The following is a 230,686-nucleotide window of genomic DNA, read 5'->3' on the forward strand; positions in this document are numbered from 1 at the left end:
TAACGGCTATCTGAACACCACGACTCAGACGGGAGGCAATGTGACGATCCCCGAACTGGAGAAAAACCATGTGTTTTACGGGCGCGGCGTTGTGGAGCTGGATCGTACGGAACCTTTTCCGCAGCAGCTGGAGGCAGAATTCAGGATCGCTTCAGTGAATCCCGGCAAGCTGGCCGACAGGAAAACAGGGACAATCATGGCAGATATGCATTATTCTTCGGTTTTGAAGGTCCGCTTTGCGCTTGATCCCAAATTTCAGGAATACAAGACTCAGATCGTGAAGCCAGATTTGCCGTTCACCTTAAACGGGCATGAGGTTGTGCTTAGTCAGGTGGAAATGTCTCCACTTCTTATACGGGCAAGAGTAGCCTTGAAGAATCCGGCCGAGAACAATTGGAAAACCAGGGAAGGCATCATGGAGAGTACTCTTATTCAGGGAATAACGTCGAAGGTTCAGGGGGAACCCGTACAGCTCAGTCCGGTTTCAGGCAATGGTACGGAGGACGGTTTTGAATATGCGTTCGCCAGCAGTTGGCTGAATGATCCGGAGTCGCTTGTGCTGAAGATTAAAGAGCGTGAGTCCTTTGACAAACCGGATATTCAGCTTGAAATTTACAATAAAAAGTAAGGGCAGCCGGCAGCCGCTCCGTTCCAGCCCAGGCTAATGTACTGCCGCCAGAAATGGCGGCTATTTTTAATGTTTGCACTATCAAACCGGAACGGCCACTTGTATCCGTGGATTGCCGGACCTTTAGACGAAATGGAAGGGTTGATCAATATCACTGTGATGATTAATAAATAGAGGCCAAGAGAAGCCGGCTTATCTGATTAGTACAACGGTAAATATGTTGAGCCGTTTGCACATGTACCGGATGCTCTCCTCTAAGGATGCAAAGCCATTTCTGCATGATCAGAATATTTTTTTTGCGGCCTACTTGAAATCGCTAACAACAAGTCATATAATAGGGCTATCGAAACGATTCGATAACAGATTTCGCGAACAACCGATTATTTTTAGAAAAGTTATTCCTTTTCGAGGAAAATTGTAGAAAAAGTGGTTTGAAGTCTCCTAATCTGGGTTATTATTGACTATGGGCTCTAAAAACCATCGTTAAATTCACAGCTGAACTCGAATTTTTTTTCGAAATTAATCGAAACGTTTCGATGTAAGGGCTTAAATCATAGTTTTTGAATTTATGCACACACTAAAACAGGGGTGAAAGAGAATGAAGAAAAAAACAGGTTTAGTGATTACTTCAGCTTTATTGGGATTCTCGTTGGTTGCAGCAGGTTGCGGAAACTCCGATAATAACTCAGCATCTGGCGACAACAAAACATTGAAGGTGTGGTTCATGGGTACTGCGGACACCGTGACACCGATTGCCAAGATGTATGAAGAAAAAAATCCCGGCATCAAAGTGGAAGTTCAAGCTATTCCTTGGGATAATGCACATGACAAATTGCTGACTGCCGTAGCTTCCAAGAACGGTCCGGACGTAGTTCAAATGGGTACAACCTGGATTCCTGAATTTGCGGCTGCCGGAGCGCTGAAGGATATGGCGCCTTATATCGAAAAATATCCAAGCATGAAAGCGGAGAACTTTTTCGATGGAGCTGTTCAAACGACCAAATATGAAGATAAGACAGTAGCTATTCCTTTCTATGTTGAAACCCGGGCCATGTTCTACCGCACGGATTTGCTGGGTGGCGTTGGTTATCCTGAAGGTCCTAAGACCTGGGATGAGCTCAAGGATGCGAGCAAGAAGCTGGTAGCCAAAGGCGGAGCCGGACATTATGCACTTCCAATCGAAGCGAAGGATTCGATCTACACCGCAATCTTTGCCTGGCAGAACGGAAGCGAACTGATTGACAGCAACCGTAAGCCACAGTTCAACCAGCCGGCATATGTGGAAACGATTAATTTTCTGAAGAGCTTCTACGATGAAGGGCTGTCCCCTAAAGGTACGGATCTGGATACCGTTGCCGCATTTAAGGATGGCACCATGGGGATGTTCATCAGCGGTCCTTGGATGATTCAGACTGTTAAGGAAAAAGCGCCGGAAATTGACGGCAAATGGGCTGTAACCACATTGCCTGCGAAGAAAACCAATACCTCCTCTATCGGCGGTGCGGACCTGTCCATTTTCAACTACAGTAAGAATCCGGATGAAGCCGCGAAGTTCATTGCATTCATGGCTGAACAGGATGCACAGCTGAAATTCTATGAAACCTCCAACTCTATGCCTGCACTTAAGGCTGCTTGGAAGAATGATGCTCTGAAAGATCCAATGATCCAAGCCTTCGGCAAACAGCTTGAGAATAGCCGTCCTGCCCCAATGGTTACTGAATATGAAGAAATTGCCAAAGCAGCTATGGCTTCGTTCGAACAGATCACGGTGGGCGGTGCCGATACCCAAACGGAACTTGACAAGTTGAACGCTAAGGCTAATGAACTACTCGGCAACAAGTAAGTGACCGTACAGCATTAACCTTGCCAGGCATACTGCCGGAATCTCCCGATAAGAGGTCCCGGCAGTGTGTGCGTTCATACTTATCCAGGGAAGAAGTGCAAGAAAGCGAAGGGATGTGAGCAATTGTGAGTTCATTTGTGAAGCAATGGCATAAAAATAAATACCCATATATGTTTATCGCACCTGCCGTAATCCTGCTGACCTTATTCTCCATTATTCCGATCATTATCGCGCTGGTCATCAGCTTTACCGATATGGATTTGGTCGGACTTGCGGATTATTCGAATATCAGCAGTGCGGGTTTTGCGAATTATATCAATATTTTTAAAGACCCGGTCTTCTTGAAATCCATGTACAATACGTTGATTTATGTAGTAATTGGGGTACCGCTCGTGGTGCTCGCCTCCATGGGGGTTGCCCTGCTGCTCAATTATGGAACAAGCTGGCTGTTCAAAAGCTTCCGTGTCATCTACTACATGCCGTCCATCACCAACATTGTGGCCGTGGCCGTGGTATGGGGATACCTGTATAACGGCAGCTATGGGCTTTTCAACTATATTCTGTCTATCTTTGGACTCCCGGCTCAGCAATGGCTTCAGGACCCGACACTGGCGAAATTATCACTGATCCTGCTGGCGTTCTGGAAATCCATCGGGCTTAATATGATTATTTTTCTGGCGGCACTGCAGGGCATTCCCCGCTCTTATTATGAAGCGGCTGAGATTGACGGAGCGACCGGCTGGAAGAAGCTGCGCTACATCACGGTTCCTCTGCTGGGATTTGCTACTTTCTTTGTGACCATTACGACCTTGATTGGCTGGATTCAATTCTTCGAAGAACCGCTGGTTATGACTAAGGGCGGACCGCTGAATGCAACGATGTCAATGGCGCTCTTCATTTATAACAACGGCTTCCAGCTCAGCAAGTTTGGTTATGCGGCTGCCGGTTCGTTTGTGCTGTTCATCATCATTATTATCGTGACGCTCATTCAATTCGCGGTCAAAAAGAAAGAAGTGGAATATTAAGCATCAGCTTGCGGGCTGCCAGCTTATAAGGAGGGAACAGGCATGGCATTAAGAATGAAACATATAGAAAAAGGCCTGATGATCGCACTGCTCATTATCGGAGGACTGCTAATGATGGTGCCGTTCATCTGGATGATCGGCTCGTCCTTTAAACCTGAGAATGAATTTACTGTAATTCCGCCAACACTTTTTCCGAGCCACCCGACATTCTCCAACTACCGGGATTTGTTCTTGAAGATGGATTTTTTGATCTATTTGAAAAATACACTGATTATCGTGCTCTGCTCCTTTGTGGGGCTGTTTCTGAACGCGATGGCCGGTTACGCTTTTGCGAAATTTGATTTTCCCGGTAAAAACAAGTTTTTCTATATTATTCTGGCGACGATGATGATCCCCGGACAGGTGACGATGATTCCAACCTATCTGATCATTAACCAGCTGCATTTGGTGAACACGATGGCAGGGATCGTATTGCCGGGTCTGGTGGGGGCGTTCGCAATTTTCCTGTTCCGGCAGTTCATGACGACGATTCCTATCGATTTATTGGAGGCGGCAAGATTGGACGGGGCGGGCGAGCTGCGGATTTTCTTCCAGCTGATGGTACCGATCGTAAAACCGGTCTTTGCCGTACAGGGTATCCTGACCTTTATCGGGGCATGGAACAGCTTCCTGTGGCCGTTGATTATTGCCAATGATGAGAGATTGTACACCTTATCCGTAGGGCTGTCGCTGCTCAAAGGCCAATACGGAACCGAGTTCGGACTGCAAATGGCCGGAGCCGCGTTCATGGTCGTGCCGATTATTATTATATTTATCTTCTTCCAGAAGCATATCATAGAAGGATATACCATCTCCGGTATAAAATAATATAGAGAAGCATATTTGCAAGTCTCGGGAAGGATTGAATGAAATGGCAACGATCAAGGATGTAGCCAAGTTGGCAGGGGTAGCCTTGTCAACCGCTTCATATGCCATGAGCGGCGACAGCAAGGTGAGCGCCAAGACCAGAGAAAAGGTGCTTGAGGCCGCAAGGCAGCTGAATTATCAGAAAAATGGCTTTGCCATGGATTTGAAAAGAAGCCGCACAAACACGATTGCTCTCATATTAACGGATCTATCCGGGCCGTATTATTCGGAACTTATCCGCAGCATTCAGGATGTGGCTTTATCCAATTCCTATGATCTTATAGCATGCAGCTCTATGGGCGGGAAAGACTCTACGGCTGTAAGGTTCCTCCTGGAAAAAAGAGTGGATGGAGCTATAGTGCTGGCTCATAATATTACCGATGAAATTCTTCAGGCTGCAGGAAGCTCAAGGTTTCCTATTGTTGTAATGGACAGGTTGATTGCCAGTGAAGGGCTTATCAACGTTGTGGTCGACGGAGAGTTGGGAGGCTATAGTGCTACCCGTTATCTGATCGAAAAAGGCCATGAGCATATTGCCTATATCAGCGGTCCGGCCAATTCCTATGACAATGCGCTGCGTTATAAGGGTTTTCAGCGGGCGATGCAGGAAGCGGGACTAGAAGAGAAAACCAAATGGAAGCTGAACGGCGGATTTATCCGCGAAGGCGGATATAAGTCGACCAAAATGATGCTGATGCAGGGGGAACTGCCGTCAGCCGTCTTTTATGCGAATGATGAAATGGCTGTGGGAGGAATGAAAGCACTGGAAGAAGGCGGAATTTCCGTGCCGGATGAGATTTCGGTGATCGGTTTTGACGATATCCAGTTGGCTGAATACATCCAGCCCCCGCTGACCACGATCCGGCAGCCGATGTACGAATCCGGTTCGCTGGCGGGTCATCTGCTGTTTCAAATGCTGAACGGAGATACCGTGAACGACTTCTATAAGCTTAAGATTGAACTGGTGGAACGCCAATCGGTGCTTCCCCGGAAGTAATCTTGCCAGGTTTCCCGCTAAAAGCGGCGGGTTATCGAAACAAAGTGAAACGTTTATGATTTACTGGAATGATGTAAGATATAAAGTCATAATATACAAGAGATATAGAAAGAGAAACGTTTCGTTTCGTTGGAGGGGTTAACCCATGACTGAACATCTGTACAACAAATATGTGAAACATATGACCCTCGAAGAGAAGATCGCCCAGCTGCTGCAGCTGGCTGCCCCTTTTTATGATGAACCGGGGGATGAATCGGAGATTACGGGACCTATGGAAGAGCTGGGCATCGAGTATGACACCAAACGTGCAGTTGGCTCCGTACTCGGTATCGCAGGCGCCGAAAAAATGATGGCTGTGCAGAAAGAACATCTGGCCGGCAGCAGACTCGGTATTCCGCTGCTGTTCATGGCCGATATTGTGCATGGCTTCAAAACGATTTTTCCGATTCCGCTGGCGGTTGGCTGCTCATGGGACCCTGAGCTTGCTGAACAAAGCGCCGAGATAGCAGCGCGTGAGTCAGCGGTATCCGGCCTGCATGTAACCTTTGCCCCGATGGTTGATTTGGTCCGCGATGCCCGCTGGGGCCGTGTAATGGAATCCACCGGAGAAGATCCCTATTTGAATGCTGTGTTTGCGAAGGCGTTTGTCCAAGGATTTCAAGGAGATAATCTTAAGGAAGATGTGTCCCGTGTTGCGGCCTGCGTGAAGCACTTTGCGGCGTACGGACTGGCCGAAGGCGGCCGTGAGTACAACACGGTTGACCTCTCGGAGCGCCAGCTGCGGGAATACTATTTGCCCGCGTATAAAGCAGCGGTCGACGCAGGCGTTGAAATGGTAATGACCTCGTTTAATACCGTGAATGGAATTCCGGCAACCGGCAACCGCAGCCTAATGCGCGGCTTGCTGCGTGATGAATGGGGCTTCGACGGTGTCGTAATCTCTGACTGGGCGGCGATCAAGGAGATCATTGCCCACGGCGCAGCGGAAGATGAAAAAGAAGCTGCCTTCAAAGCGATATACAGCGGTGTCGACATTGATATGATGACCACCAGCTACGTGAACCATTTGCCTGAGCTAGTGGCTGAGGGGCTGGTAGATGAAGCGCTGATCGATGAAGCTGTGCTGCGGATTCTGGTGCTGAAAGAAAAGCTGGGCTTGTTCGAGAACCCGATGCGCGGGGCAGATCCTGAGCTGGAGCGGCAAATCGTGTACAGTCTGGAACATCGGAAAGTCTCTCAGAGACTGGCTGAGAAATCAAGCGTGCTGCTCAAGAATGATGGAGTTCTGCCGCTTCAGGCCGGCCAGCGGGTTGCACTGATTGGCCCGTTCGCTGCCAGCGGCGATATTCTCGGCTGGTGGTCCTGGCAGGGTTCCCAAGAAACTGCGGTGCAGCTTGGCGAATCCATGCAAAAAGTTAGTGGTGCTCCCGGCAATGTGGTGATTTCCGAAGGCTGCAGCATTGACACGATTACTGAAGCTGGACTGGCAGAGGCAGTGAAGGCTGCTGCGGCGGCAGAGATCATTGTACTGGCACTTGGTGAAGCGTCCGAAATGAGCGGAGAAGGCGGCAGCCGCAGTGATATCCGGCTCCCTGAAGCGCAGCTTGAGCTGGTCCGTGAGATGAAGAAGCTTGGAAAGCCGGTTGTGGCCGTTCTGTTCAACGGGCGTCCGCTTGATCTGCATGGCGTGTATGATATAGCGGATGCAGTGCTGGAGGCCTGGTTCCCGGGGAGTGAAGGCGGGGCGGCACTGGCGGATATTTTATATGGCAAGGTGAATCCATCCGGACGTCTGTCCATGTCTTTCCCGTATTCTGTAGGTCAGATTCCTGTGTACTACAATGCTTACAATACGGGCCGGCCGAAACCTGTAGAGCACACCGACAACCGCTATATTTCACAATATATCGATATTCCCAATGAACCGCTGCTCCCCTTCGGTTTCGGCTTAAGTTATACAACTTTTGCCTATGAAGGCTTCTCACTGTCTTCAGACCGTATGTCAGCGGACCGCCCGCTTGAAGCCAGAGTAACCGTAACGAATACCGGAAGCATGGCGGGAACCGAGACAGTACAGCTATACATCCGTGATATGTCCGGTGAGACTGTACGCCCTGTCAAGGAGCTTAAGGACTTCAGACAGGTGCAGCTGCTTCCTGGAGAGAGCCGGGATGTTGTCTTCCAGATCGAGGAGTCTCAGCTCCGTTATTACCACAGTGATTTGACTGTCAGCAGTGATCCCGGCATGTTCACTGTATATGTCGGTGCCAGCAGCCGTGACACCCAGTCAGCCACTTTCCGCTTAGTATAATAACCGTGACAAATGATATGACTGTGAACTTCAAATATAACAGCGGACTATAACCGCAGCAGATAAGGAAGTGAATAGAAATTGACAACTGCACCAAGTACCAAGCTGTCGATTCAAAAGGGAGACTTAAATTTTACATTTTTGGAGAGCGGGGACCTGTACCAGGCGTTCGGCGGTAAAATGATGATCAATCAGCTGTTGTCCAGCAGCGTGGATGGTGCTCCGGGCAATCTATATGCAAGGCTTCATCTGTCCGATGGAATCCAGGCGTTTCCGCTGCTCGGCGTGAAATCTGCCAGCAAGTTCCGCCAGGATGGCGAACGTTTACTATGGCAGGGTGAAATCACAGCGGATCAGGCTGGAGCAGGCCTGGGAAATACGATCCGTTATCAGGTTGTTTTTTCAATGGCGGATAACGGGGTATGGTTCTGGGATGTCACTATCGACGGAGCCGGAGTGCCTCTGGATGTTATTTATACCCAGGATGTGGGGATAGCGTCCCCCGGCGCTGTTACCAGCAATGAGGCTTATCTGTCCCAATATATTGACCATACCGTTTTTCAAGATGAAGCTAAAGGCTATGTGGTATGCTCCCGCCAGAACCAGCCGCAGGACGGGAAGTTTCCGTATCTTCAGCAGGGACTGCTGAGCGGCGCTGCGGGCTATTCCACCGATGGCTTCCAGTTTTTCGGCCTGTCCTACAAAGAGACCAATGAGCCGGAAGCTTTGTCCCAGGCCAAGCTTGCGAATGAAGTGTATCAGTATGAATTTGCCTTCACCGCGCTGCAGTCTTCGCAGACCCGGCTTGAAGGGCAGGCCCGGTTTACATTCTATGGACTGTTCCGGGAGGATCACCCGGCCGCAATTACGGAAATGGAGTATGAAGCGTCTGTGCAGGAGGCTTGGCAGCAAGTCCAGTCTTTGGGCAGCGTCTCTGTAGAGGGTGAATGGCTGGACCGTGTATCCATAAATCCCCGGATCGGTGCTCCGCTGCAGACACTGCCGCTCACCGGAGCTGAGCTGGATGCACTGTTCCCGCACAAGTACCAGGAGGAACGGGAGGGCGGCAAGCTTCTGGCCTTCTTCACCGAAGGTTACGAGCATGTTGTGCTCAAAGATAAAGAGCTGCTTGTGGAGCGTCCGCACGGCCACATTCTGATGAGCGGGGATAATGCGCGTTTGAACCCTGAAGTCATAACTACAACCTCTTACATGTATGGTATCTTCAATTCACAAGTGGTTGTCGGCAATACCAATTTTAATAAAATGATGTCCAATGCCCGCAGTGCACTGAATATCTTCAAAACTTCAGGACAGCGGATTTATGTGCACACAGATGATCAATATCATCTGCTGACCATGCCTTCCCTGTTCGAGATTGGCTTCAATTATGTGCGCTGGTATTATAAAACAGCCTCGGATACCCTGGTGATTACCAATTACACTACCATGGATGAGCCTGAGGTAAGACTGCATGTCCGTTCTGCCAGCGGTATCGCTTACCGCTTCCTGATCACGAACCAGATTACCATGAATGTTGCGGAATATGAGGTTCCTTATGAAGTGTCTCAAGATGAAGCGGAGGGGACGCTGACCTTCCGTGCGGCGAAGTCGGGGACAAGTGCGGAAGTATACCCTGAACTGGCCTACCGGATGCATCTGAACGGGGCGACTTACCGGCTGGGGGATGAGTCCTTCCTGGTGGATGGCCCCGCTCAGGGCAGTGCATCGCTCGTGGTGATGGAACTGGAAGAGAGCGGGGACTGGACCCTTACCTTGCAAGGAATGCTGGATGGCAAGGAGCGTCTGCTGAGCCCCGCTTCTTTTGAAACAGAGGTTGTCCGGTACCGCGAGTTTTTTGCCGGAGTGATGAATGGCTTCAAGCTGACGCAGCCAGGCGGCGGTGAAGGCGAACTGTTCAAGGTGAACGCGCTGGCCTGGTGGTATACCCACAATATGCTCGTTCACTATTCCATGCCTCATGGTTTGGAGCAGTATGGAGGAGCTGCATGGGGAACCCGCGATGTCTGCCAGGGTCCGGTGGAATATTTCCTGGCCACCCACAAATATGAACAGGTGCGGGAAATCCTGCTGACCGTGTTTGCCCATCAGTATGAGGATGACGGGAGCTGGCCGCAATGGTTCATGTTCGATAAGTATACGCATGTCCAGCAGGAGGAGAGCCACGGGGATATTATCGTTTGGCCGCTGAAAGTGCTGGGCGACTATCTGCGGGCGACCCAGGATTACACCGTCCTGGATGTACAGCTCCCGTATACCCGCAAGCACAGTTTCGATTTTACGGAACAAACCGCTTCGCTGCGTGAACATGCACTCAAAGAACTGAATTATATTAAAACTAACTTCCTGCATGATACCTATCTGTCTTCTTACGGCGACGGGGACTGGGATGATACCCTGCAGCCGGCCAATGCCCAGCTTAAGCAGTACATGGTCAGCAGCTGGACGGTTGCCTTGACCTATCAGACAGTGCTTGGACTGTCACGAGTTCTGCAGGATGTGGATGCTGTATGGTCTGGGGAACTGCAACAGCTGGCTGATGGAATCAAAGGCGACTTCAACCGCTATATGCTGGGTACCGATGTGATTCCCGGCTTCCTGTATTTCGAAGATCCGGCCGATGCTAAGCTGCTGCTGCATCCTGAAGATAAGGAGACCGGCATCCAGTACCGTCTGCTGCCGATGACCCGCAGTATGATTGGCGAGCTGCTGACTCCGGAACAGATGGAAGAGCATTATGAGCTGATCCGGGAGCAGTTCCTCTGTCCGGACGGTGTGCGTCTGATGAATCATCCCGCACAATATGCCGGTGGTGTCAGCCTGCACTTCAAACGTGCGGAGCAGGCGGCGAATTTTGGCCGTGAGATTGGTCTGCAATATGTGCACGCCCATATCCGCTTCGTAGAGGCCATGGCCAAGATCGGCAAACGGGATCAGGTCTGGAAGGGGCTGGCCGTCATTAACCCGATCGGCATCCGCGATGCGGTACCGAATGCAGAGCTGCGGCAGAGCAATTCCTATTTCAGCAGCTCGGACGGCAAGTTCGCTAACCGGTATGAGGCGCAGGAGCGTTTTGCAGAGCTGCGTGACGGTTCAGTTCCGGTCAAAGGCGGCTGGAGAATTTATTCCAGCGGTCCGGGGATCTACATGAACCAGCTGATCTCGAATGTGCTGGGCATCCGCGAGGACGGCGGGGATCTGATTATCGATCCTGTATTGCCGGATGAACTGGACGGTACCCGTCTGGACTTCGACTATGGCGGTGCGCCTGCAGCGTTTGTCTACCATTGCTCCCAAGGCGTCCTTAGCTACGTCAAAGTGAACGGCCAGGAGGTTCAGGCAGAACGGCTGGCGAATCCGTACCGCTTGGGCGGGCTGCGGATCAAGCGGGCTGATTTTGACCGTCTGCGCAGCACAGAAGGTACGGTAGTAGATATTTATATGTAAGCTTCCAATGAACAATAAGCAATACATTTGAAAAAAGCGGCCAGTGATGCTCGGATCCGAAACAGGATGCCAAGCAGTCACTGGCCGCTTTTTAGCGTGAGAACTAAAAGGAACATACATCTAAAAAGTCATTTTTTTCGCAGAACTGAGCTAACTGCACTCTGTTCACTAAAATAAACAGAAATACAATTAACAGTTGTAAGCATCAAACAACGAACGCTGGCAGAGTCGGCATCAGAGGAGACCTCTTTCCATAACAGAGTGGCTGAAATAATCGAGCTTCATGGCTTCGCGGACTTCCTTCATCGTTTCTTTGGCGATTCCCCGGGCATGCTTCGTTCCGGTAATCAAAATATCGTCCACGAGCTGCGGCCGCGCGGCATAATAGGCCCGGCGCTCACGCATGGGGGCAATCAGCTGCTCCAACGCCTTAGTGATGCGCTCCTTGCAGGCTGAGCAGCCCATGGTTCCGCGTTCACAGCCTTCGCGTATCTCTGGAAGATGTCCCGGCTGGAAGGCGCTGTGATAAGCATAAATCGGGCAAATCTCCGGGTGTCCCGGATCATTTTTATGGACACGGGCGGTGTCGGTGACCGCTCTTTTAATTTTATGGGCGATTTCCTCCGCAGTAGAGTCAAGCGCGATGGCATTGCCCAGACTTTTACTCATCTTCGCATTGCCATCTGTACCTACAAGCCTTGGGGTATTGCTGATCAAAGCCTGAGGTTCTGCCAGTATAGGCTGGTACAGCTCGTTGAAACGGCGCACGATTCTGCGGGCCAGTTCCAGATGCGGCAGCTGATCGTCCCCCACGGGAATAATCGTTGCCTTGCAGAAGGTGATATCTGCAGCCTGGCTGACCGGATACCCCAGAAATCCGTAATACAATTCGTCGATTCCCCGTCCTTTGGCTTCTGCCTTAATGGTGGGATTATGGCGCAACGAATTAACGGATACGAACATCGAGAAATAGATAGTCAGCTCAGCAATTTCGGGAATCATCGACTGAATAAAAATAGTGGACTTCTCCGGATCAATTCCTGCGGATAAATAATCAAGGGTCATTTCGCGGATGTGGCTGCGGATTAAGTCCTTTTGTTCAAAGTGGGTCGTCAGCGCCTGGACATCGGCCAGAAAGACAAACGATTCATACCTCTCCTGTAAAAGCACCCGGTTCTCCAGACTGCCAACATAATGGCCAAGGTGGAGCTTTCCGGTCACACGGTCTCCTGTCAATACTCGTTCTGTCATAAGTGAACATCCTCCTAAAATTATTGAATACAATGTTGAGAAGCTTGTGAAATTGAACGGTGAACCGCCGCCACCAGCCATCCTCCATGGCCATCACCTCCTTAAAAACAAAATAACCCCGTCCGATAAGGACGAAGTTGTCGTTGTGCCACCTTAAATGACTGTTCAGCCGCACAAAAGTGCAGACTTTCCAGTCTTCGCATTACGGTGCGGAGATGCTGTAACCTATCATCTCGAGACCGTTCCCGTGATAACGGCGGGATTCCCGGCATTTCCCTAATGCACCCTCTAGGGATGGTTCGGAAAAGCAACTCCAAAGGCCATTCGAGCATATCCTGGACACCGGTTCACAGCAACCACCGGCTCTCTGCAAGTCCGCGGGGAATAGTCTACTTACCCTTTTTCAGCGTTGTTCTGCTATATGGGGAATATTACCTTATGAAGCGGGGTTCGTCAAGCCGGGACAAGCAGAAACGGCTCTACCTTGCGCGAAGCACACAAAAAAGGCCGAAGCTTCATTTGAAGCTCCGGCTGACGGATGGTTATGCGGATTTGGATGATTTTAGTTGTTGGAAATGGTATAAATCTCAGTCACAGGCCCGTCAGAGAGCTTCAGCTTCGTTTTGCCGTCGGCGCTCATCTTATAAAGACTCTCATTATCCTCTCCATTAAAATAGTAAATGCCTGTTACATTTTCATAGATAGCACTGTTATCCCAAGTCAGGCCGTTCAATTTGGTCAAGGTGAGATCGGCATTCAGGGCAAAAGCTCCGCTTGCTGCAAAAAGCACGATTTGACCGGCGGCTGTACCATTCTGCACCTTAAACAGATTCGTCACATTAGTTAATGCGACCGGTTTTGTGCTGGTTACTTTACCGTTTGCCACAGTGCTGATGGTGGCTTTTCCATTGCCGTCAACATAGGCGAGCTTGTTTCCGCCCATATCGGTAAGACCGACAATCCCGGTTTGGCTCAATTGAAAAATCTTTCCGGATTTATCAATTGCATACCCTTTGCTCTTGGAATATACGTAGTTATCATCGTCGTCTACAGTGATGCCTTTGTTGTAAATGTAGTAGTCTTTGGTCCAAAAACCTGAGTAGGTGGCGTTCGCATCCAGCGGGTTTTTGGCATTTACGGCTTTGGGATTTCCTCCGTTCAGCGGAAGGGTATACAGAACCATGGAGTTGAGGGAGTAATAGGTTTCTGACGGCTTGATGTCCACCATCACAGAGATTCCTGTAGGAGTTGAATAGATATAATCTGAAGATGGAATGGCACCTTGGGCTATAAATTGCACATTTCCGCTGCCGTCCTGGGACTTCGAGGCTGCCCAGGTATTGGTTCCATTCTTCAATACATTATAGTAAATGCGCCCGTTCACCACAAAGAAGCCCGGGAATTCCGTATCTGCTTTATTGGCGATTTGTTTGATTTGGGTATCATCTGCCGCATTGGCCAGTGAGCGGTAGATGACACCTTTATCATCCATGAAATACAGGTAATCCCCCTCTATCTGGTAAAACAATATATTCTTATCCCCTGCAAAGCTGCTGATCAGCGCATTATTTTCAGTTAGCGACAGGCGCTGCAGTTTGGATAAGTCATCACTTTCAAAGAAATACAAATACTTGCTTGTTGCCTCCAGGTAGTCTCCCGAGAAATTCTCGGAGAGTTTCTGCGCAGTCCCGCCAGCGGTAGGTACACGGTATAAAGCATCTTCCGAGTTGTAATAGACGTACCCGTTTTCGGCAGCAGCTGCCGACGCTTGTGGAGTCATCTTCCCTGACCCTAGAACACCGCCGCCAATCAATACACCTGCAAGCAGCGTAAGCCCTATTCTTGTGATTAACCTTTGAATCTTCTTCATTTGACGACTCCTCTGTAGATGATATGGTGGAACTATAACAATACCTAATAAAGATATCGGATTTGGGAGTGGAAAATATATGAAGCGAAAGAACCATTATTTCACGCTCAAATTAATCACCTTAAGTATTTGGAAAGAGCCGAAAGACATGCATAATAATGCAAATATAAAATGCCCCGATAGCCGGGAATCCGGCCTAAGGGGTAATAACCGCGGAGCTTCTGGCAGGCTGTAGGGTCTGATCAAGAGCAGGAAGGTAATCGCTGCAGTTTGTCGAATAATTATTTCATGAAAAAGAAGAAACGAGGATGGCGATGGAAATTCGAAAACAAATGATCAAAGTCTTGTTTGCCGTAGCGGCGTTTTATTCCCTTTTCAGCATCAGTTTGTATGCGGCGTCTCCAACTGCCGGTTCATTGGGTTCGTCTTACGGAGGGGAGTGGGTGGACAAAGCGTTTGTTGAGTCCGAGGATCTCGACGGTACGCTCAATCTTACCTTTGACAAGAATACTGGCAAGGCTGCTTTGGAGTATTCAGTCTGGGATGACTCAGAAAACTACAGTTTTCAATCGGTGGGACCTATTACCGTGGAAGAACAGAAACCCGTGAAATTCAAGTATAAGTATCTGGACTATAGCGAGCATGAAACTCCAAAGACTGTTCAAGGCGAGGGCATCATCGAATTCAAACCTGGCACCATCGTACTTCGAATGGGAGCACTTCCCTCCGAAATGAACAAGATTTTTGCGCAGCAGCGGAGCTTTATTCGTGATCCTTACGCGAACCGGGTTCCCAAGCCTGGGGATGACTTAGCTATTGTATCCCAATACTGCAAATGCAAAGAGTCCAATCTGGTGGAATTCACATACCCTGCGGCAGACAATGAAAGCCAAAAAATTTGGATTGCTTATGTGAGTGTATATGTAAGGGGGATCTTTTTGACCGAATATAAAGTAAATCTGCACACCCGTAAGGCAACAGAAATCAAGGATTCATGGTCGGAAGCCTATCATTTTGCTGACAAAATCGAGGTGTCGAAAATTACAGCATCCTCCACCTTGCCTAAATCGAAGGCGGGCTCCTATCCTGCAAGTCAAATCATCGACGGCGATACGGCCACTTGCTGGTGCGAAGGGGTGAAGGGAAGTGGAATCGGACAAAGCTTTACCCTTAGCTTCCCCAAAAAGACTAAAGTCGGCCGCTTAAAAGTTTTGCCGGGGTATGGCAAGTCTGTATCCGCCTACCTCGAAAACAACAGTGTGCGCAAAGCAAAAATAACTTTCTCTGATGGCAGCTCCTTCATTGCTGATTTTACGAAGGAAACTGCATTAGAACTGCCAAAAGATAAAGCAACAACCAGCATTACGTTCACTATATTAGAAGTCATCCCAGGCTCTAAGTATGACGACACTTGTGTCTCGGAATTTGCCGTCTCTCCTTAACAGCAGAAAAGCTCTCCCGGTTGGGGGAGAGCAGAGTTCCAAGCTGCTAATGATACAAAAGTCAGTCCCTTATACTAAAAGATTCCTAACAACCTGCTCAGCCTATCGTCTTGACAATTGTTCCTTCATTGTCAGTGATATGTGTTGGGACGATCCGTACTGCGAGCTCCGGCCAGCCGGGGAGAGAATACAGTCCCGCTGACGGCCGGAAAATTTCCGAAAGTGCTGTCCCGGCAGCCTCATCCAGCTTAAGGATAATGAGTTCTCCGCGAATTTCGAAGCCGGGAGCATCACCAGTCTCGAAGCTGACAGAGATCTCAGGACCGGCCAAGGTTAGGGTGCGCCCCTTAAGCAGTCTGCCCCGCAGCAGTTTGCCGACGATTTCGGCTTGCTTGGCTCCCAGCTGCAAGGTATGGACTGAATCGTCTGCCGGGTTCTCCCAAGCCAACTGGTCCACATACAAGGCCCCCGTGTTAGAGCCTTCGCTCTCGCTGCCCAGCCGTACAGCCTCTGCGATTGCCGGCAGTTTCAGCAGTGAATCCCGCTGCAGATCGGTCATATACAGCGGAAGGTGTTCCTTCATTTCCGCCAGGACGCCAAGGGTGTTCCAGACCTGCATAGCCAGCAGTTCGTCGTTAGTAATGCCCGCCAGCTGTATGAACTCTACCCGCCCATTAGGCGTGTCTATTGCCGGCAGCAGCGGGTCTGCAATAAAAGCCAGCGCGGTCAGCGGCGTATCCGCTTCGAGGGCAATGGGGCCATTGGCATCCATGTAATCCCCGGAACGGAACACATTGCCGCTGTTAAATACATAGCGGCCCAGGTTCTGCAGCAGATTCAGCGCCCAGGCAGGAGGCTCATCCTCGGCAGCGGACTTGAACAGCCGGAAGGTCAGCTCAAAACCATAGCCGCTGTGCTCAGGATCTTCCGACTCTTTTTCATAAAGCTCCGAGAAGCCATAGGTTATAAAATGCCAATGCGGAAGGGGTTCCCGTACTTCATATACGCTGATTCCATTCAACGGATCGGGCCCACCAAGCATGTAGGGTATAGCGGTTCCGTAATGCTTCTGCTCCTGTTCTCCATAGAGCTGCTCCAGGGCTTCATCTATGGCCGCCCAGCCGTCTGCGTTCAATTCTTCTTCGCTCATATGATTTCCCTCCCAGAATGTGGTTGGGAACTAGTGTATCATGTTAGATTCGCAGACTCAAATGGAGGGTGCTAGAGTCCCAGCGCATTGCCCCGCTCCAGTCTTTGAATCTGCTGCTCGCCATTATCGGCCAGCTCGCGGAACTGGTTGGTGGTCTCGCGCATTCTGGGGAGCGCCTCGTGCTTGTAGGTGCTGATGGAATCCAGTGCGGACAGGCTTCTGCCGGCTGGTGAACATTGTGAATTCGGAAGCATCGAAGACGCTGAGAAATGCTGAGAATTCCCCGCAGATTCAGATAAAAGAGCTATTCGACCCCGGTGATGACCGACAGGAACTTCCGGTAGCTTAACTCTGTAGGCTCAAAACGCTCCCCGAGGACTTGCAGCAGGGTGGATTTTTTCTTGCCGATTCTCTCCAGCTGATCCAGAGCAAGCAGCACATCCTTTTTGAGTGCCTTAACATTCCGGTAGTTGCTCAGCCCGGCTATATAATCCTGCTGGGTTTCCAAATGGCAGACAGAAGGGGCGGGGGCTTTGAAGAGGAGGGTGTAGCTTCCATACAGCACGACAAGCAGACTGATGATCAGCAAGGTCACGCCTGAAGCAGTCTCAAGCGCACTTTCACCGGTGATCTCAAGGCCAAGCAGTCCGGGGGACAAAACGGCTATATTCAGCAGTGCAATTCCGCCAATGAGTCCTAACAGCTTAACGGGTCCAGAACGGTTCAGGATTTACACCTCCTCTGCAAGTATATTTTGACAAGGTGGCTTTGGGCTAATCTTATTGAGAAGTTTAGGCTGCAGAATGTCTGAGTTGAATTGGCTGTGGGTAATATTTCTTAGCATAACTATAGGGGGGATTGCAGGATGGATTGGCTGAACCAAGAAATTGCCGCAGCGGACGACCGGGAGACTGGCAGATAGCAATCGCATATGATTAGGAAACGTAACTATAAACGGGGAGAAGATATAATGAAGCCTTGGACACTTACGAAGCTGCCTGACCCGGAAACTCTGCGCAGACAGATGATTCTGCTGGCGGTGCTGGATATTATTTGCTGCGAGGAGGAGTGGCTGCGCGTGCATCGTTACGACCCCGACTTTCAGCCGGGAGTGCAGCTTGGCATTATCGAGAATGGAGCTGGAGATCATCTGTATGTGCTGTTTACGGCGGATGGCTGCGTGATGAAAGGTTTTGACCATGAATCTCCGCTCAGTCCGCATGCACGGGATGAATATGAGGTTTGGCCTGGAATGTATGAAGGATTGCCGGGCGACCTGCAAGCAGCCCTGCACAGCAGCGGTGATCCACTTGAAGCCGAGGAAGTAACCTTTTGTCTATGGCAGGAGAACGGGAATCCGGTGTGGATGTGCGGGGAATGGGGAGAGCTGGACAGTCTGGACAATAAGGAAGCGGAGAGCGGTGGAGCTGATTTCCTGCTGGGCTATCTTCATGAGACGCCTGATGACTACATAGAATGGGCGGGTGATTATTTCAGCGGGCTTCAGCCATTGCCGCTTGAGCCTCTCCGTGTTCTGTTTGGCGGGGGACCGGTGCCGGAGGGCCTGATTGCAGCAATCAATCCGGAACGTGATGAGCCGCAAGCCTTAACGGAGCTGAAGAGGCTGCATGAGCTGCTAAATTAAAACACACAAATTTAAAGAAATAATGATTGACAGCAGCTAACTTGCCATGTAACATATGAACAGTCGTCATGCGTACAATTACATACTGTTCTCGTATAACCTCGCAGCCTTCGGGCATCAACAGGGCGAGGGTTTCTACAGGAAGCCTATTCTTCCTAACTACGATGACAAGGATCATGTTCTATGGTCCTCGTCCCCGGAGTTAGGATTATTTGCGTGTAATGGCTTATTTAACAGATTCAGGAGGCATAAATGAATGAAAGATTTGAAATATTTGTTATCTGTATTAGTAGGCGCCATGAGCTATGGCATCCTATCCACAATCGTCGTCTTGGCATACGGAGAGGGCTATCAGCTCGGGGAAGTGGTCGGTACGCAGCTGTTGACCGGCTGCATTCTGGCTTGGCTGCTGGCCTTATATACCAAGATTAGGCAGACACGCAAACAACGCAGCCAAGGCATCACACCAGCTGCTGCCCGGCAGGCCTCGCCGGCTCTCACTTGGAAGCAGAGAATTCTGCTCATGCTTGCGGGAGCGCCAACGGTGGTAACAGGGCTGGTCTACTACCAGTCATTGCGGTACATTCCGGCTTCGCTGGCCATCATTCTGCTGTTCCAGTTCACTTGGATCAGCGTGCTGATTCAGGCAGTCAGCAAACGCCAGCGGCCAGACAAGGTGACACTGCTGACCTTGCTGCTGCTTTTTGGCGGGACCCTGCTCGCGGCAGGAATCATGGATAAGGGTGCGGCGCATTTCAATGTACTTGGGCTCGCGCTGGGCCTATTGTCTGCGGTCAGCTACTCCATGTTCATTATCTTTAGCGGCAAAGCCGTTCCCTCCGCGCATCCGGCGTACCGGAGCGCGTGGATGGTTACCGGCGGCCTGCTGCTGTTATGCATTCTCTTCCCGCCGTATTTCCTCTTTAATGGCCTTCTGTGGGGACAGCTGCTGCTGTTTGGATTCTTGCTGGGGTTGTTCGGAGCGTTTATTCCCCCGGTTTTGTTTGCGATCGGGGTCCCTCATATCGGTGGGGGCATGGCGGGCATTCTCGGTGCCGCTGAGCTGCCGGTCGCCGTACTGCTGTCCTCATTCGTACTGCATGAGCAGGTCAGCGGGCTGCAGTGGACCGGAGTTGTCCTGGTGCTGCTGGGTGTGATGCTGCCTGAGCTGTATAAGCTCCGGTGGCGGATGGCCGACACCGAAGCTTCTCAGGCGTAGCCTTCCTCTAAGAAAATATTGCTCATTTGCAGCATAAACAGCGCGTACCGGATTAGTCTGGTGCGCGCTGTTTATGCTTGAAAGAAAGTGCTATGCTGATTAAGTATGTTTCTATTAATACTAAACACAAACGGGTTAAAAACGTTTAATAGAACGTCTAAAGGAGGCATTTAGATGTGGAATACCATCTTTGAATATGAGTTCGCCAGAATGCCAGGGGCAGACTCTGATGAAATCGCCAGCTTCATAGAAACCTGGAACCGCAGCTTAACAGAACAGGAAATGAAAGAAATCAGAGACAGGCAGCGTAATCCCTTCCACAAGAATTCACCTTTTTATAGATTTCCTAAGCTTTTCGAATGGCGGAGAGTTTCGGAATGGCGAGAGATATTTTCAATTTTTTAGCACCAGAACCCTGAGAGAAATGAATCTGGCGTATGAATTCGCTGAGTATATGCCCGGCAGTGTTTCCTTTGCCATGGATGGCAGCGGGAATCACTACATTTTTGATATGAGGAAACCCCAGGAAGGCGGAGAATATCCCATTCTTGTAGCGCATTCGGGCAATTTGGATTATGAGGAGTGCACGCTTGCGGCTGATTCATTCAACCGGCTGTGTACGGAACGTGGAGAAATACAGCTATAGTATATAGGCAATTATTGGTATCCTGCAAAAGCTGATGTGCTGCTCGATGCTGCGCATAACCAATTCAGAGGCCTGATCGTTAAAAACACCGGAGCTTGGCTCCGGTGCCTTTGGTATGATGCCGTATCCGTTAAAAAGCTCAGATCAGGCGATACCCGGCTGGCAGGTTTCCAGTGTCGCGGATGTTGCGGATTTGGCTGAGCGTCAGTCGCTGATTGGTTGAAAGGATCGATTCGACATCGTTGCCGTTGATATAATCATCCAGATCCCGAATATTGCGGCTGCCGCGCAGAACCCGGAAGTTGCCCCGGAAGCGTGTACGGGTGAATAGGACCAGTGTAGCATTGCTGCTGGTAGAGAAAAAACGCAGGCTTTCAAAGCCGTCCAGAATGGAATCAGTGTTGCGGATGCCCAGATTGCCTGTGTAGATTCTGCTCCGGCCCAGGAAATTTTCCTCACTATATACAGTCAGGCGGGGATAGGTCTGAGAGATTTGAGCTTCTTTTTTCATAGGTTATTCCTCCTTTTGATAGTATTATATGTATGTGGTGATGAAAGTTTTGGATTTCGGTCTACTAGAAAGCCTATTATTGCGAATGTGTTGGCTGCGGCGAAAAAGGGGAAAGGGATATGAATGGAGAACTTCATCAGCTGTTATTGATTACAGCATTGGGCAATGGAAATCTGATTAGTGGAGCGGATGCATCCAATAGTGAACTGGAGCGTACGGGTTTTTTAGATGTATGCTTCATTCCGGAAGGAGGGGGGCAGAGCTGGAACTGGGCGGAGTGGCTTGCAGAGCTGAAAACCAATGGCTGCCAGCGTCTGATGTTAAACGGTACGGCTTCAGCAGCTGGTTGGGAGAGCAGTGGATTTAGCGGCAGTGTAGCACCGGGTGGAGTCACCTCACTGGGAGCCTGCGGGGAGTCCCTGTGGAAGGCTGAATGGCGTGTGGATCAGTATCGCTCGCGTACGAAATGGAAAGTTACCTATACCGAACAGAAGATTATTGGCGGACAAAAGGGTTCCCGCGAGTTCCTTCCTTTGGCTGATTTATCAGCGCATTTGGAAGAAGTGCTGTGTGCGATTTGGGATTTAGCCGATGGGATTGGGGAGAGCTTTTGGACGAACAATTTTTTTAAGCCTGCCAGGGACATTCTGAATGAACAAGCTCCCGCGGCTCAAATGCCGTTCCATTTACCGGCAGTCTACAAGGATCAGGCGCGCACTCTGCTGAACGCAGTCTACAAAGCATGGGTATTCGGAGGCATGGGCTCCTGGAATGACAGTCCGCCGTACTCCGCCTATGTGCATGGACGGGAGCAGGAATTTAACATACTTTCCGCCCGATTGTATGAAACACTGGTACAATGCGCCCGGGGTTCGGTAAACTCCGTGGTGCTGCTATGAGTTCATGAACGGAGTAGCAGGAAAAATAGTCTAAAAGTAATGCTTAATAGATTTCCGGGATGTATAGAACATATTTCATGGACTTAATGACCTGATTTGCAGCTGAATCATTCCTGGTTGAAGACTAAATGAGTCTGGAAAAGAAGCCGAATGTGCCAAAAGTCGTATGTTCAACGTTATTTATATAATTAAGCAATATTCATAAGATTCAATTTTCCCATTAGTTGATCCGATAAGTATATAAAATCCGCCAGAATCTGGATCAGTTTTAATGGAAGGAGAAATACAAAGCAATGATTACAACCATCGATACATCTAGCCGACTTGATAAAGAAGTCTACTTGTTATCGAATATGCAGCAATCTAACCGAAAAAACGCTCCGAATCAACTTTTAATTGAAGTTTTTCAGGACTGTATATTCAATATTAAGGATCATCTTTCAGGTACATTTTTATTTCTTCTTACCGATGAGGAGGGCGTTCTTCTTGCGATGGATTATAGCCGTAATCTGGAAGCCATTGTAAGCCGGTCCCCAATTCGTTTGGGAATGTATTTTTCAGAAAATAGTTGTGGTGTTAATGCGATATCAGAGGCCATTGCGAAGGGCTGTCCCGTATATTTACCGCCTGAAGACCACGAAAGCCCTTTTTTTCACAATTGGCATTGTTTTTCGGTTCCGTTAAATGTCGGGAATGCAACGTTAGGATACCTTGATGTTTCAACGATTAATGCGGATATGAAAAGCGAACTGATAGCGATCGCCAAGCTGATTCCGGCAGATATGATGATCAGCTACCAGGTCCAACTCGCTAACCAGGCTGCCGGACAGCTTCCCAAGCCGCTGAGTGAGCGGCAATTAAAAGTTCTTGAACTGATTTCTCAAGGACTGACAGGAAAAGCGATTGCCTCCAAATTAAAAATAAAAGAGTGCACAGTGAACCACCATAAAAAAATCATTTTTGAAAAATTAGGGGTTCAATCCAGCTCGGAAGCCGTTTCAGTCGCAACCCGCATGTTTATATTGTAGCTTCCCTATAGTTTTATATAGGTGGAAATGATAACATTACATGTTAAACTTTTCTGGTGTCCACAAAGAGAGAATCATCAGGAGGGTATTATGAAGAAGAAAATTGGTTTATTATCAATGGCCATGCTGTTAATGTTGGTGTTGGTTACAGCATGCGGAGGGAAAGACAAAGAAGTCAGCTTGGGTGTGACTGAAAGTGGTTCTTATACGAATGACTATTTCGGTTTGTCCCTTAAGTTCCCCAAAGAATGGGGGTATCAGAACGCCGACCAAATGATGAAGCTTATGGAGGCAGGACAGGAAGTGGTTGCCGGAGACAATAAAGCCAAGAGTAAAATGCTTGATCTGGCGAAGACCAAAACCCTTAACCTGCTGATGGCTTCGGAATTTCCATTAGATTCAGGTAAAACCAGTCCTTCCGTGATCGCTGTTGCCGAGAAGGTAAGCATGCTCCAAGGCATTAAGAACGGAAAGGACTATCTGGAATCCTCGAAAAAGCTGATGGTAGACAGCAAGCTTCCGTATAAATTCGAAGATATCAAGACAGTTAAAGTCGGTGGTAAAGATATGGACCTGATGAAAGCTTCGATCGATGCTGGAGCCGGAGTAGTCAACCAAGAATATTACAGCACGATTATTGACGGATATGCGTTCAACCTTATTCTTACTTATATTGATGAGAAGTCGAAGGCTGAAACCGATAAGATTGTGGAGTCTGTATCGTTCAAATAAGAACTGAAAAAAAGGAGTATTCCCATTGAGGAATGCTCCTTTTTTTTGCTGATGTTCAACGAACCAGTATCTTTCCTTCCCCGGCTAGCCTGCGCAGTACACTTGGAAGACGATCACGGTCCTCTTCAGGAATATCCATTTGAATTCCGTAATGAAAAGTGGCATCCTGCTCTCTGTTCCATTTCAACGTTCCTTCTATGTACATAGACTCTGCGGAAAGGACCATCTCCATGCCAACACGTACCAGGTTAATTTCAGGATTAACATTCAGAGGAAACGCCAAATGGCATCCCGAACGGCTAATGTCATACAGTACGGCATTGACGGGTTTAGGAGGAACCGGAATTCCGTTAATAGTAAGGATATGAAGATCAACGGGGGCAGGTTCTTTAAGGGTATAGCGAAAAGGTTCGGTTCTGCGGTTATTGTTCATATGCTCCTCCATACTTTTCCATGTGTATTCTAAATTTATCGACAGAAAAGAGTGATTAATGAAGAGCTGAAAAAGCCTGGAACAATGATGTTCCAGACCTTTTTAATCCAAATGAATTACTCTTGTAAATGAGAACAATTATCAATTATACTTTGAGTAATAACTGATAAACGGAGTGCTGAGATGAATTTGAACGATCATATAAAGCTATGGAATCATGCATCGATTAAAGTGCTGGATATCCGCAGCAATAGACTGGAGCCGGGAACAGAATTTCGGCGCTACCCGCTGCCGGCCAGCGCTTTTGTATATGCATATCAGGGACATGCCTGTGTGCAGATGGATGATAATCGGCTCACGTTGAGAAGGAACCGGATTATGCATGGAGGCCGTGGTGCCGTTCTTCATATTAAGGCAGAGGAATCATTTGAATATTTTCTTGTTTTGTACAAGGCGGTTCTGCTGCTGCCCCCGTCCAGCAAGCTGCTGCTGCAGCTTGAACAGGATGATCCGTTTAAGTGCCAATATAGCTTCGATCCGCTCTATCCTTTGCCGCTGCTGAGCAGGCTGGAGCAAATGTATGAGGACTGGATGACATTTGATCCGCTGCATTCTTTGCATGCAAGGACGCTGTTTCTTCAATTCATTCATGAGCTGTTATGGCAGATGCAGCGTCAAGGAATTGCACCGGTCCAGCCTGATTTGCTGGCCCAGGTGCTTCGTTACATGCAGGAGCACTATATGGAACCGGTTGCGCTGGAATCTTTGGCTGAGCTGTTTGACTGCAGTATCAGTTATTTAAGCAAGCTGTTCAAGAGCCGGATAAATGAAAGTCCGATTAAGGTATTAACGCAAATTCGTATGGAGGCTGCCGCGAATTATTTACGGCACAGTAATTTTTCCCTGCAGGAGCTGGCTGAGCGGGTAGGGTATACTGATGCACATACCTTCAGCCGGAATTTTAAAAAGCATTACGGTCTGCCTCCGGCACAATTTAAGTTGCAGTTTAGGGGAGAAGGGCCTGTACCAAAATTGCCTGTTTTTCATCCGAAATCTGCCCTTGCCGCGGATAATTCCCAGTGCTATAGTATCAAAAGTAATGAGAATTATTATCATTTACGCAAAAGAGGGGGATTACCAGTGAGAAGTGGAACGAAGCCGGCGTCGATTGCCACTGCGGTGTTAATGTTATGTTTTACATTGTTGATCAGTGCTTGCTCCAATACGCCGAATCCGGCAAACCGTGTTGCAGATGGCAATAACACACAAGCAGTGAGTACAATCAATCCGGAAGCAGGCGCAGCTAAAGAAAGCTCCAACACAGGGAATGCGCATGCAGCCACCAAAGCCTATGTGGACAGTAAGGGAGAGGTAACGATTCCGATGAATCCAAAGCGGATTATTGATCTGACAGGAAGTGCGATTGGTAATTTGCTTGTGCTGGATGTCAAACCGATTGCTGCAGCCGATGATTCATTAAAAAATCCGTTCCATGAAGGACGCCTGGATAATATCATCAATATTGGCACAGAGCCGAATGCTGAAGCCATTCTGGAGCTGGACCCGGATCTGATCATTGCTTTTGACTATATCGAAGAGTCTCAATATGAGCAGCTGGCGCAAATCGCTCCAGTGGTCAGACTTAAGTATGGGGCGGGCAATCCGCAGGATTTATTATTGGAATTTGGAAAAATCACTGGCAAGGAAGAGGCAGCACAGCGGTGGATTGAAGAGTGGAATGCCCAAATTGCCGAGGTTAAGCCCCAAATCACCAAGGTGGTCGGCGATAAAACCGTATCGATTCTGCAGCCTTATGCAAAAGGCATCTATGCCTGGGGAGACAAGGGCGGAAGAGGCGGAGAGATTCTCTATGGGGATCTTGGGCTTAAGGCCCCAGATATTATCCAGAAGACACTGATTGACGGCGAGGGATTCGGCGGGAATTTATCGCTTGAATTGCTGCCTGAGTATGCAGGAGATTACATCTTCACAAGCAACTGGGGATGGGATGACGGGGATGCAAATGTCGTCTATGGAAGCAGCATATGGAAATCGCTCCCGGCGGTAAAAAATAATCAGGTCTACTTCATTGATGAGAAGGGTTCCTATTATAATGATCCGATTTCATTGGAGGCCCAGCTCAAGTTCATAATAGAGAGTTTTCTATAGATATCCGGCCTCCAAAACTACTGTAAAAGTGGTGCTGGGGGCTTTTTTGATATTGACATAATGAAGACATAAAAAAACGCCTACATTGTGGCGAAAGTGTGAAACTTATAATTTTATAGCTATTATTATACCATAAAATAACAAAAAAATCAAGTATTGTTTCCCGGGCAGGCTGGATGGTACAACAGAAAGGAGGTGAAGAATAGTGAAAAAAGAAAGTTTAACTGCACTCGTCAGCGCATTCTCCAGAGCGTATCACGCGGAGCATAATCTGATCAAAGTTTTTGATGATTCACTTGCCAGACAACTGTTAACCGATGAGGAATACGAGAGTATTGCCAGCAACATGTCACAGGGGATTGCGTTCTTCCAGCCGGGATTTGAGGGCACACAGGAGCAGGCGCTGCGCAGAGTCGTTGACCACCAGCTGTCTCCGTCACCACTTGGCAGGGCTGCATTTGCCGAACAGGCCCTTGAGGTGGCCGCTTTGCACGGTGCAAGCCAGTATCTGATATTTGCCGCAGGGTATGATACCTTCGCTTACCGGCAGCCGGAGTGGGCTTCGAAGCTGCAAATTTTTGAGCTGGATCATCCTGCCACAGCTGAGGACAAACGCAGACGCGTATCGGCTCTGAACTGCAATAAGCCGTCCAATCTGCACTATGTTTCAGTAGACTTCAGTGAACCGGACTGGACGAGCCGGATGCTGGACTGCCATGCCTTTGACCCAAGTGTAATCAGCTTCAGCAGCTTGCTGGGCATCACCTACTATTTGCCCAAGGATGTGTTTAAGGAATTCTTGTCAGCCGTAACGAAGCTGCTCCCAAGCGGCAGCAGTATTGTCTTTGATTATCCCGATGAGCATACATTCACTGCGCATGCAGGGGAACGCACGCAGAAGCAGGTGATGATGGCCGCACGGGCAGGTGAGCCGATGCAGGCCAGCTATTCCTATGAGGAGCTGGAACACATGCTGGAAGACGTCAACTTGTTGATCTATCAGCATTTGACACCAGCGGAAATTACCGGCCAGCTGTTTCAAGCCTACAATGATAGCCAACCTGCCCACCCAATCACGGCATTCGATAATGTGAATTATTGCCTGGCGGTTAAACGGTAGATTTACACAGGCGAAACGGCATTCCGCTTTTGTTCCGTTCCTGGGCGGAATAAACCCGTTTCCGCCCGTTTTTTATACTGCACAACAAGAAAGCCTGCGTTGAGACGCGGGCCTTTTTACATTTAATCATCACCTTGGGCAGCAGCGCAAGTTAGAGTCTTCCTCATGAGACTCCAGACTCTTTCTTTACATCGGGTGTGAGTTTTATAGAATTATTTAATTGCCCGTTAAAAAATAATTGATTGGCAAAATCATGTAAGGTTCTATAATATTTTCTTTAAAATTCTTATTAAATTTTTCTGAATATTTGTGAATAATATGATTAGCATATCAAAACTTAGTTAAAGGAAGTGTTAAGAAGTGTCAATTGCTATTACAGAATCATCGGCATCGGCAGCTGAATATGTACAAGGGATTTATGATCAGGTGATCACCCGTGATCCTCATGAACGGGAATTCCATCAAGCTGTCAAAGAAATCCTGGATACACTCGTTCCCGTATTGGCCAGGCATTCCCGTTATAGGGAGCATGGTATTCTTGAACGTCTGGTCGAGCCGGAACGCAGCGTAACCTTTCGCGTGCCATGGGTGGATGATTCCGGCAGCATACAGGTCAACCGGGGGTTTCGCATTCAGTTCAACAGCGCCATTGGTCCCTACAAAGGCGGCATCCGTTTCCATCCTTCGGTATATTCCGGTATTATTAAATTTCTGGGTTTTGAGCAGATCTTCAAAAATGCACTCACCGGCTTGTCCATCGGCGGCGGCAAAGGCGGCTCGGATTTCGATCCCAAAGGTAAATCGGATCAGGAAATTATGCACTTTACCCAAAGCTTCATGACAGAGCTTTACCGGCATATCGGCCCGGATACAGATATTCCTGCTGGCGATATCGGTGTCGGTGCACGCGAGATCGGATACATGTTTGGACAATACAAACGTATCCGTGGAGGGCATGAATCGGGTGTGCTTACCGGAAAAGGTCTCCAGTACGGCGGAAGTTTGGCACGGAAAGAGGCTACGGGCTACGGCTGCGTCTACTTCGTTCAAGAGATGCTGGCGGCGAAAGGTCTTGAATTCCGGGACAGCCGGGTTGTTGTATCCGGTTCAGGCAACGTGTCCATATATGCCATCGAGAAAGCACAGCAAATGGGAGCGGTCGTTGTGGCCTGCAGCGATTCGGGCGGATATATTCATGACCCGCTGGGCATTAATCTGGAAACGGTAAAAAGACTGAAGGAAACCCAGCAGCTCCGAATCAGCGAATACGTCAAAATACACCCTCATGCGGAATATTTTGAAGGCTGCGCCGGTATCTGGAACCTCCCCTGCGATATCGCACTTCCGTGCGCAACTCAGAACGAGCTGGACGAAGACGCTGCCCGGAAACTGATAAATAATGGAGTCAAGGCAATCGGTGAAGGAGCTAACATGCCGTCTACACTCCAAGCCATCCAGCTGTTCCTTGACAACGCTGTGTTGTTTGCGCCCGCTAAGGCTGCTAACGCCGGAGGAGTGGCTGTTTCCGCGCTGGAGATGAGCCAAAACAGCATGCGAATTGCCTGGACGTTTGAAGAGGTTGACGAGAAGCTCCGGCACATCATGAAAAATATATACCGCAGTGCAGTAGCGGCCGCAGAAGAATATGAGGTTCCCGGCAACCTCCTCGCGGGTGCGAATATTGCCGGATTCCTGCGGGTCGCCGATGCCATGCTGGCTCAGGGAATCGTCTAATCCTTGACGGGTACATAGCCATTAACAAAATTATGACCCGCAGGAGTATCACTTCTATTCAATCGAAGTGGCTCTCCTGCGGGTCAATTGTTGTTCATATGACTATTAAAAGCTGGCGGTACCTGCTTCTACCAAAAGCTTACAGCAGCTCGCGGCGAAGCTCTTCCGCCGATTTGGGCGATAAATGCCCGAGCGGAATATCAAATACTGTCTTAGCTCCCCGCTGACCTTCCTGGCTTAAACGGAATGCCGCTCTAGCGTAGGCAACCAGAACGCTGGCCGTAAACTCAGGATTGCTCTCCAGCTTCAGACCGAATTCAGCGATTTGTTTGCTTCCATTGCCGGATACGCCGCTGCGGATCACAAACCCGCCATGCGGCATACCGGAATGCTCAGCGTTAAGCTGTTCTTGGGTGATGAAGGTTACCGTCGTATCATAGTCGGCAAAGTAATTCGGCATGTTCACAATAGTTTCCCGGATTTGTTCCCGGTCGGCGTTTTCCTGCGCTACTACAAAACATTCTCTGCGGTGTTTCTCGCGGGTTTCCAGCTTCGGAGTCTCTCCGGCCCGGATGCCGTCAATTACTGCTTGTACCGGCACGGTGTATTGAACGCCCGCCTGAACACCCGGCACGCGGCGGATCGCATCGGAGTGGCCTTGGCTGACACCGGGCCCCCAAAAAGTATATTCCTGTCCTTCGGGCAGCACAGCTTCCATCAGCAGCCGGTTCATGGAGAACAGGCCTGGGTCCCAGCCTGTTGAGATCACACTTAAGCGTCCTCCGGCAAGAGCCGCCTGATGAACCGATTGGAAAAATTCCGGAATTTTGGCATGCGTATCGAAGCTGTCCACCGTATTGAACATTGCTGCCAGCTGCGGAGTCTGTTCCGGCAGGTCGGTTGCTGAACCGCCACACAGGATCATTACGTCAATACGGCCTATGTATTGATCTGCCGCAGAAATATGCTCAAAGTGAACGCCAGGGGGAGTTTCCAGCTGCTGCGGGTCTCTGCGCGTGAATATCGCGACAAGTTCCATGTCCGGATTTTGTGCAATCGCCTGGTGTACTCCTTTGCCCAAATTGCCATACCCTGAAATGCCTACTTTAATTATTGTGTTCAAAATGATCCTCCTTCGCCGGAGCTAATCTCCGGAATGTAATAAGTCACTGTCTTAAATTATAAGTATATAGACATTACACGAAATGTAAACAATGTCAGGCATACCTGTTCTTTAAAGACCGTCACATTGCTGCAATTAGATATACAATAGGCAAATGCAATCGTTTGCGCTAAAATAAGAGATATGAAATTGTTTTGCGAGAAGTCATCCAGGATGAAGAGGAAGAGAAGCTATGGACACAACGCCTGAAACCATCAGCAGGAAACTGGCAGTATTCCAGGAGAGGGGAGATCGAACAATCAGGGCGAAGGAATATCAGTTTCATCGATGCGGAAGTGTTGCGGGAGGTATGCAAAACCTCTTGAATAAGGGACAAGGCGCGGATACAGTGAATTTGAAGGCTCTGTTATTGATGAAAGCGTTTAAACTATTTAGAGGAGGCGATTAGATGATCAAGAATTGGATTTACAAGTGCAGTTGCTGGGGACTTATAGCATTATTAATGATAGCGCTCACAGGTTGTATGAAAGAACAGGAGCCAACCGCTGTTCAGCCTTCGCCAACCCTGGAGGGAAGTGCTGCTCCTGATGAAACCAAAGGTACAGTGAGCATAGAGAAGCTCGGGGAACGGAGAATCTTTGTTTACCTGCCGCCTGGTTATGAAACCGGCCAAGACCGTTATCCTGTAGTGTATATGAACGACGGGCGGAGTGTGTTTAATACCGGCACCAGTTCTTTTAATAAAGAGTGGCTGGTTGACAAGAAGGTTGACCAGCTTGTTAAAGACGGCAAGCTGGAGAAGGTCATTGTAATTGCAGTCGATGCAGGCGAAGACTCAGACCGTGGGAAAGAGTATGTCCCTTTCCCTAATGATTCTATTCCTACGGATGGGACCGGGGCGGAGAAATTTACCCGGTATTTTATTGAAACCGTCATTCCCTTTGCGGATTCAACATACAGAACGATTCCAGACAGGGACCACCGGATGATCATGGGATCGTCATTTGGCGGAGTGCAGGCGTTCTGGATGGGCTATCACCATCCCGAGACTTTCTCTGTGATCGGTGCGCTGTCCGCCTCCACATGGGTAGCTAACGGACAAGCTTATGAAGATTGGGCGCAAGAAACCGGAAAGCCGGATGTGAAGATTTGGCTGGACATGGGAGCTAAGGAAAAAATGGTAATCGATCCACTGGTAGATTTACTTTTGTCGAAGGGATTTAAATATGGGCAGGATTTATTTTTTCAGATGGATCCTATTGGTGAGCATAATGAGATTTCCTGGTCCAGACGAGTACATAATCCACTGATCATGTTCGCCGGGAAAGCACCCGGTCAAGCGGTTAAGCTGGAAGTAAGCGACTATTTGTCAATTTCAGGGATGGGAGAATCTTATCTCCGCCTCAATCCGGTAGCAACCATGGACAATGGAATGGATTATTCTGTCTCCTCCGAAGCCTCATACAAGGTGCTGAATACCGAGGCTGGACAGGTGGAGCCCTCAGGGAAAGTGACCTTTTTGAAACAGGAAGACTTGCGTGTTGAAGTTACATATCAAGGGCTGACCCAGTTGTATGATATAAAAAAAGATCGTTAGCAGTAAAATAGGATAGTGTGACTTTTTAAATAAAACATAGGAATTTACAAGAGTCATTGGATTGATTAGTCCCGCAAAAGTTCGCTTATAGGCCACCTTAGGGTGGCTTTTTTTTGGAACAAATATCTGAATCTCTGTATTGAAGGTTTACAACGTGAAGCATCTGCATTGAACTGTACAGTATATTAGAGGTGTATTATCCGTCAGTCTATTCCTAGCCTTTGGTCTGGTATGGTTCCAGTCGGAAGACTGTTTTGAACCTTCTCTTTACCACGTATAATGATGATTAAGTGAAAAACGTGAGAGGAAGGACAATATGAACAATAAAGTGTATACTATGCCGGTTGGAGCGCAGGAATCTCTGCAGATTCCAGCACAATCACCATCTAAACCTCGCAGAGGTGGAACAAATCCCAAGGTATTCCGGAGCATTATGTATTTTATAATATCTTTGCCGCTAACGATTGTGTATTTCGTATTTATGGTGACAGGGCTGGCGTTGTCCATTGGGTTAACACCTGTTTTCATCGGAATCCCCTTATTTTTTGCAGTAGCTAAGGGAATCGATTACATCGTAAAATTTGAGCAAGAGCTGGTAAGATCGTTGCTGGATATTCCTGGACCAAGTGAAGAACACCAATCGAATATGCAGGTGGAGGGAGCGGGCTTCCTGCAACGAATGAAGTTAGGCTTTCATGCCGGGAAGTTTGCACGTAACATTATGCTGATAATAGCCCGGTTCGTATCCAGCATTGTTTTCTTTTCAATTACGATAACTGTGGTAGCGGCTGCACTTGGTCTGATTACACTGCCTGTGCTCCATCAGATTTTTCTGCAAACTATGGATTTGAATATTCTGGAGAATAGTGTGTTTGCCTTGTTCCAAATCGACTGGACATTATCTCAGCAATATATTTCTTATGTCGTAGCAGGATTTGTAGTTGCCTTGATCGCAAATTGGGTAATTCGCAAGCTTATGGATATACAGCGTAGAATGCTGTTCGTATCCTACGATGAAGGACAGCAGTATTAAATTTAATGAAACGTATTCAGCGTGGAATAGAAGTCACAGGGGAAAGGTTAGTGGAGTGGCGGCGGGGGAAGATTTTACTCTTCCCCCGCCGCCACCGGATTCTCCTCATAACTAATCCAGCACCCTTATGAATTCGTTGTTCTCCGTTTACTCCGCCGGCAGTATAGGACAGCTACTGCAGTATCCATGATCCGCTCTGAGCTGATAGGCCAGACAGCAGGTCGCCTTAATAGATATAGTGTTGTGTGGAGGGTTGCGGTCCGTTCTGAATTTGGGCATGTTGCGGAACGGATTAGCGGGAAGTCCGAATACCTCCGGTTCGAGTTCCCAGGTCATAGCTTTGAATTGCTCGATGATAAGGTTGCGGGTGCTGTCACCTGCTGCGTTCCGGGCTTCCTCTTCCATATAGGTATATAGCTGATTATAAATCTGCTTCCATAGCATCACTGCTTTGGTCTGTGCGGCTTTGGCAAGAGCAAGAATAATCGGTCTAACATCGTTTTTATAGAACAAACCAAGCTCATCTAATAATACATTCCCGGGATCATGTTTGTGGCAGAGGCCGTCCCGATTTTCATGGACATGGAAAGAGAATACGGGGAACCCCTCAGTGCGGATGAGATGTACAGACATGTTGCTCAGGCACAAGGCATGAGCCATCGGGTGTGCAGCCGTGAGCAGTGCATATTTTGCCCCGCAAATTCCGGCGTACCAGCTGCAAAAGATGGCGGCTGCTAAACGCTTGTCATCTGTTCCGAGCATGGAAGCATAAGTTTTGAGCAAATGCTCAGCATTTGCAGGCAGGCTTAATTCGGTAAGCGAAAAAGTAACCACTGCATTCTCTGCAGCCTCCGAATAGATGAAAAAACGTTCTCCCAATTGCATTTTTTCGGTTTCGCACATCCTTAAATCCCCTTTATTCCAAGTTACCCTCAAAGGCCTGGAGGACCGAATCCATCGCATAGCGGTTCGCCAGCGGAGACATTCCCACGTTAAACCAATCCTTGCCCGCCATCGTATATACCTGATTCTTCTTGACTGCATTCATGTTCTTCCACAGAGGACTATCCAGCATATCTTCATAGGTTTGCTTAACCTCAGCATTGTCCTCATTATTCAGCTGAATAATGAGGTGGTCGGGATTATACTCGGGCAATTTTTCAAGTGATATGGTTAATGACGGATCTTTGGGGAAGTTCGGAATCATCTCCAGCCCAAGCGTGGTATGAATAAACTTTCCGCGATCGATCTGATCCCCGTATAGGATGAGGCTGTTAGGCATAACCATCATATATAACACGGTCTCGTTGCCAACCAGATCATCAAGCTTCTGCTTGGCTTCAACTTCCTGGGCTTCCAGATCTTGAATGACCTTCTCTGCAATGTCTTTTTTGCCCAGGACCTCGCCTATATCCTTCAGTTCATCACGCCAGTCATCGCGTTGTGGCAGCAGAACCGTCGGTGCGATCCCGGATAACTGATCATAGTCCTTGTCAGACCACCAGACGGGAGCAAGGATAAGATCTGGCTCAGAGGCCAATATCATTTCAAAATTCGGGGTTTCTGCAATGCCCATTTTAAGAGTATCCTTGAGCGGTTCTCGCAGATAGGTTGGTAGATCCGTATGATAGTTCTGTACTGCTATAGGTGTAACGCCCAATGCTTGCAGAAACTCCGGATAGACTACGGAGAGTCCGATGACTTTGGTTGGATTGGCAGGGATCTTAATCTCGCCTTTTTCACTTTTTACTACACGAATGTCCGCTTCAGCTGTGGCGGCAATCTTGGCCTGTCCACTGTTATTTGAGCAAGCTGCCATTACCAATACCAGCACAATAGCCATACAGAACGCCATTCCTGTTCTTATCTGTATCATTTATTATGTAACCTCCTGATTTTCGATACCTTAAATCTCACTTGCGAGTGAGAATCAATATCACTGTTAGGAGTATAAAACAATCTTTCAGATCCGACTATTGACAATCTCGCCAATATTTTATGTTCGATTACGCCAAAGAGACAACGCCAAGTCGAGAATCAGCTCCTGAGTGAACGATGTATACTCTGTCCATGGGAAGGGAGGGAGATGTTCAATACGCGAATATCCGGCGGGGTCAGGATGCTTCCACGACTCCTTGTCCCGGAGCTCAGACCAAACGGCCTGCGAGTGGACATCCTCATCCACAATCAACAGAAGCCTGTCCGCATCCGCAGACCCCAGCTCTTCCAGCGTCAATGTCTGATGGCTAAGCTTGCGGTTAACAACGGACGCCGGGAGCAGATGCAGATCATCGTAGAGCACTTCACCTAAGCTTCGATTAGACAACACGGTAATCTTTTGACCGGATATTCGGGCAATAAGAAGCTTGTCCTTGGCGAGTTCATGATCTAAGTCCGCACGGACAGCCTCTGCTTTGCGCTCATATTTGTCTAACCATGCTGCCGTTTCCTTTGTCTTGTTGAGGCATTTTCCGATGAATCTTAATTGCGTCCGCCAATCCATCCGGAGCCAGGACACGAGATAAGTGGGTGCAAGCTCTTGAAGCTGCTGTTGTATGTCCGGACTTAGCGATTGCTCCAGCCCCAGAATAATATCAGGATGGAGGAGGGCGAGCTGCTGTATTCTGGTGTCGTCATCCTGGGCAAGAGGAAGCACCGCACCAGGCTCATATTTACGGCGGTAATATTCAGTCCAAGGATGGTCAGCCGGAGCTGCGCAGGGAATAATATTCAGAGTAAGCAGTGCCCCAATCAGGCTGCCGTGGTAAGCAACAATTTTCAGCTTGGCATTTCGCATGAATGTTGCCGGAGCAACACCGGTAATTTGCTTGAATTTGCGCCGGAAATAGGGGATGTCCTTATAACCGACGTAAGCGGCGATATCCTTTAATTCATAATTCGTGTGCGGCAGCATAAGGCTCCTTGCTTGTCTGATCCGGTATTCGGTCAGGTATTCAATCGCGCTGATACCGTATTTCTGCTTGAACAGTCTGATGAAATGCCTTTCGCTGGTACCTGCCTCGCCTGCCAGCACACGGATGGAGAGCTCTTCGCGGTAGTGTTGCTCTATATATGTCTTGACCCGCTCCATCACAGCGTCTGTATCGCTCAGCTGCAACTGGCCGACATCGCTCAGCAGACTATACAGCAGCTCATAGAATCCGCTCTGGGCATGCAGCCGCTGCAAGGGGTTTATGTCTCTCATGAAAGCGGAGATGGCCTCACAGTGTTTGCTGTAAGTAATAGTTGATGCAATCGCTGCTTCTCCTTGCATGGGGAAGGGGATATGAAGCTCCGGTGAGCTTGTCAGTTCCTGATCTTCAGACAGATCACGCCGACCAAATACATCAAACCGAAGAATGTATAACCTCTGGTCTCCTGAACCCTCTAGACGGGCTTCGATCAACTGCCCCGGCAGGCAAACAAAAACAAATCCCGCTCTGAGTTCAGCATATTTTCCATCTACCGTTATCCAACCCCGGCCAAATATTGGAATCAGGAGCAAATGCGATTCAAGAAATTGCAGCCGAAGTGACCACTCTCCCTTGGGATTGTTGTTCTGTGTGATGCTTCGAAGCCTGAACCACATTTGGTCAATCTGTCCGAATGTTCCCGCAGGCGGTATGCCATCCTTACTGATCATTCATCGCCACCACCTTCTGATATGCAGCAACACGCAAATACTTGCATCTGAGGCCGCGGTCCACTGGGAGAAGGTATCCTTTTCCCGGTTGAAGCCAACGATTCTCTGAGCAGAATACCTGCTGTTTACCGATGAGAGATTCATGCTGTACACTACTTTCCATTCCAATTCACTTGACTAGAGATACCTCTTGGCACTCTGTACGAGTACGAACCATGCATTGCCATAACTCCAGCACAAAGATCCCGCGTCGGACGCGGGATCTTCATGTTACTATTCCCCAGTCGCCACCGGATTCTCCTCATAACTAATCCAGTCGCTCCAGCTCCCCGCATACAGCCGTACATTCTTGAACCCGGCCTTCTCCAGCGCCAGCACATTCGGGCAGGCGGTTACCCCGGAACCGCAGTAGACGATAATCCCGGCATCCTTGTCCAGTTCTGCGAAGTGCTCGGCAAGCTGCTCGGCGCTCTTGAAGCTGCCGTCGGCGTTCTGCGTGTCTTTCCAGAAGTAGTTAAGTGCGCCGGGAATATGTCCGGCTTTCTTATCCAAGGTCTCATTCTTGCCGTGATAGCGGTCATTGGCACGGGAATCAATCAGGATGGGAAGAGCAGAGGCGGCATCTGAAACGGAAACGTGAGTTCCGGCGTGAGTCCCGCCATTCACCGTTTGCTCCGACACCTGACGAACCTGATCGACATCTGCCAGCATCTGCGGCTGTACCTTTGGCTCAAAAGTGCTCGGCACCCGTACCGGCTGATGATCCGTAACCGGGAATTTCTCAGCTTTCCAGGCGCTGAAGCCGCCTTCCAGAATGAATACCTGCTCATGCCCCAGGTAGCGCAGCAGCCACCAGAGCCGGGCGGCATTCATTCCGCTCTCGTCATCATAAGCGACAATACGGGAATGATTCCCGATTCCAAGCTTCGCCAGGCGGGCAGCAAGCACTTGGGGTTCAGGCAGCGGGTGACGTCCGCCGTGTTCTCCCACCGGGCTTGACAAATCATGCTCCAGATCAAGATAAACGGCACCAGGGATATGCTCCTGTTCATAGCTCTCTCTGCCAGCCTCAGGTTTACCCAGTGTAAACCGGCAATCCACAATCGTCTGCTCCGGCTCATAGAGCCTTGCCAGCAGCCAGCGTCTGGTTACGGTAGCGTCCATACGTATCCCTTCCTTTGCTTATATCAATATGAAGTTTATTATAGCGGAAAAATCGGAGGACCCTCAAGAAAAGCTCCAAATCTTCTAATCCCGGTCCATAAACTGGGCTTCAACGGCATCGGCAGCAGGCGGAAGCTGCATTCCTTGCTTCCAGATCAGAATGGGGTTGTCATCCTTGGGCCCGTAATAGATGGCTTTAATCTGAGTGGAAGGGTCAGTATGGTTGGCATTTAATTGATCGAGGTCGATCCATTCGTAACCATTGCCAAGTCCCAGCTCTACATCTGTTTTGGTCTTAAAGACAGGCCGCATCGGAGTGATGTAGAAGTTGCCGTCACCTTCCGATTTGCCACGGATCCGATTCACCCGGTATCCATCGGTCAGCTTGACATGATAAGCGATCTTCCCGTCCTTGAGCCGGCTTACATTGGTGATTTCAATAACACTGGAGGGGACTTCTGTAATATTCCAGCGGAATAAGCCGACATACCCTAGAACGATAACGCCGCATAGGGTTGTGGCAAGGAGCAGGCCTTTGGCAAATGCGGCAGCTCTGGAACGGTGCCAATAACCTTTGAAGCTTGCCAGCGCGGTGCTATCCTGCTTGTTCTTCTCGATGATCTCAAAAGGCAGGCTGCTGCTCTGCTGCAGCTTGTGCAGGGCGGCAGTACAATGCTCGCAGGCCGCTAAATGGGCCTCGATGGATTTTCTGGTATCTGCACTGCACACTTCATCGTAGTATAGCGGCAGCAAATCCCTGACGATTTCGCAGGACAGTTTGTTCATTGGTTTTCCTCCATTAATAGGTCTTGTATGATGTTTCTTGCGCGGTGAAATGTAACTCTGGCCCAGCTTTCCGTTCTGCCAAAGACCTCACTGATATGGTCAAAGGACAGCTCTCCGAATACCCTCAACGTAAAAACTTCCTTATAAGGCTCTTTCAGACCGTGCAGCAGCTTATGGACCCGCAGGGCTTCTGTTTTGTCAATCAGCTTTTGTTCCATCGAGAGGCTGTTTCCCCGGATTTTTTCCTGCGGGCTGCCCAGATCAAAGCGTTTTTGTTGGTCCATGTACTTGAAGTAGGTGTTTTTTGCGATTTGACACAGCCAGACACTGATTTTACAATTGCCTTTGAACTGGTCAATATTTTTCAATGCTTTTACAAACGTTTCTTGCGTAATCTCCTCGGCAATCTGTTGATCTCTGCTCAAAGACAACGCAAATAAGTATACATCCTGAAAATATTGCTTGTAGATTTGTTCTACATCGGCCACATGTTCACCACCTTACATATATAAGACCCGATTGCGGGAGATTCGTTACAAAAACAAATAAGAGAGGGGCATAAGCCTACGGATACTATTGTAAGCCAGGTTTGGCCGGAGTGGAATGGAACGCTGAGGAAGCGGAGGGGCGGCTGGAATAATACAACTTATTTTGTGGAAAATAGTACTCACCACGCTGTGCTGCGTATCTATGATACGCATAGGGATAGAAACAAAATCGAATTCGAGCATGCTGTGCTGCAAAAGCTGGGAAGCTTGCCCTTACCGTTTAAAATTCCAGTTCCTATCGGTACCCATACTGGAGAAACTTTGATCGAGCTCAAGGAAGCCGGCGGCAAATTCGCCTGCTTGTTCAAGTATATAGAAGGAGATTCGCCTGTTGAGGAGGAAACTGGCTATTTCGAATCCTTCGGAGAAGCCGCCGGGACCTTGTCCGTTGTGCTGGCAGACATAAATCCCGGACTTGTTCCGGTGTACCGGCCTTATTATGAGCTGCGCCAAGCATATCCGCTGTGCACCGGAGAAGTAATCCGGGACCTTTGTCTGAACCCGCCGTTACCTTTTACAGAACTTGCTCAGGAATTGGGGCTGCTCTGCAGGGCTTATGAAGATATCGCTGATTCTCTGGCCGGACTCCAGGAGCTTCCGCATCAGCTGGTACACGGAGATTTGAACGCATCAAATTTACTGCTGGAGACAAGTGATCACCGGCAAGTAGCTGCGCTGCTTGATTTTGAATTCTGCACCCGCGATGTGCGGGCCATGGAGCCTGCGGTTATTCTGTCCGGTCTGCTGGGCCAGGCGGAAGCAAAGAAAGCGGTCCGGGATTTCTGCCGGGGCTTCAGCCGCAGGGTCCGGCTCTCCGAAGCCGAAATCAAAGCGGTCCCGGTACTGATGCTGCTTAGGAAAGTTGATGTTTTCCTCCATTTTGTCACCCGTTACCTGGAGGGTACAGATGAAGCACATGTGCTGCAAGAGCAAGTGAGGCTGCTGTCTGAAGATGTAACTCGGCTGTCTGCACATACATCAATTATGCTGGAGATCCTGAGCGAGGAGCAAGAGCGAAATAGCCGGCGCTAATTCATGTTCAAGTAATCGCTTTCATCCAACCCTTCAGCCGGCAGTGAGAGCTCATCCGACCTGTCAACCTCTTCTGGTGTCCTTCGCTCCGTTCGCAAGCGTCCCCCCCAAGTTCTAACGCAAATCCTATTCAAGAAGAACAAGGGCTGACCCAATCAGCCAACTTATGGCTTTGGGTCAGCCCCCGGCAAGACCTTTTAAACGGTGGTGATTTCTTTCCAGTCGCCAAACGGGAAGGTCTGTTCAGGCACAGTAAAACCGTTAACGTCCCTGCCTGCAGCGTAAAGGGAGATATCACTTACAAACCCGGCTGCGGCGGGGGATGAAACGGTAATCGTGTAATTCGCTACAGTAGTAGGAATAACAAGAGTAACTACACCCCTCGCTGCTGCAATCGCAAACGTTGTTGTGAAATACAGCGTTTCAACCAATCCTTCGGGACCAGCATCAGAAATGCTGTAAGCATTGACTACGATGGGTTCCAATCTTGCTGCAGTCGTGTTTGTAATACGCAGCTGGACAAACGTAGAGATCAATGCGAGTGTCGGGTCGAGATTGGAAACTGCACCGATTGTATAGATAGCCATAATGGCACCTCCTTCTCTTTTGGATAAGATAGTATATGCAAATTTGATAGAGTGTATTGGATTACCGTCTTTATTTCATAGAAAAGGCAGTTCCCACGATAAAAGATGTCGTTCTGGAAGACAGTTTTGCACCGGGTTAGCGGGCGCAGGAAAATAGACTTTACAATATTTATGATCCAGTGTACTATTTAACTAACACACCAATACGATATAACACTCGTTCAACATTTTGACTGACCAATATTGATTTCAATCCAGGAGGGTGCTATGAATCAGAACGGATATCAACTAGAAGCTGCAGTTAACGGGAAGCCGCAGATCGTGCTGCAAATGCAAGGCGTAAGCAAGATCATCAAGGGGAAGGCCATTGTGAATGAACTGTCCTTTAATATTTGCAAGGGGGAAATTGTCGGGCTGCTGGGACCCAATGGAGCCGGGAAAACGACGACCATCCGCATGATGACCGGCTTAATTCGTATGTCGGAAGGAGATGTGCTTATTGGGGGACATAGTATCCGTAAAGACTTCAACAAGGCAATCGCTTCTATTGGTGCCATCATTGAGAATCCGGAGTTCTATCCACATATGACCGGCTATGACAACCTGAAGCAATACCAGCGGATGAGTGACGGAATTACGGATGCCAGGATGGATGAAGTTGTGCAGCTGGTTGGCCTGCAGGAGGCTATGGGCAAAAAGGTCAAAGCTTATTCTCTGGGGATGCGCCAGCGGCTTGGAATAGCCCAGGCGCTGCTGCATGCGCCCAAGCTGCTGATTCTGGATGAGCCTACAAACGGGCTGGATCCTGCGGGAATCCGGGAGATGCGTGATTATATGCGGAGAATCGCAGAGGTGGAAGGCATCTCCATCCTGATTTCCAGCCATATGCTTGCTGAGATTGAACAGATATGCCACCGTGCTGTAGTCATTCAGAACGGCAAGCTGATCGCCGTCACACCGCTCGGAGAAGAAGCGAAAGCCGGAGGAGCGATCCCTCTGGCGATCAGGGTAGGGAAGCTTGAAGCTGCGCTGGTTGTAATCCATAAGCAGGCTGAAGTGCAGATCATCCGCACGGATGAAGCTAACTCCGAAGTTCTTGTAAGCATGCCGGACGATCAAGTGCCTGAGCTCATAGCTGCACTCAGTGAGGCGGGAGTGAGAGTCTACCGCATTATGGATAATAAGCAAAGTCTGGAAGAAGAATTCCTGAAATGGACAGGGGGGAACCGCATTGCGTAAGTTTTTCGATCTGGTGCTGAATGAGTGGCTGAAAATGGCGAAGAAACGCAGCTTTTTTATCGCTTATGGGCTTCTGATTGTAATGCCGTTTGTAGTGGGATACATTGTGCATTCGGTTGCGGAGGATTTGTTTGCTTCCGGTCCGCAATTTGCGGCAGAAATGCTGCTGCCGGCAAGCATCGGCCAGGTGGTGAGTATTCTGGTCATCATCGGGACAGCGGGAATTGTCGCCAAGGAATACAGTCAGGGAACAATCAAATTCCTGCTGATCCGCGCCCGCAGCCGTACGGCCATTCTTGCCTCCAAATTTGTGACCGTCCTGCTGTACGGACTCAGCCTTACCGTGGTAACAGCAGCAGCGGTATATGCTTCCGGTATGCTGTGGTTTGGAAATGGCAGCGGCCTGGGAATTGGCGATGTGCTCACATCTTTGCTTTATAACAGCGTCTATATGGTTATGTACGCAACACTGGCTTTTATGATTGGGATATTGACGACTTCTACCGGAGTAACCATAGGGATTTCGATGTTTGCCCTAACGATCAGCAATCTGATCATCTTCCGCGATTTCTACAAATATGTATTGTTTCCCAACATGAACCTGGCTGCCTATGAAGGCGGCGGGGCACCGCTTCCGGGGATGACTTTGCCATTCTCTATCCTCATGCTGGCTGTATATTTCTTACTGTTTCTTCTGGCGGGATTTATGGTATTCAGACGAAGGGACGTTGCTTGATGACCATAGAATTTGACAATAATCAGCCGATTTACCTCCAGATCATGAATTATATGAAAGGGGAGATCGTGACGGGCAAGCTGAAGCCGGGCGACAAAATCCCCTCCGTACGTGAATTGGCCGCTGAACTGCAGATTAATCCGAATACGGTGCAAAGAACCTTTCAGGAACTGGAGCGTGAGACCATCGTGGAAACCCGGCGCGGGATGGGCAGATATGTAACCGGCAATGAACAGACGATTCTGACAATTAAAAAAGAGATGGCACAGGATGTGCTGGACCGTTTTATCCGCGGCATGCAGGAGCTGGGTTTTCAGAGTGAGGAAATCCTGGCGGCTGTGGCTGAGAATATTGAAATAAGAACGAAACCATAGGGGGATTATCACGGTGGACAGGATACTTCAGGTACAGGATGTAACCAAAAAATACGGCTCCAAGCATGCACTGCACGGGGTCACCTTCGGACTCGGTGCCGGTAAAATCGTCGGACTTCTCGGCAGCAACGGCAGTGGTAAAACTACGCTGATGAAACTGATTGCCGGTCTGGCCCAGCCGACCTCGGGGAAGATTTCGGTGCTGGGCGTACCGGTGGGGGAAGCGAGCAAGACATTGGTGTCATTTATGCCGGACCGCCCGCTAACCGAATCATGGATGAATGTGGGGGATGCCCTCAGATTCCAGCAGGATTTCTACCCTGACTTCGATCCTGGCAAAGCGAAACGGATGCTGGAATTCATGAAGCTTAGCGGGCGGGACAAAGTACGTACGTTATCCAAGGGGATGAGTGAACGCCTGCAGCTGACCATGGCACTCTCGCGCCGGGCCAAATTATATATTATGGATGAGCCTATCGGGGGAGTTGACCCCGTTGCCCGGACCAATATCCTTAACGCGCTGATGGAGTTCTATGAGGAAGACAGTACCATCCTGCTCTCCACGCATCTCGTGACCGACATCGAGAGGATTTTTGACGAAGTGATCTTTATTAAAGAAGGTGAGCTTGTGCTGCATAGTGAAGTGGAGGATCTGCGGCTTCAGCGCGGCAAAAGTGTCGATGAGCTGTTCAGAGAGGTGTATGCGGAATGCTGAAACTGATGAAATATGATTTGAGAAGCAGACGGGAGCGAATTCTTGCATTTTTTGTAATTATGCTTCTTGTCCAGGCAGGTATATGGATTTCTAACAGTTCATTGGGGGCCGGGTTGATTACGCTCCATATTATTACGTATGCCGGTTTCAGTTTTGCTCTGCTGCTCTTTGCTTTTTTCAGCTATTTCCGTTACTTAAAATCTTATGCCAGACGTCTGCTGCCGGTCCCCACGGTTAAGAGTGTGCTCTCACCGCTGCTGCTCTTCTGGGTTCTGCTGTTGTCTGTTGTGGCCATTGCTGCGGTTCATTTTGGCATTTATATTCTGGCGTATTCCACAGACGTTCTTCCGGTGAATTTCTGGCCGGTGGCATCATGGAGCGTGCTCAATCTTCTGTGGACTGCCGGATTTGAACTTGTTCTCCTGATGTTTGCCCTCACCCTGGCTATAAGCCTTCGGATAAAAGGCACCATTTGGATTGCCATTGCTGTATTTATGGTCGTGGAGAACGGACTATCCTTTATGGAGCGGCAGTTCTGGGGGAATTATATATCTGCCCTGGATAACGTGTTCCGCTTTGAGATTTTTGATCCCTCGACCGTTAGCAGCGGGGTGAAATTATTCGGTACACCAACTGAATTTCTCTGGCCGCTCCTCTTCGAAGCCGCTATTGGAGCCGTGCTGATTTATGTAATTACACTGCTGGTTCAAAAGAGAATTGAAAACTGACCCCGCTGCTGAAGCGCAGGACGGATGCATCGCCAAAAGACGTCCTCCTGGGAGGGCATCTATAATGACGGGCGGATTATAATCCTTGTGCTCGGCGCGTGTTCGTCCAGATCTCAAGCTCCCTAAGCAAGTGTTCTTCTTCGGCCTCCTGCAAATCCAGGCGGATTCCATACTGGAACTGGCCCAGTCCAAACATCCAGCCCCAGCGCACACTGCCTTCGAACTGCAGCTTGTCTTCCGCCAGCTGGAAATGAATTATCAGCTTCGTATCCCCGGCGGTAAAGCGGAGGTTCAGCGAAGTGCGCACCTTACAGCCTGAACGGCTAAGGTCAAGCAGTACGCCTTCTGTTAATTTTCCGGCGCCCGGACCGGAATTGCCCGCAGGCAGCTCAAGCCAGCATTCTATGGGCTGGTTCATCACATATCGGAATGGTTCTTTTCTACTGGAGTCGTCCATTTCTACCTCCGCTGTTTTTTTGCTATTATATCGAACTGCACTGATCAGGGCAATCTACTAAAGTGCTATTTTTAAAAAGAAAAGATTTAAATGGTTCACCGATTGCAAAAATGCAGTTAATATCTTCTGCAGAACAATACTGAATAATCTTGATAGACGACCGCAGATACTTGAACACACAAAAACCTTTCTCATAGGACTGGAGTACTAATCATCCAGATATGAAGAAAGGTTTTATTTTTTTCTGCTGTAGCTGTGACGGTAGGCATAACGGTAAAAATATGAAAATCACAAGTCAAGCCCATAGGGGGCAGCACAGGCAGAATAGCCGAACGCGAATTCTATATAGAGAAAGGATATGAGGAGATGACGGAAAGTGAATCTGGATACATCCTCCGGCGGCAGCTATGGTTTTTACAGAACCATTACGATGTTGTACCGGGCAGGTCTCTTTGCACCCAAGAAGGAGGTGTGATGAACATGGTGAATGAGGCACTGAACAATGTGCTGGCTTTTGCTTCGGTACTGGCAGTTTTTGTCTTAGCCTTGGTTCAACTGGTCAAGACCACTGTGACCCTTCCGCGCAATCTCGTTCCGGCTGTTGGACTCGTTATCGGCCTCTTTGTAGGTGCTGTAGCGTACCCTTTTACAGATATGAATCTGATTTTGCGTCTATGGGCAGGGGGACTTGCAGGATTGTCGGCTACCGGACTGTTTGAGCTGGCGTTCAATAAAAGGGAAGGTTCTACCAAGGACTGACAGGCATATAGTACACCCGATTACCGGCAGGAGGCCGGCAATCTATTTTAGGCAGTGTCCGCAGGCCAGAAGACCAAGCAATTCATAGGTTTCATTAATACAATAGAGAAGGAAAGGAGGTGCTTATATGGGAACTTATTTGGATGCGAGAACATCGCAGAATGCCAGTACCGCCAATTCTATTGCAATTCCGATTCTGGTTATCAACACTCCTCAACTGTTCGGCCAGATTGGCCTGATTACTGCAGGGGTTACGACGAATCCGCGTGTGCTGCTCAAGGGAACGATTTCTGTTCAGCTTCCCCTGGCTCTGGTAGGGATTACGATTAGAATAGTAAGAGGAACCTTGCCTACGGATCCTGTAGTATACTCTGCAACTTCTACATTCAGTTTAAGCGTCTTGGCACCGCAGGTAATAGCTTTTTCCGCCGCTGACTTTCAGCCGCCCATAACTCCGCAATTGACTTATACCGCTTTCGTCTCGTCCAATCTTCTGGGTTCGGTTCGTGTCGGTCCGGAGAGCTTTGACGGAATTCTGGTTTCCGATTAATGCACAGCATCCTGTCAAGCCTTCGTAAAGGGAGACAGGATGCTCTTTGGCTGGGATATTCAGAAGCGATGATCCAAATATAAACCTTTTAGCCCAATCTATAAGGGGCAAGAATACATATTCTGTTGTGTAGTGATTATTTTGAAGGAGGTAATCTCATGGGTGCAGATTGCGGTTATGGCGGTAATGTGGGTGGCGCTAATAAGTGTCCTGTTGTAAGTCCGTTCACTTCTACGGGTGCAATTCTGGTGCTTTACATTTTGCTGGTTATTATTTTGAGTGCCTGTTTCATCTAGTTAGAAGGAATAAACGCGGTCTTTGGGCAGAAATGCCGGGGATCGCGTTTTTAGCCGGTTGTCATGGACAAGCCATTTCGGGATAGAACAAGCCGATTCGAAGAAAAAAATTGTAACTATATCCCATGTGATCCGTATACCAAAAGGATGTGATATCAGAAAGGGGATAATAACATGAGCAAAAAATTAACGCTGCTTTTGGCCTGCGTGCTGCTGGGTTTATCGATCTGGCCGGCACCTGCTGCTCACGGAGCAGAACCTAAGGTGATTTTTAGTGTGAACAATGAAGTGCTTCAATTTCCTGTCAATGAGGCTCCATTTATAACCGGCGATATGTTAATGGTGCCTATCCGCAAGGCGGGTAAAGCTCTGGGTTTGGAAGTTGTCTACATACAAAAAGAGAAAAAACTGGAATTAAGCCGCGGTGGACAGCAGCTTGCCATTAAGCTGGGGACAGGTGAAGTGGTGATTAATGGGAAAGACAAGCTTGCGGTTAACGGGAAAGTTATACTTCGCGGGAATCTTGTATATGTACCCTTTTCGTTGTTCAATGCCATGGGTCTGATCAGTGCCTATGATTCCGCTGCTGGTCAGGCTACGGTTAACACGCCGCAAAATTATGCCGATACAGTCACAGGCCTGCTGGCCTCCGGTAAATATGAACAGTTGTGGCAGCGGTATTTCGATAAGACTGCCAAAACAGCGATATCCGTGATGAAGCTCCAGCAGGCATGGGAAGGATTAGCGGAACCCTATGGGGCGTACAACAAGCTGACTTTCTTATCCAGCCATCAGGATGGGAAGCAGATTACAATTACAGGCACTGCCTCTTTTGCCAAGGGGGACCTGGCGATCACAACAACCGTCAACAGCAATGGTAAAATTACAGGCCTCTGGTTCTCCCCTCCTGCCCCTTCTACCGCTGCACCGGAGCTTAAGCTCCCGGAGGGAGTGACAGAGGAGGAAGTTACCGTTGGCGCAGGAACATCGCATCCGCTGAAAGGACTGCTTACCCTCCCCGCACATCCGTCTCATCCCGTACCATCGGTTGTGCTCGTCCAAGGTTCGGGAGCTTCAGACCGCGACGAAACAGTGCTTGGCTACAAACCGTTTAGGGATATCGCCTATAGTCTGGCCAAACAGGGCATTGCAGTACTCCGGTATGATAAGCGGACTTACTCTTATCCTGAGCAGTTTACGGGAGCTGCAGCAGCTACAATCAATGTTAAGGATGAAGTGGTGGATGATGCGGTTGCCGCTGCTAATTTGCTCAAAGCAGACCAACGGATGGATTCCGCCCATGTCTACCTGGCAGGTCATAGCCTTGGTGGAATGCTGGCTCCGAGAATCGACTCCGAGGGCGGGAATTTCGCCGGACTGATCCTGCTGGCAGGCTCACCGCGGACTCTGTGGGAGATTATGTACGATCAGAACATGGCGGCCATCCATTCTCTCCCGGATGCAGACCCGGTCAAAGCGCAGGCAGCTACAGCAGTTAACGCCGAACTCGCCAAGGCGAAGGCACTGGCTGGGATGACGCTTGAACAGGCTAAGACGGCACCCGGTGTTTTTAAAATGCCTGCTTATTATTTCAAAGAGATGGATATGCATAATACAGCTGAACTGGCCCGTAAGCTGACCAAACCCGTACTTGTGCTCCAAGGGGGAGATGATATACAGGTCTATCCCGCAACGGACTTCTCCTTATGGAAAGAAGTATTGAAGGGGGATGCTGCTGCTTCATTTAAGCTTTACCCCGGTCTCAACCATTTTTTTGTGAATTACGAAGGCAAGGATGCGGGAACCGCGGCCGAATATAATACGCCTGGTATGGTAGACGGGCAGGTGCTTAGTGATATGGGGCAATGGATCTTAGGGCAGCAATGAACCCCCGGAATTACTGATATGCACGATTTTTGTACAAAGTTACTTATGACTTTTATTGCCTGGAGGGGTAGCTATGCCTAATATTTCAAAGAATCTGACAGAATTGATTGGAAACACGCCGCTGCTGGAGCTGGCGAATTACGCCAAGAGTCATCAGGTGGAAGCCAGATTAATCGGGAAGCTGGAATACTTCAATCCGGCGGGAAGCGTTAAGGATCGTATCGGCTATGCCATGATACAAGATGCCGAAGCCAAAGGGCTGATCCGCAAGGATTCGGTACTGATCGAACCGACCAGCGGAAATACCGGCATTGGTCTGGCTTTTGCTGCTGCAGCCCTCAGGTACAGACTGATCATAGTGCTGCCGGAGACGTTCAGCGTGGAACGCCGCAAGCTGCTCAGAGCGCTAGGAGCGGAACTGGTGCTGACTCCGGGAGCGGAAGGGATGCTGGGTGCGGTTAAAAAAGCTGAGGAACTGGCCGCATCAATCCCCCATTCATTCATTCCGCAGCAATTCAGCAACCCGGCCAATCCGCAAATCCACCGTGTAACTACAGCAGAGGAAATCTGGAGGGATACCGGAGGAGCGGTGGATATATTTGTGGCGGGTGTAGGTACTGGAGGCACTATCACTGGAGTGGGCGAAGTGCTGAAAGCCAGAAATTCTGAAGTGCAGGTCGTTGCCGTTGAGCCGGCGGACTCTCCGGTTTTATCGGGAGGCAAACCGGGCGGACACCAGATTCAGGGAATTGGAGCCAATTTTGTGCCGGACAACTTTAATTTTGGGGTTGTGGATGAGATTGTCCAGGTGGAGAACAGCCATGCATTTGAAACTGCACGCAGCCTGGCCAGAACTGAAGGTCTGCTGGTGGGAATCTCCTCCGGTGCTGCTGTCTACGCTGCTTCCCAGATTGCCAGACGTCCCGGAAATCAGGGGAAAAATATTGTGGTCATTTTGCCGGATACAGGGGAACGCTACTTATCGACAGCGCTTTTTGATGTGGAAGAGTGATAAAAGTGGATATCTTGGATGCTTCAGAGGGATATAGGCGGTGCAGAAGGATGGGGCTCCATCAGCGGAATAAAGGGGACGGAAAAGACTATTTTCGAAGAAGTCTACTTTTCTGGTTGTATTGAACTTAGGAGCCGTTATATTGTTTGTTTGAGCAATTTGGGGAGATATGATAAATAGAGGGATTTCAACCCGTTTGTCCGTGGAAAAGCTCGGGAAGAGTGGGAGGGAATCTCTTGAAAACAACATTGGGGTAGACAAAGAGCGGGATTTTGTACACTGGTTCGATGATACCGACATTTGTGATTCAGGTGCGTTTTACACGATGGGTTACCTGTAGAGAACGTTATTAATGCATAATCTGTGGGGCCCTATGAAAAAATTGCTTTTAACGTAACAAATGCTACTTATACTGATATTAACGTTACCAGTGATGTTAAATATTATTATGTAGTAACCGCAGTTAATGCAGCGGGTGAAAGCATCAGTTCGAATGAAGCATCGGCTATACTATTGGGACAGCCAGATACCGGACATGCAATTCTTACGATTTACCTGACAAACGGCCTGAAAAAGAATACGATCTTTCCATGTCTGAAGTGAATGCCTTCATTGACTGGTATGACCAAAAGGATGCAGGAACAGGACCGGCTAAATATGCTTTCAAAAAGGTTTGGAACAAAGGGCCATTTAGTAAGCGGACTGAATACGTGATTTTCGATAAGATACTTACCTTCAATGTAGATGAGTACACCGCAGTAGAAGGATGACATTTACACGTTATTCCAGCAAGGATTAAATAGATGTAACGGAAGTACCATACCCTGCCAGTATTGGTGGGGTATTTCTTTGTGTTTGAGAAAATTCCCCATATCGTCATATACATAATATAAATATACCAAATGTAAAATTGTATTATTACACGGATAGGAAGCAACGAGCGTGCAGTCCGAAAGCATCGGCAAAAGTAAAAGCCCATCAACCCTTAAGTGGTTATTGGGCTTGTTTTCTGTTCATTGATTTAAATCCGCATATTTCCTCAAAAGCGCGAATACGATTGATATTCAAGAAAGTCTTATCACTGATCAGGCTACTCAGGCTACTGTAACAACGGATACATACAGTGATGAAGGGTTAATTCAGCCGTTTGCAGAAATCGGTCCTACATATCCAGGGACTAATGTTCAGATGCGAATTGGAGATATCCTCTATTCCACAAAAACTCTAGGTTCAAGTTCTCAAATAGTAGGGCATACAGGAATTGTGAATTCAGACTTCAAGGTTGTTCATGTGACATTACCTGTAAATGGTGGGACAATAGATAATATGACGGGATACATGAATAGACATTATGTTAAAGAATATTCTATACAACCTTTTTCACAACTAGGTACCCTTTCTCCTAATTATTGTTCTGAATTTGTTTGGCAAGCATTTTATTATGGTGAAGGAATAGACTTGATGAACATTAACAATACTCCCGATCTTAGAGGATTTGTTACTCCATCAATGGTTATAAACTCTCCCTTCGTAATTTATATGACCTCATTTATTGCTATTTAGTCGATTACTGACAAAGGTAGTTTCAGGCTGTCGCGGAACCCCCTGTTTTGTTGCAGGGGGTTATGATTATTCTTAATTTTTTCATTTCAATTATCTTAAAAAAGAAAGTTATATTAATATTATTGTTGAAATATCTTAATATGTATGGAAAGTTTTATTGGTTTGTTTTTCTAGGCTTTTACTACAGGAGGTGCTTCTAAAATCAGAAAATTTATGACTATTGCAGCATCTATTATTATTTTGCTCGTTATTGGAATTTATGCAGCACTTCAGTTTAAATATAATTCACTTGAAAAAAGTCTAAAAGAATATTTGATTACAGTAGAAGGGTACTCTGAATCTGATATAGTGAGTGTTAAAGCTAAGCTTAGTTCTATGCCGAAATTCCCTGTATATGTAATATTTGCTGATGACCCTGACACTAACTACATTTTCACAGACAGAGGTGCATCGGACTGGACACAACTAGATCCTAAAAAACCGCAGCGATTAAAAAAGGTTGATTAATGAATCTGAAATATTGTTTTTTTAAAGAGTTGTTATAATCTATTGGCATAACTATGAACGAAATAATATAAAGAAGTGGCAAAGCCCATTACTTTAAGATGTTCAAGGCCGCTGTAATCAGTAGAAGAAAATTCAATCACTTAAAAAACTTTGTGATTGACTAATCTATCAAACTGATTACAGTGGCTTTTTTACGGCGTTTTTATTTGATTTTAATATGGGATTGGATTATTTGAGAGTCCTGGAGAGTGATACATACTTCCTAACTGCTGCCATGGCTCAGTCAAAGGTATCAGTATGGTTCCGGTCAGAAGATGATCCAGAAGGGCATATCATGGATTACGGCGGCATCGTAGAGGGGTTACACTCCAGACTCCATCAAGGTAGCTGGTGCCATTTTGTTAGGGAAAGGTTTGAATTTAGAGCATACATAAAATAACCCGTCAGCCCCTAGTTGTTAAGGATCTTGGTCAGCGAGTGAAGGTTGAAGAACTGGAACGGATTAAGGCAAAAGAGCGCATATCTGCATCCGAAAAGGAAAATTTGCCTGAAGGAAGCAAAGGGCAGGTCCGGGATATCGTAGCCGAACAATCTGGTTTTGGATCTGGACGCAAATACGATAAGGCGAAATTTATTGCTGAAAATGCCACTCCCGATATTATTGAACAACTTGACGCCGGGATGATCAGTACTCATAAAGCATTTGTTCAAACCAAGGAACGCCTTGAGGATGCCGAAAGAGCGGCCAAAGAAGCGAATGAACGCGCTGATGCAGCCGAGCGTGAAAAAGAACTACTTCGGCAGCAATTTAAAGACTCTATTCCCGCAGATCAAGTTGAAGAGGCGGTCAGCGCCGCCATTGAGCGACAGTAAGAAGAAAATGAAGTGTTTATTGCCCGGAAGGAAAAGGAGGCTCAGGCAGCGCTTAAAGCGCGTGATGCGAAGTGGAAAAAGGAAATTGAAGCCGAGTCTCAAAAGGTTCTCGACCTCAATGCTGGTTACAAAAGAATTCAGGAAGAGCTAGAAACATTAAAGCTTCAGCAGCCGACTGACTTCGACGAACAGCAATCAAAGATGAAACTCAAGAAGCTTCAGTATGAAGCAGACACCAACACCGTCCAGTTTAATATCCACGTTAAAAAGTTTCTACAAAATGCCGGTGTTACAGCTTTGATGCTTGGATCGCTCGCGAGCGCCAGCAGCAGTGAGAAAAAACGTGTAAATGAAAGCCTGGATATGCTTCAAAGTTTTATTGACCAAGTAAGACCAGCCGTGAACGGCAGAAAGGTGGTGCAGTAATGGAAGACACAAGCCAATGGTTGGCGGTTGTAGGTCAGCAACTCCAAATGACTGAGCAGCAAGGTGCGGTACTCAGGATGATGTTCGAGGGCCTGAATGCTTTCAAGACAGAGATCACCGAACATAAAGAAGAAGTGCAAATGATGGTACAGGAGGTTCGTGATAGCGTCACTCTCACGGATGCTGAATGCTACCAGATACATCAGGCTGTTAAGCTCAAGACGGTCGAATTGACAAAACATCGGTTCAAGGAATCCGATCTCAAATTCAATGAGATGGTTGGGAAATATCGCCGACTCATCTGGAGTAATTTGAAGAAACGTTTTGAAGTAGCCAAATACAGCCATATTCGCCGGATTGATTTTGCTGACGCTGTGGAATTCGTTCAATTCTTTCAACCAGAGGATTATATATGACGGACGAACGCTTGAAACAGCGTCGTGAGGCGGCGGCTGGAAATCCGTATCAAATCCTTGCGTGAATACATTTATGTTGTGGGCGACATGCCGGGATTGACTGAACAAGCTGCCCAACAGTTAAAAGAAGCAACCAGGAAATTGGAAGAGTTAACCGAGGGGATTGAATTAAAAATGACCACGTTGAGGGACGCAGTCATTTAAGTAGCATTTTCAAATTTTCAAAGTTATCGTACCACAGCTCTTTTATACGGTCAACTGGTTCGGCAGGAGAGGTGAGGTGATTGGCGAACCCGCAGCCAGAGGATGGCTATGTCAAATTAGCCAACGAAGGTCAGAGTTCCAAGGATCGGTGTGATTTTTCCAATGTTGCTGAACTCATTGCAGAACAAGGTGAAGTATGCCCGTGCTGTAAGAGCGCAGCATCAAATACCACTCACCATGTATGGAGCAGAGACCGAAAGGGGCGGGGTGTAAAAACGAACGGACTTAGGGTTTGCTGGCCTTGTCACGACAAAATCCAAATAACTGATGAACTCCTTCAATATTGGATTTCAGTATATCGTGAAAAATACGGAGATCACTTCTGGTTTGACGAAAAAGACTGGGATGAATTCAATCACAAACTCGCCGTTCAGCAACAGAAGGAACAAGAAAAAAGGCAGCGTGAAAATCAGATACAACCGGTGGTGAATCTCCTAGCCGCCGCACTGGCCGGAGCCTTAAAGCGAAAGAAGTTCGTTTGCTCCAGTCATTTGAAGATAAAGATATGGTGTGTTCGCCACTTTGATGGCAGATGTGTTCGGAAGACCATTGGAAGAACCGATAGTTTACAGTTACGGTGAACGCTTTGAAGATTAGGAGTTGATCAATACGGCTAAGGTTCGAGATGCAGCATATCGGCAGAATCTTACCAACATAAGAGAAATGGGACCGATATTCGAATCCTATGAACTACAACTTTACCGGAAGTTAGAAGAGGTTGATTATCTGATTGCATGTATCTCCAGCGAAGCGACAACGTGTTGTGTAAGCTCAGATTACTGCCGTGAATTCATTCGATTACATAACTGACATGATTGATCAGATAGCTGAAAAACGGGAGAAAGAATGGAGATCCAGGTCCAGAAAGGCGAAGTAGAACCACTATTAATTCATATAACAACGAATTATAACAGCGAAGGGAGAGTCGAACGTGAGAGCCATTTCCCAAAAGCAGCAAGCAATCATCAACTTCATTGATAAATACTCTTTTGAATATCAATATCCACGAAATCTCTTGTTATGAAAGAGATATCAGTCAAGAACAATAGTACTCACAAGAAAAGGGATGGATCAGGTATCTAAGAAATCAATCAACACCAATGGGCTGTCATAGCCCAATAGATCACTTGCGTTTTTTAAGCCCAATTAATCCACCAGCAACAACAATAACTAAAACAATGACAATCCAATAAGCAATGCCCATTAAGATCAACTCCTTTACCAGTTTTACACTAATTGAGTGAGGACGTTGCGGGCATAGCCGCTATAAGGAGAGATAAACGGTGTCACGCAAATCAAAGCCTTGTGAATTTGAAGTCATCAAGATAGAGGGTTAACTACCCTCTGTCCTATATCGCTTAAATAATTACTTCTTGCGCTTGTTTACGATGGAGATTGATGTGGCTGCAACCAAAATTATTAAGATTGCTATCCGTGTAATAGTAGACAAAGTAAACACCTCCGTGCCAAATCATAACATCTGAGTGGTTTGTGGCATGTGCCATAGTTCACACAGATAAAGGAGCTGATGAGCAATGAGTGAACCACAGTCGAAAGCTTTAAATGCTATGACCGTCGCATTGGTTTATAACGGGAGCCTTACAATATTGGAAGCTCAGCAAGAGTATGAAGGAGAGCAGGGCGCGGTTACGCCTGCCAAGTCAATATGGCTTAATTCGATACATGCCAAGCGACTGCGTGATTTTTTAAATGAGCAGTTCCCAAAAGGGGAGGCATAACCAGTATGAGCATGACACCAGAACGCGAAATCAGAGTTAACTTGCTGGATGGTTCAGAGGTCATTATGAACACCGGTGATAGAGTGTTGTTCCAGGCTTCACGTCCCGGGGCCATCCCGTTATCTGTGGAAGCCGAATTGATTGTAGATGACCTTCTGGCTGCTCTAGAAGAGGCACAACAACAAATTAAGGAACTCCAGGAAGGCAATCGATCAGCTTGCGAATCCCGAGATATGGCTTATCGATCCCGAGACGAAGCTATTGTAACAAGCAATCAGCACTATAAACAGGCGTTCTTCCTGAACGAAGGATTGGCAGAGGCACAACAGACCATAGCCCGGCAACGGGAGATATTGAAGTTCTATGCAACTCAAGGAAACTATAATTGGCATAAAATCATGTCATATGAGGAATGCGAGTCTTCAGAAATACATCGTGATAGAGGAAAACTAGCCCGGACAATCCTTGAGGAAGGGGAGACACAGCCATGACACAGGTACAGCACAGCCCATTTGAGAGGGCAGAGGCGGCATATATGGTTCTAAGCCAAAAGGAGAATGGCGATGACTGAACGTGTGGGGTGCCTGGAATGCGGTTGGCGCGGCAAGCGAGTTTTCAAGGACTGCGAATGCTACGACATGTGTAATTGCGCTGCATATGATCATTGCCCTAAATGCGGTGAAAAGCTTCATACGATGAGGATCGTTAAGCTGTACAAGGAAGATAAACAGTAGACGCAAACTGCTCACTACTGAATTTCAAAAGAGTTTGTTTTATAGGCTCCATATAAAAATCAACAGCTGTCTGGAACTGATAAAAAGTCCTAGACTACTGTTGGGTCAATTAGTACGAAGGCTATCTAAAACGGTTGCTTCAAAAATTATTGACTGATCAGGTCTAACATGAAAATAAGTGAATCTCTATCAGGATAATCATATTGTATTGGCAAATCACTTTTAGTAATTTCTTTAAATCCAACTTTTTTGTAAAAGCTGTGTGACCTAGTTGCTTTTGATGGAGTGTCCAAAATCACCTTAGAAAACCGATGTTTCTGCGCAAAGTCAAGCATAGTTTCGTAAAGGCCTGTTCCTATCGCAAGCTCTTTGCCGCGGTAATCTTTATAAACAAAAAATTTCTTTAGTACAGCAATATCGTCAGTTTTCTTTTGCAAACCGATTGAGCCTACAACATCACCGTTTTCGTTTAAAGCTACCCAAAAGTTACCTCCAGCTTTAACATAGTTCGATTGAATATCTAGTATATCTGGTTGCTCTTCAACACTAATACCTACACCATATTCATCATTTTGTACATGCAATATTAGCTTAATAACTTCTTCTTTATATTTATCAGCATAATACGTAATCATTTTATTAACTCCTTTATGTTCATTTTTTCAAGAATACTACTTTTTTAGTAGTAATGGAACGGTAGCTTAATGCTTCCGACAGTCTGGTGCTTTATTCCTTAGTCTAATATTTCTTCTTTTGACAAAAGTGTTTCCGCTAGATGATGTGCAGTTCGAAGGCACATGACATTAAGGGAGTAGGAGTAACCCTACTATCCCACTAAGGGAGGATATAAGCAATGAACGTGTACAAGGTCAATGAATACTGGATTGCCGCAAAGGACACTGACGCAGCTTTCGGGCAGTATTTGGAGGAAACAGATAGTTTGGAAACCATGATTGTAGATGATCTAGCGGAAGGTGAAGAGACGGAAATAACCGTTAGCATAAAGCGATTAACTACGAAAGAAATTGAAACACAAACCGTCCCTTGCTGCGAGGATGGATGCGATCGATGCGAAGATTTAAACGACCACTTGTACGACACATATCAAGAGTTGCTGACGCAGAGAACGGATTTCCCGTGCGTCTTGGCAAAAGAAATTTAGGGGAGGAAGCCCAATGACACAAACACCAAATCGCACCCTTTACCCAGATACCCCAGCACCCACCGGTGAGGAAAGAGGTACTCATGAATGATGTAATCGAAGAGATAAAGAAGACAATGAAAAGAGCAATCTCTGGTCCAGCGTGGGTTGTTGATGAATTATTCAAACCACTGACAGAGGCGAAATCACTCTACGAATGGCATGAAGACTATGGTGCAGTACTGTGGTGGGAGTTTCCAATCGGTGAGCCTCCATTCTGCGGGACGCCATTAGATATGGATTGGGCCGGATATCACACGCACTGGACCCCTATCACTGTTCCATCCACCCCAGCACCCAAGGAGGGGAATAGACCATGAGTAAATTCAAAAAAGGCGATGCCGTTCAATGGACCAGTCAAGGCCAAGGAAGAACAACAACCAAACGCGGGACCGTTCATATCAAGGTTCTCGCAATGAGAAATCCCGGACACTTTCTCCCGGAAGGTACAAAGAAGAGTCATATCAAATTTGATCTGCGTGTCGCTGAATTTGAGCGGTTCATCATTGCTGTTCCCCGCGGCGGCAAGTCGCAGATTATAGATTACTACTGCCCGCGTCCAAGCCTGCTGCAGCTGGTTGAGGAAGGAGATAACCAATGACACCAGATATACAAGAACTCCAACATGAGACGATGGATCAGTGCCAGAAATACTATGATGCTGTTGCCGAGTGGTTACCAATGAGAGGATTCATCTGGTTACGGAATGATGAAACGGGGCAATTGATGGTCTACACGCGGGGAGAATACACTCAGCAGATCATGGAATTTCTTAAGGGACTGGGGGAAGCGAGATGACACTCACAAGGGAAGAGATACTATTGCTGCCACCGGGCAGGAAACTTGATCGCTGGATACAGGAGCACATTTTCAAGTGGATTCCCTGGGCAGAGCAGCGCGGTGATTACGCAACTGTTGTTTATCAAAAGCCTGGCGAACGCGAACCATATATGCGCACACAACGCTGGGAGGAGGCGAAAAAGCGCCATACAATCATCCCTTATTCGGAAATAGACTTCTTGCTGCATGCTGTTTATGGAGACGAGGACTGGTCAGCCGAAATATCCGCAGCATGGAGAATAGTTGAACGGCTAAAAACTACAATGGACGTGTCAGTCTACACAGACGGGAATGGAAAGTATGCTTCTGAATGCGGCAGATGGACTGTAGATGACTGTAATACAGCACCTGAAGCAATCTGTAAATCTGCTTTATTGGCTGTACTTAACTTATAAGGGGTCATAGACCCCAAAGGGAGAGGATACACATGGGCAGAGAGATTAAGTTTCGGGCGTGGGACACAGAAACAAAGGAAATGAGTTTCGACTACTTAAGCAAACACTGGCTGCAGGTGTGCATTGAATAAATTCCTACTATGAATTAAGGTTTCCACAGCTTATGGCGTTTAAGTTGAGTCGGTCAACGAAATACCCTGCCAATCAATGGTGGGGTAGTTTCATTTATCCGTTTCTCCTTCGAACCGAAGTCTTATCACTCGTGAAATACTCTCCACATCACTTTATGGCACCCACACTGGTCCTTCAATGGTATTGATCTTTACTCGATCAGGATCTGCGGAGACCTCCGCGATTCCCTTTATCTTATCCCCGTTAATAAGCCATGCAACAATCATTTCCCGTCTCAGTGCAGCGACCTTCAAACTTTGTTTTAGCTTTTTATCCATGGGCTCACCTCCGGGTTTTTCTGATTATTATACTCCCTTCAGAAGGAAAAATTTCTTTACCCAGATATTAAAATACATTTCCCTATTCAAATCCACATATTCCCTCAATAACCCTTAAGTGTATTGTGAATTTCTGTCGAAAAATAGACTGTTTCTCCGGCGGGATTTAGTTTATCATCTGAAAAGGTTGTAATGAAATAATATTGAAGGAGAGAAAGTATGAAACGTCGATATCTTGTATTAGTTTTAGTTATCCTTGTTTTTGGAGTTTTGTCTTCCCAAGTATCTGCAGCAACTGAACAATGGGAACTGCAAGAACAAATGCCCTTTAATAGACCAGGTGCTGGAGTAGTGCAGTTAGAAGGAAAGGTATATTTTATTGGTGGCTACATTAATGGAGCATCCAATAGTGTAGATGTTTATGATATTGATAGTAAAGTGTGGACAAAAAAGAAAAGTATGCCAACAGCAAGATCCGTTTTTTCTACGGAAATAGTAAATGGTAAGATATATGTAATTGGCGGCAGCACCGGAGATCCTTTAATTTTGAATACGACATATACAAATAAAGTCGAAATATATGACCCTGCTACTGATACATGGACATCTGGGGCAAATGCCTCAATTTCTAGAGGCTTAACTACTTCATCTACAGTTAATAATAAAATATATGTTTTTGGAGGCCTGAATGCATCTTCAGAGGGCTTGAATACTGTTGAGGAGTACGACATTGCATCAAACACCTGGTCAACTAAGGCAAATTTACTTACTGCTGTTCATGGAGCAGGAGCAGTTACTTATAATGATTTGATCTACGTATTTAATGGAGGTTACAACACATCTGTATATAATAAAGTACAAGTCTATAACCCAGTTACTAATAATTGGACGTATAAAAGCAGCGCACCAACAAGCAGAGATACTACAGTAGCGGTAAATTACCAAAATAAAATTTATGTTATTGGTGGTTATGTGAGTGCAAGCACAGGATTAACTACAGTAGAAGTATACGATCCTGAAAAAGATACATGGACAGCAGGACCGAGTTTAAATGTTGGGCGCTGGGGATTTGGAAGTGTAGTTTTAAATGATTCATTGTATGTTTTCGGGGGAACTACAAACACTGTTGAAAAATTGTCTTTAGTGCCAACACCAACACCAACGGTAACACCAACACCAACGGTAACACCAACACCAACACCAACACCAACACCAACACCAACACCAACACCAACACCAACACCAACACCAACACCAACTCCAGAGCAACCGACAGGAGATCGGGCAATCCTGGTTGTGACAATGAACACCGGCCTTGAAAAAGAGTTTGAACTGAGTATGGAAGAAGTGAATTCCTTTATCACCTGGTATGAGAAAAAGCAAGCCGGAACAGGGAAGGCATCGTATGCCATTGACAAGCACGACAATAACAAAGGCCCTTTCACTAACCGGAAGGATTACGTGATATTCGATAAAATTCTTACCTTCAGCGTAGACGAATATTCTGCAGAATAAGATTTACACATTGTTCCAGCCAAGCTAAAATAGATATAACGTAAGCACCTTACCCTGTCAGCTTTGGCGGGGTATTTATTTGAGATCAGGAAAATTTTCCTTACCCACATATACATAATGTTCCAAATGGCTTATACTGGATTCCAATTAAGTTATTGATTGGAGTGGGAGTAGTTTGTGGAATCAGATTGCCGAATTTCCTTTTATTAAAACGTTAGGATGGGGAAGTATTATCATTTTTATAGGGACTTTAGTTACTCAAATTAGGAAGTTACAACCAATAACCACCCTGTCTTCAACGAATGTCGAAAAGTTATTATATTCAAAGGAAATGCGTATTTCAGTAAATATGTTAACTTTTCTTTTTCATGCGTTTATAACTACCACGATATCAAGTGGGTTATGTTTTTTGTTGTACGAAGTTTATACTAATTTTTTTAATCATGCGACCATCGAATTCTTTAATATAGTAACGTTCGTAATTTTTGGATTTGCTATGGTAAGCCTATTAATCTTGTTTATTTCTGCAAACTTCAAAAAAGGAATAATTGAAGTTCTTTTCAAGTCTAGGGATGGACGTATCAATAGTACACTGATTATTCTATCAATATTTGCAATTACCTCATTTTGCTTGTTCCCAAACATTCTTGTAACATCAGTAATTACAGGGAATGTAGGTTATAAAAATAATGCTGAATTATTTGCTATATTTCTAGCATTTCTTTTAGTGCTTACGCCAGTTAGCTCATTTAACTTGGTTGTATTAAAGAGAATATGGAAACTCATTCTAAAAAAATTGAGATCATACTCTGGAGAATATTATTACATATTGCTAGATGGAAATGCCAACAAGTGGTTTGTATATCATCAAATTGAGAAAGATTTGTTCTTGATTGGAGATTCTGAACTAACAGAGGATTCAAAAGTGTTTAAAACGATTGAAAAGAAAGAGCTGATTACCAAGAATATATTTGTTTATCGAGTTTTAAATGATCCAGAAGGTAGTATTGAATATTCAATTTAATAAGTTGGAGTGATTACTTGAACACTAAATACAAAGTCCTGGAGAGTGATACGGACTTCCTGGTCGCAGCCTTGACGCAGTCTAAGGTATCTGTATGGTTCAGGCCAGAAGATGATTCCTGAAGGGCATATCATGGATTATGGCGGGATAGTAGAGGGATATTCCCCAGAGAGTATCAAGATAGCCGGTGGCCGGTTTATTCGGGAACGGTTTGAATTTAGAGTATACATAAAATAACCCACCATGCTTTTTTTGGCTGGAATTTGGAGGCGTATGATGATTGAAAGAGAACAGATAATAGAAAATTATTTTGAATCTTGGATTGACAAAAATAATGCTATATTAAGAAAAACCTTTGACCCAAACATTATCTATTCTGAATCTTATGGACCTGAATATCACGGATTACACGCCATAGAAAGCTGGTTTGAAGATTGGACTAAGCGTGGAACAGTTTTTGTTTGGAATATAAAGCAATTTATTCATCAAGGCAATTTAACCGCTGTTGAATGGTACTTTAAATGTGAGTATGAGGCAGAAGTTGAGGAATTTGACGGTGTATCATTAATTGAATTTAGTAATGATAACTTGATTGTGAATCTAAAAGAGTTCCAGTCTAAAATACCTCACTATTATCCATACAAGTAAATTCAAACGCAATACTGTATGCGAAATCATTAGAATCAATGACTTGCTTGTGAACATAGCTGCTATTGACTTAATTATGATAAAAGTGAAGCACAAAAAAGCCCGTCAACCTTAACCGGGGCTTTTTTTGTTTAAATGATAAACTCCGTAAAGACTGGACTCCGCAGCAAACCGGATTTGGTCCAGTTCCTCATTCGCACCTTGGCCCGCAGCCGTGGCTCCAGGTGTACAAACTCCTTATCTTCCCCGGTCACCAACTGGCCGGACACTCCCCGAAATGCTTGCTTGTGGAGCGGGGATGCCCCGAACTCAATAATCCCAGCTGGACGCAACTCGCCGGACGTACCGGATGGGACTGCAGCAAGCCACCCAAATTCTCCCTTACGATATCCCGTGATATAAACCTCTACATAGGTCCAGTTAATTACCTTTTGCCAAGCGTGAGATCTTCGGCCGACTTCGTAGATACTGTTCTTTCGCTTGCCCACGACACCCTCCATGCCCCGTGCCTCAATCTGATTAAATAACGCCTCACCAGCGCCGTCTACATACGGCACTATACCGAAGCTGCCGGAGGGGAGAAACAATCCTGCCAATATCTCCTTGCGGCGTAGCAGCGGCAATCCAGTGAGATCTTGACCTTTGTACATCAAAATATCAAAGATGCCGAAATAGGCCGGCATGGTGGTTGTGAGCTGTTTTATCTTGTCTGCCCGGCGTGCTTGGAACCGGCTCATGACAGCCTCGAAATCAGATACGCGGGTTGCTGGATCAACACAGGCAACCTCACCGTCGAGGATCACATCGTCTGCAAAGGGGAGTTGCAATTCGGGGTACTGCCGGGTACAGTCGTTATTGTGGCGGGTGTACAATCTGACCTTCCCATCCTGTTGCGAGTAGATCAATCGGTGACCGTCTATCTTTGGTTCATATATAAAATCACTGTGGCTAAACGGCCCGGGAGCCGTTTGTAGCAGCATAGGGGATATAAACATTGAAAACCTCCTCTATCCAATTATAGCGTTATGCTACAGAGGATAGAGGAGGTAAGTGCTGGTAAGGATTATTCGGTTGTTGTGTACTCACTTACTTCAAAGGTGAGGATTTTATCAAAGACAACATAATCTTTACGTTTTTTGAAGGGTTAGGCTGCTTCAGTCAATTGATTCAGTCCTCCGCAACGAATTGGAGAACTACTATTTAAATAGTGCATTAGAAGCGGTAAGAACGTCTTATAGAAAAGGGATACTTGAAGCCTCGGAATTAAGAATGCATCTGTAAGGGTTGAATTTTAATTTTCGTCAACAATTCGTCAACAATTGGGTGAAAATTTAGTTATAAATCAACTGATGAATGGCAGAAAGACCTTGATACATAAGGGTTTGTAGAATAAAAATCGAGGCTCCCTTTCGGGAGCCTCTTTCATGGGAGAGGAGAAACCGGACGAAGAGCTTATGGGGAAACGTAAGCCTGCTCCGCGGTTGTCTACGACATTTTGTGATGTCGATAATTACATGATGTCCCTGAATGCCCAAACTTATACACGCGAAGCTGGAAATAATCTGTTAGCTTTTATTTTGACACAGACAGACATTTTTTTATTTCGATAGACAATTGTGGTACTATAGGCTTGGACTTGTGCCTTGAAAGGCATAATAAACAGAGACATAAGAGCAGGTGAATCCGCGGTGAGAGTTGTATCGGGAAGTGCAAAAGGGAGGCCTCTGAAGAGTGTTCCGGGGACCGGGACAAGACCAACTACTGATAAGGTCAAGGAAGCGATGTTCAGTATGATCGGCCCTTATTTTGATGGGGGAGCCGCATTGGATTTGTTCGCCGGGACAGGAGGGCTTGGTATTGAAGCCTTGAGCAGGGGGATGGATCAGGCCGTTTTTGTGGATATGGAGCAAAAGAGCATTGATACGGTGCGTGCGAATCTGAAGGCTGCCAGGGTCGAAGAGCAGGCAGAGGTTTACCGCAATGATGCCGGAAGAGCGCTTAGTGCACTGGAGAAAAGGGGGCGTTCCTTCGATCTGGTCTTCCTTGATCCTCCATACAGGCTTAAGTACGGGAATGAGCTGATGCTGACGATGGTTCAAAAGGGGCTGCTCCGTCAGGACGCTGTGATTGTGCTGGAGCATGAATCCAGCTATGAATATCCGGAGGTCATTCCGGGATTCCGTAGAACACGGCAAGCCGTATACGGAGAGACGGCGGTGTCTATTTATAAGTATGAGGCTTCTCCCCAAGAAGAAACGGGGAATGCCAAGGAGGGTAATGATGAGTCTGCAGATTAGAAAAGAACGTGTCGCCATCTATCCGGGTACTTTTGATCCGGTGACGATGGGACATATGGATATTATTCAGCGCGCAGCGAAACAGTTCGACAGACTGATTGTTGCCGTTCTTAACAACTTAAGTAAAAACCCGTTATTCTCCGTTGAAGAGCGGACGGATTTGCTCCGGCAAGCCACCCAGGACATTCCTAATGTAGAAGTAGACAGTTTCCGTGATCTGCTGGTCAACTATGTCCGGCAAAAGGATGCCCAGGTCATCGTCCGCGGTATCCGGACAGTGACCGATTTTGAATATGAACTGCAGAATGCCTCCATTAACCATAATCTGGACCCCGATGCGGAAACCATATTTATGATGACCAATCCGAAGTACTCCTATCTTAGTTCAAGTGTAGTGAAAGAGATTGCACATTTCGGCGGGAACGTCTCCGATTTTGTGACACCTGAAGTAGAACAGGCAATGAAGCTCAAATTCAAGCGGATGGACGGCGAAATGAAGCCATAACATAAACAACCGCAGATAGAGCTAATAATAAGAGCAGGATCAGAGATTGCAAGCCCAGTATCTGGGGCAAAAGCCTCCAGACCGTTGCGGGGGCTGCAATACCTGGCAGCAGTTGATCTTCCGGTACAGTGGCAACAGGCAATACAGCTGTTTGAAGATTCAATAGCGGCTTCCATAATAAGAGAGTGAACAAGAAGGCATAGATTCCGTGCAGGAGCCGGTTGGCAGCATAGGGCAAAAAACGCACGCCGGCTTGCTTAAGCAGAGTCAGCGCTTGAAGCTGTCCGCATATACCGCTCCAGCCGAGGGCAGCCGACAGCAAGGCCGCTCTAAGGAGGTCTGCGGAACTGAAGGAAGGAAGCCCCGATGGTCCGGCGCTAAGCGCATGAGCTCCGAGATGAATCTCCAGCACGCCGGCTGCCAGTGCCTGTGGAAGCTGCGGGAACATGGAGGCCGTTATGTTGATGACAACTGCAAAAATGATCATGTAACCACCGACAATCATCAGGTTCTGGACGGCAGAACTTACGGACTCTCCAAGCAGTCTGCCGAAGCTGCGCCCATCCCGTTCACGGGCCGCTACAGCTGCCCGGTAGACGCGTCTTGGCAGGGAGGTTTTTTTGCGGTTCGCCTCAGTAAGGAGCGTACCCATATTCCCGGAGCGTCCCCCGATTAGAGCAGAAGTACAACCAGCGGACAGGCCGGCAAGCCAGTGAATGGCCAAAAGCGCATAGCCTGATGCAGGGCTATGCAGAAATGCTGCACCCACGACGATCAGCAAGGTGACCGGGCTGGCATAATGTGCGAGTGATGCCAGCCTTCCGGCTTCCTTATCCGTAATGCTGCCCTGCTTGTGCAGCTGCATAACGGCGCCTGCACCGGCGGGAAAGCCGGCAGTCATTCCAAGGACTAACGTCCAGCCGCTGGCGCCGGGCAGACGGAAGATCCGTTTCATCAGCGGCTCCAGCAGTACACCAAGGCTGTGGATTACTCCCGAGGCCGCAAGCATTTCCGAGAGAATCAGAAAAGGCAGCAGGGCCGGAAAAACAAGGGTCCACCACAGCTTGAGGCCTTGCAATGAGGCTGCGAAGGAGGACTCCGGCGCGGACACGATTGCGGCGGCCAGCAGGATGGCTGCAGTTCCGCCGACAAATGGAGCAGCACCTGAGGTTATCCGGTGTATTTTAATGTGATTCATTTTGGGCTTCACCTCTTCATAGCTTAGGACATGGGCTAAGGACTGTTATCAATTTATGCAGATAAGACAACCGTCATGCCTTGGCCCAAGGGATTCCAATGGATAGCCAAGTGCTGTGGGAAAGAAGGGAAAAGCAGTGAGGCAACAAAAACGCCGGGTAGGTTTCCGTGCCACAGCCTACTTGTTCACATTTGTGGTGGTTCTTTATGTTGCGGTATTTATGAATACACCTTATATCGTTTATCAGCCGGGGAGTGCCTCCGAGGTAGCGCCTATGATTCACGTTCAGAACGCAGATGCGGGTGAAAAAGGCACCTTTATGATGACTACGGTTTCTGCCAGCTATGCGAATGTTGCGCTTCTCATAGCCTCTGTATTCAATTCGAATTCGGAGGTCGTCCGGAAGGAAACGCGGCTGGGGGATAAGACTGAACAGGAGTATGCGGCCGAGCAAGTATACTATATGAACAGCTCACAGTCCTTTGCCGTACAGGCTGCTTATCATGCTGCCAATATCCCTTATAAAGATGTTGTGGACTATTTGTATGTGTTCTCGGTGCCTGCAACCGGCAACCGGGAGCAATTCAGACCAGGTGACAAGATTATCAGTGTAGAGGGCAAGACTATCCCTGATCCGGATGCTTTATCCGCGCTTTTGTCCCACAGGAAGATTGGAGACCCGGTAGATGTCTTGCTGCAGCGGGAAGGCAAGGAAGTGAAGGAATCGGTTAAGCTGGTGGAGGTCAAGAATCAGGAGACGGGAGCGGTGAAGCCGGGTCTCGGGGTTGTGATTGGAGCCGTGCAGAAGGTTAAGCCCGAAGTGGAAGGGAAAGCGGTAAGCTTTGTGAATACGGATGTCGGCGGACCCTCCGCCGGGCTGATGTTCACCATGGAGATTATCAATCAATTAACCCCTGGCGATCTGACCAAAGGCCACCGCGTTGCGGGTACAGGCACTATTGAGGCCGATGGAAACGTAGGCGCTATTGGCGGCGTCAAGCACAAGATTGTCGCAGCGGACCGGAAGGGGGCGGAGATTTTTTTCGTGCCTGTCAAAAACTATGAAGAAGCCAAGGCGAAGGCTGATCAAATAGGCACGGACATGAAGCTTGTCCCGGTCTCAACCCTTGCCGAGGCGCTCAAATATATGCAGGAGCTGCCGGTCAAATCCTGACCGGCGGCTCCAAATAGTCTCTATAAAGATCAACACGCGACGGATTGACGAAGGCTCCGGCATAAGCGGTGGCTGCTTGCAGATCTCGTTCCAGCATAGGGTGCGAGAACTGTGACGGACTGGTCACGACTGGCCACGCGGCGCTGTGCTTCATCTGCTTCAGCAGCTGGCGTCCGCTTTCCCGGAAACCTAGAACTCTGATGTAGCCGGGACCCTGGGCAAGCACGGCCGGAGCCATTTCTTGTTTGCTGTGATTCAGCAAAGCATGGATCAGCAGACGCTGCAGCCTGGTGTGCGTATAGCGCTTGCTTTTCAGCGCTTCCAGCAGCCCGGACACCGTAAAGTGCTGGAGCTTGGGCAACACCCGCAGCAGACGGTTTTCCAGGCCTTCGTTCATATCCTGCAGACTGTGCAGCTCGGCGGCTGTTCGAGTGGCGAGCAGGTGGCGGAGTGGAATCCGGAAGCTTTCCAGATTCAGCGGTCCTCTGCCTGCCGCATGCTCTCTTTCCAGGATGGACATGCTATAATCCGGCATGTATGCGGCAGGTGATCCGCCCTCTGACAGCAGCCGGCGGATGGCCGTGGCGCTGGCAATCGGCGACCCGCTCTGCAGCGGGTCGTGAAAGCCTGCGCCGGTGCGCGGCGCGGTCAGGGGTCTGATCTTGCTGCCGAGCCGCCGCAGCGCGATCAGATAGTGCAGGCCGAGGCTGTTGTTCGGCTGGCGCAACAGCCCGGCAGCACCCGAGCGTCTCTCCTCTTCCGGGAGAGACGCTTCCCAGGCTGACGCCGCAGCTGCGCTATACGCGGCGGGGAAGCTCGCCCCCAGCGCCATGCGGCGGCGGATCTCACCCTGCAGCGCGCTGCTCTCATCGGCCAGAAATTCGGCCATCGGGAGCAGTGCGCTCAAAGTCCCTGCTTCGGAGCCGAAGCACAAGCTGTCCACGACTCCGGTCGCTTCCAGCAGAGCTACTGCTCCGAAGGCGAACCACTCCGCCGGCTGAACGGCATACGCCACCGGCAGCTCAATCACGACATCGGCGCCCATGTGAAGCGCCATCTCCGTGCGGGCCTGCTTGCTGACCGCCGCCGGTTCGCCGCGCTGGGTGAACGGACCGCTCATGATGACAATCGAGCGGTCCGCGCCGGACAACTTCTTGGCCTCTGCGAAGTGGTGGACATGCCCGTTATGTAAAGGGTTGTACTCTGCAATAATACCGACCGTAGTCAATTTAGTTTCACTCCGATTCCGGACCTGTAAGAAATCCTTTTAGCTATATCATAAATTGTCCGGAACACTGAAACAATATAAAGGGAAATGGTTGACAAAGTCCGGTAATAATAGGTATAATAAATTTTGTTTGTTTGGAGTGATGATTATGAAGATTCACTTTCGCAAATTAGCTAATGCCGACGAGCCTCTGCACATTCAGGAAACGCTGGATGTCAGCGAACTTGTCAAAGGGCGAAAGGATATACTTGCTGTTGCACCGCTCTCAGTGGACCTTAAAGCGCTGCCCGCGGACACCGATTGTGTGAACGTGGTGGGGAAATTGAACGGGAATGTGGATATGTTATGTGCACGTTGCCTTACAGAGGTTAACAGTAAATTGAACATTCCTTTTGCTGAGACTTTCAAATGGCTTAAGCAGCCGCTTCTTCCCGAAGATGAAGATGAGGAACTCATTTACATCGAGGATGAGATTGTGGATCTTGTCCCGTTTGTGGAAGAAAACTTCGTACTGCACTTGCCGGACTCGGTATTGTGCAAGGCAGACTGTCTTGGTCTTTGTCAGAAATGCGGACAAAATTTGAACGAAGGCACCTGCAGTTGCGACAACACAGTGATCGATCCTCGACTTGCTGCGTTGAAAGGATTCTTTACCAAGCAAGATGACTAAGAACAAATCCCGAGTGATAACGGGTTACAACAGAATCAGGAGGTGTAACACAAATGGCAGTACCTCAACGGAGAACGTCCAAAACACGCCGTGACAAACGCCGCACCCACTTCAAACTGGTGGTGCCGGGCATGGTGAAATGCGAACAATGCGGAGAGCTGAAACTGGCTCACCACGTATGCAAAGTTTGCGGAACTTACAAAGCTAGAGAGATCATCAAACAATAGTTTGAATACAAAAGTAGCACTTCATCTGTTGGTGAGGTGCTATTTTTTTGCATGTAGGGATGGCCCCACAGGGGTGCTTGGAAGTCAACGCTTTATTTTTGGCGCGGCATGCTTTATACTACATATTAGTACCTGGTTCTAATTATTTAGAATCTTATAGATATGACGACAGCGGCCCTTCCTAAGGCCGGATGCTTTTTTTCGATATATAAGGATGTACAGGGTTCACTCTATGATTCCCCTTATATTTATCGCAGAAACGGATGCCGTCCTTTCATGGGCGTTAGAAGCCGTTTCCGCTTGGCATGTGCCAGGAGGTGAGCCGCCATAGAGCGGATGTCCAAGAAAGAGCGTCAGCAGCAGCTGCTGCAGATAATAGATGGCAATCCCTTTGTGACTGACCGGGAACTGACCCGGCAGCTCAAAGTGAGCATACAGACGATCCGGCTGGACCGGATGGAGCTCGGGATTCCCGAGCTGCGCGAGCGGATGAAGCAGATGGCAGAACACTCCTATGATCAGGTGCGTTCCCTGCCCGCAGATGAAGTAGTCGGCGATATTGTAGACCTGCAGCTGGACCGCAGCGGGATTTCCATATTCGAAATTCGTGAGGAGCATGTATTCTCCAGAAACGGGATCGCACGTGGACATTATGTGTTCGCCCAGGCCAATTCACTGGCGGTTGCTATTATCAATGACGAGATTGCCCTGACGGCTTCCGCTGATATCCGGTTTGTCCGCATGGTACGGTTAGGCGAGAAATGTATTGCCAAAGCGCAAGTGCGTTCGCTCGCGGGCCGGAACGGCAAAGCCGAGGTGGACGTATTTACCTATGTCGGCGAAGAATTGGTTTTTCAGGGCCATTTCGTAGTATACCGGTCCGCAATTGAAGAATACAGCGAAGGGGGAAACCGCAGTGCTGATCGCCATTGATGCAATGGGCGGGGACAACGCTCCTGAATGCAATGTAGAGGGTGCTTTGTCCGCAGCTGCAGAGTGGAGTGACACGCAGATAGTGCTCGTAGGGGATGAAGCCAGACTTGAGCCGCTGCTGATAAATAAACCGTCGAACGTGACCATTCGTCATGCGGGGGACGTCATCGGTTCGGATGAAGAGCCGGTGAAGGCAGTCCGCCGCAAAAAGGATTCATCGATGGTGGTTGCCGGGCGCATGGTGCGTGAAGGCGAAGCGGATGCCATGATCTCGTCCGGGAACACAGGAGCCCTTATGACTACGGGGCTGCTGGTTGTGGGAAGAATGCAGGGGATTGAACGCCCTGCTCTTGCGCCTATGATCCCGACACTGGATGATACCGGAGTCCTGGCGCTCGATCTGGGTGCCAACATGGATGCCAAGCCGCAGCATCTGGTGCAATATGCGCTGATGGGCAGCATCTACCGCAGCAAGGTTCATGGAATCGCGAAGCCGCGCGTGGGTCTGCTGAATGTGGGCACAGAGCCGGGCAAAGGCAACGAGCTGACCAAGGAGGCTTATCCGCTGCTTGAAGCGCTGCAGGGCATTCATTTTGTCGGCAATGTGGAAGCCCGCGATGTGCTCACTGGGAGCTGCGATGTGCTCGTCTGCGACGGCTTTGCCGGGAATATACTATTGAAGACGCTGGAAGGAACAGCCGGTGCGATGTTCTCTTTGCTCAAGGAACAATTCAGCAAGTCTCTGAAGACGAAGCTGGGCGCAGCCATCCTGATGCCGGAGCTTCGGGGACTCAAGGGTAAGATGGATTACAAGGAGCATGGCGGTGCTCCGCTGCTTGGTCTAAGCGGACTGGTAGTGAAGGGGCATGGCTCTTCTGACGGCAATGCGGTGAAGAATGCGGTCAGACAGGCCCGGATTGCCTTGCAAGCGGATTTAGTAGCCAGCATATCGAAGGAAATCAGCGGGAAGTGAGTGAAAACATGAAACAACAATTGCGACCGGTAGGAATCATCGGAACAGGAAAATATGTGCCTGAAAAAATATTAACCAACAGTGATCTGGAGAAGATGGTTGAAACCAACGATGAATGGATTGTCAGCCGGACAGGCATCCGGGAACGCCACATTGCCGCCCCGCATGAAGCCACCTCGGATCTTGCCTACGAAGCAGCGGTTAGAGCGCTGGACTCGGCAGGAATCAAGGCGGAAGATCTGGAACTGATTATTGTAGCGACAGTTACACCGGATAGCACTGTCCCATCAACAGCGTGCATTCTGCAGGACAAGCTGGGAGCAAAAGGCGCAGCGGCATTTGACTTGTCGGCAGCCTGCTCCGGGTTCGTATACAGTCTGGCAACGGCAACCGGCTTTATCCAGAACGGTATGTACAACAATGCTCTGGTTATCGGAGCGGACACCTTGTCGCGCATTACGGATTATAGTGACCGCAACACCTGCGTATTGTTTGGTGATGGTGCCGGTGCCGTTATTATCGGCGAGGTTCCTGAAGGAAGAGGTTTTCTGTCCTTCGATCTCGGTGCGGAAGGTTCTGGCGGCAGCCTGCTGAATATAGAAGCAGGCGGCTCACGTCTGCCGGCCTCCCATCAGACCATTGAAGATAAGAAGCATTTCCTCTATATGAACGGCCGTGAGGTCTTCAAATTTGCGGTCCGGGTTATGGGCACGGCTACAGAGCGCGTTCTTACCAAAGCGGGCCTCGGCAAAGAGAACATTGATCTGTTCGTTCCGCATCAGGCGAACATCCGCATCATTCAATCCGCGATGCAGCGTCTGGATTTGCCGCCCGAGAAATGCGTAATCAATGTGGACAAATACGCAAATACATCTGCGGCGTCGATTCCGCTTGCGCTGGTTGAAGCTGCGGAAGAAGGCCGGATCAAGGAAGGCGACGCTGTGCTGATGGTCGGTTTTGGCGGCGGCCTTACTTGGGGGGCTTCTGTCCTGATTTGGTAGTCAGCAGAACCTATATATTATAGAAGGAAGTGGCGTCAGGACAGCCTGAATCAGGCTGACGTCCCGGCCGTTCAACGAGAAGGAGTTCAGACATATGGGTAAAATTGCATTTGTTTTTCCCGGCCAGGGTGCACAGGCAGTGGGTATGGGTAAGGATGTGTATGATGCTCTCCCGCACAGCCGTGCGGTATTCGAAAAAGGCGATGAAGAGCTGGGGTTTCCGCTGAGCCGTCTTATTTTTGAAGGGCCGGACAGTGAACTGAAGCAGACAGTGAATACACAGCCTGCACTTGTAACAACCAGTGTGGCTTATCTTGAGGCACTTCGTGAACATGGCGTGAATCCTGACTATGTTGCGGGGCACAGCCTCGGGGAATACAGTGCGCTGGTAGCAGCCGGAGCTATGGCATATGAAGATGCAGTAAGCCTGGTACGTCTGCGCGGACGTTTTATGGAAGAAGCGGTTCCCGGTGGACAAGGGGCAATGGCGGCAGTGCTTGGAGCGGAGCGTGAAGCTTTGGCTGGGCTGTGCCGCTCCATATCGGAAGCTGGCAACGCTGTAGAACTTGCCAACGTCAACTGCCCTGGGCAAATTGTAATCTCCGGTACCAAGGCAGGGGTCGAAGAAGCTGCTCAGCGCATCAAGGAAATTGGCGGCAAACGGGCCATTCCGCTTGAAGTAAGCGGCCCCTTCCATTCCTCCTTGATGAAAGAAGCTGCTGAGCGCCTGGCTGTAGAATTAGAAAAGGTAACCATCAACACTCCTTCTGTGCCGGTAATTGTTAATGTGAATGCAACAGCGGTCACAGAACCCGATGAAATTCGGGAACTTCTGATACAGCAGGTATTTTCTCCTGTATTGTGGCAGGATAGTGTAGAGTGGATGATTGCTGCCGGAGTGGACACCTTTGTGGAGATTGGTCCCGGCAGTGTGCTTGCAGGATTGATCCGCAAGATTGACAAGACTGTCAGGATTGTCAATATCAACAGTCTTGAAAGTGCTAAGGCTAAGCTGGTAAGCCCAGTCTAATCAAGTGATGTGGAATGGATGAAAGGGGATAAGCGATGTTCTCAGCATTAAAAGGCCAGACCGCTCTCGTCACAGGCGGATCCCGCGGCATCGGCCGCAGTATTGCGCTTCAGCTTGCGGAGTATGGTGTGAAAGTGGCCGTAAATTATTCCGGTAACGAAGCGGCTGCACAGGAGACCGTAGCCCGCATCATCGAGCTTGGCTCAGAGGCCATTGCCATCCAAGGCGATGTCGGCAACAGCCAGCAAGCGGAGAATATGGTCAAAGAGGTTATTAACACCTGGGGTAAGATTGACATTCTTGTCAATAACGCTGGTATTACCCGGGACAATCTCATTGTGCGGATGAAGGAAGAAGAATTTGACCAGGTGATCGAAACGAATCTCAAAGGCGTGTTTAACTGTCTTAAATCAGCTACCCGCCCGATGATGAAACAGCGGTACGGCCGGATTATCAATATTTCTTCCATTATAGGCGTAATTGGAAATGCCAGTCAGGTGAACTATTCTGCTGCCAAAGCAGGCATAATAGGGATGACGAAGTCGGCGGCGCGCGAGCTGTCCTCACGGGGTATTACTGTGAACTGCATCGCTCCCGGGTTTATTGATACCGAAATGACGCATCAACTGTCCGATGAAGTCCGCAGCGAGTACGAGAAGGGAATTCCCCTTGCCCGGCTCGGGCGGCCGGAGGACATTGCCATGACGGTTGTATTTCTGGCCTCGGAAGGGGCAGCCTACATGACCGGCCAGACACTTCACGTGGATGGCGGAATGTACATGTAAGGCCGGCAAAGCTGTAAAGTCTTACAGTGGAAGAGAATTGGGGCGGCCGGAAAGCGTTTTTTGAGCTCTATGGTATTTTGACTTCATATCTCGTATAATACCAAAAGAGGAGGTGAACCGGATGTCCGATGTATTGGAGCGTGTGAAACGCATTGTCATCGACCGCTTAGGTGCCGATGAAGCTGAGGTAACATTAGAAGCGTCTTTCAAAGATGATTTAGGTGCTGATTCTCTTGATGTAGTAGAATTGGTTATGGAATTGGAAGATGAATTCGATATGGAAATCTCTGATGAAGATGCAGAGAAGATTACGACCGTGGGTGAAGTTGTGAAGTACATACAATCTCATACCTAGAGTCATATGATTGAGAGTCCCGTTCCTACAGAGGGCGGGACTTCTCCTCATTTTACAGAGCAATAGCAGTACCAGAGGATGCCACATGCACCTTTACGGAGAAAATAACTGAACCCCGCATGGTTTGACCTTGCGGCGACTTAAGTTTATATAGTTTTCCTTACAAGAAGATACAGCCTACAGATGGGGTGATTGCGTTTGAGTCATAGAGTAGTTGTTACAGGTATGGGTGTGATAACATCGCTTGGTGCGGATTTGGATACGTTTTGGGATAATCTGATGAGCGGCAAGTCCGGAATCTCAACGGTAGATACCTTTGATGTCAGTGAGTACACTACCAAGATTGCAGCGGCAGTCAAAGACTTTGATCCAGAGGCGCGGTTTGGCCGCAAGGAAGCGCGCAAGATGGACCGTTTTGTCCAGTTTGCCGTGGCTGCCGGAGAAGATGCGCTGAAGGACAGCGGACTTGTGATCGGTGAGGATATCGATGCGGAGCGGATCGGTGTATCGGTCGGATCCGGTATTGGTGGACTGGGTACATGGGAAGACAACCATAATCTCCTATTGGAGAAAGGCCCCAAACGCGTCAGCCCGTTTTTCATCCCCATGATGATTGCCAACATGGGTTCAGGGCAGCTGTCGATCAGTTTAGGTGCAAAAGGTCCGAATACAACAACAGTGACGGCTTGTGCAACAGGAAGCCATTCGATTGGGGAATCCTTCCGCCTGATTCAGCGCGGCGATGCAGATGCGATGATCTGTGGCGGTTCGGAGGCTACCATCCGTCCTACCGGAATGGCCGGCTTTTGTGCAATGAGAGCCATGTCTACACGCAACGAAGAGCCTGAGAAGGCCAGCCGGCCGTTTGACATTGACCGTGACGGGTTCGTTATGGGCGAAGGTGCAGGGATTCTGATACTTGAATCACTGGAGCATGCCGAGAAACGCGGTGCCAAGATTTATGCCGAAGTGATTGGCTACGGTCTGAGCGCAGATGCCCACCATATGACAGAGCCGGACCCGGATGGTGCCGCACGCTGCATCAAGATGGCGATCCGCGATGCCGGAATTGCACCTGAAGAGATTGATTACATTAACGCGCATGGAACCTCCACCCCTGTTGGCGACAAGTCAGAAACTTCTGCTGTCAAGAAGGCTCTGGGAGATCATGCCTACAAGGTTGCGATCAGCTCCACCAAATCCATGACAGGCCACTTGCTTGGTGCTGCCGGGGGTGTGGAAGCTATCATATGCGGATTGTCTCTGCAAAAGGGCATGATTGCGCCAACCATTAATTTGGACAATCCCGACCCGGAATGCGACTTGGACTATGTTCCGAATGTTCCGCGCAAAGCAGAGCTTAACATCGTTATGTCAAATTCCTTTGGCTTCGGAGGACATAACGCTACGGTAATTCTCAAAAAATATAATCAGTAAGGGAGACAGTGCGGTGAAAGGAGACCTGAAGCAGTTACAAAGCCAACTTCAAATCCAATTTCACGATGCTGTACTTCTGAAGCAAGCCTTTACCCATGCCTCCTATGTGAATGAACACCGGTTCAATCAGCATCAGGACAACGAGCGTCTGGAATTTCTGGGCGATGCAGTTCTGGAGCTGACGGTGTCTGAATATTTGTACAATCTGCTTCCGGACAGACCTGAAGGTGAGCTGACCAAGCTGCGCGCGGCAATCGTATGCGAGCCGTCCTTAGTCAGATTTGCCGAGAGTCTTGGTTTTGGACGCTATGTACTGCTGGGTAAAGGGGAAGAACTTACGGGCGGCAGAACCCGCCCGGCCTTGCTGGCCGATGTGTTCGAATCCTTCGTGGGAGCGCTTTATCTGGACCAGGGGCTGGAAACGGCCCGGCGGTTTCTCGATAATCATGTATTCCCGCTGGTGGAGACGGACGGCAAGCTGCAAATGCAGATGAGCGATTTCAAGACGGAGCTTCAGGAGCTGATTCAGCATCACGGAATGGGTACGCTGGAATATCGGATTATTGAAGAACGTGGACCAGCACATGAACGGGAATTCGTCTCTGAGGTTTATATGGCGGGCCGGTCACTTGGCAGCGGCAGTGGCCGCTCCAAGAAAGAAGCGGAGCAGCAGGCGGCAGCGGCAGCACTTTTGCGGCTGAAGGAAGATGGCGCTTAAGTGCCGGGCTGCAGATTTAGGGTTTGTTTTAGTCTAGCGGAGGAGAGCAGCAATGGTCTGAATGCCGGCGTACAGGCGGAGCTCAGACTTTTGCTGCTCTTTTTCGGAATACGCGCAGGATTATTGATTGCGGGGAGTCAGACTCCCTTTATCCAAAGAAGGCACAGCCGTTTTTGTTAAATAATGATTTGTATGCTTCACGCGATAAATTTTCCTTATATTTCTCGCTGAAACGATACGTCCTTAAAAGGATGGCGAAGCCGTTTCCACGTGTGGCAAATAGGGTCTGAAGTCCGCCAGGGGTCCGGTGTATTAGGGCTATTTAGGCGGTGAACCGCTATGGTATAATGGGGCAGAGGTGAATAAGAGGGTATGTTTTTGAAACGGATTGAATTAGCTGGCTTTAAATCATTTGCCGACAAAACGGAAATGGAATTTGTGCGCGGAATTACAGCCGTAGTGGGTCCGAACGGCAGCGGCAAAAGCAATATTTCCGACGGCATCCGCTGGGTGCTGGGCGAACAAAGCGCCAAATCGCTGCGCGGCGGCAAGATGGAGGATATTATCTTTGCCGGGAGCGATGCGCGGAAGGCTGTGAACTACGGGGAAGTGTCGCTTACGCTGGATAATGAGGATCATGTGCTGCCCCTGGATTTCAGCGAGGTGACTGTAACCCGCCGTGTGCACCGCAGCGGAGAAAGTGAATACTTAATCAATAAGCAGGCTTGCCGTCTGAAGGATATCACAGAGCTGTTCATGGATACCGGTATCGGGCGCGAGGCTTATTCGATTATTGGACAAGGCCGGATTGAAGAAATTCTCAGTACCCGTTCTGAGGACCGGCGCGGCATATTTGAAGAAGCCTCAGGGATTGTTAAATATAAATCACGCAAAAGAGATGCGGGACGCAAGCTCGATGAAACAGAGCAGAATCTGCTGCGTATTCACGATCTGATCAGTGAACTGGAGGATCAGGTGGGACCGCTGAAGGATCAGTCCGAGAAGGCGATCCGTTACAAGGAACTGCGCGAGCAGCTCAAGCAGCTGGAGATCTCTGTGTATGTCCACCAGATCGAAGGCATACATACCGCGTGGAAGGAAGGCAATGACCGTCTGGAAGTGCTGCGCGACGAGCAGCTTGAGCTGTCCACTATCGTTTCAGCCCATGATGCCAAGCTTGAAAGCGGACGCGCCGAGCTGCGCTTATTGGAAGAAGAAGTAGAGAAGCTGCAGGAGCAGCTGCTGCGTTATAGTGAAGCTAATGAGAAAAGCGAAGGCTACGGTGAGCTGCTGAAGGAACGCAGACGCAATCTGGAGAGCAACCGGGAGCAGCTGCTGGCCACCCTTGGATCTGTGGGCGAACGTTCCGAAGGCCGGCAGCGTGAGCTTGCAGAGCTGGAGCATAAGCTGCAGCAATCCCGGCAGGCTCTTGAAGAGCTGCGGACACAGCTTGCAGATGAGGAGTCCAGGCTGGAAGGCGTAGCCGGAGGCATTAACCAGAGCAAGGAAGAGCAGCTGAAAAGTGCACTCCTGGAGCTGATGAATCTGATGGCCCAGGCCCGGAATGAAATCCGCTATGCGGACCAGCAGAAGGAAAGCCTGGAGCGCAGAATGAGCCGCAGCCAGGAAGAGAGCGGAAAATGGACAGCGAAGCTGAAGGAATTAACCGCTGCCCAAAACGGTCTGAAGGACAAAATTGCCGGCTTGGGCAAAGAAATCGGTGCGCTGCGCAATGCATACATCACGGAAAGCGAGCAAACCAGTAAACGTCAGAAGCTGCTGGAGGAGACACAGAGCGGACTCCGCAAATGGGAGCAGAAGCGTGAAGCCCAGGTTTCCCGGCATGAGACGATGAAGGAAATGCAGGATGATTTTGACGGATTTATGCTCGGTGTCAAAGAGGTGCTGAAGGGTGCGCGCAAAGGCCAGCTAAGCGGCGTACATGGTGCTGTCGCTGAGCTGATTTCGGTTCCGGAGAAGCTGGAAATGGCTGTCGAGACGGCGTTGGGGGCTTCGCTCCAGCATGTGGTAATGGATAATGAGGCGGTGTCCCGGCAAGCGATAAGCTTTCTGAAACAGCGTCAACTGGGACGTGCGACCTTTCTGCCGCTCGATGTCATCCGTGCCCGGCAGATTGGCGGAAGCGACCGCAGTATGGTGGAAGGTGCCGACGGTTTTGTCGGAATTGGTTCTGAGCTGGTGGGTTTCGAAGATAGATATGCAAGTATAGTCGGCAGCCTGCTGGGGAATGTAGTTATCGCCGAGAGCCTGGAACAGGCGAACCGCATTGCCGCCAAGTGCCAGTACCGTTATAGAGTGGTGACCTTGGAGGGCGATGTTGTCAATGCGGGCGGTTCCATGACCGGGGGAAGCCAGCATAAGAAGAACAACAGCCTGTTAAGCCGCAAGCGCCAGCTGGACCAGTTGTTCAGCGAGATTGAGGAAAGTGAGCGGCAGATCGTGAAGCTGAAGCAGGGCATCAGCCGGCTGCGGGAGGAGCAGGAGAGTGCTTCGCGGAAGCTGGAGGAGCTGCGCCATGACGGTGATGAGAAGCGTCTGGAGGAGCAGCGTGTCTCCGGTGACCTGAAACAGCTGGAGCAGGAGCTTCGCCATGTGCAGGAACAGGTCGACGGAGCCGGTGCCGAGCGCAGCGGGTTCGAAAGCGAGGTCCGGGCGCTGGAGGAGAGCCGCAAACAAGCGGCTGCTGAGCTTGAGCGGCTGGAGAAGGAAGAGAAAGAAGCCCATGAGGCGATCCGGACTGCTGAATCTGCGCGCAAGGCGAATGAGTCGGCCAAGGAAGAGCTGCAGAGCAAGCTGACCGGGATGAAGGTCACCGAGGGCAAGCTGGACCAGGAGATTTTCTCTCTGGAAGAGCAGGTGCGGCGCATGAGACAGGATGCGGGTTCGCAGGATAAAGAGCTGCGCCAGAGCCGCAGTCTGCTGATCACTATTGAGAAGGATCTGGAAGAAAACACGAAGGAAGCTGTGAAGCAGCAGGAAGACCTGAACAGCTATCGGCTGAAAAAAGAAGAGACGGCGGCCAAGCTGGATCTGGCCCGTGCCGACCGTGCGGCGTTAACACGCAAGCTGGAGCTGGCCGAAGGCGAGACCAAGGATCAGCGCCAGGCACTCAAAACCGTTGACGACAAGCTGCGCTCCACAGAAGTTGCCGTAGGGCGGCTCGATGTGGAGCTGGATAATATTCTGCGCAAGCTGAGTGACGACTACGAACTGAGCTACGAACTGGCAAAGCAGCGTTATGCGGTGCCTGAGGACGTGCCTGCCGCCCAACTGGAGGTGCAGCGTCTCAAACGCAGCATTTCTTCGCTGGGCGAGGTGAATCTTGGAGCGATTGAGGAATATCAGCGCGTGCATGAGCGGTTTACTTTCCTAAGCGGCCAAAAGGATGACCTGGTGGAAGCTAAAACCACACTCTACCACGTTATTCATGAGATGGAAGAGGAAATGTCTAAACGGTTCAAGCAGACCTTCGACGCCATCCGCCGTGAATTCGGCACTGTATTCTCCAAACTGTTCGGGGGCGGACGGGCCGATCTGATGCTGCTGGACCCTGAGCATATGCTGGACACGGGGATTGATATTGTTGCCCAGCCTCCCGGCAAAAAACTGCAAAATCTGCAGCTTTTATCCGGTGGAGAGCGGGCACTTACAGCCATGGCGCTGCTGTTCGCCATCTTGCAGGTCAAGCCTGTGCCGTTCTGCGTACTGGACGAGGTCGAAGCTGCCCTCGATGAAGCCAACGTGGTGCGCTTTGCCCAGTATCTGCGCGAATTCTCGGAGCAGACCCAGTTCATTGTCGTCACCCACCGCAAGGGAACCATGGAAGAAGCGGATGTGCTCTACGGTGTTACAATGGAAGAAGGCGGCGTATCCAAGTTAGTGTCGGTTAAACTGGAGGATGAGGAAGCGGAGATTGCGTAGTCCCACAGCTATTTTGCGATGCAGGGTCTACATCACCGTAACTACAATAGAGATGTTTATGCTCACAATACGTTAGGAGGAACAATATGAGCTTTTTCCGGAAATTAAAAGAAAGCATCTCCGGCAAAACGGAGAGCGTAACGAAACAATTCCGCGACGGTCTGGAGAAGACACGCAAGGGGTTCGTGGAAAAAGTATCCGACCTGATTATCCGCCGCAAGAAGATAGATGAAGAGTTCTATGAGGAATTGGAAGAGATTCTGATCGGCGCGGATGTCGGTGTAAATACTGTGATGACTCTCGTTGAGGAACTAAGAGCAGAAGTGAAGCAGAAGCGCATCGAGGATGCTTCCGAGCTGCAGCCCATTCTGTCCCGGAAGCTGATGGAGCTGCTGCGTGGTGATGATGACAACAGCCTAAAAGAAAATCCGGACGGCATTACAGTCATTCTGTTCGTCGGGGTAAATGGTGTCGGCAAGACGACTACCATCGGCAAGCTGGCACACCGTTACAAACAAGAGGGCAAAAAGGTTCTGCTCGCCGCAGGCGATACCTTCCGTGCGGGGGCCATTGAGCAATTGGAAGTCTGGGGACAGCGTGCGGGTGTGGATGTCATCAAGCAGCAGGCTGGCTCTGATCCGGCTGCGGTGATGTTCGATGCTGTACAGGCTGCCAAGCAGCGGAATGTGGATGTGCTCATCTGCGATACCGCAGGCAGACTGCAGAACAAAAGCAATCTCATGGAAGAGCTTAACAAAATCTTCCGCGTTATTCAGCGCGAAATTCCCAGCGCACCGCATGAAGTGCTGATGGTGCTGGACGCCACTACAGGTCAGAATGCATTGACCCAGGCCAAGCTTTTTGGTGAAAAAAGCGGTGTCACCGGCCTGGTGCTGACCAAGCTGGATGGTACGGCCAAAGGCGGGATTGTGGTTGCCATCCGTCAGGAAATGAATCTTCCGGTGAAGCTTGTTGGCTTGGGAGAGAAGATTGAGGATTTGCAGCCATTTGACTCCACCCAGTTCGTGCACGCTCTGTTTGCCGGTATAATTTCCGAGGAAGAGGATAACGAAAAGCAGGAATAGATCGGGGACCTTTAAGCCAAACCATATGAATCTTGGGTGCCAAGAGCGGCCGTGCCTCTTTAAAAGAAGCATTGGCCGCTCTTTTTCGCGGAAAACAATATAAAAATTCATTATATGAAAAATTCATAATAGTACTGCTTGTCAACTCTCCCGCATACAATTCAATGTATTCCTCATATATATATCCTTGATTAACCGTTTTCTGAGAAAGGAAGCGATTTCAAAATTGCGAGTTGGATAATAAACTCCATTTCGCTGTTATATACATTGACATGAACAATAGCATTTACGTATTATGAATGTATATTTTAATAATTTTTGAAGTCATTTTTTGAAAAATCACATCAATTTGTCAATAAACATCACACATACTATTAATCCGAAAGGAGTCGGGCTCATGTCCAAACTTGATCCTTTGCCCGGACTGTCTCCGTATCCACTGCAGCATTTTTACGATGAAATGTATGCTGATGAACGGAGTATCCGGCCGCATTACAAACATGTGAACCGCATGTTTTCCGGGATGAGCCCCGAAGAGCTGCAGCTCAAACAGAAAACGATGCAGCGTCGGATGATGGAAGAGGGGATTACCTTTACGCTGTACAATCCTGCACAGGACCATCCTATGGAGCGTACGATTCCCTTTGATATGATTCCGCGGATTATTCCCAAAGGTGAATGGGAGAGGCTGGAAGCCGGGATAGTTCAACGGATTACAGCCTTAAATCTGTTCATTCACGATATTTATCATGAGCAGTACATTGTCAAAGACGGCGTCGTGCCGCGCCGCATGATCATTTCCAATTGCTATTTCCGTCCGGAGATGTCCGGCTTGCGGGTGCCCGGCGGTGCCTACGTTACGACCTCGGGGATTGATCTGATCCGTCATCACGACGGGGAGTATTATGTGCTTGAGGACAATCTGCGGACACCTTCAGGGTTTTCCTACCTATTTAAAGGCAGATCCCTGATGAACCAGCTGTTTCCCGAATTGTCTTTGGCCAGCTCCATCCGGGATGTGGACCATAGCTTGAACCGGTTCCTCTCTGTATTGCGCAGCCTTTCCCCGTCCCGGACAAAGGACCCGGTGATTGCGCTGCTGACTCCTGGTGAATATAACTCTGCTTACTATGAGCATGCGTTTCTGGCCCAGCAAATGGGAATCCACCTGGTAGAAGGCCGGGATTTGGTTGCCCGGGACCATAAGGTGTATCTAAAGGAAATGAACGGGATGCGGCGTGTGGATGTATTGTACCGCAGACTGGATGATGATTTCATAGATCCGCTGGCTTTTCAGCCGAATTCACTCCTGGGAGTTGCCGGATTGATGAATGCTTACCGGGCAGGAAATATTGCCATCGCCAATGCACCGGGAACCGGCGTTGCCGATGACAAAGCGATGTACGTATATGTCCCGGATATGATCCGGTATTATCTGAACGAAGAGCCTATCCTGGGGAATGTTCCCACCTATCTGCTGTCCAGGACGCAGGAACGCCAATATGTGCTGGATAATCTCAATGAAATGGTAGTTAAGGAAACTTCGTTATCCGGCGGGTATGGCATGCTGATCGGCAGTGAGGCCTCGAAAGAAGAGCTGGCAGATTTCCGGCTCAAAATCCTTGCCGATCCGGTCCGGTATATCGCCCAGCCCATAATGTCACTGTCGAGAGCTCCGGTACTCTCCGGAGGCCGCATGGCTCCGCGCCATATTGACCTGCGGGCATTTGTGCTGATGGGTGCGGACCGCAAGCCGCATGTCATTCCAGGGGGGCTGACCCGTGTCGCCATGAAGGAGGGATCACTGGTTGTCAATTCATCACAGGGTGGCGGTGTGAAGGATACCTGGGTAATGGCTTAGGGGCTGGAATTAATAGGACAACGTTAGGTTGAAATATTTACATTCATATCTTTGACAAAGTGCGGCATCTATACGTTAACGAAGGAGTGGTACGATGCTGAATCGCAATGCGGAAGCTTTGTTCTGGATTGGCCGTTACATTGAGCGGGCGGAGAATCACGCACGGCTGATCGATGTTCATTATCATATTCAACAGGAAGAGGACTTCCAGGCGGAAGGACACAAGTGGTCCAGGTTGATTGATGCGCTGGGGGTCCGGAATGAATATCTGCAGCAGTTTGAAGGCTTTTGCGAGCAGGATGTTTTATCCTTCATTACACTCGATCTTGGCAATTCCAATTCTTTGTTCTCTTGTGTCCATCAAGCCAGAAATAATCTTCGCACCCTGCGGCAGCATCTCCCCAGCGAGCTGTGGGATATCATCAACAGCTTCAACCTGTGGCTCGGGGAGCAGTCGGTGGCGGATATTCTGAGCGGTCCCCATCAGTTCTACCAGCAAGTTAAAGAGCGAGCGGCAATGTTCCTCGGTGCAGAGCAGTCCGTGATGCTGCGGGGCAATGAATGGCGGTTTATTGAGAGCGGGCGGTTTCTGGAAAGGGCAGAGAATACGACCCGGATTCTGCAGGCCGTTACGGTATCCTGCAAGTCCAAGGATATCAACGCGATCTACACCCAGCTTCAGGCGGTGCTCAAATCAGTAAGCGGATATCAGGCCTTCCGGCGGTATTATGCAGATGCGATGTCACCGGAGAGCATATTGGAGTTCCTGATCGTGAATGCTTATTTTCCCCGCTCGATCCGTTTCTCCTTCCACAAGCTGGAAGAGCATTTAGCGAAGCTCCAGCTGGATTCTTCCGAGAAAGGCTCCGGACATGAACGGGTCATCCGCCAGGCCGGCAAGATTAAGGCCGAGCTTGATTATATGGAAAAGGAAGAGATGTCCGGCGATCTCGTAGAGGACGTACTGCAGTCGTTGATGGGTTCCTGCCAGAAGCTCGGCAGAACGATGGAAGGCGCCTTTTTTCGCCGTGAAGGAGTGTCCGCATGAAAATTCAGATCCATCATACCACGACGTACAGCTACCCGGAGCCGGTTACGGACAGTGTCAATGAAATCCGTCTGACGCCGCGCACCAATTACCGGCAATCCTGCTACCATCATGAGGTAGAAGTATTTCCACCGGCGAATCTGCTGACCTATGAGGATTTTTTTGGCAACCGGGTTCATGCATATTCTGTAAATAAGCCGCATACCGAAATGGTAATCCGCACCAAGGCAACTGTGGTTACGCTGGATAAGGCGCAAGGCTCGGATTTGCCGCATATTCCGCTGGAGGAGCAGGTGAAGCTGCTGAATGATGAGAAGTTCCAGAACCGGTATGTGGAGTTCATTCTGCCTACCCGTTATACGGAAGTGACACCGGAGCTGGTTGAATTTGCTTCGCAGCATCCGTTTGATGCAGCAGAGGATATGTATGAATGGACCAAAAAGCTGTCTTCGACGATTTATGAGCAGTTTACGTATGACCCTGAAGCCACAAGTGTCAACACTACCGTTAAAAAAGCGCTGAAGCTCAAACGGGGGGTATGCCAGGATTACGCCCATCTGATGATTGCGGTCTGCCGCAGTGTCGGACTGCCTTCGCGGTATGTCAGCGGGTATCATTTTGTCGGAGACCTTCAGGGCGGCAATGCCGATTTCGAGCAGGCTTCGCATGCCTGGGTGGAGACGCATATTCCCGGCACCGGCTGGCTGGGTTTTGATCCTACGAATAACGTGGAAGTGAACTGGCGTTATATCAAGCTGGGACATGGCAGGGACTATAAGGATATCGTTCCGGTAAAAGGGGTCTACCGCGGGGTTGGGGGTACGCTGACGGTCAAGGTGGATGTGCGGCAGCTGGAGAAGTGAACGAGTGAAGGAGTGGCCTCGCGGGAGCGGGGCTTTTGGAGCATCAGAAAAGATCTGTTGGGTTCCCCGCAAAATACCTGAATCAGCTTTCATGCAAAAGCCCCGCTATGTGAGGGGCTTTTGTGCATGTTGCACCCGGGTTGTGCAAATTTTGCATAAAATGATTATAATCAGGGGCTGTTTGGGTAATCTTGAAACAGAGCCACTATGGTGGACGACTTGGAAAGGGAGTGTACATATGAGCCCAAATATAATGAAAAAGAAACGTTTCCTCGGTAAAACAGCCATTATTACAGGAGCGGGCTCCGGAATCGGCAGAGCGACAGCGATTCAGATGGCCCGTGAAGGCGCAAATGTAGCCTTGTTTGATCTGGTGAATGAACGTACCTCCGTTCTGGAACAGAAGTTGAACAAGCTGCGTAAGGACTGTGCTCTGGCCATTGATGTGGATACCTCGGATGAGAAACGTATGGAAGAGGCAGTACGCAGGACTGTTGAGTATTTCGGCGGACTGGACATTGTTTTTGCCAATGCCGGCATCAATGGTGCGGTAGGACCGATTGAGGAGCTGAGTCTGAGTGACTGGGAGCGTACAATGTCCGTGAATCTGACGGGTACTTTCCTGACACTGAAATACAGTATTCCGCATCTTAAGGAAAAGGGTAAAGGAAGCATCATCATCACCAGCTCTATCAACGGCAACAGCCGGTTTGCCAGCTTCGGCTGGTCACCGTACAGCACCACCAAAGCCGGACAGGTTGCTTTTGCCAAGATGGCGGCGCTGGAGCTGGCGAAGTTCAAAATCCGGGTTAACGTCATTTGTCCGGGAGCGATCTCCACTAACATCGATGAAAGTACAGAATTTAATGAGGAAGTGGAAACGATCGTCATCCCGATTGAGTTCCCGGAGGGGGCCCAGCCTCTTGCTGACGGCCCCGGCAAGCCGGAAAATGTAGCCGACCTGGTCTCTTTTCTTGCCTCGGATGACGCGATTCATATTACCGGAGCGCAGATCATAATTGATGGCGCCGAATCGCTTTTATCTTAAAAAACTAACAAACAAACAGCCTTATCCATGGGTCAGGGATGACCAAGGATAAGGCTGCATTTATGAGGGGGACCGGATGGCTGCCCTACAGCGCGCATTTATAATCGTCATCGTCCGGTATTAGCCCATGCTTGTTTACTCGCCGCCGCCCGCACAAGGCAGTCTGCACAGTCAGTGAAGGACAGCGGCCGGAACAGAGCATTGCTAGTTGGAAATAGGGAACTTATTTCTCCCCAAAATCAGCAATTGTGAGATTGAAGTGGAAAAAGGAAACTTAATCGGCCATATTCCTTCATCACGGGCGAATTGAGCCGAATTAGCTGCCCTTTTTCCACTTCAGCTGCGAAAATTAGGGGGTTTAAGCAAATTAGTTATCCTTTTTCCACTTGGTATGGCCGAGGGAGGGATAAAGGGTTCTCCAGACAACACTACACTGAAATCAAAGCGGTCACGTTGTTCGGCGAAGGACGGCGCGGCCGGTTTGTATTTAAAGATTCAAAGGGCAGCGAAGCCGTTTCCGTGTGTTTTGTAAACAATGTAATTAGATGATTGTAAAATAACAAACAAAATGATAATATGTCTATATATTAATAAGGAATTGGGTGATCATGTTGGCGGAAGGCAATGAATCGGTTAGCATCTCCGAAAAGTTCTGGAATGCCTCCATTAGTGAGCTGAAGCAGGGATTCCGATTTGAAATGCGGGAGCATTCAGGTTTTTATACATGTCTTGTCTGCGGAGAGGAATTTGAAAAGGGTCTGATCTACAAGGAAGACAGCCATTATTATGAAGCCGGGAAGTATGCAGCTCTTCATGTGGAACAGGTGCATGGCGGTATGTTTAACTGGCTGCTGGGGCTGGATAAGAAGCTTACCGGACTGACGGAGCTGCAGAAGGGGCTGCTGAATGCTTTTCGGCACAGCCTGAGCGATGGAGAAGCTGCCAGGGAGCTCGGCATCGGCAGCACCTCCACGGTGCGTAATCACCGGTTTACATTGCGGGAAAAGGTCAAGCAGGCCAGACTGTTCCTTGCCGTGATGGAGCTTGCCGAAGAAAAGCCGGGGGCGTCCTCGCCTTTTGTCAGCATTCCGCGTTCTGCGGCTATGGTTGACGAGCGGTTTGCGATCACCGAGGAAGAGAATGCCGAGATCCTGAGCGCTTATTTTAAGCAGGGGCCGGAAGGCCCGCTCTCGGAGTTTCCTAAGAAACAGAAGCGCAAAGCCGCGATTCTCCGCCAGCTGATCAAGCGTTTTGAAACCGGACGCCAGTATACAGAGAAAGAAGTTAACGCCATCCTGAAGGAAGCTTCATCCGATTATGTAACGCTCCGGCGGTACCTGATCGATTATGGACTGTTGGACCGCCAGCCTGACGGAAGCACCTACTGGGTTAAATTATAAATGAAGAGGAGAACATGAATCATGGAGAAGTCTAAACGTAAAGAGCTTGCCTATAACTATGCGCATTCCCACAGGCCGATGGGGGTGTACCGGATCGTCAACACCAGAAATGACAAGGCTTTTGTGGGCAGCAGCCTTAATCTGGATGGAGTCTGGAACAAACATAAATTTATGCTGGATATTGGAAATCATGATAATAAAGCGCTTCAGGCCGACTGGAAGGAGTATGGTGAGAAGGCGTTTGTTTTTGAAATTCTGGAGCAGATCAAGCCTGAGGAGGATTTTGTGGCAGAAGTCTCCGAGCTCGCCAAATACCGCAAGCTGCTGCCTGATATGGAGAATAAATGGCTGGAGCAGCTGTCGCCTTATGGAGATCGCGGGTATCTGAAGAAGAAATGAAGTGCTGATATCCGCCGGCAGGTGATTTGCCTCGTTCCTTATGCTAAACTATAGGCAAAACTGCATTACGCTGGTTTGACTTGCTGGATTCAGAAAGCCTTCCGGCAAAGGAGGGAAGTGCTGTTTATGTCGATTTTATCCTGGCTGGCGGAACAGAGGATTCAGGAGGCTATGCGCAGCGGCGGTTTTGATAAGCTGCCGGGACATGGCAAACCGCTGGAGCTGGAGGATCTGTCCGGCGTGCCGGAAGATCTGCGGATGTCCTTCAAAATCATGAAGAACGCCGGCCTGCTCCCTGAAGAAGTCACGCTGCGCAAAGAATGTGTAACGCTGGAAAAAATGCTCGCGGCTTGCCACAGCAGCGGCACTGCCGCAGATGGTGAAAGAAGAGAGCTGGAATCCAGGCTTACGCTGAAAAAACTCCGTCTTCAGGAGCTTATGCGGCAGCGCGGATTCGAGAACAGCAGCGCATTCACCGACTATGGAGACCGGATTCAGTCACAGCTTACCCGTGAAGAATAATAAATGAAGAGAGCCGTCCGGACCCATAAGGGCAAGGTTGGCTCTCTATTTGTATGCGGGAAGCTTGATATTTAATAGGGTATCCCCCATCATAATAGAATACCGCATCATAACAAGTTATGGAGAGATTAGATGAAGCAGCTTCCGATTGCCCAGGTGCTCCCTGAGCTGAAAACCATATTGAATAGCTCTGCCGCCGCCGTTCTGATTGCCGAGCCGGGCGCCGGGAAAACGACAGGGACGCCTCCGGCATTTTTGGATGAGCCTTGGATGGCTGGCAAAACCATATTAATGCTGGAGCCCAGAAGGCTGGCCGCCCGCTCGGCCGCCAGTTACATGGCGTCCTTGCTGGGAGAACGTGCCGGGCAAACAGTAGGATACCGTATGCGCAATGATACGAAGGTTGGCCCGGATACACGGATCGTTGTTGTCACAGAAGGTGTGTTGACCCGGATGCTGCAAAGTGATCCGTCGCTTGGGGATGTAGGGCTTGTGATATTTGACGAGTTCCATGAACGCAGCCTTCACGCGGATCTCGGGCTGGCGTTGACACTGGAAGCGCAAGCTGTGCTGCGGGAGGATCTGCGGATTCTTATCATGTCGGCGACCCTCGACAGCGGACGGGTCTCGGCTATGCTCGGTGGAGCCCCTGTAGTGGACTGCCCAGGCCGGAACTTTCCGGTGGAAACGGTTTATCTGCCAGGCTCAGGAGACAGGCAGCTGGAGCATTCCGCTGCCGCAGCGGTCCGCCGCGCGCTTGCCGAGCAGCCGGGAGATGTGCTGGTTTTTCTGCCCGGCGAGCGTGAAATCCGGCGGACTGAGCGTGAACTGGAGAGCAGTGCTCTCCCTCCGGGCACGGTGCTTCGTCCGCTTTATGGGCAGCTGCCGCAGGCTCAGCAAGATGCCGCCGTGGCTCCCGCTATACCAGGCGAACGCAAGGTCGTGCTGGCTACTTCCATTGCCGAGACCAGTTTGACGATCGAAGGGGTACGGACTGTAATTGATACAGGGCTGCGGCGGACCCAGGTATTTTCGCCGCGGACAGGCATGCCCCGACTGGCGACGGTTCCGGTATCCAAGGCTTCCGCCGACCAGCGGCGGGGCCGCGCGGGACGCACTGCGCCTGGAGTATGTTACCGGCTGTGGAGCCCGGAGGAGCATGCCCGTCTTCCGGATGACACCGTCCCGGAAATCATGGAGACCGACCTGGCGCAGCTCGCCCTGGAGCTGGCGCTGTGGGGCGCGCCTGCCCCGGAGGCGCTGCTCTGGCTGGACACGCCGCCTGCCGCGCCCTACGCGCAGGGCTTGGCGCTGCTGCGCCAGCTCGGCGCGCTGGACGCCGGCGGCGCCATCACGCCGCACGGCCGCAGCATGGCCGCGCTGGGCGCGCACCCGCGCGTTGCGCATATGCTGCTGCGCGCGGCAGAGCTTGGAGCGGCGCCGCTCGCCTGCCGGCTGGCGGCGCTGCTCCAGGAGCGGGACCTGCTAAGGGGTCCCGCGGCCTTGGACAGCGACATCACGCTGCGCGTGGAGGCGCTGCTGAGGTACGAGCGCTCCGCTGCTGACAGCGGCGGAGCGGACCCGGCGGCTCTGCGCGCGGTGCAGCGCGAGAGCCGGAGCTTCCTGGCGCAGCTGCAGGCCGCGCCGGGTACGCTGCCGGACAACATCAGCCTCACCGGGCTGCTGTTGTCCTTCGCCTATCCCGACCGCATCGGGCAGAAACGCGGCGATGGCGCGTTTCTGCTCACCGGCGGCCGGGGGGCGGCCATGAGGGAAGGGCAGCCGCTGACGCGTTCGCCCTATATCGTGGCGGCCGGCATTGATGACCGCGCCGGCCAGAGCCGGATTATGCTTGCCGCAGAGCTGCCCGAAGCAGATCTGCTGAAGCATCACAAGGGCAGCCTGCAGGAACAGCGCGAAGTCTACTGGGACAAAGAGAGCGGAAGTGTGCAGGCGCGCCGGAGGACCCTGCTGGGCGCCTTGGTTGTAAAGGAAACTTCACATGAACGGCCTGCTGCGGAAGAGGCGGAAGAGGTGCTGCTTCGTGTCCTCTCGGAAGAAGGGCTGACCCTGCTGCCTTGGGACAAAGGAACCGTTCAGCTCCGGCAGCGGATGGAGTTCCTGCATCGTCTGCGGGCAGATTTCCCGGATGTGTCGGAGGAGGCGTTGCTGTCGTCCCTGCAGGAATGGCTTCAGCCGTTTATTCAGGGAATGCGCAATCTGCGCGATCTCCAGCGGGTGCCGGTGTCCAGAGCGCTGGAAGGATTGCTGGACTGGAACAGCCGGAAGCTTCTGGACAGGGAAGCGCCGACACATATTACGGTTCCCAGCGGTTCCCGGATTCCTGTGGATTACAGCAACCCGGCAGCCCCGGTGCTCGCAGTCAGGCTCCAGGAGATGTTTGGTCAAGTGGATACCCCCCGGATTGGGGGAGGCAAGGTTGCAGTCCTGCTGCATCTGCTATCACCGGCCAGAAGACCGGTGCAGGTGACGGCGGACCTGGCGAGTTTTTGGCGCAGTACGTATTTCGAAGTCAAAAAGGATCTGAAAGGCCGCTATCCCAAACATTATTGGCCGGATGATCCGCTCCAGGCAGCACCGACGAACCGGACCCGCCCTGCTAGATAAGGCTTATGGCCGCGATATCCCGGGATTCTGCAAAAAATGCTTGCAGTCTGTTTGGCAAACCTCCGATCGGGTAATAATGTAGCGAACGACAATTACGAAGGAGGGCTTCAAGTGGCAGACAAAATCGTAGGAGTTTTTGACACGGAACAAGAAGCGACCAGAGCAATTGAAGGGCTGCAGAGACAGGGTGTAAGCAATGATGAAATCTCTGTAATTACTCGTGACCGGGATGAACTCAAGAATATATCGGATGATACAGGAACGATGGCTCCAGAAGGAGTGGCAACCGGTGCGGCAACCGGAGGCGTAGTCGGCGGGATCGCCGGACTGCTTGCCGGAATCGGAGCATTGGCGATTCCGGGGATAGGTCCTATTCTGGCGGCAGGTCCTATAGTGGCAACGCTGACCGGGGCAGCAATCGGCGCAGGTGCGGGTGGACTCGTTGGCGGACTGATTGGACTGGGCATCCCTGAGGATGAAGCGAAAGAATATGAAGGATATGTGGACAGCGGTAAAATCCTTGTCCTGGTGGACGACAACGGCCGCGGCCGCGATATCCATAGTGTATTCCGGGGCAACCGCTCCCTGAATGCCAGCAGATACGACAGTGTGTATGGCGACGGTGCGTTAAATGATCCCCTTACGGACCGGGGCGCGACCAATCCTGGTGTAGTCAGAGATGACACCACAGTTGGCAATGCCATGGGCAACAGAGGGTCCATGAACGCAGACACTGACCCGGACCGTTACAACGGCAACCGGATGTAAGGAAAACGCGGCTTCATGGAAGCCGATAAGCTAACTGGACTCCGTATTCGTTAAAGAGACTGCATTTCGGGCAAAAACCTGAGATGCAGTCTTTTTTGGTGTTTAAGAATTTATGCAATGCCAAAAAATGTGGATATTTCGGAAGCATCAAATGATATAGGCGGGGCGGCAGGCCGTGGATTCAAGAGAAGAAGTTCACTTAAATATGCTCAAAAGGCGTTTCATAGAAGCTTTAGTGGGAATTCCCACTAATGGTAGCAGACAACGGGGGGAAGGAGAATTAAGTTTACTTTTTCCACTTTGGCCTGCGCCGCATCCTTTAATCCAGTCCAGGGAGCTCTGAGAAGTTGGAGTAAGACAGGTTCCTTCAGCGATGCTGAACGGCTAGAGCCCAGCAACCGCAGAGCCCGGCAAGCGCAGAGCCCGGCAACCACCAAAGCCAGCAACCGCAACGAACGCGTTTCTTACTGAATTTTTCCCAAATTTCAACATATGAAAAATTCACAAAAGAAAACCCCCAAACAAACCTGCTTCCCAACACCAGCGATTACATTCACTCCAATCCGGGTACTTATACCCTAATTAATGGTTTTTAAGGGGGGCTCTATCTTAAAAATTCTCATTGTGAAATCTGGAAAATAGAGTATATACTAGAGTTGTACAGGAAAGATAAGGAAACTAGCCGGAGAATGAAACATACCATCAGGAGGTGTCCCATGGCATTTATGATTGCCCAGCGGGCTTTTATTAAGGTATACCTGATTACAATGGTTGAGCAGCATAAAGGTTATGGCTATCAAATGCTGGAGGATTTGCGGAGAGATTTCAAAGCCCACGGCTATTCTCCCCCCCAGAGTGAAATTTACAGGGCGCTGCATGAGCTGGTTCAGCAGGGCATTCTATACCGCACCAAGCAGCTCAAAGGAAATGATCCCAAAGTGGATTTTCAGGAAATCGTCCTGTATCATTTCACAGCCGACGGGGAGGAAAAAGCCAGGCTATATAAAAAACAGGTCAAAACGGATCTTGACCGCTGCCTGGGAATACTTAATAAAGCCGTAGCGGATAATTTCTAGCATCAAATATCTTTTTTATCTGCATCCTGACCCGGGGGAGTCACTGGTGAGCTTGCACTTCCATAATCCTCCACAGAATCCCAGGCACCGGCGTCATCGAATCTGCCGCTGTGCTCCTGACGGTTACGTCCTGCTCCTGCCGGGGGAGCCGTCATTACTTCTTCTTCCACAGGCCGGTCACTGAAGGATTCGCGGGGCGGCACATGCTCTACAGCATAAGCAGTATAGGGAACCGCCTCCAGGCGCTCATAAGGAATCTCCTGGCTGCTTACTACACATATTCCGTAGGTACCGTCTTTCATCCGCTGCAAGGCGGCTTCAATGTCAGACAGTTCCTCGGAAAGGGACCTGTTAATCGCCAGATCCCGGCTTCGCTCGAAGGTTTCAGTGCCTGTGTCGGCAGGATGGTTGTCTGCGGAAGAAAGTTCACCGGTTGAGTTTCGGAGCGAGTCACCGAGCAGGCTGTTTTCTTCCCCGTTCTGTGAGAAATGCTGCTCCAGCTCCCTTTTGCGCTCCAGCAGGGATTTTTTTAGGGTGGCAAGCTGTTCATTGGAAAGATGGCTCATTGTATCTCTTCCTTTCTGAAATATATTTATGCTTCTGCCGTATTCTTTCCTTACCCTATTGTCGTCAGAAGCAATCAGAAGGAAGGGAGCAGAGGAAGTGGAACTTTAGTGATATTTTCAGGTGGCTTGCACCCTGCTATAATGGTTACTACCGGATGAACGATATATACTTGGAGGTCAATTTAATGGATGAACACATGAAACGCAGACTGGACAAGCAGAGAAAGCTGTTCAGCCAGCTAGGCATTACACTGGATGCACTAACAATACACGAGAAGGAATTTGGCATGAAGCTCCGCGGCTACGATGCCGAAGAGGTTGACACATTTCTGGATAGCGTAATTAAGGATTATGAGCGTTTTTACGCAACCATAGCTGATTTAATGGATAAATGGCAGGAACAGCAGATTGAGCTCCGTGAACTGAAGGAGAAAAGTATACAAGCTGAAGCCATTCCTGCACCAGCACCTATTATCAGGGGAATTGATCCCATGGATCTGGAGGATGTGATCCTGAAGCTGGAGGCCAATGTGCGGCAACTAAAAGACAGACTGCCCCGGAGTGAAAGCTACCTGTAATCATCCTAGTGAACAATCCACTTGTTATCTGTATTGCCAGCATTTACAATTGAAGGGCAACAGATACCGGATGCCGGATGGAGGTTGAACCATTGCTTAACAAGCAAGCCTGGAGCCTGAGAATCCGCAGTAAAATTGCGCTCGGATATGTCATGATCCTGCTTATGCTGGGCCTTTTTCTGCTTGTAGTGGCAGGCAGAATAACTGATCTGGAGAAAGAAACGGTTTTTTTGAGCGATCATGACATGAAGGTGCACGAGCTTACCTATCAAATCGAAAAAAATGTGCTGGATATGGAGACTGGTCAGCGCGGGTATGCGCTTACCGGTGACTCCAGCTATTTGGCCCCGTATGACACCGGAATTACAGAATGGAAGATTCATTATACGAGATTAAGCAGCCTGATCAAGGATAATCCCGACCAGTTGAAGAATCTGAGCAACATCCAGAGCAGTATTGAACAATGGATCGAATCCGCGGGACAATATATTGTGGATCTGAAACGGAATGGCCAGACTCAGGCAGTCAATGCTTTTTTCCATAATGACAGCGGCAAGGTTATTATTGATTCCATCCGTACACAGTTCGACTATTTCCGTGACAACGAACGGAAGCTTACCAGCGAGCGGATAGCCAACCTGAAAGCAAGCAATGACAAGCTTTTGATAACCATGTATATCCTCTGGGGACTGGTTGCACTGCTGGCCGCGCTTATTACTTATCTGATCTCAGCAAGCATCGTTAAACCGCTTCGGAGTGTAATTCAGGCGATCCGCACTATCGCCGGCGGAGGCAATATGTCCGAACGGATTTCAGTGAAGACCCTTGATGAAATCAATGATCTGGGGAATGCCACGAATGACCTGCTGGATACGGTGCAGCGGCAGCAGTGGGGCAGTGAGCAGCTGGCGTTAATGTCTGTTGCTCTACAGGAGACTACGGATCTGCCGTTGCTGTGCCGTACATTTATGAACAGGCTGTCTGTGATACTGGAGCTGCAGTATGGTGCTGTTTATGTACTGAACGGGAAAAAAGAGTATAAACGAATGTACTCCTATGCAGGTTCAGAGCAACAGGCGGTTGATTTCGGAAAGAATACGATTCGGCTGGGGGAAGGGCTCATTGGCCAATGTGCGGCCGATATGAGAGTGATTCGTATTGAAAATTTACCCGAAGATTACATAAGCATCAACTCCGGACTTGGAAGATCCGCACCCAAGTTTGCCGTAATTGCTCCTATCCTATTTGAGAACAGAACGCTGGCCGTTCTTGAAGCGGCTTCGCTTACCCAATGGGCACCGTATCATGTAGAGCTATTTAACGAATTGCTGAAAATGATGGGAGTCACCTTGAATTCTGTATTGACACGGATGGAAGTCCAGCAGCTGTATAGCGAATCCCAAACAATGAATGAAGAATTGCAGGTCCAATCCGAAGAACTTCAGGTGCAGTCTGAAGAACTGCAGGTACAGACTGAAGAACTGCAGAATCATACAAAGGAGCTGCTCACACTCAACCGGGAGCTGGAGCACCAGAAGTCAGTTGCAGAGAATGCAGCAGCTGAGTTGGAGAAAAGTAACGAGCAGCTGGAATTAAGCTCACGTTACAAATCTGAATTTTTAGCCAACATGTCTCATGAGCTGCGTACACCGCTTAACAGTATGTTGATTCTTTCGCAGCTGCTTACAGAGAACCGGAATGACAGCTTGACGGAAGAAGAACAGGGATATGCCGAAGTCATTCATTCGTCGGGCAGTGAATTGCTGGGGATGATCAATGATATTCTGGACCTGTCCAAAGTGGAAGCCGGGAAAATGACCGTTGAGCGGGACCCTGTCAATCTTACAGAGCTTCCCTCTATGCTGTATGGTTATTTCACCAAGACGGCGGAGCAGAAAAATATTGAGTTCAAGGTGACTCTGGAGAACAATGTTCCGGATATATTTTTTACAGACGAGATGCGTTTGCATCAAATTCTGCGGAACCTGCTATCCAATGCTTTTAAATTTACAGAAAAAGGTTTTGTCGAGGTCGTCATCAGCCGCCTTGAACCAACGTCCGCACCACAGCTTCCTGAGGCAGGTTCCGTTCTCTCCTTTGCTGTGAGGGATAGCGGAATCGGAATCGGGGAAACGAACCGGGAGGTTATCTTCGAGGCATTTCGCCAGGCTGACGGCTCAACGGCGCGTAAATTCGGCGGTACGGGACTGGGATTGTCCATATCGCTGCAACTGGCCCGGCTGCTTGGGGGCACCATCTCTTTGGATAGTAAAGAGGGGGAAGGCAGCACGTTTACGCTGTTTATTCCATGCCGTGAGGAAGAAGACGGATATGAATCCGTTTTTCCTGGGGTATGGACTCTGCAGGCTGCTGCTGCCGCTGAGCGGGAGGATAAGCAGCCGAATGGTGCTGAGGGAGCGGACACTGTCTTGTTTGATAAGGAGTATTCGAATTTGCACGGTAAAACGGTGCTGATCGTGGATGACGATGTGCGCAACATCTATGCACTTGAAAAAGGGCTGGAGCCTTATGATATGAATATTCTGACAGCCCAATCAGGCTTCGAATGCCTGCAGATGGTCAGAGAGCAGCCTGATGTGGATATCGTTCTGCTGGATATTATGATGCCAAATCTGGACGGTTACGACACTCTGTCGATTATTCGTGAGGAGCTGATGCTGCCGGAGCTGCCCATTATCGCCATTTCAGCCAAAACAATGAAAGAAGACCGGGAGAAATGTCTGGCTGCCGGAGCTTCGGATTTTATCAGCAAGCCTGTAATCATTCAGGATGTGGTGACCCGGATGTGCCGCCTGATGGGGGCATGAGTGAAACTTGACTTTTTCAAAAACCCATTGACGGAAATATAGGTATGATTTATGATTATCTTATAAATGATCATTTATATGCAATCGGCGTGTTACCTTTAAGGGCATGAGCCAAGAATTGACTTCATTCATTTGAGTCTTTCTTGGCTCTTTTTTATGCGAAAAATTGGATATTGGGTGGAAAGGAGGGAGAACTTGGCCAAGGAAAACGAGCAGTTTGAGGTACTGCGGGTAATTGGAAACAACGTGGTGATGGTTCAAGGGGGAAGAAAGGGCAAGGAATATGTGATTATCGGCAAGGGTATCGGGTTTGCGGTCAAAGATTCGGGATTCATTGATGCAAATGACCAGCGGATTGAGAAATTGTTCCGGCTGGAGGATCGTGACGAATGGAGTCAATACCAGATTTTGCTCGAAGATATTGATCCCAAAGTTATGAAGATTACAGACGATATTATTGCGGATATTGCTCATGAATTTTCCGGCAAGTTGAACGACAAAATCTATTTGGCGCTCCCCAGCCATATTCAGTTCACCATTTACCGTCTGCGGGGCGGCATGGATATTGTCAACCCGTTCCTTCAGGAGACTAAAATGTCATTTCCGAAGGAATATGAGATCGCTTACAGGGCAGCGGAGAAAATCAGTGCGGAATTCAATGTTCAGATTCCTGAAGATGAAGTGGGTTTTCTGACCTATCACGTGTATTCTGCTGTCAGCAATGTGCCGGTAGGCCAGCTCGTCAAAGCCTCGAATATTGTCAGCGAGCTGCTGGATATGATCCGCGAGGAACGCAATTTAACCTTTGCTTACGGGAGTATGAACCACATCCGGCTGATGATCCATCTGAGATTTTCCATTGAGCGGATTCTGCAGGGGTCACTTATCGACAATCCGTTCGTGAAACATATTCAGAAAGAATACAAAGAAGAATACAAGCTGGCCCAAAAACTGGGCAATGTCATGCGGAATTCGCTGGGCACAGAGGTTCCGGAAGAAGAAATCTGCTTCCTCGCCATGCATTTGCGCCGTTTGTTTCAGACTTTGGACCAGCAGCGGATGTAGCATTTGGTTATAACACTAACTAAACCACAAACAGAAACAGTAAGGAGAGAAACTCATGTTTTCCAAATGGAAGTCCAAAAAAGAAGCACAACCGTCAAAGATACCAGTGCTGGAGATTCCGGCACCGGTCAGCGGGCAAGCCGTTTCCTTAACAGGAGTGCCGGATGAAATGTTCTCAGGCGGGCATATGGGGCAGGGAATTGCCATAGAACCAAGTGAGGGGAAATTAATCGCCCCTTTTGACGGGAAAGTCGCCCATGTAGTCAAATCCAATCATGCTGTAATCATAGAGCATTCTTCCGGACTCCAGCTGCTGCTGCATATCGGAATTGACACTGTAAGCTTGAAAGGCAGCGGATTTATCAGCCATGTCGCCAGCGGAGATGAAGTGAAAGCTGGACAGACGCTGATTGAGTTCGATATCGCATCGATTCGGGCAGCTGGTTATCAGACTGTTATACCGGTCATAGTGACCAGCAATGGGGAAACGATTCCTGAGGTGGCTTGCCACTATGGCCAAGTAACCGCCGGCACAAACATTATTCTTACCGTGGCATCCAGGCAATAAATCATACAGCATCATCGACGGCATAGCCAAATACGATAATAGGGGATGATTGGAATGTTGGCTTTTCTGCAAAAATTGGGCAAGTCACTGATGCTTCCGGTAGCTACACTGCCGGCGGCGGCCATTCTGCAAGGGTTGGCACTGATTAATTATGAAAAGGATTTCCACTTAGGGGCGGCCGGCCGGTTCATCAACAGCTACATTGCACCTTTTCTGAATGCAGGCGCCGGAGCCATCTTTGGCAATCTGGCATTGATTTTTGCCATCGGGGTTGCTATCGGATTTGCCGGTGATGCGGTTGCGGCGCTGTCCGCTCTGATTGCTTACCAGATTCTCGACAGTATCCTCAAGGTCATTCCTGCACAAATGCCTTTCATTGGCGATGATGTCAAGCTGAACATGGGTGTTCTTGGGGGGATCTTTGCGGGAGCGTGGGCAGCCTTCCTCTATAAGAAATACCATAATATAAAAATGCCGGATTGGCTGGGCTTTTTCGCCGGTAAACGTTTTGTTCCGATCATTACAGCGGTAACTACTATAGTATTGTCTGTTCTGGTTGGAATGATCTGGAGTCCGATTCAAGATGTGATTAGTGATTTCGGTACCTGGGTGGTTGGGCTTGGCGGTGTCGGTGCATTTATTTTCGGGACAGCGAACCGTCTGCTCATTCCTTTTGGCCTCCATCATGTTATCAACGCCATTGCCTGGTTCCAAATCGGTGATTTCACCAACGCTGCCGGAGAAGTGGTGCATGGGGATTTGTGGCGTTTCTTCGCTGGAGATAAATCGGCCGGAATGTTCATGACAGGTTTCTTCCCGATTATGATGTTTGCAATGCCGGGAGCGGCGCTTGCATTTATTCATACGGCTAAACCGGAAAAACGCAAAATGGTCGCATCTATCTTCATTGGTTCCGCGATTGCGTCCTTCCTGACCGGGATTACAGAACCGCTCGAATTCTCCTTTATGTTTATTGCCCCTGTACTATATCTGGTTCATGCTCTGCTCACCGGTTTCGCCGGGTTCCTGATGTATGTACTTGATGTAAAGCTGGGTTTCGGATTCTCTGCAGGACTAATCGATTACCTGCTGAATATGAAGCTGTCTACGAATGCATGGGTTCTGATTCCTGTGGGTCTTGGATTCTTTGTTCTCTACTATGTGCTGTTCCGGTTTATTATTACCAAGTTCAACCTGAAAACACCGGGGCGTGAGGATGACACCGAAGACGAAGTGCTGGAAGCCGATGTGAGCGGGGCAAAAATTTCCGCATCCTCCAGAGCGGCCAAAATACTGGAAAATGTCGGCGGCCCGGCGAACATCCGCAACATCGATGCCTGCATTACACGCCTGCGGCTGATCGTCAACGACGAGAAGGCTGTCAAGGATGCTGCGCTGAAGCAATTGGGAGCATCCGGTGTTATGAGACTGGGGCAGGGCGCGGTGCAGATTGTATTCGGGCCACAATCAGAACAGATCAAGGACGATATCAAAAAACTTCTGTAAATAAATTCCCCAAAAGCGGTTCCTTTCTAATAGAGGAGCTGCTTTTTTGTGTTGAATAGGCAGAAAACAGAAATGTTATGATAATTATACGGTATTCTGATACAAAATCGCTTTGGCGTCCGTCTTACTTATAGCTGCAGCTAATAAGGAGGATTTACACAATGGAAATTCCGGAATCTGAAATGTTTCGAACTGTATTTTATGAACACTATCCGGTAGTGCGGCGCAAGCTGGCAGCCCTGGTCCGTGATGAGGCGGCAGCAGACGATTTAGCCCAGGATGTGTTTCTCAGACTATACCGCAACCCGCCGGATGACCCTAACGCGCTTGGCGCTTGGCTTCATAGAGTGTTGACCCGGATCGGATATGATTATTTAACCCAAAAAGCCAGGGAGCGGCGTCTCCAGGATAAGCAGGAGCTGCTGTTCAGCGCAGAGTCAGGCCCCCCTTCCGGAGAAGAGGCTGTACTCAGCAAGCTGGATCAGGAGGATGTACGGACTTGGCTGGATGGCCTCCCCGAAAGGGACAGACAAGCGCTGCTGCTGCGCTACTCGGGCTATAGCTACACAGAAATTGCCAGCCAGCTCGGGGTAAACTCGCCGGTTATCGGAACACTGCTTAACCGGGCCACCCATAAGCTGAAGCAGCAGGCGATGAATTCATACCCTCAGACAGATTAATCGTGTATCCAAGTGTATTAAAATCATCGATTTTAATTTTAGCAAAACTTTTAGGAGGAACCATCAAATGACCAATCCTTTGAAATATGATTCCGATCAACATCTAACGGATGAAGCCTGGGCGAATCTGCAAACCAAGCTTGCCGATGAGCCTGTGAATCCGGTATGGGCAAAATGGGGGCAGGATGCCAAGAATGTGAACAGAATAGAAGACAGTGCGGCAACCATAGCGGACGGAAATTATATGGGAAATGCGGCGCAGCCTTCAGCCAGTCCTGCAGGAGTTACCGCCGCTCAGGAGAAAACCAAGGGCCGGACGACCCGCCGGACTGGAATGACCCGCCGCCGGAAATGGGCAACTGCTGCGGCAGGGGTAGCCGTTTTTGCGGCCATACTCGCGACACCTGTAGGCAACACGGCCATGGCGGCCATATTGAGCCAATTCCGGATGCAGGAAGTAATGGTCGTCAATGAAGATGATCTGCGGAGTTTGTTCTATCAGGCCAGCGGGGAAGACAATGTTAATGATGCTGTTAACAAATTTGGTTCATTTAGCTATTCCTACGGTCCGCTAAATGGAATGGTGCCAGTGAATGAATTGAAGGATAAATTGGGCTATGCTCTGACCGGTGAAGCTTTTAACAGCATTAAATCGGTGTTTGTAAACTCCTCACAGCAAATTACACTGACGCTCAAGGTGGATGAGGTGAATAAGGCGCTAAAGCGTCTGGGGGCGACCCGGCTGCTGCCAGAATCCGTTGACGGCAAGCCAGTCACACTGTCGATTCCCGAGTCTGTAAGCTATGATTTTTCTACGGATGATCATTGGTCGAATCTGATGCAGATGAATACGCCTGTGGTGAATGTCGATCCTTCTATCAATGTGGAAGAAGCTGTGCAGGCTATCCTTGACTTCCCCCTTCTCCCGGATGAACTGAAATCCAGTCTGCAGCAGAGCAGCATTCTGGCCGGAGACCTGCCCATGCCTGTGATCAAAGGGAATCATTCCGAGGAAATTACAGTAAACGGGACACGGGTGATCATGGAAGCCATTGAATATGGGGATGGGCCTAACTATAAAGCAACCTGGGTGAAAAATGGGCAACTGTTCGACTTTTCCGGCGGAACACTGTATCAGGATAAAGAGAAATTCATGAAGCAGCTTCAGGAGTTGATCACGCAATGAATGTACCCGCAATTGAAGCCCAATTACTGACCAAAGAATACAAGAGCGGACGCGGCTGCCGGGATGTATCTATAACTGTTGAGAAAGGGGAAGCCTTTGGCTTCCTCGGTCCCAACGGCGCCGGTAAAAGCACCTTTGTCAAAATGCTGGCGGGTTTAATTCGTCCAACCAGCGGGAGTGCTGCTTTGTTTGGACATCCGATTAGAACTATTGCAGCGAAGAGCAAGATCGGCTATCTTCCGGAGCTGTATAGGTACCAGGAATGGCTGACCGGCGAAGAGGTAGTGAGGCTCCATGCCCGCTTATGCGGTATCGGTAAGTCTGAAGCAGACATCAGAATACCGGAACTTCTGAAAGAGGTAGGGATAGGACAACGGGGACGTGACCGGGTCAAGCATTATTCCAAGGGGATGCAGCAGAGGTTGGGTCTGGCCTGTGCATTGGTAAATGATCCTGAGCTTGTTTTTCTGGATGAGCCTTCATCGGCACTTGACCCTATCGGCCGTATGGAAGTGAGGAGCATTCTGGAAAAGCTAAAGCAGCGGGGCATCACTATTTTTCTCAACTCCCACCTGCTTGAGGATGTTGAGGTGCTGTGCGACCGGATGGCGCTGCTGAATAACGGCGAGATCCTGCGGCACGGCAAAGTTACAGAAATTTTAAATAAGCGAACTAGCTGGCATTTTAAAGTGGGCGGCTATTCGCCTTTTTTGCTGTCCTGGCTGATGGAGCATACGGGACTGCAGATCAGACAAGCTGTAGAAGATGCGGATCACGCAGAAGGCGCCATCGTTATACCTTCGACCGTTGAAGGCAGCACGGTGTGGCTGGAGGCTGAAGTTGAAAGTGAAGAGCAAGTGGGCTGGCTGAATACACTAATTATCGAGCAAGGCATGACCTTATATGAAGTTGCCCGTAAAAAAGAACGGCTGGAAGAATGGTTTCTGGATGCTGTATCCGGACTCAGCCATAGGGGGGAGCAGGATTGAGAATCATACTCGGAATGACCTGGAAGGAACTGCTGCGTAAGAAAGTGATGCTCATGACTCTGATCATGACTGCCGTATTTCTGCTCGCGTTCTGGTTTGTTGCGGCTACCGTGGGAAGCAGCGAGTCTGGAGGGGTATCCAGTATCGTAAATGGGGGGAACCTGATCAATAGTTTTTCGACCGGAGCTTTCATTGTATCCATGGGGTTTTTCTTCGGAGCTTTTGTCATTGCCTTCCTGGCAATTTTCAGTTCGTTCTCTTCCATTGCGGGGGAAGCGGAACAGGGGGTTATGCAAGCTTTACTGCCTCGTCCGCTGCCGCGCTGGAAATGGTATCTGGGCCGGTGGCTTGGGTATGTCACCTTAGGGATACTATATGCCCTGATTCTGTTTACCGCGATTCTGCTGATAGCAGATGCCCATGCTTCCATCCCGCGGGATGGCGCTGCACTTGTAAAAGCATTTCTGCTCTTCGCCTCCGTCGTACCCCTGCTGATCAGCTTATCCATGCTGGGTTCAGGTTTGTTCTCGGCAGTGGGCAACGGTGTCTTCATGACCATGCTCTACGGAGCGGGCTGGCTCGGGGGAATGATCGACAAGCTGAGCGGTTCGCTTGGTTTGAAGGAAGATGCGTTGCATACGCTGCATAATCTCACAGGGATCATGTCCCTTCTTATGCCGGCGGATGGCTTGCAGCGGAAAATGACAGCAGAGTTGTTCAGTCTGGAGGAGATGAACGGCATGGTCAGTATGGATCTCAGCTTTTTCTCACTCGACATAAGCTCCGTTCCTTCGAATTCATTTATAATCTATGCCGTTCTGTATGCGGTTGTGGTGTCCGCAATCGGACTGCTGCGGTTTCAGCGCAAGGATTTGTAGCGCGTGCTGCCATTATTAATAGATACAGCAAAATAGCGCCCTGTTGGATTCCGTTTATGGAACCAGCAGGGCGCTATTTTGCTTGCAGGCCGGACGTCACTTGCTTGCGCCGGTCTCGATCCAATCTGTTGACCAGTTGCCAATCTCACCAAGAATAGGCGCCAGGGCATTTCCTTTGCTGGTCAATGAGTACTCAATCCGTACTGGCATTTCAGGATACACCGTGCGCTCGATGATGCCTTCGTTCTCCATTTCCTTCAAGCGGTCGGACAGCACTTTGCCGCTTAGATTGGAGAGGCAGCTCTCAATTTCACCAAAACGGCGGGGACCCTTCATCAGAACAAATACGATTAGCGCAACCCAACGTTTACTGAGCATATCAACCGCTTTTTCAAAGCGTGGACACATTTCGAAATCATCCATAAAGATCACCCCGCATTCATTATATCATAAACTTACAATAAGTAATTATAAATATTTAAATATATATTATAACTTGACGAAGTTATATTACAATGATAAACTTACTTACAAATAGTTACTTGACGTAAAAATAGTGAATACTAAAATTTTCAGAATTCGGTTAGGACGGTGCACTGATGATCAAACCAGATATCTTATCTATATTACAGAATAAAATCAAACGGATTACCATGGACGATTCCACTAATATACTCGTAGGGCCCATTACACTGCCTGTGAACCTGGACGGGGAGACGGTTACCTTCAAGTGGTACAGCTGGCTGAAAGCCACCGATGTGGAATTGCAGGGCGGAGACAGCAAAGAAGCAACGGAATTGCTGATTTCCCGGCTATCTTCGATGAATCTGGCTGAAGGGCAGCAATCGAGCGTGCTGGTCTACGGAGATTTTGAAGATTCGGATGAAGCGCTGATCCGGATGCACAGCATTTGTCATACCGGAGACATTTTTGGCAGCAAACGCTGCGATTGCGGCTTCCAGCTCCGCCAGTCGATGAAGATGATCGCACAGCACGGATCGGGTGCGCTGTTCTATCTGGCCAACCATGAAGGAAGAGGCATTGGGCTATTCAGCAAGGCAATGGCATACATTCTTCAGGAAGAAGGGTATGATACTGTGGAAGCCAATCTGGAGCTGGGCTTTGCCGATGATTCCAGAGATTACAGAGATGCGATCAGCGTCCTGCAGCATCTGCGCAGCAAGCCGGTGACTCTGATTACGAATAATCCGAAGAAGATGGAAGCCCTGAAGGCAGCCGGAATGAATACAGGCAAGAGAGTACCTTTATGGGGCGACGTTTCCGTTTTCAATGAAAAGTACTTACGGACGAAAGTGACCCGTTCCGGCCATCTGGAGGCAGTACCGGACGCTGATTTTTTTGAGGGACGAGTAGCCAAATAATTCAGAGATGATATAATGGGATACTGAACCCAATACTTAGCTTAGCGAGGTACAATATGAATGCGATTCAAGTGCAGGACTTGCGCAAAACCTTCAAAGTCCAAAAAAACCGCGAGGGCCTCAAAGGGGCCTTCGCTGATTTGTTTAAACGGCAATATTCCGAGGTCATGGCTGTAAAGGATATTTCCTTCAGCATTCCCCAAGGTGAGATTTGCGGCTATATCGGGGAGAATGGTGCGGGTAAATCGACGACGATCAAGATGCTCACAGGTATTCTTGTTCCGACTTCCGGTACCCTCTCTGTCGGTGGTTATGTACCGTATGAGGAACGGGAGAAATTTGTGCGGAATATCGGTGTCGTGTTCGGTCAGCGCAGCCAGCTCTGGTGGGATATCGGGGTCATAGAATCCTTCCAGCTTCTGCGCAAAGTATACCGGGTGCCGGAGCAGGAGTTCAAGAAACGGCTGGACGAGCTGGTGGAGCGGCTGGAACTGCAGGATCTGCTGAACCGCCCGGTCCGCAAGCTTAGTCTTGGACAGCGGATGCGGTGTGAGCTGGTAGCCGCACTTTTGCATAATCCGTCCATCCTGTTCCTGGATGAACCTACGATCGGACTAGACATAGTCGTGAAATCAGAAATCCGCCAGTTCCTTAAGGATATGAACCGCGAACATGGAACGACTATTTTGCTGACCACCCATGATCTGCAGGATATTGAAGCGCTCTGTTCACGGGTAATTATGCTTGACGACGGGCGCATTATTTATGATGGCGGTCTGGAAGATCTGAAGCAGCGCTGGGGAACCGGCCGCGAGGTGCAGTTCCAATTTGGAACAGCCACGAAGCTGGAGCAGCTTATCCGGTGGACGGAAGGAATGCCGGTTACCTGGTCCTCAGAGAATGATCTGGGAGCCAAGGTATGGATTCCGCTGGAGCTGAATGTTTCCGATGTGCTTGGACGGGTCGTGGGTCAGGCAGACATTACCGATATCAAAATCATTGAAACCAATACGGATGATATTGTCCGCAGCATTTATCAATCAGGTTCGGCCGAGAAACCGGAAGATAAGATTCTTGCTTTGCAGGATGAGAAAGAGGTCATCCATGTCTGAACAGCTAAAGGCTGCTGCAGCCACATCTTCCGCCGGAGGTTCTTCCGCAGGCAGTCCGCAGGAGAACGGTTGGAGGCTGCTGCTCGGTGCTTATTTCGATTTTATCCGCATCCGCTTTTTGACCATGCTGGCTTACCGTGTTAACTATTATTCCGGCATTCTGATCTATACACTCAATATAGGCGTAAATTATTTCACATGGAGAGCCATCTACGGCGAAGGTGAGTCCCTGGGCGGTTTTACAGGTGCGCAGATGACGACATATGTTGCGGTATCCTGGATGGCACGCGCCTTCTATTTCAACAACCTGGACCGGGAGATTTCTACAGATATAAGAGATGGCAGCATCGCCATCCAGTTCATTAGGCCCTATAACTATGTACTGGTCAAAATGATGCAGGGACTGGGCGAAGGCCTCTTCCGCTTCATGATGCTGATGATCCCGGGCATGGTGATTGCCATTCTGCTGTTTCCGGTGCAATTGCCGACAGATTTGTCAGCATGGGCAGGTTTTCTTGTCATGCTCTTCTTCAGCTTCCTGATCAGTTCACAGATTAATATCATTACGGGCTTATCGGCGTTTTTCGTTGAGAATAATGAGGGCATGATGCGCATGAAGCGTGTTGTGGTTGACCTGTTCTCCGGCCTGATCGTGCCGATCAGCCTGTTCCCGGGCTGGCTGTCCTCAGTCCTCGAAGTTCTGCCCTTTCAAGCCATCACCTACCTGCCCGGCTCTGTATTTACGGGACGGGTGCAGGGAGTGGGCATTTGGAATGTGCTGGGTATCCAGATCATCTGGTTCGCGGTGCTGCTGATTCCGATTGTCTGGCTATACCACGCGGCGCGTCAGCGGCTGTTCGTGCAGGGAGGGTGAGCAAAGTTGTATTATTTGGGCTTATTATTTGAATACCTGAAGAACTATATGAAGACACGTCTGACGTACCGTGCCGATTTTTGGGTGGAGGTGGTGTCGGATTTGCTGTTTCAAGCAACCAACTTCATCTTTATTCTGGTCATTTTTATGCACACTGAAAGTCTTGGCGGGTGGAGCCAGAACGAGGTTGTGTTTGTATACGGCTTCTTCATGGTGCCTTTCGGCGTCTTCAGCTGCTTCGTGAACATGTGGGGCTTCAGCGAGCGGTATATCGTCAAAGGTGAAATGGACCGCATCCTGACCCGTCCGGCGCATAACCTGTTCCAGATTTTCCTCGAAAATGTGGACCCCCCGGCATTGGTCGGCTCCGTGATCGGACTGGTCATCATGGCGATCAGCGGCAGCAATCTGGGATTGCCTTTTGAATGGTGGACCATACCGATGATTATTGTTCTGACACTCAGCGCGGTTGCGATTTATACGGGGATTTATACGACTTTAACTTCATTGTCGTTTTACTCAGATGCACCAACCGGCATTCTGCCCCTGATGTATAACATTCAGACCTACGGCCGTTATCCGGTCACGATCTATAACCGGGCGATTCAGGTCCTGCTTACTTGGATTATTCCGTTTGCTTTTGTCGGGATATATCCGGCGGCATTGTTTCTGCACCGGGAGGAGATGCAGGGTATGGCACTGCTGACTCCGGTGATAGGAGCACTTTTCCTGGGGATTGGACTGCTGTCCTGGAATTACGGTGTCAAGAGATATAAGGGGGCCGGTTCATAAGGCTGGCTTCGCTTTATACGCAAGCAAGGCAGATTGGCGGAATCAGCGCCAGTCTGCCTTTTCTTTTATTATATAAGAAATCAATCATGCCTTCTCTTCGTTGTGAAAACCAGTCTGTTGCCCAAAATGAAATCACACTATGAGACGGTTGCGGAACATGCGCTGAAGCTGTCAGCAGCAAGTGCAAGATGCATCGTAACCTCTGAATGATGTAACCGCTGGCGTAGCATGCTATGCTAGAGCTTATATTACCATTAAGCAGGAGGCCAAGAGATGAAACGAGATATTCAGAACGTGCCTTACGGCTACGAGCCGCCGGCCGCCGAACGCAAGGGAACCCTTGTATTTTATGATTCGTTTGAGCATATCACTGATCTGGAGCTGGAACAGGCTGCCCATACGGCAACGGAACGGAAGTTCACCAAGCTGGTGCTGTATCCGCTGCATGAAGAAACGGTAAGACGGATGAGCAAGGAGCCGGTGTCTGCTTTTTACAAGCGGGAGGACCGTCTGCATGAATGGAAAAGAGATCAGGCCCGCCCGTTCATTACCGTGGAGAGCCTCGAAGGGAAGCGGAAGAAGTATACACCGCTGGACTCTGCGCTCCGCCATATCAGCGAAGTATATCCTTCGCCATATTTTCTCTATCTGACTCCTGAGACAGCCAACCAGTTTGCTTCGTATGCTTCTTTTGAGGAGTGGATTGTCAAGCTGAGGCTGATTCTGTCAGAGGCGCCTGCATTCGTGCACCCGCGTCTGGAGAAATTCCGGCACCGCTGGGATATTGCCGGGGAAGAGAAAAGCGAGTAGGCAGCAGGAGGGGATTGCAGATATTTTTTTCATATGGGCTTGTGTAATGTCAGTTGTATAAGCTTCAATGATCAGTCTGCAGCCGGGAGAAGCACTGGTTAGGGAGGAAGAAACCACCGCAGCGCAGCAATTGAAATCCTAGAGGTTCAAATTTGAATTAATAAATATTGACAGTTCACCATGATCCATGGTTTTATTATGTAGACCGATTGTTATAAAAGCAAAGGAAGTGTCGAGCTTGTCAAACAAGCCCAATGCGCGTGAAGCGATTGTCGATACCGCTTCAAGACTATTTTTCACACAAGGCTATCATGCTACAGGTCTAAGTCAGATTATCAAGGACAGCGACTCACCTAAGGGATCTCTGTATTATTACTTCCCCCATGGCAAAGAGGAGCTGGCATTAACTTGCATCCATAAGACTAGCGAGATCGTGGTAAGACAGCTGAAGCAATACGTGGAGAAGGATGTAGCCGTAGAGCAGGCGGTTCAGGATTTCATTCTGCAGATGGTCAGGGATGCGGAGGAGTCTGACTACAAAGGAATGGTGCCGTTTAGTTTCTGGGTAGCCGTAGAGACTTCGTGTATCAGCGAGGAACTGAGAAAGGCATGTCAGGCTGTATTCAAGGATTGGCAGGATGTCATTCTGCAGCGGCTGCTGGAAGAAGGAACTGACGCTGAACTCGCAGCCGATAAGGCATCCGTTGTCGTTTCGTTATTTGAAGGCGCGCTGCTTCAGACCTTGACCTGCCGGAGCACCGGTCCGCTGCTTGCCGCTGCCAGGATGATTCCCGGATTGCTCGGTTAAGCAAGAAAAAAGATAGAGAAAAATATTTTATCAGGAGGATTTATAGAGTGGGAGCCGCCATGACTGGAAAGAAACAAACCGAAGAAAGACAGTTCAAAACGATACCGATTCTTGTCTCCTTGCTGCTCGCCGGATTTATCGGCATGTTCAGTGAGACAGCGCTCAATGTGGCCTTAAGCGATCTGATGAAGGTCCTTGAAATTACACCTACAACAGCACAGTGGCTGACCACAGCTTACCTGCTCACCCTCGGTATTCTCGTACCGATATCCGGGCTGCTCCTGCAGTGGTTCTCAACGAGACAGTTGTTCATTGCAGCCCTTAGCTTTTCAATTCTGGGGACCTTCCTGGCTGCGATGTCGCCAAGTTTCGAGTTCCTGCTTACAGCCCGTGTGGTTCAGGCGCTCGGAACTGCACTGCTTCTGCCGCTGATGTTCAATACGATTCTGGTCATTATTCCCCCTGAAAAAAGAGGGGCGGCGATGGGGCTTATCGGCCTCGTCATCATGGTTGCTCCAGCGGTTGGACCGACTATTGCCGGTCTTTTGATCGAGAACCTGAGCTGGCACTGGATCTTCTGGCTGTCACTGCCGTTTCTGGTGATTGCCCTGATCTTCGGCATCCTGTTCATGCAGAATGTAAGCGAAGTGACCAAGCCCAAGATTGACCTGCTGTCGATTCTGCTGTCTTCCTTAGGTTTTGGCGGGATCGTATTCGGGTTCAGCAGTGCGGGGGAAGCCGAAGGTTGGGGAAGCCCGAAAGTCATTATTGCGATTGCCATCGGTGTAGTCGCGCTTTTGTTATTCGGTGTCCGCCAGGTGAAGATGAAGCAGCCGATGATCAACCTGCGCGCTTTTAAATTCCCGATGTTCGCCGTCGGGGTAGCGATGGTCTTCATCTGTATGATGGTCATTCTGTCCTCGATGCTCATCCTTCCGATGTATCTGCAGCAAGGACAAGGCTATAGCGCATTCAAAGCAGGACTGCTGCTGCTGCCGGGCGGTATTATTAACGGACTGATGTCACCGATTATGGGCCGTCTGTTCGATAAGTATGGACCGAAATGGCTGGTCATTCCGGGTCTGATCATCGTGGCTGTGTCGCTATGGTTCTTCTCAGGCATTACCGCTGCATCCACGATTGCTTTTGTCATCGTGCTGCACAGCACACTTATGATCGGTGTATCGATGATCTTCATGCCGGCACAGACAAACGGAATCAACCAATTGCCGATGGAGCTCTACCCGGATGGAACAGCGATCATGAACACGCTGCAGCAGGTTGCGGGTGCAATCGGCACCGCGCTTGCCGTCAGCATCATGACAGCAGGTAGCAAAAACTACATGAAAACTGTGGCCGATCCAACTGATCCTGCCAATCTGCTTCCTGCGTTCACTGAAGGGGTACAGAACGCATTCATCTTCGGAATGGGCGTAGCCATTATTGGCCTGATTCTGGCCTTCTTCATCAAACGTGTAATTGTGCAGCATAAAGCGCAAGCTCAGATGCACTAACAAAAGGGACGATTCCCCAGCCGCTGGAGCGGCAGGGCGGAATCGTCCCTTTTGGTAATAGACAGAGGCTTAAGAAATTATTCTTCCCTTAAAAGCAGGAGTGTTATAAAATCAAAGCAAATGGGTAATGTTTAATGTAAGGTCTGTTTGCTGCAGCTGGAATGCCTAGTCAATCAAATACAGGAGAGGTGGAATCGATGTGAAGATTAAGATCGCAACCGTAATCCTCAGTATTCTGTTATTGGCAACCGGGTTAGGGCTACTGCCGCCACAGCGCGCACAAGCCGCGGAGAATATCAAGGTAATTCTGAACGGCCAGCTGCTGCAGCTGGATGAATCAGCGGCCTACAAAAGCGCAGCGAACGTTATGATTCCGCTGCGGGAAGCAGCCGAAGCCCTCAAATATACAACAACGTATCAGGGGAGCACCGGACAAATTCAGCTGACACGAATTAAAGATACCATTGACTTCAAGCTTAGCGGGAATGAGGTCTTGCTTAACGGTAAAGATAAAGTTGTATTGAATGACAAAATAGAAGTCAGACAGAAGCGCATTTTTGTTCCGCTATCCTTTTTTAATGCGATAGGGCTTATTGCCTCCTATGATCCGGGCACCGGACAAGCCGAGATCTATGCTCCCGAGGTAACGGCAGGCGCAGTAACCGGGCTGCTTGCAGCAGGCAAATATCAGGAGCTTCAGGAACGCTACTTGAGCAATACTGCGTCCCAGCAGGCATTCCTTCCGCTCATCCAGAAGACCTGGGAGTCTGTTGCGGTTCCCGCTGGAAATTACTTTGGAATGAAAACTACGGAAAGCCACCGGGTTCAGGATGGAATGACTATCCAGAGTGTACTGATCTTTGCGAAGTCCGAGGCCACACTGACATTGACCGTGGACACAACAGGAAAAATTACCGGGTTGACCTTGACACCCATTGCTGCGAGTGAGGCTGCAGCCAGTCCGGTCAAATAATACAACAGGCAGGAAGGCTCTCGTCCTTTGCGATAAGGACGAGAGCCTTTCTTTTTTTTCTGAAAATCTATTGACAGGAACGCATTTTGGGCGTAAATTTAGTTCTTGTTAAACGGCGTTTAAGACGTTGATTAGACAAGACATCAGGAAAGGGGGATAATGCCGGATTTATGACCAGAGATCACAACATTGCAGCCCATACAGAAAAGGATACGAAACAGACCATCCTTGAAGCAACCGTGGATCTGATTCGCAATGAGGGGTTCAGCTGTGCCACAATGCGTAATATAGCCGCCAAAGCAGAGACGAATCTCGCCCTTGTCAACTATCATTACGGCTCCAAGGAGAAACTGCTGGCAGATGCGGTAAAGATGCTGCTCTCTACCTTTGATGATGCCTTTAATGTGCTGGAGGACGACACCTTGCCGCCAAGGGAGCGGCTCAAGGGATTTTTTGTCCGTTATATAGAAGAACTCAAGCGGTATCCCGGAATGGCGAGACAAATGCTTGACCAGAGACATCTTATTATGAGTTCCCTGGATGAATACGCGCGGTATTGCAAAATGATGCGGCTTGAAAAGATTTTGCAGGCGATTCAGGAGATTACCGGTGAGCAGGACAAAAACAAGCTGATGATGATGCAGCTTCAGATATATGGTGCAATCGTTGTTCCTGTGATTATGCTCTCCAGCCTGCCTGAGGACAAATCAGATTTCATCCCGGTATTTAATCCTCCTGCCATTGAGGAGCAGATCGACGGGTTGTTTGAACGTTATTTTCAATAATACTAACCAAATAAAGAAATGAGTGGAGAAAAGAATGACAAATACAACGAATGCGAAAGGCGTTCCTGCCGAGCAGCCCTTCTCACTGAAGGCTATACTGCCGCCATTGCTGGCCATTATCGTAGGGATGATTATGGTTATCCTCGACGGAACCGTAGTTAATGTAGCCGTGCCCAAGCTGGTAGAATATTTCAATACTGACCTCAAAACCGTACAATGGGCCATTACCGGTTATACCCTTGCCCTGGCAGCTGTAATCCCGCTTGCCGGGTATATGACGGACCGGTTCGGTTCGAAGCAGGTATTCGTTTCAACAGTTGCTATGTTCGTACTCGGCTCCATGCTGTGCTCAATCGCGCAAACTTCTAGCCAGCTGGTACTCTTCCGTGTCATTCAGGGCCTGGGCGGCGGGATGGTTGCCCCAATCGGGATGGCAATGGTCTTCAGACTGGCTCCTCCGGAACGCAGAGGGTCGATCATGGGGCTGCTGGGTATTCCCATGCTGCTTGCTCCTGCACTCGGACCGGTTTTGTCCGGCTGGCTGGTGGAATATGTGAGCTGGCACTGGATCTTCCTGATCAACGTGCCAATCGGAATCGTAGGAATTATTCTGGGCATTAAATATCTGCCGAAGACTGAAATTAAAGGGAGAGCCCATCTCGATATTCTGGGCATTATTCTGGCTCCGGTAGCCTTCTCCATGCTTGCTTACGGTGTGAATCAGGGCGGCGGTGAAAGCTGGTCCTCAACGGGTGCCATTCTAGGGTTGTCTGTGGGCGGTGTGGCGCTGGTGTTGTTTATCATTGTAGAGCTGCTTCATAAGCATCCGCTGCTTGAGCTTCGCGTATTCCGTTCATCCGATTTCACCAGGGGGATTATTCTGAGCTGGGTAACCCAGGCTGCACTCTTCGGCTCCATGCTCTTCGTGCCGCTGTATCTGCAGCAGATCCGCAATTATACTCCGCTGGAAACCGGCCTGATCCTGCTGCCGCAGGCGCTGGCTTCCGGAATCGGCATGCCGCTGGGCGGCCGCCTGTTTGACAAAATCGGTGCGCGTCCGCTGGTATTTGTCGGTCTGAGTATAATTTCAACCGCACTTTTCATGCTTTCGAATGTGACTGTGGATACCGGCCTGCCATTTATTATGTCTTGCCTGGCAATGATGGGCCTTGGCATGGGTCTGTCGATGATGCCGGTCAACACCCATGTGCTGAACTCGGCGCCGCGTGAATGGGTGAACCGGGTTACACCGCTCACCGCCGCTGCCCAGCAAGTTGTGGTTTCCTTTGCAGTGGCCGGTATGACCGGTTATCTGACCAGTCAGATAGCTGTTCATATGGGTAAAATGGCCGCAGGCGCGAATCCGCTCTCTGCCATGGTCCTTGGATTTAATGATGTGTTCTTCTTCTCCGGCTGCATCGCTGTAGCAGGTGTGGTCATCAGCCTGATTCTGCGCCGGCCGAAGACAGCCGGTGCTGCGCCTTCCCCGGAAGAGCAGCAGACCGACGCTGCTATGATGATGGGGCATTAATCTTAAACGAATGTTGTAAGAATGAAGAACGTCCCTTGCTGCCGGTTGGCAGGAAGGGACGTTCTTTTGCGCTATATAAGACAGGCGGCTGCACTTTTATGCCCATGTTAAGGACTCATACTAAAATGAATGGGAAGCTCAAAATGGCAAATGAGACAATGCATATCATTTTCCAATTTTGCGCCCTTCTTTGTCGAGAAACAACAGCTCGTAGTATTTTTTTGGCCGCCCTTTACTGTTTTCTCGTTTTTCAAATACAGGTTGTACATATTTATTTTCTTCAATCTTGTTAAGGATTCGGTTTGCACCTCTGACGGTGATGGACAGGCACCCAGCGACATCCTCAGAGGATAATTTATTTGTTCTCATAATTTCTGCATAAGACATGATTTTCTGCAAATTGATGTTGTTAATTCCGATAGTTTTGGCCAACGCGATGATTTCCGGATCCCCTTGTTCAGAGAACTGCATGACATTCATGCTCCGCATTGGGCCGATAACCTTCTGATTCTCGTTAATAAAAAAGCTGCAGCTGCCTGTAAAGGCTTTCGCCTGTCTGTGAGCTTTGGTGGCGTTTTCGTTCGCTTGAAAATATTCATGCCCCGAGCCCCACCCGATTTTCACCTTGTCGCTTATGTGCTCTTCCAGATACTCGAGCAGGGTGCAGTTATGCGCGTTAGAGGTAATTTTCATGAAATTTCCGTAGGTGGTGTATATTCTGACAAAGCCTTCCGAAATTTGGGCCGTGTCTGCAAGATTCACGCTGCGCAGAAAGCTGCTGACAAGGACTTTCAGCTCATGAAGTTGGTCTTCCGATGGCGGCTGCGATGTTTTGGTCGATATGCATGCTACAACTGCCCTCTGGTTCTTAAGCTTGAGGATGGTAATTTCGTTGATGATCTCTCTTATGGTCTCTTTAACGTTTTCCAAAGTGGGCCGTATTAAGATATATTTTACTCCGTGCTTTTTGAGTTCTGGAACAAAGTGACCGAACGCCGTGATGGACAGGTCTATTTTCTTTTCGTCCCATAGAGTTATATGGTTTTCGAGCATTGTTTCCACTCGTTCAAGCAGATCGCCGCTATCAATGGGCTTTCCTTCGTGAGTCAGGTATTTTTGGAATTCCCTGAAGGAATCAATAATATATGCATAATCCACATAGATCCTGGAGATGTCAAGCCCAGGTTCTGTAACCAGTAGCCGGAAAAGTTCTCTATAAAGAAGGTTTTCATTATCCTGCAAAATGTGAACAGGTATTTTCTCATCCAAACATTCCATACCTATTGACTCGTAAAGCAACCTGCCACTGATAACAAATCCGTCCACCGAACCTAAGTTTTTCAGATATATGTCTTTTGTTTCCCGGAAGTTGCTGATCGTAAGAAACCGAAACTGACATAAGGGCCGCATTTCTTCTTCAATAGCGCGGAAATAGTCCATATGGGTCTCAGGGGTGATTATTCCCAGCTTGATTTTCATAGTAGATTCCTTTCATAAACAATTCAATCAAAAGAGTTATATCACAATAAATATGATATTTCAATCTTCCCGACAGCTTGAAAATATTGTTCTTAAAATGTCTAATAATATCTTGACATCTTACGGATTTGAAAGTACGATAAAACCGTTCTTAAAAAGTCCAAAAATAAAAGGAGGCAAGTTTCACGCTGTTGTTGCATTCATTCAATTTGTGTTGTGGGAGATGTTCATTGTGATTGAGAAAACGGGAGACTTTTTGAGTATGGCCAATCAGCTACAGGAAAAATTGGTCATGTACAGGCATCATCTTCATGCGATTCCGGAACTTGATTTAAGTCTGCCCCGGACAAGTGCTTATGTAAAAGAAATGTTGGAGACGATGGGGCTTAAGCCCAATCCCGTAGGGGAATCAGGCTTAATGGTTACCATCGGCGGACAACATGCCGGGAAGGTGATTCTTATTCGTGCGGATATGGATGGGCTGCCGATTCAAGAAGAAACAGAGCTTTCATTTGCGTCACTCAACGGGAACATGCACGCATGTGGTCATGATCTGCATACTTCCATGCTGCTGGGAGCTGCGGAGATCCTGAAGGCACACGAAGGACTGCTTCGCGGGACGGTTAAGCTTATGTTTCAGCCGGGTGAAGAAACCTTGCAAGGGGCCAAGATGATGCTTGAACACGGGATTCTGGAGAATCCTAAAGTGGATGCAGCCATGATGCTTCATGTGTTAACTGGAATGCCAATTCCTGCAGGGCAATTTGTAGTGCCGGAGGCGGGTGAAGCGATTTCAGCTTCTTCCGATTGGTTCGAGCTCATCATCCGCGGACGGGGGGCACATGGAGCGATGCCGAGTGCCGCGGTGGACCCGTTAAATGTAGCTGCTCATCTTCATCTGGCGCTGCAGGGGATCATAAGCCGCGAAGTTTCGCCAATGGAGAGTGCAGTCCTTACGATTGGTGTGATGGAAGGTGGAACTACAAACAACGTGATTCCCGATACTGCCAGAATGAAAGGCAGCGTACGCACATTTGACGCCGTATTGCGTGACACAATCGAAACCCGTATCCACGAAATTTCTGCAGGGATTGGAGACATCTTTCATGCAAAGGTGGATGTCATTTATACCAGGGGCTGCCCTGAGGTGAAAATCGACCCTGAACTTAACCGGCAAATGAGAACTACTCTTGGAAACACCTTTGGCGCCAGTTCCTGTACCGGTTTAGCACAATTGATCCCCGGCGGTAAATTAATGGGATCGGAAGACTTCTCCTTTGTATCACAAGCGGTGCCAAGTACCTCAGTGTTTCTTAATGCAGGCAATACCGGAGAAGGTTATGGTTACCCGATGCACCATCCAAAGACGATGTTCTCGGATGAGGTGCTTCATAGAGGAGCTGCGGCTTACGCTGCTTTCGCCAGAGATTGGCTTGAAAGTAATAGATAAGTTCTAAACACAACAAGGAGGAATTGAAATGTCAGACAGACGTATGATTGGACCAACCAAATTTGAGGAGTACTCGGAGAAGTACAAGGACTTTCTATTAATGACCCGCCGTGACGGAATCATTGAGGTGCGATTGCACACTGACGGAGGATCGTATAAACATTCTTGGGAAGCCCATACAGCCTGGTCCCATGCATGGTCCGATATTGGCCGTGACCCTGAGAACGAGGTCATGATCATTTCCGGAACAGGGGATAAATGGGTAATCGGGGACCCTGAGGTCTGGAATACGAAATTTATGGATTGGCCGAAGCAAAAGAAGCTCGAACAGTATCACGAATCGCTGAGACTGCTTGAGAATCTGATATTCTGCATCGACATCCCCACCATCGGGGCGGTCAATGGACCGGGAACGCATTGTGAACTCGCGACTCTCTGTGATATTACCATTTGTACCGAAGACGCTGACTTTTTTGATCCGCATTTCCTGGGAGGCACACCTCCTGGAGATGGAATGCTGCTTACGCTGCAGAACATGATAGGGTTCAAGAAAGCGGCATATTACGCATACACCGGCAAGAATATCAATGGTCAAACAGCATTGGAGCTGGGCATAGTCAGTGAAGTCCTCCCCCGCGAACAGCTTCTTCCCCGCGCATGGGAACTTGCGGAGATGATCATGCAGGCACCGCGTTCAACGAGACATCTGTCCCATTCAATTATCTCCCGTCCTTGGAAACAAGCTCTGGTCAGTGATCAAGGGTTCCAGCTTGCTCACCAAATGTACGACATGGCCATTGATGAAGAAGGTGCTCTGGAGAGACTGAAGAAAATGCAAGGACGTCTAATGGGCAAAGAAGTGTAATAGAGATATGGGACCTACAAGATTCGAAGAGTACTCGGAGAAGTACAAAGACTTATTCTTAATGACCCGCAGCGGCGGCATCCTCGAAGTGCGTATGCACACTCACGGGGGACCGTTACAATTCGACTGGCCGGTCCAAACAGCATATGGTCATGTATGGTCAGATATTGGCCGTGATCCAGAGAATGAGGTCATGATCCTTACAGGGACAGGAGAGTTGTGGCAGATTGGTAATCCTGAAGTCTGGACAACAAAATTCATGGATTGGCCGAATAGCCGGAAAGTGGAAATGTACCATGAGTCATTGAGAATGATTGAAAATATGATTTATTGCATCGGCATCCCCACCATTGGGGTGATCAATGGCACAGGATCACACTGGCAACTGGGAACGCTTTGTGATATTACCATTTGTGCTGAAGGCACAGCGTTTTTCGATGCTCATTACCTGGGCGGTGTACCGCCTGGAGATGGAATCGTCCTGGCACTTCAAAAGATTCTAGGAATCAAGAAAGCGGCATTTTACGCATACACGGGTATGAACATTAACGCTGAAACGGCATTAGACCTCGGTCTGGTTAGCGAGGTACTGCCTCATGAACAGCTTCTTCCCCGTGCACGGGAACTGGCAGAGATGATCATGCAGGCACCCCGCTCTACAAGACATCTTGCCCATTCGATTGTGTCGCACCCATGGAAGGAAGCCCTCGCCAATAATCAAGGCTTCCAGCTTACTCACCAATTATACGACATGGCCATTGATGAAGAGGGGATTTTTGAGCGGCTGAATAGAATTAAGGAACGTTTTCAGAGGAATGGGCGATAGTTGTTCAAGCAGCAGCAGGAAGATTTCATGCTGAAGACAACTGAGAAGGGGGATGGGTGCAATGAAATCGTTGACAGAACTATATAAGATTGGCAGCGGACCGTCCAGCTCACATACCATGGGGCCGGAGAAGGCGGCCAGAATCTTCAAATCAGAAAATGAAGACGCAGACCAATTCAAGGCGCTGATTTATGGTTCCCTTGCCAAAACAGGCAAAGGCCATATGACGGACAAGGCCATTATTAGAGCACTGTCACCCGTCCGGGCGGAGATTCAATTTGTTCCACAAGCCGATTTTGTTCTGCCCCATCCTAATACCATGGACTTTTTCGCTTACAAAGAAGGGCGGCAAACCACATCTATGCGTGTTCTAAGTATCGGCGGCGGGGACATCGTTATTGAGGGGCGGGAGGAGATGCAGGCGCCCGATGTCTACCCGGAGAACACCTTTGCAGAAATCAGTACAATTTGTAAAGCGAATCATATCCGCCTAAGCGATTATGTTGAGCAGTGTGAAGGCAAACAGATCTGGGATTTTCTAAGTGGGATTTGGGAAGCGATGAAGCGTTCGATCAACGAAGGGCTATCTGCTACAGGTATTCTGGAAGGCGGTCTTAATGTCGAACGCAAGGCGCAGTATCTGTATCATCAGCGGCATATTGATGAGAGTCCGGAGACGCGGGAGAACAGGATCGTCAGCGCCTATGCATTCGCCGTCAACGAACAGAATGCCGCCGCCGGCACAATCGTAACGGCCCCGACCTGCGGGGCCAGCGGTGTCGTGCCGGCCGCGCTCCGGTATATGCAGCAAAAGAAGCATGTCCCGGACGAACAGGTCCTCCGGGCTCTGGCAGTCGGCGGGCTCATTGGCAACCTGGTCAAGCAGAACGCCTCCATCAGCGGTGCTCAATGCGGCTGCCAGGCGGAGGTTGGCACTGCTTGCTCTATGGCATCGGCTGCACTGGCAGAAATGTCTGGTATGAGGATCGACCAGATTGAGTATGCGGCGGAGGTTGCCATGGAGCACCATTTGGGGTTAACCTGTGATCCGATTAACGGACTTGTGCAAATCCCTTGCATTGAACGGAATGCTGTGGGAGCGATGCGGGCGATCAATGCGCTGAGTCTGGCCAACTTCTTATCTGATACCCGTAAGATATCTTTTGATCTGGTTGTGCAGACCATGTATGAAACAGGTCTGGATATGAACAGTAGTTACCGCGAAACTTCAGAAGGCGGGCTCGCTAAGCTCTACAAAATAGACAGTTAAACTCAGATGTAGGGTCCGCTAAGGAGTACCGTTGTAAGCAAAAAGAACGTCCCTTGCTGCCGGTTGGCAGGAAGGGACGTTCTTTTTGCGCTATATATAAGGAGGCTGGAGTGGTAATAAGCTACAGATTCGCCCGCCGTTTCTTGAACAGCTTGAATGTACCTGGGACCCAGTGTGCTCTGCCAAGCAGCTCGGAGGCGACGATGCCGAGAAGTACCAGAGCCGCACCGGTGTAGCCCTGCATCGACAGCTGTTCTCCGGCAAACCAAAATCCGAACAAGGCGGCAAATACCGGCTCCATGGAGAAGATCAGCCCGGTACGGGCCGGTGTGGTATATTTCTGGGCGACAGGCTGAAGGATGAAGCCGCAGGCACTGCAAAAAAGGCCGAGCGCAAGGATTGCTATCCAGCCGGGCAGAGAAGAGGGCAGGGAAGGAGTCTCGAACAGAAACGACAATACCAGCGCGAATCCTCCGGCGAAACCAAGCTGCAGAATGCCAATGCTGAGCGTATCGCAGGTTTTTACCGCTTGGCCTGTGATCAGAATCTGCACCGCGTAAAATACGGCGGACAAAATGCAGAGAATATCACCCGGCTGCATGTGCAGGGAAGAGTTCAAGGTCAGCAGCCCAATGCCGGCGATGGCGAGAACAGCCCCGAAGATTTGTGGGGGAGAGACTTTTTTTCTGAACACGAGCACATCGATCATCGGGACAAAAATTACGGTCAATGCGACGAGAAAGCCGGCATTCGAGGTGGTAGTGGTCTTCAGTCCGAAGGTGATGCAGGTAAAAACTCCGAGCAGGAGAAAACCCAGAAGTGCCCCATATTTTAATGTACGGGCATTTACTGTTCTAAGGCGTTTGTGAAACAAAATCGCTGCCAGAATAAAAGCAAGCCCAAAGCGCAGCGCAATGAGGTTGAACTCCCCGAGCGACCCCAGGCCCATCTTCATGAACATATAAGAAGAACCCCAGAACATCGTTACTACAAAAAGCATCAGCTCAGCCTTAAGCGGCTTCATTCCTTCATCATCCTTCATCATTTCAAGTTGCAAGCCACTATAGTATAATATGCTCAAATCCATAAGTTAACTGAATGTTTATCATGGAATACATGAGAAAACATCATGTAATATCAGGAGGTGCATAGCAGTTTGAGCATCAGCAAATATGAGGTGTTCCTAAAGGTAGTGGAGCTTGGAAGCCTGACCCGGGCCGCAGAGGTGCTGGGCTTCACCCAATCGGGAATCAGCCACACGCTCAGCAGTCTCGAAGCCGAATTCGGCTTCACCCTGCTGCTGAGGAACCGCTCGGGAGTCAGGCTGACAGTCAACGGCGAGCAGGTGGTCCAGCCCATCCGGGAGATCATCAAATGGAATGAGCAGCTGAAGCAGCAGGTCGCAGACATCCATGGACTGGAGACAGGTACGATTACCATCGGCACCTTCACCAGCGTTTCGGTTCACTGGCTGCCGGGGATGATTAAGCAGTTCCGCAGGGAATATCCCTATATCGGGTTTAAGCTCATGGAAGGCGGTTATCTGGAGATTGAGCAGTGGATCGAGGCCGGAGTGGTGGATTGCGGATTTCTTTCTTTGCCCACAAGGGAGAATTTTGAGGTGTTTCCGCTGAAGCAGGACCGGATGCTGGCCATTCTCTCCAAAGAGCATCCCCTGAGCAAGGCCCCCTATATGCCGCTTGCCCAAATCGCCCATGAGGATTTCATTATCCCCAAGGCGGGTTCTGATTACGATGTCAGAAGGGTGCTGGAAAAGGCAGCAATCAAGCCGAATATCAAATTCTCCGCGGGGGATGATTATGCCATTATTGCCATGGTTGAAAACGGGCTTGGCATCAGTATTCTGCCGGAGCTGGTCATCCAGCGCCAGAACCATAACGTCGCCGTGCTGGAGCTTGAAGAACGCAGCTTCCGTTCACTTGGCATCGCCGTGCATTCGATGAAATATGCTTCTCCGGCGACCAAACGTTTTCTGGGGCATGTCCAGTCCTGGTTCAAATAGGGATTGACGCCAACCGATCTTCGTGAGAGAATGTACGCGTGTACATTATAGTGGATTTGAGGGGAGCTTAGACTCCCAGAATATTTGGAAAGGATGATTGCTATCGCAAGCCGCAAAGAAGTTGCCGAGCTTGCCGGAGTTTCCGAAGCGACAGTCTCCCGTGTGCTGAACAATGTCGGTCCGCTGAAGGAAAAGACGAAGGAGAAGGTTCTTGCAGCCGCCAGGGAACTGGGTTATACGCCCAGCTCGCTTGCCCGCAGCTTTGCCCGCAGGCGCAGCGGCAACCTGGGCGTCATCATGCCTTATCTGCCCAAAGCCCGGTTGTTCTCTGCGTATTATTTCTCCGAGATTCTGAGCGGAATCGGCAGCCGGGCCAGGGAAGAGGGCTATGATCTGCTGATGATTTTCCGCGATGCCGATGAGCCGCTGGATTACTGCGGGCTCTTCCGTATGCGCAAGGTGGATGCCTGCATTGTGCTGGGTGCCAAGGAAGAAGCAGGAGAGCTTGCCGCGCTGCGGCAGCTCAAGCAGGAAGGGCATCCTTACTGCCTGATCAACCAGCATTTTGCGGGTGAGGGCTTCCATGAGGTGGATGCCGATCATGTGGAGGGCTGCCAGCTTGCGGTGAAGCATCTGCTGCAGCAGGGCTTCAGCCGGATTGCCTTCCTGAATGGTCCGCAGGCCTATTCGAACAGCCGGGACCGGCTGGAAGGATATATGCGGGCATTTCAGGAGGCGGGCATTCCGGCAGACCCTTCGCTTTTGTTCGAAGGGAATTTCAGCCGCAGAAGCGGAATTGCGGCTGCACAGGCGATTGCCGCACAGCTGGAGCGCATAGAGGCTGTGGCGGTGGCCAATGACCGGATGGCCATTGGCCTGCAGCAAGGCCTCCGGGAGCTGGGCATCCCCGCAGAGCAGATGCCCGCGATCGTCGGCTATGACGATTCGGATGCCGCAGAGCTCACAACTCCCGCGCTTAGCAGCGTGCGGGTACCCTTTTATCAGCTGGGGGAAATTGCTGCGGGCAAAGTGCTGGAACTGCCGGAGAGCGGAAGCGGGGATACGGTGCAGGAGATTATCCAAGTGAAGCTTCCTGCCAAGCTTATTGTGCGTGCTTCATCATTAAGATTAGGAGGGATTCAATGAAACAGCTGCGCATCGGAATGATTGGATACAAGTTCATGGGCAAGGCGCACAGCAATGCCTACCGGAGTCTGCCGATGTTTTTCCCGAAGGCGTTGAAGCCGGAGATGGCAGTGCTATGCGGGCGGAATGCTGCTGCTCTGCAGGAGGCCGCAGCCCGGCTGGGCTGGTCGGATACCGTAACCGATTGGAGAGAACTGGTTGGCCGCGAGGATATTGATCTGATCGATATCAACGCGCCCAGTGATGCGCATAAAGAGATTGCATTGGCCGCGGCGAAGGCCGGAAAGCATATTTTTTGCGAGAAGCCCCTGGCTCTGACGCTTGCGGATTCCCGCGAGATGCTGGAGGCCGCAGAGGAAGCCGGAGTGATGCATATGGTTGGCTTCAACTACCGTTTCTCTCCGGCAGTCCGCCTGGCTAAGCGGCTGGTCGAGAGCGGACGGCTGGGACAGATCTATCATTTCCGGGCCTGGTTTCTGCAGGATTGGATTCTGGACCCCGAGTTCCCGCTGGTATGGAGACTGCAGAAGGAAATTGCCGGTTCCGGTTCGCATGGCGACCTCGGGGCGCATCTGATTGACCTGGCCCATTTTCTGGTTGGCGACATCCATGAGGTGATCGGCATGAGTGAAACGTTCATCAAGGAACGGCCTTTGGCTGCCGAGATGACGGGGCTTAGTGCCAAAGCGAATGCCGATGCTCCTAAAGGACCGGTAACTGTAGATGATGCTACGCTGTTCCTGGCGCGTTTTGCAAACGGTGCCATCGGCAGTTTTGAGGCTACGCGTTTTGCTGCCGGCCACCGCTCGACCAATTCCTTTGAGATCAACGGCAGTCTTGGAAGCGTGAAATTTGATTTCGAACGCATGAACGAGCTTGAGGTCTATCTGACCTCTGACGAAGAAGATGTGCAGGGCTTCCGGCGGGTGCTCGCCACAGATCCGGCCCATGATTATGCCGAAGCCTGGTGGCCGCCGGGACATACGATCGGTTTTGAGCATACCTTCATTCATGAATTTCTGGAGCTGTCATCAGCTGCCGCAGAAGGCCGCCAGCCGGTGCCGAATTTTCACGACGGGGTGAAATGCCAGGCGGTGCTTGAGGCTGTCGAGCGTTCGGTGGAAGAGCGGCGCTGGGTCCAGTTGTCTGAAATGCAGTAATTCTATGCAATAATCCGGGAGAAGGAGTGACAATTATGAAAAAAGCATTAATCGTATGGGGCGGCTGGGAAGGACATGAACCGGAACAGGTGGCCGGAGTGTTCGCCGGACTTTTGCGTGAAGCACAGTTCGAGGTCGAGGTTGCCAATACGCTGGAAGCCTTCGCTGACGGCGAAAAGCTGCTGGGTTTGGATCTGATTGTACCTGTCTGGACGATGGGGGAAATCTCGCAGGAGCTGGTCAACAAGGTGTCGGCAGCAGTTCAGAATGGAACCGGACTCGCGGGCTGCCATGGCGGGATGTGTGATTCGTTCCGCACGAATGTGGACTGGCAGTTCATGACTGGCGGGCAATGGGTGGCCCATCCCGGCAATGACGGTGTGCAGTATAAGGTGGAAATCTGTCAAAGCTCCAGCCCGCTGACCGCAGGCATTGAAGATTTCGATGTCACCTCTGAGCAATATTATCTGCATATCGACCCGGCTGTGGAGGTGCTTGCCACCACCCGGTTTCCGGTGATCCAAGGGCCGCATGCCACGAACAAGGCAGTCGATATGCCTGTAGTCTGGACCAAACGCTGGGGTCAGGGACGGGTCTATTACAACTCGTTGGGTCATCACGCCGACATCGTGGAGCTGCCGCCTGTAAAGGAACTGATGCGTCGGGGGCTCCTCTGGGCGGCAGAAGGAAAGCAGGAGGCTGCGGTGAACCCGAAACAAAACGCGGGAGCGGCCTACAGCGGCATGGCAGACAGCCAATTATAAGGCGGGAGCGATCAGGATATGAAAAAAGTCAAGGTGGGCATTATCGGCTGCGGTAAGATCAGCAGTATTTATATGGAAAATTGTCAAAAGTTTGCGATTCTGGACCTTGCTGCGTGCGCGGATATAGACCCCGCGCGAGCGGCAGAGCAGGCAGCCGCTTACGGAATTCCTAACGTCTATACCGTAGATCAGCTGCTCGAAGACCCGGAGATTGAAATCGTAATTAATTTAACCATTCCGGCTGCACATGCCGGGATTAGTCTGCGGGCACTGGAGGCCGGCAAACATGTCTATGTTGAGAAACCGCTGGCGGTTACCAGAGAGGAAGGACGCAAGGTGCTGGAAACAGCCAGAGCCAAAGGGCTGCTGGTTGGCAGCGCCCCGGAAACCTTTCTGGGTGCCGGAATCCAGACCGCGCTGAAGATGATTGAGGATGGCGTGATCGGCAGGCCGGTGGCGGCGACATCGTTCATGATGAGCAGAGGGCATGAGTTTTGGCATCCTGACCCGGAATTCTATTATGCCGCAGGCGGGGGGCCGATGTTCGACATGGGGCCATATTATTTGACCGCACTCGTACAGCTCCTTGGCCCCATCCGCACGGTAGCAGGTATAACCGGTAAAGCGATGGCAGAACGGACAATTACGAGTGAGAAAAAAGCAGGCAAAAAAATTCCGGTGGACATCCCGACCCATGTTGCCGGAACGCTGCAATTCAGCAGCGGCGCAATCGCTACGCTGATCATGAGCTTCGATGTTTTTGGCGGCAGTGATCTGCCGCCGATAGAGATCTACGGTACGGAAGGTTCCCTTCAGGTGCCCGATCCCAACACGTTCGGCGGTACGGTTAAATACCGCCGAACGGGAGAAGGGGAATGGCGCGAACAGCCGCTTCTGCCCGGCTATGATCAGAATACGCGGGGAATCGGTCCCGCGGATATGGCTTATGCGATCCGTACCGGCCGTCCGCACCGGGCCAGCGGAGAACTGGCTTACCATGTGCTGGAGGCCATGTGGGCTTTTCATGATTCTTCCGATTCGCAGCGTTTCTATGAAATGGAGAGCAGCTGCGGGCGTCCGTCACCGCTTCCTCCGGGGCTGGCGCCGTATACATTGGACTAATATAGGCTGACTCTGCTGCAGCGTCCCCCTGCCTGCCATTTGATAGGTAGGGAGGGGATGCTGTATTCGGGATTCTGCAGCAAAACACAGCACCGCTCACATACTGTGAACGGTGCTGTTTTGGTGGTATGGGAAATCAATGAATCTCCTGTCCGTTTCGTACGCGGATCAATTTATACATGCTGTTGGCTGGGGCAGCATTAACTATTTTCTCGCGACGGAGGGGGTTAGTCCCTTGTACTGTTTGTACAGCTTGGTGAAGTAATTGGGATTATCACAACCGACTTTGCCGGCAATTTCAGTGATTGTCATATCCGACTCCAACAGCAGCCGTTCGGCTTCATTGACCCGGTAGAGGTTTACGTATTCAATGAAGGTGCGCCCGGTCAGCTTTTTGAAGGTTTTGCAGAAGTGGTATGGATTCAGATTCACGAATCTGGCAGCGCTCTCAATCGTGATTTTCTCATCCAGATGTTGTTCCAGATATTCCAGCAGCGGTTTGAAGCGTTCACGGTTGACTGAGTGGCGCTCGCTGTGATGCCTGTCAGACATCCGCTTAGGCGGGAAGGTCCGCGAGAGCAGAGTGAAGAACAGATGAAGCTGGTTTTTGACAACCAATTGAAAAGCAGGTTTTTTGTCCTGGACTTCTTGTATAAGCGTTTCAAGCAAAGGGTAAAAGGTGCTGCATGCCGGGTTTTGCTCGACAGGCTTAACGGGAAACTGATAGAAATTATTCAAGTAGGGTGCCACAAACTGCTCATGTTGGGAATCCTGATAACGGTCCTTGAACAGGGAAGCATGGAATACAATGGATACGAATGCGATATCCCCGCTGCTCAAGCTGTAGCCGACATGAAGTCCGCCGGAAGGGACAATGATTACGTCACCGGGTCCTGCTTCATAGGGTTTGCTGTCTACATGAAAAATCGCTCTGCCCTTCTGCATCACAATAATTTCGAAATGTTCATGCCAATGCAAAAAAAGAATGTTCTGCTCCTCTTTTGCGTCCCGGTACTGATTGAAAAACAAGCGGAACGGATAGGTCTTCTCTTCAAGCTGAGGATACTCCTTCAATTCCTTTGGGTAGGTCACGGCCGCTTCAACTCCCGCAATATTCAGCTATTTTTACACAAGATAAGAAGAGATTTCGCAGCAAATGAGCTATATACTTGCATTGCTGAACTAACTATAAACCAATATTGGAGTGGTATACAAGATGCATGATTCCCTTAGAATCGGAACACTGGTTGGTGCACCGGATGCAGTCCGTGTAATCCCGCAAATCGTAAAGCATGGTTTTGAATCCTTCAGTCTCACGTTCTGGCAGAGTACAGGTGCAACGGATTTGGCGGAGACGGCTGCACGGGTGCGTGAGCTGGCCGCTGAACATGATTTCATTATTTCGTCGGTTGGCATTTTTGGCAACCCGTTGACCGGCACCGGCGATAATGCAGATACGCTTGCAAGCTGGGAACGGCTCATCGACCATGCCCATTTATTCGGGGCCGATATAGTATCCGGGTTCACAGGAAGACTGACCGGACAGTCCATTGACGAGTCCATTCCGAAGTTTGCCGAAGTATTTGGGGAGCTGTCCAAGCGGGCGGCCGACAAGGGACTCCGGATTGCTTTTGAAAATTGCTCAATGGGCGGGGACTGGCAGACAGGAGATTGGAATATTGCCCACAACCCGGCAGCCTGGGAGAAAATGTTCAACGCAGTTCCGGCGGACAACATCGGACTGGAATGGGAGCCATGCCATCAGATGGTGGCGCTGATTGATCCGATTCCCCAACTGCGTAAATGGACAGACAAAATCTTTCATGTGCATGGCAAGGACGCAACAATCGCCTGGGATATTGTCAAGGAATATGGCATTCATGGACCAAAGCCATATGTATGGCACCGGACACCAGGTTTTGGCGACACGAACTGGACAGATGTAATTACCATTCTGCGCCAGGCCGGTTATAAGGGCACCATCGACATTGAAGGTTGGCATGATCCTGTCTACCGTGATGAATTGGAAATGACCGGTCAAGTCCATGCGCTGAATTATTTGAAGCATTGCCGGGGAGGCAGCTTCATCTCTAATCCAATCTAATAGAAGAAAGAGGTGAACCTTCTATGACAGTACAATATCGTGTAGCTGTCGCCGGCTGTGGAGGCATGGCTAACGAGTGGATCAGCTATGCCGTGGGGCGTCCGGATGCCCGTATTGTCGCACTGGTGGATATCCGGCTGGAGGCGGCAGCGGCCATGGCCGTCAAGCATGGCTTAACTTGCCCGGTTTTTACTGATATAGGACAGGCGATCGAACAGACAGGAGCGAATCTAGTCTTTGATGTAACCATACCGGCCAGCCACTATACGGTTGCCAGCACAGCACTTACACATCAATGCCATGTGTTCAGCGAGAAGCCGCTGGCTGAGACAATGGAGCAATGCAATGCTATAGTTGCTTTAACGGAACGCACCGGCAAGAGCCATGCGGTCATGCAGAACAGGCGGTATGACCCCCGTATCCGCTCTCTGCGCCAACTGATTGAAGACGGAGAGATCGGGAGAATCGGCTACATCGGGGCAAGCTTTTTTCTGGCGCCGCATTTTGGCGGTTTCCGTGATGTGATGGAAAGTCCGCTGCTGCTCGATATGGCCATCCATACCTTTGATCAGGCCCGGTTCATCTGCGGCGCAGACCCCGTTACAGTGTACTGTCAGGAATTCAATCCTCCGGGTTCCTGGTATGCGGGAAATGCTTCGGCGGTCTGCATATTTGAAATGTCGGATGGCTCAGTCTTCTGCTATCAGGGCTCTTGGTGTTCGGAGGGGGCTCCCACTTCGTGGGAAGCTTCCTGGCGGATTCAGGGTGACAAGGGAACTGCGGTCTGGGATGGTACAGGAATGCCATATGCCGAAAAGGTAACCGATCGTAACCCGGACGGTACATTTATCCGTGACTATGAACGTGTTGAAGGCAAGACTGCCGGGCTGAAGGAAACCTTTCATCACGGCTGTCTGGAGGAAATGTTCCAGGCGCTGGCTGATCGCCGCCCCGCAGAAACCGATTGCCGGGACAACCGTTACAGCATGGCTATGGTTTTCGGCGCGCTGGAGAGTGCACGGACGGGAAGAAAGATAGAGCTTGCTGGAGTTATGTCCAGTAGCGATGTGAGTGTATTGGTAAATAGGATACAGCCGTAGGTAAGCTGAAAACCAACCGGTAGAGTATAGAGGCGCTTTGGGCAGGAGGAGATATCTGCTGTTCTTAGCGTTTTTTTGCTGTCTAGGAAACTTAGCGCAGCTAATTAAAAAGGCAGCCCATCAGCAGATCTGCAAATGGGACTGCCTCTTGTGAAAATAGGAGCTGGATTACTTAAAATCCTTTATATTGAGGTTCCTCTTTCTCCAGCTCCGTCACGCGGCTTTCCACTTGATCTACAATTTGCTGGGTTTGCTGGGCCGCATTGGTGAACAAGGTCTTGGCATCCTGGTTCTGCGTTTCCATTGCAAATTGCTCCAGGCTGGCCTGAGCGCTCTTCAAAGAAGAGACACAGGTTTTTACTTGTGAGGCTACGGTCATTTTCTTACTCCTCCTTCGAATGATGGTTCGTTAACGCGATATAGTATCTGTTGGAACCAAGAATTGTATACTCCACTGGTCAGCCAGTAAAAAATTTCATGGTTAATCCCGCACCTTCTGGCAAATAATGAAGGGCGACAGACATGAATCCAGGATAATCGGGAGGTTATAACAATGCCGGAATGGCTAGAGGTGATTTGGCGCACCGTATTTGCGGTGGTTGTGCTCTTCTTTTTGACGAAGCTGCTTGGTAAAAGACAGGTCTCACAGCTCTCGTTCTTTGAATACATTACAGGGATCACTGTGGGCAGTCTTGCTGCATATATTTCATTGGATACCGACAAAACGTGGCATCTGGGAGTCATCGCGCTGATTGTCTGGATTGCCTTCTCTCTGGGAATCGAGTATCTGCAAGTGAAGAGTAAAAAGGCGAGAGACTTCATTGATTTCAAATCGACCGTATTGATTAAAGATGGTAAAATTCTTGAAGACAATATGAAAAAAGAACGATTAACAACGGACGAATTGTTGGCTGAGCTGCGGAAAAAGGATGTATTTAAGGTGGCTGATGTGGAATTCGCCATTATGGAGACAGACGGGGCGATCAATGTGCTGCTTACCCGTGAGAACCAGCCGTTAACTCCCAAGCATTTGGGGGTAAAGGTGGCACCGGAGCAGGCGACTCAGGCTGTAATTATGGATGGAAAAATTTTGGATGAGCCCCTGGATACCTTGGGGTTGACCAGAGGGTGGCTGCAGGGGAAGCTGGAGGAGCTTAATCTGACTGCTGAAAATGTGTTTATCGGGCAGGTAGACTCTTATGGGGAGCTTACGGTAGATTTGTATGCCGACAGTGTCACTGTTCCGCAGCCGCAGGAAAAACCCCAGCTTTATGCACTGCTTAAGAAATGTGAAGCAGACCTGGAGCTGTTCAGCCTTTCTACCAACAATGAACAGGCGAAGAAAATGTACGGCCAGTGCTCGGAACAACTGCAGGGCCTGCTTAAGCAGCTGAAGCCTTTTGTCCAAAACTGAGAGTGGCATGATATAGGATCAGAGTAAGGCACCAAATCGTAGTGAGGAATCAGGTGTAACAGCACCTGATTCCTTTTTGCTGTTCGCAGGAAGGTGTGAGTGCATATTTCCCGGAAAAAATGGCAAACTAACCCATATTCCTATAAATACCATCTGGAGGTGAGAACGTTGGCTGAGAAAAATATGCTGGAGGCTATGAAAGAGCAGCTTACAGATTGCAGTGATGCAGTATACCAGTCAATTAACGTCTATGGCCACGCCTGTATGCTGATATACATTCCCACTATAGTCGACACACTCAGTCTCCAGGAATTTGTTTCTACCCCCCTCAAGCGGGAGGCGAATTCCGAGCCGGATTGGCCGCGGTTTCTGGAACGTCTGGATCACGGTTCAGCTTTTGCCATTCCCTATATCAAAGCTTACCAGATTGATAGAGCCGTAGAACTGGTCGTTGCCGGGAATGCAGTACTTTTCATTGAAGGCCTGCCATATGTCTACTATTTCGAGATCACCCATTATCAGAAGCGGGCGGTGTCTCAATCACAGAATGAGCTGGTGGTTATAGGGCCGCAGGAGGCTTTTATTGAGGATGTGCAGACCAACCTGTCTTTGCTGCGGCATAAAATCAAACATAAGGATTTGAAGACCAGGCATTTCACAATCGGCAAATATACGAAAACCGATGTGTATCTGGTCTATATTGAAGGCTTGTGCAAAGCGGAAATCCTTGCAAATTTTACAGATAAGCTTGAGAACCAGTCGATTGACGGGGTGCTTGGCATCAGCACCATAGCGGAGCAAATGAATGAGGGACAGTATACCCCCTTTCCTTTATATCAATATACAGAGCGCCCGGATTCCGTGGCGGCTTCTCTGATGGAAGGAAGGGTAGCCGTGCTGCAGGACGGCACCCCAACTGCTTTGCTGACACCGGCTACCTTTTTCACCATGCTTCAATCCTCTGAGGACTACTATCAGAGCTTCTATGCCGGAAGCTGGATCCGGCTGGTCCGTTTCTTCTTCTCCATTGTGTCCTTGCTGCTGCCGTCATTATATGTCGCGATTACCACCTTCCACAGCCAGATTATTCCTTCCGACCTGCTCATAACCATTGCTGCAGCCAGAGAAAACATTCCATTCTCGGCTTTGACAGAGGCGTTGATTATGGAGCTTACCTTTGAAGCGCTTCGCGAAGCCGGCACCCGGATTCCCAAGCCCGTCGGGCAGACCGTATCGGTTATTGGCGGGATTGTCATTGGACAGGCTGCAGTCCAGGCGGGGATTGTTTCGGCTCCCATGGTAATCGTTGTTTCCATTACAGGCATTGCTTCCTATATTATCCCCCACCTGGAGCTGGGTCTGACGTTTCGGCTGCTCCGGTTTGTACTCCTCATTCTGGGTGGAACGTTGGGGCTGCTCGGAGTATACGCCGCTGCCTATGTGGTCTACGCCCATTTAGCCCATCTCAGAAGCTTTGGTACTCCCTATCTTCAACCGGTGGCCCCTCTGGTGTGGGAGGATTGGAAGGATACATTTCTTCGTGTACCGTTTAATCTTATGACCAAACGGAGCACTGCCTTTACGAACAGTACAAACGAAAAGAGGCAAAAACAAAAATGAGGCTCTTCAAGCTGGTTCTAAGCGTTCTGCTGCTGCTGAGTCTGGCCGGCTGCGGGTCCAAAATCGAGTTGGATAAATTAACCTTTGTTTTTGGCCTTTATATCGATGCCGGGGAAGAACCGGGGACGGTGGAGTTAACCATCAGTGCACCGCTGCCCAACCGCCTGCTCTCCAGCACCCAGCCAAACCCCGGGGACGGCAAGTCTTATTCTATGGTGTCGAAGACAGCTTCCACCGTCGCGGATGCCTTTGCTTTAATCCAAAGGGATCTGCCGCGCCGGTTGGAGATCTCCCACATCAAGGTGGTGGTGCTGGGAAAGGAATATGCACGCCAAGGAATAGACGAGTCCCTAGAATGGTTCAAAAGGCAGCCGGAGTTCCCTTTGGGCACTTACATAATGACGGCATCGGGCAAAGCGAAGGCAGCCGCTCAGTTGTCTGCTTTATTTGAACAAACTCCGGATCAGGTGCTGATGAATTTTTCCAAAGAAAATCTGCTGTTCGCAACAACAGTCAGGGACTGTGCACTGGCTGAAGCCTCCAATATGGGGTATGCGATGAATCTTCTTTCGCTTAAGCACAGAACAGACCCTCTGGAGCCAGGCAAGAGTATGCATTGGGCGGGTCTGCAAGGCTTAGCTTTGTTTCACAAAGCTAAATTGAGCGGCACATTAAATATCTATGAAAGCAGAGCATTCGCTTGGGCAGCGGGCCATCTGGCCGGAAGCTTCTATTTACCGGAGTATTCGGTTACCTGGGATGATAATGGACAGGGTTCAGCCAGCGCCTTATTTTTAAGCAACAAAGCTTCCCTGCACACCAGATTTACGGAGGATGGACCAGTCTTTTATCTCAAGCTGAAGGGCAGTGCAAGCATTATTAATTATCACGACTCCCTGGGACGGGGCGCAGAGAATCTCAGCCCGTTTATTGTGCAGAAACTCCAGAAGGCGGTTGTCAAAGAGGTGTCACAGGCAGTGCGTGCCACACAAGAAGCCGGAGCAGATGTGCTTCAGCTCGGCATGCAAGTGGAGTGGAACAATCCGGGGGAGTGGAAGAGGCTCAAAGAGCGCTGGGAGGATTATTATTCGCATGATGCACAAATTAAAGTATCAGCGGATATAAAAATTCAGGATATTGGTTCAGTCAAATAAAGTGCCGCAGAAGGAGATATTATGTCTACATCCAATTGGCAGTTGTTCAGATTCGCCCTGATCTATTTCAGCTCCCAGTCCACAATTTTTCTCATCCCCTTTATTTTGTCGAGCTCGGGCTACCAGGGCTGGATTGCACTGATTGGCGGGACCCTGCTGAGCATGCTCATTCTTATCTTCACCATTCAGGTGGGCAAACTGAAACCGGAACAAGGGTGGATTGATTTTGGCAGAGACATCATGGGGGTTTGGGTTCACCGGCTGCTAGTGTTCTTTATACTCTGCTGGTGTATCTATTTTGCATCATTTGATATCGAGAATTTTGTCCTGTTTTTTGGCTCCAACTATATGAGGGGAACGTCTCCAATCTATATTCAAATCGTGATAGGTCTGGTAATTATGTACACTGCCTCACTGGGGATTACCACAATCATCTATATGGCAGATGGCATCTTCCTGATTTTTGTTGTAGCTGTCCTGTTCGCTGTGTATTCGTTTTTTCCAAATGCGGATTTTTCGATGCTTCCGGCCTTTCTGCACTATCATGATCCGGGGATTGCACTCAGAGATTCGGTTTCAGTAAGCTCGTGGTTTGCAGAATGGTTAGTATTTCTGTTCTTGGCGCCTGAGTTGAAAATCGGCAACAAAATGCTCAAAAAACTGATGGCAGCAGCCGTATTTATTCTGTTTATCGTTTTGGCGGGCTGGACTATGACAATGCTGAATTTTGGACCGCATTTCGGCACGCAGCTCCAATACCCGTTACTGGAAATGATCCGCGGCTCGTCCCACAACAGTATTCTTGGCAATCTGGACCCTATTCTGATAGGCATCTGGTCTGCCTCCATGTTCATTCACGGTTCTGTTCTAATCTATGTCGCCTGCAAATGCACGCTGTACCTCACCAATTGGAAGAAGACAAAGGCAATAGTTCCCATTCTGACACTCTGCTCCATAACTATCGCCTACCTCTATTCAAGGGATATCGCGAATTATCTCAGGGATTTCACCTCATACCTGATTATGTACACATGGTTGTTCATAGAATGCATCCCTGTCTATTACTTCATCGCCGCATACATCCGCTCCAAGTTTGGCAGGGCTGTCAAATGATTGCTGCGACTTATCTATTATATATTGGAGGCGCTTTCTGGTATGATTAAGCTTTAACACATACCTATATATGGAACGGATGGTGTTATTCTTCATGATGCTTCAGGAAGCTACCGCACGAATACAGGCAATAAGAGTGAATCTTGCTAAGGTTATTGTAGGCAAAGAAGAAGGTGTGGATCTCTTGTTGACCGCCCTGCTGGCAAATGGGCATGTTCTGCTGGAAGATGTACCCGGCACGGGCAAGACGATGCTGGCCAAAACACTGGCGCGCTCGCTGGACTGCTCCTTCAAGCGTATACAGTTTACGCCCGATCTGCTCCCTTCGGATCTTAGCGGAATCAATTTCTATAATCAGAAAACAGGCGAATTCCAGTTCCGCCCTGGCCCGGTGTTCTCCAGCATTCTGCTGGCCGATGAGATCAACCGTGCCACTCCGCGCACCCAGTCCAGCCTGCTGGAATGTATGGAAGAACGGCAGATTACCATCGACGGTGTGACGCATGCGCTGGAAGCGCCTTTTCTGGTCATTGCGACACAGAATCCGGTGGACAGCCAGGGGACCTTTCCGCTGCCTGAAGCGCAGCTGGACCGGTTCCTGATGAGGATCACCACAGGGTATCCAACTTTTCAAGAGGGGGTTCATATCCTTCAGAGATTCCGTGAGAACAACCCCTTATTGGAAACGTCTGCGGTAGCAACCGGGAGTGAAATTCAGGAGCTGCAGCGGCTGGCTGCAGCGGTAGCTGTCAGCGATGACCTGCTGGGTTACATCATCGCAATTGTTGAAGCGACACGCCAAGCGCCATCTGTCAAGCTGGGTGCAAGCCCCCGTGCCGGGTTCGCGCTGCTTCGTGCTGCCCAGGGCTACGCGCTCATCCGGCAGAGAGATTATGTGCTGCCCGATGATATCAAAGCGGTGGCGGTGCCAGTGCTCGCCCACCGTCTGCTTTTGCAGCGCGGACCGGGTTCACGGGAAGGGCAGGCTGCAGAGGTTGTACAGCAGGTGCTGCGTGAAGTGCCGGTTCCGGCGGAACCGGCACCGGCAGCCGTAAGAGGGGGAAGGGTGGAATAGAAGATGACACTGCCCTGGTTCATCATCAGCACATTGCTGATGATGATGTTCATTTCTGCAATCTATCAGCGGAATGCACTGAAGAAGGTGAATTATGTCCGTTATTTCTCGGCACAGGCAGCGTTTGAGGGAGATACTGTGGAAATGGTAGAAGAGATCAGCAACGGCAAACTTCTGCCCTTGCCTTGGCTTCGTCTGGAGTCCAGCATCGCGAGAGGACTCGAATTTGGCAGCCAGGAGAATCTCGGTATCAGCAGCGGGGAAATCTACCAAAACCATGTGAGCCTGTTCTACCTCAGGCCTTACCGTCATATCAAGCGCACACACCGGGTCCGCTGTGAAAAACGCGGCCTGTTCCGTCTAGATACAGCAACCATGACTACAGGAGACTTGTTTGGCCTTAGCCGCAGTACCCAAACCTTTCCCTTGCAGCTGGAGCTGATGGTATATCCGGTAATGGTGGATATACACGAGCTGCCGCTTCCGATCCACAGCTGGCTGGGCGAGCTTCCCGTCAAACGTTGGATTGTGCACGATCCGTTCTTAACGGCGGGTACGCGCGAATACAGTGCCGGAGATTCCCTGGGCTCCATCAATTGGAAGGCCACGGCCCGTACCGGACAAATGCAGGTTCACCGCAAGGATTTCACAGCCGATTCCAGGCTTACGGTCTGCCTGAATATGGAAATCAGTGATTCCATGTGGAGGACAGTTACGGATAGGGAGCGGATCGAGCTGGGTATCCGGTACGCGGCTACAATAGCCGACTATGCGGTGAGTCAAGGAATTGAGACAGGGCTTCTCAGCAATGGAAGACTGGACGGGGATGGTGAACATGATCCCGTCCATGCAGAGCCGATGGGCCGGCTGGAGGACATCCTTAGCCTGCTGGCGAGGCTGAGTCTCGAAAGAGTACTGCCCATGAGCAGGCTGCTGGAGCTGGAAGCTGAGAATGGAATTACAGATACGGATTATCTGATTATTTCCTGTCACCGCGGCGCCGAGCTTCAGCAGGCGGCTGAGCAGCTCAGACTGTCGGGAAATGGTGTGGAGTGGCTGGATATTCCAGGTGAAGTGAGGGGTAGCGCGTGAAGGCATTGTCATCAGACCCGTTGAAATCTGCATCAAGGCTCTGGCTATACTGTATCGTGGAATGGCTGCTGTTCCTTCCGGTGTGGATCGTACTGCAGAAGTATCTGCAGTCGGAAGCTGCCCTGCTTCCCTGGATCTATACCTTGCCTCTTGTGTCCATGACAGGCGTACTCCTGCGGCAGAAGTGCAACCGGAAGTGGAAGCAGCTTCTGGCGGCGCTCATATTGGGTACATTGGCGGGATTTTTTGCAGGTGTCTTTGCCTTAAAAGAAATTCCTCTCTATGCAGGTGCTGTCCTATGTGCTTATCTCGGGATAACGGCTGCTGGCCGGGATAACAGGCTTAGAATCTATGTTGCCGGGATCGCAGTCTATTTTGCAGCCACTATTGCTTTCGCCAGGATTCCATTGCTGCAGCCGAGTGTTGCAGGTTTAACCTGGAGCGGCAGCCTCTGCCTGGTTCTGGCCTTGCTGGATTCCAACGCCAGCCATTTGCGTTATAGTTCCTTCTCGGGTGCAGGCTCCCGGCTGCCGGCAGGACTGCGGAGGCATAACCGGCTGTTTGTGCTGTTGTTTATCGCGGTTGCCGCAGTGCTTGCAGCGGGAGCGGGCAAAGCATTGGGAACTCTCATCTGGCATGCCGCGCAGGCATTCTTCGGCTGGCTAGGCCGTCTGTTCTCCGGCTCCGGCGGGACCGCGCCGCCGCAGGAAGCTCTGCCGCCGGTCATGCCCGAAATGCCGCCGGCGGAAACGCAAGAGCCGGGCCTGCTGTTGATGCTCCTTAATTATGCTTTTTATGCCCTCGGAGCGGCAGTCCTGGCGGTAGTGCTGTATTACGGTCTCCGCTGGCTGTATCGCAATACGGGAGGCTTGTGGCGGAGATTCATCGACTACCTGCTGTCCTTGCTTCGAAGAGAGTCAATTCAGAACGATACCGCCTACCAGGACGAAGAGAAAAGCATCTTCACCTGGGAGAAGACAGTTCAGGGAGTCAGAGATTATTGGAAGAACCGGGTGGCGTCTCCTTCCAGACGGGACCGCTGGGAAGGAATGAACGGCGGGCGCGAGCGGACCCGCTGGCTGTACCGCCACTGGCTGAATGCCAAACGTGCTGAAGGATATTTGCAGAGGAACTATCTTACGCCACAAGAAACCATGGCAGATATTGCCGAATGGAATGCTGGGAGAAAGCGCCAACGCAAGAATGAAGCAGACACAGCGGCATCCGCTGAGCTTCTCCATTTCTACAATCAGGCCAGATATGGTGAGGCAGAGCTTCCAGAATCAGAGGTACTGCGGCTGAAAGAAAAACTGAAATTATAAGCGTTACAGGTCATTGGCAGAAGGGAGGCTCATCGTGGTTGCCTATTTACGCGGAGAACTTGCAAAGGAAGCGAAAGTGAATATAGAAACGTTGAGGTTTTACGAGAAGCATGGGCTGCTTCCCCAGCCGCAGCGGACTGCCTCGGGTTACCGGGTGTATACGGAAGAGACACTTACACGGATTGTTTTTATACAGAACGCCAAGAACTGCGGTTTCACGCTGCGTGAAATCAAAAAAGCTCTGAAAAAATCAGAGGGTGGCCATTTAAGCATCCCTGATTTCATTATGGCTATTGAGCGGAAGATGACCGCCGTTGATCTTGAAATTGCCAAACGCGAGAAAACCAGGCTGCTGCTTGGTGATCTGAAAAAAAACCTCGAATCTGCTGAACGGCATCCGGGTGTGCAGGAGACACTGCAAATCCTCAAAATGGAGGATTAACAGGCTGTACTATGAATCAGCCCTTCATCTATATTGCCGGAACATTGCTGCTTGACTCTGTACCTGGATACAGGGTTTATGATGCAGGTATCAAGCCAATGCCGGGAGGAAATATATGATGCCAAGTTCTATAGAAATGCTTAATGCCATCAAAGATTATTTGAAGCAAAATAACCAGATTGCCGGAAAAACAGCAGCGCAAATTCGTCTGGAGCTGGCGGAATCCGCCAAACGGATGCGGCAGCTTCCGGACATATCCGTGGAAAAGGCAGAAATGAACGGTCTCAAAGGGGAGTGGATAGATGCCTGTAAGGATCACAACCCGGGGGAGAGAAGGAAGTTCATTCTCTATTTTCATGGAGGAGGATTTATCTCCGGAAGCTGTGAAATTTACCGTGATCTGGCTGCGAGAATTTCTGCCGTAAGCGGTGTGCCTGTACTGACAGTAGAGTATCGCCTGGCTCCTGAGCATGTGTATCCCGCCGCCAATGATGATTGTTATGCCTCCTATTGCTGGCTGCTGGAGACGGGCCTGCAGCCGGAGGACATTATCCTTGGCGGGGATTCTGTAGGTGCCACGCTTGCGCTCATGACATTGCTCACACTGCGGGATTCAGGGGAAAGCCTTCCGGCTGCAGCGTTCCTCCTCTCTCCGCATGGTGATCTCGTTCATCTCGACGGCGAGTCCTATGACAGCAGGGCTGAACTGGACCCTACAGGAAGCAGGGAAGGGAATCAGAGAATCCTGCAGGTTTACCTTGGCAGCTATGCCGGCGAGCTTCCTGCGTTGCTTTCACCGCTTAAGCTTGGCTTGCATGGGCTGCCGCCGCTGTTGATCCAGGCCGGGGATCAGGAAGTGCTGTTGAGCGATGCCGAAAAGCTGGCGGAGCGTATTCGTGCTGCAGAAGGGGAGGCCACGCTGGAGATCTGGGAAAACATGTGGAGCGTGTTCCAGATGATGTCAGCTGTGCTTCCCGAAGCACAGGAGGCAATTGGAAATATCGGGAGTTTTGTCCGGAAAACGTGGGGGCTATAAACAAATAAACTGCACCCTATGTAAAGGACATTTCTACAAAAAGACCTACTTGGCTTCAAGAAGGTGAGCTCTGTTTTCCACAGAGGTCACCTTTTTTATGTTCCAAAGATGACCAATGAACTTCGCGGAGTGTTATCCCAGCGGTTCCCCGTCTGGACATGGATATCCTGGTCACCCTTAAAAGAAGCGCTTATTGATTCAGAAGGCAAAGGGTGTTACAATAATTAAAACAATGTTTTAATTATTGTTTTAATTATTGTTTGAAAATAGCAGAGGGAGGGAGAATAGGCATATGGACAAAAGCAATGAGACCAAAGAAATCATTCTTCGTACTGCACTCGAGATGATCAAACAGGAAGGATTCGAGAAGATCACGATCCGCAAAATTGCGGTACGTTCGAATACGAACGTTTCGCTGGTGAATTATTACTTCGGCACTAAGGATAAGCTGATTAGCGAAGTGATCCGGATCATGTTGTCGGGTTTTCAGGATTCTTTTGATGTACTGGATGATCTGTCTCTGCCGCCGGAACGGCGCTTGAAGCTTTTTCTGCTGCACTATGTACGGGGGGTGGAGCAGTATCCGGAGATGTTGTCGCGGATTATTATGATGGGCGCCGGCTTATTTGCGTCACAGCAGGAGTACGGGGAGTTTATGCGGAGCATCGGATTCGATAAAGTCAAGAATCTGCTCAAGGAGCTGACGAATGAACAGGATCAAGAACTTTTAATGATGATGGTGATGCAAATCTTTGGAGCCGTGTTCATGCCTGCACTGATGAGGCCGGCTCTTGAAGCCGGAGCTGGCGTCGAAATGAAGCCAGCCGAGCGTCAGATTGACCTGCTGCTGGAGCGTTACTTATTCAACCACTAATTGCGGAGGAGAGATGAATCATGAATATTTTGCGCAAATACTGGCCTGATCTGGGGATGCTGGTCGCGGCGGCGACAGGAATCGGAATCGTATTGAATCATCGTTCCATGTCTGAACTGAGTATGATTTTATGGTTCAGCTTCATCGCGATCCTGGTGCATCAGTTTGAAGAATACCGCTGGCCCGGTTATTTTGGCGGTTTGTTCAATATCGTTATATTTAAGAGTGAACAGCCGAAGCATTATCCGCTGAACCCGCAATCGGCAATGATCATTAATCTGATCATCGCCTATGTCTTTTATCTCCTTCCGGTCTTCTTCCCGGACATAATTTGGCTGGCGCTGGCTCCAATCTTTATGGGCTTTTTCCAGTTTATCTGGCATGGCATCTTCGCCAATATCAAAGCCAAAACTTGGTATAATCCCGGCCTGTTCGCTGTGCTGGTTTTCCATTTTCCGATCGGAGGATGGTATCTGTACTATATCGTAACGCACCATCTGGCAAGCACGACGGACTGGATTATCGGATCCGTGTATTTTGTGATCGCCGTTTATCTCCTGATTATTAAAGGCAATATGTGGCTGAAGGATATCGATTCGCCGTTTGATTTCTCCGACAAACAGATGGGGCCTTATCCGACCAAATAACCCCTAGAACCAGGCACGGGAACGATTGCAGAGTGAAGAGGGCTATAACAACTGAAAATAACCGGGGCTTCCGGCGCTTTCTGCTTCAGCGGATGGAAAAAGTGACGCTAGAGGCCGGTTGGCTTTTACTTGCCCACAATCTGCTAAAGCGAGCAGCACTCCTCCAATACCACGAGGAATGCTGCTCTGTTGACTTTTATGCTTTTAAAATTAAAGATGGCCTGTCTCCGTGCATTTAATAGAGCACCCGGACTCCAAAACCTTCCAGCTTACACGAGCCGGAGAGGGTTTCACCTGTCAGCAGATCAGTCTTCTCCTCTTTGAGCGTGATCGTTACGGCCTCTTCGCTGTAGTTCAACAGGAATGCATAACCGGACTTATCATTGTTGCGGATTTGCAGTTCCACTTCCGGAGGCAGCTCCAGCCACTCTGCGGCAGGAGAGCTAAGGTTTAGGCTGTCTATGATTTTCTGCGCCGCTTCTGCATTAAATACAGCTCCGTAGTACCAAACTTCACCTTTGCCCCGCCGGTTTCGGGTAACCGCAGGTTTGCCGGCATAATAATCAGATGCATAGGTGCCCATGACCTCTACTGTGTCCTCTTCCACATGAAGAATATCGTTAAAAGCATCCGCACCCGTAAGTGCCTCAGGGTCATTTCCCCAGCAGATAGAAGTCGGCAGGCGGGTTCCTTGGACCATAGTGAATTCTTCTACGGTGATTCCGCACAGATCCTTGGCTGCGCCGGGAAAAAGCCGCATATAGCATTGTCCGCGGGTATCCTTGTATCCGGTCCGGCAGCCAAAAATAAGCGTTCCGCCTTGCTGCACATATTGATCAAGCAGCCTCGCAGTTTCATCGCTCATAATCGCCGGATGCGGGTAGATCAGCACCTGATACGGAATGAGGTCTTTGAGCGTGGTCTTGCTGCGCATGTAAAGGACATCATTCGGAATATGCCGCTTTTGCAGCGCCTTGAACCATTCCTTGTTGCTCTGCCACATGAACGGTCCATGCCAGACATCATATTCACCGTCCCATTCATTGTCGTAATCGCGCAGAATGGCAACGTCCGCCTGATTGCGGGTACCAACAATATGCTTGCCTGCTTCAGCTAGTTCCCGTCCAATCTGTGCGGCTTCCCGTACTCTGCGGTTCGGCTGGTTGTGATAATCATTCAGGCCGTGCCAGTAAATCTCATGGCCCATCGTTGCCGTCCGCCAGCGGAAGTAGAGCAGCTTGTCCGCTCCATGGGCGATAGACTGATAGGTCCAGAGCCGCATTTTGCCTGGTTTGGGTGAAGGCATATTCATACGGTTGACCCAGCCGCCGGGTCCGGACTGCTGTTCCATAATGCAGAAGTTCGGGCTGATCGAACGGACTGCTGACAGCGAGAGACTCCAGCTCCGGTCCCGCAGCGGCTCTGCTTCTTCCGGGTCCGTATGAATGCTTGCGAACTGCGGATAGGAGTCATAGCTGAAGAAATCAAGGAGCTTCTCATTTAACTCATGGCTGTCCAGATGGCCGAACAAGCCATTGGTGGTTACCCATTGGGAGGGGGCCAGTTCACGGAGGATATCTGCCTGGATTTTGGCAAAAGAAATCGTATTGTCCGAAATAAACCGCTTCTCATCCAGCGCCTGGTGCGGGTTGGGCTGTTTGGATGTAGGGGTGGGACGCGGCAGAAAGATTTGTGACCAGCTGGTATAGGTCTGGTTCCAGAAGACAGTCCCCCAAGCGTCATTCAGTTGATCCAGCGTTTCGTATTTAGCCTGAACCCACTCCCGGAAGGCCTGGTGATCGCTCTCCGAGTAGAACACATTGATTTCGCAATTCAGCTCGTTGTCAATTTGCCAGCCGACTACACCCGGATGATTGGCATAATGCTGTGCAAGCTGTCTGGTGATTCCGGCACAGAGCTCCCGGTACTTGGGGCTGCTGTAATTATAATGGCGGCGCATGCCATGCTGCAGGGTCACTCCCTCATCCGTAACATTCAGGACTTCCGGATAACGGTTAGTAAGCCAAGCAGGAGGTGTGGCGGTCGGTGTGCCCAGAATTACCTTAAGTCCATAGCTGTGGGCCAGATCAATGGCCTTGTCGAACAATTCGAATTGAAAGTTACCTTCCTCAGGCTCAAAGATAGACCAGGCGAATTCAGCCATCCGGACAATGGTGAATCCGGTTTCAACCATCCGCCGGTAATCGCCGGCCCACATTTCCTCGGGCCAGTGTTCGGGGTAGTAACATACGCCAAGCTCAAACTGTTCATTTGCGACGTGGTTTCTCATCATAACCTCCAAAGGATAGGGCGCACATCGATAGAAGTGTCCCCGCGAATGGAGCCGCTTTTGGGTGGGGTGCTTTCCGGCAAAAACGGCCATATCAGGAGGTGTAGGCTCACTGATATTATTAAAAATATGCTTTATTCCGATGACATATCTATTGTATTATCAAGTGAAATGAACAATATATAACAAAATATTGCTTTGATATAACGATATTGCTAGATGTTGCATAGCAAATAGGGGAGTTGCTCGTCTAATGAATAAGCAATGTTATCTGCCAACACCAGCCTACACCAAATATGTTTGTTATCCGGAATTTCTGGGCCACTACAGCAACTTCCCGCAGCATGCGGAGAGAAGATCGGAGGGACTGCTGAACAGCTATAATCTCCATTTGATTTTTGCCGGGGAAGGTTATGTGTTTCATGAAGGGGAACGGATTTCGATGGGGAGAGGCAAAGGATTTCTTTTCCCCAGAGGAGCTTACCAGCAGTACGGCTCCGATCTGAGCCAGCCCTGGGATGTACGGTGGGTGCACTTTGGAACCGGTCTGCCGCTGCCGTTGCTTGAGGAGGCTGACCAGTCGAGGGGTTATTTTTTCTCCTTTGATCCGGAAGCGGGGCTCGAAAGTTTATTTGAGGAGATGTACCGGCTCGGCACGTCCTACGAGACCCGTTATGAACCGCGCCTGTCAGCGCTGTTGTATGAAATCCTGATCACCTTGCTGCAAAATTCCGAGCCGCAGCACGGCGCTGTCTCCCAGGAGGTCAGGCACTCCATCCGCAACGCGGCAAATATCATCCACAGGGAGTGTGCCGGAGCCTGGACTCTGGAAACGATGGCCCGGCTGTCGGGTTACAGCAGCTATCATTTTTTGCGTCTGTTCCGTACGATAATGGGCAAGACCCCCAACCGCTATTTGACAGATTGCCGTCTGGCCAGAGCGAAGCTGCTGCTCGTATCTACCGGGTTCTCCGTTGCGGAAATCGCGCAGCAGGCCGGATTTGCCCAGTCGAGCTATTTCATTAAAGTATTCAGACAGTTTGAGGGAATGCCTCCAAACCAGTATAGGCTTGCTTTTGGAACAACCGCGAATTAACAGAATGTTACAATTTTCTTCAGAAGGTTACAAATTGCAATCAATAGTTACAAATTGGATACAATTACCTCACCTTCAACCACTATAATAATCCTAGTAAATCTTCATGGGAGGAAATTAATGAGAAAGCATAGAACTACATATATCGCATTGTTATTAAGTACTTTTGTTATTGGTCAAATGTCTGTTTATCCCGCCTCTGCCGCTCCGGCAGCAGCAAACAACGCCGGTTCGAAGGTGTCTGCAGCACTTACTGCCAGCGCTGCGCCTAAGAATCTGGGGTCCATCCCACTGGAGGCGGGTGTCAAAGCTACGTTAGAGGATGTTAATATCTGGTCTCAGTCTGGCGGGAATATTTTGACCTACACGCTGAACTATTCCAACACAGGCGGCAGCAACGCAAGTCTGAACCATTATTTTTCGAGAGTGGTTACTTCCGGAGGCTCCGTTATTCCAGGCAACCCGGTGACCGCCGACGCAGCTAAGAACAAAGTAGGTTCCAAACAAACCGAACGGGTGACCTACTACGTCAACATTGGCAAAATCAATTCGCTGAAAGGCCTTAAAGTTACAATGTATGTATGGGACCCCAAAAGCAAAGGTTACCTGCGACATGCCGGTGCCCTCAGTCTTCCGGCTAATTATTCTCCGAGTGTAGGGAGCGGCCAAAGACAGAACGTCACCATGAATAATATTCCTGTCTCCGCAGCCTCTGAATCCCTACAGATCTACAAGTATGGCGGCAAGGTATTCGCAAAGGTTGGCATCAACTTCAGCAATGAGGGGAATAAGGTGCTTACGGACCCCGGCTATACCGCATACCTGATGTCTGCAGGAGGAACCGCATTCGAGCTGGCGCTCGACAATTCGCTGGCTGGATATAAAATTCAGCCATTAGAGAAGAAAACCATCTATTACGTGACTGAGATTCCTCCGTACCTGAAGACCGACAACATGAAGGTGCAATATGTCCAGAGGGATGAGACGCTTAAGTTTGAACTCCCCAAATTTTCGTACAAGCTTCCTGCGGCTGTGACCCCCGATCTGAATGTTGGTAAAGGCGCTATCAAAAAAATCGGCGTTAACAGCAATACCATCGAATTGCAGTTGACTGGCGCAAATGTCTATGGGGAAGATGCCTCAGGGATATGGACTTTCCAGTTCCGGCTTAAAAATGCCGGCAAACAAGCAGTTGTTCTGCCTTCCTATGACCTTTCCGTTAGAACTGCTAAAGGCACAACTTTCCCGATCAGCTCCAATGGTGTGAGCGGAGTAAGCTTGAAACCCATGGAGGAAAAAGTGGTCCAGCTTACCGCTCAGATTCCGCTTGAGGTGGAACAGAACTCCCTGAAGCTGCAAATGATTGAATCGGTCAGCGGGAACAGCAGCGGCAATACACCCGGTACTGCAACACAAGGAACACCGGGGACTTCAGGAACAACACCTGAGGGATCTGGAACTGGCGGGGCCGCAGGAACCGGAGGTTCCAACTCTCCAAGTACAGCAGTCACTCCAAGTGCTACGGCTAAGCTGTTAATCCCTGTCGCTTATTTCGCCGTTCCTTATACACTCCGTGCGGACACGCAAAAAGATATGAATTACCGGATCACCAATCAATATGGAACTTTCGACTATAGCTTGCTGTCTCTCCAGCGTTTTCCATGGAAAGATGACGACATTCTGATTGCCAAGCTGAATATCACTAATACGCAATCGGTGAACCTTACCTTGCCTGACCTTAAAGGTGCGCTAAAATTGGACAACAACGACTTGTCAGCATCTACAGACCTGTTCATGGAGAAAGAAGCTTCTTCCATTGCTCCAGGGAAAAGTGCGGAAGTATACGTGTTCAGCAAAATTCCTTATACTACGGATTTCAAATCGACACGGGTCAATCTGTACTCCGTGGTGAAAGAAGAAAATGTGCCGTTCCTATCGTTGAACACGAGCAGTGTAACAGATGCCGTGTACAAGGTTGACAGAGGCGGCAGCTATACCATTGTCGGAAAAGGTAAAAATGCGAAAGTGCAGGAGAACAAAACAGTCATCTACCAAGGGATTAACTCCAATATCGTCTATACTGAAATGTTCTTGAGCAGCGAAGAGAAAAGACAAAGCAAAATGGCCCGTCTTCAGGCCTATTTTAAAACCTCAGACGGTCAGCTGTATGAGACCACTCCAGTACAGCCGGATGTGGCGGCGACACCTGGCGGCAAGCAGCTGGTTACATTCTGGGCGAAGCTCCCGAAATCAGTGGATGCCTCAGACATTACACTCTACATGGGACCTGGCATCAACGGGAACAAGTATACAGAGTCTGGACAGGAATCCACAGGCTTCATCAATGTCTCGGCACTGGAGCTTAGTCCGCAGTACATTACACCGGTTAACAATTTGTCCAAGGTTACGCTGTATCCTTATACCTTATCCGTTCTTAACTCTGAAGGCCGCAATGCGCGCGGCAGCGATACCATCAATATCACCATGAATTACAGCCTGCTGCGTGATATCAGCTACGATGTCGGTTCTTTCGATCACAAGCTTGTGCTCAAGATGACCGATCCTTACGGACAGACGCAAGAGAAAAGCCTTACGCTCGGAACCGATCTGACGGAAGGGGACAACAACAGGTATTCCGTGTCCTTCAGCAGCGAGGCGTACAAAAAGCTGGCCGGCGGAACATATTCCATCAAACTGTATGATGAATTCCAGGGCGAGCGGATCGAGCTGGCTAACCAGGCCTATACCTTGAAGATTGATAGAGCATCAACCAGTGATTAATGGCTAAGCAATGATATCAAAGTATAAAAAGGAGCAGCTTATGTTGCGAGTGGAGAATATATCACATACGTTTAAAAGCGGCGGTGAGGTGACACCGGTGCTTCATAACATCAGTTTCGAGGTGAAGCAGGGCGATATGGTCGCTCTGCTGGGCAGCTCGGGCTCCGGCAAATCCACGATGCTGAATTTGATGGCGGGCCTGATGAAGCCGACGGAAGGTCATATTTATATTGCCGACCAGGATATTGTCAAGATGGGGGAGAACAAGCTGGCGGTATTCCGGCGTAAAAATATCGGGTTTATCTTTCAGGCTTATGAGCTGATCACCAGCCTGACGGTACGCGAGAACGTGGAGCTGCCCCTTGTCTTCCAATCAGTCTCACCATCGGTCCGCAAGAAAAAATCGCTTGCTTTGCTGGAGGCGGTGGGTATCCCGGACAAATCTGAAATGTTTCCCTCTCAGCTGTCCGGGGGCCAGCAGCAGCGGGTCAGTATTGCCCGTTCGCTGATTACGGAGCCGTCGATTATCTTTGCGGATGAACCTACGGGTAATTTGGATACAACAACAGAAGAAGAAATTATTCGAATATTAATTGACTTGAACAAAAAAATGAAAACCACGTTCATTGTTGTCACCCATGAGCCTGAGGTGGCGGAGCATATGCAGCGAGTCTTTACGCTTCGTGATGGTCACATGATTACTGAAAAACACGGTTCCGCTGAATCAGAACCTGCAGAGGAGGTCCCTGACAGTGAGAATTCTTGATGTGACCCGTTTGGCATGGGGCCAGATTAAACGGAGAAAGGTTGTAACGGGTCTGTGTATGCTGGGGCTCTCTATCGGCTGTTCGGCTATCGTCGTTGCCTTGAGTCTTGGCGACTCTGTACAGAGCTATGTCAGCCGTGAGGTCACGGCCCAGTTTAAAATGGATGAAATTACCGTGATGCCGAATGAAGGGGTATCGCAAGGCGGCGGCCCAACCGCGACCAAAACAGGGGCCAATTCGAATGTCGGAAAGCTGACTGAACAGAAGCTGGATATTATCAGGGGACTCAAGCATGTCACGGCTGCCGCCCCATTTCAAGATGCAGGATACTTTGAACTCTTAACCGCTGACAACAAAATATCCAACTTCAACTTAGTGGTGACTGACCTCAGCCTGCTGACCAAATATGATTTTTCTTTTCAGCAGGGTGTGCCCAGCAAACAAATAGGCAGCATAGTGCTTAACTACGGCGCCACGATTGGGCTTATGGATATAGAAACCCAAAAGAAGCTGATGGAGAGTTTGAGCAGCAATTCCTATGACCCTGAAGTAATGCGGCAATATGATGAACTGTCCAGAATGCCTTCAAATTTGTACAGACAGCAGGTTCAATTTAGACATAGTGACTACGAAACTTCAACCGGTGGCGTGAAATCCTACCTCAGCTCCCAGCTTCAAGTGGCAGGCATATTGAAAAAGGCGGATGGCATGAGCGCTGATCAAGCCATGTATGATAAGAAGATTTATGTCTCCCAAGAGACTTATGACAGGCTGAAGGATGAATTCAACATTAAGCCGGAAAAACCCGAAATGGGTCAAACCTACAATCAAGCGCTCATTCGGGTAGATAGCCAGGATAATTTACCGCAAGTAGAGACACTGATTAAGAAGCTGACTCTGAACACGAGCAACAACCTATTTCAACTGGAACAGCTCAAGTCCCAATTTGCCATGTTCAAAATGGTAGCTTTAGGTGTGGGCGGATTTATCCTGATTATTGCTTCCATCTCCATCATCGTTGCTATGACTATGTCTACGCACCAGCGGCGGCGGCAGATCGGGATTATGAAGGTGCTGGGCTCCAACATGAGGCAGATCCGCATTATGTTCATCATGGAGGCTGCTTTGCTGGGCTTTATGGGAGGAGTGCTCGGGATTGGTTTTTCATATCTGATTGTGGAGGGCATTAACAAGCTCGTCAGCAGCTCTGGACAAATGACCATGGGTACTGGCGAGAGTCTTGTCGTTTCAATTCCGCTGAACACCATTCCCCTTGGTATTGTTTTTGCAGTAATCACTGGGGTGTTGTCAGGGATATATCCGGCAATCAGTGCAGCAAGAACCAATGCGCTCACTGCGATCAAACGGGATTAGCCATTTTTAAGCTGAAAGGAAGTCACAGGAATGAAGAGGATTATAAAGTGGATTATCATAGTGGCGATACTGGCGGTCGCCGGTTATTTTATCTATGACAAAATGAGTAAACCCAAAGAACAGCTTCAGCCAGTAGAGCCGGCACAGGTCATCTCTTTCCCGGTAACCAAAGAATCGATGACAAAATCTATCCAGATTAAAGGCACGTCAAAGTATGAGCATGAAACCCTGGTCTATGCTCCATTTGCTTCCAAAGTAACGGATTGGAAAGTAGAAAACGGCGGACAAGTGAAAAAGGGCGCAGTGATGTATACGCTGGACACGGAAACACTCAAGAATGAAATTGCCACCCAGGAAGCGACGATCCGCAAGGCTAAATTGGAAGCTGAGCTGAATGCCTTCGTCAGCCAACAAACTGAGGAAACTGCGGCTGTTGGCGCTACTGAAGCCGAACGATTAAAAGCGCTGGCCACACAAGAGACTTCAAGAATCGGCGATGACTTAAACCAGGTAAATGCGGAGATTCAAGCACGGGAAATTGCGGACAAGAAAAAGAAGATTCAGTCAGCGAGCTATCGTGCCCCTTCATCAGGGATTTTCCTGTTCGACAATGCCAGTGAAATTCCACGTATGGTAACCGACAACCAGTACCTCGGCAAAATCGTGGACCTCAGCAAATTGCAATTTATCGCTCTGGTGGGTGAACAGGATGTCTTCAACATCAAGCCGGGAATGAAGGTAAAGGTCAAAATGACAGCTTCCAAGGATGTGAAGCTGACCGGAGTAGTGAAAAAGGTATCCAAATTTGCCACGACTGTAGCGGCCAAGGATACAACGACCACCCAGGTGCCACAGTTTGAAGTGGTCATTTCACTTGAGCCGAATGAGCTTCTAATTGGCGGCCTCAGCTTGACTGGCGAGATTGAAACCTTGCGCAAAGATAACGTCACTGCGGTATCCAACATTGCTATTATTCATGAAGGAGATCTCTCTTACGTCATGCTTGACAAAGGCAATGGACAAACAGAAAAGGTACAAGTTAAAACCGGATTGGAAACGACGGACAAGGTAGAGATACTATCCGGGATAAAACCCGGTGACACCGTAGTGCTTCAATAGAAGCAGATATTTCGGGGAGACGCGGGACATAAGCCTTATTCATATCGAAAAGAAGTAATCGTTCCACGTGAGTGGGCGGATTACTTCTTTTCTTGTTATTTAGATATGTTATTGCGCCACATTTTTATTTCTTTGTTAAGTTCAGTGAGATCAGGGACGGGAACCGGTTTGTCAGTCAACCTGTATTTCTGCTTCAGAGCCAAAATACGGTAGACACTTTCGTTGATCCGCGACTCGTCTAGTGTCCCCCCGCGAACGCTTTGCAGCAATGCCTTCCGGGCCAGCTGTTCATTCTCATATCCATGAGCGATGAGCAGGATGTCGCTGCCTGCATTAACGGACTCTACTGCTGCAGTGCCAAGATCAAAATGTTTCATAATGGCCCCCATGGTCAGATCGTCCGTAATCACAACGCCCTGGTATCCCATATCACCGCGAAGCTGGTCTCCAATGATAATCCGGGACAACGACGCCGGGTTGTCGGGATCAATCTTGGGGAATAAAATATGCGCCACCATTACTGCATCTGCTTGCTCCTTGATGGCGGCCTGGAAAGGGAGCCATTCCAGCTTGGCGAGCTGGGAAGCGGTCTTATTCACTACCGGGAGCTCCAGGTGAGAATCGACCGAAGTATCACCGTGTCCGGGGAAATGCTTGACCACCGGCACAACGCCTCCGCTCTCTATGCCCTTCATTTCGGCAATCCCAAGCTTGCTCACTATACTGGCGTAGCTGCCGAATGAACGGTCGCCGATGACAGGGTTGCCCGGATTGCTGTTGATGTCGAGGACAGGCGCAAAATTCATATTGAATCCGGCTGCCAGCACTTCCCGGGCCAGCAGCTTGCCCATCGTCCCGGCTGCGTCTGCATCATTGACACTGCCCACCTTGCCGTTGGCGGGGATGGAGGCATATTCCTTAGGCATCCGGCTCACCTTGCCGCCTTCCTGGTCGACACTCATGAATAGCGGGGCCGGATTCGTTGTGTTGCTCTTTTTCAGCGCATTAGTTAGATTGACCATACCCTTCAGATCCCTGATGTTGTCCGCATACAAGATGATTCCACCGACTTTGTCTTCAGTGATCATCCTTTTTGCTTCAGGCTCCAGTGTGGTGCCGTCAATCCCGGCCAGCAGCATTTGCCCTATTTTTTCTTCCAGTGTCATTCCGGCAATTTTCCTGGTCAGCGCGTCAGCCTCCTGGGAGGGGGCCGGACTTGACTCAGCAACCGGAGGCTGGAAGGCCTCCGGGGAAAAGGAGGGGGGAACCGGCTGCTCCGGTGCAACCCCTGTGGACGGGGAAGAGGCGGGAGGGGCGGTCCTGGATGGTGCGGCAGCATTGCTGTTACATCCCGTTACAAGCAGCAGGAGCAGGATAAGCGCCGTTATACTGAGTATGCTATATTTCGTTTTCTGTAGAGGTGTTATCCAAGACATAGGAGCCCTCTTCCTTTCTTTTTTGATCTATAATATCATGTCCGGGTATCAAAATTTGTTGTGTCATGTCCATTCCTCAACCTTACAATACCATTATAGTGGTTAGCGCCGTTGGACTTGCTGACTACCAGTTGCAGTGATAAGATAAGAAGAGATATCTACATAATAATTAAAATTTGAAGGATAAGGGGATTGTTTAATGAAAGATGGATTAGTGAATGCTCTGAATGAACAGATGAACTTTGAGTTTTATTCGGCTCACGTATACCTGGCAATGGCCGCATACTGCTCCGGTGAAAGTCTCGACGGTTTCGCTAATTTTTTCTTGATCCAGGCGGAAGAAGAACGCTTCCACGCAATGAAAATCTATAAATTCCTGAATGACCGCGATTTCCGCGCGACCCTGGCCGCACTCCCGGAGCCCAAAAACGAGTATACCTCCATGCTGGACGCCTTTGAACATGCGTTCGCCCATGAACAGCAGAATACGACCAGATTCTATCATTTGGCTGACCTGGCGCTCGATGAACGGGAGCATGCGACAATCTATTTCTTGAAATGGTTCATTGATGAACAGGTGGAAGAAGAGGCATTGTTCAGCAATATTATCGCCAAGCTGAAGCGGATTGAAACCGACAGCAATGCTTTCTACATGCTGGATGCTGAATTTGCGGGACGCACTTTCACCGCTCCGGCTGAATAAGTAAGTTCAGTTTATTGAATGATACGCCCCTCCAGACCGGAAACCCCGGCCTGGAGGGGTTTTGTCTGTTCGCCAAAGCTAAAGTTGAATAAGGGCAAACTATGTTGCGGGCGGCAAAACAATTCATGTATTCCAACTCTATTTGGCGGGGTTAACACTTGCGCGGACCGGCAACACTGTTTCTCTAGACCCACCCGCTAGTCTGAGTGTAGTATAGAACGATACTATTCTTTGGAGGTTCTTTGCTTGGAAAACTACAGTGACATCAAACAAAGTGAAAAAGGCGCCTGGCTGAGTCTGTTTGCTTACATCCTGCTGTCAGGGGTCAAACTATTGATAGGCACAGCCTCGGGTTCTCAGGCACTGCTGGCCGACGGCCTCAATAACAGCACGGATATTATTGCCTCGCTGGCAATTTTGGCCGGACTCAAGATTTCCAGAAGGCCGCCGGACTCCAATCACAGCTACGGGCATTTCAGAGCGGAAACCGTGGCTGCGCTGGTTGCCTCTTTCATTATGATTGCTGTAGGACTTCAAGTTCTGTATCAGGGTGTGAACAAATTTATTCAGCCCGCACTCGAAACACCGGATCTCATTGCTGCATGGACGGCAGCGGGCTGCGCTGTAGTGATGTTTGCGGTTTATATGTACAACATTCGGCTGGCCCGCAAGCTGAACAGCAATGCCATGCTGGCAGTTGCGCAAGATAACCGGTCAGATGCGCTCGTTAGTATTGGAGCTTTTATCGGGATTATCGGTTCGCAATTTGGTCTGCCCTGGCTCGATCCGCTGACCGGAATCGTTGTCGGGTTGCTGATCTGCAAGACGGCATGGGGGATCTTCCGCAAGGCTACACATGACCTTACTGACGGCTTCGATGCCGATGAACTTGAACTGATGAAACAGACGGTTGCCGAGATTGAAGGGGTAGAATCCATCAAAGATATCAAAGCCCGGATCCACGGGAATAATGTGCTGGTGGATACTACTGTATGTGTAGACTCCAACTTGAATGTGGTCCAGAGTCATGACATCACCGAAGAGATCGAAGATCAGCTGAAGGACCGGCACCGGGTGTCTAATGTATTGGTACATATAGAGCCGGTATAACTGGCTAATGCAAAGATCAGATCGTTCATCAAAAAAGATGAGGCCTGAGTAATCAGGCTTTTTTTGCTGTATTATGGCGGGTAGACGTTTGACAACCTTTCAAAGTTGAAGCAAAATAGAAGGGTCATGATGTAAATTTAAGTGATATAGGGAGAATAATACATGAAGAATAAATCAGGCCGGCAGTCTTTCCGGGAACGATTGGAATATATGGTAAGCAAGCTTCGGACTGATATCCTGAGCGGAATTTTGCAGCCTGGAGCGTATCTGCCTGCCGAGAGCACTTTGGCCAAGCAGTTTGAGCTAAGCAACAAATCCGTCCGCAGAGGGCTGGATGTTCTTGTACAAGAAGGATTGATTGTGAAGATAGACCGTGTGGGCAGCATGGTGATGGAATCGGTCAAGGAAAGGATCCGCATTCATTTTGGCTGCAGCTCTTCCTTGACAAAGGACTTCAAGCTGGATGATCTCATTGCAGAATTCCACCGGCTGCATCCCGGGATTCATGTGCTGCCGCTCGCGCTGAATAATTTCGACCATGTGAATTCTGCCATGGAGCTGATCAACAACGGGATGCTGGATGTATTGTCGCTGAACAGCACGCAGTTCCAGGAGCTGGCCGAAAACGGTTCAGCCGGGCTTCTGGAGACGCTGGAACCTGATCCGGGACTGTATCCGATCGCAAGCGAAGCTTTTTTGCATAACGGGCAGCTCTTTGCCTATCCGATTTCCTTCTCACCGGTCGTGCTCTGCTACAACAAAGCCCATTTCCGCGAGGCGGATCTGCCGGAGCCGGACAGTTACTGGACCTGGGATGATCTGATTGAAGCGGCCCGGCAGCTGTCGGAGAAACGCGGGCGCCACTCCGTGTATTTTGTACCTGCTTCTGAGAACCGTTATTCCGTCTTTCTCTTGCAGAGCGGAATCCGGACGATGGAGGACGGTGAGCATCATCAAACGCTGAGCCCCGAGACGGCGAACAGTCTCAATGTATACAGCAGGCTGGTGAATAATCATCAGATTTTCCCTAAATATCTGGCCGGCAACCATGATGATGAAACGATTTCGCTGTTTGTGCAGGAGCAGGTGTCGATGATATTGACGACTTATTACAATCTGAATGATTTCAAGGACCTTGCCCTGGATTATGATTTGGCCCCGTTGCCTACGCTCAAAGCAAAGGACCCGCAAAAAACACTGCTTGTTACGATCGGAGCGGCTGTTGTGGAGAATTCGCGGCAGAAGGAGGGTGCACATCAATTTGTCAGCTTCCTGGCTTCGCCGGAGGCGCAGCGGATCATTCGGGAACGTTCGGTCAGTATCCCGGCCCGTAAACGGATTGCTGAAATGAGTATGGAGGATCATTTGAACCGTCCATCAAGATATCTGATGTACAGAGAGTTGTTCCCGACATTTTCATACCTCAGAGACCTGGGCCTTCCCATTGCCGTATTGCAAAGCTTCCGCAAGCTGTTGAATGCCTATTGGTCGAAAATGATGGATGAAACGGCTTTGTACGAGGAAATGGGCCGGCTCATCGCCGAAGAAAATAAAGTGAAGGCCGATGGGGCCACGAAGGCACTGATATGAGTGCATCCAAGTAATGAGTCGAGATCAAGCGTAACGAAGGCAGAATGCGGCCGTTGTTACGCTTTTTTTGCGGTTATTTTTGGGACTGCGGGAATGGACAAATAAATATACACTTGGCAACATATCAGAACATGTTAGATTTTTCACAATATTGAAATTGTGAGATTCGATTATGAAAGAACTATGTAATGTATAATTACATAAATGCTGAAGAATATTCAAAATTTGATTGACTTCAACAGTGGGTGAAAATATAATAAATACATCAGATATATATCAGAATAAGAAGTATTAGAATCTGAATATCTGAGTTGTGAATCAAAAAGAAGTCAGGAATGAGAAAATTGGCACAAATACGTGAAAAATTGAAAGGCTGGTGGACAAATTCAAGACTGAATGCGAGGATAAGTTTTCTTTCTGAACCCTTTTGATGTACTGTTGATTCCCTTATGGTGTGTTAGTAAATATATCATAGGAACTATCTTACTTTTACTTATTAATAGGGGGTTGAATTATGAATGTTGCTAAAAGGAAGCTAGCGCTGTTATTGCCAGTAATGACGCTGCTGGCTGCACTGGTGTCGGCCTGTGGCGGATCAAACAATAATGCCGGCAGCACAGCTGAACCATCGGCCTCTCCGGGAGCTCAGAGTTCAACGTCGGCTCCTGTAGAGGGAAGCCGCTCCGCAGGCGGTCTGCAAGTGCCGATTGTGGCAGACAAGCTGGAACTTTCCCTATGGTCTCCAAGCGGGGGCAACTTCCGGGGAACCAATTTTAATGAGAAATTGTCCTTTCAGCAAATGGAAGAGAACACCAACATTCATATCAACTTTCAGCACAGTACTGAAGCCAGTGCAGAAGCATTCAGCCTGCTGATGTCCTCCGGTAAACTCCCGGATATTATCTACAATGATCTGTGGGGTACGGACTCCGGCAAATACGGTGCTCAGGGGGCGCTCCTTCCCTTGGAGGATCTGATTGACCAGTATGCCCCCAATTTTAAAAAGATCCTCGACAGCCACCCGGATATCCGGGGGCAAATTACCTCGCCTGAAGGGCATATCTACTATCTCCCAAACCTCGTGCTCGATTCCCAGGATTTGACTCAAATGTTCCCGCAGGTCCGCAGTGACTGGGTGGAGAAGCTGGGTCTCACCATGCCGCAAACCACAGAAGACTGGTATAACATGCTTAAAGCCTTTAGGGAGCAGGACCCCAACGGCAACGGAAAAAAAGATGAAATTCCGCTCGTCACCGTCAATCTGGAGAATATTATGATGCTGTTCGCGCCGGCTTTTGGCGTCGAATATGGGTTCTTCGTGGATAACGGCGAGGTGAAATACGGACCTAACGATCCGAGGTTCAAAGATGTTGTTGCCTATCTGAACCGTCTATATAAAGAACAGCTGCTGGACCCGAACTATCTGGTGGACACGACGTTCCAGACACTGACGGAGAAGGTGACCACGGATGTGGCTGGTGCCTGGTTCGGCTGGTCAGGCTCCTACATGGGGAACTTCACAACGCTGATGGAAGGCAAACATGACACCTTCAAGATCGCGGCGGCAATTCCACCAAAGGGACCAAATGGCGACCAGCGCCATGTCTCCTTCCGCTGGCAGGCTGCAGCCCATGGACTTGCTGTATCCTCGAAAACAGCGCATCCCGAAGAAGTGATGAAATGGCTGGACTACCAGTATTCCGAAGAAGGGATTCTGCTGAACAATTTTGGAGTGGAGGGCAAGTCTTATGATCTGGTGAACGGAGAGCCTGTCTACAAGGATGAGGTTACGCATCCAACGAATGGGCTGACCAATACACAGGAATTGCTGAACCATACCATCGGCGGCGGAAGCTGGGCTACAGTTGCCGATACGCGTTACGCTGAGCAGATCCGTAAAGCGAACGGACAAACGGAGAATCCGCTGGAGATTTACAAGGATTATATTGATTTTGACGCAAAGCTGCCGCCTGTTCAATTCACGGCTGAAGAAAATGAAATTGTAGTCCCTCTCATGGCTGACATTCAGACCTATGTGGCGGAAACAATTAATGCCCAGATTATGGGACGCCAGAGCTTCGATGATTATGACAAAGTTATGAAGCAGCTGGAGCAAATGGGTATTGGCGAGGTGCTGAAGCAATACCAGGCTGCGTATGAGCGGTTTAAAGGAAAATAAGCGGAGCAGGATTGTCTTGGACAGGCGGGATGCAGCGGTTCCGGCAGCCGCCTGCCGCTGGACAGCTAGTCCCATCGCCTGTGTCCGGGAAAGGAGACCCCTATGGCAGTACCTTTAAATGCAGCCAAAGCCAACAGCAGGAAACTTCGGACGAAACGGAGCTCCGTTTCGCTGAAGCCTATCATGTCCAACCGTTATCTCTATCTCATGCTGCTGCCCACTGTGCTGTATTTTCTTATTTTCGAATACAAACCGATGTACGGGGCGATTATTGCCTTCAAAGATTTCAATCCTTTTGCAGGGGTTGCCGGCAGCCCTTGGGTGGGCTTCAAAAATTTCGAGAAGTTTTTCGAAAGCTATTATTTCTTCCGATTGCTGAAGAACACCTTTCTCATGAGCTTTTATTCGCTGCTGTTTATTTTTCCGGCTTCACTGGCTTTCGCGCTTTTGCTTAATGAGCTGCGGCTCAAAAAGCTGAAGTCCTTTCTGCAGACGGTGTCTTATCTGCCGCATTTCATTTCGCTGATCGTCATCTGCGGTATGATTATTGATTTCACTAAGCCCGGAGGCATTATCAACAGCCTGCTGCTGGGCATAGGAATCATCTCGGAGCCGATTCAGTTTCTAATTCTGCCGGAATGGTTCCGCACCATTTATGTGGGTTCAGGCATGTGGCAGAGCCTGGGATGGAATTCCATTATTTATCTGGCTGCATTGTCCGGTATTAACCCGAGCCTTTATGAGGCTGCGGTAGTTGATGGAGCGGGACGCTGGAAGCAGCTTACGCATATTACACTGCCGGGGATTCTGCCCACAGTGCTAATCCTTTTAATTTTGAATGTCGGGACCCTGCTGAATGTGGGCTGGGACAAAATTATATTGCTGTATAATCCGGGGACTTATGTCACGGCGGACGTCATCTCTACCTTTGTCTACAGACGCGGTGTCATGGAAGCCGACTACAGCTTCTCAGCGGCGGTAGGCCTGTTCAACTCCGCCATCAATTTTGCGCTGCTGGTGCTGGCGAACCGGATCAGCCGGAAGACTACCGAAAACAGTTTGTGGTAAGGGGGCTATGCTCCATAAAACTTAAGCGTACGCTTTCGAAGCGAGTTTTGTACGAAGCAGAATCAGTGAAGTCAATCTAACAAAACTTTTAGGAGGGAAGACAGTGGTCATCAAACGCAGCATTCCGGAAATTATATTCGACAGCTGCAACGTGCTGTTTCTGATCTTTTGTTCCTTCCTGTTCCTGTACCCGATGTGGTATGTGCTGGTGTCCTCGTTCAGTGATGCGCATGCCATCGCCGCTGGTGAGATAAGCTTCTGGCCGAAAGGCTTCAATGTGGGTGCTTACAAGCTGGTTTTTGAGGATCAGCGGATCTGGACGGCTTACGGGAACACGTTCATTTATGTAATCGCAGGCACTTTTATTAACCTGGTTCTGACTACGCTTGGCGCCTATCCGTTATCCCGGAGAAATCTGGAAGGGCGCAGCCTGATTATGGCTTTTATTGTGTTCACGATGTTCTTCAGCGGCGGTCTGATTCCGGCTTACCTCAATGTGCGTGAGCTTGGGCTGTACGATACAAGGTGGGCGCTGCTTCTGCCGGGCGCGGTTAGTGCTTTTAATCTGATCGTGATGCGGACCTTCTTCCAGTCCATACCTGATAGCCTTATTGAATCCGCCAAAATCGACGGCGCCCATGACTTCCGTATCCTGCTGCGGATTGTGCTGCCGTTATCCATGCCAGTACTGGCGGTTATGACCCTGTTCTATGCGGTGGGGCACTGGAACAGCTGGTTCTCGGCAATGATCTATTTGCAGGACCGCAATTTATTTCCGCTGCAGCTGATTCTGAGGGAAATTCTGATTCAATCCTCCGCGCAGAATATGCTGGCCGGAGTTACACAGGATGAGGTGTTCCGCATCAGTGAATCCATCAAATTTGCAACCATCATCATCGCAACAGTGCCTATTCTGTTGATCTATCCGTTTTTGCAGAAGTATTTTGTCAAAGGCGTTATGATTGGCGCCCTAAAAGAGTAAGCAGCGGAGAGCCAGGACAGAGAAAAAACATTCGTACTGTTATGTACGCGAAGCAGTCGGGAGGAGAGAGGCTATATGAAGGCGGTATTATCCCAGAATGGTCAAATAAGTGTGGCTGATATTCCCGCTCCGGTGCTTGAGGACGGCTTCGTGCTTGTCGAGACTGAATATTCAGCTATCAGCCCCGGAACAGAAATTATGATGAACGGCACTCATCGCCAGAAGCCGATCGTTCTCGGATATAGTGCGGCTGGCGTCATCCGGTCGCGGGGAAAAGGAATGGAGCATTGGCCGGAAGGCCAGCGGGTGGCCTGCTATGGGGCACCTTACGCCAAACATGCGGAATGGCTGCTGATGCCGCAGCATCTGATGGTGCCGGTTCCGGAGCATGTCAGTCCGGAGGAGGCGTCTACGGTGGGTCTTGGAGCCATCGCGGTCCATGCCGTAAGGCAGGCGGACCTGCAGTTCGGCGAAACGCTGGTGCTGATTGGAGCAGGTATACTCGGCCAGTTGATTGCACAGATTGCGCGGGCCGCCGGCTGCCGGGTGATTGTCTATGATCTGCTTGCCGAGCGCTGCCGGACCGCCGGGAGTCTGGGCATCCGCCACATTGCGGTGAATCCGCAGCGGGTCAGCCAGCATCTCGATAGCCTGACAGCAGGAATGGGGGCCGATGCCGTGATTATCTGTGCCGGGGGCAAATCGGGCGGGCTTGTCGATCAGGGCTTGCAATGGGTGAGGAATCAAGGGAAAGTGCTGCTGGTCGGAGATGTGAAACCGGACTTCTCGCGTGAGCTGATGTTTGGGAAGGAAGCGCAGGTGCTAATCTCCAGGGCGGGTGGTCCGGGCCGTTATGATCCTGTCTATGAAAAACAGGGAATTGATTATCCCTATGGCTACGTCCGCTGGACCGAAGGGCGCAACATGGCGGAATACATCCGGCTGATCTCAGAAGGCGATATCCAGGTGAAGCCGCTGATCAGCAGCGTGTTCCCGCTGGAACGTTCAGCAGATGCCTTCCGGCAGTATGCGGAATCTCCGGCAAAGCTGTTGGGAGCGGTACTCGCCTATCCTATAACTGGTGTTCAGGACGCAGAGCATGCCGCAGCCATAGTTAAGGAAGGGCAAGGCGGATGAAGGCGCTGCGGATTGGCGAGCCGCTGAGCGGACTTGCGGTATGGGCTTCGGCCTATGGCAAGTGGCGGGGGGAGGACCGGATTTATGCCGTATCTTCCGGCAGTCCCTGTATGCTGTTTGTGCTCGATCCTGCGGGCGGCGAGCCAGTGCAGCAATTCGCGCTGGAAGGCTCGGACCACTGCTGGGGAGTTGTCGCGGCAGCAAGCGGAGTCTACATCGGCGGCAGCGGGATTCTATACAGATTCACGCATGAGCAAGGGGTAGAGAATCTGGGAGAGATGATTCCCGGCGAGTTCTACACCTGGCGGCTTGCAACCGATGAAGAAGGCAACATCTATGGGGGCTGCTATCCGGGCGGCAAAGTATTTCAATATAACCCGTCCACAGGACACTACAGAGATTACGGTGTCATGGTGGAGGGGGAGCAATACGCCCGCTCCATGGAAGCGTGGAAGGGTAGACTTTATGTTGGTGTCGGGACCCGGTGTCCACATATTGTGGAACTGGATACAGTGACAGGGGACCGGAGAGAGATCAGCCTGCCGGAGGAATGTTCTACGGAGCAGCTGGTCTATGATTTGAATATTGTACATGGCAAGCTGTTAGTCCGGATAACACCGTGTTCCCGATTGTATATCTATGATCTGGAGCTGAGGCAGTGGGAGAAAACTATAGAACATGTGAGCGGACTTAGTGTGTCTGCGGCGGACCCTCAGGGGAATGTGTACTTCATCAAGGATGATATTCTGCAGCGGTATACATTCGGGACAGGTATTCTCACGCCTACCTCACTTGTCATGCCGGAACCGGCAGGAGACTACGGCTGGCTGGAAGGCCATCCGCTGAATCCGAACGGAAGCTGCTTGGCGGGTGTGCATAGGGACGGCACCTGCTGGATCTATGATCCCGAGAATGACCGGCACACCGTTATGGATTTTATGCTGCAGGGACAGCCGGTTCATCTGCAGTCACTGGCCTGGGGACCAGAGGGGAAATTGTACATCGGCGGCTATTTTGCCGGCGGGCTGGCCAGCTATGATCCGGCGGCATCAGAAATCACCTCTCGCCGGGGGATCGGACAGATTGAGGGAATGATGGCGGCTCACGGCATTATGTATCTCGGCGTCTATCCCAAAGCCAATATCTTTGCCTATGATCCAAACCTGGAGTGGAATCCGGGCAGTAATCCTAAGCTGGTTTTTTCGCTGCAGGAGGAAGATCAGGACCGGGCTTTTGCCTGGACCCGAGCGGGAGAAGAGGTGGCCATTGGTACGGTACCGTCCTACGGCCGGAATGGAGGTGCACTGACACTGTTTCATCCCGTAACCGGGATACGTGAAGTGTTCAGGGGGCTTTTGCCGCAGCAAAGTATAGTGTCTCTGGCTGCCGGGGAAGAACTGCTGTTCGCAGGCGGCTCCGTCTGGGGCGGACTCGGGATCGCACCGGAGCGGAAGGAGGCGTCCCTGATGATCTGGGATGTGAACAGCCGCCGCAAAGTGTGGGAGGGCGTTCCGGTACCAGGTGAAAAGGCAATCCCGGCGCTTGCACTGGATGATGAGGGCAAGGTGTGGGGACTCACGGCAGGGCAGCTCTTTCTTTTCAACCCGCTAACGCTGAAGACTGAACGGACGATTCCGGTGAACCCGGTGGATTGGGAAGCAATGACCCACTTCTGGCGGGGAGGCTGCGAGCTGCTGTACAGGGAAGGTGTATTGTATGGGGCGGCAATGAATCTTCTATTTAAATATGATGTGCGCCTGAACCGGCTGGAGATGCTGGACGAAGATGCCCGGCTGCTGGCGATGGATGGTGAAGGCGGATTGTATTTTGCCCGAACAACGGCACTGTACCGGATTCAGACCCCGGAGGCAGGACAGGAGGCGCTATGAAGATTTTATATTTCTATAAATTTTGCTTGCTGGGCGGAGTCACAACACAATTGGCGAACAGGCTTAAGTTTCTGCGCGGGCGGGCGGAGGTGCATTTTGCATTTTTGGAGGACTACGGCGGGGCCGGCGCTTTTGAAGGCTATACGCATGTGCGTATCCTCCGGACGACGGACGAACTCAGGAGCTACATTGCAGCTCATGATTTTGATGTGATCATCACGATCGATACCTATGAATTGTATGAAGCACTGGGTCCAGCCGAGCCCCAAAAAGTGATCATTCATGAGGTGCATACCACCTATGAGGAGCCTTTGCGGAAACTGGCAGAATCCAAGGATAGCCTGCCCTATCACTACGTCATCACACCTTCTGCTTATATGAAGGAAATGCTGGAACGGATCGGGATACCGGATGCTTTTCATATTAATAACTGTCTGGACACGGATGTATTCAAATACGAAGCGCTTCCCGGCAAGCGGCCGCCTACGATTTTGTGGGTGGGCAAGCTCGATCAGCATAAAAACTGGGAGTCCTTCATGAATCTAGCTGGCAGACTGAATGCGCAATTCCCGGACCTTCACTTCCTGCTTATCGGCGGCTACACCGCTCCCGAAGAAATTACAAGCAAGCTGCAGGCCAGGGCAGAAGTGCTGGAACTCCGGCATTTTGAGTGGCTGCCCAAAGTGGATTACGAGGAGATGCATCTTTATTATTCTGCAGTGGCCGAAAGCGGCGGGGTGTATGTCAGCACTACCGGAAATGAATCTTTTGGGATGACCGTCCTGGAGGCAATGGCCTGCCGGTGTCCGGTTGTTGTGCCCGATGTGGGGGCTCTGCCTGAGCTGCTCGATGATGAGCTGAGTGTTTCCCTTTATGCTTCGGGCAGGGAAGAGGAATGTGCTGAACGGGTGGCTTGGCTTTTGGAGCAGGATGGCTTGCGTGAGCGCTTGAAAACACTGGGCGAGGAGAAGGCGAGAAATACGTACAGCATTGATGAGGTAGGGAAAGCCTATATGGCATTGCTTGAACGTTTTGTGGAGGACGTGCGGACGCCATCTGAAATCAACCTGCTCACAAAAGATTGAAGGGCACGCTGTTCTAAAGCAATTGGTTAACCAAGTCTATGCACGGAGGTGCAAGGGTTGAAAGAGCTGAAGATTGGCATGGTAGGCATGGACACCTCGCACAGCAGAATTTTTGCTTCACTGCTGAACCAGGTGTCCCATGCGCTGCATGTACCCGGCGGGAGGCTGGTTTGTGGGTATGCCGGAGGCTCAGCGGATTTTGAGTTAAGCGCATCAAGGGTGGAAGGAATCAGCAGGGAGCTGCAGGAAAACTGCGGTGTCGAGCTGCTGGCTTCGATAACAGAAGTGGCCGAGAGGTCGGATGCGGTTCTTCTGACTTCTGTAGACGGCAGAGTACACCGCGAACAGTTCGCTGTCCTGGCCCCCTATGGCAAGCCGGTGTTTATCGACAAGCCGTTTGCGGTCACGAGCGCGGATGCACTTGCAATCGCGGAACTTGCGGCAAGCTATGGAACTCCCCTTTTTTCCAGCTCCATGGTCCGGTTCGGTGGCCCGTTGAATGCAGCGCTTGAGGATGAGACTGAAGGCTCCATCGTGGGAGCAGACTGCAGCGGTCCGCTTGAATTTCAGCCAACCCAGCCCGGATTATTCTGGTACGGCATCCACACGGCTGAAATGCTGTACGCTGCGCTAGGTGAAGGGTGCATTTCTGTGAGAGCCATAAGCAATGAAACCCAGGAATGGGCCGCGGGGCTATGGAAGGACGGAAGGATTGGAACGATGCGCGGCAACCGGACAGGGGGTGCGGATTTCTATGCCGTTCTGCACAGGGAACGGGGCAGTACTGCTGTAAATGCGCTGGGCGGCCAGTATGAAGCAGGCCATCAGAATCTGCTCAAGGCGTTTCTGCTGACGGCGGGAGGAGCACCTCCACCCGTAAGCCCGCGGGTTACGCTGGAGCTGATCCGGTTTATTGAAGCAGCTAATGAGAGCAGGGAAACGGGACAGACGGTTTTTTTGTAAAAGAAGCTTGATCACACGGGAATATCCGGACGTTATGGATCTGATGTGTATGGCAGAGCGTCCGGCAAAGGCAGCTGGTCTTTCTGGGGGGACGATATGAACGGACTGATGCTGATGGCGTTTGTGCAGGCCTTGCTGGAAGGCGCGCTGGTCCCGGTAACGGGTCTTGACGGTTTGAGATCTGCGGAAGTCGCGCTCCGAGCCTACCAGTCGGTGCAGGCAGGCCAGCCGGTTAAGCTTAGCCAATAGAGCGATGAAGGGATGGGATAAAGAATGAACGACCAGGAACTATTTGATACCATGTGTGAAACGCTCTACTCTGCGGTAATCTCCGATACGCTGGATCAGCTGGGTTACCGCAATCAGGTGATGCGTGAAAATATCAATCCGATCGACCCCTCCTGGGTCGTTGCCGGACGGGCGAAAACCGTTCTGTCTGTAGATATTCATCATCTGCCTGAAGATCCCTACGCCAAGGAGATTGAAGCGGTGGACAGCGTCAAGCCGGGTGAGATTGTTATCGGCTGCACGAACGAATCAAGGCAGAACGGACTCTGGGGGGAGCTGCTGTCGACGGCCTCCAAAATGCGGGGCGGGCGCGGCGCAATCGTGGACGGCTTAATCCGGGATACTGCCAAAATTTTGGAGCTGGGCTTTCCCGTCTTTGCCACCGGTACCAAACCGGTAGATTCACAGGGACGAGGAATCGTTATTGACTACGATATTCCAGTGCTGTGCGGAGGCGTGCTGGTGCATCCCGGTGACATTATCTTTGGCGACCGTGACGGTGTGGTGGTGATACCGGGCGCGGTCCTCGATGAGGTCTTCGTGCTGGCAACGGATAAGGCGACTAGGGAGAATCATACACGCGATGAGCTTCTGGCCGGGTTCACACTAAGGCAAGTCTACGATAAATACGGAGTGCTCTAGACTGCGAAATGGGGGGCTTGCATGAGACTGGCCGAAAAAAGAGTACTGGTAACCGGAGCGGCGAGAGGCATAGGGCTGGCCATTGCCCGCCGTTTCCTGGAAGAAGGGGCACGTGTGATTCTGCTGGACCGCAGCGAAGAGGAGCTTCGTGCTGCAGCTGAAGAGCTGGCAGATTACGGCGGGGATTCTGCGGTGGAGGTCTGTGATCTGCGGGATTTGGCGCAGCTTGAGCAGTCTGCCGCGAAGGCTTTCACGCACTTTGGCGGGATTGACATTGTTGTGAACAATGCGGGCATTGCTTACAGAGAGCCCTTTCTTGATATTTCCTCTGAGCACTGGGATGCAGTCCTTGAGATCAATGTCCGCGCGGTATTCAGAATAGGCCAGCTTGCGGCCAGGCAGATGATAGGTCAAGGCGGCGGCGGTGCGATCATTAATATGAGCTCCAAAAATGGAATATCCGCCAGCGCAGAGCTTGCGCATTACAATGCGTCCAAGGCCGCTGTTATTTTGCTGACCGAATCCATGGCAGTAGAGCTGGCTCCGTATGGAATTCGCGTCAATGCAGTAGCGCCGGGATTCGTGGATACGCCGCTCGACCGCAGGCTGCGTGAGGAAGCCGGTCTTCCGTCCCATTCGGAGCACACGCCGATGAAACGTGCAGCAACCCCGCAGGAGATTGCTAATGTATTTCTCTTTTTGGCCTCTGACGATGCGGGATATGTAACGGGGGAAACGGTCCGTGTGGATGGCGGACATCTGGCAAACGGGAGTGAATTGTAGCCTGAAGGAGGAGCCGATATGATTTTTGACTCTCACACTCATTTATTTGGACCGGGCATGGTGGCGGGGCCGACGGATGCCGCGATCAAACGCGCATGGGGCCCGGATATGAATATTGAAGCCACACCAGAGCAGCACAGGCGCAACCTGGAAGGCTTCTCGGGGGCAATTGTGCTGGCGATGGCGGCACATGCCACAGGGCTGGTGGTGCCAAATGAATATGTAGCGGAATACTGCCGTACTGACCCTGGCCGGCTGTTCGGTTTTGCCAGCGTTGATCCGAATGATCTGGACTGTGTAGGCAAGTTGGAGACAGCTGTCCTTGAGCTGGGGTTAAAAGGATTGAAGCTGGCGCCGATCTACCAGAACTTTTATCCGGACGCCCCCAAGCATATGGCCCTCTATGCCAAAGCAGAGCAGCTGAACGTACCCATCCTGTGGCATCAGGGAACTTCGTTTGTCTCGGAGGGGTATTTGGATGCTTCCCGTCCGGCGATGCTTGATCCGATAGCCAGGGCTTTTCCGCAGCTGAAAATGATAGTGGCCCATATGGGCCATCCCTGGGTGGATGAGTGCATCTCGCTGGTGCGCAAGCATCCCGGTATGTACATGGATGTGTCTGCGCTCGGCAGCCGGCCGTGGCAATTCTATAATGCGCTAGTTTCCGCTGCGGAATACGGAGTTCAGGACAAGCTGCTGTTTGGTTCGGATTATCCGTTTTTTGGTACGCAGCAGATGCTGGATGCCCTCTACAGAATAAACGATCTGGTAGAGGGTACGAAGCTGCCGCGTGTGCCGGAGGACTTCATAGAAGCAATTATTCACCGGCCAACGCCGGAAATCCTTGGACTGGTCTAAGTGGTTCAGTATCTGGCAGGAAGCAAAAAGGAGATGGGGGCATGGAGGAACGTTCGGGAATCAGCGGGGAGGGCAAGGCCGGGAGCGGAGCTGCCGGACGCAGGCTGAGAAGTGAATCATATTTCCAGGAAAAAGATCTGTGGGGCTTCATTCACCGTTCGTTTACAAAGTCGATGGGGTATACGGAGGAGGATCTGCGCAAGCCGGTTATCGGCATCTGCAATACCTTCAGTGAGCTGAACAAGTGCCACTCGCATTTTAATGAGCTGGCGGATTATGTGAAGCGTGGAGTCTGGCAGGCCGGAGGAGTGCCGATGGAATTCCCGACGATTTCGATTGGCGAGCCTTACGTCAAGCCGACGACGATGCTGCTGCGGAACCTGATGGCCATGGATACGGAGGAAATGATGAAGGGCCATCCCATTGACGGGGTGGTGCTGCTCGGCGGCTGCGACAAAACGGTGCCCGCCCAGCTCATGGCCGCGGCCAGTGTGAACATTCCGGCCATTGTACTGACGGGCGGGCCGATGCTGAACGGCCGTCTGGGCGGACGCAGCCTGGGCGCCTGCACCGACTGTTACGGCTTTACGCTGGAGCATAAAGCGGGAAATATCACGGACGGGGAGCTGGCGGTGGCGGAGGACGCCATCTGCCGCAGCGACGGGCACTGCATGGTGATGGGCACGGCCAGCACCATGGCCTCCATTGCCGAAGCCCTTGGCATGGCGCTTCCGGGGGGCGCGGCGATCCCCGCGCCGGACAGCCGCCGCAGGCATCTCTCCGAGCGGACCGGCAAGCAGATTGTGGAGCTGGTGCGGCGGGATATCCGCCCGCGCGACATCATGACCGCCGAGGCGGTGGAGAACGCCATCACGGTCACGATGGCCAGCGGCGGCTCGACGAATGCCATTATCCATCTTATAGCTATCTCTCAGCGGCTGGGGCGGAAGCTGCCGCTGGAGACGTTCGACGCGATCAGCCGCCGGACGCCGTTCATTCTGAATCTGCGGCCTTCGGGCAAATATCAGATGGAGGAATATTGTGAGGCAGGCGGCGTGCCTGCGCTGATGAAAGAGCTGGAGCCGCTGCTGCACGGCGGCTGTCTGACCGTAACCGGCAGGACGGTTACGGAGAATCTGGTCCAGGCGGCTACCCTGGACCGGGATGTGATCCGCAGCGTAGCGGAGCCGCTGGAGAGCCAGGGCGGATTTGCCGTGCTGCGCGGCAATCTGGCCCCGGACGGCGCGCTGATTAAGCAGACGGCGGTATCCGCGCATTTGAAGCAGCACACCGGACGCGCGGTGGTGTTCGAGAGCCCGGCGGACCTCCTGCTGCGGATCGACGACCCGGAGCTGGAGGTCGATGAGCACAGTGTGCTGGTGCTCAAGAATGCAGGGCCCAAAGGCGCGCCTGCGATGCCGGAAATCGGGCAAATCCCGATTCCGCAAAAGCTGCTGGTGCGCGGGATAAGGGATATGGTCCGCATCTCCGACGCGCGGATCAGCGGCACTTCCTACGGCGCCCTGATCGTACATGCGGCGCCGGAGGCAGCCGTTGGCGGAACACTGGCGCTTGTACAGGACGGCGATGAAATCGAGCTGGATATTGCCGCAAGAAAGCTGGTCCTCAAGGTACCGGACGGGGAGCTGGCCCGGCGGCGCGCTTTATGGAAGGCACCGGAGCCTCATTACGACAGAGGCTACGGCTTACTGTTTCATATGCGGGTGCTGCAGGCGAACCTGGGCTGCGATTTTGACTTTTTGCTCCCGGCAGAGCTTCGCCGGGAGCTGCTGGACGGACCCGAAGCACTATAAGGCGGAGGAAGGCCTGTCTGGAAGAGATTCAAAGAACTGTAGAAATTATTAATTTGGCCAACCGAAAGGAGAAATCTCTATGCAAACCGTAATGCAGGCTGCGATCACATCCGTTCAGGAACTGGAAGACCGGCTGGCCCGTCCGTCTGCCGCCCTGCTGGAGGAGCTCGCCAGGGTCGAAGGAGATATTATGCTGCTCGGAGTAGGCGGCAAAATGGGGCCGAGCCTGGCCCGGCTGGCGGTAAATGCGGTCCGGGAGGCTGGCTTGGACAAGAAGGTGATCGGCGTTTCCCGCTTCTCGAACGATGCCTTGAAGCAGGAACTGCTGGAAGCCGGTGTGGAGATTATCTCTGCGGATTTGTCTGACGACAGCGCGCTGCAGGCACTCCCTGAAACGAAAAATATCCTCTACATGGCCGGCAATAAATTCGGCACAACGGGGAATGAGCATTTCACATGGATGATGAACGCCTACCTGCCGGGGCGCGTCGCGGAACGTTTCCGCAATTCGCGGATTGTAGTGTTTTCCACAGGCAATGTCTACCCGCTCACCCCAGTTGGCCAAGGCGGTGCAACGGAGCAAATGTCTCCGAATGCGAACGGGGAGTATGGGCAGTCCTGTCTGGGCCGTGAACGGATCTTCGAGCATTTCTCCCATAAGAATGGTACCCCGATGTTCATCTACCGGCTGAATTATGCCATAGACCTGCGTTATGGCGTTTTGCTTGAGCTTGCAAGATCCGTTAAAGAGCAGCGGCCGATCGATATCACTATGGGGCACGCCAATGTTATTTGGCAGGGGGATGCCAACGAGCTGGCCCTGCGTGCGCTGCTCCGCTGCAGCTCGCCACCGAATGTCATGAACATTACCGGACCGGAGACGATATCGCTGCGCTGGGCTGCAGCGGAAATCGGCCGCAGGCTGGGTGTGGAGCCGGTCTTCACGGGTGAAGAAGCGCCTAATGCCCTGTTAAGCAAAGCTTCCAAAGCGGCAGCTGCCTTCGGGTATCCGCAGGTAGCACTCGCCCAGATGATCGATTGGGTGGCCGAGTGGGTTCGTCTGGACGGTGCGACCTGGAACAAGCCGACGCATTTTCAGGAACGGGAGGGCAACTATTAATGGGAGCGGCAAGAAAACCTTTAACGCCGGAGCTGTATGAAGCGCTGCATGAAGGTCTGGCGATTCCGGCACATCCTCTGGCCCTGACGGCCGAGCGCAAGCTGGATGAACGCCGTCAGCGGGCTTTGACCCGTTACTATTTAGCCTCGGGGGCAGGCGGAATTGCTGTGGCGGTGCATTCTACGCAATTCGAAATCCGCAATCCGGAGATCGGTCTGCTGGAGCCGGTGCTCAGGCTGGCGGCGGAAGAAGTGGAGCATGCAAATCTGGACCGGCCTTTTCTGAAGGTCGCCGGCATATGCGGCGGTATGGAGCAGACTGTGCTGGAAGCGCAGCTCGCTGCAAGTCTGGGCTACGAAGCAGGACTGCTAAGTATGGGCGGACTGCAGGATTGGAGCGAAGAGGAACTGCTGGAACGCACACACAGAGTCGCTGATGTGATTCCTGTATTCGGGTTTTATCTGCAGCCATCCGTCGGCGGCCGGATCTTAAGCTTTGACTTTTGGCGGAGATTTGCGGAAATTGAAGGGGTTATTGCCATCAAAATGGCACCGTTCAACCGTTATCAGAGCCTAGATGTGGTCAGAGCCGTGATGGAATCCAGCCGCTGCGGGGAAATTGCGCTCTACACGGGCAACGATGATAATATTGTTACGGATTTGCTCACCACTTACCGCTTTAAGGTGAATGGCGAGCCGGTGGAGAAAAAAATCGTCGGCGGGCTACTCGGCCACTGGGCAGTCTGGACCAGCAAAGCGGTTCAGCTTCTAAACGAGATCAAAAAAATCCGCAGCGATGCCTCTCTGGCGGCCAGCTGGCTGACCCTTGGCATTGAAGTGACGGACAGCAATGCGGCGCTGTTTGATCCGGCCCATCAGTTTCATGGCTGCATCCCGGGCATTCATGAGGCACTGCGCCGGCAGGGGCTGCTTGAAGGCTTGTGGTGCCTGAATCCGGAGGAGCAGCTTTCACCCGGCCAGCTGGAAGAGATCAGCAGAGTGAGCCGGGATTATCCTCATCTTGTGGATAATGATTTCGTGGCAGCCCATTTGCAGGACTGGCTCCGGTAAAAGGGAGTGCCCAATGCAGCCGGACTCAAATTAGCACAGAATCTCTGATGAGCCCGGATGGGCTGCAAAGATTCTGTGCTTTTTTGATAAATATGACTGTGTATTTAAGTATCCTTCTGTTGTTCAAAAGGTTAGCCCCTTTTAAAAAAACATCAAATTATTATCTGTTGTTTAAGCGGCTTATCGCTTAATCTGCCGATTGTAATCATATGAATACCGTTCTATTATCATATCGAACAGATGTTGTTTAGGCAACCTGTGACTAATTTGTTGAAAAGGAAGGATCATATTGAACATAAAACAAAACCGGCTTTTGATATTTGGCGCCGGCGTAATTGGCAGTGTATACTGGTCTAAAGAAAGAACGGTTAATCTATATTTTGAAAAAATCAGCAACGATATAAATGGTTAAACCACAGATAATCAGTTAAACGGCAAACGTAAAACATAGAGCAGCGCTCCTCCAATAACAGGAGGAGGCTGCTCTATTGACTTTTATGCTTTTGAAATTAAAGGTGGCCTGTCTCCGCTCGTAGAAAATCTACTTCTGGGACAGCCTCTGTTTCATTAACAACGTTTTAGTTCTGCCAGTCAACTGTCACCGTGCCTACGCCGCTGGTTGGGGATGTATACGTATGGTTGCTGCCGCCTTCCCAGGTTACGGTGGTGCCGTTCGATTTGATTAGCTTGAACTGCAGAGGCGTACCAGCCGGTACACTGACATCGTAGTACCATGTCGGGTAGGTTTCTTCAACTACGTTGTACATAGGACCGATCGCATCAGAAGCGCTCCATGCACCCAGCTCGGCTACATTGCCGACCAGATACACGCTTGATCCTAGGCTTGTGGTCGCGTTGTTGACTTTAAAGCGTACGGTGACCTGATCAGCAGTCAATACATTGAAATTGCTGAATGCATTGCTTGTTGTACTGGAAGCTGTGGTTACTTTTACTGTTGTCTTGCCGGCAGCAACATTTGGAATTTTTACTTTGATCTCGGAATCTTCCCAGCTCACAATGTTTGAACCGGTGACAGCGGTAGTTCCGAAATACACTGTTCCCGCACTGCTGCCAAAGCCCTGTCCGTCAATCGTTACTGTGTTGCCCGGTTTGCCCATCGTCGGTCCGACATTTGCAACGGACGGTGTTGATGCAGGAGCTGTAGACTGCCAAACCGCCGTTCCTCCGGCTGCAAGCGTGAAGTTGGTGACGGCACCGCCGCTGCCGACGGAAATTGAGTTGCCATTTAATAATCCGCCCAACACATCTGTGTAGTTGCCTGCAGGCAGCGAAGATAACAGACTCGTAATCGGATACGGTGTGGATGTATTGCGGTTGATGGCTACAAGAGCGACGCTGTTGCCGAATTTACGTTCATAAATATACACATCGTTGTTGACCCAGCGCTGTGTGGTCGTGCCGTAAGCAATTGCAGGATTGGACTTGCGCAGCGGAGCCAGAGCTTTGATCAGCTTGTAAGCAGTTGTGTTGGTATTAAATCCTGTCATCATTGCCCGGTTATACGGATCGCCGACGCCGGTCATGTACTGCTCGGTACCATAATAAATGGCCGGTACACCCCGCGAAGTAAGTGTGAGCGCCAAGGCCTGCTCCGTCGGTCGTGTGCTGGAGCCGGCTGCCTGGAAGCGGTCCATATCATGATTGTCGATGAAGGTAACCATATTATGAATGTAATTATAGCTGGAGGCAGTAGATTCCAGCACAGAGTTGAGATCAGTCATCGTTTCCGATTTGTCCTTGAATACTTCGCGGACTTCCTGGGCATAAGCGAAGTCAAGCAGGTTCATTCCACTGCTGTTGGCAAATTTGACATTGTCCGGGCTGGTTTCGTCTGGGCCGAGGAACCATTCACCGAAGGTGAAAACCGGATGATTGCCGCTGTACATGGAAGAGGCCAGGCTTTTTTGCCAGCCGAAGGGCATATGTTTCACCGCATCGAACCGGATGCCATCCACACCCAGGTCAAGCCAAAGCCCAATGGCTTCTTTGAAATATTTGTCAATCGTGTTGTTATTCTGATTGATGTCCGCCAGATCATACAGATTCCGGTAAATGCCGTCTTCAATGGTGGAAAAATCCGTACCTCCTTTGTGATGGAACAAACCTTTGGAGTCATTGGTGTAGTTGCCGAGCAGCGTGCCATTGTCATACAGTGCGCCGTTCTCAGCAAAACTTGGTTGCGACGACGAAGCCGGGCTGGTGTGATTGGGAGCAAAGTCGATAACGACTTTGATGTTATTCGCATGTGCTGTGGAGATCAGGTTTTGAAAATCGGTGAAGTTTCCGAAGGCAGCGTTGGTCTTTTTGAAATCTTTGGGCCAGTAGCCATGATAGGACGTGTTGTTCACACCGGAATAATTAACGACAGAGGTGATGTTCTCCACCGGCTGGGAAATCCAGAGCGCAGTAACCCCCATACCGGTCAGGTACCCGTCATTGATTTTATTGATAATTCCCTTCCAGTCGCCGCCGAAATACAGCTTCATATTGGAATGGTCGCTGCTGAAGGCAGCGCCTGTCGGGTTATTGGACGGATTACCGTCCGAGAACCGGTCGGTCACGATCTGATACATGACATCAGTACTGTAATTAACCTTGTTATTTACGCTTGTAGCCGGATCAGCCATTGCCGGCAAAGCGGCACCAAGAACCATGCTTAGTGAAAGCGATAGGACCGCCGCAACCTTGGAATGCGATTTCATTATTCAACTCTCCCTTCAAATGTCACGCAGATGTTTGAATTGTGAGCCTGCTCAGCTTGCTGGCAAGCGGGTGCGCAACCGCCGGAGCAAATTTGCAGATTCAGGTTTTAAAACGCTTTCAACTTGATCGTGCAGCGTCTTCCCGTTAAAGTCTGCCTTATGCAGATTAGAAAAGTGATCCAAAGACGGATAGCGGCTAACTACGGGTTGTCCATGCCTGCTGCGTAGAATGAGTTGGAATTTATTACATTAAATATAGAGAACCGGTTTCCCTACCAAAAATAACACTATTAATTAGAACAAGTCAATACCTTAAATGGAAAAAAATGAAGTAATGAGATAGGATATATAATTAGAACTAAAAAAGTAGGAATGGAGTAATGCAAGCCAATCCAGAGGCTGGCGCTAATATGAATCTTTTAACTTAGTTAAGAACTAGCAATCTGTTGCACTGTCTGCAGCCGCAGACTAATAAAAACTCATTCTATTGCACTATGTACATTAGAATTGTCTGGAAAAGCTGGTTTTTACCCCCTCTTCTTGGAAAGAAAACTGGAATTTCAGAGACTTGAATACAAAATAGAACTTGACTTGTAATGGGGCAATCGTATTATAATAACAATATGATAATAACATAAAGGTAATAACACAGTGTTAAAAATACACATAGTAAAAACTCAGTAACAATAACGTCAAGGTGATGATGATTCACAAGAATCTAACCCAAAGGAGATTCCACATGCCCAAAAAACCGGTCACTGACCGCAATGGCTTAACCGAAGAACAATTTCTGCAGGGCTATGATGCCGGGATGTATGAACGTCCGTCCGTTACTGTCGATATGCTGATCTTCACGGTGATGGAGCAGGAGCAGGATAATTACCGCAAGCTGTCGGAGAAATCATTGCAGCTCCTGATGATCCAGCGCGGGGAACATCCTTATCTTGGTCAATGGGCGCTCCCTGGAGGATTCGTCGGCGTAGATGAGAGTCTGGAGGACGCCGCTCTCCGGGAGCTGTACAGTGAGACGAATATTAGTAATGTCTATATGGAGCAGCTGTATACCTGGGGAGATGTGGGCCGTGATCCGCGTATGCGCGTCATCAGCAGCTCATATATGGCGCTGGTTGACCGCAAGACACTTGATGTGCAGGCTGGCGATGATGCTGCAGATGCGGGCTGGTTCGAGGTCACGTATGATGTGCTGGAATCCGGCCGCAAGGAACTGGAAGAAGGTTATGTAGAGGAGCAACGGATTCGCATCACCTTACAGAAGGAGGATACTGTGCTTACCGGCGTGGTCACTATTACCGAAACTGTCCAAGGACATGTCCGGCGTGTCCGGCGGGAGATTGCCGAGAATCACGGCTTCGCCTTTGATCACCTGAAGATGGTCCAATATGCGATAGAACGCCTGCGGGGCAAGGTGGAATATACCGATATTATTTTCAATCTGATGCCGCCGCTGTTCACTCTGTCCGAGCTTCAGCGGGTCTACGAAATTATACTTGGCAGAGAGCTGCTGGCTCCGGCATTCCGCCGCAAAATTGCCGATAGTGTAACTGAAACTGATGAATTCACCAAAGACGCGGGCCACCGCCCTTCGAAGCTGTACCGGTACAAAGCAGACAGGGGCTCCCGTTAAATTTCGAATGAAGACAGAACGGAGAGTTTTATATGGAGAGATTCACTTACTTTTACCGCAGCGGTTCGCCGTTTTCCCAGTGGTACCCTTGCTATTTTATTGTCGATGAGCACACCTTCAACTGTGCAGAACAATATATGATGTATGCCAAGGCGCTGTTGTTCAGGGATGAAGAAACCGCCATGCAGATCCTGCGGGCCAGAACCCCCAGAGAGCAAAAGGAACTGGGCCGCAAAGTCAGCGGCTTTAATGACACCGGGTGGAATAAGCACTGCCGGGATATTGTCTACCAGGGGAACCGGGAAAAATTCCTGCAAAATGAAGAACTGCTGCAGCTGCTGCTCGATACTAAGGGAACTACCTTGGTGGAAGCCAGTCCGACGGACCGGATCTGGGGTGTGGGCCTTTCAGAAGACGACCCCCGAATCCGCAGCAGAAGCAGCTGGAGGGGCAGGAATTGGCTGGGGGAAGTGCTGACGAAGCTGCGTGACGATCTTTTGCTGGAATAAACAAACCCGTTATAATACCGGAGCAAGGAGCAGATATCAATGAATCAAAATTTCAATCCCAGAAATAAAAGAGCGGCTATTGCTCACGAAACACTGGATATTTTGGAGAAAGGAAATTATACAGGCCCTGCGGGCCGGGTGATTGACATTGCTGAGGACGTCAAGGCATGCATCTCCGATACGCGGCTGTATGCTCCAGAGGAGCTGCCCCAGCTGAATACAGCTGTACTGTCTCGAATAGGGGAAGCTTCCGGACAGCACGCGGAACTGGCAGTCACCGGAGAATCAACTTTGGAAGCGGCATACCGGCTGGTTGTCCAGGAAGGCAAAGCGCAGACAGTATGTCTGAATTTTGCTTCCGCCAAAAACCCCGGAGGCGGCTTCCTCGGCGGCAGCCAGGCTCAGGAGGAAAGCTTAGCCCGTGCTTCTGCGCTGTATCCGGCCATCTCAAAAAAAGATGAAATGTACCATTACAACCGCAGCCGCAAAACCTGTCTGTACTCTCACTACATGATTCATTCTCCGCAAGTTCCCGTAATCCGTGACAGTAAGGACCAGCTGCTGGCCGAGCCTTATGTGGTGTCGTTTATTACCGCACCAGCAGTAAATGCGGGGGTTGTCCGGGAGCGGGAGCCTCAGGAGGTTGGGAATATCAAGACGGTTATGCTGGAGCGAATCCGTTATATTCTGGCGGTTGCTGCCGGGAATGGACACAAGACTATCGTGCTCGGAGCTTTTGGCTGCGGAGTTTTCCGCAATCATCCGCCAGAGGTGGCCGAATGGTTCAGACAGGTGCTGCTGGATGAAGGATACCAGAGCCTGTTTGAGCAGATTGTTTTTGCCGTGCTGGATCATTCTCCGCAGCAGCCCGCGCTTGGTGCCTTCAAGACAGTCTTCAGTGCATGAAAGCGGAATACACAATAATGATCAATACAGCGAGCATCACGATCCAGGTGACAGGATGATTGGGATTGAGCGTCCAGCCAATACCGGAGATTTTGCGGGCAAACAAAGGGCGTTCCGGTTTCGATTCTGAATGAAACTCATTTCGCCCCGAAACCTTGCTGCATTATGACGTGTGATGTTGTTAACAGAACTTTTACGCTGAAAAGCGGAAAATGAAATAAGTTTGTCATTATGTAATATATGGAAGAAAGCAGGAGAGTCAATGATTAACTGGAAGGATTCGTATGACATCGGGGTCGAGAAGATTGACTGCCAGCACAGACAGCTGCTTATGTAGCTGAATGAATTTTTTGAAGCATGCACAAACCAGCAAGGCAAAGAAAAGATTGAAGAAACTCTGAAGTTCCTCAAGGATTATACGCTTGAGCATTTCAGCGATGAGGAGCACTTGATGCAGGACATCGATTTCCCGGAATTGGCCGAGCACCGCAAGACCCATGCTGAATTCGTAAAGACCGTGCTGGACCTGGAGGAGAGCATCCAGACCAAAGGCGTATCCGTCCTGTCTACCATCAAGCTGAACCGCACATTAACAGACTGGCTGCTCAATCATATTAACAAATGCGATAAGCTGATTGGACAATGCATCGCCAGCAAGGGCCATCAAGCCGTATAATTTTCACCGTCTGCCTTACATATTGAAGATGCCGCAGGGCATTTTCTTTTTTTTGCAGAAAAAAAGTACTCCAGCTTCGGGTTGTTGCGATGGCTTCACCCAATTAATACTCCTCAAATACTTTGTGTTATGATTTGGAGTAGAGATTCAGATAAACTGCAGGTCAAGGGAGTGGAAGGATGAAAATATTGCGTATGCTTGCTTCAGGTCTGGTCATGCTGCTGGTGCTGGGACTTGTGAATTTCTACATTGGTCTGCATCTGTGGTACCTGTTGGACAATTGGCTGCCGGGAATCCGCGCCGCTGTGTATTGGCCGGTATTCCTGCTCATTGCTTTTGCTTATTTGATCGGAATGGTACCCTGGCCGAAGGCTGTCAAACCGGCTGCCCGGCTGTTCAAAGTCATCGGCTCCTATTATCTGGCCTGCATGGAATTTGCTGTTATTGTCCTGCCTCTTACCGATTTGCTGTATTGGGTGATGGGGCTGATGGGCGCTCAGCGCACGGGGTTTACTACGGAGGCGGGTGTGACCGTGGTGGTGCTGCTGGCTGTCTTCCTGATTTGGGGTTCGCGGAACGCCTGGAGTACGGTGGTGCGCAACCATCCGATCCAGATTGACAAAAGGGCCGCAACCAGCGCACCGCTTACCATTGCGGTAGCTTCTGATCTGCATTTGGGCAACATTGTCGGCAACCGCCATCTTCGCCGGATGGTCGCTGAGATTAACCGGATGCAGCCGGATCTGATTCTGCTCGCCGGGGATGTGCTGGATGACAGCATTGAACCGTTTATCCGCAATGGAATGAGTGATGAGATCCGCAAGCTGAGGGCACGGTTTGGCGTATATGCAGTCCTGGGTAATCATGAATATTATGGTGGCTCCATTAAGCAATACACTGAACTGATGGACAGCATCGGCATCAAAGTTCTGCAGGACGAAGTAGCGGAAGCCGCAGGCTTGTATATCGTGGGCCGTAAAGACAAAACCGCCGAATCTATGGAGGCTGCCGGACGCAAAAGTGTGGAAGCGTTGCTGGATGGACTCGATCTGTCGCGCCCGGTCATCATGATGGACCATCAGCCAACCGGATTCGGGATTGCCGCGCAAGCGGGAGTGGATGTGCTGCTGTCGGGCCATACGCACCGCGGTCAGATTGCTCCCAATCACTGGATTACCAAACGGCTGTTTGAGCTGGACTGGGGCTACCTGCGCAAGGATAAGCTGCACGTGGTGGTCTCTTCCGGATACGGAACCTGGGGGCCGCCGATCCGACTCGCCAGCCGGTCTGAGCTGATTAGGCTCGAGGTTAGACTGGAGGGCACCAGACAGTACAGTGAAGAGCCTGTACACAGCAGCCCTGTGCTGATCTAACAGCATCTGCACCCTTATATAATCTTAAATGGGCACTTGTTCTGCTGTGTCACCCAAATCCGGCCCCATTGCCTCTATGCTATAGAGATAATGGGGTTACTTGCATATGAAGGCCCAATGGCTAAAAACAAATAAATCTTTGACATTCACCCTGGGATAAGTTATTTTTATCTTCATATAGTTAAGGGATTAACTAATTGGAGATGAACAATGCTATGGATTCAATACAGCAAGACCATACTCACAAAATAGATGCAAACATAGACGGTTTGCAGCAATTTGTTCTGGACCTTCCGCTGGCGAACGAAGCCTTTTTCAATCTGGTGGAGACAACAGCGAGTCTTGTCGCAGTTTCGGAGAAGTATTGGCAGGCGCAAGGTCTGAATGGTGCAAGAATCCGTGTGCTGGTGGAGATCGCGAAGCAAGGCGGTGCTATTCTCCCCTCGGTGCTGGCCGGACGGATCGGGGTTACCAAGGCGAATATCAGCTTGCTGCTGACTCCGCTGGAGAAAGATGGATATATCACCAGGACGGAGCATGTCCGCGATGGGCGCAAGACGGTCATTTCACTTACAGAAGCCGGACGGACTCTATTGTCCCAGCAGCTTCCTGGAAACCGCGAAACCGTTGCCGGGAAGATGAACCGCTTGGACCCGGATGAGCTTCGGCAGCTGATGGCATTGCTGCAAAAGCTGAATAAGCCGTAATATGGGAGAAGGGAAGAGATAAATAACCGATAAAGAGACTCCTTCATTATTTCCTGCTGAAGAGGAAATTGCTGTGGCGAAAGCATTCCATGAAACAGCAGTTGCTGCAGTCCCGGCAATGGATCTGAAAAATATGGATGTAATTCAAGGCGGACTTGAGTCGTTTTTTCCTGTTATTGAGATGTATATGGGAAGACATGCTGAGGATCTTCCAGTGCATGAGCGTAAGCTTCAGCAGCAGGCACCAGCAAGCGAGACTTAGGGCAAAGTTGGATGCTTAAGTTCACTCTATATAACTGGATACTGGATCTTCTATTATCCAGTTATTCTGCCAATATAGTTAATAACTTAACTAAATTAAATTTGGGACATGAAGGAGAATGAACATGACAATCATGATAACAGGGGCTACAGGGCAACTAGGAAAATTAATTATTGAACAGCTTTTAGAACAGGTTCCGGCAGCGCAGATCATTGCAGGTGTGCGCCACCCTGACAAGGCGATGCAGTATAAGGAGAAGGGGATTGAGGTGCGCTTAGCAGATTACGATAGGCCGGAAACGCTGCAGGACGCTTGTACCGGAGTCAACCGGCTGCTGCTGATTTCCAGTTCACATACGGATGATGATGTTCGGCTGGTTCAACATAAGCGGGTGATCGATGCAGCCAAAGCAGCCGGAGTTGCGCATATATTATATACCAGCTTTGCTTTTCCGCAAGCAGGCAATACAGGAACAAGCAGCGTTCATGGACTTACCGAGCAGGTGATACTTGATACAGGAATGGACTATACGTTTTTACGCAACGGCCTGTATATTGATTTCGTGGGCGTACTTGGACTGAATGAGGCGATTCGCAGTGGTGTGCTGCCGACACAGCCCGGTGATTGGCAGTTCAATGCGGTAACACGCAGTGACCAGGCGCGGGCAATCGCAAAGGTGCTTGCCGGAACCGTTCACAGGCACCGGACGTACGAGCTGGCAGCGCCGCAGACATGGACGTTCGCCAATCTTGCACAAGTGCTTACGGAGCTTACCGGCAAGCCGGTGATCCATGCCCCAGATGCGTCTGTACAGCATTGGATTTATCATTTTCTGAGCAGTATTGATACTCAATCCACCTCAAAGGATCTGGAGCAACTGATGGGGCAGCCCGTAACCCCGCTTAAGGAGAGCATCGCACCTTTTTTGAATCTGGAGAATGTGTGAATATTACCCGGGTAGCGGTATCGTCCTGCGATCCCCGAAGTTGTCTAATTCTCTCAATATTGCTACTATGATGACAACATGAGGGGGTACCCGGGGAGTGAGAATGGAATGAAGAAAATATTAGTGGCCGACGATGATGTGAACATCCGTACGCTGCTGCGGCATGTGTTGACCAGGGAAGGTTATGTTGTGCTGGAGGCGGCCGATGGACGTGAAGCCATGGGACTGATGAAAGGCAGTACTGTGGATTTGGCGGTTGTAGATGTGATGATGCCGAATATGGACGGGCTTGAGCTGTGCCAGCATATCCGGGAGACTTATGATATTCCGGTTATCCTGCTAACTGCACGGCAGCAGCTCAGCGACAAGGAGCAGGGTTATTTACGCGGGACAGATGATTATGTCACCAAGCCTTTTGAACCGGAGGAACTGCTCTTCCGCATCAAAGCCTTGTTCCGCCGTTATTCAGTAGCCGCGAGTGACAAGATCCGCCTGAATTCATTAGTGATTGACCGGAAAAATTATGAGATCAGCGACGGCAGCGATGTGTTTCTGCTGCCGGTGAAGGAATTTGAGCTGCTGGCCCAGCTTGCGCAGTATCCGGGACGGCTGTTCTCGCGCAGCGAGCTGATTGAGCTGGTGTGGGGAGCGGATTATGAAGGGGATGAGCGGACAGTCGATGTGCATATCAAACGCTTGCGCGACCGGTTCAGCGAATACAAAAATGATTTTACCATCCGTACGGTCCGGGGTATCGGCTATAAAGTCGAAACGGTGAATCCATGAAGTCATTGTACGTAAGAATGAGCCTGCTGTTCTGTTCGGTGATTGTAATTAGCAGTGTGCTGGGGTTTCTTATCTCCAACGCCTATTATCAGGCTGCAATCAAGCCGAAGAACGATGCCAAGCTCACCAAAATGGCCATTGGCCTGCAGTCCTTTATTGAAGACCACCCCGACGCGGTTGAGGGATATCTGCTGAGTACAGCATCCCTCGGCTACAAGATGTATCTCTCCAATGACCAAGGCGATGAACGGTTCTATGGTCTGCCTTTCCGCAAAAATGACCTGAAGGAAGGAGAGCTGAAAAAGGTGCTGGACGGCAGCATCTACCATGGAGTAGCGGATTTTCCCAGCGGGATGTTCATTACCGGCTTTTTTGATAATCAGCTCAGCAATACGATAGGTGTTCCTATACATATTCATGGCCAGCCCTACGCGCTGTTTATGCGTCCGGATGCAGAAGTGCAGTTTGGCGAGCTGCGGTTGTTTTTTGCTGTGCTGATTGCCGGTACAATTCTGTTCAGCCTGTGGTTTGTCCTAATCACCGTTTTTCATGTTGTGAAGCCGATCACGCGGTTGACTGAAGCCACCCAAAAAATCTCCAAGGGCAGATACGATATCAAGCTCTACACAGCCCGGCGTGATGAAATCGGCCAGCTTGCTTCCCACTTCATGAGCATGAGCCGGGAGCTGGAGCGGACGAACCGGGCGCGGCAGGAATTTGTCGCCAACGTCTCGCACGAAATCGAGTCGCCGCTGACCTCCATTCAGGGCTTCGCCCATGCGCTGAAGGACGGCACACTCCCGGAGCAGCAGCGGATAGAGTACCTGTCCATCATCGATGAGGAGAGCCGGAGGCTGTCGGTGCTGAGCAAGCAGCTGCTTACATTGTCTTCGCTCGACTATGACGAGAATGCGCTGGACCGCAAAAGCATTGATCTCCGGGCGCAGCTGCGCCAGGTGCTGCAGATTATGGAGTGGCGGCTGACAGAAAAGGAGCTGGCGGTGCGGCTGCATGTGGCGGATATTACCCTTCAGGGGGATGCCAATCTGCTCTATCAGGTATGGATGAATCTTTTGTCCAATGCAGTAAAATATACCCCAACCGGCGGGGAGATTGCGATTTCGGCGGAAGCCGGGGGTCATCACTGCATTGTTACCGTAACAGATAATGGCGAAGGCATTCCGGCCGGTCAGCTGCCGATGATCTTTGACCGGTTCTACAAAGTGGACCGGGCGCGCACCCGCGACAGCAACAGCAGCGGCCTTGGATTATCCATCGTGCGCAAAATTATCGAGGTTCACGGCGGCACCGTCGAGGCAAAGAGCACAGTGGGGGAAGGAACAACCTTTACGGTGACGCTGCCGCTTCTGTAATTTATTATTCATACTCCGTTCATTTTCACCTTCTAAACTGTGGATATACAGATTAGAAGGAGTGGTTCCATGTTTTTGGCATTAAGGGAGATGAGGCACTCCAAAGCACGGTACAGCCTCATAATGGTCATAATGCTCCTGGTTTCGTTTCTGGTGTTATTCGTGACTGGTCTGGCACGGGGATTGGCCTACGCCAACATTTCCGCTGTGGAAAATATGCCCGCCAACTATTTTGCCGTACAAAAAGATGCCGACCATACATTCAGACGTTCCCAATTGAATGAAACTGAGCTTGCCGCAGTCCGTTCGGTCGCGGGGAATCAGAATGCTGCCCCTCTGGCGGTGCAGATGAGCACGATAACCGCAGATCAGGCGGATGTGAAAGCGGACATTACCTTTTTTGCCGTTGATATGGATGGAATGCTGGCACCGAAAGTATCTCAGGGCAACGGGATCACCAATGAGACTCAGGGCAGTGTTATAGCAGATTCGAAGCTCAAAGAGTCAGGGGTGACGCTTGGCAGTTCGATCAAGGATCAGGCTTCCGGGCTGACCTTCAAGGTTGCAGGCTTTACCAAGGACAGTTCTTACAGCCATACTCCTGTTGTCTATATCAACACATTGGACTGGAAGACCATGAGACAAGGCACCGGTCAGAGCGGCAGGGTTGCTGAGGCTGTTCCATATAATGTGATCGCGCTGAAGGCCACCTCTGCTCAGGTTTCTGAAATTATGGGCCGGTTGGATAATGTGGAGGTCATTACGCAAAATCAGGCGATTGCCAGCATTCCAGGCTATTCCGCCGAGCAGAATTCACTGCTGATGATGATTGTGTTCCTGTTCGTCATTGCTGCATTTGTGCTTGCCGTATTCTTCTATGTCATCACGATCCAGAAGACCAGCCAGTTCGGCATCCTGAAAGCGATGGGAACCAAGATGTCCTACTTGGCCTGGAGCGTAGTCGGTCAGGTGCTGATCCTCTCGGTAGCCAGTCTTGCGGTCAGTCTGCTGCTGACCCTGGGGATGAATATGGGGCTGCCGGATTCGATGCCCTTCCAGCTGGAAGGCCGCACCATCCTGCTGACTTGTGTCCTGTTCGTCGGAATGTCACTGCTGGGTTCGCTGATATCTGTAGCCAGAGTGGCTAAGGTTGACGCTTTGGAAGCGATCGGGAGGGCTGGAGCATGAGTACTGCCAAATTAATGATGAAGCAAGTGACCCAAACCTACGGCGATGGCGACGGAGCCATGACGGTACTGAATCAGCTGGATCTTACGGTGAACGAAGGGGAGTTTGTTGCTGTACTGGGGCCATCCGGCTCCGGCAAAAGCACCTTTCTCTCCGCAGCCGGTGCGCTGCTGACTCCGACCAGCGGAGAAATTTTCATAGATGGGGAGCCGCTGAGCCATAAGAACAAGAGCGCACTAACCGAGCTGCGGTTGCGCAAGATCGGTTTTATGTTCCAGAGTGCACAGCTGCTGCCCTACCTGAAAGTGGAGGAACAGCTGCTGTACGTGGCTAAGCTGGCGAAGCTCAGCATCAAGGAAGCCAAGGAACGGTCCTCCTATCTGCTGAAGCGGCTGGAGATTTGGGAGCGGCGCAATCATTATCCCGAACAGCTCTCGGGCGGGCAGAAGCAGCGCGTGGCGATTGCGAGAGCGTGGATGAACAAGCCGGCGATCCTGTTCGCCGACGAGCCGACGGCCAGCCTGGATTTCAGCCGCGGCCGCGAGGTGGTGCGGATGATCGCGGACGAGGTGACAAGCGAAGGCAAAGCTGCGGTCATGGTGACCCATGACGAGCGGATGCTGGAGTGGTGCAACCGGGTGTACCATCTGCAGGATGGTGTTTTGGTTGAGCAGTAAGGGGAACTTTGCCGGGCCTGGAAATAGATCATAGATTGCTTTTTATCAAATAGAAACAGATACCGCCCTTATCTAAGGCGGTATCTGTTTTTGTTTGCGCAGCAACATATGAAATCCTAGCTTGTTTCGATTTACTACGGACATATTGATGCATCAGGAACAGAAGCTAAGTGGAAAAAGGAAAACTAAATCGATGAAATCCGGGCTGCAGAAGGTTTTAGTGGGATTTTGTATATCTAATTCATGCATATTTACCCCATATAACCGGTTACTGCTGTATTAGTGGTATTTTTTCCCACATAGGACACTCTATAAGCTGAATGAGTCTGATTAGTGGTCCTTTTTCCACTAACGATGACTGCCATATTCATCGATTTATAAAGTTCAATCTATATACAGTGATGTGCAATGTAATGAAAGCATTTTTATCAATAACTAATCTTTTGGATAACAAAATCATTATTACTTTCTTTGTTTTCAAATAGTATTTTTTTCAAACGGTCTAAGACTTTATTTTCCGCTGATACGCATCCCAAAACCAAGTAGCCAAGTGTATATTTTTATCGGTTGGCTTAGTTATAACTTCCTTGCTCAGCAGCAGATTTCGTTGCTCCCGGGGATGCACGTAAACGCGGGACCAAGGTAAGCTTATGAAGAAGGAAAGGGGGAAAGGAAAGTGGATGGGATTTCGTCCGGAACCGGGCAAGTCTGGTCACCGGCTTCGCTGGGCGGTGGCGGCTATATTACGGGATTGATTCAGCATCCCGCACAAAGTGGAGTACTGTATGCCCGCTGTGATGTGGCGGGCGTCTTCGCCAGCCTCGATGGCGGCTTCACCTGGGAGGCGCGGAACGGCGGGCTCACCAAGGCTTATCATCACCAGGTGCAGAGCTTTGCCATTAGTCCGCACCGGCCGGAGGTGCTGTTCCGCTGCTCCGGGGAGGTACGGAGCCGTACATTCTACGGCTCTGTACACAAGTCAGCGGATGGCGGACACACCTGGAGAGAGGTGTGCACGGGGATGGGCTTTTACGGCAATGGTCCGACCCGGATGTACGGGGAGGTCATCTCCGTAGATCCCCACCACCCGGAGGTCGTGGCTGCCGGGGGATACACTGGCGGCTTATGGATCAGCCGGGATGAAGGGGAGACCTGGAAGCAGACTCCGCTGCCGGAGGAACGGTATGGTTGTGTCGCTTTTCATCCGGGCATACCGGGAATGCTGTATGCCGGAACCATTGGCGACAATGATCTGAATATGGACTACGCCGAGACAGGCGAAGGAGGAGTGCTGGGGCTGCTGCAGGACCTGCCCCGGGGGAAAGCCGGCAGGCTGTATGCCAGCAGCGATCTGGGGGACACGTGGATGCTGCTGCATACAGGCCCAAGCTTTGCCGAGCTGGCCTTTGACAGCCGTGATCCGCAGCGGCTGCAGGCGGCCTGCATCTGGAACGGCATCCGCAGCAGCACGGATGGCGGGCGGACCTGGCAGACAGGCATGACTGGACTGCCGGAAGAGGGGCAAAGATACGGCACGGTTGTGCAGGACAGCCATCATCCGCAGCGTTGGTATACGGCCCCTGATGCCCGTCCGCACATGACGGCGGTTCCCCCGGTTCCGCTGTATGGATCTGGATTATCCGGCAGCGTGAGCGGGGAGTGGCAGCTCCTCCGGCAGCATAACGATGAGGATCTGAGCGGGTTCCCGGCTTATATGGATCACTTCGGCAGCGGATCACGGGCAGCGGCGGCCGGCTGGGCGATATCCAAAATCATCGTCGACCGCTTCATCGAAGACCGGTTCTATCTGGCCAACTGGTACGGAGTAGCGGTTAGTCCTGACGGCGGGAGAACCTGGTGTGCAGGGCATTTTCGGGGGCTTGAAACAACCTGCATGGAGGCTGTCGTTGCCGCTTCGCACCAGCCCGGCAAATTCTGTGTGACGATGGCTGACCATCCGCCGAAAGTAACGGAAGATGGCGGACGAAGCTTTTGGAATCTTCCGGGCATCTCCGGTTATTCAGGGAGTACTGCTGCGGTAATTTCCCGTTCAGACCCCAGCCGCTATCTTTACGGATTAGTTGGTCACGGGAGGACTGCCTGTATTGCTCTTCACCGTGACGGCGGGGCGAACGCATCAGCCGTACTGCCGCTGGGGGCCGGATTGTTTGTGCAAGCTTTACGGGAAGACGGAGTGAAGAACGGTATCTTTTATGCTTATGTGGATGGACCCGTAGCTTCAGGAGCCGGAATCTACCGGTCCAGTGATGACGGAATGACCTGGGAGCAGACCGCATTTCGTCCTCCGTCTTACGTGGATACCCTGCCCCATCACAAGAACCGGATCGAAGCGGAATTGCTCTCCGTCGTGGTGTACCAAGTCAAAAATGCCTGCGGGGCCAATCAAATGCTGGCAGCAAGCCCGTTTCACCAAGGCCGGGTACTGGTCGGCGAATGGACCGAAGGGATTTGGGAATCACACGATGGCGGAGATACGTGGAAGTCCATCGGTGAAGGACTGCCGTTTCAGCGCAGCGGCTCTGCTTCCGTATTGAACGCAATTGCCTATTCACCAAATTACCCCGATTTAATCTATGCAGGATTCATCTCGGAAGGCCTGTGGCGCAGCAGTGACGGCGGACGGACCTGGAGCAAGCTGTATCCGCTCATAGAAGGTGAGATTTTCAATGTTTCCGCATTGGCCGTAGGCACAGTTGATGAAGGAGAGGATCTTTTGATTCTTGCCAGTGAACCGATGGTGGTGAACGGTACAGACTCACAGGCTGTATACAGCATGGATGGCGGTTGTAAATGGCAGGGTTGGCAGCAGTCCGGGATTGGCGCAGTGCGTTGGAAGGGAATAGCCCTCGATTGTGAGGACATTCAGGGACTTGGCGTGTCCTGCGGCAACGGAGCCTTTTATATGCGCCTGGCGGACAAAATATAAAATGTCACAAAAGACGGACATCGTTGCTGCAGCATAGTTTTCGTTGCTGCTGCACCTTGTTGAATTTTATGGAAAACGCTTACATTGAAGATGCCGGACGACGTTATTGTCGTAATTCCACCGGCGTATGTGAGTGGAGGCCTGATTGAAATGGTACCGCGTATGGGGAAAAAATGGTTCCATGGTTGGCTGGCCGCAGTTGTGCTATCTGCTGTATTTATTGTCCAGCCGGCACCAATGCAGGCGGCTGGCGAAAATCTTGTCGGCAATCCGGGTTTCGAGGCCGGAGATGCAGCGTGGGAAAAGTGGGGGAGTCCGGTGGTAACAACCGCCGAGAAGCATGGAGGTGAAAAAAGTCTTCAGGTCAAGCGGAACACCGGGGGAGCTTCGGCTTCCGTGGCAGTGAAAGAAGGAAAGACGTACCGGGTCGGTTTATGGGTCAAATTTGCCGCTGCAGGAGTCACGAATGCAACGATTGACATGGACGCGTTCGGAGCGCAGCAGACGAAGGAGCAGCTCCATTTTTCGGGCTCTACAGATTGGGAATACCGTCAGCTGTTGTATACGCCAGGTCCCGGTGTACAGCATATCCGTTTGTCATTCTGGAACGGCACCAGCAAGGATTATTACATTGATGATGCCATTATCCGGGAAAACGTGGACATTGAAAGGCCAACGACTCCTGGTGTCTGGCAGGCCCAGCATGATCCCGAAGCATTGAAGCTGACCTGGGCCGGCTCCACAGATGATATGGGGGTAGAGTCCTACCAGCTTGCTTACAAAAGAACAGATGCTGCGGACTGGAACACAGTGGCTGTGCCCCATCAGGAATCAGTCACCGAGTATACGTATACGCTGGATAACCTTGATCCTTTTTCGGTGTATGCGATTATGCTGCGGGCCAAGGATGCCGCAGGCAATACCTCTGATGCCGTAATGGGCCTCGAAGCTACCCCCGGACCCAATCTGGTGATCAACGGAGGCCTGGAGACTGGAACAACGCTACCGTGGAGAAAAACAGGGACGGTTAAAACCACGACCTATGATCCGCATTCTGGACAATATGCTTTGCAGCTGTTCCATAACTCTACAGCCAGAACGTTAAAAGTACCGGTCTACAGCAGCTCTTCCTACCTCGTATCGTATTGGAGCAAATTTAATGCCGTCACACCTGGAACCTTTTCGGTTACCCTTGATGTTTATCAAGGTCCAACTGTTGTCCGCTATCCGTTTTATACGAACGCCACGGCCGCTTGGTCCCGTTCGGAACAGATCATTCAGACAGGAAATGGGTTATCCTGCCTGCAGCTGCGGGCCGGCAATTACAGCGGTGGGGATATGTTCCTCGACCAGGTGTTTGCCGGTGAAATGCCCGATATTCCCACTGATCTTAATCCCGGTGCACCTGCAGACTTCATAGCAGGAACTGTAGACGGGGTATCCGCAGAGCTGCAATGGGCTGCCTCCAGAGGCCCCTTTGGTGTGAGGGAATATAAGCTGCTGTATAAAAAAGCCGGTGACACCGAATGGGCCAGCCTGACGGTACCGTATGTCCCTGGCCAATCCCTGTATACCTATAAGCTGGAAGGCTTGTCGCCTGAAAGCATGTATGACATTGAGGTGAAAGCGGTCAGTGAAGGGACAGCCATCTCAGCCGCGAGCGCGCTTCAGGTAACCACCGCCGCGATGTCACCAGTCAACCCGGATGCTTCCGTTGAAGCGGCAGCACTGCTCGACCGGCTCTATGCAGCAACAGGAAACACTATTTACACGGGGCAGCACAATTATTATGAAGAGCCCGCGAAATGGTACGATAAGGCAGCTGAGCTGACCGGATATTATCCGGCATTATGGGGCTCGGATTTCGCCTATTATATTGGCGAAGACATGGGTGAGCTGCGCCAATCTATGATTGATGAGGCGATTCTTCAAGGCCAGGCGGGAACCATGGTAACTCTGACGTATCATCAGACCCGGCCCATGGACCCGGCAACCTCCGGCTGGGAGAGCGTTACAGGTGATGTTACGGAAGCCGAGATGACAGACATCGTCACGCCGGGTACCGGGCTGTACAATCAGTGGGCAGCCCAGGTGGATGAGGTTGCGGGATATCTGGAGCAATTGCAGGATGAAGGCATCCCGGTATTGTGGCGGCCTTATCATGAGATGAATGCTGAATTTTTCTGGTGGGGGGCAAGACCGGAGCTGTTTAAGCAGCTGTGGCACAATATGTATGACCGCTTAACCAATCTGCATGGCCTGAATAATCTCATCTGGGTATGGAATCCGAATGCGGAGAGCTCCTGGGCGTATGATTCAGCCCCATATTATCCCGGCCATGATGTCGTGGATGTGCTGGCTATGGATATTTATAACAACGATTACCGTGACACCTATTACAACAAGCTGGTGCAGCTCAGCGGAGGACGGCCGATTGCCATCGGTGAAAATGGCGAGCTGCCGGATATGCAGATGCTGCGGGAGAAGCAGCCGAAGTATGTGTATTTCATGACCTGGTCTGATTATTTGACTGATAAAAATTCAATCAGCGCTATTCAGGCGCTCTACAGCGACCCGCGCGCGCTGAACAACGGGGAAACCGGCAATGGCCCCTATGTTCCGCCTCCGGTGGACAGCTATCTGATCGACGATTTCGAGTCGTATGGCGGCTCGAATGGAAGCCTGCGCTCCAAATGGCAGCGCAATGTCTCCGGCAATGCTGCAACGGTAACACTGGATACCTATGGGCTGAACAGCGGAACCTACGGGCTGAAGCTGGATTACACCATTGGTAATCCCGGTTATGCCGGAGTCTACCGGAGCATGGGCAAGGAATGGCCGGGCATGCAGGCCATCACCTTCTGGCTGCAGCCGGACGGCTCGAACCGGCAGCTGGCGGTCCAGTTCCATGAGACGAATGGCGAGGTCTGGGAAGCCGGGATTAAAATTGAAGGGACCGCTGCACGGCTGGTGACCATTCCTTTTACTGACTTCGTTAGACCTGGATGGTCTACCGGCGGCAACGGTGTTATTGATTTGGGCTCCATTAAAGAGTTTGCCTTCTATGTGGCCCAGGGCAGCGGTACCCAGGGCAGCGGAACGCTATATATTGATGATGTGCAGGCTGTGAAGCTTCCAACGGAAGAGTAGGTCTGTGACCCTAGCGGACAGCTTCACACTGTTGAATACAGGGCGCTCAACTCTTCATTGCTGGAGCACACTTTTCGTTGGCCACGGTGCTGGAGTCTCCTTCCTGAACTGAATAAGATTAAAGTGTAGAGCAAGCAGATACAGGAAGGATGACAAACGTGGAAATCGAACGAAAGGTCATTACCAGGCCCAAAGGAAAGCCGTTCTCATGGTGGTCCAGGTGGATCAGGCAATGGGATATTCAGCTGATGGTCGTACCCGCCATGCTGTTTATCTTCGTGTTCAGCTATCTGCCGATGTATGGGGTGCTGATGGCGTTCCAGGATTATCAGCTGTTCGGCGGTTTTTTTCACAGTCCCTGGGTAGGGTTCAAGCATTTTGAGGCGTTCTTCAACTCCCCTGACTTCTGGAATGTTATGCGCAACACGATTGTAATCAGCCTGCTGAAGCTGTGCATCGGGTTTCCGGCACCCATCCTGCTGGCCCTGATGCTGAATGAGGTCCGGCTGATGCTGTTCAAGCGGATCATCCAGACCGTCAGCTACCTGCCGCATTTTCTGTCCTGGGTCATCGTCGGCGGGTTCGTGGGCTCCATGCTTTCGACTGATAATGGAAGCGTTAACATGCTGCTGATGGGCCTGCATTTGACTTCAGAGCCGATCAGCTTCCTGTCGGTGCCGGAGTACTTCTGGGGGATTCTTGTCGGAACGGGCATCTGGAAGGAGATGGGGTTCGCTGCCATCGTCTATCTGGCGGCAATTGCGGGGATTGACCCGCATCTCTATGAAGCCGCTTCCATTGACGGTGCAGGGCGGTTCAAGCAAATTCAGCTGATCACGCTGCCCTGCATCCGGCCGGTCATTATTATCTTCCTGATCCTGGCGGTAGGCAATATTCTGAATGCCGGGTTTGAGGATATCCTGATTCTGGCTACCAACCCAATTCTGCGCGATGTATCCGATGTCATCGACACTTATGTCTACCGGATGGGAATTCTGAACAACCGCTTCTCCTATGCGGCAGCTGCGGGACTGTTCAAGGCGGTTGTAAGCATCGGGCTGCTGGCACTGGCTAATAAGGCAGCAAGAAAAATGGGCTCAAGCCTATGGTAAACACTAATGCCGAACGTCAATCTGGCAAAAGAAAGCGGGGAGCAGGTTATGATGAAGCTATCGGCGGGAGATAAAGTTCTGCAAGTTATGATATATGCTGTACTGCTGCTGCTGGGCTTCATCACCCTGTACCCCTTTTGGAATTCGCTGGTGATTTCCTTCAATGTGGGCTCGGATACAGCGCTTGGCGGCATCACGTTCTGGCCCCGCAGCCCGACACTGGATAATTACGAGGTGGTGTTCCGGGACAGCCGCATCGGCCATGCCTTTCTGATCTCCATCCTGCGCACCATCGTAGGTACAACATTATCGGTTCTGTTTACGGCTATTTTGGCCTATGGACTTTCCAGGCATGAATTGATGGGTCGCAAAGTATATATGGTATTCTGCATCATTACCATGTATTTCAGCGGCGGGCTGATTCCCACCTTCCTGCTGCTGCGCGGGTTTGGCATGATGGATACCTTTTGGGTCCTGGTCATCCCCGGGATGATCAGTGTATACAACATGATTATTTTCCGGACTTTCTTTTTGGGGCTGCCAGCGGGACTTGTAGAGTCGGCGCGGATTGACGGCTGCAATCATATCGGAGTGCTGACACGCATTATTTTGCCTATCTCCGGTCCTGTCGTGGCTACCCTGTCGTTGTTTACGGCCGTATACCACTGGAATGACTGGTTCTCGGCCAGCATCTATATCAATGATACCCGTCTGATTCCGATTCAGACCCTGCTCAAGCAGATTTTGAACTCCAATATCGTGACGGATCAGCTTCAGAAGGCCATTGGCAGCAGTGCGGCAGCTCAGGACCGGCTCGCGCTCGTGCAGTCGGTAACCAGCAAATCGCTGATCATGGCAACCACTATGGTAGCCACACTGCCGATCATTATGGTCTACCCGTTCCTGCAGAAATATTTTGTAAAAGGCGTACTGATCGGATCACTTAAGGAGTAGAGAAATCATGCAAGTGCTGGCAGGGGCGCAAATCAGGCAATACCAAGTGAACATTAGAGAGGGGTTACTTATTTGAAGTCTACGAAGAGTTTTCCGCTGCTGAGTGTTGTATTGTGTTCGGTGCTTTTGACTGCCGGCTGCGGCGGGGGGAACAAGGGTGCGGCTCCATCCGCTGAACCTACTAAGGAACCTGCGGCAACGCAGACTGCAGCGGCAAGTGCAAGTCCTGAAGCAACCTCCACAGCTGCCCAAAGCACGGTGAAGCCGGTTTCCTTCACGTATTACAGCAATTATGACTGGGACACCACAGAGGAATGGGGCAGAGACTCCACTACCAAGTGGATTGCCGACACCTTGAAGGTGAAGATGACACCGGTTCAGTCCAGCGGCGCAGCCGAGACCAAGTTCAGCACAATGATCGCTTCGGGAAGTCTGCCGGATGTCATCATGATGGACCGGGGAGCCAATGTGGAGCGGCTGCGTCAGCCCGGACTGCTGGTGCCCCTGGATGATTATCTGGACCGCTATCCCAATCTCAAAAAAAATGCCGGTGAAGCCACGCTGAACATGCTGCGTTCCGAAGACGGTAAGCTGTACCAGTTCCCTAACTGGTATACCTCAAGCCCGAACGGCAACGGCGGCTGGATTATTAACCGGAAAATATATAAGGATCTTGGTTCGCCGAAGCTGGAAACCTACGATGAGCTGTACGCCTACCTGAAGCTGGTGAAGGAGAAATACCCAGATGTGGTGCCGCTTGAAGTAGGGGCTAAAGGCCGGGGGCTTGAAACGATGTACGGCGGTTTTGCTGAAAATAAACCCTATCTGTCCAAAGCCAATCCGGTAGGCAATACGCTGCAATCCATTTTTGAGGATCAGGTGTTCATCGAGAACATGCAGTATGCCAGCAAGCTGTTCCGTGAAAAGCTCATTACGCAGGATCTGTTCACCCAGACCGGTGACCAGATCTCCGAGAAGCTCAAAACAGGCCGCGTAGCCGTCTACGTGGACGGCGATGTGGTAAACCCGGGACGCGGTGCTGACACCGCCTTGCGCACCACTGATCCCGATGCCGGCTACGATATTATCTGGCCGATTCACAAAGCCGGTCTGGACCCAGCCAAAATTACGCCGAACAACTACAATTCGCTGGGCTGGAACGTGCTGGTCATCACGAAAAATGCCAAAGACCCGGAAGCGATCTTCTCTTACCTAGACTGGGTAACGGGCGAAGAGGGGCAGCGCATTCTGAACTTTGGCCGGCAAGGCCTCTATTGGGATGAGTTCGATGCGGACGGCGTGCCTATTCTGAATGAGGCAGGCCTGAATACCCCGCAGGGCGACAAGGACAAAGAAAGAATCGGCCGTTTCAATTGGGTCGGCAACACTACCTTTATTGATCAGACCAAAGCGAAGATGGATGCGCAGCTTCCGGCCGATAAGCAGAACTGGACTACGCTGGCCCAGCAGAAGGTGACCTGGAAGACCTCGAAGAATTTTACCGAATTCGTGAACCTTGATCCGCTGCCGGACTCGGAGGAAGGCACCATTGCCACGGCAGTGAACGATATTTATCAGGAGGCTTTGGCGAAAACACTGTACGCCAAAAGTGATGAAGAGGTTCTGAGTCTCTTGAACAAAGCGAATGAGGATGCGAAAAAAGCAGGTTATGAGAAGCTGCTGAAATACCAGACGGAGAAATGGCAGGATAATCTGAGCAAGATGAAATAAAGCTAGAGCCGTCATGAACCGTGGGGTATACTGAAGCCAAGTGTACCCCTTTTACTATTTTATGTAATTCTCAAAACTAATTATTGTGGGGTGGAATAAAATCGGATGCGGGGGAGGGATGGGATGTACAAGGTGCTGCTGGTTGACGATGAGCTGTTGGATCTGGAGGGGCTGCAGCGTTTCATGAACTGGGAAGGTCTAGGTATGGAGGTGTGTGCCGCCGCAAACAGCGGGTTTGAAGCCCTGGAGGTGCTGGAATCGCAGGCTGTGGATATTATGGTCACTGACATCAGGATGCCGATCATGTCAGGGATGGAGCTTGCGCGCAGAGCCCTTGAGCTGAACCCGAAGCTGAAGATAATTTTTGTCAGCGGGTATGAGGATTTCCAGTATGCCAAACAGGCCATTTCCATGAGCGCGTCGGGTTATGTTCTGAAGCCCGTGGACGATGACGATATGCGCAGGTCGCTGGAAGAGGTCCGGGAGACGTTGGACCGTGAACAGGAGCATTCGCATCTCGAGCGTTATTTCTCCGAATCAGAACCGCTGCTGCGCAGAGAGCTGTTCATGCAGCTGCTGGACGGAGAGCCGGATGAAGCCAAGATGCTGCCGCTGCTTCAGCGTGTCGGTATTCATTGGAGCGGTACCAGATTGTACACGGCCCTGCTGGAGCCGGATGATATGTCCTGGAAGCTGAACGCCTACAGTGATGGAGCCAAAGCCGAAATCGAGAACATGCTGGAGGCGGCGATTGAGCGGTATTGTGCAGAGGAACAGATTCAAGCCTGCAGAACAGAACGGTTCCATTACGCGTTGATTCTGGAGGAAAATGTGGACCGCGAAAGACTGCGCAGGCTGGTACAGCAGGCAGTGGCTGGAACACCGCTTACTGTTACCATTGGTGTAGGCCCGGCCGTGAACCATTTACGGGAGCTGCGGAATTCCTTCCGGCAGGCCAGAAATGCGCTCAGACTGAAGCTGTTCCTGGGTAAAGGCAAGCTGATTCTCCATTCCGACGCCAGAGGTCCGATATCCGCCTCCGTCAAGGATCTGGACAGTATTCTGCAGTCCTTGTTCGGGGCGATGTCCTCTTACCGGCTGGTCGATGTGGACGACTGCAATGAGGAGCTGTTCGTCTGGGTGGGCAATATGGAGACTAAGCTGGAGATCTATCAGCTGTTCCTGCACATTGTCTCCAAACTGGATGCTTACCTGCATACGATCAATGAGGATTTTTATGAGCTGCTGGGGCTGGAGCGGAAGCATCTCAATATTCTCTATGACCTGGAAACTATAGATGATATGAAATCCTGGCTCCGCCGCCGGATGTTCGAGCTGTCCGAACGGCTCCAGCGCAAGCGCCAAGGAAAAAAACGCAAGCTTGTAGAGGAAATTCAGGCATATATCGAAGAACATCTGGAGCATAATGTCATGCTGCGGGATGCTGCCAACCACTTTTCCTTTTCCCCGAATCACCTGGGCCAGATCTTCTTCGAGGAGACCGGAGTGTACTTCTCCGACTATGTGGGGCTAAGACGGCTGGAACGGGTGAAGGTGCTGCTTGGCGATCCGAAGCTGAAGGTCTATGAAGCCGCGAACCGGGTCGGTTATAAGAATCTCTCCCATTTCAGCAAGCAGTTCAAGGAATATTACGGGGTCAGCCCCGGCGACTACAGGAGACATCTGTAATATGTGGCGTAAGATTAACATTCCTTTTGGATACAAGCTTATTCTGCCTTATGTGCTGTGCCTGCTGATGGCCGTGCTGACGGTTGGCCTGTTCGCCTATGCACACTCCGTGAATTCCCTACGCGAAAAGACGCGGGAGAACCTGCAAGGAACGCTAAGGCAAATGCGCGACAATATCCGTTATCGCACGGATGATATTGAACGGATCACGAACAGCCTCTACTACAATTACAGTCTTCAAAATGCTCTGCGCCGCTACGATCAGGGTTGGTACAGCTATGAGACGATGACAAAAACCCTCATGCCGGCGCTTGAAAATCTGCTCAATTACACAGCCAGCAACATTGGTCTGTCTCTATACCTTCAGAACGAATCGCTGCCCGAAATATTCTATAAGGCCGAAGAACAGAATCCGCTGCTTTCGACTAAGCGTTACGAGATTTATCATCTGTCACGGATACAAGAGTCGGACTGGTACCATATGCTGCAGTTCTCGGGCACCCTGCCGGGACTCAGCCGCTGGCAGCAGATTCAGCGCGATAAGGCGGACGTCAATATTTCATTGCTCCAGCGTCTGGATGATGTGCAGCGGGCGAAGGAGATCGGTCTGGTCCGTGTGACGGTACAAATCCGCGATCTGCTGGATTCCGTAGATTACCGTAAGATTGGCGAATACAGCACGCTCGTCGTGCTTGACGCAAACGGCAGGACTGTACTGCAATCTTCGCCGGAAGGCGCAGAAGGGGGGAATCCGCAGACAACGCCCGGAAGGCTTGTGCTTAGCGAACCGCTGCACGGGCTGGGGTGGCAGCTGCAAGCCTATATTCCGGACAGCCTGTTCGACCAGAGCGCGGGTGAGGTGCGCCGGATGACAGTGCTTGTCTGCCTGGTCAGTGCATTAGTATTGGCAGTATTGGGCATCGGGGTGTCCGGTTATTTCTCACGGCGGATTCAGAAGATCGTGGGGTCGCTGAATGCTTTTCACGATGGGGATTTCCACAAAAGAATCCGTTTCAAAGGCAACGATGAGCTGGCCCAGATCGCCGTCGCCTTCAACCGGATGGGCAGCAATATGGAAGAGCTGATTCATAAAAATTATGTGGCCGATCTTCAGAAAAAGGAAGCGGAGCTGGAATCCCTGCAGGCCCAGATCAACCCCCATTTTCTCTATAATACCCTTTCCTCCATTAACCGTCTGGCCCAATTCGGGGATATCGACAAGCTGCATATTATGGTGCAGGAGCTGGCGAAATTCTACAGGCTTTCCCTGAACCGCGGAGAAATTCTGACTACAGTAGGCAAAGAAATTGAACATGCCAAAGCTTATGTGGCGATCCAGTGCATCAAATACGGTGAACGGCTTAGCGTATATTATGACATTGATCCTGAGGTGCTGGAGTATGCAACGGTCAAGCTGATTTTGCAGCCGCTGATCGAGAACGCGCTGGAGCATGCCTGGTTCGGGACCGCTCTTGGCATCCGGCTTGTCGTGGAGAAGCGGGATGCGGAGATCGTGTTCAAGGTAATCGATAATGGTGTTGGTATGAATACAGATACCATCCGCCAGATATTGGCGACGGAAGGACCACGGATCGGCTACGGCATCCGCAACGTCGATTCCCGCATTAAGCTGCATCACGGAAGCGGTTACGGCGTAATGATCGCCAGCCGTTCCGGCATCGGGGCCTGCATACAGATTACTATTCCCTGCCGGATGTAACGTTGGCGCACACAGGCAGTTATAACCGTCTAAAAAGGAGTTCAGAACCTATTGAAAATTACACTTCCAGATGGCTGTGAAATCAGAGTGGATGGACAGAGCGGCAGTTTTGAAGTTTCACTATCCTTAGCCCATCATAATGCTGAAGCAGGTATACATGATATTCGTCTTGTTCTCCAAGCTCCGGCTCCGGCTGTTCCGCCGGTATTATCAATGAAATGGAGCTGGGCAGCAGTGGATGTGCAGGGATTGTGGCATCCGTCGGTGGAACGCAGCCGGGGCCTGATTCCCGATTGGTGGCAGGGCTTCTCCTCCAGAGCGGTTTTCTCCGCGCCGGTTATCAGCCTGTACGGGAGCCGGGGGAATAATGTGCTGACCTTTGCCTGCTCCGATGTCCTGCATCCAGTAGAGCTCCATGCGGGGCTTCATGAGGAAACCTCATGCTTTCATTGCTCCGTGACGCTGTGTGCGGAGCCCGGACCGCCAGTGGATCATCTAGAGGTTGTCCTGAGGCTGGATACCCGCAGCCATCCTTATTATGAAGCGCTCCGGGGAGTAGGAGAATGGTGGGCAGGACTTCCCGGCTGTGAGCCGTCCCCCGTTCCGGAAGCTGCCAGGGAGCCGCTGTATTCAACCTGGTACAGCTTCCACCAGCAACTGAAGCCTGAAGCAGTGGAAGCCGATTGTTGCTTGGCGGCAGCAATGGGCTGCCGAACGGTCATTATGGATGACGGTTGGCAGACCTCTGACGAGACCCGGGGTTACGCCTATTGCGGGGACTGGAGGGTGAGTGCGGATAAAGTTCCAGATCTGAAGGCTCACGTTGGCAGCATTCATGATCTCGGAATGAAATTCATGCTGTGGTACGCGGTTCCGTTCATCGGCAAGCACAGTGAGGCCTGGGAAAGATTCAAGGATAAGCTGCTGTATGTGAATGATGCTATGGGTGCAGGGGTTGCAGACCCCCGCTACCCGGATGTACGGGAGTATCTGACCGGCATCTATGAGCAGGCTGTCCGGGACTGGGACCTTGACGGTTTCAAGCTGGATTTCGTTGACAGTTTTTATGCGGCCAAGGATTCCCCTCCCGGGAAGGGACACGGACAAGACATCCTTTCCGTGCCGGAAGCGGTAGATAAGCTGCTGGGCAGCATCATTTCCCGTCTGCGCCGGCTGAAGCCGGACATCCTGATCGAATTCCGCCAGAATTACATTGGTCCGCTTATGCGCAAATACGGGAATATGTTCCGGGCGGGTGACTGCCCGAACGATGCGCTGCAGAACCGGATGAAGACGATAGATATCCGGCTGATCTGCGGCACGACTGCAGCACATGCCGACATGCTGATGTGGAACCCTAAGGAGACTCCTGCCTCAGCCGCGCTGCAGTTTATTAATGTGCTGTTCTCTGTTCCGCAGATTTCGGTCCGCCTGGACCGGCTGCCGCAGGAGCATGCGGCCATGCTGGCCTTTTGGCTCTCCTTCTGGCGTGAGCACCGGGAGGTGCTGCTGGATGGCCGCCTTGAACCGCTTCATCCTGAGCTGCTGTACCCTCTGGTCATTGCCCGTACAGCTCAGCAATGGATCATAGCTGCCTATCAGGATATGGTAATCCCGTTATCCGGCAATTTGCCGGACCGGGTGCATGTGGTCAACGGGACGCTGCTCTCCCGGCTGGTGCTGGAGCTGGACCGTGACTCAGGTCCTCTGGACGTCAACGTGCGTGATTGTCAAGGAACAGTAACTGCAAAATACAAGCTGAACTGGAACAGCGGAGTATATGCGCTTGAGGTGCCTGCAGCGGGGGTAATTACGCTGCAGCCTGTGCGTGGGCGTGGGCATGATTAATAGCCCATTCCAAACATAATTCAAACGTACTCAAACGCATCACAAACCCATTTCAAACGCAACTTAAAAGCAACTAAAACGCAACTAAAACGCAACTCAAATGCAACTCAAACGTGACTCAAGCGCATCCCAAACGCGACTCAAAAGCAACTCAAAAGCAACTCAAAAGCAACTCAAGCCCATCACAAACCTATCTCAAACGTCCCTTAAACGTAACTTAAACCCATTACAAAACGCGACTCATTCCCATCCCAAAAATAGCTGTAGTAAAGGGTAGAGGAGAGTAAACATGCGAACAACTATCATTATTGGAGCGCTGCAGACAGCATCAAGAAGTTTGTGTATGATTCCGCAGTACATTCTCGGGTTACGTTAGTAAGTTAGTAAGTTAGTTAGTAAGTAAGTAAGAAGTTAGTTGGTCAACTAGTTAGTTGGTGGGTGGGTTAAGTGGAAAAAGTATCATTAATTTGATTGAAAAACCTTCGCTGAAGAGGTTAAGTGGAAAAAGGATAACTAATCCGGCTCTCTTTGAGTCAGGTATGGTAATATCCCACAATTAAGATCCTTTTTGAAAGTAGAATAAAAAGTGGACACCCGTTAAGAGAGTATGAATAATGAACTTAACGAGGAGGTGTTCACATGGGTGAACAACGGCAACGGTATAATGAAAAATTTAAAAGAGAAGCGGTCAAGTACATTCAGGAACAGACGAAGACGGTGACGGAGATTGGGGAGGAGCTGGGCATCTCCCCTGGCGTACTGCACAACTGGCTGGCAAAGTATCGGGAGTTCGGGAATGAACCTGTAAACAGTGCGGAAAAAGTTCGCGAACTTGAGCAGCGACTGGCGGAACAAGAACAAGAATTACAGGCAAGGGCGCAGCGAATTGCAGACGTCGAAGAGGAGCTCGCCATCGTAAAAAAAGCTGTGCACATCTTCAGCAAACCAAAGAACTGAGATTTCAGTTCATCGAAGATCATCGCTCCGAGTTTCGAATGGAGAAGATGTGCAGCGTTTTTGAAGTGTCCCGGAGCGGGTATTACAAATGGCGAAGTGCTACCTCGAGCCCTCAAGCCGAGCGTAAGGCGCTAGTGCTCCGGCGGATCATCTATCATTTCAAGGACAACAGACAACGTTATGGTAGCCCCAAAATTACCGAGCTTTTGCTGAAAGAAGGGTTCACCATTAGCGAGCGGACGGTAGGAAAATACATGCGAGAGCTCGGATTACGTTCCTGTGTAGCCAAGCGGTTTCGTGTAAAAACGACGGATTCCAATCACAATTTGCCCATTGCTCCCAATCTGCTGAATCAAAAATTTGCGACGGCCGAGCCTAACAAAGTCTGGGTCACAGACATTACCTACATTCCCTGCCGGCAAGGTAGGCTGTACCTGGCCAGTGTGCTCGACCTCTGCACGAGAGAAATTGTCGGCTGGAGACTGGAGGAACGAATGACGACGGATCTGGTACTGGGCGCACTGGACGACGCCTACAAGGCCAAGCGGCCCCCAAAGGGACTCATCCATCACTCCGATCGGGGATCACAGTACGCCTCTGCCGATTACCGTAAACGTCTAAAAAAATATCACATGAAGGCGAGCATGAGCCGTAAGGGAAATTGCTATGATAATGCCTGCATCGAATCCTTTCATAGCGTACTAAAGAAAGAGTTTGTTTATTGCACCAAGTTCAAAACGAAGCAGCACGCGCAGGACGAGATGTTCCAGTACATTGAATTTTTTTATAATCGCAAGCGAATCCACAGTGCGCTGGGTTATGTTTCCCCTGCCCAATTTGCAGCGAAGTTCAAGAAGAGAAAGACTGCCTAAATCTATTTTTTTGTGTCCACTTTCTTGACGGAAGTCCATTTTTCCACTTACTTGTCAGGAACAGGGGGAGCCTGAAAACAACGGCAAAAATGCCGTTGTCGAACCGCCGCAGCCCGGGGAGCCTGAAAACAACGGCAAAAATGCCGTTGTCGAAGCGCCGCAGCCCGGGCCGCCTGGAAACAACGGCAAAAATGCCGTTGTTGAAGCGCTGCAGGCCGGGCTGCCTGAAAACAACGGCAAAAATGCCGTTGTTGAACCGCCACAGGCCGGGCTGCACAGAAACAACGGCAAAAATGCCGTTGTTGAGACGCCGCAGGCCGCCGCTCCCCTAGGGTTACTTGCCCGGCGCAGCAAGCACCTTTTCTATAAACATCTGCACAGCCATACCTTCAGGATTGTCGGTATGCCGGATGATCAGAAATTCCCGTTCAAGAAGTCTCTGCCTAAGCCGCAGCTCGCTGATTTCACCGCCCGCCAGTTCTTTGCGCACGATCCACCGGGACAGCATCCCGAGCCCCAGCCCGGCAGCAACAGCCTCCTTTACTCCTTGGCTGCTGTTGAATACATAGGATCGTTTCACATGTACTCCCGATTCCTGAAAAAAGTGATCGCTATACGCACGGGTACCCGAGCCATGCTCGCGCAGCACCCAAGTCTGATCCTGCAGCATGTCCTTCTCTACGGCCAAGCTGTCAGCGAGCGGGTGGCCCGCCGGGGCGATGACGATCATTTCGTCTTTCATATACGGAATGATCGTAAGCTCGGGGTCAGCAGTTTCCCCTTCAATAAACCCGACATCGAGCTGATTTGCTCTTACAGCGGCAATTATCTCCTCTGTGTTGCCGATGGTCACCTGGAGGCTGACAAGCGGATACTGTCTGGCAAATTCAGCTAGCCTTGCAGGCAAAATATATTCTCCAATCGTAAAGCTTGCCCCGATCTGAAGATTTCCCGTTACCTCATCCCGCAGCAGACGAATTTCACGGCCCGCGTCATCGTACAGGGAGAGAATCTGCTTGGCGTATTTGTATAATATGGTTCCAGCTTCCGTCATCCGGACCTGCTTCGGCGAGCGGTGCAGCAGTCTGGTTCCCAGCTCATTCTCCAGATTGCGGATATGGAGACTCACACCCGGCTGCGACAGGTTCAGCATCGCGCCCGCTTTGGAGAAATGGCTCTGCTCCACCACGGTAACATACACTTTAAGTGCATCGGCAATCATAATAATCCCTCATTCTAAAAGGAATATATAGCCATTCAAACTATACTACAGGCCATTTTACCATATCTATTTGCCTTAATCATAATAAAAACTAATGATTAAAATAGCAAAGCCGAATTTCACTTTCGTGCGCAAGGCTCTTATAGTGGAGCTGTAGAACATTGCTGCCCTACGCGGCGGACGGAGAGTGAAGCAGATGAATCATACGCATAAGCTGTACCGCATTACCTATAGGCACCCGGGTTTTATCCAGGGAATAGGAATCACGTTTTTGCTCGCTGTGGCGGCCAAGTATCTGGCCTTGCTGCCGCTGCTGAACATAATGGGGCAGCTCGTATTGGCAATCCTGCTGGGAATCGCGCTTAGGGGCGTGGCTGGTGTCCCGCAGAAAGCCATGACCGGGATACAGTTTTCCAGTAAAAAACTGCTTCGGACGGGGATCATCCTGCTGGGAATGAGACTTAATTTTGCTGATATCCTGGCTGCCGGACCGAAGGTATTCGCCATTGCTGTAATCAATATCGCAATAACTTTGTTTACTGTATATGGATTCGCCAAGTGGTTCGGAATCGACAGAAGGTTAGGGTTGCTGACGGCCTGCGGCACAGCCATTTGCGGGGCGGCGGCAGTCGCGGCGATTGCCCCCCAGATCAAAGCATCTGAACATGAGACAGCTGTAGGAGCGGCGACGGTGGCTATTCTCGGGACGATTTTTACACTGGCTTATTCACTGCTGTATCCATTCCTGGGATTGAGCCCGTCAGGCTTTGGAATCTTTGCCGGAGGCACACTTCATGAGGTGGCTCATGTCATTGCTGCGGCTGCTCCGGCGGGCAAGGAGGCTGCCGATCTGGCAGTCATTGTGAAGCTGACCCGTGTAGCCATGCTTATCCCTGTCGCAGTCGTCATCGGGAGCTGGGAAAGTTACAGAAAACGCAAGCAGGCGAGCGTGGAGGAAACTTCACAGCAGCCACAATACCAGGAGAAAGGAAAAACCGTTGAATGGAAAAAACTGCCGATTCCCTGGTTTATTCTCGGTTTTCTCCTGATGAGCGGTGTGAACACGTTAGGCATTATTCCGGTGAAGCTCGCAAGCGGGCTTATTGCCCTGGCGTACCTTTTGCTGGCGATGGCTATGGCGGGCATGGGTCTGGGCGTGGATTTGAAAACCTTTGGCCGGATGGGAAAGAAACCTTTTCTGGCCGGACTTGCCGGTTCGGTTCTGTTGTCTGCGCTGGGTTATGTGCTGGTGCTTGTTTTTGGATTGGCTTAGAGGAGGAGGGGGCGGGGCAGGCCATACAGTAGAAGACGCCCCCAGATAAGAACTAGGGACGCCTGCATTTAGAAGACTACGTAAAATAACCTGCTATTGGACCTGCTCAGGCACAGTTGTGATCATCCAGAGGATGCCGAATTTATCCTGAACATGTCCGTACAATGCACCCCAGAAGGCGGGAGCGATTGCTTCCTTGACCACTCCGCCTTCCGCGAGCTTATCAAAAGCTTCACGGGCTTCCGCTTCATCCGCGAATTCCAAATTTAAATTGACCGAGTTGCCGTAACTAACCGGCTCGAAAATAGAATCAGACATCATGAAGTGCACTCCGGCGGCGTTAAAGCTGAGATTGATCACCTTGTCCTTCAAATCCTCGCGCGCATCCGGCAGATCCCCGTGCGTGGTGATGGAATTCATTTTGCCGCCAAGCGCCTGAATATAGAACCCGGCTTGGGCTCTGGCGTCCTCCGACATCAGGTAAGCTGTAAAGTTGGCCATGTAAACAACATCCTCTCTTTTTTGTGATGTTATAATCCGTCCGACCTGTCCATTGTAGCAAAACCCCTGAGCCAGATTTCTTATGGATTGCTATATCTTTCTTCAGAATAAATTCAGAATTCCCCAAACTTTTTCTAAAGGTTGTTCAGTTAAGATTGGAACCATCAGAGTAAGGGGGTTCAAAGATATAATGATCAAGATGAGCGATTGGGTTGAAGAGAGGGCGGTATTTCTATATAAATTTTTGCGGTTTCCGAGGCAGATTGGCAGTTTAGTACCAAGCTCTGCAGAATTGGCGGCGGCGATGACGAAGCAGGTTCCATGGCATCAGGTACAGGCTATAGCCGAACTTGGCGCAGGTACAGGCGCAATTACAAGGCATATTCAAAGGTATTCCACCCTAAATACAAAGGTCATGTTGTTTGAAAAAGACCCGTTTCTGCGGAAAAGGCTGCGGGCAGCCTATCCGGGCTACGCTTGTCACGCCGACTGCCTCAGGCTGGAGCTTGCCCTGCATAATGACAACTCCGGACCGCTGGATTGCATCCTGAGCGGACTTCCATTTTTCAATTTCCCGCAAAGCGTCAGAGATCTGCTCTTGGGGCAAATCGTAAGCTCTTTAAAGGAAGAGGGCTTGTTTATTGCCTTTCAATACAGCAAACAGATGAAAAAGCAGTTGGAACAGCATTTTGTTATTGAGCAGATCTGTTTTGTTCCCCGGAATCTTCCTCCAGCCTTCGTATATGTATGCCGAAAGAAAAGAACGGGTCCAGACGTATAATTATTAACAGGGGTCTCACTACACCCCCGGGTATGCCATGAATCCGCCATCTACCGGAACCGTAACCCCCGTTACAAAACCGGACATGCCTTCATCTGCCAGCCAGAGCAGGGTGCCCAGCAGCTCTTCCGGCTTGCCGAAGCGGCGCATCGGGGTCTGGGAGATGATCTTGTGTGAACGTTCGGTTAGATCTCCGTCATCCCGGAGCAGCAGCCTTTCATTCTGCTTCGTGAGGAAAAAGCCCGGCGCAATGGCATTGACGCGGATGCCTGTTTCGGCAAGATGGACCGCCAGCCACTGCGTGAGGTTATTGACACCGGCCTTCGCAGCACTGTAGGCAGGAACTTTGGTCAACGGCGCTGCGGCGCTCATGGAAGAGATGTTAATCACCGAAGCCCCAGGGCGTCCGAGCATTTGTCTGGCAAAAACCTGCGTGGGAATGAGTGTGCCAATCAGATTGAGGTCCATAACCTGACGGAAGCCGGAGGCAGAAAGATCGAAGAAGGAGGTGATCTCCGGATGATCCTGATCGCCTTCCGTAAAGATTTCTTTGGTCGTCACCGCTGACGGCTGGTTGCCCCCGGCTCCGTTGATTAACAGATCACAAGGTCCCCAATGGTTCAGAACTTCAGCAGCGGCAAGGTGCACACTGCTGTCTTCAGTAACATCGCAGGCTACCGAAATAGCCTGGCCTCCGGCGGCGTTAATCTCAGCGGCAAGGGAGTCCCCTTTTTCAACGGTCCGGTTCAGAATGGCGACCTTGGCTCCCTGGCGCCCCAATTCATGGGCCATGACGGCGCATAAGACACCGGCTCCTCCGGTTATGACAGCAACTTTACCTGCAAGTGCAGGCTGCAAGGCTAACTCGGCCATGAATGGCACTTCCTCTCTATAGGGTGCTGCGCAATAGCGCTTCCCCGGATGACTTGTGGTTTATTGTAGCATTATACGAGCTTCCCCAACCCCATAAACCATACAGACACGTACTGTCTGGTAAGACTGTCTACTTGCTCCCGGCTGCTGGCAGTGCGCATAATCTCAAAGTACCCCTCCAAAAAAGCAACAGACAACGGTCTGGAGACCTCCAATTGCAAAGGAGCTCTCGGATGCGAACGATTGTAATCGGCTAAATGAGTCATGATATGCTCGGCGAATTCTGCAAAAAATCGCTCCTTGAATCCTTCCCGGCTGGTGCCAGAGCTGCCATATAGAAGAATGAGCAGCCCTTCACGCTGTTCCTGGACCAGGATCGACAAGACCCGGCCGACCTCTTCAAACACAGCCAGACCCGATTGGATATGCTGCTGATCCCCAGTAATTAACCCGGTCAAATCATCATAGGCACGTTCCGTAACAGCATCGAACAAGGCTTGCTTGTTTGGATAATACCGGTACAGGTTCCCTACGGCGACACCTGCCTTCGCAGCGATATCTTTCATGGAGGCATTTCTGAAGCCGGTCTGCAGAAACGTTTCCTGAGCATTTTGAAGGATAGACCTGCGGATCTCCTCTTTCAGTACCTGCATTCGCTGAACCTCCATTCATTTTTTAAATATAGGGAGGAGGCAAGGGCTTGTCAAGAAATATAGCCTCTGTGCTGCGAGGTGCCCATGTCTGTCCGGTATTCATACTTGACAAAAGATAAATATCGGCGTACCTTAAAAATGAATTATAATTCATTATTGAATCCGGATGGGTAAAAAAAGGAGGCAGCGAATGATTGAAGTCAAGGATTTAAGTTTTACCTATCCCCGTGCCAAGGATAAAACCCTTCGTGAGCTTAATTTTTCTATAACCAAGGGGGAAATATTTGGCTTCCTGGGACCGTCAGGGGCAGGGAAAAGCACGGTACAGAAAATTCTTATCGGGATTCTGAAAGCGTACGAGGGGGAAGTGCGTGTAATGGGGCGCCAGCTGGCAGAGGTAAAGTCTGATTATTACGAAGATATTGGTGTTGCTTTTGAGTTCCCCAATTTCTATAACAGGTTTACTGCAATGGAGAATCTGTCATTATTCCGTTCCTTCTACAAGGGGAACACGGAGGACCCGCGGGAACTGCTGGCGCTAATGGGCCTGGAAAAGCATGCCAGAGCGAAGGTGTCTGCCTTCTCCAAGGGAATGAAAATGCGCCTGAACCTGTGCCGCGCTCTGCTTAACAAACCGAAGATTCTTTTTCTGGATGAGCCCACCTCGGGACTGGACCCGGTGAATGCAGGCAAGGTTAAGGGGCTTCTGCTTGGCCTGAAGGCCCGGGGGACAACGATTCTGATCACGACACATCATATGCATGCAGCCGACGAGCTCTGTGACCGCGTTGCTTTTATTGTAGACGGCACCATCCGTCTGATTGATTCGCCAAGGACGCTAAGAGTCCAGCATGGAAAAAGAGTGGTCAAAGTGGAATACAGGGAGAAGGGATTGCTCCATGAAGAAGAGTTCGGCCTGGACAACATCGGCGGCAGCCAGGAATTTCAAACGCTATTGCAGAACAAATATATCGAAACCATTCACAGCCAGGATGCCACACTTGAGGATATTTTCATAAAGCTTACCGGGAGGGAACTGAAATGAGGTTTGCTTCTGCCCTGGGATATGACATACGGCTTCAGTTCAGGCACGGATTCTATTATGTGTATTTTGTGATTTGTCTGGTGTATATCGTGTTGCTGTCACTGCTGCCCGTGCCGTACCGGGAAACTGCAGATATTCTGCTGACTTTTACCGACCCGGGGATGCTGGGCTTTTTCTTCATTGGCGGTCTTGTTTTGCTGGAGAAGGGACAGGGGATTCACGAGAATCTGTTCGTCACACCCTACACCATAGCGGAATACATTTGCTCCAAAACGCTGTCGCTTACTTTTTTATCTTTGGCAGCAAGCTATTCTGTCCATGCCAGCGTGTTCGGTTTCCGGCATAATCCCGTTTATTTTCTCGCAGGCGTAGGCCTGACCTCGGTATTTTTTACAATGGCGGGTTTGGGGGTAGCTGTCCGCTGTACTTCGCTTAACGGATTTTTTCTCTATGCTTCTGCAGTTACAGCTATATTCTTATTGCCGCTTGTAGAAACTGTCGGATTATGGACCTCCCCACTGCTGGGGATTCTGCCCGCCTCTGCCTCGCTTGCACTGATTGGTTCAGTATTTGAGCCGCTGCCTCCTTGGCAAAATGTATATATGCTCTCACTGTTAACAGTGTGGTGTGGCGTGGTATACCTCTGGACCCTGCATAGCTTTCAGCGTTTAATTGTACTCAAAACCGGAGGAGGCAGCTGAACTTGTCCAGAATCATATTCCCCGTATGGGGAGATCTGAAGCAAATTTACCGTGATCCCATGCTGATCATTTGTCTGGCGGGTCCGCTGGCACTGGTTTTGGCGCTCCGTTTCGGGGTTCCTGCAGTGAGTGGTTTGCTCTTGCAAAATCTTGGTTTTGAACTGTCACCGTATTATGAGCTGATCATGAGCTTTGCGTTATTGCTGGTGCCGCTCATCCTGGGATGCATGGCCGGGTTCATGATCCTTGACGAGCGTGACGAAAATATGATCCAGTACTTTGCCGTTACGCCTCTGACCAAAAGGGGATATCTAGGGTACCGCCTGGGTTTTGTCGTCATCCTGACGGTCATCTATAGTCTTCTGCTGCTTACGTTCTCCGGGCTTATCCCGCTGCGGCTGGGCAACATACTCTTACTGCTGCCCATGCTGTCTCTGGAAGCACCGATGTTTGCTTTATTCCTGACGGCCTTTGCATCTAATAAGATAGAGGGTCTGGCTTTATCGAAAGGGGCAAGCATATTGGTGTTAACACCCTTAATTGTTTTTTTTGTCCAATCGCCATGGCAGTATCTTGGCGGGATCATTCCATGCTTTTGGCCGGTCCGCACATTTCTTTCGGGTTCAAGTCTCAGCCTGGCCTGGTGTGCATTGCTCGCGGCAGCAGGTACCGCAATGCATGTGGTTTGTCTCCGGTATTTGGTACAGTGGTTTTTACTTAGGGCAGACTAGCAGTGATTCAATTCTTTCACCAGTAATCTGCATAGAATTCTTCTGCTGCAAAAGGCTGACTTGGCGCGCATTTGGCGTACGAAGCAGCTTTTCTTTTTTATCGCGTGCTGCTCCGGTAAGCCGAGGGGGAGACTCCGGTTGTTTTTTTGAAATATTTGGAGAAATGCGCCAGCTCCATGCCCACCTGCTCGGCAATATCGGAGATGCTGAAGCTGGTATAAGACAGCTGTTTTTTGGCGAGCTCCATCCGTTTGAGCTGTACATAATGCATAGGGGTTACCCCCATGAATTTTTTGAAATACGGGATGAAATAGTTCGGATGCAAATGCACCAGCTCTGCCAGCTCCTCGACCTCAAGCGGCCGCATCAGCCGCTGGTCAATATATTCAAGCACATGGGCGAGCTTGCCCTGATCACTGGTATGGAGCAGCTCATCTATGAAATCTGAGTAGCCGCCAGCCTCCAGGCACAAGGCCAGAAGCGTGAGCAGCCCTGCCTGGACACGGATTGTGGAAAGGAAGCTGTCCTCCTGAAACAGGGAGATCATCTCGCTAAAAACCGTCCGGACCGCATCCGGGTCAGCCGCGTCGCTGATATACAGCTTGTTCGCGGAATGAAACAGCGGCCACTCGCCAATATGGGCATCGAAATGGCAAAAGTAGCGGGCATAAGGATTATTGGGCGACGTTTCCGTTGTCTGTGTGGAGCCGGCAGGCATAATCATTAATTGCCCCGGCCTGGGATAATAAGCCGCTCCATTAATGATCACCTTTCCTTCTCCGCGGTCAATAAAATAAAGCCGGTTGAAGGAAGGCGTCTCGTTTGTGCGGTTCCAGCCGGGATACTTCGTGCTGAGCTGGGCATAAGTTACGGTAACATTCAAATTCTGCAGCAGCCGCCCCGGCGTATTGAAGTGATCCATAGTGCAACTCCTTTGAAAGGGGATTCATTTTATTATACCGCTTTCATTTAACTAATACATCTTAATTATATACAAATACTCCTTAATTCCAGTCATGTTCAGGCTAAATGATTAGGGTTATCCTCATATCATAAAAAAGAAATTAGGAAGTGATCCTGAAGATGGCAAAGGTACGTTATGGAATTATTGGCATCGGAAATATGGGACGGGCGCATGCCTTTAGTCTGCTGGACGATGTGAAGGGGGCCGAGCTGGCTGCGGTATGCGATATCCATCCTGAACAGCTGGAATGGGCTGCGGAACAATTGCCGGAGAAGGTGAAGCATTTCAGCACAGCAGCAGAGATGTTTCAGTCCGGAACGATTGATGCCGTATTAATCTCAACGCCCCATTATGACCACCCGCCGCTGGCGATCGAGGCTTTTGGCTATGGGCTTCATGTCCTGATTGAAAAGCCTGCGGGGGTGTACACCGGGGCCGTCCAAGAAATGAACGAGGCTGCGGCGAAGTCGGGCCGCAAATTTGGCATTATGTACAATCAGCGGACGAATCCGCTTTACCAAAAGCTCCGGGAGCTGATTCAGGCCGGGGAGCTTGGCGAAATCCGCCGCACGAATTGGATTATCACCAACTGGTACAGATCGCAGAATTATTACGATTCCGGCGGCTGGCGTGCGACCTGGGCCGGAGAAGGCGGCGGGGTGCTGCTGAATCAGGACCCGCATCAGCTGGATCTGTGGCAGTGGACCACAGGCATGATGCCGACGCGCATCCGGGCTTTTTGCCACTTTGGCAAGTACCGGAAGATTGAGGTCGAAGATGATGTAACCGCATATGTCGAGTATGCGAACGGAGCCACCGGATTGTTCATTACAACAACTGGAGAAGCTCCGGGAACAAACCGCTTTGAAATTACCGGCGACAACGGGAAAATCGTCATTGAGGACGGTGAGCTGACCTTCTGGCGGCTGCGCACCCCGGAGCCGGTTTTCAATGCTGAGTTTAAGGGCGGCTTTGGAGCACCTGAATGCTGGAAATGCGAAATTCCGGTGAAACAAGGGGATGGAGAGCAGCACAAAGGCATCCTGCGCAACTTCACGAACGCAATTCTGCACGATGAACCACTGCTGGCGCCGGGGGAAGAAGGCATCCATGGCTTGACGCTTTCGAATGCCATGTATCTGTCCGCATGGACAGACAACTGGGTGGACCTGCCGATTGACAGTGATCTGTTTCATGAGAAGCTGATGAAAAAGTGCAAAATTCCACCTTCCAAAAGGATGTAACTGTGCAAAAGACACTAAATGTATCCGGAACACATTAAGAATATTGAAGTTGAACTTACTTGTAATAAAAAAGGGTAGAAGTGCGGAGGGGAAATTTGGAACTGTAGGAGCGAATGCGTCCGCCTTTGTCACCGGATTTCAACCGCTAAAAGCGGTTGAAAACAAGAAATCAGAGGATAACAGCGGCCGGAAGTCCAAATATTCCCCGTAGTTACGACCAGACCATACGAATATCTAAGGAGTGAAATAACCTATGAAGACCTCAACGATTGCTGCGCAAATGTATACCCTGCGGGATTTCACCCAGACCCCGGAAGGGCTGCGGGAGAGCTTCCTTAAGGTGAAGGATATCGGCTATCAGGCAGTGCAGGTTTCGGGTATTGGACCGGTTGATCCCAAGCAGGTGAAGCAATACGCGGATGAAGCCGGACTTGCTATATGTGCGACACATGTTCCCTGGAACAGGCTTGTAAATGATCTTGACGCGCTGGCGGCTGAGCATAAGCTCTGGAACTGCAAATATGTCGGACTTGGTTCGCTGCCGGGCGAGTATCAGACCAGTCAGGAGGGCTACCGCACTTTTGCCAAGAAGGTCTCCGAAATCGCTCTTGTTCTGAAGCAGAAGCACGGGCTGCAGTTTGTTTATCATAATCATGATTTTGAGTTCGAGCGTCTGGATGGCGTCACCGGACTTGAAGTGCTGCTTCAGGAAGCGGACCCGTTGGCGTTCGATTTCGAGCTGGATCTCTACTGGGTTCAGGCCGGAGGGGGAAGTCCGGTAGATTGGATTCACAGGGTCAAGGACAGAATGCGGGTTGTGCATCTGAAGGATATGGCGGTAGTTGCAAGGAAAGCGGAATTTGCCGAGATCGGCCAGGGGAATATGAATTACCCGGCGATTATTGAGGCCTGCCGTGAGACCGGAGTAGAGTGGTTTGTCGTTGAGCAGGATGTCTGCCGCCGTGATCCGTTCGAGAGCCTGAAGATTAGCCTGGACTATCTGCACACACTGCTATAACTGAAGACTGGGGAGGAAGAAGGATGAGCCGTAAAGACGGAATGAATTATGCGCCTAAGCATGAGGCCAAACCGGTGGTTGGGCCGGGAGAATTCGTTATCGCAGCAATCGCGCTGGACCATGGCCACATCTATGGCATGTGCAACGGACTGGTGGAAGCCGGAGCGCAACTGAAATGGGTATATGATCCTGACCCCGAAAAGGTCAAAGCCTTTATCGCCGCCTATCCGGGGGTCCGCGTGGCCAGATCCGCTGAAGAGGTCCTTGAAGACCCGGAGGTCCGCCTGGTGGCGGCAGCGGCGGTGCCTTCCGAGCGGGGGCCGCTGGGCCTGCGGGTAATGGCTCACGGAAAGGATTATTTTACGGACAAAGCCCCATTTACCGCGATGGGGCAGCTTGAAGCGGCACGGTTGCAGTCCGAGAAGACAACACGCAAATATATGTGCTACTTCAGCGAACGGCTCCATGTCGAAAGTGCGGTTTACGCCGGGCAGTTGATCCGTCAGGGAGCTATCGGCCGGGTGCTGCAACTGATCGGGATGGGGCCGCACCGTCTAAATGCGCCCAGCCGTCCTGAATGGTTCTTCCAGCGCGAAAAGTACGGCGGCATACTCTGCGATATCGGCAGCCACCAGATTGAGCAGTTCCTCTACTATGGGAACTGCCGGGATGCTAAAGTGCTGCACAGCAAGGTTGCCAACTACAATAACGCGGACTACCCGGAGCTGGAGGATTTCGGCGATGCGACATTGGTCGGCGACAATGGGACGACACAATATTTCCGCGTGGACTGGTTCACCCCGGAAGGGCTCGGTACATGGGGAGATGGCCGGACCATTATCATGGGCACCGAAGGGTATATAGAGCTGCGCAAATACAGCGATATTGCCCGGTCGAACACACCGGATCATGTATTTTGGGTGGATGGGCAAGGCGAGCATTATGAGCAGGTGGCCGGGAAGGTAGGTTTTCCTTTCTTCGGTGAGCTGATTTTAGACTGCCTGGAGCGTACAGAGCTGGCGATGACCCAGGCCCATGTGTTCAAAGCTGCGGAGCTGTGTCTTCAGGCGCAATCCCAGGCGCTGAACCTCACCCCGGATACACTCAGATAGCGGTCAGATGAAAGACCAAATCGGAAGGTGAATAGGATGAGTACAATAGGAGCAGCCATTATCGGCTGCGGGGCAATTGCTCCCTTGCACGCCAAGGCTATACAATCCATGGAAGGCGTCCGGTTGGTAGCCGTTGCCGACACAGATCCTGCTAGGGCAGCCCAAGCAGCCGGGGATTACGGCTGTGAAGCGGCAGCAGACTACAGGGAGCTTCTTGGGAGAGCAGATATCGGCATTGTCCATTTATGCACGCCGCATCATCTGCATGCACCGATGGCAGAGGAATTCCTGCAGGCAGGCCATCATGTTTTAACTGAGAAACCCATGACATTGGATGTTCCCTCTGCCCGGCGTATCCAGGAAGTAGCGGCGGCCAGCCAGGGACAGCTTGGCATTGTCTTTCAAAACCGCTATAATAACCCTTCCATCCGGATCAAAGAGACCATTGATTCCGGGATTCTGGGCCGGCTCATCTGCATGAAGGGGATTGTAACCTGGTACCGGAGCGAAGACTATTATACGGAGAGCGGCTGGCGGGGCAAATGGGCTACCGAAGGCGGCGGAGTGCTGATTAATCAGACGATCCATACGCTTGATCTGCTGCAATGGTTCGGGGGCGAGATAGCTTCCGTCACCGGAAATGTGACCACCGATGTGCTGAATGAAGTCATCGAAGTGGAGGATACGGCACATGCCTGCATAATATTCAAGAATAATGTCCGGGGACTTTTCTACGGTACGAATGCGTATTTCGTGAATTCTCCGGTAGAAATGGAGCTTGTCTTTGAGCAAGGCACGCTCCTCTTGCGCAGAGACTGCCTGTATCTCTGGAAAGACGGCCATGAAACGCTGCTGTCTGAGCCCGTATCCACAGCGGTCGAGGGCAAGTCCTACTGGGGAACCAGCCATCAGCGGTTAATCCTGGACTTCTACAAGCACGTCAGAGAAGGACGGAAATTCTGGATTGACGCGGGCGAGGGGATCAAGGCGCTGGAGGTTATTGCCGGCATTTATTCCTCTGCAGTGAAACCCTCAAATTGACTTTAGGCTCATTTAGCCTTATCTTCATAACATGCGTTTCTATATAAGATGAACTTAAAAAATCCATAAAAAGGGTAGAAGTGCGGAGGGGAAGTTCGGATACTTACGAGCGGTAGCGTCCGACTGAAAGCTTTCCATAGGAAAGCTCGCTTCGGAAGCATAATCAGTCACCGGATTTCAACCGCTAAAGGCGGTTCCATTGAAGAAATTCTTACGACAACAGCGGCTGGAAGTCCAAACATTCCCCGCAGTTACGACTATACCCCACATTGTATAACTAAAGTTCAGCTTATATAGTATGACAGATGGTAGACAGGGAGAGAGATACTGGTTATGGAACAGGCAATGTTTGCCGGAGGCTGCTTCTGGTGCATGGTGACACCTTTTGAGGAGCTGCCCGGAATTCATGGGATTGTCTCTGGCTACGCCGGAGGTACGGTAGAGAACCCGACCTATGAGCAGGTCAAAACCGGAACGACAGGTCATTATGAGGTGGTGCAGATCACTTATGATCCGGCCGTTTTCCCATACTCCAGGCTGCTGGAGCTGTTCTGGCCGCAAATCGATCCGACGGATGACGGCGGACAGTTTCAGGATCGAGGCACCCAATACCGTACAGCGGTATTCTATTATAATGAGGAGCAGCGCCTGGCCGCCTTGGCTTCCCGCGAACAGGTGGCGGCCAGCGGGAGATTTGAAGGTCCGGTGGTGACGGAGATTCTGCCGGCTCCGCGCTTTTACCGGGCTGAAGAATACCATCAGGACTATCACAAAAAGAATCCGAAGCACTATAAAGAGGACCGCGGGCAATCCGGACGCGACACCTTTATTGCGAAGCATTGGTACAAGTAAAAATACGATATAAAAGCCTTAATACTCCTGGACTCTGGAGAATTAAGGTTTTTTTCTTTTTTTGCAGCAAAAATGCCGGTAAACTTCTTCATCAAATCGTTCCACCCAAAATATGGGGACAAAAACCGAAATTCTGATCCTACTAAAAGGGCAGCAGGAATACTATAATCATAGTTGAAAACGCATACAATTATGGTGCGTGATTGAATCTAAACCATTAAATGGAGGTAGATTGCGATGAGAAAAAGATGGCTAATGTCTGTGCTCGCGCTCCTGCTGCTGATCTCCTGCTTCCCGTTGTTCGGCTCTAAGGCTGAGGCTGCCGACTACACGCAAGGTGTCGATTTGTCGGGTACCACGGCAACAATCTGGTTCAAATCCACCGTGAACACAAGTTGGGTGGATGTGCATTACAAGGTTAACAATGGCACACAGATGAATTTCCGCATGACGTACAACAGCAGCAAAGCCCGTTATGAACAAGCGGTGACGGGTGCTGCCGGCGGCACGGCCCTCACTTATTTTTTCACCTACAATAATGGGACGCCTGCGTATGACACCGGCTGGTTCACTTACAATGCAGGGCCTACACCGACCACGCCTTCGAATCCCTCCGGTTCGATCTACTCCATCGCCGCTTCCGCGATTCCGGCAGCACCTGCCGGTTCAATCTCCGTAAAAGTTATGAATGGGACAGGCGGGGCGTACCCCGACAGCCAGATCTACTGGGGGGTTCTGGGGATTAATCCGGCCAATAAACAATGGAGTTATCTGGATTTGAACGGGAACCTGGTACCGATCTCCACGGCTCTGAACGACGCTTCCGGACATCTGACCAAAAATGGCGTGAATTATGCGAACATTTATCACAAGGTCAGCGAGGCCTCCTGGTTCAACATGCCCAAAATCACCTCTGGACGAATGTTCCTCAGCGTAGGCACACCATTGTACATTAAGACTTATAACGACGGCTTCGCCGGACCAAACGTCGATAATCCGACCGATCCGAACCGCGATATCTACTTTGATTTTGTGGAGTTTACGGTAGATGATGCCGGTTACCATGGGAATACCACCCGCGTTGATGGCTTCGGTTTCCCGATCCAGCACCGGCTGGTGAATAAGTCCGGGTCATTTGACCAAACGGTAGGCGAATTTGAATCGGAAACCCGTGCCGGATTATTCACCAAATATCAGAACGAAGTGCCGGCCGCCTTCAAATCGTTAGCAACGGTTCAGGCGCCGTACCGGATTGTGGCACCGATTCATGGATCTTTTGCCGCTGGCGGAGCTAATGCCAACTATTTCGCCGGTTATTCCAGCTACAACACCCAGGATATTCTCCGCTGCGACGGAGCGCTAACCGATGCCGCTACTGCGGCTGCGATCAACCGCCATGTCTATACAACCGGCAACTGGAATAATGTAGCCAACTATTACAATGCAGCTCCGGCCAACTATTATGCGAAGTTCTGGCATGACCATAGCATTAACGGCCTGGCCTACGGCTTCCCGTATGATGATGTCAACGGCCAAGCTGCCTACCTGGAGGTTGGCGATCCTAAAGGTCTGATTATCCGTGTTGCCTGGTAGAAAACGCAACCTGCTCGCAGCACGCACTATGGCAAGCTGAGACAGCTTCACTTCTGACATTGTTAACATTGAAGACCCGGCAGGGATCTATCCTGCCGGGTCTGTTAAGCTGCGGAAGAGGATGTGACGTCAACGGCGTGTAACTTATTGCTGTCAGTTCATTATCCAGATGGTACAAGAAACCCTGAATATGATAAGCTCATGGAGTCAGGTACAACCCTAAACAGAGGAGGAAATTCTATGAGCAGCTTAAAAACAGGCCATATCTATTCTGGATTTCAGGTCGTACAAGAGGAATTTATCCGGGAAATTGAATCCTCCGTATTCACGATGGAGCATCAGCCAAGCGGTGCGAGGCTGCTTTTTGTACAGAATCAAGATGACAACAAGGTGTTCAGCATAAGCTTTCGGACTCCGCCAGGAGACAGTACGGGAGTCTTTCATATTCTAGAGCATTCGGTGTTATGCGGTTCGGATAAATATCCGGTAAAAGAACCGTTTGTGGAGCTGCTTAAAGGCTCAATGAAAACATTTCTGAACGCATTTACGTTTGCCGACAAAACCATGTATCCGGTGGCAAGCCGGAATAACCAGGATTTCTCCAATCTGATGGAGGTCTATCTTGACAGTGTGTTTAAACCGAATATTTACAGGCAGCAGGAGATTTTTGAGCAGGAGGGCTGGCATTACGAACTGCAGCGTGCAGAGGACGAGCTGATCTACAAGGGCGTTGTATACAACGAGATGAAAGGCTCCTATTCCTCGCCGGTTACGGTCCTGATTGACCGGATCAAAAAGTCGCTGTACCCGGACACCATTTACCGGTATTCCTCAGGCGGAGACCCGCAGGAAATTCCTGCTTTGACTTACGAGCAGTTCCTTGCTGCACACAGCCGTTATTACCACCCGTCCAACAGCTATTTTTATCTGTATGGTGACGTTAATATCGAAGAGCGGCTGGAGTTCATACACCAGAACTATCTAAAGTCATACAACCGTGATGATTTCGATACTGCCATTTCACTTCAGCAGCCGACCGGAATGAAGGAGCTTGTGGCGGAGTACCCCATTCTGGCAACAGAAACCGCTGCAGACAAGACCTATCTGAGCATGAACTTCGTGATCGGAACTTCCTTGGACCGGGAGCTGAATCTCGCCTTTGCTATTCTGAAAAGCATATTGATGGACAGCAACGCGGCTCCGCTAAAACAGGCGCTGCTCGAAAGCGGTCTGGGCAAAGACGTTTTTGCTTTTTATTCCGACAGTATGATCCAGCCGCTGCTGGGCATTACCTTGACCCATTCCAACCCTTCTGCCAAGGATGATTTCCTGGACCTGGTCAGAACTACGTTAAGCCGTCTTGCTGGGGACGGGTTGGATGAGAAGCTGGTGCTGGCTGCGGTCAACAGCAAGGAATTTGAACTGCGTGAAGCAGATTTTATCCAATACCCGAAAGGGCTGACCTATAATATTGAGGTTATGAAGTCCTGGCTGTACGATGGTTCACCAGCAATCCATTTAGAGTATGAAGCCGTGTTTGCTTCAATCCGGGAACAATGTGCAGACCGTTATTTTGAGCGGCTGATCGAAACCTATTTGCTGAACAGTGACCACTGCAGCGTAGTAATACTCAAACCTTCAAATACCCTGGCAGCTGATAAGGAAGCGTCCATCCGTCAGCAGCTTGCCGAATATAAAGCAGCTCTGTCCCCCGTACAGCTCGGGCAGCTTGTTCAGCGTACACAGAATCTGCTGGACCGGCAGAGCCGTCCGGACGCGGCCGAGGATCTGCACAAGCTCCCTAAGCTGTCTCTTCAGGACATTAACCGCAGCGTTTCGCCTCAAGTTCCTACACAGGAGTACATGCTGGAAGGGATAAAGCTGATTCACCATGAGCTGCCCACGAACAAAATTGCCTATATCAAGCTATATTGGGACACGGCGGTTCTTGCGGCGGAACAGATACCTTATCTCGTGCTGCTGGCGAGAGCGCTCGGTCAATTGGAGACCGCTGCTTACAGTATTGAAGAACTCACAGGTGAGATCGGGATCAAAACCGGGGGGATCCGGTTTCAGAATGAAGTGTTTGGGGCCGGTAAAGATTCGCAAACAAGCTATCAGCCCAAATTTAGCGCACGTATAAAAGTAATGGAAGGCAGCATTGGCGAATCCCTGAAGCTGCTTCATGAGCTGCTCTACGGCAGCAATCTGGATAACTTCACCAAGCTGCAGGAAATCGTTCGCCGGGAAGCCTCCCATATGGAATCGGTTCTGAACCAGAAAGGCAATGAGATTGCAGCCAGCCGTTTGCTGTCCTATTTCTCCGATATGGGGGCATACGAGGAAAAGCTCGGCGGAGTGTCTTATTACCGTTTTATCCGGGAGCTTGCAGACGGTATAGATCTCCGGGCCGAACAGCTCTCTGACACCTTAAAGGGAGTCTGCGCAGCCTTGTTCAATAAGCGGAATTTAACTCTTACTGTGACAGGAACTTCAGACATCTATGCAGAGCTCGCTGCACATTTGGCCCAACTGGACATTCAAAACCGGCAGGTGGAGCCCAAACCTAAGCTTAAGGCGCAGAATCTCGCAGGTAACGAAGGGTTCATGTCCGCAAGCCAGGTGCAGTATGTGGTTAAGGGTTATGACTTTACCAAACTTGGTTTTGTCTATTCCGGCAAGATGCAGGTCCTCAAAAAAATCCTCAGCCTCACTTATCTCTGGAACACCGTGCGGGTAAAAGGCGGGGCTTATGGCGGGAATCTGCTCCTGCGCAGAGATGGGGTGCTTTTGTTCACTTCTTATCGGGACCCGAATCTGCAGGAGACGCTGGCGGTCTACGATCAGGCATACCATTTTGCTGAAAGCTTTGAAGCGGATGAGGAGGAGATGACCAAAGCGATTATCGGGACCCTGGCGATGTTTGAACAGCCGCTCAGTCCCAGCGCAATCCGGCGGCGGGCGGACCGGCATTATTTTGAACAGATTACTGCAGATGAGCTGCAGCGGGAGCGAAATGAAATCTTCTCAGCAACACCCGGTGATATCAGGTACTATGCCGGACTGCTTAAAGCAGTAGCGGAACAGAATTTCTTCAGTGTGGTTGGCAATGACTCCAAGATGAAATCGGCACAAGCTATATTTGGAAGCCTGGAGGAACTGGTGAGATAACAGATGAAAACACAAATTTTGATTATCGACGACGAATGGAACATGCGGAATTTGCTGCGCATTTATTTGCAGAAGGAAGGCTTTGCCACCCAAGAGGCAGCTACCGGGCAAGAAGCTCTTCGTATGATCGGGAAGCAGGCATTCGACCTGCTCCTGCTGGATGTCATGATGCCGGATACGGATGGCTGGCACGTCTGCCGCGCCGTGAGAGAACATACGCAGATTCCTATCCTGATGCTTACCGCACGCTCTGAAACGAAGGACAAGGTGCTTGGGCTGGGGATTGGCGCAGACGACTATTTGACCAAACCCTTCGAACCGGAAGAATTGCTGGCCCGGATTCATTCTTTGCTCCGGCGTTCATCTCTGAACCGGACAATCGAACCGCAGGAGAAGCAGCTGAATTATCCGGGGCTGCGAATTCTTCCGGAGGCCCGCGAAGTGTATATTGAAGGGAAGCGTGCTGATTTTACCTTGAAGGAATTTGATCTCCTGACCATGCTGGCGCGGAGCAGCCAACGGGTGTTCACCAGGGACGAGCTGGTTGAACGTCTCTGGGGCAATGATTATGGCGGAGAGACGCGCGTGATCGACACGCATATCAAGAATATCCGCGAGAAGCTGCAAAAAGCCGGTCTGCCGTATAATCCGGTACAAACGGTATGGGGGCTGGGGTATAAATTTCAGGTTCCCGGCAAAAGCGAATGAAAAACAACATCATCGGCTTTAAGCTCGGGCTTGCGATCATGTCGGTGTTCCTGATTGTGTTGCTGTTTCTCGGTGTGGCCATCGACCGGATGTTCAGCAGCTTTTATTATAAAGAAATGCGGACAGAGACAGAGGAGCTGGCTTCGCATTTTACAGTCATGGCCGAATCCCAGGATACCACCAGCGAACAAATGATGCGGACCTTTGCTGAATTTTCAAATGTGAGTATTTTTAACATCTCCCGCGACAGCAGGTTAACTCTTCATTCGGGTGTACATGATTCAGCAGACCGTTCGTTTATTCACGGGGCTGATCTGGCCCGGATATTCTCGGGAACCCGCGTGAGTTTGTTGTACAAAGACCCCGCAGGACACCGGTATTTCGTAACCGGACGGCCTATCAAGGATGGCGGCAGGGTGAGTTCCGCGCTCTATGTCATGTCATCCACACAAAGCATGGTGCAGTCGCTGGCTTCGGTGCGGGATATTCTGCTGCTCTCGGGAATAGGGGCTTTTGTGCTGGCCCTGGGCATTACCTGGATTATTGCCAGATTGCTGTCGCGCCCGCTGGTGCAGATGCAGAAGGCAACCCGCAAGCTTGCGGCAGGGGAGCTGGAAACAAGGCTGACGATCGGCAGCAATGATGAAATCGGGTTTCTGGCGGCAGCCATTAACGATCTCGCAGTTGATCTGCAGCGCTATAGAGATACCAGGCAGGAGTTTCTGGCGAATATCTCCCATGAGCTGCGGACGCCAATCACCTATTTGCAAGGATACGCCAAGGTAGTGAAAGACGAACTATATGAGACAGAGGAAGAAAAAAAGCTGTATCTGGACATCATCGGCCAGGAAGCGCACCGCATCCAGCATCTGGTGGAGGATTTGTTCGAGCTTGCCAAGATGGAGGAGGGTAAAATTCCGCTGCATCTGGAAGAAGTGGATCTGAAACGGATTGTGGATCAAGCCGCCCGCAAGCTTGAATTAACGGCCAAGGAAAAAGGCCTCAAGCTTGCGGTTGTGCATAACGGACAGGCTTCTCTATTACTTGGGGATAGCAAACGCATGGAGCAAATCGTGATGAATCTGCTGGAAAATGCTGTACGGTATACGGATGAAGGTGAGATTAACGTCCAATTGAATTACTTACCAGGCTCCGCAGTTTTTATCGTAGAAGATACCGGGATAGGTATCCCGGAAGCAGAGCTTCCTTATATTTTCGACCGTTTCTACCGGGTGGAGAAGTCGCGCTCGCGTCAATATGGAGGCACCGGCCTCGGTCTTTCTATCGTTAACAAGCTGGTCGAGCTTCTGGACGGTTCAATCCGCATCACCAGCAAGGCCGGGGCGGGAACCCGCTGCGAGGTCAAGTTCAACAGGCAGCCCAATCATGAGGGGTCATGATTTCACCGCCTATCGACCTAAGAAGCCGAAAATCTCATCGACAGCGAGGCGATACCCGCCGGATCGTTGAAAGGATTCCTGCAGATTGTCCACTGCATTTTTATATGATGGCTGGTTCAACACTTGATCTGCCGCTTCACGCAGCCCATTTGCAGTCAAACTTTGCATTTGCAATGCAATACCTGCTCCGAGACTGGCAATTCGCCCGGCAACGATCGGCTGATCTGCGCTCTGGGGGATTACAACTAGCGGAACCCCGTAATAGAGAGCTTCATGGGTACTGTTCATTCCTCCATGTGTAATAAATAATGAGATGTGCTTCAGCACTTCAGTTTGCGGAACATAATTTTGTACAATGAAGTTATCAGGAATTTCTCCTAAATCAGAAATTGGGGTTTTATTCCCAACTGACATGATAATAGTGTAATCAGTATTCCCGAAGGCCTCGAAACAAAGCTTATAGAAGTCCAATGCTTGGTTAAAGACAGTACCCAGTGAGATATAAATGGTTTTTTTCCCCTTGATTGCGTTAAAGTCGAAGTTTGCCTGAGTTGGTCTTGAAGAGAGAGAGGGACCTACAAATTTATAAGTTTGATCGAATCCCTCTCCATTGGGCTGAAATTCCCTGGTTGTATAAACGATTGTAAGGGGTGCAGGATTACACAAGACTTCGTAAGGTGATTGAATTTCCACATTATATTTTTCTTTCAGCATTTCCGTCAGGCTGTGATATCTATCGTATATAGGCTTAGCTATTTCTGCAGGGATTTTCATAGAAGGCTGTTCCAGCATTTTATCATAGGAAGCTTGGGTCTGCGCAAAGGATGTACTGGAGTTAATTGCGGGAAGCTCAAGAATCTGCGCAAGCATTCGTCCACAGCCAAACATGGAATCATGGATGATGTAATCAAAATGCTCGCCAGCAATCTGTTCCAGAACACTTGGTATGATTATATCTGCCGTAAGCAAAAGACCGTTAATTCTTTCGAGTAAATAATTTCTTCCGCCTGAGATGAAGGCTTCAATAATTTTTTGATCGTCTAATGCCCGTACTGAAGCTCCCGTCTTCTCGATGCGCTCCCGATAAGCTTCAATACATAAGTATACTACCTCTTCTCCACGCGAAATAAGCTCTTGCACCACACCGATAGTTGGATTGATATGCCCTTCTGATCCGCCATTAATAAATAACACACGTGCCATTTCTACCACTCCTTTGGGTGCTATGTTCCGTACGATTACCATAAAAAAACAGTGGATATACGCTCGTAATCCGAACATAAAATCCACTGTTTATAATAGCACAAATAATGGAAAATATAATCTATTTTTTTAGCTGGTGCAGGATTTTGATGAGGGTTTCCCGCTTTACCGGCTTGCTGATGTAATCGTCCATCCCCGCCTCCAGGCACTTTTCCCGGTCCCCTTTTAAGGCATTGGCCGTGACCGCGATAATACGTGGACACTTATCTTTGAGCTCTTCCCTGATGATCTGCGCTGCCTTCAGACCGTTCAAAAACGGCATATGCAAATCCATGAATATGAGATCGAACGGATGGTTGCGTGCTGCTTCAATCGCCTTTTTGCCGTTGGCGACGGTGGTTACCCGATGCCCCAATTTTTCCAGCATTTTTGTCATTACCAGCTGGTTGATGGCATTGTCTTCGGCGAGCAGAATGTTAACTTTTCCGGTGTTATGAAGCATATCTTCAAATACCTGTTCCCGGGGGACCTGTGAGGCCTCCTTAAACTGGATAGTGAAGGAAAAGGACGAACCGTTTTTGCCGTCACTCTCGGCGTAAATCTCACCGCCCATCATGTCAATAATTCTGCGGCTGATCGCAAGACCAAGGCCTGTGCCTTCGTGGCTCCGGGACATAAAGCTGTCAATCTGGGCAAACGGCTCAAAAATGTCATTAAGCCGAGCAGGATCTATTCCGATGCCGGTATCTGTAACGGTAAAAGCCAATCTGCAGGGTTTTTCCTTCATCAGCCGCGCTTTTACCTCAATGCTGCCCTTGGAAGTGAATTTCACAGCATTGCCCAGCAGGTTCAGCAGCACCTGTTTCAGCCGCTCGGCATCGCCATAGATATAGTCGGGAACATCGTGATTGACGGTGTAAGACAGTTCTATTTTCTTTTCATCAGCCTTCTTGGAAATCACTGAAAAACTGTCCTTGATACATTTGCGCAAATCAAAATTATGCTCTTGAAGCTCAGAGCGGCCTGCTTCGATTTTGGAGAGATCCAGGATGTCATTGATGATGTTGAGCAGGATGTCCCCGCTTTTCTGGATCACCTCAACATAACTTCTCTGCTCTTTAGTCAGGTCTGTCATGTCAAGCAGAACATCCGTCATGCCGACTACCCCGTTCATGGGTGTGCGGATTTCATGGCTCATCATGGCCAAAAACTCACTTTTGGCTTTGTTGGTGGCCTCCGCAGTCTCCTTGGCAAGCAGCAACTGTTTCTGCTCAGAAATATCCTTGCAAATCAGATAAAACCCGATATTTTGCCCGCTTACATAAATCGGGGCGATGCTGGTAAGCACTTCCACTGAACTGCCCTCTTTGGTAACGAGGATGTCAATTTCATGTTCAACAGAATCATCGTAAATGGCCTTTTCAAGAATTCTGTCGACATTCGCTTGTCCAATCAGATTCGCAAGCTCTGCACCGATCAATTCCGTTTCAATGTGGTAGCCAGTGAGCTTTTCTGCCATATTGTTGGCATTGATAATGCGGCCGTCCAGACCAAATGAGATCACGGCATCATGGTTATATTTTTTGAGTGAGTTATACCGCTCGACAGACTCTTGGAGCCGCCGCTCCGATTCTTTTTGCCTAGTTATATCTATTAATTGGCCAATGTAATATATCAGCTTTCCCGTCTCATTATGGAATCGCTTAAAGGAGAGCAGTCCCCACATATTTTCACCATTTTTTTTGAGGTACCGTCTTTCAAGCTGTATTTCATTCTTCCCAGTTTCCATACATGCCACTAAACTCTCAATGTTTCTGACTGCTTCATCCGGGTGAGAGAAGTCGCCTACTCTCTTGCCGTCAAACTCTGCTCTGCTATATCCAAGCATCTGCTCCATTGCAGGATTTACGGTCAAAATCAAACCATCAGGCGAAACAAGGGCAATTCCAAAGGAAGCATGATCATACACTTGTTGATTAAAGGTGATTGGGTCCAGGTTTACACGTTGCATGGTTCGCCTCCACAGATCAGATAAGGTTTATTATCAATAAACAATAAAGATGTAATAACGGAATAGTATACCCCGTCATTTGTCTAATGAATCAGATCTGTGAAGATTTCCAGCGGATACCTAATGATTCATACCAGCCATCCCGCCCATGATTTCCGGATTAACCATCCCGAAGATCATCGCGACATGCGCTACCACGAGAAAGCCGCTGATGAGGAGGAAATGCAGCTTTAGCTTGCTTTCTTCACTGCGGTTGCGGGCAATCAGTCCGAGATCCAGCAGGGCCAGGGGCAGCAGGAAGAGCACGCCGCTGAGATAAAAGCTTACAGCTACCACATCAACCCAGGTATGCCATTCCCCGTTCGCGGTAACCGGAATAAAAGCGGTAGGGAATAAATACAGAAATATTCCTGTAAAATAGAGGCCGGCTAGAATGCTGCATATCCGGTTAAATGCTCTAAGCGGTCCTTTGAGATTTTTGGTGAACAAAATAATAAATTCGGTCACTGTAATCGTCTCGGCAAAAATGACCGGAATCGCCATAAAAAGAATCAGGTTCCAAGGCTGGTTGTCTGCAAGCAGAGACATGTAATGCGTCATGTTCATGTTAGTTCCTCCCATAGATTAATTAGCTGTCACTGTGATGTTAGTAAATAAGTGTGTGGAAAGTATGGAGAAACGAAGTTATGCTAGTATAAGCTGTGAAATAACACAGTCAGCAATTGAACGCGGAGGGAGCATGGCGGAGGATATGGAAAAACTGCAAAGCATTTTATTTGATCTGGATGGAACGTTAACCGACCCCAAAGAGGGCATTACCAAAAGCGTAGAGTATGCGCTGGGCAAATTCGATATTACCGTAGAGCATCCGGACCTGCTCTTGCCTTACATCGGACCGCCATTATACGATTCTTTTGTGGAAATCCAAGGCTTTTCCGCAGAGCGCGCGGCCCAAGCCGTTGAATTCTACCGGGAACGGTACCGTACGCTGGGCATGTTCGAGAATCTCGTGATTCCCGGAATCCCAGAGCTGCTGAAGGAGCTGCAGGGCAGAGGTTTTGATTTATACGTCGCTACCTCAAAACCAACGGTGTTCGCCGAAGAAATTATCCGCCATTATGGGCTGGAGCCATATTTCAGGCATGTGGCAGGCAGCAACCTGGACGGGACGCGATCCAAGAAAAAAGAGGTTATCCAATACGTATTGGAGGAGCATCAGATTGCAGCGGGTACAGCGGTGATGATCGGGGACCGCGAGCATGACATTATCGGGGCCCGGGCCTGCGGCGTTGCCTCAGTCGGCGTCCTCATCGGCTATGGTTCCGAGGAAGAGCTGCGAAGTGCGGGTGCGGACTATATTGCACGAAATGTGAAAGATATAGGTGATATTATCTTACATATTCACGAAGGACTTGTTGACGCATAGTGAAACCTGTAGTAAATCTACGCTCCAGTTGCTCATTGCATGATACGAAGCCTGTTTTTTTAAAAATGGTTGACATTCTCACGAAGGGTTCAGTATTATGTAACCAGCAACACGATATTCAAGGCGATGACCAAAGACATGATATCCTATGCGGACTGGCCAGAGAAAGAAGTGAACGGTGAGAGCTTCTAACAGCGACCGGCAGGATGTTACCCCTTTGCAGCCGTGGCACTGAACCTTTCCTGCTGTTAGGGAAGCTGTAAATGCTACCGTCTTATCCCCGATACCGGATACCAATGAGGATCTAGTGTATTTTCTTCCGCCCGAACAGCCGGGGGGTCGATCATTACAGGTCAAATTAGGGTGGAACCACGAGCCAGAACGCACTCGTCCCTTTCCGGGAGAGATGCGTTTTTTTGCGTTCAATCCACAATAGACTACGAAGAAATGGAGGCCACAATCATGGAAATCAATGTATCACTGCCGGATGGATCAATTAGGAGGTACGCACGCAGCACCACAGTTGCTCAAGTAGCGGAATCCATCAGCACAAGCCTGAAGAAAAACGCAGCAGCCGGTAAAATCGACGGCAGACTCGTTGACATTCATCAACCGATTGACCATGACTGCCACGTCGAAATCGTTATGGCCGACAGCCCGGATGGACTGTTCATCCAGCGGTATAGTACAGCACATCTAATGGCTCAGGCCATCCAACGCATATACGGTAAGCAAAAAGTTAAGCTGGGCATCGGTCCGGTAATCGAAGATGGATTCTACTACGATATCGATAGGGAAGGGCCGCTCTCCACAGATGACTTAGCTGCCATTGAGCAGGAAATGCAGAAGATTATCGGGGAGAATCTGCCGATTGTCCGGCGGGTAGTCAGCCGCGCCGAAGCCATTGCGCTTTTCGAAGCATTGGATCAACCGCTCAAAGTGGAACTGATTCACGGCCTGCCGGAGGACGAAGAAATCAGTCTGTATGAGCAGGGCGAGTTCATTGATTTATGCCGGGGTCCGCATGTGGCTTCCACGGGCCACATCAAAGCATTTAAACTGCTGAGCGTTGCCGGCGCCTATTGGCGCGGGGATTCCAATAATCCTATGCTGCAGCGTATTTACGGAACGGCCTTTTCCAAAAAAGCGCAGCTGGAAGAGCACCTGCACATGCTGGCGGAAGCGAAGAAGCGTGACCACCGCAAGCTGGGCAAGGAGCTGGAACTGTTCATGTTTTCCGAGGAAGCGCCGGGTATGCCCTTTTATTTGTCCAAGGGAATGATTCTCCGTACAGAGCTGGAGAACTTTCTGCGCGAATTGCAGCGGGCGCGGGATTATGATGAGGTCCGCACACCGCTGATGATGAACAACCGGATGTGGGAGCAGTCAGGACACTGGGACCACTATAAGGACAACATGTATTTTACTCAGGTAGATGAGACGAAATATGCATTGAAACCGATGAATTGTCCGGGACATATGCTGATCTTCAAGAACAGCCTCCGCTCCTACAGGGAGCTGCCGATGCGTGTCGCAGAGTTTGGCCAGGTACACCGGCATGAGTTTTCTGGAGCCCTGAACGGAATGATGCGGGTGCGGACCTTCTGTCAGGATGATGCCCATTTGTTCGTGCTTCCTGAACAGATCGAAGAGGAAATCGCCGGTGTTATGGAGCTGATCGGGCACATTTACAAAGTATTCGGCTTTGAATATAAGGTGGAGCTGTCTACACGGCCGGATGATTACATGGGCTCGGAAGCGTTATGGGATCAGGCGGAGGCGTCGCTCCAAAATGTACTGGACAGACGCGGAATCGACTATCGGGTGAACGAGGGGGACGGAGCTTTTTACGGGCCGAAGATTGACTTCCACATTCAGGATGCGCTGAAGCGAAGCTGGCAATGCGGAACGATTCAACTGGATTTCCAAATGCCTGAGAAGTTCGATCTGACTTATGTCGGCGAAGACAGCCAGAAACACCGTCCTGTCGTGATCCACCGTGCGGTATATGGCTCGATCGACCGTTTTATGGGGATTCTTACGGAGCATTTCAGCGGCGCTTTCCCGCTGTGGCTGTCCCCGGTGCAAGTCAAACTGCTGCCGGTTTCCAGCCGCTATGCAGATTACGCCTTCCAAGTGAAAAAGGAGCTGCAGGATGCCGGAATCCGTGTCGAGCTTGATATAAGGAATGAGAAATTGGGCTACAAAATCCGCGAAGCCCAGCTGGAGAAGGTGCCTTACATGCTGGTGCTCGGTGAGCAGGAGCAAAGCGCCGCCGCAGTATCCGTAAGAAAACGCGGGTCCGGCGATGCCGGAGCCATGAGTATTGCTGAGTTTGTCCGGCAAATTGTCGGTGAAAACGCGGCTAGAAGTGACGTGTTTCTTCATTAATATGCAGGCAGTAGTCAAGTGAGGTGCAGTCCCATTTTACATAAATGGGGCTGTTCTTTTATATGAATCAGGCAGACAGGGAGATATTAAGTATTTTATAATTTGTATGAATACATCTATAGGAGGCAGCTTCGTGATCTCGAACAACGTCAAAGAACTTAACGGCACTTTTATTCGAATGGTTCCTATGGAAGCAGCGCATCAACATGAACTGATGGCTTTGCTGGTTAATCCGCAAATTTGGGAGTATACCTGGCGCAAAATCACTTCTCCCGCACAAGTAACAGGATTATTGG

209 protein-coding genes and 4 pseudogenes (2 of these 213 cut by a window edge) are annotated in these 230,686 nt (G+C 50.2%); 175 read left to right on the forward strand and 38 right to left on the reverse strand.

Annotated elements, in window-relative coordinates; genetic code table 11:
- The 7 genes from PGRAT_RS13595 to PGRAT_RS13625 all read left to right on the forward strand — a co-directional run.
- On the forward strand, nucleotides 1-628 hold the 3' portion of the coding sequence (locus PGRAT_RS13595; RefSeq protein WP_025709133.1) for a DUF4179 domain-containing protein. 515 nt of this gene lie to the left of the window's left edge; only the last 628 of its 1,143 coding nucleotides appear in the window; its start codon lies beyond the left edge, outside the window; its stop codon occupies nucleotides 626-628.
- 598 nt (nucleotides 629-1,226) lie between these two features.
- Nucleotides 1,227-2,471 (forward strand): sugar ABC transporter substrate-binding protein, encoded by a 1,245-nt coding sequence (locus tag PGRAT_RS13600; RefSeq protein ID WP_025709132.1) that lies wholly within the window; start codon nucleotides 1,227-1,229, stop codon nucleotides 2,469-2,471.
- A gap of 170 nt (nucleotides 2,472-2,641) precedes the next feature.
- On the forward strand, nucleotides 2,642-3,496 hold the full coding sequence (locus PGRAT_RS13605) for a carbohydrate ABC transporter permease (RefSeq protein ID WP_174469056.1): 855 nt from the start codon (nucleotides 2,642-2,644) through the stop codon (nucleotides 3,494-3,496).
- A 42-nt stretch (nucleotides 3,497-3,538) separates the two neighbouring features.
- Nucleotides 3,539-4,363, forward strand: coding sequence for a carbohydrate ABC transporter permease (locus tag PGRAT_RS13610; protein ID WP_025709130.1), 825 nt, complete (start codon nucleotides 3,539-3,541; stop codon nucleotides 4,361-4,363).
- Nucleotides 4,364-4,406: 43 nt separating this feature from the next.
- Complete coding sequence (locus PGRAT_RS13615) at nucleotides 4,407-5,399, forward strand: LacI family DNA-binding transcriptional regulator (protein ID WP_025709129.1); 993 nt, start codon at nucleotides 4,407-4,409, stop codon at nucleotides 5,397-5,399.
- Nucleotides 5,400-5,544: 145 nt separating this feature from the next.
- Nucleotides 5,545-7,710 carry a glycoside hydrolase family 3 N-terminal domain-containing protein gene (locus PGRAT_RS13620; RefSeq protein WP_025709128.1) on the forward strand — a complete coding sequence of 722 codons (2,166 nt, stop codon included), beginning with the start codon at nucleotides 5,545-5,547 and terminating at the stop codon, nucleotides 7,708-7,710.
- Between the two features lie 81 nt (nucleotides 7,711-7,791).
- The gene (locus PGRAT_RS13625) at nucleotides 7,792-11,178 is read left to right on the forward strand and encodes a GH36-type glycosyl hydrolase domain-containing protein (protein ID WP_042266745.1); all 3,387 of its coding nucleotides are present in this window, start codon (nucleotides 7,792-7,794) and stop codon (nucleotides 11,176-11,178) included.
- Nucleotides 11,179-11,412: 234 nt separating this feature from the next.
- On the opposite strand, the gene trpS is transcribed toward PGRAT_RS13625, so the two are convergent.
- Together trpS and PGRAT_RS13635 are read right to left on the reverse strand one after the other, a co-directional pair.
- A complete protein-coding gene (gene trpS, locus PGRAT_RS13630) occupies nucleotides 11,413-12,429 on the reverse strand; it encodes a tryptophan--tRNA ligase (protein WP_025704163.1) in 1,017 nt (338 codons plus the stop codon).
- A gap of 562 nt (nucleotides 12,430-12,991) precedes the next feature.
- Nucleotides 12,992-14,299 (reverse strand): DUF5050 domain-containing protein, encoded by a 1,308-nt coding sequence (locus PGRAT_RS13635; protein ID WP_025704162.1) that lies wholly within the window; start codon nucleotides 14,297-14,299, stop codon nucleotides 12,992-12,994.
- Nucleotides 14,300-14,607: 308 nt separating this feature from the next.
- Here PGRAT_RS13635 and PGRAT_RS13640 point away from each other — a divergent pair, with 308 nt between their 5' ends.
- Entirely contained in the window at nucleotides 14,608-15,741 is a 1,134-nt protein-coding gene (locus PGRAT_RS13640) for a discoidin domain-containing protein (protein ID WP_025704161.1), read from the forward strand.
- A gap of 97 nt (nucleotides 15,742-15,838) precedes the next feature.
- Here PGRAT_RS13640 and PGRAT_RS13645 read toward each other — a convergent pair whose 3' ends face one another.
- The 3 genes and pseudogenes from PGRAT_RS13645 to PGRAT_RS31185 all read right to left on the reverse strand — a co-directional run bounded on the left by PGRAT_RS13645 (nucleotide 15,839) and on the right by PGRAT_RS31185 (nucleotide 17,549).
- Nucleotides 15,839-16,891, reverse strand: coding sequence for a suppressor of fused domain protein (locus PGRAT_RS13645; RefSeq protein WP_025704160.1), 1,053 nt, complete (start codon nucleotides 16,889-16,891; stop codon nucleotides 15,839-15,841).
- Between the two features lie 71 nt (nucleotides 16,892-16,962).
- A pseudogene (locus PGRAT_RS31625) lies at nucleotides 16,963-17,106 on the reverse strand (toxic anion resistance protein); the annotation flags it as partial.
- An 89-nt stretch (nucleotides 17,107-17,195) separates the two neighbouring features.
- Nucleotides 17,196-17,549, reverse strand: a complete 354-nt coding sequence (locus PGRAT_RS31185) for a hypothetical protein (protein ID WP_051424694.1) — start codon at nucleotides 17,547-17,549, stop codon at nucleotides 17,196-17,198.
- 312 nt (nucleotides 17,550-17,861) lie between these two features.
- Here PGRAT_RS31185 and PGRAT_RS13655 point away from each other — a divergent pair, with 312 nt between their 5' ends.
- The 3 genes and pseudogenes from PGRAT_RS13655 to PGRAT_RS31190 all read left to right on the forward strand — a co-directional run bounded on the left by PGRAT_RS13655 (nucleotide 17,862) and on the right by PGRAT_RS31190 (nucleotide 20,401).
- Entirely contained in the window at nucleotides 17,862-18,536 is a 675-nt protein-coding gene (locus tag PGRAT_RS13655; RefSeq protein ID WP_025704159.1) for a hypothetical protein, read from the forward strand.
- Nucleotides 18,537-18,792: 256 nt separating this feature from the next.
- On the forward strand, nucleotides 18,793-19,755 hold the full coding sequence (locus tag PGRAT_RS13660) for an EamA family transporter (RefSeq protein ID WP_051424693.1): 963 nt from the start codon (nucleotides 18,793-18,795) through the stop codon (nucleotides 19,753-19,755).
- Nucleotides 19,756-19,929: 174 nt separating this feature from the next.
- Nucleotides 19,930-20,401: pseudogene (locus PGRAT_RS31190) on the forward strand (SMI1/KNR4 family protein).
- 139 nt (nucleotides 20,402-20,540) lie between these two features.
- Here the strand turns inward: PGRAT_RS31190 and PGRAT_RS13670 are convergent.
- On the reverse strand, nucleotides 20,541-20,912 hold the full coding sequence (locus PGRAT_RS13670) for a hypothetical protein (protein WP_025704157.1): 372 nt from the start codon (nucleotides 20,910-20,912) through the stop codon (nucleotides 20,541-20,543).
- Between the two features lie 119 nt (nucleotides 20,913-21,031).
- On the opposite strand from PGRAT_RS13670, the gene PGRAT_RS34035 reads away from it, so the two are divergent.
- From PGRAT_RS34035 to PGRAT_RS13685, 3 genes are all read left to right on the forward strand, one after another.
- On the forward strand, nucleotides 21,032-21,811 hold the full coding sequence (locus PGRAT_RS34035) for a hypothetical protein (protein ID WP_025704156.1): 780 nt from the start codon (nucleotides 21,032-21,034) through the stop codon (nucleotides 21,809-21,811).
- A 293-nt stretch (nucleotides 21,812-22,104) separates the two neighbouring features.
- Nucleotides 22,105-22,839 (forward strand): helix-turn-helix domain-containing protein, encoded by a 735-nt coding sequence (locus PGRAT_RS13680; protein ID WP_025704155.1) that lies wholly within the window; start codon nucleotides 22,105-22,107, stop codon nucleotides 22,837-22,839.
- Nucleotides 22,840-22,929: 90 nt separating this feature from the next.
- Nucleotides 22,930-23,571, forward strand: coding sequence for a hypothetical protein (locus tag PGRAT_RS13685; RefSeq protein ID WP_238326754.1), 642 nt, complete (start codon nucleotides 22,930-22,932; stop codon nucleotides 23,569-23,571).
- Nucleotides 23,572-23,626: 55 nt separating this feature from the next.
- On the opposite strand, the gene PGRAT_RS13690 is transcribed toward PGRAT_RS13685, so the two are convergent.
- Nucleotides 23,627-24,004, reverse strand: coding sequence for a PilZ domain-containing protein (locus PGRAT_RS13690; protein WP_025704153.1), 378 nt, complete (start codon nucleotides 24,002-24,004; stop codon nucleotides 23,627-23,629).
- A gap of 183 nt (nucleotides 24,005-24,187) precedes the next feature.
- Between PGRAT_RS13690 and PGRAT_RS13695 the strand changes: the two genes are divergently transcribed.
- The 3 genes from PGRAT_RS13695 to gdhA all read left to right on the forward strand — a co-directional run bounded on the left by PGRAT_RS13695 (nucleotide 24,188) and on the right by gdhA (nucleotide 29,027).
- Complete coding sequence (locus tag PGRAT_RS13695; protein ID WP_025704152.1) at nucleotides 24,188-26,173, forward strand: AraC family transcriptional regulator; 1,986 nt, start codon at nucleotides 24,188-24,190, stop codon at nucleotides 26,171-26,173.
- 205 nt (nucleotides 26,174-26,378) lie between these two features.
- The gene (locus PGRAT_RS13700) at nucleotides 26,379-27,293 is read left to right on the forward strand and encodes a class I SAM-dependent methyltransferase (protein WP_025704151.1); all 915 of its coding nucleotides are present in this window, start codon (nucleotides 26,379-26,381) and stop codon (nucleotides 27,291-27,293) included.
- Between the two features lie 360 nt (nucleotides 27,294-27,653).
- The gene (gdhA, locus tag PGRAT_RS13705) at nucleotides 27,654-29,027 is read left to right on the forward strand and encodes an NADP-specific glutamate dehydrogenase (protein WP_025704150.1); all 1,374 of its coding nucleotides are present in this window, start codon (nucleotides 27,654-27,656) and stop codon (nucleotides 29,025-29,027) included.
- Between the two features lie 139 nt (nucleotides 29,028-29,166).
- Here gdhA and PGRAT_RS13710 read toward each other — a convergent pair whose 3' ends face one another.
- Nucleotides 29,167-30,150, reverse strand: a complete 984-nt coding sequence (locus tag PGRAT_RS13710) for a diaminopimelate dehydrogenase (RefSeq protein WP_025704149.1) — start codon at nucleotides 30,148-30,150, stop codon at nucleotides 29,167-29,169.
- A gap of 448 nt (nucleotides 30,151-30,598) precedes the next feature.
- On the opposite strand from PGRAT_RS13710, the gene PGRAT_RS13720 reads away from it, so the two are divergent.
- Entirely contained in the window at nucleotides 30,599-31,747 is a 1,149-nt protein-coding gene (locus PGRAT_RS13720; RefSeq protein ID WP_025704147.1) for an alpha/beta hydrolase, read from the forward strand.
- A gap of 316 nt (nucleotides 31,748-32,063) precedes the next feature.
- Complete coding sequence (locus PGRAT_RS13725; RefSeq protein WP_025704146.1) at nucleotides 32,064-32,780, forward strand: sensor domain-containing protein; 717 nt, start codon at nucleotides 32,064-32,066, stop codon at nucleotides 32,778-32,780.
- A 147-nt stretch (nucleotides 32,781-32,927) separates the two neighbouring features.
- Here the strand turns inward: PGRAT_RS13725 and PGRAT_RS13730 are convergent, their stop codons facing one another.
- The 6 genes from PGRAT_RS13730 to PGRAT_RS13755 form a co-directional block, all read right to left on the reverse strand.
- On the reverse strand, nucleotides 32,928-33,683 hold the full coding sequence (locus PGRAT_RS13730; RefSeq protein WP_025706850.1) for a (2Fe-2S)-binding protein: 756 nt from the start codon (nucleotides 33,681-33,683) through the stop codon (nucleotides 32,928-32,930).
- A gap of 13 nt (nucleotides 33,684-33,696) precedes the next feature.
- Complete coding sequence (locus PGRAT_RS13735; protein WP_025706851.1) at nucleotides 33,697-34,656, reverse strand: ABC transporter substrate-binding protein; 960 nt, start codon at nucleotides 34,654-34,656, stop codon at nucleotides 33,697-33,699.
- A gap of 120 nt (nucleotides 34,657-34,776) precedes the next feature.
- Nucleotides 34,777-36,423: an AraC family transcriptional regulator gene (locus PGRAT_RS13740; protein WP_025706852.1), complete on the reverse strand. Its 1,647-nt coding sequence runs from the start codon at nucleotides 36,421-36,423 to the stop codon at nucleotides 34,777-34,779.
- Nucleotides 36,424-36,696: 273 nt separating this feature from the next.
- On the reverse strand, nucleotides 36,697-37,587 hold the full coding sequence (locus PGRAT_RS13745) for a sulfurtransferase (RefSeq protein ID WP_025706853.1): 891 nt from the start codon (nucleotides 37,585-37,587) through the stop codon (nucleotides 36,697-36,699).
- Between the two features lie 84 nt (nucleotides 37,588-37,671).
- A complete protein-coding gene (locus PGRAT_RS13750) occupies nucleotides 37,672-38,373 on the reverse strand; it encodes a zf-HC2 domain-containing protein (protein WP_025706854.1) in 702 nt (233 codons plus the stop codon).
- Nucleotides 38,370-38,861 carry an RNA polymerase sigma factor gene (locus tag PGRAT_RS13755; RefSeq protein ID WP_025706855.1) on the reverse strand — a complete coding sequence of 164 codons (492 nt, stop codon included), beginning with the start codon at nucleotides 38,859-38,861 and terminating at the stop codon, nucleotides 38,370-38,372. Before PGRAT_RS13755 ends, PGRAT_RS13750 begins: the two co-directional genes overlap by 4 nt.
- 123 nt (nucleotides 38,862-38,984) lie before the next feature.
- Here PGRAT_RS13755 and PGRAT_RS13760 point away from each other — a divergent pair, with 123 nt between their 5' ends.
- Nucleotides 38,985-39,953: a phosphotransferase gene (locus tag PGRAT_RS13760; RefSeq protein WP_337588168.1), complete on the forward strand. Its 969-nt coding sequence runs from the start codon at nucleotides 38,985-38,987 to the stop codon at nucleotides 39,951-39,953.
- A 197-nt stretch (nucleotides 39,954-40,150) separates the two neighbouring features.
- Here the strand turns inward: PGRAT_RS13760 and PGRAT_RS13765 are convergent, their stop codons facing one another.
- Nucleotides 40,151-40,540 (reverse strand): hypothetical protein, encoded by a 390-nt coding sequence (locus PGRAT_RS13765; protein WP_025706857.1) that lies wholly within the window; start codon nucleotides 40,538-40,540, stop codon nucleotides 40,151-40,153.
- 267 nt (nucleotides 40,541-40,807) lie between these two features.
- On the opposite strand from PGRAT_RS13765, the gene PGRAT_RS13770 reads away from it, so the two are divergent.
- From PGRAT_RS13770 to PGRAT_RS13790, 5 genes are read left to right on the forward strand one after another with little or no spacing between them, the layout of a single operon-like run.
- Nucleotides 40,808-41,779, forward strand: coding sequence for an ABC transporter ATP-binding protein (locus tag PGRAT_RS13770; RefSeq protein WP_025706858.1), 972 nt, complete (start codon nucleotides 40,808-40,810; stop codon nucleotides 41,777-41,779).
- A complete protein-coding gene (locus tag PGRAT_RS13775) occupies nucleotides 41,772-42,515 on the forward strand; it encodes an ABC transporter permease (protein WP_025706859.1) in 744 nt (247 codons plus the stop codon). Before PGRAT_RS13770 ends, PGRAT_RS13775 begins: the two co-directional genes overlap by 8 nt.
- Nucleotides 42,515-42,889: a GntR family transcriptional regulator gene (locus PGRAT_RS13780; RefSeq protein ID WP_025706860.1), complete on the forward strand. Its 375-nt coding sequence runs from the start codon at nucleotides 42,515-42,517 to the stop codon at nucleotides 42,887-42,889. Before PGRAT_RS13775 ends, PGRAT_RS13780 begins: the two co-directional genes overlap by 1 nt.
- A 13-nt stretch (nucleotides 42,890-42,902) precedes the next feature.
- Nucleotides 42,903-43,604, forward strand: coding sequence for an ABC transporter ATP-binding protein (locus PGRAT_RS13785; protein WP_025706861.1), 702 nt, complete (start codon nucleotides 42,903-42,905; stop codon nucleotides 43,602-43,604).
- Nucleotides 43,598-44,332 carry a hypothetical protein gene (locus PGRAT_RS13790; RefSeq protein ID WP_025706862.1) on the forward strand — a complete coding sequence of 245 codons (735 nt, stop codon included), beginning with the start codon at nucleotides 43,598-43,600 and terminating at the stop codon, nucleotides 44,330-44,332. Before PGRAT_RS13785 ends, PGRAT_RS13790 begins: the two co-directional genes overlap by 7 nt.
- Nucleotides 44,333-44,408: 76 nt before the next feature.
- Here PGRAT_RS13790 and PGRAT_RS13795 read toward each other — a convergent pair whose 3' ends face one another.
- Nucleotides 44,409-44,789 carry a PilZ domain-containing protein gene (locus PGRAT_RS13795; RefSeq protein WP_025706863.1) on the reverse strand — a complete coding sequence of 127 codons (381 nt, stop codon included), beginning with the start codon at nucleotides 44,787-44,789 and terminating at the stop codon, nucleotides 44,409-44,411.
- Nucleotides 44,790-45,269: 480 nt separating this feature from the next.
- Between PGRAT_RS13795 and PGRAT_RS13800 the strand changes: the two genes are divergently transcribed.
- The 13 genes from PGRAT_RS13800 (at nucleotide 45,270) to PGRAT_RS13855 (ending at nucleotide 55,572) form a co-directional block, all read left to right on the forward strand.
- Nucleotides 45,270-45,548 carry a holin gene (locus PGRAT_RS13800; RefSeq protein WP_036705831.1) on the forward strand — a complete coding sequence of 93 codons (279 nt, stop codon included), beginning with the start codon at nucleotides 45,270-45,272 and terminating at the stop codon, nucleotides 45,546-45,548.
- A gap of 127 nt (nucleotides 45,549-45,675) precedes the next feature.
- Entirely contained in the window at nucleotides 45,676-46,098 is a 423-nt protein-coding gene (locus tag PGRAT_RS13805; protein ID WP_025706865.1) for a hypothetical protein, read from the forward strand.
- Between the two features lie 158 nt (nucleotides 46,099-46,256).
- Nucleotides 46,257-46,394 (forward strand): YjcZ family sporulation protein, encoded by a 138-nt coding sequence (locus PGRAT_RS34340; RefSeq protein ID WP_238326846.1) that lies wholly within the window; start codon nucleotides 46,257-46,259, stop codon nucleotides 46,392-46,394.
- A 174-nt stretch (nucleotides 46,395-46,568) separates the two neighbouring features.
- Nucleotides 46,569-48,281 (forward strand): alpha/beta fold hydrolase, encoded by a 1,713-nt coding sequence (locus PGRAT_RS31635; RefSeq protein ID WP_051424757.1) that lies wholly within the window; start codon nucleotides 46,569-46,571, stop codon nucleotides 48,279-48,281.
- Between the two features lie 73 nt (nucleotides 48,282-48,354).
- A complete protein-coding gene (cysK, locus tag PGRAT_RS13815; protein WP_025706867.1) occupies nucleotides 48,355-49,293 on the forward strand; it encodes a cysteine synthase A in 939 nt (312 codons plus the stop codon).
- A 1,188-nt stretch (nucleotides 49,294-50,481) separates the two neighbouring features.
- Nucleotides 50,482-50,856 (forward strand): hypothetical protein, encoded by a 375-nt coding sequence (locus PGRAT_RS33225; protein ID WP_155990455.1) that lies wholly within the window; start codon nucleotides 50,482-50,484, stop codon nucleotides 50,854-50,856.
- 213 nt (nucleotides 50,857-51,069) lie between these two features.
- The gene (locus PGRAT_RS13830; RefSeq protein ID WP_025706870.1) at nucleotides 51,070-51,363 is read left to right on the forward strand and encodes a DUF3139 domain-containing protein; all 294 of its coding nucleotides are present in this window, start codon (nucleotides 51,070-51,072) and stop codon (nucleotides 51,361-51,363) included.
- 477 nt (nucleotides 51,364-51,840) lie between these two features.
- Nucleotides 51,841-52,236 carry a hypothetical protein gene (locus PGRAT_RS31640; RefSeq protein ID WP_051424758.1) on the forward strand — a complete coding sequence of 132 codons (396 nt, stop codon included), beginning with the start codon at nucleotides 51,841-51,843 and terminating at the stop codon, nucleotides 52,234-52,236.
- 12 nt (nucleotides 52,237-52,248) lie between these two features.
- Nucleotides 52,249-52,662, forward strand: coding sequence for a hypothetical protein (locus PGRAT_RS31645; RefSeq protein ID WP_051424759.1), 414 nt, complete (start codon nucleotides 52,249-52,251; stop codon nucleotides 52,660-52,662).
- Complete coding sequence (locus tag PGRAT_RS13840; RefSeq protein ID WP_025706871.1) at nucleotides 52,662-53,078, forward strand: ORF6C domain-containing protein; 417 nt, start codon at nucleotides 52,662-52,664, stop codon at nucleotides 53,076-53,078. Before PGRAT_RS31645 ends, PGRAT_RS13840 begins: the two co-directional genes overlap by 1 nt.
- A 284-nt stretch (nucleotides 53,079-53,362) precedes the next feature.
- Entirely contained in the window at nucleotides 53,363-53,923 is a 561-nt protein-coding gene (locus PGRAT_RS31200) for a hypothetical protein (protein ID WP_051424760.1), read from the forward strand.
- Between the two features lie 954 nt (nucleotides 53,924-54,877).
- Nucleotides 54,878-55,081, forward strand: a complete 204-nt coding sequence (locus tag PGRAT_RS13850) for a hypothetical protein (protein ID WP_025706872.1) — start codon at nucleotides 54,878-54,880, stop codon at nucleotides 55,079-55,081.
- A 5-nt stretch (nucleotides 55,082-55,086) separates the two neighbouring features.
- Nucleotides 55,087-55,572, forward strand: a complete 486-nt coding sequence (locus tag PGRAT_RS13855; protein ID WP_025706873.1) for a hypothetical protein — start codon at nucleotides 55,087-55,089, stop codon at nucleotides 55,570-55,572.
- A 389-nt stretch (nucleotides 55,573-55,961) separates the two neighbouring features.
- Here PGRAT_RS13855 and PGRAT_RS13860 read toward each other — a convergent pair whose 3' ends face one another.
- The gene (locus tag PGRAT_RS13860) at nucleotides 55,962-56,450 is read right to left on the reverse strand and encodes a GNAT family N-acetyltransferase (protein WP_025706874.1); all 489 of its coding nucleotides are present in this window, start codon (nucleotides 56,448-56,450) and stop codon (nucleotides 55,962-55,964) included.
- A 218-nt stretch (nucleotides 56,451-56,668) separates the two neighbouring features.
- Between PGRAT_RS13860 and PGRAT_RS13865 the strand changes: the two genes are divergently transcribed.
- The 5 genes from PGRAT_RS13865 (at nucleotide 56,669) to PGRAT_RS13885 (ending at nucleotide 58,251) form a co-directional block, all read left to right on the forward strand.
- A complete protein-coding gene (locus PGRAT_RS13865) occupies nucleotides 56,669-56,977 on the forward strand; it encodes a hypothetical protein (RefSeq protein ID WP_025706875.1) in 309 nt (102 codons plus the stop codon).
- An 83-nt stretch (nucleotides 56,978-57,060) separates the two neighbouring features.
- Nucleotides 57,061-57,336: a hypothetical protein gene (locus PGRAT_RS13870; protein WP_042266752.1), complete on the forward strand. Its 276-nt coding sequence runs from the start codon at nucleotides 57,061-57,063 to the stop codon at nucleotides 57,334-57,336.
- Nucleotides 57,333-57,617, forward strand: coding sequence for a hypothetical protein (locus PGRAT_RS13875; protein WP_025706877.1), 285 nt, complete (start codon nucleotides 57,333-57,335; stop codon nucleotides 57,615-57,617). The genes PGRAT_RS13870 and PGRAT_RS13875 overlap by 4 nt, the downstream gene beginning before the upstream one ends.
- Entirely contained in the window at nucleotides 57,614-57,814 is a 201-nt protein-coding gene (locus PGRAT_RS13880) for a hypothetical protein (RefSeq protein ID WP_025706878.1), read from the forward strand. The genes PGRAT_RS13875 and PGRAT_RS13880 overlap by 4 nt, the downstream gene beginning before the upstream one ends.
- Entirely contained in the window at nucleotides 57,811-58,251 is a 441-nt protein-coding gene (locus tag PGRAT_RS13885) for a BC1872 family protein (RefSeq protein ID WP_025706879.1), read from the forward strand. The genes PGRAT_RS13880 and PGRAT_RS13885 overlap by 4 nt, the downstream gene beginning before the upstream one ends.
- Nucleotides 58,252-58,535: 284 nt before the next feature.
- Here the strand turns inward: PGRAT_RS13885 and PGRAT_RS33230 are convergent, their stop codons facing one another.
- Nucleotides 58,536-58,700, reverse strand: coding sequence for a hypothetical protein (locus tag PGRAT_RS33230; protein WP_155990457.1), 165 nt, complete (start codon nucleotides 58,698-58,700; stop codon nucleotides 58,536-58,538).
- A gap of 219 nt (nucleotides 58,701-58,919) precedes the next feature.
- Between PGRAT_RS33230 and PGRAT_RS33235 the strand changes: the two genes are divergently transcribed.
- The 3 genes from PGRAT_RS33235 (at nucleotide 58,920) to PGRAT_RS13900 (ending at nucleotide 61,887) form a co-directional block, all read left to right on the forward strand.
- The gene (locus tag PGRAT_RS33235) at nucleotides 58,920-60,215 is read left to right on the forward strand and encodes a Kelch repeat-containing protein (protein WP_156124066.1); all 1,296 of its coding nucleotides are present in this window, start codon (nucleotides 58,920-58,922) and stop codon (nucleotides 60,213-60,215) included.
- A 175-nt stretch (nucleotides 60,216-60,390) separates the two neighbouring features.
- Entirely contained in the window at nucleotides 60,391-61,239 is an 849-nt protein-coding gene (locus PGRAT_RS13895; protein ID WP_025703615.1) for a hypothetical protein, read from the forward strand.
- A 276-nt stretch (nucleotides 61,240-61,515) separates the two neighbouring features.
- The gene (locus PGRAT_RS13900) at nucleotides 61,516-61,887 is read left to right on the forward strand and encodes a nuclear transport factor 2 family protein (RefSeq protein ID WP_081758583.1); all 372 of its coding nucleotides are present in this window, start codon (nucleotides 61,516-61,518) and stop codon (nucleotides 61,885-61,887) included.
- Nucleotides 61,888-62,018: 131 nt separating this feature from the next.
- Here PGRAT_RS13900 and PGRAT_RS13905 read toward each other — a convergent pair whose 3' ends face one another.
- Nucleotides 62,019-62,882, reverse strand: coding sequence for an ATP-dependent DNA ligase (locus PGRAT_RS13905; RefSeq protein WP_025703617.1), 864 nt, complete (start codon nucleotides 62,880-62,882; stop codon nucleotides 62,019-62,021).
- 693 nt (nucleotides 62,883-63,575) lie between these two features.
- Here PGRAT_RS13905 and rsmD point away from each other — a divergent pair.
- Together rsmD and coaD are read left to right on the forward strand one after the other, a co-directional pair.
- The gene (rsmD, locus tag PGRAT_RS13915) at nucleotides 63,576-64,184 is read left to right on the forward strand and encodes a 16S rRNA (guanine(966)-N(2))-methyltransferase RsmD (protein ID WP_025703619.1); all 609 of its coding nucleotides are present in this window, start codon (nucleotides 63,576-63,578) and stop codon (nucleotides 64,182-64,184) included.
- Nucleotides 64,168-64,689, forward strand: a complete 522-nt coding sequence (gene coaD / locus PGRAT_RS13920; RefSeq protein ID WP_025703620.1) for a pantetheine-phosphate adenylyltransferase — start codon at nucleotides 64,168-64,170, stop codon at nucleotides 64,687-64,689. The genes rsmD and coaD overlap by 17 nt, the downstream gene beginning before the upstream one ends.
- Here coaD and PGRAT_RS13925 read toward each other — a convergent pair.
- Complete coding sequence (locus PGRAT_RS13925) at nucleotides 64,658-65,887, reverse strand: nucleoside recognition domain-containing protein (protein WP_042266753.1); 1,230 nt, start codon at nucleotides 65,885-65,887, stop codon at nucleotides 64,658-64,660. The genes coaD and PGRAT_RS13925 overlap by 32 nt on opposite strands.
- Nucleotides 65,888-66,023: 136 nt before the next feature.
- On the opposite strand from PGRAT_RS13925, the gene PGRAT_RS13930 reads away from it, so the two are divergent.
- Nucleotides 66,024-67,061, forward strand: coding sequence for a SepM family pheromone-processing serine protease (locus PGRAT_RS13930; protein WP_042266755.1), 1,038 nt, complete (start codon nucleotides 66,024-66,026; stop codon nucleotides 67,059-67,061).
- Here the strand turns inward: PGRAT_RS13930 and PGRAT_RS13935 are convergent.
- A complete protein-coding gene (locus tag PGRAT_RS13935; protein WP_042266756.1) occupies nucleotides 67,051-68,289 on the reverse strand; it encodes a nucleotidyltransferase in 1,239 nt (412 codons plus the stop codon). The genes PGRAT_RS13930 and PGRAT_RS13935 overlap by 11 nt on opposite strands.
- A gap of 148 nt (nucleotides 68,290-68,437) precedes the next feature.
- Between PGRAT_RS13935 and PGRAT_RS13940 the strand changes: the two genes are divergently transcribed.
- From PGRAT_RS13940 to PGRAT_RS14045, 22 genes are all read left to right on the forward strand, one after another.
- A complete protein-coding gene (locus PGRAT_RS13940; protein WP_025703366.1) occupies nucleotides 68,438-68,959 on the forward strand; it encodes a YceD family protein in 522 nt (173 codons plus the stop codon).
- A gap of 53 nt (nucleotides 68,960-69,012) precedes the next feature.
- Entirely contained in the window at nucleotides 69,013-69,186 is a 174-nt protein-coding gene (gene rpmF, locus PGRAT_RS13945) for a 50S ribosomal protein L32 (RefSeq protein ID WP_019911234.1), read from the forward strand.
- A 336-nt stretch (nucleotides 69,187-69,522) separates the two neighbouring features.
- Nucleotides 69,523-70,119 carry a transcription factor FapR gene (fapR, locus tag PGRAT_RS13950; protein WP_025703365.1) on the forward strand — a complete coding sequence of 199 codons (597 nt, stop codon included), beginning with the start codon at nucleotides 69,523-69,525 and terminating at the stop codon, nucleotides 70,117-70,119.
- Nucleotides 70,103-71,092 carry a phosphate acyltransferase PlsX gene (gene plsX / locus PGRAT_RS13955; protein ID WP_025703364.1) on the forward strand — a complete coding sequence of 330 codons (990 nt, stop codon included), beginning with the start codon at nucleotides 70,103-70,105 and terminating at the stop codon, nucleotides 71,090-71,092. The genes fapR and plsX overlap by 17 nt, the downstream gene beginning before the upstream one ends.
- 8 nt (nucleotides 71,093-71,100) lie before the next feature.
- Nucleotides 71,101-72,093: a beta-ketoacyl-ACP synthase III gene (locus PGRAT_RS13960; RefSeq protein WP_167337228.1), complete on the forward strand. Its 993-nt coding sequence runs from the start codon at nucleotides 71,101-71,103 to the stop codon at nucleotides 72,091-72,093.
- A 94-nt stretch (nucleotides 72,094-72,187) separates the two neighbouring features.
- Entirely contained in the window at nucleotides 72,188-73,123 is a 936-nt protein-coding gene (gene fabD / locus PGRAT_RS13965) for an ACP S-malonyltransferase (protein WP_025703362.1), read from the forward strand.
- Nucleotides 73,124-73,158: 35 nt separating this feature from the next.
- Nucleotides 73,159-73,908 carry a 3-oxoacyl-[acyl-carrier-protein] reductase gene (gene fabG / locus PGRAT_RS13970; RefSeq protein WP_025703361.1) on the forward strand — a complete coding sequence of 250 codons (750 nt, stop codon included), beginning with the start codon at nucleotides 73,159-73,161 and terminating at the stop codon, nucleotides 73,906-73,908.
- A 121-nt stretch (nucleotides 73,909-74,029) separates the two neighbouring features.
- A complete protein-coding gene (locus tag PGRAT_RS13975; protein ID WP_019911228.1) occupies nucleotides 74,030-74,263 on the forward strand; it encodes an acyl carrier protein in 234 nt (77 codons plus the stop codon).
- A gap of 198 nt (nucleotides 74,264-74,461) precedes the next feature.
- The gene (gene fabF, locus PGRAT_RS13980) at nucleotides 74,462-75,700 is read left to right on the forward strand and encodes a beta-ketoacyl-ACP synthase II (RefSeq protein ID WP_025703360.1); all 1,239 of its coding nucleotides are present in this window, start codon (nucleotides 74,462-74,464) and stop codon (nucleotides 75,698-75,700) included.
- 13 nt (nucleotides 75,701-75,713) lie between these two features.
- Nucleotides 75,714-76,418: a ribonuclease III gene (gene rnc / locus PGRAT_RS13985; protein WP_039839031.1), complete on the forward strand. Its 705-nt coding sequence runs from the start codon at nucleotides 75,714-75,716 to the stop codon at nucleotides 76,416-76,418.
- Nucleotides 76,419-76,790: 372 nt separating this feature from the next.
- Nucleotides 76,791-80,360: a chromosome segregation protein SMC gene (smc, locus tag PGRAT_RS13990; protein ID WP_025703215.1), complete on the forward strand. Its 3,570-nt coding sequence runs from the start codon at nucleotides 76,791-76,793 to the stop codon at nucleotides 80,358-80,360.
- An 86-nt stretch (nucleotides 80,361-80,446) separates the two neighbouring features.
- Nucleotides 80,447-81,445: a signal recognition particle-docking protein FtsY gene (ftsY, locus tag PGRAT_RS13995; RefSeq protein ID WP_025703214.1), complete on the forward strand. Its 999-nt coding sequence runs from the start codon at nucleotides 80,447-80,449 to the stop codon at nucleotides 81,443-81,445.
- Nucleotides 81,446-81,842: 397 nt separating this feature from the next.
- The gene (locus tag PGRAT_RS14000; protein ID WP_025703213.1) at nucleotides 81,843-83,306 is read left to right on the forward strand and encodes a circularly permuted type 2 ATP-grasp protein; all 1,464 of its coding nucleotides are present in this window, start codon (nucleotides 81,843-81,845) and stop codon (nucleotides 83,304-83,306) included.
- A gap of 94 nt (nucleotides 83,307-83,400) precedes the next feature.
- A complete protein-coding gene (locus PGRAT_RS14005; protein ID WP_025703212.1) occupies nucleotides 83,401-84,354 on the forward strand; it encodes an alpha-E domain-containing protein in 954 nt (317 codons plus the stop codon).
- On the forward strand, nucleotides 84,351-85,217 hold the full coding sequence (locus PGRAT_RS14010) for a transglutaminase family protein (protein WP_025703211.1): 867 nt from the start codon (nucleotides 84,351-84,353) through the stop codon (nucleotides 85,215-85,217). The genes PGRAT_RS14005 and PGRAT_RS14010 overlap by 4 nt, the downstream gene beginning before the upstream one ends.
- A gap of 253 nt (nucleotides 85,218-85,470) precedes the next feature.
- Entirely contained in the window at nucleotides 85,471-86,265 is a 795-nt protein-coding gene (locus PGRAT_RS14015; RefSeq protein ID WP_238326725.1) for an SDR family oxidoreductase, read from the forward strand.
- Between the two features lie 608 nt (nucleotides 86,266-86,873).
- Nucleotides 86,874-87,665 carry a DUF2087 domain-containing protein gene (locus tag PGRAT_RS14020; protein ID WP_036702796.1) on the forward strand — a complete coding sequence of 264 codons (792 nt, stop codon included), beginning with the start codon at nucleotides 86,874-86,876 and terminating at the stop codon, nucleotides 87,663-87,665.
- Nucleotides 87,666-87,686: 21 nt separating this feature from the next.
- Nucleotides 87,687-88,064, forward strand: a complete 378-nt coding sequence (locus PGRAT_RS14025; RefSeq protein ID WP_025703208.1) for a GIY-YIG nuclease family protein — start codon at nucleotides 87,687-87,689, stop codon at nucleotides 88,062-88,064.
- Nucleotides 88,065-88,190: 126 nt separating this feature from the next.
- Complete coding sequence (locus PGRAT_RS14030; RefSeq protein ID WP_025703207.1) at nucleotides 88,191-88,586, forward strand: DnaJ family domain-containing protein; 396 nt, start codon at nucleotides 88,191-88,193, stop codon at nucleotides 88,584-88,586.
- Between the two features lie 132 nt (nucleotides 88,587-88,718).
- A complete protein-coding gene (gene hrpB, locus PGRAT_RS14035; protein ID WP_042266762.1) occupies nucleotides 88,719-91,214 on the forward strand; it encodes an ATP-dependent helicase HrpB in 2,496 nt (831 codons plus the stop codon).
- 111 nt (nucleotides 91,215-91,325) lie between these two features.
- Nucleotides 91,326-91,982, forward strand: a complete 657-nt coding sequence (locus PGRAT_RS14040; protein WP_025705762.1) for a general stress protein — start codon at nucleotides 91,326-91,328, stop codon at nucleotides 91,980-91,982.
- Nucleotides 91,983-92,698: 716 nt separating this feature from the next.
- Nucleotides 92,699-93,058, forward strand: coding sequence for a replication termination protein (locus tag PGRAT_RS14045; RefSeq protein WP_020432045.1), 360 nt, complete (start codon nucleotides 92,699-92,701; stop codon nucleotides 93,056-93,058).
- A gap of 2 nt (nucleotides 93,059-93,060) precedes the next feature.
- On the opposite strand, the gene PGRAT_RS14050 is transcribed toward PGRAT_RS14045, so the two are convergent.
- Nucleotides 93,061-93,624, reverse strand: coding sequence for a TraR/DksA C4-type zinc finger protein (locus tag PGRAT_RS14050; protein WP_025705763.1), 564 nt, complete (start codon nucleotides 93,622-93,624; stop codon nucleotides 93,061-93,063).
- Nucleotides 93,625-93,809: 185 nt separating this feature from the next.
- Between PGRAT_RS14050 and PGRAT_RS14055 the strand changes: the two genes are divergently transcribed.
- The 9 genes from PGRAT_RS14055 to PGRAT_RS14095 all read left to right on the forward strand — a co-directional run bounded on the left by PGRAT_RS14055 (nucleotide 93,810) and on the right by PGRAT_RS14095 (nucleotide 103,902).
- Nucleotides 93,810-94,202 carry a DivIVA domain-containing protein gene (locus PGRAT_RS14055; RefSeq protein ID WP_025705764.1) on the forward strand — a complete coding sequence of 131 codons (393 nt, stop codon included), beginning with the start codon at nucleotides 93,810-93,812 and terminating at the stop codon, nucleotides 94,200-94,202.
- A gap of 92 nt (nucleotides 94,203-94,294) precedes the next feature.
- Nucleotides 94,295-97,030, forward strand: coding sequence for a CHASE3 domain-containing protein (locus PGRAT_RS14060; RefSeq protein ID WP_052415715.1), 2,736 nt, complete (start codon nucleotides 94,295-94,297; stop codon nucleotides 97,028-97,030).
- 195 nt (nucleotides 97,031-97,225) lie between these two features.
- Complete coding sequence (locus tag PGRAT_RS14065; protein ID WP_025709184.1) at nucleotides 97,226-98,095, forward strand: PRD domain-containing protein; 870 nt, start codon at nucleotides 97,226-97,228, stop codon at nucleotides 98,093-98,095.
- 55 nt (nucleotides 98,096-98,150) lie between these two features.
- A complete protein-coding gene (locus tag PGRAT_RS14070; protein ID WP_025709185.1) occupies nucleotides 98,151-98,663 on the forward strand; it encodes a PTS sugar transporter subunit IIA in 513 nt (170 codons plus the stop codon).
- A gap of 54 nt (nucleotides 98,664-98,717) precedes the next feature.
- Nucleotides 98,718-100,169, forward strand: a complete 1,452-nt coding sequence (gene nagE / locus PGRAT_RS14075) for an N-acetylglucosamine-specific PTS transporter subunit IIBC (RefSeq protein ID WP_025709187.1) — start codon at nucleotides 98,718-98,720, stop codon at nucleotides 100,167-100,169.
- 161 nt (nucleotides 100,170-100,330) lie between these two features.
- Nucleotides 100,331-100,849 (forward strand): sigma-70 family RNA polymerase sigma factor, encoded by a 519-nt coding sequence (locus PGRAT_RS14080; protein WP_025709188.1) that lies wholly within the window; start codon nucleotides 100,331-100,333, stop codon nucleotides 100,847-100,849.
- A gap of 67 nt (nucleotides 100,850-100,916) precedes the next feature.
- Entirely contained in the window at nucleotides 100,917-102,035 is a 1,119-nt protein-coding gene (locus PGRAT_RS14085) for a hypothetical protein (protein WP_042266767.1), read from the forward strand.
- Nucleotides 102,032-103,024, forward strand: coding sequence for an ABC transporter ATP-binding protein (locus PGRAT_RS14090; protein ID WP_025703657.1), 993 nt, complete (start codon nucleotides 102,032-102,034; stop codon nucleotides 103,022-103,024). Before PGRAT_RS14085 ends, PGRAT_RS14090 begins: the two co-directional genes overlap by 4 nt.
- Nucleotides 103,021-103,902 (forward strand): ABC transporter permease, encoded by an 882-nt coding sequence (locus PGRAT_RS14095; protein ID WP_025703658.1) that lies wholly within the window; start codon nucleotides 103,021-103,023, stop codon nucleotides 103,900-103,902. The genes PGRAT_RS14090 and PGRAT_RS14095 overlap by 4 nt, the downstream gene beginning before the upstream one ends.
- Before the next feature lie 96 nt (nucleotides 103,903-103,998).
- On the opposite strand, the gene PGRAT_RS14100 is transcribed toward PGRAT_RS14095, so the two are convergent.
- The gene (locus PGRAT_RS14100; protein WP_025703659.1) at nucleotides 103,999-104,325 is read right to left on the reverse strand and encodes a catDE operon transcriptional regulator CatR; all 327 of its coding nucleotides are present in this window, start codon (nucleotides 104,323-104,325) and stop codon (nucleotides 103,999-104,001) included.
- A gap of 176 nt (nucleotides 104,326-104,501) precedes the next feature.
- Between PGRAT_RS14100 and PGRAT_RS14105 the strand changes: the two genes are divergently transcribed.
- The 10 genes from PGRAT_RS14105 to PGRAT_RS14150 all read left to right on the forward strand — a co-directional run bounded on the left by PGRAT_RS14105 (nucleotide 104,502) and on the right by PGRAT_RS14150 (nucleotide 114,483).
- Nucleotides 104,502-105,284, forward strand: coding sequence for a GTP cyclohydrolase II (locus PGRAT_RS14105; protein WP_025703660.1), 783 nt, complete (start codon nucleotides 104,502-104,504; stop codon nucleotides 105,282-105,284).
- 56 nt (nucleotides 105,285-105,340) lie between these two features.
- On the forward strand, nucleotides 105,341-106,396 hold the full coding sequence (locus tag PGRAT_RS14110) for an ABC transporter ATP-binding protein (protein WP_025703661.1): 1,056 nt from the start codon (nucleotides 105,341-105,343) through the stop codon (nucleotides 106,394-106,396).
- A 79-nt stretch (nucleotides 106,397-106,475) separates the two neighbouring features.
- Complete coding sequence (locus tag PGRAT_RS14115) at nucleotides 106,476-107,270, forward strand: ABC transporter permease (protein ID WP_042268077.1); 795 nt, start codon at nucleotides 106,476-106,478, stop codon at nucleotides 107,268-107,270.
- 48 nt (nucleotides 107,271-107,318) lie between these two features.
- Entirely contained in the window at nucleotides 107,319-108,062 is a 744-nt protein-coding gene (locus tag PGRAT_RS14120) for an ABC transporter permease (protein ID WP_174469057.1), read from the forward strand.
- 273 nt (nucleotides 108,063-108,335) lie between these two features.
- The gene (locus PGRAT_RS14125) at nucleotides 108,336-108,872 is read left to right on the forward strand and encodes a hypothetical protein (RefSeq protein ID WP_025703662.1); all 537 of its coding nucleotides are present in this window, start codon (nucleotides 108,336-108,338) and stop codon (nucleotides 108,870-108,872) included.
- A 229-nt stretch (nucleotides 108,873-109,101) separates the two neighbouring features.
- Nucleotides 109,102-109,680, forward strand: a complete 579-nt coding sequence (locus PGRAT_RS14130) for a TetR/AcrR family transcriptional regulator (protein WP_337588154.1) — start codon at nucleotides 109,102-109,104, stop codon at nucleotides 109,678-109,680.
- Between the two features lie 59 nt (nucleotides 109,681-109,739).
- Nucleotides 109,740-111,194, forward strand: a complete 1,455-nt coding sequence (locus PGRAT_RS14135; protein ID WP_042268079.1) for a DHA2 family efflux MFS transporter permease subunit — start codon at nucleotides 109,740-109,742, stop codon at nucleotides 111,192-111,194.
- 199 nt (nucleotides 111,195-111,393) lie between these two features.
- Nucleotides 111,394-112,167 carry a stalk domain-containing protein gene (locus PGRAT_RS14140; protein WP_025708041.1) on the forward strand — a complete coding sequence of 258 codons (774 nt, stop codon included), beginning with the start codon at nucleotides 111,394-111,396 and terminating at the stop codon, nucleotides 112,165-112,167.
- A 170-nt stretch (nucleotides 112,168-112,337) separates the two neighbouring features.
- Nucleotides 112,338-112,952: a TetR/AcrR family transcriptional regulator gene (locus PGRAT_RS14145; protein ID WP_025708042.1), complete on the forward strand. Its 615-nt coding sequence runs from the start codon at nucleotides 112,338-112,340 to the stop codon at nucleotides 112,950-112,952.
- A gap of 34 nt (nucleotides 112,953-112,986) precedes the next feature.
- On the forward strand, nucleotides 112,987-114,483 hold the full coding sequence (locus tag PGRAT_RS14150) for a DHA2 family efflux MFS transporter permease subunit (protein ID WP_025708043.1): 1,497 nt from the start codon (nucleotides 112,987-112,989) through the stop codon (nucleotides 114,481-114,483).
- Nucleotides 114,484-114,648: 165 nt separating this feature from the next.
- Here the strand turns inward: PGRAT_RS14150 and PGRAT_RS14155 are convergent, their stop codons facing one another.
- Nucleotides 114,649-115,962: a hypothetical protein gene (locus PGRAT_RS14155; RefSeq protein ID WP_025708044.1), complete on the reverse strand. Its 1,314-nt coding sequence runs from the start codon at nucleotides 115,960-115,962 to the stop codon at nucleotides 114,649-114,651.
- Between PGRAT_RS14155 and PGRAT_RS14160 the strand changes: the two genes are divergently transcribed.
- The 4 genes from PGRAT_RS14160 to PGRAT_RS14175 all read left to right on the forward strand — a co-directional run bounded on the left by PGRAT_RS14160 (nucleotide 115,952) and on the right by PGRAT_RS14175 (nucleotide 120,373).
- Nucleotides 115,952-117,412: a M20 metallopeptidase family protein gene (locus PGRAT_RS14160; protein WP_238326891.1), complete on the forward strand. Its 1,461-nt coding sequence runs from the start codon at nucleotides 115,952-115,954 to the stop codon at nucleotides 117,410-117,412. The two genes, PGRAT_RS14155 and PGRAT_RS14160, sit on opposite strands and share 11 nt — an antisense overlap.
- Nucleotides 117,413-117,440: 28 nt before the next feature.
- On the forward strand, nucleotides 117,441-118,277 hold the full coding sequence (locus PGRAT_RS14165; RefSeq protein WP_025708046.1) for an enoyl-CoA hydratase/isomerase family protein: 837 nt from the start codon (nucleotides 117,441-117,443) through the stop codon (nucleotides 118,275-118,277).
- 7 nt (nucleotides 118,278-118,284) lie between these two features.
- Entirely contained in the window at nucleotides 118,285-119,103 is an 819-nt protein-coding gene (locus tag PGRAT_RS14170) for an enoyl-CoA hydratase/isomerase family protein (RefSeq protein ID WP_025708047.1), read from the forward strand.
- Nucleotides 119,104-119,164: 61 nt separating this feature from the next.
- Complete coding sequence (locus PGRAT_RS14175) at nucleotides 119,165-120,373, forward strand: L-serine ammonia-lyase, iron-sulfur-dependent, subunit alpha (RefSeq protein ID WP_025708048.1); 1,209 nt, start codon at nucleotides 119,165-119,167, stop codon at nucleotides 120,371-120,373.
- A 121-nt stretch (nucleotides 120,374-120,494) separates the two neighbouring features.
- Here the strand turns inward: PGRAT_RS14175 and PGRAT_RS14180 are convergent, their stop codons facing one another.
- The gene (locus PGRAT_RS14180) at nucleotides 120,495-121,397 is read right to left on the reverse strand and encodes a DMT family transporter (RefSeq protein ID WP_025708049.1); all 903 of its coding nucleotides are present in this window, start codon (nucleotides 121,395-121,397) and stop codon (nucleotides 120,495-120,497) included.
- 132 nt (nucleotides 121,398-121,529) lie between these two features.
- On the opposite strand from PGRAT_RS14180, the gene PGRAT_RS14185 reads away from it, so the two are divergent.
- The 5 genes from PGRAT_RS14185 (at nucleotide 121,530) to PGRAT_RS14205 (ending at nucleotide 126,588) form a co-directional block, all read left to right on the forward strand.
- Entirely contained in the window at nucleotides 121,530-122,396 is an 867-nt protein-coding gene (locus PGRAT_RS14185; RefSeq protein ID WP_025708050.1) for a LysR family transcriptional regulator, read from the forward strand.
- A gap of 93 nt (nucleotides 122,397-122,489) precedes the next feature.
- Nucleotides 122,490-123,542 (forward strand): LacI family DNA-binding transcriptional regulator, encoded by a 1,053-nt coding sequence (locus tag PGRAT_RS14190; RefSeq protein WP_025708051.1) that lies wholly within the window; start codon nucleotides 122,490-122,492, stop codon nucleotides 123,540-123,542.
- Nucleotides 123,539-124,702 carry a Gfo/Idh/MocA family protein gene (locus PGRAT_RS14195; protein WP_025708052.1) on the forward strand — a complete coding sequence of 388 codons (1,164 nt, stop codon included), beginning with the start codon at nucleotides 123,539-123,541 and terminating at the stop codon, nucleotides 124,700-124,702. The genes PGRAT_RS14190 and PGRAT_RS14195 overlap by 4 nt, the downstream gene beginning before the upstream one ends.
- A gap of 35 nt (nucleotides 124,703-124,737) precedes the next feature.
- Nucleotides 124,738-125,466: a ThuA domain-containing protein gene (locus PGRAT_RS14200; RefSeq protein ID WP_025708053.1), complete on the forward strand. Its 729-nt coding sequence runs from the start codon at nucleotides 124,738-124,740 to the stop codon at nucleotides 125,464-125,466.
- Between the two features lie 18 nt (nucleotides 125,467-125,484).
- Nucleotides 125,485-126,588 (forward strand): Gfo/Idh/MocA family protein, encoded by a 1,104-nt coding sequence (locus PGRAT_RS14205; protein ID WP_042266772.1) that lies wholly within the window; start codon nucleotides 125,485-125,487, stop codon nucleotides 126,586-126,588.
- A gap of 204 nt (nucleotides 126,589-126,792) precedes the next feature.
- Here PGRAT_RS14205 and PGRAT_RS14210 read toward each other — a convergent pair whose 3' ends face one another.
- A complete protein-coding gene (locus tag PGRAT_RS14210; RefSeq protein WP_025704261.1) occupies nucleotides 126,793-127,680 on the reverse strand; it encodes an AraC family transcriptional regulator in 888 nt (295 codons plus the stop codon).
- 124 nt (nucleotides 127,681-127,804) lie between these two features.
- Between PGRAT_RS14210 and PGRAT_RS14215 the strand changes: the two genes are divergently transcribed.
- Nucleotides 127,805-128,692 (forward strand): sugar phosphate isomerase/epimerase family protein, encoded by an 888-nt coding sequence (locus tag PGRAT_RS14215; protein WP_025704262.1) that lies wholly within the window; start codon nucleotides 127,805-127,807, stop codon nucleotides 128,690-128,692.
- 23 nt (nucleotides 128,693-128,715) lie between these two features.
- On the forward strand, nucleotides 128,716-129,792 hold the full coding sequence (locus PGRAT_RS14220; protein WP_025704263.1) for a Gfo/Idh/MocA family protein: 1,077 nt from the start codon (nucleotides 128,716-128,718) through the stop codon (nucleotides 129,790-129,792).
- 172 nt (nucleotides 129,793-129,964) lie between these two features.
- Here the strand turns inward: PGRAT_RS14220 and PGRAT_RS14225 are convergent, their stop codons facing one another.
- Nucleotides 129,965-130,171 (reverse strand): DUF1657 domain-containing protein, encoded by a 207-nt coding sequence (locus PGRAT_RS14225; protein WP_025704264.1) that lies wholly within the window; start codon nucleotides 130,169-130,171, stop codon nucleotides 129,965-129,967.
- Between the two features lie 174 nt (nucleotides 130,172-130,345).
- Here PGRAT_RS14225 and PGRAT_RS14230 point away from each other — a divergent pair, with 174 nt between their 5' ends.
- The 12 genes and pseudogenes from PGRAT_RS14230 to PGRAT_RS34900 all read left to right on the forward strand — a co-directional run.
- The gene (locus tag PGRAT_RS14230; protein WP_025704265.1) at nucleotides 130,346-131,206 is read left to right on the forward strand and encodes a DUF421 domain-containing protein; all 861 of its coding nucleotides are present in this window, start codon (nucleotides 130,346-130,348) and stop codon (nucleotides 131,204-131,206) included.
- A 159-nt stretch (nucleotides 131,207-131,365) separates the two neighbouring features.
- Nucleotides 131,366-132,826, forward strand: coding sequence for a spore germination protein (locus PGRAT_RS14235; RefSeq protein ID WP_025704266.1), 1,461 nt, complete (start codon nucleotides 131,366-131,368; stop codon nucleotides 132,824-132,826).
- Nucleotides 132,823-133,980, forward strand: a complete 1,158-nt coding sequence (locus PGRAT_RS14240) for a Ger(x)C family spore germination protein (RefSeq protein WP_025704267.1) — start codon at nucleotides 132,823-132,825, stop codon at nucleotides 133,978-133,980. The genes PGRAT_RS14235 and PGRAT_RS14240 overlap by 4 nt, the downstream gene beginning before the upstream one ends.
- A 21-nt stretch (nucleotides 133,981-134,001) precedes the next feature.
- Complete coding sequence (locus tag PGRAT_RS14245; protein WP_025704268.1) at nucleotides 134,002-135,093, forward strand: GerAB/ArcD/ProY family transporter; 1,092 nt, start codon at nucleotides 134,002-134,004, stop codon at nucleotides 135,091-135,093.
- A gap of 94 nt (nucleotides 135,094-135,187) precedes the next feature.
- Nucleotides 135,188-136,168 carry an AAA family ATPase gene (locus PGRAT_RS14250; RefSeq protein WP_042266774.1) on the forward strand — a complete coding sequence of 327 codons (981 nt, stop codon included), beginning with the start codon at nucleotides 135,188-135,190 and terminating at the stop codon, nucleotides 136,166-136,168.
- Between the two features lie 3 nt (nucleotides 136,169-136,171).
- Nucleotides 136,172-137,260, forward strand: coding sequence for a DUF58 domain-containing protein (locus PGRAT_RS14255; protein WP_025706664.1), 1,089 nt, complete (start codon nucleotides 136,172-136,174; stop codon nucleotides 137,258-137,260).
- Nucleotides 137,257-138,582 (forward strand): hypothetical protein, encoded by a 1,326-nt coding sequence (locus tag PGRAT_RS14260; protein ID WP_042266777.1) that lies wholly within the window; start codon nucleotides 137,257-137,259, stop codon nucleotides 138,580-138,582. Before PGRAT_RS14255 ends, PGRAT_RS14260 begins: the two co-directional genes overlap by 4 nt.
- A 34-nt stretch (nucleotides 138,583-138,616) precedes the next feature.
- A complete protein-coding gene (locus PGRAT_RS14265; RefSeq protein ID WP_025709537.1) occupies nucleotides 138,617-139,024 on the forward strand; it encodes a MerR family transcriptional regulator in 408 nt (135 codons plus the stop codon).
- Nucleotides 139,025-139,139: 115 nt separating this feature from the next.
- Nucleotides 139,140-140,060: an alpha/beta hydrolase fold domain-containing protein gene (locus PGRAT_RS14270; RefSeq protein ID WP_025709538.1), complete on the forward strand. Its 921-nt coding sequence runs from the start codon at nucleotides 139,140-139,142 to the stop codon at nucleotides 140,058-140,060.
- A gap of 292 nt (nucleotides 140,061-140,352) precedes the next feature.
- Entirely contained in the window at nucleotides 140,353-140,934 is a 582-nt protein-coding gene (locus PGRAT_RS14275; protein WP_025709539.1) for a TetR/AcrR family transcriptional regulator, read from the forward strand.
- Between the two features lie 20 nt (nucleotides 140,935-140,954).
- On the forward strand, nucleotides 140,955-141,581 hold the full coding sequence (locus PGRAT_RS14280) for an HXXEE domain-containing protein (protein ID WP_025709541.1): 627 nt from the start codon (nucleotides 140,955-140,957) through the stop codon (nucleotides 141,579-141,581).
- Between the two features lie 53 nt (nucleotides 141,582-141,634).
- Nucleotides 141,635-141,820 (forward strand): annotated as a pseudogene (locus tag PGRAT_RS34900) (hypothetical protein); the annotation flags it as partial.
- On the opposite strand, the gene PGRAT_RS14285 reads toward PGRAT_RS34900, so the two are convergent.
- Entirely contained in the window at nucleotides 141,817-143,871 is a 2,055-nt protein-coding gene (locus PGRAT_RS14285; RefSeq protein ID WP_042266779.1) for a beta-galactosidase, read from the reverse strand. The pseudogene PGRAT_RS34900 and the gene PGRAT_RS14285 sit on opposite strands and share 4 nt — an antisense overlap.
- Before the next feature lie 253 nt (nucleotides 143,872-144,124).
- On the opposite strand from PGRAT_RS14285, the gene PGRAT_RS14290 reads away from it, so the two are divergent.
- From PGRAT_RS14290 to PGRAT_RS14310, 5 genes are all read left to right on the forward strand, one after another.
- A complete protein-coding gene (locus PGRAT_RS14290) occupies nucleotides 144,125-144,967 on the forward strand; it encodes a helix-turn-helix transcriptional regulator (protein ID WP_025705367.1) in 843 nt (280 codons plus the stop codon).
- A 120-nt stretch (nucleotides 144,968-145,087) separates the two neighbouring features.
- The gene (locus tag PGRAT_RS31650) at nucleotides 145,088-147,748 is read left to right on the forward strand and encodes a hypothetical protein (protein ID WP_025705368.1); all 2,661 of its coding nucleotides are present in this window, start codon (nucleotides 145,088-145,090) and stop codon (nucleotides 147,746-147,748) included.
- A 40-nt stretch (nucleotides 147,749-147,788) separates the two neighbouring features.
- Nucleotides 147,789-148,514, forward strand: a complete 726-nt coding sequence (locus PGRAT_RS14300) for an ABC transporter ATP-binding protein (protein ID WP_025705369.1) — start codon at nucleotides 147,789-147,791, stop codon at nucleotides 148,512-148,514.
- Nucleotides 148,501-149,889: an ABC transporter permease gene (locus PGRAT_RS14305; RefSeq protein WP_025705370.1), complete on the forward strand. Its 1,389-nt coding sequence runs from the start codon at nucleotides 148,501-148,503 to the stop codon at nucleotides 149,887-149,889. The genes PGRAT_RS14300 and PGRAT_RS14305 overlap by 14 nt, the downstream gene beginning before the upstream one ends.
- 30 nt (nucleotides 149,890-149,919) lie before the next feature.
- On the forward strand, nucleotides 149,920-151,008 hold the full coding sequence (locus PGRAT_RS14310) for an efflux RND transporter periplasmic adaptor subunit (RefSeq protein ID WP_025705371.1): 1,089 nt from the start codon (nucleotides 149,920-149,922) through the stop codon (nucleotides 151,006-151,008).
- A gap of 95 nt (nucleotides 151,009-151,103) precedes the next feature.
- Here PGRAT_RS14310 and nagZ read toward each other — a convergent pair whose 3' ends face one another.
- Nucleotides 151,104-152,444 carry a beta-N-acetylhexosaminidase gene (gene nagZ / locus PGRAT_RS14315; RefSeq protein WP_025705372.1) on the reverse strand — a complete coding sequence of 447 codons (1,341 nt, stop codon included), beginning with the start codon at nucleotides 152,442-152,444 and terminating at the stop codon, nucleotides 151,104-151,106.
- A gap of 199 nt (nucleotides 152,445-152,643) precedes the next feature.
- Here nagZ and PGRAT_RS14320 point away from each other — a divergent pair, with 199 nt between their 5' ends.
- The 17 genes from PGRAT_RS14320 (at nucleotide 152,644) to PGRAT_RS14395 (ending at nucleotide 171,725) form a co-directional block, all read left to right on the forward strand.
- A complete protein-coding gene (locus PGRAT_RS14320; RefSeq protein ID WP_025705373.1) occupies nucleotides 152,644-153,147 on the forward strand; it encodes a ferritin in 504 nt (167 codons plus the stop codon).
- Between the two features lie 246 nt (nucleotides 153,148-153,393).
- Nucleotides 153,394-154,257: a cation diffusion facilitator family transporter gene (locus PGRAT_RS14325; RefSeq protein ID WP_025705374.1), complete on the forward strand. Its 864-nt coding sequence runs from the start codon at nucleotides 153,394-153,396 to the stop codon at nucleotides 154,255-154,257.
- Nucleotides 154,258-154,419: 162 nt separating this feature from the next.
- Entirely contained in the window at nucleotides 154,420-155,847 is a 1,428-nt protein-coding gene (locus tag PGRAT_RS14330; protein ID WP_025705375.1) for an extracellular solute-binding protein, read from the forward strand.
- 514 nt (nucleotides 155,848-156,361) lie between these two features.
- Nucleotides 156,362-158,026, forward strand: coding sequence for an extracellular solute-binding protein (locus PGRAT_RS14335; protein WP_025705376.1), 1,665 nt, complete (start codon nucleotides 156,362-156,364; stop codon nucleotides 158,024-158,026).
- A 102-nt stretch (nucleotides 158,027-158,128) separates the two neighbouring features.
- Nucleotides 158,129-159,094 (forward strand): ABC transporter permease, encoded by a 966-nt coding sequence (locus PGRAT_RS14340; protein ID WP_025704805.1) that lies wholly within the window; start codon nucleotides 158,129-158,131, stop codon nucleotides 159,092-159,094.
- A gap of 103 nt (nucleotides 159,095-159,197) precedes the next feature.
- Nucleotides 159,198-160,076, forward strand: coding sequence for a carbohydrate ABC transporter permease (locus PGRAT_RS14345; protein WP_025704806.1), 879 nt, complete (start codon nucleotides 159,198-159,200; stop codon nucleotides 160,074-160,076).
- A gap of 75 nt (nucleotides 160,077-160,151) precedes the next feature.
- Nucleotides 160,152-161,213 (forward strand): zinc-dependent alcohol dehydrogenase, encoded by a 1,062-nt coding sequence (locus tag PGRAT_RS14350; protein WP_025704807.1) that lies wholly within the window; start codon nucleotides 160,152-160,154, stop codon nucleotides 161,211-161,213.
- Nucleotides 161,210-163,102, forward strand: a complete 1,893-nt coding sequence (locus PGRAT_RS14355; protein ID WP_025704808.1) for a WD40 repeat domain-containing protein — start codon at nucleotides 161,210-161,212, stop codon at nucleotides 163,100-163,102. The genes PGRAT_RS14350 and PGRAT_RS14355 overlap by 4 nt, the downstream gene beginning before the upstream one ends.
- A complete protein-coding gene (locus PGRAT_RS14360) occupies nucleotides 163,099-164,187 on the forward strand; it encodes a glycosyltransferase family 4 protein (RefSeq protein WP_025704809.1) in 1,089 nt (362 codons plus the stop codon). Before PGRAT_RS14355 ends, PGRAT_RS14360 begins: the two co-directional genes overlap by 4 nt.
- Nucleotides 164,188-164,244: 57 nt before the next feature.
- A complete protein-coding gene (locus PGRAT_RS14365) occupies nucleotides 164,245-165,150 on the forward strand; it encodes a Gfo/Idh/MocA family protein (RefSeq protein ID WP_025704810.1) in 906 nt (301 codons plus the stop codon).
- A gap of 45 nt (nucleotides 165,151-165,195) precedes the next feature.
- Nucleotides 165,196-165,399, forward strand: a complete 204-nt coding sequence (locus PGRAT_RS33240; RefSeq protein ID WP_155990356.1) for a hypothetical protein — start codon at nucleotides 165,196-165,198, stop codon at nucleotides 165,397-165,399.
- Nucleotides 165,400-165,423: 24 nt separating this feature from the next.
- Nucleotides 165,424-166,080 carry an RraA family protein gene (locus PGRAT_RS14370; protein ID WP_025704811.1) on the forward strand — a complete coding sequence of 219 codons (657 nt, stop codon included), beginning with the start codon at nucleotides 165,424-165,426 and terminating at the stop codon, nucleotides 166,078-166,080.
- Nucleotides 166,081-166,101: 21 nt separating this feature from the next.
- Complete coding sequence (locus PGRAT_RS14375; RefSeq protein WP_025704812.1) at nucleotides 166,102-166,863, forward strand: SDR family NAD(P)-dependent oxidoreductase; 762 nt, start codon at nucleotides 166,102-166,104, stop codon at nucleotides 166,861-166,863.
- An 18-nt stretch (nucleotides 166,864-166,881) separates the two neighbouring features.
- On the forward strand, nucleotides 166,882-167,721 hold the full coding sequence (locus tag PGRAT_RS14380; protein ID WP_025704813.1) for an amidohydrolase family protein: 840 nt from the start codon (nucleotides 166,882-166,884) through the stop codon (nucleotides 167,719-167,721).
- 41 nt (nucleotides 167,722-167,762) lie between these two features.
- The gene (locus tag PGRAT_RS14385) at nucleotides 167,763-169,535 is read left to right on the forward strand and encodes an IlvD/Edd family dehydratase (protein ID WP_081954751.1); all 1,773 of its coding nucleotides are present in this window, start codon (nucleotides 167,763-167,765) and stop codon (nucleotides 169,533-169,535) included.
- Nucleotides 169,536-169,614: 79 nt separating this feature from the next.
- Complete coding sequence (locus PGRAT_RS14390) at nucleotides 169,615-170,655, forward strand: NAD-dependent epimerase/dehydratase family protein (RefSeq protein ID WP_425311846.1); 1,041 nt, start codon at nucleotides 169,615-169,617, stop codon at nucleotides 170,653-170,655.
- Nucleotides 170,655-171,725, forward strand: a complete 1,071-nt coding sequence (locus PGRAT_RS14395) for a dihydrodipicolinate synthase family protein (RefSeq protein WP_025706075.1) — start codon at nucleotides 170,655-170,657, stop codon at nucleotides 171,723-171,725. The genes PGRAT_RS14390 and PGRAT_RS14395 overlap by 1 nt, the downstream gene beginning before the upstream one ends.
- A 578-nt stretch (nucleotides 171,726-172,303) precedes the next feature.
- Here the strand turns inward: PGRAT_RS14395 and PGRAT_RS14400 are convergent.
- Nucleotides 172,304-174,448 (reverse strand): alpha-amylase family glycosyl hydrolase, encoded by a 2,145-nt coding sequence (locus tag PGRAT_RS14400; protein ID WP_025706076.1) that lies wholly within the window; start codon nucleotides 174,446-174,448, stop codon nucleotides 172,304-172,306.
- Nucleotides 174,449-175,187: 739 nt separating this feature from the next.
- Here PGRAT_RS14400 and PGRAT_RS14405 point away from each other — a divergent pair.
- The 23 genes from PGRAT_RS14405 to PGRAT_RS14515 all read left to right on the forward strand — a co-directional run bounded on the left by PGRAT_RS14405 (nucleotide 175,188) and on the right by PGRAT_RS14515 (nucleotide 202,808).
- Nucleotides 175,188-176,093 carry an NUDIX hydrolase gene (locus PGRAT_RS14405; RefSeq protein WP_025706077.1) on the forward strand — a complete coding sequence of 302 codons (906 nt, stop codon included), beginning with the start codon at nucleotides 175,188-175,190 and terminating at the stop codon, nucleotides 176,091-176,093.
- A 32-nt stretch (nucleotides 176,094-176,125) separates the two neighbouring features.
- Complete coding sequence (locus PGRAT_RS14410; protein WP_025706078.1) at nucleotides 176,126-176,602, forward strand: riboflavin biosynthesis intermediates N-glycosidase; 477 nt, start codon at nucleotides 176,126-176,128, stop codon at nucleotides 176,600-176,602.
- 39 nt (nucleotides 176,603-176,641) lie between these two features.
- Complete coding sequence (locus PGRAT_RS14415) at nucleotides 176,642-177,508, forward strand: TIGR02452 family protein (protein ID WP_025706079.1); 867 nt, start codon at nucleotides 176,642-176,644, stop codon at nucleotides 177,506-177,508.
- A gap of 337 nt (nucleotides 177,509-177,845) precedes the next feature.
- Complete coding sequence (locus PGRAT_RS31660) at nucleotides 177,846-178,184, forward strand: bacteriohemerythrin (protein WP_081758854.1); 339 nt, start codon at nucleotides 177,846-177,848, stop codon at nucleotides 178,182-178,184.
- Nucleotides 178,185-178,363: 179 nt separating this feature from the next.
- Nucleotides 178,364-179,557 (forward strand): metallophosphoesterase, encoded by a 1,194-nt coding sequence (locus PGRAT_RS14425; RefSeq protein WP_042266785.1) that lies wholly within the window; start codon nucleotides 178,364-178,366, stop codon nucleotides 179,555-179,557.
- Nucleotides 179,558-179,772: 215 nt separating this feature from the next.
- Nucleotides 179,773-180,264 carry a MarR family winged helix-turn-helix transcriptional regulator gene (locus tag PGRAT_RS14430; protein ID WP_042266787.1) on the forward strand — a complete coding sequence of 164 codons (492 nt, stop codon included), beginning with the start codon at nucleotides 179,773-179,775 and terminating at the stop codon, nucleotides 180,262-180,264.
- Between the two features lie 73 nt (nucleotides 180,265-180,337).
- Nucleotides 180,338-180,526, forward strand: a complete 189-nt coding sequence (locus PGRAT_RS14435; RefSeq protein WP_025705478.1) for a hypothetical protein — start codon at nucleotides 180,338-180,340, stop codon at nucleotides 180,524-180,526.
- A 124-nt stretch (nucleotides 180,527-180,650) separates the two neighbouring features.
- Entirely contained in the window at nucleotides 180,651-181,472 is an 822-nt protein-coding gene (locus PGRAT_RS14440; protein WP_025705480.1) for an SDR family oxidoreductase, read from the forward strand.
- 108 nt (nucleotides 181,473-181,580) lie between these two features.
- Nucleotides 181,581-182,258: a response regulator transcription factor gene (locus tag PGRAT_RS14445; RefSeq protein WP_025705481.1), complete on the forward strand. Its 678-nt coding sequence runs from the start codon at nucleotides 181,581-181,583 to the stop codon at nucleotides 182,256-182,258.
- Entirely contained in the window at nucleotides 182,255-183,631 is a 1,377-nt protein-coding gene (locus PGRAT_RS14450) for a sensor histidine kinase (protein ID WP_025705482.1), read from the forward strand. The genes PGRAT_RS14445 and PGRAT_RS14450 overlap by 4 nt, the downstream gene beginning before the upstream one ends.
- A 69-nt stretch (nucleotides 183,632-183,700) precedes the next feature.
- Nucleotides 183,701-184,819, forward strand: a complete 1,119-nt coding sequence (locus PGRAT_RS14455) for an ABC transporter permease (RefSeq protein ID WP_025705483.1) — start codon at nucleotides 183,701-183,703, stop codon at nucleotides 184,817-184,819.
- Nucleotides 184,816-185,496: an ABC transporter ATP-binding protein gene (locus tag PGRAT_RS14460; RefSeq protein ID WP_025705484.1), complete on the forward strand. Its 681-nt coding sequence runs from the start codon at nucleotides 184,816-184,818 to the stop codon at nucleotides 185,494-185,496. The genes PGRAT_RS14455 and PGRAT_RS14460 overlap by 4 nt, the downstream gene beginning before the upstream one ends.
- Nucleotides 185,497-186,172: 676 nt before the next feature.
- Entirely contained in the window at nucleotides 186,173-188,443 is a 2,271-nt protein-coding gene (locus tag PGRAT_RS14465) for a WD40/YVTN/BNR-like repeat-containing protein (protein ID WP_042266789.1), read from the forward strand.
- A gap of 90 nt (nucleotides 188,444-188,533) precedes the next feature.
- Nucleotides 188,534-191,593, forward strand: coding sequence for a glycosyl hydrolase (locus tag PGRAT_RS31665; RefSeq protein WP_238326752.1), 3,060 nt, complete (start codon nucleotides 188,534-188,536; stop codon nucleotides 191,591-191,593).
- A 248-nt stretch (nucleotides 191,594-191,841) separates the two neighbouring features.
- Nucleotides 191,842-192,705: an ABC transporter permease gene (locus PGRAT_RS14475; protein ID WP_411830869.1), complete on the forward strand. Its 864-nt coding sequence runs from the start codon at nucleotides 191,842-191,844 to the stop codon at nucleotides 192,703-192,705.
- A gap of 48 nt (nucleotides 192,706-192,753) precedes the next feature.
- On the forward strand, nucleotides 192,754-193,659 hold the full coding sequence (locus tag PGRAT_RS14480; RefSeq protein ID WP_025704072.1) for a carbohydrate ABC transporter permease: 906 nt from the start codon (nucleotides 192,754-192,756) through the stop codon (nucleotides 193,657-193,659).
- 72 nt (nucleotides 193,660-193,731) lie between these two features.
- Nucleotides 193,732-195,390: an extracellular solute-binding protein gene (locus PGRAT_RS14485; protein WP_025704073.1), complete on the forward strand. Its 1,659-nt coding sequence runs from the start codon at nucleotides 193,732-193,734 to the stop codon at nucleotides 195,388-195,390.
- Between the two features lie 123 nt (nucleotides 195,391-195,513).
- Nucleotides 195,514-197,079 carry a response regulator gene (locus tag PGRAT_RS14490; protein ID WP_025704074.1) on the forward strand — a complete coding sequence of 522 codons (1,566 nt, stop codon included), beginning with the start codon at nucleotides 195,514-195,516 and terminating at the stop codon, nucleotides 197,077-197,079.
- A gap of 1 nt (nucleotide 197,080) precedes the next feature.
- The gene (locus PGRAT_RS14495; protein WP_025704075.1) at nucleotides 197,081-198,799 is read left to right on the forward strand and encodes a cache domain-containing sensor histidine kinase; all 1,719 of its coding nucleotides are present in this window, start codon (nucleotides 197,081-197,083) and stop codon (nucleotides 198,797-198,799) included.
- Between the two features lie 51 nt (nucleotides 198,800-198,850).
- The gene (locus tag PGRAT_RS14500; RefSeq protein WP_025704076.1) at nucleotides 198,851-200,647 is read left to right on the forward strand and encodes a glycoside hydrolase family 36 protein; all 1,797 of its coding nucleotides are present in this window, start codon (nucleotides 198,851-198,853) and stop codon (nucleotides 200,645-200,647) included.
- Between the two features lie 639 nt (nucleotides 200,648-201,286).
- Nucleotides 201,287-201,604 carry a transposase gene (locus PGRAT_RS34040; RefSeq protein WP_042265905.1) on the forward strand — a complete coding sequence of 106 codons (318 nt, stop codon included), beginning with the start codon at nucleotides 201,287-201,289 and terminating at the stop codon, nucleotides 201,602-201,604.
- 11 nt (nucleotides 201,605-201,615) lie between these two features.
- On the forward strand, nucleotides 201,616-202,476 hold the full coding sequence (locus tag PGRAT_RS14510) for an IS3 family transposase (RefSeq protein ID WP_238326840.1): 861 nt from the start codon (nucleotides 201,616-201,618) through the stop codon (nucleotides 202,474-202,476).
- Between the two features lie 89 nt (nucleotides 202,477-202,565).
- Nucleotides 202,566-202,808, forward strand: coding sequence for a hypothetical protein (locus PGRAT_RS14515; RefSeq protein WP_042266792.1), 243 nt, complete (start codon nucleotides 202,566-202,568; stop codon nucleotides 202,806-202,808).
- A gap of 2 nt (nucleotides 202,809-202,810) precedes the next feature.
- On the opposite strand, the gene PGRAT_RS14520 is transcribed toward PGRAT_RS14515, so the two are convergent.
- On the reverse strand, nucleotides 202,811-203,698 hold the full coding sequence (locus PGRAT_RS14520; RefSeq protein ID WP_025704333.1) for a LysR family transcriptional regulator: 888 nt from the start codon (nucleotides 203,696-203,698) through the stop codon (nucleotides 202,811-202,813).
- A 196-nt stretch (nucleotides 203,699-203,894) separates the two neighbouring features.
- Between PGRAT_RS14520 and PGRAT_RS14525 the strand changes: the two genes are divergently transcribed.
- Nucleotides 203,895-204,971, forward strand: coding sequence for a YeiH family protein (locus PGRAT_RS14525; RefSeq protein WP_025704332.1), 1,077 nt, complete (start codon nucleotides 203,895-203,897; stop codon nucleotides 204,969-204,971).
- A 93-nt stretch (nucleotides 204,972-205,064) separates the two neighbouring features.
- Here PGRAT_RS14525 and PGRAT_RS14530 read toward each other — a convergent pair whose 3' ends face one another.
- Nucleotides 205,065-205,472 carry a VOC family protein gene (locus tag PGRAT_RS14530; RefSeq protein WP_025704331.1) on the reverse strand — a complete coding sequence of 136 codons (408 nt, stop codon included), beginning with the start codon at nucleotides 205,470-205,472 and terminating at the stop codon, nucleotides 205,065-205,067.
- A 190-nt stretch (nucleotides 205,473-205,662) separates the two neighbouring features.
- Here PGRAT_RS14530 and PGRAT_RS14535 point away from each other — a divergent pair, with 190 nt between their 5' ends.
- Nucleotides 205,663-206,253 carry a class I SAM-dependent methyltransferase gene (locus tag PGRAT_RS14535; RefSeq protein WP_025704330.1) on the forward strand — a complete coding sequence of 197 codons (591 nt, stop codon included), beginning with the start codon at nucleotides 205,663-205,665 and terminating at the stop codon, nucleotides 206,251-206,253.
- A gap of 18 nt (nucleotides 206,254-206,271) precedes the next feature.
- Here the strand turns inward: PGRAT_RS14535 and PGRAT_RS14540 are convergent, their stop codons facing one another.
- Both PGRAT_RS14540 and PGRAT_RS14545 read right to left on the reverse strand, forming a co-directional pair.
- Nucleotides 206,272-207,126, reverse strand: coding sequence for an SDR family oxidoreductase (locus PGRAT_RS14540; RefSeq protein WP_025704329.1), 855 nt, complete (start codon nucleotides 207,124-207,126; stop codon nucleotides 206,272-206,274).
- Nucleotides 207,127-207,197: 71 nt separating this feature from the next.
- On the reverse strand, nucleotides 207,198-207,779 hold the full coding sequence (locus tag PGRAT_RS14545) for a TetR/AcrR family transcriptional regulator (RefSeq protein ID WP_025704328.1): 582 nt from the start codon (nucleotides 207,777-207,779) through the stop codon (nucleotides 207,198-207,200).
- 190 nt (nucleotides 207,780-207,969) lie between these two features.
- Here PGRAT_RS14545 and PGRAT_RS14550 point away from each other — a divergent pair, with 190 nt between their 5' ends.
- Genes PGRAT_RS14550 through PGRAT_RS14560 form a run of 3 tightly spaced genes read left to right on the forward strand, consistent with a single transcriptional unit; the run spans nucleotide 207,970 to nucleotide 210,256 of the window.
- Nucleotides 207,970-208,824, forward strand: a complete 855-nt coding sequence (locus PGRAT_RS14550) for an ABC transporter ATP-binding protein (protein ID WP_025704327.1) — start codon at nucleotides 207,970-207,972, stop codon at nucleotides 208,822-208,824.
- On the forward strand, nucleotides 208,821-209,525 hold the full coding sequence (locus PGRAT_RS14555; RefSeq protein WP_025704326.1) for a fluoroquinolone export ABC transporter permease subunit: 705 nt from the start codon (nucleotides 208,821-208,823) through the stop codon (nucleotides 209,523-209,525). The genes PGRAT_RS14550 and PGRAT_RS14555 overlap by 4 nt, the downstream gene beginning before the upstream one ends.
- A gap of 2 nt (nucleotides 209,526-209,527) precedes the next feature.
- Nucleotides 209,528-210,256, forward strand: coding sequence for a hypothetical protein (locus PGRAT_RS14560; protein ID WP_025704325.1), 729 nt, complete (start codon nucleotides 209,528-209,530; stop codon nucleotides 210,254-210,256).
- Between the two features lie 97 nt (nucleotides 210,257-210,353).
- On the opposite strand, the gene PGRAT_RS14565 is transcribed toward PGRAT_RS14560, so the two are convergent.
- Complete coding sequence (locus tag PGRAT_RS14565) at nucleotides 210,354-211,178, reverse strand: helix-turn-helix domain-containing protein (protein ID WP_025704324.1); 825 nt, start codon at nucleotides 211,176-211,178, stop codon at nucleotides 210,354-210,356.
- Nucleotides 211,179-211,339: 161 nt separating this feature from the next.
- Between PGRAT_RS14565 and PGRAT_RS31210 the strand changes: the two are divergent.
- The 9 genes and pseudogenes from PGRAT_RS31210 to PGRAT_RS14610 all read left to right on the forward strand — a co-directional run bounded on the left by PGRAT_RS31210 (nucleotide 211,340) and on the right by PGRAT_RS14610 (nucleotide 223,359).
- Nucleotides 211,340-212,502: pseudogene (locus PGRAT_RS31210) on the forward strand (Gfo/Idh/MocA family protein).
- Nucleotides 212,503-212,717: 215 nt separating this feature from the next.
- Nucleotides 212,718-213,482 (forward strand): sugar phosphate isomerase/epimerase family protein, encoded by a 765-nt coding sequence (locus PGRAT_RS14575; protein WP_025704322.1) that lies wholly within the window; start codon nucleotides 212,718-212,720, stop codon nucleotides 213,480-213,482.
- A gap of 23 nt (nucleotides 213,483-213,505) precedes the next feature.
- On the forward strand, nucleotides 213,506-214,594 hold the full coding sequence (locus tag PGRAT_RS14580) for a Gfo/Idh/MocA family protein (RefSeq protein ID WP_025704321.1): 1,089 nt from the start codon (nucleotides 213,506-213,508) through the stop codon (nucleotides 214,592-214,594).
- 36 nt (nucleotides 214,595-214,630) lie between these two features.
- A complete protein-coding gene (locus PGRAT_RS14585; protein WP_042266797.1) occupies nucleotides 214,631-215,635 on the forward strand; it encodes a Gfo/Idh/MocA family protein in 1,005 nt (334 codons plus the stop codon).
- A 333-nt stretch (nucleotides 215,636-215,968) separates the two neighbouring features.
- On the forward strand, nucleotides 215,969-216,487 hold the full coding sequence (gene msrA / locus PGRAT_RS14590; RefSeq protein WP_025703603.1) for a peptide-methionine (S)-S-oxide reductase MsrA: 519 nt from the start codon (nucleotides 215,969-215,971) through the stop codon (nucleotides 216,485-216,487).
- Between the two features lie 237 nt (nucleotides 216,488-216,724).
- On the forward strand, nucleotides 216,725-218,080 hold the full coding sequence (locus tag PGRAT_RS14595) for a glycoside hydrolase family 64 protein (RefSeq protein ID WP_025703602.1): 1,356 nt from the start codon (nucleotides 216,725-216,727) through the stop codon (nucleotides 218,078-218,080).
- Nucleotides 218,081-218,320: 240 nt separating this feature from the next.
- On the forward strand, nucleotides 218,321-221,251 hold the full coding sequence (locus tag PGRAT_RS14600; RefSeq protein ID WP_025703601.1) for an insulinase family protein: 2,931 nt from the start codon (nucleotides 218,321-218,323) through the stop codon (nucleotides 221,249-221,251).
- A gap of 3 nt (nucleotides 221,252-221,254) precedes the next feature.
- Nucleotides 221,255-221,959, forward strand: a complete 705-nt coding sequence (locus tag PGRAT_RS14605; RefSeq protein ID WP_025703600.1) for a response regulator transcription factor — start codon at nucleotides 221,255-221,257, stop codon at nucleotides 221,957-221,959.
- Entirely contained in the window at nucleotides 221,956-223,359 is a 1,404-nt protein-coding gene (locus tag PGRAT_RS14610; RefSeq protein WP_025703599.1) for a sensor histidine kinase, read from the forward strand. The genes PGRAT_RS14605 and PGRAT_RS14610 overlap by 4 nt, the downstream gene beginning before the upstream one ends.
- Nucleotides 223,360-223,368: 9 nt before the next feature.
- On the opposite strand, the gene PGRAT_RS14615 is transcribed toward PGRAT_RS14610, so the two are convergent.
- From PGRAT_RS14615 to PGRAT_RS14625, 3 genes are all read right to left on the reverse strand, one after another.
- Nucleotides 223,369-224,562, reverse strand: a complete 1,194-nt coding sequence (locus PGRAT_RS14615) for a macrolide family glycosyltransferase (protein ID WP_025703598.1) — start codon at nucleotides 224,560-224,562, stop codon at nucleotides 223,369-223,371.
- Nucleotides 224,563-224,683: 121 nt separating this feature from the next.
- Nucleotides 224,684-226,573 (reverse strand): PAS domain-containing hybrid sensor histidine kinase/response regulator, encoded by a 1,890-nt coding sequence (locus tag PGRAT_RS14620; RefSeq protein ID WP_036703078.1) that lies wholly within the window; start codon nucleotides 226,571-226,573, stop codon nucleotides 224,684-224,686.
- 120 nt (nucleotides 226,574-226,693) lie between these two features.
- The gene (locus PGRAT_RS14625) at nucleotides 226,694-227,179 is read right to left on the reverse strand and encodes a DUF6803 family protein (protein ID WP_025703597.1); all 486 of its coding nucleotides are present in this window, start codon (nucleotides 227,177-227,179) and stop codon (nucleotides 226,694-226,696) included.
- Nucleotides 227,180-227,324: 145 nt separating this feature from the next.
- Between PGRAT_RS14625 and PGRAT_RS14630 the strand changes: the two genes are divergently transcribed.
- The 3 genes from PGRAT_RS14630 to PGRAT_RS14640 all read left to right on the forward strand — a co-directional run.
- On the forward strand, nucleotides 227,325-227,999 hold the full coding sequence (locus PGRAT_RS14630; protein ID WP_025703596.1) for an HAD family hydrolase: 675 nt from the start codon (nucleotides 227,325-227,327) through the stop codon (nucleotides 227,997-227,999).
- A 462-nt stretch (nucleotides 228,000-228,461) separates the two neighbouring features.
- Nucleotides 228,462-230,390 carry a threonine--tRNA ligase gene (gene thrS, locus PGRAT_RS14635; protein ID WP_025703595.1) on the forward strand — a complete coding sequence of 643 codons (1,929 nt, stop codon included), beginning with the start codon at nucleotides 228,462-228,464 and terminating at the stop codon, nucleotides 230,388-230,390.
- A 133-nt stretch (nucleotides 230,391-230,523) separates the two neighbouring features.
- A protein-coding gene (locus PGRAT_RS14640; protein WP_238326736.1) for a GNAT family N-acetyltransferase crosses the window boundary here: on the forward strand, nucleotides 230,524-230,686 show its beginning. The gene runs 446 nt beyond the window's last position; the window shows 163 of its 609 coding nt (coding positions 1-163); the start codon lies at nucleotides 230,524-230,526; the stop codon falls past the right edge of the window.

It is taken from the genome of Paenibacillus graminis (genome assembly GCF_000758705.1).
GTDB classification, from domain to species: Bacteria; Bacillota; Bacilli; order Paenibacillales; family Paenibacillaceae; genus Paenibacillus_AQ; species Paenibacillus_AQ graminis.

Excerpts from the sequence above, each read along its gene's own strand:
- PGRAT_RS14155 (WP_025708044.1), bottom strand. The coding sequence starts at position 115,962 with ATGAAAATCAAGCTGGGAATAATCACCCCTGAGACCCATATGGACTAT.
- PGRAT_RS14195 (WP_025708052.1), top strand. The coding sequence starts at position 123,539 with ATGAAACAGCTGCGCATCGGAATGATTGGATACAAGTTCATGGGCAAG.
- nagZ (WP_025705372.1), bottom strand. The coding sequence starts at position 152,444 with ATGTCTTGGATAACACCTCTACAGAAAACGAAATATAGCATACTCAGT.
- cysK (WP_025706867.1), top strand. The coding sequence starts at position 48,355 with ATGCCTAATATTTCAAAGAATCTGACAGAATTGATTGGAAACACGCCG.
- PGRAT_RS14565 (WP_025704324.1), bottom strand. The coding sequence starts at position 211,178 with ATGGATCACTTCAATACGCCGGGGCGGCTGCTGCAGAATTTGAATGTT.
- PGRAT_RS14490 (WP_025704074.1), top strand. The coding sequence starts at position 195,514 with ATGTACAAGGTGCTGCTGGTTGACGATGAGCTGTTGGATCTGGAGGGG.
- PGRAT_RS14455 (WP_025705483.1), top strand. The coding sequence starts at position 183,701 with ATGTTTTTGGCATTAAGGGAGATGAGGCACTCCAAAGCACGGTACAGC.
- PGRAT_RS13750 (WP_025706854.1), bottom strand. The coding sequence starts at position 38,373 with ATGAACAAACTGTCCTGCGAAATCGTCAGGGATTTGCTGCCGCTATAC.
- PGRAT_RS13745 (WP_025706853.1), bottom strand. The coding sequence starts at position 37,587 with ATGGACGCTACCGTAACCAGACGCTGGCTGCTGGCAAGGCTCTATGAG.
- PGRAT_RS13885 (WP_025706879.1), top strand. The coding sequence starts at position 57,811 with ATGACACTCACAAGGGAAGAGATACTATTGCTGCCACCGGGCAGGAAA.
- PGRAT_RS13635 (WP_025704162.1), bottom strand. The coding sequence starts at position 14,299 with ATGAAGAAGATTCAAAGGTTAATCACAAGAATAGGGCTTACGCTGCTT.
- PGRAT_RS13660 (WP_051424693.1), top strand. The coding sequence starts at position 18,793 with ATGAAAGATTTGAAATATTTGTTATCTGTATTAGTAGGCGCCATGAGC.
- PGRAT_RS13725 (WP_025704146.1), top strand. The coding sequence starts at position 32,064 with ATGAACAATAAAGTGTATACTATGCCGGTTGGAGCGCAGGAATCTCTG.
- PGRAT_RS14190 (WP_025708051.1), top strand. The coding sequence starts at position 122,490 with ATGATTGCTATCGCAAGCCGCAAAGAAGTTGCCGAGCTTGCCGGAGTT.
- PGRAT_RS14085 (WP_042266767.1), top strand. The coding sequence starts at position 100,917 with ATGACCAATCCTTTGAAATATGATTCCGATCAACATCTAACGGATGAA.
- PGRAT_RS14005 (WP_025703212.1), top strand. The coding sequence starts at position 83,401 with ATGCTGAATCGCAATGCGGAAGCTTTGTTCTGGATTGGCCGTTACATT.
- PGRAT_RS31635 (WP_051424757.1), top strand. The coding sequence starts at position 46,569 with ATGAGCAAAAAATTAACGCTGCTTTTGGCCTGCGTGCTGCTGGGTTTA.
- PGRAT_RS14480 (WP_025704072.1), top strand. The coding sequence starts at position 192,754 with ATGATGAAGCTATCGGCGGGAGATAAAGTTCTGCAAGTTATGATATAT.
- PGRAT_RS14475 (WP_411830869.1), top strand. The coding sequence starts at position 191,842 with ATGGTCGTACCCGCCATGCTGTTTATCTTCGTGTTCAGCTATCTGCCG.
- PGRAT_RS13940 (WP_025703366.1), top strand. The coding sequence starts at position 68,438 with ATGAAGATTCACTTTCGCAAATTAGCTAATGCCGACGAGCCTCTGCAC.
- PGRAT_RS33235 (WP_156124066.1), top strand. The coding sequence starts at position 58,920 with ATGAAACGTCGATATCTTGTATTAGTTTTAGTTATCCTTGTTTTTGGA.
- PGRAT_RS14125 (WP_025703662.1), top strand. The coding sequence starts at position 108,336 with ATGAAACGAGATATTCAGAACGTGCCTTACGGCTACGAGCCGCCGGCC.
- PGRAT_RS14280 (WP_025709541.1), top strand. The coding sequence starts at position 140,955 with ATGAATATTTTGCGCAAATACTGGCCTGATCTGGGGATGCTGGTCGCG.
- PGRAT_RS14450 (WP_025705482.1), top strand. The coding sequence starts at position 182,255 with ATGAAGTCATTGTACGTAAGAATGAGCCTGCTGTTCTGTTCGGTGATT.
- PGRAT_RS13865 (WP_025706875.1), top strand. The coding sequence starts at position 56,669 with ATGAACGTGTACAAGGTCAATGAATACTGGATTGCCGCAAAGGACACT.
- PGRAT_RS13640 (WP_025704161.1), top strand. The coding sequence starts at position 14,608 with ATGGCGATGGAAATTCGAAAACAAATGATCAAAGTCTTGTTTGCCGTA.
- PGRAT_RS14410 (WP_025706078.1), top strand. The coding sequence starts at position 176,126 with ATGGAGAGATTCACTTACTTTTACCGCAGCGGTTCGCCGTTTTCCCAG.
- PGRAT_RS14255 (WP_025706664.1), top strand. The coding sequence starts at position 136,172 with ATGACACTGCCCTGGTTCATCATCAGCACATTGCTGATGATGATGTTC.
- PGRAT_RS14070 (WP_025709185.1), top strand. The coding sequence starts at position 98,151 with ATGTTTTCCAAATGGAAGTCCAAAAAAGAAGCACAACCGTCAAAGATA.
- PGRAT_RS14100 (WP_025703659.1), bottom strand. The coding sequence starts at position 104,325 with ATGGATGATTTCGAAATGTGTCCACGCTTTGAAAAAGCGGTTGATATG.
- PGRAT_RS14630 (WP_025703596.1), top strand. The coding sequence starts at position 227,325 with ATGGAAAAACTGCAAAGCATTTTATTTGATCTGGATGGAACGTTAACC.
- PGRAT_RS14460 (WP_025705484.1), top strand. The coding sequence starts at position 184,816 with ATGAGTACTGCCAAATTAATGATGAAGCAAGTGACCCAAACCTACGGC.
- PGRAT_RS14010 (WP_025703211.1), top strand. The coding sequence starts at position 84,351 with ATGAAAATTCAGATCCATCATACCACGACGTACAGCTACCCGGAGCCG.
- PGRAT_RS14355 (WP_025704808.1), top strand. The coding sequence starts at position 161,210 with ATGAAGGCGCTGCGGATTGGCGAGCCGCTGAGCGGACTTGCGGTATGG.
- PGRAT_RS14250 (WP_042266774.1), top strand. The coding sequence starts at position 135,188 with ATGATGCTTCAGGAAGCTACCGCACGAATACAGGCAATAAGAGTGAAT.
- PGRAT_RS14180 (WP_025708049.1), bottom strand. The coding sequence starts at position 121,397 with ATGAAGCCGCTTAAGGCTGAGCTGATGCTTTTTGTAGTAACGATGTTC.
- PGRAT_RS14390 (WP_425311846.1), top strand. The coding sequence starts at position 169,615 with ATGCAAACCGTAATGCAGGCTGCGATCACATCCGTTCAGGAACTGGAA.
- PGRAT_RS13765 (WP_025706857.1), bottom strand. The coding sequence starts at position 40,540 with ATGGCTATCTATACAATCGGTGCAGTTTCCAATCTCGACCCGACACTC.
- PGRAT_RS14090 (WP_025703657.1), top strand. The coding sequence starts at position 102,032 with ATGAATGTACCCGCAATTGAAGCCCAATTACTGACCAAAGAATACAAG.
- PGRAT_RS34340 (WP_238326846.1), top strand. The coding sequence starts at position 46,257 with ATGGGTGCAGATTGCGGTTATGGCGGTAATGTGGGTGGCGCTAATAAG.
- PGRAT_RS13645 (WP_025704160.1), bottom strand. The coding sequence starts at position 16,891 with ATGAGCGAAGAAGAATTGAACGCAGACGGCTGGGCGGCCATAGATGAA.
- PGRAT_RS13960 (WP_167337228.1), top strand. The coding sequence starts at position 71,101 with ATGAAACAACAATTGCGACCGGTAGGAATCATCGGAACAGGAAAATAT.
- PGRAT_RS13800 (WP_036705831.1), top strand. The coding sequence starts at position 45,270 with ATGGTGAATGAGGCACTGAACAATGTGCTGGCTTTTGCTTCGGTACTG.
- PGRAT_RS31650 (WP_025705368.1), top strand. The coding sequence starts at position 145,088 with ATGAGAAAGCATAGAACTACATATATCGCATTGTTATTAAGTACTTTT.
- PGRAT_RS14275 (WP_025709539.1), top strand. The coding sequence starts at position 140,353 with ATGGACAAAAGCAATGAGACCAAAGAAATCATTCTTCGTACTGCACTC.
- PGRAT_RS14330 (WP_025705375.1), top strand. The coding sequence starts at position 154,420 with ATGAAGAATAAATCAGGCCGGCAGTCTTTCCGGGAACGATTGGAATAT.
- PGRAT_RS13730 (WP_025706850.1), bottom strand. The coding sequence starts at position 33,683 with ATGTGCGAAACCGAAAAAATGCAATTGGGAGAACGTTTTTTCATCTAT.
- PGRAT_RS13685 (WP_238326754.1), top strand. The coding sequence starts at position 22,930 with ATGAAGAAGAAAATTGGTTTATTATCAATGGCCATGCTGTTAATGTTG.
- PGRAT_RS13840 (WP_025706871.1), top strand. The coding sequence starts at position 52,662 with ATGGAAGACACAAGCCAATGGTTGGCGGTTGTAGGTCAGCAACTCCAA.
- PGRAT_RS33230 (WP_155990457.1), bottom strand. The coding sequence starts at position 58,700 with ATGGATAAAAAGCTAAAACAAAGTTTGAAGGTCGCTGCACTGAGACGG.
- PGRAT_RS14105 (WP_025703660.1), top strand. The coding sequence starts at position 104,502 with ATGATCAAACCAGATATCTTATCTATATTACAGAATAAAATCAAACGG.
- PGRAT_RS14030 (WP_025703207.1), top strand. The coding sequence starts at position 88,191 with ATGTCGATTTTATCCTGGCTGGCGGAACAGAGGATTCAGGAGGCTATG.
- nagE (WP_025709187.1), top strand. The coding sequence starts at position 98,718 with ATGTTGGCTTTTCTGCAAAAATTGGGCAAGTCACTGATGCTTCCGGTA.
- PGRAT_RS13770 (WP_025706858.1), top strand. The coding sequence starts at position 40,808 with ATGAATCAGAACGGATATCAACTAGAAGCTGCAGTTAACGGGAAGCCG.
- PGRAT_RS13875 (WP_025706877.1), top strand. The coding sequence starts at position 57,333 with ATGAGTAAATTCAAAAAAGGCGATGCCGTTCAATGGACCAGTCAAGGC.
- PGRAT_RS13735 (WP_025706851.1), bottom strand. The coding sequence starts at position 34,656 with ATGATACAGATAAGAACAGGAATGGCGTTCTGTATGGCTATTGTGCTG.
- PGRAT_RS13850 (WP_025706872.1), top strand. The coding sequence starts at position 54,878 with ATGAGTGAACCACAGTCGAAAGCTTTAAATGCTATGACCGTCGCATTG.
- PGRAT_RS14205 (WP_042266772.1), top strand. The coding sequence starts at position 125,485 with ATGAAAAAAGTCAAGGTGGGCATTATCGGCTGCGGTAAGATCAGCAGT.
- PGRAT_RS14310 (WP_025705371.1), top strand. The coding sequence starts at position 149,920 with ATGAAGAGGATTATAAAGTGGATTATCATAGTGGCGATACTGGCGGTC.
- PGRAT_RS13805 (WP_025706865.1), top strand. The coding sequence starts at position 45,676 with ATGGGAACTTATTTGGATGCGAGAACATCGCAGAATGCCAGTACCGCC.
- hrpB (WP_042266762.1), top strand. The coding sequence starts at position 88,719 with ATGAAGCAGCTTCCGATTGCCCAGGTGCTCCCTGAGCTGAAAACCATA.
- PGRAT_RS14550 (WP_025704327.1), top strand. The coding sequence starts at position 207,970 with ATGATTGAAGTCAAGGATTTAAGTTTTACCTATCCCCGTGCCAAGGAT.
- PGRAT_RS14385 (WP_081954751.1), top strand. The coding sequence starts at position 167,763 with ATGGAGGAACGTTCGGGAATCAGCGGGGAGGGCAAGGCCGGGAGCGGA.
- PGRAT_RS34040 (WP_042265905.1), top strand. The coding sequence starts at position 201,287 with ATGGGTGAACAACGGCAACGGTATAATGAAAAATTTAAAAGAGAAGCG.
- PGRAT_RS33225 (WP_155990455.1), top strand. The coding sequence starts at position 50,482 with ATGCGAATTGGAGATATCCTCTATTCCACAAAAACTCTAGGTTCAAGT.
- PGRAT_RS14405 (WP_025706077.1), top strand. The coding sequence starts at position 175,188 with ATGCCCAAAAAACCGGTCACTGACCGCAATGGCTTAACCGAAGAACAA.
- PGRAT_RS14170 (WP_025708047.1), top strand. The coding sequence starts at position 118,285 with ATGGGACCTACAAGATTCGAAGAGTACTCGGAGAAGTACAAAGACTTA.
- PGRAT_RS13620 (WP_025709128.1), top strand. The coding sequence starts at position 5,545 with ATGACTGAACATCTGTACAACAAATATGTGAAACATATGACCCTCGAA.
- PGRAT_RS14215 (WP_025704262.1), top strand. The coding sequence starts at position 127,805 with ATGCATGATTCCCTTAGAATCGGAACACTGGTTGGTGCACCGGATGCA.
- PGRAT_RS14615 (WP_025703598.1), bottom strand. The coding sequence starts at position 224,562 with ATGGCACGTGTGTTATTTATTAATGGCGGATCAGAAGGGCATATCAAT.
- PGRAT_RS14515 (WP_042266792.1), top strand. The coding sequence starts at position 202,566 with ATGCCGTTGTCGAACCGCCGCAGCCCGGGGAGCCTGAAAACAACGGCA.
- PGRAT_RS14585 (WP_042266797.1), top strand. The coding sequence starts at position 214,631 with ATGAGTACAATAGGAGCAGCCATTATCGGCTGCGGGGCAATTGCTCCC.
- PGRAT_RS14230 (WP_025704265.1), top strand. The coding sequence starts at position 130,346 with ATGCCGGAATGGCTAGAGGTGATTTGGCGCACCGTATTTGCGGTGGTT.
- PGRAT_RS14300 (WP_025705369.1), top strand. The coding sequence starts at position 147,789 with ATGTTGCGAGTGGAGAATATATCACATACGTTTAAAAGCGGCGGTGAG.
- smc (WP_025703215.1), top strand. The coding sequence starts at position 76,791 with ATGTTTTTGAAACGGATTGAATTAGCTGGCTTTAAATCATTTGCCGAC.
- PGRAT_RS14335 (WP_025705376.1), top strand. The coding sequence starts at position 156,362 with ATGAATGTTGCTAAAAGGAAGCTAGCGCTGTTATTGCCAGTAATGACG.
- PGRAT_RS13695 (WP_025704152.1), top strand. The coding sequence starts at position 24,188 with ATGAATTTGAACGATCATATAAAGCTATGGAATCATGCATCGATTAAA.
- PGRAT_RS14150 (WP_025708043.1), top strand. The coding sequence starts at position 112,987 with ATGACAAATACAACGAATGCGAAAGGCGTTCCTGCCGAGCAGCCCTTC.
- PGRAT_RS14175 (WP_025708048.1), top strand. The coding sequence starts at position 119,165 with ATGAAATCGTTGACAGAACTATATAAGATTGGCAGCGGACCGTCCAGC.
- PGRAT_RS14340 (WP_025704805.1), top strand. The coding sequence starts at position 158,129 with ATGGCAGTACCTTTAAATGCAGCCAAAGCCAACAGCAGGAAACTTCGG.
- PGRAT_RS13655 (WP_025704159.1), top strand. The coding sequence starts at position 17,862 with ATGAAGCCTTGGACACTTACGAAGCTGCCTGACCCGGAAACTCTGCGC.
- PGRAT_RS13905 (WP_025703617.1), bottom strand. The coding sequence starts at position 62,882 with ATGTTTATATCCCCTATGCTGCTACAAACGGCTCCCGGGCCGTTTAGC.
- PGRAT_RS14025 (WP_025703208.1), top strand. The coding sequence starts at position 87,687 with ATGGAGAAGTCTAAACGTAAAGAGCTTGCCTATAACTATGCGCATTCC.
- trpS (WP_025704163.1), bottom strand. The coding sequence starts at position 12,429 with ATGACAGAACGAGTATTGACAGGAGACCGTGTGACCGGAAAGCTCCAC.
- PGRAT_RS14320 (WP_025705373.1), top strand. The coding sequence starts at position 152,644 with ATGAAAGATGGATTAGTGAATGCTCTGAATGAACAGATGAACTTTGAG.
- PGRAT_RS14540 (WP_025704329.1), bottom strand. The coding sequence starts at position 207,126 with ATGGCCGAGTTAGCCTTGCAGCCTGCACTTGCAGGTAAAGTTGCTGTC.
- PGRAT_RS14120 (WP_174469057.1), top strand. The coding sequence starts at position 107,319 with ATGAAGACACGTCTGACGTACCGTGCCGATTTTTGGGTGGAGGTGGTG.
- PGRAT_RS13860 (WP_025706874.1), bottom strand. The coding sequence starts at position 56,450 with ATGATTACGTATTATGCTGATAAATATAAAGAAGAAGTTATTAAGCTA.
- PGRAT_RS14605 (WP_025703600.1), top strand. The coding sequence starts at position 221,255 with ATGAAAACACAAATTTTGATTATCGACGACGAATGGAACATGCGGAAT.
- PGRAT_RS14270 (WP_025709538.1), top strand. The coding sequence starts at position 139,140 with ATGATGCCAAGTTCTATAGAAATGCTTAATGCCATCAAAGATTATTTG.
- msrA (WP_025703603.1), top strand. The coding sequence starts at position 215,969 with ATGGAACAGGCAATGTTTGCCGGAGGCTGCTTCTGGTGCATGGTGACA.
- PGRAT_RS13900 (WP_081758583.1), top strand. The coding sequence starts at position 61,516 with ATGATTGAAAGAGAACAGATAATAGAAAATTATTTTGAATCTTGGATT.
- PGRAT_RS13830 (WP_025706870.1), top strand. The coding sequence starts at position 51,070 with ATGACTATTGCAGCATCTATTATTATTTTGCTCGTTATTGGAATTTAT.
- PGRAT_RS14395 (WP_025706075.1), top strand. The coding sequence starts at position 170,655 with ATGGGAGCGGCAAGAAAACCTTTAACGCCGGAGCTGTATGAAGCGCTG.
- ftsY (WP_025703214.1), top strand. The coding sequence starts at position 80,447 with ATGAGCTTTTTCCGGAAATTAAAAGAAAGCATCTCCGGCAAAACGGAG.
- PGRAT_RS13870 (WP_042266752.1), top strand. The coding sequence starts at position 57,061 with ATGAATGATGTAATCGAAGAGATAAAGAAGACAATGAAAAGAGCAATC.
- PGRAT_RS14610 (WP_025703599.1), top strand. The coding sequence starts at position 221,956 with ATGAAAAACAACATCATCGGCTTTAAGCTCGGGCTTGCGATCATGTCG.
- PGRAT_RS14555 (WP_025704326.1), top strand. The coding sequence starts at position 208,821 with ATGAGGTTTGCTTCTGCCCTGGGATATGACATACGGCTTCAGTTCAGG.
- PGRAT_RS14000 (WP_025703213.1), top strand. The coding sequence starts at position 81,843 with ATGTCCAAACTTGATCCTTTGCCCGGACTGTCTCCGTATCCACTGCAG.
- PGRAT_RS13610 (WP_025709130.1), top strand. The coding sequence starts at position 3,539 with ATGGCATTAAGAATGAAACATATAGAAAAAGGCCTGATGATCGCACTG.
- PGRAT_RS13605 (WP_174469056.1), top strand. The coding sequence starts at position 2,642 with ATGTTTATCGCACCTGCCGTAATCCTGCTGACCTTATTCTCCATTATT.
- PGRAT_RS13795 (WP_025706863.1), bottom strand. The coding sequence starts at position 44,789 with ATGGACGACTCCAGTAGAAAAGAACCATTCCGATATGTGATGAACCAG.
- PGRAT_RS13615 (WP_025709129.1), top strand. The coding sequence starts at position 4,407 with ATGGCAACGATCAAGGATGTAGCCAAGTTGGCAGGGGTAGCCTTGTCA.
- PGRAT_RS14425 (WP_042266785.1), top strand. The coding sequence starts at position 178,364 with ATGAAAATATTGCGTATGCTTGCTTCAGGTCTGGTCATGCTGCTGGTG.
- fabD (WP_025703362.1), top strand. The coding sequence starts at position 72,188 with ATGGGTAAAATTGCATTTGTTTTTCCCGGCCAGGGTGCACAGGCAGTG.
- PGRAT_RS14055 (WP_025705764.1), top strand. The coding sequence starts at position 93,810 with ATGGATGAACACATGAAACGCAGACTGGACAAGCAGAGAAAGCTGTTC.
- PGRAT_RS14020 (WP_036702796.1), top strand. The coding sequence starts at position 86,874 with ATGTTGGCGGAAGGCAATGAATCGGTTAGCATCTCCGAAAAGTTCTGG.
- PGRAT_RS14545 (WP_025704328.1), bottom strand. The coding sequence starts at position 207,779 with ATGCAGGTACTGAAAGAGGAGATCCGCAGGTCTATCCTTCAAAATGCT.
- PGRAT_RS14400 (WP_025706076.1), bottom strand. The coding sequence starts at position 174,448 with ATGAAATCGCATTCCAAGGTTGCGGCGGTCCTATCGCTTTCACTAAGC.
- PGRAT_RS14625 (WP_025703597.1), bottom strand. The coding sequence starts at position 227,179 with ATGAACATGACGCATTACATGTCTCTGCTTGCAGACAACCAGCCTTGG.
- PGRAT_RS14050 (WP_025705763.1), bottom strand. The coding sequence starts at position 93,624 with ATGAGCCATCTTTCCAATGAACAGCTTGCCACCCTAAAAAAATCCCTG.
- PGRAT_RS14620 (WP_036703078.1), bottom strand. The coding sequence starts at position 226,573 with ATGCAACGTGTAAACCTGGACCCAATCACCTTTAATCAACAAGTGTAT.
- PGRAT_RS14600 (WP_025703601.1), top strand. The coding sequence starts at position 218,321 with ATGAGCAGCTTAAAAACAGGCCATATCTATTCTGGATTTCAGGTCGTA.
- PGRAT_RS14240 (WP_025704267.1), top strand. The coding sequence starts at position 132,823 with ATGAGGCTCTTCAAGCTGGTTCTAAGCGTTCTGCTGCTGCTGAGTCTG.
- PGRAT_RS14380 (WP_025704813.1), top strand. The coding sequence starts at position 166,882 with ATGATTTTTGACTCTCACACTCATTTATTTGGACCGGGCATGGTGGCG.
- PGRAT_RS14530 (WP_025704331.1), bottom strand. The coding sequence starts at position 205,472 with ATGGCCAACTTTACAGCTTACCTGATGTCGGAGGACGCCAGAGCCCAA.
- PGRAT_RS14535 (WP_025704330.1), top strand. The coding sequence starts at position 205,663 with ATGATCAAGATGAGCGATTGGGTTGAAGAGAGGGCGGTATTTCTATAT.
- PGRAT_RS13670 (WP_025704157.1), bottom strand. The coding sequence starts at position 20,912 with ATGAAAAAAGAAGCTCAAATCTCTCAGACCTATCCCCGCCTGACTGTA.
- PGRAT_RS14110 (WP_025703661.1), top strand. The coding sequence starts at position 105,341 with ATGAATGCGATTCAAGTGCAGGACTTGCGCAAAACCTTCAAAGTCCAA.
- PGRAT_RS14445 (WP_025705481.1), top strand. The coding sequence starts at position 181,581 with ATGAAGAAAATATTAGTGGCCGACGATGATGTGAACATCCGTACGCTG.
- PGRAT_RS14430 (WP_042266787.1), top strand. The coding sequence starts at position 179,773 with ATGGATTCAATACAGCAAGACCATACTCACAAAATAGATGCAAACATA.
- coaD (WP_025703620.1), top strand. The coding sequence starts at position 64,168 with ATGAGTCTGCAGATTAGAAAAGAACGTGTCGCCATCTATCCGGGTACT.
- PGRAT_RS13790 (WP_025706862.1), top strand. The coding sequence starts at position 43,598 with ATGCTGAAACTGATGAAATATGATTTGAGAAGCAGACGGGAGCGAATT.
- PGRAT_RS14220 (WP_025704263.1), top strand. The coding sequence starts at position 128,716 with ATGACAGTACAATATCGTGTAGCTGTCGCCGGCTGTGGAGGCATGGCT.
- fapR (WP_025703365.1), top strand. The coding sequence starts at position 69,523 with ATGTCCAAGAAAGAGCGTCAGCAGCAGCTGCTGCAGATAATAGATGGC.
- PGRAT_RS14145 (WP_025708042.1), top strand. The coding sequence starts at position 112,338 with ATGACCAGAGATCACAACATTGCAGCCCATACAGAAAAGGATACGAAA.
- PGRAT_RS13855 (WP_025706873.1), top strand. The coding sequence starts at position 55,087 with ATGAGCATGACACCAGAACGCGAAATCAGAGTTAACTTGCTGGATGGT.
- PGRAT_RS14415 (WP_025706079.1), top strand. The coding sequence starts at position 176,642 with ATGAATCAAAATTTCAATCCCAGAAATAAAAGAGCGGCTATTGCTCAC.
- PGRAT_RS13880 (WP_025706878.1), top strand. The coding sequence starts at position 57,614 with ATGACACCAGATATACAAGAACTCCAACATGAGACGATGGATCAGTGC.
- PGRAT_RS14575 (WP_025704322.1), top strand. The coding sequence starts at position 212,718 with ATGAAGACCTCAACGATTGCTGCGCAAATGTATACCCTGCGGGATTTC.
- thrS (WP_025703595.1), top strand. The coding sequence starts at position 228,462 with ATGGAAATCAATGTATCACTGCCGGATGGATCAATTAGGAGGTACGCA.
- PGRAT_RS14045 (WP_020432045.1), top strand. The coding sequence starts at position 92,699 with ATGGCATTTATGATTGCCCAGCGGGCTTTTATTAAGGTATACCTGATT.
- rpmF (WP_019911234.1), top strand. The coding sequence starts at position 69,013 with ATGGCAGTACCTCAACGGAGAACGTCCAAAACACGCCGTGACAAACGC.
- PGRAT_RS14580 (WP_025704321.1), top strand. The coding sequence starts at position 213,506 with ATGAGCCGTAAAGACGGAATGAATTATGCGCCTAAGCATGAGGCCAAA.
- PGRAT_RS13690 (WP_025704153.1), bottom strand. The coding sequence starts at position 24,004 with ATGAACAATAACCGCAGAACCGAACCTTTTCGCTATACCCTTAAAGAA.
- PGRAT_RS14495 (WP_025704075.1), top strand. The coding sequence starts at position 197,081 with ATGTGGCGTAAGATTAACATTCCTTTTGGATACAAGCTTATTCTGCCT.
- PGRAT_RS14525 (WP_025704332.1), top strand. The coding sequence starts at position 203,895 with ATGAATCATACGCATAAGCTGTACCGCATTACCTATAGGCACCCGGGT.
- PGRAT_RS14370 (WP_025704811.1), top strand. The coding sequence starts at position 165,424 with ATGAACGACCAGGAACTATTTGATACCATGTGTGAAACGCTCTACTCT.
- PGRAT_RS14595 (WP_025703602.1), top strand. The coding sequence starts at position 216,725 with ATGAGAAAAAGATGGCTAATGTCTGTGCTCGCGCTCCTGCTGCTGATC.
- PGRAT_RS14165 (WP_025708046.1), top strand. The coding sequence starts at position 117,441 with ATGTCAGACAGACGTATGATTGGACCAACCAAATTTGAGGAGTACTCG.
- PGRAT_RS14360 (WP_025704809.1), top strand. The coding sequence starts at position 163,099 with ATGAAGATTTTATATTTCTATAAATTTTGCTTGCTGGGCGGAGTCACA.
- PGRAT_RS14290 (WP_025705367.1), top strand. The coding sequence starts at position 144,125 with ATGAATAAGCAATGTTATCTGCCAACACCAGCCTACACCAAATATGTT.
- PGRAT_RS31665 (WP_238326752.1), top strand. The coding sequence starts at position 188,534 with ATGCCGGACGACGTTATTGTCGTAATTCCACCGGCGTATGTGAGTGGA.
- PGRAT_RS14225 (WP_025704264.1), bottom strand. The coding sequence starts at position 130,171 with ATGACCGTAGCCTCACAAGTAAAAACCTGTGTCTCTTCTTTGAAGAGC.
- fabG (WP_025703361.1), top strand. The coding sequence starts at position 73,159 with ATGTTCTCAGCATTAAAAGGCCAGACCGCTCTCGTCACAGGCGGATCC.
- PGRAT_RS14245 (WP_025704268.1), top strand. The coding sequence starts at position 134,002 with ATGTCTACATCCAATTGGCAGTTGTTCAGATTCGCCCTGATCTATTTC.
- PGRAT_RS14520 (WP_025704333.1), bottom strand. The coding sequence starts at position 203,698 with ATGATTGCCGATGCACTTAAAGTGTATGTTACCGTGGTGGAGCAGAGC.
- PGRAT_RS34035 (WP_025704156.1), top strand. The coding sequence starts at position 21,032 with ATGAATGGAGAACTTCATCAGCTGTTATTGATTACAGCATTGGGCAAT.
- PGRAT_RS13680 (WP_025704155.1), top strand. The coding sequence starts at position 22,105 with ATGATTACAACCATCGATACATCTAGCCGACTTGATAAAGAAGTCTAC.
- PGRAT_RS13780 (WP_025706860.1), top strand. The coding sequence starts at position 42,515 with ATGACCATAGAATTTGACAATAATCAGCCGATTTACCTCCAGATCATG.
- PGRAT_RS13600 (WP_025709132.1), top strand. The coding sequence starts at position 1,227 with ATGAAGAAAAAAACAGGTTTAGTGATTACTTCAGCTTTATTGGGATTC.
- PGRAT_RS14350 (WP_025704807.1), top strand. The coding sequence starts at position 160,152 with ATGAAGGCGGTATTATCCCAGAATGGTCAAATAAGTGTGGCTGATATT.
- PGRAT_RS14080 (WP_025709188.1), top strand. The coding sequence starts at position 100,331 with ATGGAAATTCCGGAATCTGAAATGTTTCGAACTGTATTTTATGAACAC.
- PGRAT_RS14200 (WP_025708053.1), top strand. The coding sequence starts at position 124,738 with ATGAAAAAAGCATTAATCGTATGGGGCGGCTGGGAAGGACATGAACCG.
- PGRAT_RS13720 (WP_025704147.1), top strand. The coding sequence starts at position 30,599 with ATGATCAAGAATTGGATTTACAAGTGCAGTTGCTGGGGACTTATAGCA.
- PGRAT_RS13925 (WP_042266753.1), bottom strand. The coding sequence starts at position 65,887 with ATGAATCACATTAAAATACACCGGATAACCTCAGGTGCTGCTCCATTT.
- PGRAT_RS13740 (WP_025706852.1), bottom strand. The coding sequence starts at position 36,423 with ATGATCAGTAAGGATGGCATACCGCCTGCGGGAACATTCGGACAGATT.
- PGRAT_RS14285 (WP_042266779.1), bottom strand. The coding sequence starts at position 143,871 with ATGAGAAACCACGTCGCAAATGAACAGTTTGAGCTTGGCGTATGTTAC.
- PGRAT_RS14135 (WP_042268079.1), top strand. The coding sequence starts at position 109,740 with ATGACTGGAAAGAAACAAACCGAAGAAAGACAGTTCAAAACGATACCG.
- PGRAT_RS14440 (WP_025705480.1), top strand. The coding sequence starts at position 180,651 with ATGACAATCATGATAACAGGGGCTACAGGGCAACTAGGAAAATTAATT.
- PGRAT_RS14375 (WP_025704812.1), top strand. The coding sequence starts at position 166,102 with ATGAGACTGGCCGAAAAAAGAGTACTGGTAACCGGAGCGGCGAGAGGC.
- PGRAT_RS13975 (WP_019911228.1), top strand. The coding sequence starts at position 74,030 with ATGTCCGATGTATTGGAGCGTGTGAAACGCATTGTCATCGACCGCTTA.
- PGRAT_RS14015 (WP_238326725.1), top strand. The coding sequence starts at position 85,471 with ATGAAAAAGAAACGTTTCCTCGGTAAAACAGCCATTATTACAGGAGCG.